The sequence below is a fragment of the Pleurocapsa sp. FMAR1 genome, from assembly GCF_963665995.1.
In the GTDB taxonomy this organism is placed as follows: domain Bacteria; phylum Cyanobacteriota; class Cyanobacteriia; order Cyanobacteriales; family Xenococcaceae; genus Waterburya.
In genome coordinates, this window is the sequence record NZ_OY762512.1 from 402,924 (window position 1) to 633,609 (window position 230,686).

201 protein-coding genes and 15 pseudogenes (1 of these 216 running past the window's edge) are annotated in these 230,686 nt (G+C 39.2%); 99 read left to right on the top strand and 117 right to left on the bottom strand.

The window, feature by feature from the left end; all coding sequences use genetic code 11:
* The first annotated feature begins 914 nt into the window (after positions 1–914).
* Positions 915–1,139, top strand: a complete 225-nt coding sequence (locus SLP02_RS02110) for a DUF433 domain-containing protein (protein ID WP_319419002.1) — start codon at positions 915–917, stop codon at positions 1,137–1,139.
* Positions 1,123–1,449: a DUF5615 family PIN-like protein gene (locus tag SLP02_RS02115; protein ID WP_319419003.1), complete on the top strand. Its 327-nt coding sequence runs from the start codon at positions 1,123–1,125 to the stop codon at positions 1,447–1,449. The genes SLP02_RS02110 and SLP02_RS02115 overlap by 17 nt, the downstream gene beginning before the upstream one ends.
* A gap of 275 nt (positions 1,450–1,724) precedes the next feature.
* Here SLP02_RS02115 and SLP02_RS02120 read toward each other — a convergent pair whose 3' ends face one another.
* Positions 1,725–2,933, bottom strand: a complete 1,209-nt coding sequence (locus tag SLP02_RS02120) for a class I SAM-dependent methyltransferase (protein WP_319419004.1) — start codon at positions 2,931–2,933, stop codon at positions 1,725–1,727.
* A gap of 467 nt (positions 2,934–3,400) precedes the next feature.
* Between SLP02_RS02120 and SLP02_RS02125 the strand changes: the two genes are divergently transcribed.
* Entirely contained in the window at positions 3,401–4,276 is an 876-nt protein-coding gene (locus SLP02_RS02125) for an SDR family oxidoreductase (RefSeq protein WP_319419005.1), read from the top strand.
* A 30-nt stretch (positions 4,277–4,306) separates the two neighbouring features.
* Positions 4,307–5,380 carry a glycosyl transferase gene (locus SLP02_RS02130; protein WP_319419006.1) on the top strand — a complete coding sequence of 358 codons (1,074 nt, stop codon included), beginning with the start codon at positions 4,307–4,309 and terminating at the stop codon, positions 5,378–5,380.
* 246 nt (positions 5,381–5,626) lie between these two features.
* On the opposite strand, the gene SLP02_RS02135 is transcribed toward SLP02_RS02130, so the two are convergent.
* The 3 genes from SLP02_RS02135 to SLP02_RS02145 form a co-directional block, all read right to left on the bottom strand.
* Complete coding sequence (locus tag SLP02_RS02135; protein ID WP_319419007.1) at positions 5,627–5,953, bottom strand: PsbP-related protein; 327 nt, start codon at positions 5,951–5,953, stop codon at positions 5,627–5,629.
* Between the two features lie 20 nt (positions 5,954–5,973).
* Positions 5,974–7,155: a serine/threonine protein kinase gene (locus tag SLP02_RS02140; RefSeq protein WP_319419008.1), complete on the bottom strand. Its 1,182-nt coding sequence runs from the start codon at positions 7,153–7,155 to the stop codon at positions 5,974–5,976.
* 68 nt (positions 7,156–7,223) lie between these two features.
* Positions 7,224–7,784 (bottom strand): peroxiredoxin, encoded by a 561-nt coding sequence (locus tag SLP02_RS02145; RefSeq protein WP_319419009.1) that lies wholly within the window; start codon positions 7,782–7,784, stop codon positions 7,224–7,226.
* 280 nt (positions 7,785–8,064) lie between these two features.
* Between SLP02_RS02145 and sat the strand changes: the two genes are divergently transcribed.
* The 5 genes from sat (at position 8,065) to SLP02_RS02170 (ending at position 16,400) form a co-directional block, all read left to right on the top strand.
* Positions 8,065–9,228 (top strand): sulfate adenylyltransferase, encoded by a 1,164-nt coding sequence (sat, locus tag SLP02_RS02150; protein ID WP_319419010.1) that lies wholly within the window; start codon positions 8,065–8,067, stop codon positions 9,226–9,228.
* Between the two features lie 171 nt (positions 9,229–9,399).
* A complete protein-coding gene (locus tag SLP02_RS02155) occupies positions 9,400–11,679 on the top strand; it encodes a caspase family protein (RefSeq protein WP_319419011.1) in 2,280 nt (759 codons plus the stop codon).
* 30 nt (positions 11,680–11,709) lie between these two features.
* Entirely contained in the window at positions 11,710–12,975 is a 1,266-nt protein-coding gene (locus SLP02_RS02160) for a glycosyltransferase family protein (protein WP_319419012.1), read from the top strand.
* 672 nt (positions 12,976–13,647) lie between these two features.
* Positions 13,648–15,735, top strand: a complete 2,088-nt coding sequence (locus SLP02_RS02165) for an Rne/Rng family ribonuclease (protein ID WP_319419013.1) — start codon at positions 13,648–13,650, stop codon at positions 15,733–15,735.
* 17 nt (positions 15,736–15,752) lie between these two features.
* Positions 15,753–16,400: a ribonuclease HII gene (locus SLP02_RS02170; RefSeq protein WP_319419014.1), complete on the top strand. Its 648-nt coding sequence runs from the start codon at positions 15,753–15,755 to the stop codon at positions 16,398–16,400.
* A gap of 30 nt (positions 16,401–16,430) precedes the next feature.
* Here SLP02_RS02170 and SLP02_RS02175 read toward each other — a convergent pair whose 3' ends face one another.
* The gene (locus SLP02_RS02175) at positions 16,431–17,015 is read right to left on the bottom strand and encodes a DUF1997 domain-containing protein (RefSeq protein ID WP_319419015.1); all 585 of its coding nucleotides are present in this window, start codon (positions 17,013–17,015) and stop codon (positions 16,431–16,433) included.
* Positions 17,016–17,142: 127 nt separating this feature from the next.
* On the opposite strand from SLP02_RS02175, the gene pheA reads away from it, so the two are divergent.
* Complete coding sequence (gene pheA, locus SLP02_RS02180; RefSeq protein ID WP_319419016.1) at positions 17,143–17,985, top strand: prephenate dehydratase; 843 nt, start codon at positions 17,143–17,145, stop codon at positions 17,983–17,985.
* A gap of 46 nt (positions 17,986–18,031) precedes the next feature.
* Here the strand turns inward: pheA and SLP02_RS02185 are convergent, their stop codons facing one another.
* The 10 genes from SLP02_RS02185 to SLP02_RS02230 all read right to left on the bottom strand — a co-directional run bounded on the left by SLP02_RS02185 (position 18,032) and on the right by SLP02_RS02230 (position 27,276).
* Positions 18,032–18,673, bottom strand: coding sequence for an LON peptidase substrate-binding domain-containing protein (locus SLP02_RS02185; protein ID WP_319419017.1), 642 nt, complete (start codon positions 18,671–18,673; stop codon positions 18,032–18,034).
* Between the two features lie 142 nt (positions 18,674–18,815).
* Positions 18,816–19,133, bottom strand: coding sequence for a 30S ribosomal protein S10 (rpsJ, locus tag SLP02_RS02190; protein ID WP_096723150.1), 318 nt, complete (start codon positions 19,131–19,133; stop codon positions 18,816–18,818).
* A gap of 201 nt (positions 19,134–19,334) precedes the next feature.
* The gene (gene tuf, locus SLP02_RS02195) at positions 19,335–20,564 is read right to left on the bottom strand and encodes an elongation factor Tu (RefSeq protein WP_319419018.1); all 1,230 of its coding nucleotides are present in this window, start codon (positions 20,562–20,564) and stop codon (positions 19,335–19,337) included.
* Positions 20,565–20,583: 19 nt separating this feature from the next.
* Positions 20,584–22,665, bottom strand: coding sequence for an elongation factor G (gene fusA / locus SLP02_RS02200; RefSeq protein ID WP_319419019.1), 2,082 nt, complete (start codon positions 22,663–22,665; stop codon positions 20,584–20,586).
* A 344-nt stretch (positions 22,666–23,009) separates the two neighbouring features.
* Positions 23,010–23,480, bottom strand: a complete 471-nt coding sequence (gene rpsG, locus SLP02_RS02205) for a 30S ribosomal protein S7 (RefSeq protein WP_319419020.1) — start codon at positions 23,478–23,480, stop codon at positions 23,010–23,012.
* A gap of 330 nt (positions 23,481–23,810) precedes the next feature.
* Positions 23,811–24,185 (bottom strand): 30S ribosomal protein S12, encoded by a 375-nt coding sequence (gene rpsL / locus SLP02_RS02210; RefSeq protein ID WP_319419021.1) that lies wholly within the window; start codon positions 24,183–24,185, stop codon positions 23,811–23,813.
* Positions 24,186–24,368: 183 nt separating this feature from the next.
* On the bottom strand, positions 24,369–24,713 hold the full coding sequence (locus SLP02_RS02215) for a HesB/IscA family protein (RefSeq protein WP_319419022.1): 345 nt from the start codon (positions 24,711–24,713) through the stop codon (positions 24,369–24,371).
* Between the two features lie 140 nt (positions 24,714–24,853).
* Positions 24,854–25,276: a cupin domain-containing protein gene (locus SLP02_RS02220; RefSeq protein WP_319419023.1), complete on the bottom strand. Its 423-nt coding sequence runs from the start codon at positions 25,274–25,276 to the stop codon at positions 24,854–24,856.
* A 482-nt stretch (positions 25,277–25,758) separates the two neighbouring features.
* The gene (locus tag SLP02_RS02225) at positions 25,759–26,919 is read right to left on the bottom strand and encodes an efflux RND transporter permease subunit (protein ID WP_319423642.1); all 1,161 of its coding nucleotides are present in this window, start codon (positions 26,917–26,919) and stop codon (positions 25,759–25,761) included.
* A 6-nt stretch (positions 26,920–26,925) separates the two neighbouring features.
* Positions 26,926–27,276, bottom strand: a complete 351-nt coding sequence (locus SLP02_RS02230; protein WP_319419024.1) for a hypothetical protein — start codon at positions 27,274–27,276, stop codon at positions 26,926–26,928.
* 766 nt (positions 27,277–28,042) lie between these two features.
* Here SLP02_RS02230 and SLP02_RS02235 point away from each other — a divergent pair.
* The 4 genes and pseudogenes from SLP02_RS02235 to SLP02_RS02245 all read left to right on the top strand — a co-directional run bounded on the left by SLP02_RS02235 (position 28,043) and on the right by SLP02_RS02245 (position 29,899).
* Positions 28,043–28,815: pseudogene (locus tag SLP02_RS02235) on the top strand (reverse transcriptase domain-containing protein).
* Positions 28,816–29,018: 203 nt separating this feature from the next.
* Positions 29,019–29,189, top strand: coding sequence for an HNH endonuclease (locus SLP02_RS26415; RefSeq protein ID WP_413467310.1), 171 nt, complete (start codon positions 29,019–29,021; stop codon positions 29,187–29,189).
* A gap of 344 nt (positions 29,190–29,533) precedes the next feature.
* A pseudogene (locus SLP02_RS02240) lies at positions 29,534–29,671 on the top strand (PadR family transcriptional regulator); the annotation flags it as partial.
* A gap of 3 nt (positions 29,672–29,674) precedes the next feature.
* A complete protein-coding gene (locus tag SLP02_RS02245; RefSeq protein ID WP_319419026.1) occupies positions 29,675–29,899 on the top strand; it encodes a hypothetical protein in 225 nt (74 codons plus the stop codon).
* A 59-nt stretch (positions 29,900–29,958) separates the two neighbouring features.
* Here SLP02_RS02245 and SLP02_RS02250 read toward each other — a convergent pair whose 3' ends face one another.
* The 3 genes and pseudogenes from SLP02_RS02250 to SLP02_RS26420 all read right to left on the bottom strand — a co-directional run.
* A complete protein-coding gene (locus tag SLP02_RS02250; RefSeq protein WP_319419027.1) occupies positions 29,959–30,099 on the bottom strand; it encodes a hypothetical protein in 141 nt (46 codons plus the stop codon).
* 56 nt (positions 30,100–30,155) lie between these two features.
* Positions 30,156–30,395, bottom strand: coding sequence for a hypothetical protein (locus SLP02_RS02255; protein ID WP_319419028.1), 240 nt, complete (start codon positions 30,393–30,395; stop codon positions 30,156–30,158).
* A gap of 16 nt (positions 30,396–30,411) precedes the next feature.
* Positions 30,412–31,122 (bottom strand): annotated as a pseudogene (locus SLP02_RS26420) (reverse transcriptase N-terminal domain-containing protein); the annotation flags it as partial.
* 1,501 nt (positions 31,123–32,623) lie between these two features.
* Here SLP02_RS26420 and gltB point away from each other — a divergent pair.
* From gltB to SLP02_RS02295, 5 genes are all read left to right on the top strand, one after another.
* A complete protein-coding gene (gene gltB / locus SLP02_RS02275; protein WP_413467311.1) occupies positions 32,624–37,261 on the top strand; it encodes a glutamate synthase large subunit in 4,638 nt (1,545 codons plus the stop codon).
* Positions 37,262–37,513: 252 nt separating this feature from the next.
* Positions 37,514–38,692, top strand: coding sequence for an S-layer homology domain-containing protein (locus tag SLP02_RS02280; RefSeq protein ID WP_319419033.1), 1,179 nt, complete (start codon positions 37,514–37,516; stop codon positions 38,690–38,692).
* Between the two features lie 151 nt (positions 38,693–38,843).
* Positions 38,844–39,734, top strand: a complete 891-nt coding sequence (ylqF, locus tag SLP02_RS02285; RefSeq protein ID WP_319419034.1) for a ribosome biogenesis GTPase YlqF — start codon at positions 38,844–38,846, stop codon at positions 39,732–39,734.
* Between the two features lie 16 nt (positions 39,735–39,750).
* Positions 39,751–40,026, top strand: a complete 276-nt coding sequence (locus tag SLP02_RS02290; RefSeq protein ID WP_319419035.1) for a hypothetical protein — start codon at positions 39,751–39,753, stop codon at positions 40,024–40,026.
* Positions 40,027–40,052: 26 nt separating this feature from the next.
* Positions 40,053–40,664 (top strand): Uma2 family endonuclease, encoded by a 612-nt coding sequence (locus SLP02_RS02295; RefSeq protein ID WP_319419036.1) that lies wholly within the window; start codon positions 40,053–40,055, stop codon positions 40,662–40,664.
* Here the strand turns inward: SLP02_RS02295 and SLP02_RS02300 are convergent.
* A complete protein-coding gene (locus tag SLP02_RS02300; RefSeq protein ID WP_319419037.1) occupies positions 40,661–41,728 on the bottom strand; it encodes an undecaprenyldiphospho-muramoylpentapeptide beta-N-acetylglucosaminyltransferase in 1,068 nt (355 codons plus the stop codon). The genes SLP02_RS02295 and SLP02_RS02300 overlap by 4 nt on opposite strands.
* Positions 41,729–41,799: 71 nt before the next feature.
* Between SLP02_RS02300 and SLP02_RS02305 the strand changes: the two genes are divergently transcribed.
* From SLP02_RS02305 to SLP02_RS02315, 3 genes are all read left to right on the top strand, one after another.
* Complete coding sequence (locus SLP02_RS02305) at positions 41,800–42,642, top strand: alpha/beta fold hydrolase (protein WP_319419038.1); 843 nt, start codon at positions 41,800–41,802, stop codon at positions 42,640–42,642.
* Positions 42,643–42,695: 53 nt separating this feature from the next.
* The gene (gene psbQ, locus SLP02_RS02310; protein WP_319419039.1) at positions 42,696–43,346 is read left to right on the top strand and encodes a photosystem II protein PsbQ; all 651 of its coding nucleotides are present in this window, start codon (positions 42,696–42,698) and stop codon (positions 43,344–43,346) included.
* 78 nt (positions 43,347–43,424) lie between these two features.
* Positions 43,425–44,522, top strand: coding sequence for an NAD(P)/FAD-dependent oxidoreductase (locus tag SLP02_RS02315; RefSeq protein WP_319419040.1), 1,098 nt, complete (start codon positions 43,425–43,427; stop codon positions 44,520–44,522).
* A gap of 363 nt (positions 44,523–44,885) precedes the next feature.
* Here the strand turns inward: SLP02_RS02315 and SLP02_RS02320 are convergent.
* Both SLP02_RS02320 and trxA read right to left on the bottom strand, forming a co-directional pair.
* A pseudogene (locus tag SLP02_RS02320) lies at positions 44,886–45,221 on the bottom strand (PAS domain-containing protein); the annotation flags it as partial.
* Between the two features lie 60 nt (positions 45,222–45,281).
* Positions 45,282–45,617, bottom strand: coding sequence for a thioredoxin (gene trxA, locus SLP02_RS02325; RefSeq protein ID WP_319419041.1), 336 nt, complete (start codon positions 45,615–45,617; stop codon positions 45,282–45,284).
* Between the two features lie 146 nt (positions 45,618–45,763).
* Between trxA and SLP02_RS02330 the strand changes: the two genes are divergently transcribed.
* Positions 45,764–45,973, top strand: coding sequence for an RNA-binding S4 domain-containing protein (locus SLP02_RS02330; protein ID WP_319419042.1), 210 nt, complete (start codon positions 45,764–45,766; stop codon positions 45,971–45,973).
* 44 nt (positions 45,974–46,017) lie between these two features.
* The gene (locus SLP02_RS02335) at positions 46,018–46,473 is read left to right on the top strand and encodes a VOC family protein (protein WP_319419043.1); all 456 of its coding nucleotides are present in this window, start codon (positions 46,018–46,020) and stop codon (positions 46,471–46,473) included.
* Positions 46,474–46,550: 77 nt separating this feature from the next.
* Here the strand turns inward: SLP02_RS02335 and SLP02_RS02340 are convergent, their stop codons facing one another.
* Complete coding sequence (locus SLP02_RS02340; RefSeq protein WP_319419044.1) at positions 46,551–47,183, bottom strand: ribonuclease D; 633 nt, start codon at positions 47,181–47,183, stop codon at positions 46,551–46,553.
* Positions 47,184–47,542: 359 nt separating this feature from the next.
* On the opposite strand from SLP02_RS02340, the gene SLP02_RS02345 reads away from it, so the two are divergent.
* The gene (locus SLP02_RS02345) at positions 47,543–48,370 is read left to right on the top strand and encodes a phytoene/squalene synthase family protein (protein WP_319419045.1); all 828 of its coding nucleotides are present in this window, start codon (positions 47,543–47,545) and stop codon (positions 48,368–48,370) included.
* A 41-nt stretch (positions 48,371–48,411) separates the two neighbouring features.
* On the opposite strand, the gene cobJ is transcribed toward SLP02_RS02345, so the two are convergent.
* A complete protein-coding gene (gene cobJ / locus SLP02_RS02350; protein ID WP_319419046.1) occupies positions 48,412–50,268 on the bottom strand; it encodes a precorrin-3B C(17)-methyltransferase in 1,857 nt (618 codons plus the stop codon).
* 419 nt (positions 50,269–50,687) lie between these two features.
* On the opposite strand from cobJ, the gene SLP02_RS02355 reads away from it, so the two are divergent.
* Positions 50,688–51,341 (top strand): hypothetical protein, encoded by a 654-nt coding sequence (locus SLP02_RS02355; protein WP_319419047.1) that lies wholly within the window; start codon positions 50,688–50,690, stop codon positions 51,339–51,341.
* Positions 51,342–51,497: 156 nt separating this feature from the next.
* On the opposite strand, the pseudogene SLP02_RS26425 reads toward SLP02_RS02355, so the two are convergent.
* From SLP02_RS26425 to SLP02_RS02400, 6 genes and pseudogenes are all read right to left on the bottom strand, one after another.
* A pseudogene (locus tag SLP02_RS26425) lies at positions 51,498–51,913 on the bottom strand (ATP-binding cassette domain-containing protein); the annotation flags it as partial.
* A gap of 234 nt (positions 51,914–52,147) precedes the next feature.
* A pseudogene (locus tag SLP02_RS26430) lies at positions 52,148–52,660 on the bottom strand (bacitracin ABC transporter ATP-binding protein); the annotation flags it as partial.
* Positions 52,661–52,846: 186 nt separating this feature from the next.
* Positions 52,847–53,533: pseudogene (locus SLP02_RS26435) on the bottom strand (CmpA/NrtA family ABC transporter substrate-binding protein); the annotation flags it as partial.
* A gap of 241 nt (positions 53,534–53,774) precedes the next feature.
* Positions 53,775–54,107, bottom strand: coding sequence for a P-II family nitrogen regulator (locus SLP02_RS02390; protein WP_319419053.1), 333 nt, complete (start codon positions 54,105–54,107; stop codon positions 53,775–53,777).
* A gap of 145 nt (positions 54,108–54,252) precedes the next feature.
* The gene (locus tag SLP02_RS02395) at positions 54,253–55,371 is read right to left on the bottom strand and encodes a sodium-dependent bicarbonate transport family permease (protein WP_319419054.1); all 1,119 of its coding nucleotides are present in this window, start codon (positions 55,369–55,371) and stop codon (positions 54,253–54,255) included.
* A 595-nt stretch (positions 55,372–55,966) separates the two neighbouring features.
* A pseudogene (locus tag SLP02_RS02400) lies at positions 55,967–56,212 on the bottom strand (ABC transporter substrate-binding protein); the annotation flags it as partial.
* Between the two features lie 847 nt (positions 56,213–57,059).
* Here SLP02_RS02400 and SLP02_RS02405 point away from each other — a divergent pair.
* From SLP02_RS02405 to SLP02_RS02415, 3 genes are all read left to right on the top strand, one after another.
* A complete protein-coding gene (locus SLP02_RS02405; RefSeq protein WP_319419056.1) occupies positions 57,060–58,787 on the top strand; it encodes a diflavin flavoprotein in 1,728 nt (575 codons plus the stop codon).
* A gap of 48 nt (positions 58,788–58,835) precedes the next feature.
* Positions 58,836–59,345: a phosphate-starvation-inducible PsiE family protein gene (locus SLP02_RS02410; protein WP_319419057.1), complete on the top strand. Its 510-nt coding sequence runs from the start codon at positions 58,836–58,838 to the stop codon at positions 59,343–59,345.
* Positions 59,346–59,424: 79 nt separating this feature from the next.
* Entirely contained in the window at positions 59,425–61,161 is a 1,737-nt protein-coding gene (locus SLP02_RS02415; RefSeq protein ID WP_319419058.1) for a diflavin flavoprotein, read from the top strand.
* Between the two features lie 49 nt (positions 61,162–61,210).
* Here SLP02_RS02415 and SLP02_RS02420 read toward each other — a convergent pair whose 3' ends face one another.
* Positions 61,211–63,232 (bottom strand): cation:proton antiporter domain-containing protein, encoded by a 2,022-nt coding sequence (locus tag SLP02_RS02420; protein ID WP_413467088.1) that lies wholly within the window; start codon positions 63,230–63,232, stop codon positions 61,211–61,213.
* 79 nt (positions 63,233–63,311) lie between these two features.
* Here SLP02_RS02420 and SLP02_RS02425 point away from each other — a divergent pair, with 79 nt between their 5' ends.
* Together SLP02_RS02425 and SLP02_RS02430 are read left to right on the top strand one after the other, a co-directional pair.
* Complete coding sequence (locus tag SLP02_RS02425; protein WP_319419060.1) at positions 63,312–64,289, top strand: radical SAM protein; 978 nt, start codon at positions 63,312–63,314, stop codon at positions 64,287–64,289.
* 115 nt (positions 64,290–64,404) lie between these two features.
* Positions 64,405–67,584, top strand: coding sequence for an alpha-mannosidase (locus SLP02_RS02430; protein ID WP_319419061.1), 3,180 nt, complete (start codon positions 64,405–64,407; stop codon positions 67,582–67,584).
* 123 nt (positions 67,585–67,707) lie between these two features.
* Here the strand turns inward: SLP02_RS02430 and SLP02_RS02435 are convergent, their stop codons facing one another.
* Positions 67,708–69,081 carry a glycosyltransferase family 4 protein gene (locus SLP02_RS02435; protein WP_319419062.1) on the bottom strand — a complete coding sequence of 458 codons (1,374 nt, stop codon included), beginning with the start codon at positions 69,079–69,081 and terminating at the stop codon, positions 67,708–67,710.
* A 222-nt stretch (positions 69,082–69,303) separates the two neighbouring features.
* On the opposite strand from SLP02_RS02435, the gene SLP02_RS02440 reads away from it, so the two are divergent.
* Entirely contained in the window at positions 69,304–70,272 is a 969-nt protein-coding gene (locus SLP02_RS02440; protein WP_319419063.1) for a ribonuclease III domain-containing protein, read from the top strand.
* A 6-nt stretch (positions 70,273–70,278) separates the two neighbouring features.
* Here the strand turns inward: SLP02_RS02440 and SLP02_RS02445 are convergent, their stop codons facing one another.
* From SLP02_RS02445 to SLP02_RS02465, 5 genes are all read right to left on the bottom strand, one after another.
* Positions 70,279–70,548 (bottom strand): hypothetical protein, encoded by a 270-nt coding sequence (locus SLP02_RS02445; protein WP_319419064.1) that lies wholly within the window; start codon positions 70,546–70,548, stop codon positions 70,279–70,281.
* A 100-nt stretch (positions 70,549–70,648) separates the two neighbouring features.
* Positions 70,649–71,533 carry an Hpt domain-containing protein gene (locus tag SLP02_RS02450; RefSeq protein WP_319419065.1) on the bottom strand — a complete coding sequence of 295 codons (885 nt, stop codon included), beginning with the start codon at positions 71,531–71,533 and terminating at the stop codon, positions 70,649–70,651.
* Between the two features lie 64 nt (positions 71,534–71,597).
* Positions 71,598–72,314 carry an HAD-IA family hydrolase gene (locus tag SLP02_RS02455; protein ID WP_319419066.1) on the bottom strand — a complete coding sequence of 239 codons (717 nt, stop codon included), beginning with the start codon at positions 72,312–72,314 and terminating at the stop codon, positions 71,598–71,600.
* Between the two features lie 135 nt (positions 72,315–72,449).
* Complete coding sequence (locus SLP02_RS02460) at positions 72,450–73,625, bottom strand: lysophospholipid acyltransferase family protein (protein ID WP_319419067.1); 1,176 nt, start codon at positions 73,623–73,625, stop codon at positions 72,450–72,452.
* Positions 73,626–73,680: 55 nt separating this feature from the next.
* The gene (locus tag SLP02_RS02465; RefSeq protein WP_319419068.1) at positions 73,681–74,871 is read right to left on the bottom strand and encodes an NAD(P)/FAD-dependent oxidoreductase; all 1,191 of its coding nucleotides are present in this window, start codon (positions 74,869–74,871) and stop codon (positions 73,681–73,683) included.
* A gap of 178 nt (positions 74,872–75,049) precedes the next feature.
* On the opposite strand from SLP02_RS02465, the gene SLP02_RS02470 reads away from it, so the two are divergent.
* The gene (locus SLP02_RS02470) at positions 75,050–75,256 is read left to right on the top strand and encodes a hypothetical protein (protein ID WP_319419069.1); all 207 of its coding nucleotides are present in this window, start codon (positions 75,050–75,052) and stop codon (positions 75,254–75,256) included.
* Positions 75,257–75,515: 259 nt separating this feature from the next.
* The gene (gene glcD / locus SLP02_RS02475) at positions 75,516–76,997 is read left to right on the top strand and encodes a glycolate oxidase subunit GlcD (protein ID WP_319423643.1); all 1,482 of its coding nucleotides are present in this window, start codon (positions 75,516–75,518) and stop codon (positions 76,995–76,997) included.
* 220 nt (positions 76,998–77,217) lie between these two features.
* Here the strand turns inward: glcD and SLP02_RS02480 are convergent, their stop codons facing one another.
* Both SLP02_RS02480 and SLP02_RS02485 read right to left on the bottom strand, forming a co-directional pair.
* The gene (locus tag SLP02_RS02480) at positions 77,218–77,616 is read right to left on the bottom strand and encodes a nuclear transport factor 2 family protein (protein ID WP_319419070.1); all 399 of its coding nucleotides are present in this window, start codon (positions 77,614–77,616) and stop codon (positions 77,218–77,220) included.
* A 106-nt stretch (positions 77,617–77,722) separates the two neighbouring features.
* Positions 77,723–78,517 carry a PhzF family phenazine biosynthesis protein gene (locus SLP02_RS02485; protein WP_319419071.1) on the bottom strand — a complete coding sequence of 265 codons (795 nt, stop codon included), beginning with the start codon at positions 78,515–78,517 and terminating at the stop codon, positions 77,723–77,725.
* Positions 78,518–78,678: 161 nt separating this feature from the next.
* Between SLP02_RS02485 and SLP02_RS02490 the strand changes: the two genes are divergently transcribed.
* From SLP02_RS02490 to SLP02_RS02500, 3 genes are all read left to right on the top strand, one after another.
* Positions 78,679–78,870, top strand: a complete 192-nt coding sequence (locus SLP02_RS02490) for a hypothetical protein (RefSeq protein ID WP_319419072.1) — start codon at positions 78,679–78,681, stop codon at positions 78,868–78,870.
* A 270-nt stretch (positions 78,871–79,140) separates the two neighbouring features.
* Positions 79,141–82,221 carry a phosphoenolpyruvate carboxylase gene (gene ppc, locus SLP02_RS02495; protein ID WP_319419073.1) on the top strand — a complete coding sequence of 1,027 codons (3,081 nt, stop codon included), beginning with the start codon at positions 79,141–79,143 and terminating at the stop codon, positions 82,219–82,221.
* Between the two features lie 273 nt (positions 82,222–82,494).
* Positions 82,495–83,763, top strand: a complete 1,269-nt coding sequence (locus SLP02_RS02500; protein WP_319419074.1) for an FGGY-family carbohydrate kinase — start codon at positions 82,495–82,497, stop codon at positions 83,761–83,763.
* Positions 83,764–83,937: 174 nt separating this feature from the next.
* Here SLP02_RS02500 and SLP02_RS02505 read toward each other — a convergent pair whose 3' ends face one another.
* Positions 83,938–84,678, bottom strand: coding sequence for a response regulator transcription factor (locus tag SLP02_RS02505; protein ID WP_319419075.1), 741 nt, complete (start codon positions 84,676–84,678; stop codon positions 83,938–83,940).
* A gap of 837 nt (positions 84,679–85,515) precedes the next feature.
* On the opposite strand from SLP02_RS02505, the gene SLP02_RS02510 reads away from it, so the two are divergent.
* Both SLP02_RS02510 and SLP02_RS02515 read left to right on the top strand, forming a co-directional pair.
* A complete protein-coding gene (locus SLP02_RS02510; protein ID WP_319419076.1) occupies positions 85,516–87,294 on the top strand; it encodes an iron uptake porin in 1,779 nt (592 codons plus the stop codon).
* A gap of 182 nt (positions 87,295–87,476) precedes the next feature.
* On the top strand, positions 87,477–88,193 hold the full coding sequence (locus tag SLP02_RS02515; RefSeq protein ID WP_319419077.1) for a biliverdin-producing heme oxygenase: 717 nt from the start codon (positions 87,477–87,479) through the stop codon (positions 88,191–88,193).
* Positions 88,194–88,367: 174 nt separating this feature from the next.
* Here SLP02_RS02515 and SLP02_RS02520 read toward each other — a convergent pair whose 3' ends face one another.
* The 4 genes from SLP02_RS02520 to SLP02_RS02535 all read right to left on the bottom strand — a co-directional run bounded on the left by SLP02_RS02520 (position 88,368) and on the right by SLP02_RS02535 (position 92,866).
* Complete coding sequence (locus SLP02_RS02520; RefSeq protein ID WP_319419078.1) at positions 88,368–89,117, bottom strand: isoprenyl transferase; 750 nt, start codon at positions 89,115–89,117, stop codon at positions 88,368–88,370.
* A 91-nt stretch (positions 89,118–89,208) separates the two neighbouring features.
* On the bottom strand, positions 89,209–90,219 hold the full coding sequence (locus SLP02_RS02525) for a ferritin-like domain-containing protein (protein ID WP_319419079.1): 1,011 nt from the start codon (positions 90,217–90,219) through the stop codon (positions 89,209–89,211).
* Between the two features lie 248 nt (positions 90,220–90,467).
* Positions 90,468–92,096 carry an alpha/beta hydrolase gene (locus SLP02_RS02530; protein WP_319419080.1) on the bottom strand — a complete coding sequence of 543 codons (1,629 nt, stop codon included), beginning with the start codon at positions 92,094–92,096 and terminating at the stop codon, positions 90,468–90,470.
* Positions 92,097–92,212: 116 nt separating this feature from the next.
* Positions 92,213–92,866, bottom strand: coding sequence for an HAD family hydrolase (locus SLP02_RS02535; protein WP_319419081.1), 654 nt, complete (start codon positions 92,864–92,866; stop codon positions 92,213–92,215).
* A 185-nt stretch (positions 92,867–93,051) separates the two neighbouring features.
* On the opposite strand from SLP02_RS02535, the gene SLP02_RS02540 reads away from it, so the two are divergent.
* Together SLP02_RS02540 and cbiE are read left to right on the top strand one after the other, a co-directional pair.
* Positions 93,052–93,378: a hypothetical protein gene (locus tag SLP02_RS02540; RefSeq protein WP_319419082.1), complete on the top strand. Its 327-nt coding sequence runs from the start codon at positions 93,052–93,054 to the stop codon at positions 93,376–93,378.
* 21 nt (positions 93,379–93,399) lie between these two features.
* Positions 93,400–94,650: a precorrin-6y C5,15-methyltransferase (decarboxylating) subunit CbiE gene (gene cbiE / locus SLP02_RS02545; RefSeq protein ID WP_319419083.1), complete on the top strand. Its 1,251-nt coding sequence runs from the start codon at positions 93,400–93,402 to the stop codon at positions 94,648–94,650.
* A 112-nt stretch (positions 94,651–94,762) separates the two neighbouring features.
* Here the strand turns inward: cbiE and SLP02_RS02550 are convergent, their stop codons facing one another.
* The 5 genes from SLP02_RS02550 to SLP02_RS02570 form a co-directional block, all read right to left on the bottom strand.
* On the bottom strand, positions 94,763–95,416 hold the full coding sequence (locus SLP02_RS02550; RefSeq protein ID WP_319419084.1) for a ComF family protein: 654 nt from the start codon (positions 95,414–95,416) through the stop codon (positions 94,763–94,765).
* A 139-nt stretch (positions 95,417–95,555) separates the two neighbouring features.
* Positions 95,556–96,503: a bifunctional helix-turn-helix transcriptional regulator/GNAT family N-acetyltransferase gene (locus SLP02_RS02555; RefSeq protein ID WP_319419085.1), complete on the bottom strand. Its 948-nt coding sequence runs from the start codon at positions 96,501–96,503 to the stop codon at positions 95,556–95,558.
* 93 nt (positions 96,504–96,596) lie between these two features.
* Positions 96,597–97,196, bottom strand: a complete 600-nt coding sequence (locus tag SLP02_RS02560) for a HEAT repeat domain-containing protein (RefSeq protein WP_319419086.1) — start codon at positions 97,194–97,196, stop codon at positions 96,597–96,599.
* A 148-nt stretch (positions 97,197–97,344) separates the two neighbouring features.
* Complete coding sequence (locus tag SLP02_RS02565; RefSeq protein WP_319419087.1) at positions 97,345–97,839, bottom strand: globin family protein; 495 nt, start codon at positions 97,837–97,839, stop codon at positions 97,345–97,347.
* A gap of 95 nt (positions 97,840–97,934) precedes the next feature.
* On the bottom strand, positions 97,935–98,489 hold the full coding sequence (locus tag SLP02_RS02570) for a bleomycin hydrolase (protein WP_319419088.1): 555 nt from the start codon (positions 98,487–98,489) through the stop codon (positions 97,935–97,937).
* Positions 98,490–98,764: 275 nt separating this feature from the next.
* Here SLP02_RS02570 and SLP02_RS02575 point away from each other — a divergent pair, with 275 nt between their 5' ends.
* From SLP02_RS02575 to SLP02_RS02590, 4 genes are all read left to right on the top strand, one after another.
* Positions 98,765–100,276, top strand: coding sequence for a cryptochrome/photolyase family protein (locus tag SLP02_RS02575; protein ID WP_319419089.1), 1,512 nt, complete (start codon positions 98,765–98,767; stop codon positions 100,274–100,276).
* A 579-nt stretch (positions 100,277–100,855) separates the two neighbouring features.
* Entirely contained in the window at positions 100,856–101,077 is a 222-nt protein-coding gene (locus SLP02_RS02580) for a DUF2811 domain-containing protein (RefSeq protein WP_319419090.1), read from the top strand.
* A gap of 109 nt (positions 101,078–101,186) precedes the next feature.
* Entirely contained in the window at positions 101,187–101,798 is a 612-nt protein-coding gene (gene pth / locus SLP02_RS02585) for an aminoacyl-tRNA hydrolase (RefSeq protein WP_319419091.1), read from the top strand.
* 478 nt (positions 101,799–102,276) lie between these two features.
* Complete coding sequence (locus tag SLP02_RS02590; protein WP_319419092.1) at positions 102,277–102,795, top strand: class I SAM-dependent methyltransferase; 519 nt, start codon at positions 102,277–102,279, stop codon at positions 102,793–102,795.
* On the opposite strand, the pseudogene SLP02_RS02595 reads toward SLP02_RS02590, so the two are convergent.
* A pseudogene (locus tag SLP02_RS02595) lies at positions 102,779–103,730 on the bottom strand (IS630 family transposase). The gene SLP02_RS02590 and the pseudogene SLP02_RS02595 sit on opposite strands and share 17 nt — an antisense overlap.
* A 93-nt stretch (positions 103,731–103,823) precedes the next feature.
* Here SLP02_RS02595 and SLP02_RS02600 point away from each other — a divergent pair.
* Positions 103,824–104,285, top strand: a complete 462-nt coding sequence (locus SLP02_RS02600; protein WP_319419093.1) for a CHAT domain-containing protein — start codon at positions 103,824–103,826, stop codon at positions 104,283–104,285.
* A gap of 26 nt (positions 104,286–104,311) precedes the next feature.
* Here SLP02_RS02600 and glmU read toward each other — a convergent pair whose 3' ends face one another.
* The 5 genes from glmU to SLP02_RS02625 form a co-directional block, all read right to left on the bottom strand.
* The gene (gene glmU, locus SLP02_RS02605; protein ID WP_319419094.1) at positions 104,312–105,661 is read right to left on the bottom strand and encodes a bifunctional UDP-N-acetylglucosamine diphosphorylase/glucosamine-1-phosphate N-acetyltransferase GlmU; all 1,350 of its coding nucleotides are present in this window, start codon (positions 105,659–105,661) and stop codon (positions 104,312–104,314) included.
* A gap of 310 nt (positions 105,662–105,971) precedes the next feature.
* The gene (locus SLP02_RS02610; protein WP_319419095.1) at positions 105,972–106,556 is read right to left on the bottom strand and encodes a hypothetical protein; all 585 of its coding nucleotides are present in this window, start codon (positions 106,554–106,556) and stop codon (positions 105,972–105,974) included.
* 454 nt (positions 106,557–107,010) lie between these two features.
* Positions 107,011–107,490, bottom strand: coding sequence for a hypothetical protein (locus tag SLP02_RS02615; RefSeq protein ID WP_319418707.1), 480 nt, complete (start codon positions 107,488–107,490; stop codon positions 107,011–107,013).
* A gap of 630 nt (positions 107,491–108,120) precedes the next feature.
* Positions 108,121–108,714: a hypothetical protein gene (locus SLP02_RS02620; protein WP_319418706.1), complete on the bottom strand. Its 594-nt coding sequence runs from the start codon at positions 108,712–108,714 to the stop codon at positions 108,121–108,123.
* An 843-nt stretch (positions 108,715–109,557) separates the two neighbouring features.
* Positions 109,558–109,737: a GIY-YIG nuclease family protein gene (locus SLP02_RS02625; protein ID WP_319419096.1), complete on the bottom strand. Its 180-nt coding sequence runs from the start codon at positions 109,735–109,737 to the stop codon at positions 109,558–109,560.
* A 736-nt stretch (positions 109,738–110,473) separates the two neighbouring features.
* Between SLP02_RS02625 and SLP02_RS02630 the strand changes: the two genes are divergently transcribed.
* A complete protein-coding gene (locus SLP02_RS02630) occupies positions 110,474–113,905 on the top strand; it encodes an amino acid adenylation domain-containing protein (protein WP_319419097.1) in 3,432 nt (1,143 codons plus the stop codon).
* A 158-nt stretch (positions 113,906–114,063) separates the two neighbouring features.
* Positions 114,064–115,218, top strand: coding sequence for an LptF/LptG family permease (locus SLP02_RS02635; RefSeq protein WP_319419098.1), 1,155 nt, complete (start codon positions 114,064–114,066; stop codon positions 115,216–115,218).
* Positions 115,219–115,251: 33 nt separating this feature from the next.
* Here SLP02_RS02635 and SLP02_RS02640 read toward each other — a convergent pair whose 3' ends face one another.
* The 6 genes from SLP02_RS02640 to SLP02_RS02665 all read right to left on the bottom strand — a co-directional run bounded on the left by SLP02_RS02640 (position 115,252) and on the right by SLP02_RS02665 (position 123,750).
* Positions 115,252–115,971 carry a rhomboid family intramembrane serine protease gene (locus tag SLP02_RS02640; RefSeq protein WP_319419099.1) on the bottom strand — a complete coding sequence of 240 codons (720 nt, stop codon included), beginning with the start codon at positions 115,969–115,971 and terminating at the stop codon, positions 115,252–115,254.
* A gap of 397 nt (positions 115,972–116,368) precedes the next feature.
* Entirely contained in the window at positions 116,369–119,509 is a 3,141-nt protein-coding gene (locus SLP02_RS02645) for a cyclic nucleotide-binding domain-containing protein (protein WP_319419100.1), read from the bottom strand.
* Complete coding sequence (locus SLP02_RS02650; protein WP_319419101.1) at positions 119,506–120,951, bottom strand: MFS transporter; 1,446 nt, start codon at positions 120,949–120,951, stop codon at positions 119,506–119,508. Before SLP02_RS02650 ends, SLP02_RS02645 begins: the two co-directional genes overlap by 4 nt.
* 290 nt (positions 120,952–121,241) lie before the next feature.
* Positions 121,242–121,709 carry an anthrone oxygenase family protein gene (locus tag SLP02_RS02655; protein ID WP_319419102.1) on the bottom strand — a complete coding sequence of 156 codons (468 nt, stop codon included), beginning with the start codon at positions 121,707–121,709 and terminating at the stop codon, positions 121,242–121,244.
* A gap of 45 nt (positions 121,710–121,754) precedes the next feature.
* Positions 121,755–122,384: an FMN-dependent NADH-azoreductase gene (locus SLP02_RS02660; RefSeq protein WP_319419103.1), complete on the bottom strand. Its 630-nt coding sequence runs from the start codon at positions 122,382–122,384 to the stop codon at positions 121,755–121,757.
* 193 nt (positions 122,385–122,577) lie between these two features.
* Positions 122,578–123,750, bottom strand: a complete 1,173-nt coding sequence (locus SLP02_RS02665; RefSeq protein WP_319419104.1) for a transposase — start codon at positions 123,748–123,750, stop codon at positions 122,578–122,580.
* A 151-nt stretch (positions 123,751–123,901) separates the two neighbouring features.
* On the opposite strand from SLP02_RS02665, the gene SLP02_RS02670 reads away from it, so the two are divergent.
* Positions 123,902–124,786 carry an AraC family transcriptional regulator gene (locus tag SLP02_RS02670; RefSeq protein ID WP_319419105.1) on the top strand — a complete coding sequence of 295 codons (885 nt, stop codon included), beginning with the start codon at positions 123,902–123,904 and terminating at the stop codon, positions 124,784–124,786.
* Between the two features lie 21 nt (positions 124,787–124,807).
* On the opposite strand, the gene SLP02_RS02675 is transcribed toward SLP02_RS02670, so the two are convergent.
* The 4 genes from SLP02_RS02675 to ntcA all read right to left on the bottom strand — a co-directional run bounded on the left by SLP02_RS02675 (position 124,808) and on the right by ntcA (position 128,342).
* On the bottom strand, positions 124,808–125,614 hold the full coding sequence (locus tag SLP02_RS02675; RefSeq protein ID WP_319419106.1) for a class I SAM-dependent methyltransferase: 807 nt from the start codon (positions 125,612–125,614) through the stop codon (positions 124,808–124,810).
* Positions 125,615–125,626: 12 nt separating this feature from the next.
* The gene (locus SLP02_RS02680) at positions 125,627–126,055 is read right to left on the bottom strand and encodes a pre-16S rRNA-processing nuclease YqgF (protein WP_319419107.1); all 429 of its coding nucleotides are present in this window, start codon (positions 126,053–126,055) and stop codon (positions 125,627–125,629) included.
* A 123-nt stretch (positions 126,056–126,178) separates the two neighbouring features.
* Positions 126,179–127,597 (bottom strand): DUF3084 domain-containing protein, encoded by a 1,419-nt coding sequence (locus SLP02_RS02685; RefSeq protein ID WP_319419108.1) that lies wholly within the window; start codon positions 127,595–127,597, stop codon positions 126,179–126,181.
* 67 nt (positions 127,598–127,664) lie between these two features.
* Positions 127,665–128,342: a global nitrogen regulator NtcA gene (ntcA, locus tag SLP02_RS02690; RefSeq protein ID WP_319419109.1), complete on the bottom strand. Its 678-nt coding sequence runs from the start codon at positions 128,340–128,342 to the stop codon at positions 127,665–127,667.
* Positions 128,343–128,510: 168 nt separating this feature from the next.
* Between ntcA and fabI the strand changes: the two genes are divergently transcribed.
* The 4 genes from fabI (at position 128,511) to SLP02_RS02710 (ending at position 133,037) form a co-directional block, all read left to right on the top strand.
* Complete coding sequence (gene fabI / locus SLP02_RS02695; protein WP_319419110.1) at positions 128,511–129,287, top strand: enoyl-ACP reductase FabI; 777 nt, start codon at positions 128,511–128,513, stop codon at positions 129,285–129,287.
* Positions 129,288–129,824: 537 nt separating this feature from the next.
* Positions 129,825–130,466: an imidazoleglycerol-phosphate dehydratase HisB gene (hisB, locus tag SLP02_RS02700; RefSeq protein WP_319419111.1), complete on the top strand. Its 642-nt coding sequence runs from the start codon at positions 129,825–129,827 to the stop codon at positions 130,464–130,466.
* 708 nt (positions 130,467–131,174) lie between these two features.
* Positions 131,175–131,912, top strand: a complete 738-nt coding sequence (locus SLP02_RS02705; RefSeq protein WP_319419112.1) for a dienelactone hydrolase family protein — start codon at positions 131,175–131,177, stop codon at positions 131,910–131,912.
* 129 nt (positions 131,913–132,041) lie between these two features.
* The gene (locus SLP02_RS02710) at positions 132,042–133,037 is read left to right on the top strand and encodes a S1 RNA-binding domain-containing protein (RefSeq protein ID WP_319419113.1); all 996 of its coding nucleotides are present in this window, start codon (positions 132,042–132,044) and stop codon (positions 133,035–133,037) included.
* Between the two features lie 42 nt (positions 133,038–133,079).
* Here the strand turns inward: SLP02_RS02710 and SLP02_RS02715 are convergent, their stop codons facing one another.
* Positions 133,080–133,679 (bottom strand): Uma2 family endonuclease, encoded by a 600-nt coding sequence (locus SLP02_RS02715; protein ID WP_319419114.1) that lies wholly within the window; start codon positions 133,677–133,679, stop codon positions 133,080–133,082.
* Between the two features lie 189 nt (positions 133,680–133,868).
* Here SLP02_RS02715 and arsB point away from each other — a divergent pair, with 189 nt between their 5' ends.
* The 3 genes from arsB to arsC are packed head-to-tail and all read left to right on the top strand — an operon-like array spanning position 133,869 to position 136,053.
* Positions 133,869–135,008: an ACR3 family arsenite efflux transporter gene (gene arsB, locus SLP02_RS02720; protein ID WP_319419115.1), complete on the top strand. Its 1,140-nt coding sequence runs from the start codon at positions 133,869–133,871 to the stop codon at positions 135,006–135,008.
* Between the two features lie 7 nt (positions 135,009–135,015).
* Positions 135,016–135,633, top strand: coding sequence for an arsenical resistance protein ArsH (gene arsH, locus SLP02_RS02725; RefSeq protein ID WP_319419116.1), 618 nt, complete (start codon positions 135,016–135,018; stop codon positions 135,631–135,633).
* 12 nt (positions 135,634–135,645) lie between these two features.
* Complete coding sequence (arsC, locus tag SLP02_RS02730; protein ID WP_319419117.1) at positions 135,646–136,053, top strand: arsenate reductase, glutathione/glutaredoxin type; 408 nt, start codon at positions 135,646–135,648, stop codon at positions 136,051–136,053.
* Between the two features lie 63 nt (positions 136,054–136,116).
* Here the strand turns inward: arsC and sbcC are convergent, their stop codons facing one another.
* The 3 genes from sbcC to SLP02_RS02745 all read right to left on the bottom strand — a co-directional run bounded on the left by sbcC (position 136,117) and on the right by SLP02_RS02745 (position 139,911).
* Positions 136,117–139,140: an exonuclease subunit SbcC gene (gene sbcC, locus SLP02_RS02735; protein WP_319419118.1), complete on the bottom strand. Its 3,024-nt coding sequence runs from the start codon at positions 139,138–139,140 to the stop codon at positions 136,117–136,119.
* A 224-nt stretch (positions 139,141–139,364) separates the two neighbouring features.
* On the bottom strand, positions 139,365–139,784 hold the full coding sequence (locus SLP02_RS02740; RefSeq protein WP_319419119.1) for a Uma2 family endonuclease: 420 nt from the start codon (positions 139,782–139,784) through the stop codon (positions 139,365–139,367).
* Positions 139,756–139,911, bottom strand: coding sequence for a peptidylprolyl isomerase (locus SLP02_RS02745; protein WP_319419120.1), 156 nt, complete (start codon positions 139,909–139,911; stop codon positions 139,756–139,758). Before SLP02_RS02745 ends, SLP02_RS02740 begins: the two co-directional genes overlap by 29 nt.
* A gap of 42 nt (positions 139,912–139,953) precedes the next feature.
* On the opposite strand from SLP02_RS02745, the gene SLP02_RS02750 reads away from it, so the two are divergent.
* Positions 139,954–140,748, top strand: a complete 795-nt coding sequence (locus SLP02_RS02750; RefSeq protein ID WP_319419121.1) for an SDR family NAD(P)-dependent oxidoreductase — start codon at positions 139,954–139,956, stop codon at positions 140,746–140,748.
* A 1,283-nt stretch (positions 140,749–142,031) separates the two neighbouring features.
* Positions 142,032–142,232, top strand: coding sequence for a hypothetical protein (locus SLP02_RS02755; RefSeq protein ID WP_319419122.1), 201 nt, complete (start codon positions 142,032–142,034; stop codon positions 142,230–142,232).
* A 227-nt stretch (positions 142,233–142,459) separates the two neighbouring features.
* On the opposite strand, the gene SLP02_RS02760 is transcribed toward SLP02_RS02755, so the two are convergent.
* Positions 142,460–142,798, bottom strand: coding sequence for a hypothetical protein (locus SLP02_RS02760; RefSeq protein WP_319419123.1), 339 nt, complete (start codon positions 142,796–142,798; stop codon positions 142,460–142,462).
* 73 nt (positions 142,799–142,871) lie between these two features.
* On the opposite strand from SLP02_RS02760, the pseudogene SLP02_RS02765 reads away from it, so the two are divergent.
* The 3 genes and pseudogenes from SLP02_RS02765 (at position 142,872) to SLP02_RS02775 (ending at position 145,038) form a co-directional block, all read left to right on the top strand.
* Positions 142,872–143,823: pseudogene (locus SLP02_RS02765) on the top strand (IS630 family transposase).
* Positions 143,824–143,841: 18 nt separating this feature from the next.
* Positions 143,842–144,201: a GGDEF domain-containing protein gene (locus tag SLP02_RS02770; protein WP_319423644.1), complete on the top strand. Its 360-nt coding sequence runs from the start codon at positions 143,842–143,844 to the stop codon at positions 144,199–144,201.
* Between the two features lie 18 nt (positions 144,202–144,219).
* Complete coding sequence (locus SLP02_RS02775) at positions 144,220–145,038, top strand: putative bifunctional diguanylate cyclase/phosphodiesterase (RefSeq protein ID WP_319419124.1); 819 nt, start codon at positions 144,220–144,222, stop codon at positions 145,036–145,038.
* A 203-nt stretch (positions 145,039–145,241) separates the two neighbouring features.
* Here the strand turns inward: SLP02_RS02775 and SLP02_RS02780 are convergent, their stop codons facing one another.
* The 6 genes and pseudogenes from SLP02_RS02780 to SLP02_RS02810 all read right to left on the bottom strand — a co-directional run bounded on the left by SLP02_RS02780 (position 145,242) and on the right by SLP02_RS02810 (position 149,302).
* Entirely contained in the window at positions 145,242–145,724 is a 483-nt protein-coding gene (locus SLP02_RS02780) for a DUF29 family protein (RefSeq protein WP_319419125.1), read from the bottom strand.
* A pseudogene (locus tag SLP02_RS26440) lies at positions 145,721–146,567 on the bottom strand (IS630 family transposase). Before SLP02_RS26440 ends, SLP02_RS02780 begins: the two are co-directional and overlap by 4 nt.
* A gap of 230 nt (positions 146,568–146,797) precedes the next feature.
* A complete protein-coding gene (locus SLP02_RS02795; protein WP_319419128.1) occupies positions 146,798–147,004 on the bottom strand; it encodes a hypothetical protein in 207 nt (68 codons plus the stop codon).
* A 91-nt stretch (positions 147,005–147,095) separates the two neighbouring features.
* A complete protein-coding gene (ruvB, locus tag SLP02_RS02800) occupies positions 147,096–148,103 on the bottom strand; it encodes a Holliday junction branch migration DNA helicase RuvB (RefSeq protein WP_413467312.1) in 1,008 nt (335 codons plus the stop codon).
* Between the two features lie 200 nt (positions 148,104–148,303).
* On the bottom strand, positions 148,304–148,786 hold the full coding sequence (locus tag SLP02_RS02805) for a hypothetical protein (protein WP_319419130.1): 483 nt from the start codon (positions 148,784–148,786) through the stop codon (positions 148,304–148,306).
* 156 nt (positions 148,787–148,942) lie between these two features.
* Complete coding sequence (locus SLP02_RS02810; protein WP_319419131.1) at positions 148,943–149,302, bottom strand: AAA family ATPase; 360 nt, start codon at positions 149,300–149,302, stop codon at positions 148,943–148,945.
* A gap of 292 nt (positions 149,303–149,594) precedes the next feature.
* Between SLP02_RS02810 and SLP02_RS02815 the strand changes: the two genes are divergently transcribed.
* Positions 149,595–150,170 carry a phycobiliprotein lyase gene (locus tag SLP02_RS02815; protein WP_319419132.1) on the top strand — a complete coding sequence of 192 codons (576 nt, stop codon included), beginning with the start codon at positions 149,595–149,597 and terminating at the stop codon, positions 150,168–150,170.
* 57 nt (positions 150,171–150,227) lie between these two features.
* Here the strand turns inward: SLP02_RS02815 and SLP02_RS02820 are convergent, their stop codons facing one another.
* Positions 150,228–150,530: a hypothetical protein gene (locus SLP02_RS02820; protein ID WP_319419133.1), complete on the bottom strand. Its 303-nt coding sequence runs from the start codon at positions 150,528–150,530 to the stop codon at positions 150,228–150,230.
* 215 nt (positions 150,531–150,745) lie between these two features.
* Here SLP02_RS02820 and psb29 point away from each other — a divergent pair, with 215 nt between their 5' ends.
* Positions 150,746–151,471, top strand: coding sequence for a photosystem II biogenesis protein Psp29 (gene psb29 / locus SLP02_RS02825; protein WP_319419134.1), 726 nt, complete (start codon positions 150,746–150,748; stop codon positions 151,469–151,471).
* A gap of 169 nt (positions 151,472–151,640) precedes the next feature.
* Here psb29 and SLP02_RS02830 read toward each other — a convergent pair whose 3' ends face one another.
* Complete coding sequence (locus SLP02_RS02830) at positions 151,641–153,914, bottom strand: GAF domain-containing sensor histidine kinase (protein ID WP_319419135.1); 2,274 nt, start codon at positions 153,912–153,914, stop codon at positions 151,641–151,643.
* Between the two features lie 109 nt (positions 153,915–154,023).
* Here SLP02_RS02830 and cobN point away from each other — a divergent pair, with 109 nt between their 5' ends.
* Both cobN and SLP02_RS02840 read left to right on the top strand, forming a co-directional pair.
* On the top strand, positions 154,024–158,013 hold the full coding sequence (gene cobN / locus SLP02_RS02835) for a cobaltochelatase subunit CobN (RefSeq protein ID WP_319419136.1): 3,990 nt from the start codon (positions 154,024–154,026) through the stop codon (positions 158,011–158,013).
* A 77-nt stretch (positions 158,014–158,090) separates the two neighbouring features.
* Entirely contained in the window at positions 158,091–159,578 is a 1,488-nt protein-coding gene (locus tag SLP02_RS02840) for a tetratricopeptide repeat protein (protein WP_319419137.1), read from the top strand.
* A 307-nt stretch (positions 159,579–159,885) separates the two neighbouring features.
* Here SLP02_RS02840 and SLP02_RS02845 read toward each other — a convergent pair whose 3' ends face one another.
* Positions 159,886–161,157, bottom strand: coding sequence for a dihydroorotase (locus SLP02_RS02845; protein ID WP_319419138.1), 1,272 nt, complete (start codon positions 161,155–161,157; stop codon positions 159,886–159,888).
* 148 nt (positions 161,158–161,305) lie between these two features.
* Between SLP02_RS02845 and SLP02_RS02850 the strand changes: the two genes are divergently transcribed.
* Together SLP02_RS02850 and SLP02_RS02855 are read left to right on the top strand one after the other, a co-directional pair.
* Complete coding sequence (locus tag SLP02_RS02850) at positions 161,306–162,634, top strand: adenylosuccinate synthase (RefSeq protein WP_319419139.1); 1,329 nt, start codon at positions 161,306–161,308, stop codon at positions 162,632–162,634.
* Between the two features lie 88 nt (positions 162,635–162,722).
* Complete coding sequence (locus SLP02_RS02855) at positions 162,723–163,394, top strand: 50S ribosomal protein L25/general stress protein Ctc (protein WP_319419140.1); 672 nt, start codon at positions 162,723–162,725, stop codon at positions 163,392–163,394.
* Between the two features lie 159 nt (positions 163,395–163,553).
* Here the strand turns inward: SLP02_RS02855 and SLP02_RS02860 are convergent, their stop codons facing one another.
* On the bottom strand, positions 163,554–163,928 hold the full coding sequence (locus SLP02_RS02860) for a VOC family protein (RefSeq protein ID WP_319419141.1): 375 nt from the start codon (positions 163,926–163,928) through the stop codon (positions 163,554–163,556).
* A gap of 389 nt (positions 163,929–164,317) precedes the next feature.
* Between SLP02_RS02860 and SLP02_RS02865 the strand changes: the two genes are divergently transcribed.
* The 3 genes and pseudogenes from SLP02_RS02865 to SLP02_RS02880 all read left to right on the top strand — a co-directional run bounded on the left by SLP02_RS02865 (position 164,318) and on the right by SLP02_RS02880 (position 165,995).
* Positions 164,318–165,037 carry a response regulator gene (locus SLP02_RS02865; RefSeq protein WP_319419142.1) on the top strand — a complete coding sequence of 240 codons (720 nt, stop codon included), beginning with the start codon at positions 164,318–164,320 and terminating at the stop codon, positions 165,035–165,037.
* Between the two features lie 24 nt (positions 165,038–165,061).
* Positions 165,062–165,393, top strand: a pseudogene (locus tag SLP02_RS02875) (cation diffusion facilitator family transporter); the annotation flags it as partial.
* Positions 165,394–165,416: 23 nt separating this feature from the next.
* Entirely contained in the window at positions 165,417–165,995 is a 579-nt protein-coding gene (locus SLP02_RS02880; RefSeq protein ID WP_319419145.1) for an Npun_F5749 family FMN-dependent PPOX-type flavoprotein, read from the top strand.
* 179 nt (positions 165,996–166,174) lie between these two features.
* Here the strand turns inward: SLP02_RS02880 and SLP02_RS02885 are convergent, their stop codons facing one another.
* The 4 genes and pseudogenes from SLP02_RS02885 to SLP02_RS02895 all read right to left on the bottom strand — a co-directional run bounded on the left by SLP02_RS02885 (position 166,175) and on the right by SLP02_RS02895 (position 169,855).
* Positions 166,175–167,527, bottom strand: coding sequence for a type II restriction enzyme (locus SLP02_RS02885; RefSeq protein WP_319419146.1), 1,353 nt, complete (start codon positions 167,525–167,527; stop codon positions 166,175–166,177).
* Complete coding sequence (locus SLP02_RS02890; protein ID WP_319419147.1) at positions 167,493–168,560, bottom strand: DNA adenine methylase; 1,068 nt, start codon at positions 168,558–168,560, stop codon at positions 167,493–167,495. The genes SLP02_RS02885 and SLP02_RS02890 overlap by 35 nt, the downstream gene beginning before the upstream one ends.
* Before the next feature lie 164 nt (positions 168,561–168,724).
* Positions 168,725–168,901: pseudogene (locus SLP02_RS26445) on the bottom strand (transglutaminase-like domain-containing protein); the annotation flags it as partial.
* A 15-nt stretch (positions 168,902–168,916) separates the two neighbouring features.
* Entirely contained in the window at positions 168,917–169,855 is a 939-nt protein-coding gene (locus SLP02_RS02895; RefSeq protein WP_319419148.1) for an MBL fold metallo-hydrolase, read from the bottom strand.
* A 134-nt stretch (positions 169,856–169,989) separates the two neighbouring features.
* On the opposite strand from SLP02_RS02895, the gene SLP02_RS02900 reads away from it, so the two are divergent.
* The gene (locus SLP02_RS02900; RefSeq protein WP_319419149.1) at positions 169,990–170,568 is read left to right on the top strand and encodes a TetR/AcrR family transcriptional regulator; all 579 of its coding nucleotides are present in this window, start codon (positions 169,990–169,992) and stop codon (positions 170,566–170,568) included.
* 60 nt (positions 170,569–170,628) lie between these two features.
* Here SLP02_RS02900 and coaBC read toward each other — a convergent pair whose 3' ends face one another.
* The 3 genes from coaBC to SLP02_RS02915 form a co-directional block, all read right to left on the bottom strand.
* Entirely contained in the window at positions 170,629–171,903 is a 1,275-nt protein-coding gene (coaBC, locus tag SLP02_RS02905; RefSeq protein WP_319419150.1) for a bifunctional phosphopantothenoylcysteine decarboxylase/phosphopantothenate--cysteine ligase CoaBC, read from the bottom strand.
* A gap of 291 nt (positions 171,904–172,194) precedes the next feature.
* A complete protein-coding gene (locus SLP02_RS02910; protein ID WP_319419151.1) occupies positions 172,195–172,524 on the bottom strand; it encodes a hypothetical protein in 330 nt (109 codons plus the stop codon).
* A gap of 70 nt (positions 172,525–172,594) precedes the next feature.
* The gene (locus SLP02_RS02915; protein ID WP_319419152.1) at positions 172,595–173,029 is read right to left on the bottom strand and encodes a globin family protein; all 435 of its coding nucleotides are present in this window, start codon (positions 173,027–173,029) and stop codon (positions 172,595–172,597) included.
* Between the two features lie 226 nt (positions 173,030–173,255).
* On the opposite strand from SLP02_RS02915, the gene SLP02_RS02920 reads away from it, so the two are divergent.
* Positions 173,256–173,522 carry a hypothetical protein gene (locus SLP02_RS02920; RefSeq protein ID WP_319419153.1) on the top strand — a complete coding sequence of 89 codons (267 nt, stop codon included), beginning with the start codon at positions 173,256–173,258 and terminating at the stop codon, positions 173,520–173,522.
* A gap of 50 nt (positions 173,523–173,572) precedes the next feature.
* On the top strand, positions 173,573–174,388 hold the full coding sequence (locus SLP02_RS02925) for a prepilin peptidase (RefSeq protein WP_319419154.1): 816 nt from the start codon (positions 173,573–173,575) through the stop codon (positions 174,386–174,388).
* Here SLP02_RS02925 and SLP02_RS02930 read toward each other — a convergent pair.
* The 5 genes from SLP02_RS02930 to SLP02_RS02950 form a co-directional block, all read right to left on the bottom strand.
* Positions 174,378–175,166 carry a methyltransferase domain-containing protein gene (locus SLP02_RS02930; RefSeq protein WP_319419155.1) on the bottom strand — a complete coding sequence of 263 codons (789 nt, stop codon included), beginning with the start codon at positions 175,164–175,166 and terminating at the stop codon, positions 174,378–174,380. The two genes, SLP02_RS02925 and SLP02_RS02930, sit on opposite strands and share 11 nt — an antisense overlap.
* Positions 175,167–175,210: 44 nt before the next feature.
* Entirely contained in the window at positions 175,211–175,378 is a 168-nt protein-coding gene (locus tag SLP02_RS02935; protein ID WP_319419156.1) for a DUF6887 family protein, read from the bottom strand.
* Between the two features lie 51 nt (positions 175,379–175,429).
* Positions 175,430–176,809, bottom strand: a complete 1,380-nt coding sequence (locus tag SLP02_RS02940) for an aminopeptidase P family protein (protein ID WP_319419157.1) — start codon at positions 176,807–176,809, stop codon at positions 175,430–175,432.
* Positions 176,810–176,833: 24 nt separating this feature from the next.
* Positions 176,834–177,928, bottom strand: a complete 1,095-nt coding sequence (locus tag SLP02_RS02945; protein ID WP_319419158.1) for a sensor histidine kinase — start codon at positions 177,926–177,928, stop codon at positions 176,834–176,836.
* Positions 177,929–177,992: 64 nt separating this feature from the next.
* Positions 177,993–178,694, bottom strand: a complete 702-nt coding sequence (locus SLP02_RS02950) for a response regulator transcription factor (protein WP_319419159.1) — start codon at positions 178,692–178,694, stop codon at positions 177,993–177,995.
* 147 nt (positions 178,695–178,841) lie between these two features.
* Between SLP02_RS02950 and SLP02_RS02955 the strand changes: the two genes are divergently transcribed.
* Entirely contained in the window at positions 178,842–179,243 is a 402-nt protein-coding gene (locus SLP02_RS02955; protein ID WP_319419160.1) for a fasciclin domain-containing protein, read from the top strand.
* Positions 179,244–179,388: 145 nt separating this feature from the next.
* On the opposite strand, the gene SLP02_RS02960 is transcribed toward SLP02_RS02955, so the two are convergent.
* Positions 179,389–180,303, bottom strand: a complete 915-nt coding sequence (locus SLP02_RS02960; protein WP_319419161.1) for a LysR family transcriptional regulator — start codon at positions 180,301–180,303, stop codon at positions 179,389–179,391.
* 215 nt (positions 180,304–180,518) lie between these two features.
* Between SLP02_RS02960 and SLP02_RS02965 the strand changes: the two genes are divergently transcribed.
* From SLP02_RS02965 to SLP02_RS02995, 7 genes are all read left to right on the top strand, one after another.
* Complete coding sequence (locus SLP02_RS02965) at positions 180,519–181,169, top strand: NADPH-dependent F420 reductase (protein WP_319419162.1); 651 nt, start codon at positions 180,519–180,521, stop codon at positions 181,167–181,169.
* A gap of 137 nt (positions 181,170–181,306) precedes the next feature.
* Positions 181,307–181,468, top strand: coding sequence for a hypothetical protein (locus SLP02_RS02970; RefSeq protein WP_319419163.1), 162 nt, complete (start codon positions 181,307–181,309; stop codon positions 181,466–181,468).
* Between the two features lie 266 nt (positions 181,469–181,734).
* Positions 181,735–182,118, top strand: a complete 384-nt coding sequence (locus SLP02_RS02975) for an SMP-30/gluconolactonase/LRE family protein (RefSeq protein ID WP_319419164.1) — start codon at positions 181,735–181,737, stop codon at positions 182,116–182,118.
* 212 nt (positions 182,119–182,330) lie between these two features.
* A complete protein-coding gene (gene trmFO / locus SLP02_RS02980) occupies positions 182,331–183,698 on the top strand; it encodes an FADH(2)-oxidizing methylenetetrahydrofolate--tRNA-(uracil(54)-C(5))-methyltransferase TrmFO (protein ID WP_319419165.1) in 1,368 nt (455 codons plus the stop codon).
* A 12-nt stretch (positions 183,699–183,710) separates the two neighbouring features.
* A complete protein-coding gene (locus tag SLP02_RS02985) occupies positions 183,711–183,953 on the top strand; it encodes a hypothetical protein (protein ID WP_319419166.1) in 243 nt (80 codons plus the stop codon).
* Between the two features lie 434 nt (positions 183,954–184,387).
* Complete coding sequence (locus SLP02_RS02990; protein ID WP_319419167.1) at positions 184,388–186,442, top strand: serine/threonine phosphatase; 2,055 nt, start codon at positions 184,388–184,390, stop codon at positions 186,440–186,442.
* 43 nt (positions 186,443–186,485) lie between these two features.
* Complete coding sequence (locus SLP02_RS02995; RefSeq protein ID WP_319419168.1) at positions 186,486–187,718, top strand: FHA domain-containing serine/threonine-protein kinase; 1,233 nt, start codon at positions 186,486–186,488, stop codon at positions 187,716–187,718.
* Between the two features lie 147 nt (positions 187,719–187,865).
* On the opposite strand, the gene SLP02_RS03000 is transcribed toward SLP02_RS02995, so the two are convergent.
* Complete coding sequence (locus SLP02_RS03000) at positions 187,866–188,084, bottom strand: DUF4327 family protein (RefSeq protein WP_319419169.1); 219 nt, start codon at positions 188,082–188,084, stop codon at positions 187,866–187,868.
* 211 nt (positions 188,085–188,295) lie between these two features.
* Here SLP02_RS03000 and SLP02_RS03005 point away from each other — a divergent pair, with 211 nt between their 5' ends.
* Positions 188,296–189,885 carry a S8 family serine peptidase gene (locus tag SLP02_RS03005; protein ID WP_319419170.1) on the top strand — a complete coding sequence of 530 codons (1,590 nt, stop codon included), beginning with the start codon at positions 188,296–188,298 and terminating at the stop codon, positions 189,883–189,885.
* A gap of 208 nt (positions 189,886–190,093) precedes the next feature.
* Here SLP02_RS03005 and SLP02_RS03010 read toward each other — a convergent pair whose 3' ends face one another.
* From SLP02_RS03010 to mfd, 3 genes are all read right to left on the bottom strand, one after another.
* Positions 190,094–191,377 (bottom strand): M16 family metallopeptidase, encoded by a 1,284-nt coding sequence (locus SLP02_RS03010; RefSeq protein ID WP_319419171.1) that lies wholly within the window; start codon positions 191,375–191,377, stop codon positions 190,094–190,096.
* Positions 191,378–191,722: 345 nt separating this feature from the next.
* On the bottom strand, positions 191,723–192,355 hold the full coding sequence (gene tsaB, locus SLP02_RS03015) for a tRNA (adenosine(37)-N6)-threonylcarbamoyltransferase complex dimerization subunit type 1 TsaB (RefSeq protein WP_319419172.1): 633 nt from the start codon (positions 192,353–192,355) through the stop codon (positions 191,723–191,725).
* Between the two features lie 99 nt (positions 192,356–192,454).
* Complete coding sequence (gene mfd / locus SLP02_RS03020) at positions 192,455–195,961, bottom strand: transcription-repair coupling factor (RefSeq protein ID WP_319419173.1); 3,507 nt, start codon at positions 195,959–195,961, stop codon at positions 192,455–192,457.
* Between the two features lie 548 nt (positions 195,962–196,509).
* Between mfd and SLP02_RS03025 the strand changes: the two genes are divergently transcribed.
* From SLP02_RS03025 to SLP02_RS03060, 8 genes are all read left to right on the top strand, one after another.
* Positions 196,510–196,890 carry a hypothetical protein gene (locus SLP02_RS03025; protein WP_319419174.1) on the top strand — a complete coding sequence of 127 codons (381 nt, stop codon included), beginning with the start codon at positions 196,510–196,512 and terminating at the stop codon, positions 196,888–196,890.
* Positions 196,891–197,029: 139 nt separating this feature from the next.
* Positions 197,030–197,647 (top strand): thioredoxin family protein, encoded by a 618-nt coding sequence (locus SLP02_RS03030; protein ID WP_319419175.1) that lies wholly within the window; start codon positions 197,030–197,032, stop codon positions 197,645–197,647.
* Between the two features lie 32 nt (positions 197,648–197,679).
* Positions 197,680–198,372, top strand: a complete 693-nt coding sequence (locus SLP02_RS03035; protein WP_319419176.1) for a cytochrome c biogenesis CcdA family protein — start codon at positions 197,680–197,682, stop codon at positions 198,370–198,372.
* A gap of 17 nt (positions 198,373–198,389) precedes the next feature.
* Positions 198,390–198,998, top strand: coding sequence for a cytochrome b/b6 domain-containing protein (locus tag SLP02_RS03040; protein ID WP_319419177.1), 609 nt, complete (start codon positions 198,390–198,392; stop codon positions 198,996–198,998).
* A gap of 25 nt (positions 198,999–199,023) precedes the next feature.
* Positions 199,024–199,725, top strand: coding sequence for a molybdopterin-dependent oxidoreductase (locus tag SLP02_RS03045; RefSeq protein ID WP_319419178.1), 702 nt, complete (start codon positions 199,024–199,026; stop codon positions 199,723–199,725).
* Positions 199,726–200,041: 316 nt separating this feature from the next.
* Positions 200,042–201,151: a tetratricopeptide repeat protein gene (locus tag SLP02_RS03050; protein WP_319419179.1), complete on the top strand. Its 1,110-nt coding sequence runs from the start codon at positions 200,042–200,044 to the stop codon at positions 201,149–201,151.
* 503 nt (positions 201,152–201,654) lie between these two features.
* Positions 201,655–202,218 carry a Uma2 family endonuclease gene (locus SLP02_RS03055; RefSeq protein ID WP_413467313.1) on the top strand — a complete coding sequence of 188 codons (564 nt, stop codon included), beginning with the start codon at positions 201,655–201,657 and terminating at the stop codon, positions 202,216–202,218.
* Positions 202,219–202,237: 19 nt separating this feature from the next.
* Complete coding sequence (locus tag SLP02_RS03060; protein ID WP_319419181.1) at positions 202,238–202,462, top strand: hypothetical protein; 225 nt, start codon at positions 202,238–202,240, stop codon at positions 202,460–202,462.
* A 141-nt stretch (positions 202,463–202,603) separates the two neighbouring features.
* Here SLP02_RS03060 and SLP02_RS03065 read toward each other — a convergent pair whose 3' ends face one another.
* Entirely contained in the window at positions 202,604–202,876 is a 273-nt protein-coding gene (locus SLP02_RS03065) for a type II toxin-antitoxin system RelE family toxin (protein ID WP_319419182.1), read from the bottom strand.
* The gene (locus SLP02_RS03070; RefSeq protein ID WP_319419183.1) at positions 202,876–203,085 is read right to left on the bottom strand and encodes a hypothetical protein; all 210 of its coding nucleotides are present in this window, start codon (positions 203,083–203,085) and stop codon (positions 202,876–202,878) included. The genes SLP02_RS03065 and SLP02_RS03070 overlap by 1 nt, the downstream gene beginning before the upstream one ends.
* Before the next feature lie 69 nt (positions 203,086–203,154).
* Between SLP02_RS03070 and SLP02_RS26450 the strand changes: the two are divergent.
* Positions 203,155–203,596 (top strand): annotated as a pseudogene (locus SLP02_RS26450) (helicase); the annotation flags it as partial.
* A gap of 106 nt (positions 203,597–203,702) precedes the next feature.
* Here SLP02_RS26450 and SLP02_RS03085 read toward each other — a convergent pair.
* From SLP02_RS03085 to SLP02_RS03100, 4 genes are all read right to left on the bottom strand, one after another.
* The gene (locus SLP02_RS03085; RefSeq protein ID WP_319419186.1) at positions 203,703–203,831 is read right to left on the bottom strand and encodes a WD40 repeat domain-containing protein; all 129 of its coding nucleotides are present in this window, start codon (positions 203,829–203,831) and stop codon (positions 203,703–203,705) included.
* 32 nt (positions 203,832–203,863) lie between these two features.
* Positions 203,864–204,403, bottom strand: coding sequence for an SH3 domain-containing protein (locus SLP02_RS03090; protein WP_319419187.1), 540 nt, complete (start codon positions 204,401–204,403; stop codon positions 203,864–203,866).
* 13 nt (positions 204,404–204,416) lie between these two features.
* The gene (locus tag SLP02_RS03095; RefSeq protein WP_319419188.1) at positions 204,417–204,623 is read right to left on the bottom strand and encodes a hypothetical protein; all 207 of its coding nucleotides are present in this window, start codon (positions 204,621–204,623) and stop codon (positions 204,417–204,419) included.
* A gap of 78 nt (positions 204,624–204,701) precedes the next feature.
* Entirely contained in the window at positions 204,702–204,959 is a 258-nt protein-coding gene (locus tag SLP02_RS03100) for a hypothetical protein (protein ID WP_319419189.1), read from the bottom strand.
* 473 nt (positions 204,960–205,432) lie between these two features.
* On the opposite strand from SLP02_RS03100, the gene SLP02_RS03105 reads away from it, so the two are divergent.
* Both SLP02_RS03105 and mscL read left to right on the top strand, forming a co-directional pair.
* Positions 205,433–206,614, top strand: coding sequence for an AGE family epimerase/isomerase (locus SLP02_RS03105; RefSeq protein WP_319419190.1), 1,182 nt, complete (start codon positions 205,433–205,435; stop codon positions 206,612–206,614).
* 86 nt (positions 206,615–206,700) lie between these two features.
* Entirely contained in the window at positions 206,701–207,132 is a 432-nt protein-coding gene (gene mscL / locus SLP02_RS03110; protein ID WP_319419191.1) for a large conductance mechanosensitive channel protein MscL, read from the top strand.
* A 76-nt stretch (positions 207,133–207,208) separates the two neighbouring features.
* Here mscL and mraY read toward each other — a convergent pair whose 3' ends face one another.
* The 3 genes from mraY to SLP02_RS03125 all read right to left on the bottom strand — a co-directional run bounded on the left by mraY (position 207,209) and on the right by SLP02_RS03125 (position 209,544).
* Positions 207,209–208,324: a phospho-N-acetylmuramoyl-pentapeptide-transferase gene (gene mraY / locus SLP02_RS03115; RefSeq protein WP_413467314.1), complete on the bottom strand. Its 1,116-nt coding sequence runs from the start codon at positions 208,322–208,324 to the stop codon at positions 207,209–207,211.
* 109 nt (positions 208,325–208,433) lie between these two features.
* Complete coding sequence (locus SLP02_RS03120; RefSeq protein WP_319419193.1) at positions 208,434–208,670, bottom strand: DUF3134 domain-containing protein; 237 nt, start codon at positions 208,668–208,670, stop codon at positions 208,434–208,436.
* Between the two features lie 61 nt (positions 208,671–208,731).
* Positions 208,732–209,544: a DUF4388 domain-containing protein gene (locus tag SLP02_RS03125; protein WP_319419194.1), complete on the bottom strand. Its 813-nt coding sequence runs from the start codon at positions 209,542–209,544 to the stop codon at positions 208,732–208,734.
* A gap of 352 nt (positions 209,545–209,896) precedes the next feature.
* Here SLP02_RS03125 and lepB point away from each other — a divergent pair, with 352 nt between their 5' ends.
* Positions 209,897–210,457, top strand: coding sequence for a signal peptidase I (lepB, locus tag SLP02_RS03130; RefSeq protein ID WP_319419195.1), 561 nt, complete (start codon positions 209,897–209,899; stop codon positions 210,455–210,457).
* A gap of 134 nt (positions 210,458–210,591) precedes the next feature.
* Here lepB and SLP02_RS03135 read toward each other — a convergent pair whose 3' ends face one another.
* Positions 210,592–211,557 carry a ribose-phosphate pyrophosphokinase gene (locus tag SLP02_RS03135; protein WP_319423645.1) on the bottom strand — a complete coding sequence of 322 codons (966 nt, stop codon included), beginning with the start codon at positions 211,555–211,557 and terminating at the stop codon, positions 210,592–210,594.
* Positions 211,558–211,903: 346 nt separating this feature from the next.
* On the opposite strand from SLP02_RS03135, the gene bioD reads away from it, so the two are divergent.
* Entirely contained in the window at positions 211,904–212,641 is a 738-nt protein-coding gene (gene bioD, locus SLP02_RS03140) for a dethiobiotin synthase (protein WP_319419196.1), read from the top strand.
* 176 nt (positions 212,642–212,817) lie between these two features.
* Here the strand turns inward: bioD and SLP02_RS03145 are convergent, their stop codons facing one another.
* The 6 genes and pseudogenes from SLP02_RS03145 to SLP02_RS03170 form a co-directional block, all read right to left on the bottom strand.
* Positions 212,818–213,687 (bottom strand): dienelactone hydrolase family protein, encoded by an 870-nt coding sequence (locus SLP02_RS03145; protein WP_319419197.1) that lies wholly within the window; start codon positions 213,685–213,687, stop codon positions 212,818–212,820.
* Positions 213,688–213,793: 106 nt separating this feature from the next.
* A complete protein-coding gene (locus SLP02_RS03150) occupies positions 213,794–214,774 on the bottom strand; it encodes an aldo/keto reductase (protein ID WP_319419198.1) in 981 nt (326 codons plus the stop codon).
* A gap of 179 nt (positions 214,775–214,953) precedes the next feature.
* A complete protein-coding gene (locus SLP02_RS03155) occupies positions 214,954–215,508 on the bottom strand; it encodes a type 1 glutamine amidotransferase domain-containing protein (protein WP_319419199.1) in 555 nt (184 codons plus the stop codon).
* 88 nt (positions 215,509–215,596) lie between these two features.
* Positions 215,597–215,776 (bottom strand): annotated as a pseudogene (locus SLP02_RS03160) (glutathione-dependent formaldehyde dehydrogenase); the annotation flags it as partial.
* 57 nt (positions 215,777–215,833) lie between these two features.
* Positions 215,834–216,436, bottom strand: a complete 603-nt coding sequence (locus SLP02_RS03165) for a TetR family transcriptional regulator C-terminal domain-containing protein (protein WP_319419201.1) — start codon at positions 216,434–216,436, stop codon at positions 215,834–215,836.
* Positions 216,437–216,667: 231 nt separating this feature from the next.
* Positions 216,668–216,868: a hypothetical protein gene (locus SLP02_RS03170; RefSeq protein WP_319419202.1), complete on the bottom strand. Its 201-nt coding sequence runs from the start codon at positions 216,866–216,868 to the stop codon at positions 216,668–216,670.
* A gap of 170 nt (positions 216,869–217,038) precedes the next feature.
* Between SLP02_RS03170 and rsmH the strand changes: the two genes are divergently transcribed.
* Positions 217,039–217,917 (top strand): 16S rRNA (cytosine(1402)-N(4))-methyltransferase RsmH, encoded by an 879-nt coding sequence (rsmH, locus tag SLP02_RS03175; protein WP_319419203.1) that lies wholly within the window; start codon positions 217,039–217,041, stop codon positions 217,915–217,917.
* A gap of 8 nt (positions 217,918–217,925) precedes the next feature.
* Here rsmH and SLP02_RS03180 read toward each other — a convergent pair whose 3' ends face one another.
* The 4 genes from SLP02_RS03180 to SLP02_RS03195 form a co-directional block, all read right to left on the bottom strand.
* Positions 217,926–218,177, bottom strand: a complete 252-nt coding sequence (locus SLP02_RS03180; RefSeq protein ID WP_319419204.1) for a FeoA family protein — start codon at positions 218,175–218,177, stop codon at positions 217,926–217,928.
* Positions 218,178–218,186: 9 nt separating this feature from the next.
* Positions 218,187–218,546: a ferrous iron transport protein A gene (locus SLP02_RS03185; RefSeq protein ID WP_319419205.1), complete on the bottom strand. Its 360-nt coding sequence runs from the start codon at positions 218,544–218,546 to the stop codon at positions 218,187–218,189.
* A gap of 151 nt (positions 218,547–218,697) precedes the next feature.
* On the bottom strand, positions 218,698–220,404 hold the full coding sequence (locus SLP02_RS03190; RefSeq protein ID WP_319419206.1) for an ABC transporter ATP-binding protein/permease: 1,707 nt from the start codon (positions 220,402–220,404) through the stop codon (positions 218,698–218,700).
* Between the two features lie 51 nt (positions 220,405–220,455).
* Positions 220,456–220,947: a low molecular weight protein-tyrosine-phosphatase gene (locus SLP02_RS03195; RefSeq protein WP_319419207.1), complete on the bottom strand. Its 492-nt coding sequence runs from the start codon at positions 220,945–220,947 to the stop codon at positions 220,456–220,458.
* Between the two features lie 279 nt (positions 220,948–221,226).
* On the opposite strand from SLP02_RS03195, the gene SLP02_RS03200 reads away from it, so the two are divergent.
* The 3 genes from SLP02_RS03200 (at position 221,227) to SLP02_RS03210 (ending at position 225,050) form a co-directional block, all read left to right on the top strand.
* Complete coding sequence (locus tag SLP02_RS03200; protein WP_319419208.1) at positions 221,227–222,633, top strand: SGNH/GDSL hydrolase family protein; 1,407 nt, start codon at positions 221,227–221,229, stop codon at positions 222,631–222,633.
* Positions 222,630–224,333, top strand: coding sequence for an aconitase/3-isopropylmalate dehydratase large subunit family protein (locus SLP02_RS03205; RefSeq protein ID WP_319419209.1), 1,704 nt, complete (start codon positions 222,630–222,632; stop codon positions 224,331–224,333). Before SLP02_RS03200 ends, SLP02_RS03205 begins: the two co-directional genes overlap by 4 nt.
* A 90-nt stretch (positions 224,334–224,423) precedes the next feature.
* A complete protein-coding gene (locus tag SLP02_RS03210; protein WP_319419210.1) occupies positions 224,424–225,050 on the top strand; it encodes an SRPBCC family protein in 627 nt (208 codons plus the stop codon).
* On the opposite strand, the gene SLP02_RS03215 is transcribed toward SLP02_RS03210, so the two are convergent.
* Positions 225,040–230,686, bottom strand: the 3' portion of a protein-coding gene (locus tag SLP02_RS03215; RefSeq protein ID WP_319419211.1) for an SDR family NAD(P)-dependent oxidoreductase. 2,711 nt of this gene lie beyond the right edge of the window; only the last 5,647 of its 8,358 coding nucleotides appear in the window; its start codon lies off the right edge, out of view; its stop codon occupies positions 225,040–225,042. The genes SLP02_RS03210 and SLP02_RS03215 overlap by 11 nt on opposite strands.

A 230,686-nucleotide genomic window follows, 5' to 3' on the forward strand; every position in this document is an offset into this window, starting at 1 on the left:
CGTCTTGGTACTCAATTACGATAATCGTCTTTAGTAGAGCGATCGCTCTACTAAACTAACAAAGTATATGTAGGGCATATTCTTTTAAAAAAAAGAGTATTTTTACTTAAAAAATTTACAATAATCAATGATTCGGACAAAATTTAATCGGTAACGAAATAATAGGTATTTGAACCTTATTTTTAACTCAAATAACTAACGATAAATCAGGCTTTCCGAGCTTTGTTCAAAAACTGTCCGAACTATTGAAAATCAACTCACCATTCTATTAAGCTCATTAAACAACTAGTTTAATTTAGCGATCATAATACAAAAATTATTTTTCCTAACATTTATTTTACTTAATTATGTTTACTTAAGGTTTTTATGTGGGAACAATAAATATGCAACTTATAAAATATGAGTATTAGTAATTATGGGTGTTCTTTTTTCTATTGTTATCTTCTTGATAGGAGCGATATTTCTTCCCATGGGTATAGTAGGCGGTGAAGAGATTAACATACTTGGTCAGATTATTTCTGCGCTAGTTGGTATCTTTCTAATTTTAATCCCGTTAGGTACGTTAGCAGATTAGTAGCAATCAGTAAATGAAAGTGACATTATATAAAACATAAGACACTTAAACTTCGATCAGATTAAATAAAACTAAGTATGTAATTTTTCGCACTTAGCATATACTACCAAGTCTTATTTCATTGCTATCTATTATTCAAGATGATCGCTAGATTTAATTACTGCTTAAAATAATTAACTGTCTGTCAAAAAGCGATCGCACTGCGGTCAAATCTAATTCGCAGCAGGAAGAATGTTCAATGGAGGCAATTTAACTCTGGATCTCCATTCAGTTGACAGCCACCAGATGACTTTAGAATATAATTACAGTAAAGATTGGTAGTCATCTGGCTGAATTTGTTATGGCATTAACATCCCGCGTTGTTCACAGTGATCCCGATATTCTAGGGGGAACCCCTGTCTTTGCTGGGACTCGTGTGCCAATTATAACTCTGCTTGATTATCTTGAGGCTGGCGATTCGTTAGAGATATTTCTAGATCATTTTCCTAGCGTCACTCGGCAACAGGCGATCGCAGCCCTTGAATTAGCAAAGAAAATGCTGACAGCCTATGCGAATTCTGCTTGATGAATGTGTCCCACGACCTTTAAAACGTGAACTTTCTGATTACGAGATCCGTACAGTTGTCGAGATGGGATGGTCAGGAAAAAAGAACGGTGAATTATTACGACTTATGAGTCAAGAGAGCTTCACGATTTTGCTAACCACAGATCAAAATCTGCGTTATCAGCAAAATTTGCAGCAAGCTGGAGTGGCAGTCGTTGTTCTTGTAGCACCCAGCAATAGACTTCCTGACTTACTTCCACTGATGCCAGATGTTCGTAACGTTTTGAATACCGTTGCTCTGGGGAAAGTGATTGAAGTTGGAGATTGCTGAAAGCTATATTGCCTATCAAAAAGCGATCGCCTATGCTAGCCTGAAGCGCATTGCTCTAACTTTATAGGTTTTATTTATGCTTTTGCAATCAATCGTAAACCTCTCGGCGATGTCCAACGCGGTCAATAAAAATTACTTTTTCTTCACGGTTAAATTCATAATATAAGGAGTTAACTCCAGTTTATCCCAAAATTAGGAGTGAAATGATAGCGGATGGCGATCGCCTTAAACCAAAAATCACATCAATAATTTGATATTCAAAACAGTTAACAGGTTTAATTGCGCTTTAAAATAATTAACTGTCGATTAAAAAGCGATCGCACTCCTGCTAAATCTAACTCACAATTAGCTAGAATCTCGCCGACACTAATTTGCTGTTCGCTGTTTTTATCACAGGCAAGCATAAACTGATACTCATCATCACAAAGGTGAACCATCTGGTATTCAAAATCAAGAAAGCTTTGACTGGGAAACCCCTGCATACAGGGACTACATTCGGGAATTGCTGCCTTTAACTTCTGATCCCTTGACCAATCTTCTTTTTCTAGAGGTGGTTTAGCTAAGAAAAACTCATAGTGAGTCAAATTAGGATCTAATAACTCTATTAAACGATATAAGGCGCGATCGCTTAAGTTTTTCGCTCTAGACATCAATTCTGCTGATTCGCCTAAAAAACGATCTAACTGCCAATATTTAGGATTAGAAAAGCCGACAAAATCCAAGCCAGAAGCATCAATTAGATCGAATAACGTCTCGACGTTATAGTCAATTTCCTGGGGATGGACATACATATCGGCAAAGGCTTCATCGCGATGATTTTCTAATGCCCATCTTTCTTTTTCCTGCTTCAAAATGCGATTGTTCTGAGGTAGGTTAGCAAAAATATCTCGACCAACTTTTACCCCATCACGGTAGTCACCGCGCTTGTCTCCTTGAAGAAGAGCGATCGCTTTTTGCATCAAGCTAATTTCCCAGCGTCCTAATTCTGCATAAACAAATATATGTAAAATTCCCCCTGGCTTTAGCTTCTTCGCCAATGCCTGAATACCCTTTTCTGGTTCGGGTAAATGATGCAAAACGCCGACACAGTTAATAAAGTCAAATTCTCCTTCTAGGTTTGTTGCTTCTTCTAACTTGAGATTGAAAAACTTCACTGGTTTAGCGTGTTTAGCAATTACTCCTGAACGATTACAACGTTCTTCTGCCATTTCTAACGCTTTTTCACTCAGGTCAATTGCTGTAACTTCTGCTTCTGGGTTGAGGTGAATCAGATAATCTGTACCCGAACCTGTACCACAACCTGCATCCAAAATACGAATGTCTTGAGTAGCAGGCTTCATTCCCGTACAAAAACTATATGCCGATGTCCAATTCCACCGCCAGTTATAGCCAGGAGGTTCGAGATCTGAAAGGGGATCGGGAGGAAAAGGATAGGTATTATAAAGATTAGCGACGGCTTGGTTAATAGCTTGTGAATCGGTCATATTTTTGAGCAATTGAGAAACTGAGAAATGAAGGAACAGGGATTGATACGCAAATAAGGGAAATGCTTTATCTAAATTACATCAAATCTTTACTGCTAATTTATTTTTAAAATGATTTTTTTATCTTAGCTTGACAATAAATACGATCTGCTTAACAGATAATTAGTTTGCTATAAATAGTCTTTTTAGCGTCAAATTGTTTTGGCTAAAGCAAGTGTTATGTCAAAAAAATATTATTTAAAGATGTAGAAAACTTAGAGGCATTCTATTTTGGCAATAGCGATCGCGTTTATAGCTTTAATGACTTTGCTTAATAAGTAGATTATTTTAAAAGCTTTAAGCTTAGTAGTCTGTCAAAATTGTTTTGAGGAGCAATTGATCTTAATTCTGGTTCAATTGCTTGCTCAATTAGTTTTTAGTTAAACTTGATAAATAAGAAGCTATTAGCTCTAAAAAAAGGTATTGCAATGTATTTAGTCACAGGCGCAACAGGATCTTTAGGACGCAGAATCGTCAGACAATTGAGAGAAAATAATGAGCCTGTCAAAGCTTTTGTTCGTCTTGCTTCCCATTATGGTGAATTAGAAGATCGAGGAGCAGAAATTTTTATTGGCGACTTAAAACAAGAGAGAGATATCGTCAAAGCTTGTCGGGATATTAAATACATTATTAGTAGTCATGGCTCTGGTAGTGATGCTCAAGCTCTAGACTACCGAGCTAATGTTGATTTAATCGATCAGGCTGTGGCTAATGAGGTAGAACACTTTGTCTTTATTTCTGTTTTAGGAGTTGACCGAGGTTATCAAGATTCGGCTACCTTTAAAGCCAAACGCGAAGTAGAAAAATATCTTGCTGCTAGTGGCTTAAACTATACAATTCTACGTCCTTCAGGTTTTGCTAATAATTTAATTCCCTTGGCAGAGAGATTTCGAGATACGGGGATTTATTTCTCGATTGGCGATCAGCAAAATCGCTCCTCTATAGTTAGTACCGATGATTTGGCTAAGATTGCGATCGCTTCGACTCAGATTGAGGCAGCAAAGAATCAAATTTTTGCGGTAGGAGGTTCCGATATTCTTAAAAGAGAAGATATTCCGCGGATTTTTGCGCGTTTGTTTAATCGTGAGCCAATTGTCATTAATCCACCTCTACAGTTATTTGATGGTCTGCGTGCAGGGGTAGGTTTCATTAATCCACAGTTAAATAAATCATTAGGTACATTACGGACTCTTTTGGCACATGAATTTTTCTGTACTAATGATGAGATTGCGCGCCTAGAATCTGTCTTTGCTATAAAAATGGAATCATTAGAAAGCTTTCTGAATCGCTATGTCGGGCAATAATAAAACCTAAAACTAATTGTTCATTGTTTAATGTCTCAGCCAGCTATTTATCTTGCGGTAACCAGCCACGGTTTTGGTCATGCTGTGCGGACAGCAACGGTAGCCGAGAAATTGCAGCAGTTACGTCCTGACATTCCTCTAATATTTGTCACGGTTGCTCCTGAATGGTTACTTAGATCTTATGTGCCAGGGGAATTTGTTTACCGCCAGCGCGTTTTTGATGTGGGGGTAATTCAAAGTGATAGTCTGACTATGGATAAGCAAGCAACCTTGAATAAAATGCAGGGAATTATTGCTCGGCAGGATAGCATTATTGCCGAAGAAGCAAATTTTATTCGTGACAATAGTGTGGGGCTAATGTTAGCCGATATACCCGCCTTAGCTGCTCCTATAGCTCATGCTGCGGGTATTCCCTGCTGGATGATGAGCAATTTTGGCTGGGACTTTATTTATCGTGACTGGGGAAAAGATTTTAAGGAAGTGGTGCAGTGGATAGCCAAGTATTATGGTCAAAGCGATCGCCTTTTTCGTCTGCCTTTAGCTGAACCCATGAGTGCTTTTCCTCAAATTACCGATGTTGGCTTAACAGGCAGTACTCCGCGTTATGGCAAGGGAATAAAACAAAAATTTCAGTTAACAGCACCTGCTGAGAAAACTGTTTTGCTGACTTTTGGCGGTTTAGGATTACAGTCAATTCCTTACCATAATTTGAAGCAATTTCCTGACTGGCAGTTTATTACCTTCGATCGTACTGCACCAGATTTACCAAATTTACTCAAGGTTGCAGATAATACCCTGCGCCCTTTAGATTTTATGCCTATTTGTGGACGAATAGTTTCTAAACCAGGCTATAGTACATTTTCCGAAGCCTTATGTTGTGACTTGCCTATTGTCTCTCTAACCCGCCAAGACTTTGCTGAAGCGTCAGTGTTGCTCGAAGCCATACAAGACTATTCTCATCATCAAATTATTTCTACAGAAGAGTTTTTCAAGGAAAACTGGAACTTTTTAAATCAAGCTATGCTGCCTCCTAGAAAAACCGAGCGTTTAGCCAAAGATGGTGCAACTCAAATTGCCCAAGAAATCTCCAACTATTTTTCCTAAAGTTGACTTTGCAACAGTTAGGATTAGAAAGCTTAAAAGCATTCAGCTTGGCAGTTACATTCAGCCATTAGTATTCCCAATCAGTTAGAACCGCTGAACACTTTTACTTTAGAGATTTGATAAATGTTCAATAGACCTCTTGCAAAAATAAATTAGGAATTAAAATTAATTCCTTTTCCCTTTTGCCTTTTCCCTAAACCCAACCGAAATTTATGGGACTTATGCAAGAGGTCTAATGTTTAATGATTAATTTATTTCCCAAGAATCAATGATTTTTTCTGCTGTTTCTAAAAATTTAGAATACTTAGCTTTTTCGGCAGTATAAATAGCAATATAGACTTGGTTGTTCTTAATTATAAATACCTCCATTTGCCTTAACTGCAATCCTCTTTCTTTACGAGAATAAACGATCATGCGGGCAGGAAACTCATCGATTTTAGTTTTGCGGTTTTCATCTATTTCGATGTTGTTTGCCCTATTTTGTTTTATCCGCTTAAAAACAGTCTGACCATACTGTTTTAAGGTAGTTGATTCAGAAGGTAAATATTCAACAGCAATAGATACCCTCTCCAAGAATAAATCAGCTTTAGTTTCTAGGGAGAAGCAAAAACTACTACTTCACCTGTAATTGGATCGTCTAAATCTCTTTTTGACCATGCTTGAGGATATTTAAGCTTAAATTGATAATCTTTGTTTGTATAATCAATAAAGCCTTGATAAGCATTTCTGTTCATGCCAATAAATATGATTATTAAGGCAGTAACAAAAGGAAGTGCTAATAGTAACCAAATGATCCCTTTGGGAAATTCAAAAGGGAAACTTCTTTTCTGCCTAGTTTTTCTACTTTTAGGCGATACAGCAAAAGGCATTTCTTCGCCAGAAAATTGAGGCGATTGAGGATCGAATGCAAAAGGTGGTGGGAAGACAACTACATTTTGTTGCTCAAAATCTAGTTCGGATAGAACGATCGCAGCAGACTGATAACGTAAAGATGGTTGATTACCCACCATTTTGTTAAGGATATTAGCAAGTTTGGGACTAATATCGGCACTAGAGTAACTATCAATTGTTGAAGGCTGCTGAACGTCTTCATCAGGGAGTGTTTTTGGCTGAATAAATTCAGAGACTTGTCCAGTTAGAGCATAAATAATTGTTTTTCCTAAAGCGTAAATATCAGTAGTAAAGTCGGCTTTTCCTTCTATCTGTTCGGGGGCTGCAAAATCTTGATTAACTATAGTTTGTAAAGGTTTGTTTTTGAATAAAATAGAGTTTTTGATTCCTGCAAAATTAGTCAAAAACTTTCTACCATCTTGATGCTGAATTAAACTTGAAGGCTGAATATTTAAATGGGCTACGTTAGCTTTATGAGTAAATTCGAGAATCCCCAAAATTTCTTGTAACCATTCAATAGCTTCTGCTTCATTAATAAGTGAATCTTCCAACCTTTGCTCTAAAGTTTCGTCCTCAAACAGTTCCTGAACCAAATAAAACTGGCGATCGCATTCAAAAAAAGCCAATAGTTGAGGGATCTGTGGATGCTGGCTAATCTTCTTGAGGATCTTACCTTGTTCGACAAACGCCTGAAGAACCTTTTGCCAAGACTGAGTACCTAAAACTTCACTTTCATACAGTGGCTGCAACCTTTCAATTTGACATTGAGGAGAGTTTACATCTGTCAGATCTTCGGCTGCATAAAGGGTACTAAAATCATCCTGACTTAGTTCTCGAATAATGCGATAGCGATCGCTTAATATTTTACCAACTATTGACTCCATGCAAGTCCAGCTATATTTATAATTGCAAATAAATAAAAAGTTACTACTACCGATTATAACTGGGACTTTTAGCTAGATAATTCCTGTTCTAACTCGTCTAAACGAGCAAGTACTTCTTGACTATGAATACTAGGTCTAACTCCCAAAAAAGTCTCCCGTAAAATACCTTGAGGATCGATTAGATAAGTATGTCTCAAGGACATCGCTCCCAACCAAGAGCCATAAGCTTTACTTACGCTGCCATTGGTATCTGCTAGCAAAGGAAATTTAAGCCCCTGGGCATCGCAAAATTCAGCATGAGAATCAACATCATCAACGCTCACTCCCAAAATCTGTGCGTCTCTTGCCTCATATTCTGCTAGATCTTGTTGAAAACGTCGAGCTTCAAGGGTACAGCCAGAAGTAAAATCTTGAGGGTAAAAATATAGTACTACCCATTTACCCTGGTAATCTTTAAGAGAAATATCACCATCTCCCGTGTTAGTAGGTAACACAAATTCGGGTGCAGGTTCATTTAGAGGCGGTTGTTTGCCTCCCATTGCCCAGGCATTAGGCAGTATCGTTGTGCAAGAAAGTGAGAAAGACAAGGCAACAGCTAGCCAAAATCGAATCGAAATCAAACGTTTCATAATCTACAAAAATATGATTTACTTAACATAAAGATTACAAGTAATGCTAAGACCATAACAAAAAATTAATATATTCAATTAATTTAAAATGGTTTTCAGGGAGAAAATATTATTCTCACTGACCAACGGTCACAGCAGCGCGAAAAGCCGTTGCGGGGGTTTCCCCCGTTGAGGCTATTGAGCAAGAAGGCTCCGTCCGTTTAGGGCGGAGTAATCTGTGACTTGTTAGCTTCGTCATTCTGAACCAAGCATAAGTAATAAAAATTAAGATGCAGATATTATGAGTAAAGACTTAATTGCACCTCACGGTGGTGAATTAATAGATCGTTTGGCTACCCCAGCCGAAAAAGAAGACTTTCTAGCCAAAGCCGACTCTTTACCCAGAGTTCAGTTAGACGAAAGAGCTACCTCCGATCTAGTTATGATCGCCATTGGTGGATTTAGCCCCCTCAGTGGCTTTATGGGTCAAGAAGACTATGTTAGCGTAGTGAAAAAAATGCGTTTAGCTAATGGTTTACCCTGGTCTGTACCTGTGACCCTCTCGGTAACTAAAGAGGTTGCCGATCCTTTAGCAGTAGATAGTCTAATTCGCTTAGATAATCCTGACGGCAAATTTATTGGGGTTTTGCAGCTAAGGAAAAAGTATAGCTACGACAAGAAGCATGAGGCAACAAACGTTTACGGCACGGAAGAAGACAAACATCCTGGAGTCAAAGTAATTTATGACCAGGGAGAAATCAATTTAGCTGGCAAAATATGGTTGCTAGAGAGAGAAGATCACCCCCAGTTTTCTAAGTATCAAATCGATCCTGCTGCTTCTAGAGCCATGTTTCAAGAAAGAAACTGGGAAACGGTAGTTGGTTTTCAAACCCGTAACCCTATTCACCGCGCTCATGAATACATTATTAAATGTGCTTTGGAAATTGTTGATGGTTTGTTTCTTCATCCTTTAGTCGGAGCAACAAAGAGTGATGACATTCCCGCTGATGTAAGAATGCGCTGCTACGAAATTATGATGGAAAACTATTTTCCTCAAGAACGAGTAATTCTAGCCATTAATCCTTCTGCCATGCGCTATGCAGGACCAAGAGAAGCCATTTTCCACGCTTTAATTCGTAAAAACTATGGCTGTACTCATTTTATTGTGGGTCGCGATCATGCTGGAGTAGGTGACTATTATGGAACTTACGATGCTCAAGAAATTTTTGGAGAATTTGCACCAGAAGAACTAGGTATTACACCTCTCAAGTTTGAACACGCTTTTTACTGTACGCGGACAGAACAGATGGCAACAGCTAAAACTAGCCCTGCAACTAAGGATGAGCGAATTCATTTGTCAGGGACAAAAGTAAGAGCTATGCTGAGAGAAGGCAAAACACCTCCTCCCCAATTCTCTCGTCCAAAAGTTGCCGAAGAACTAGCAAGAGCAATGAAAGCTTCATAGCCTCCTCAAGCAAGATTCAGATAATTATGAATTACCGAGGCAAAACACTATAATTGGTTACAGGTTGAGAATACTTAAGGTAGTCTTAATCTGTAACCTTTTTGATTTTAAATAACATTTAACAGCTATTACTGATAGGCTGATAGCTGATATTAAAAGCTAGTAGCTGATATGGGACTCGATCGCCGAACTTTTCTACAGCAGGCTGGATTGGCTTTGTTTACTTGGGGAGCAACCGAAGCAGGAATCTCATCTTTAGACAAAGATAGTCAATTAGCAGCCTTAGTTAAAAATTATCATCAAACTTTAGCAGAATCTACTAGTCGCAAGCTGGCTTTGCTTGTGGGCATTAATCGCTATCCCGACCATGAACATCTTGATGGTTGTTTGACGGATGTTGAACTACAACGTGAACTATTAATTCATCGTTTCGGATTTAATCCCCAAGATATTGTTACTTTATGCGATCGCCAAGCCACCAGAGAAAATATTGAAACTGCTTTTATCGAACACTTAGCTCAACAGGCTCAAGCTGATGATGTAGTAGTGTTTCATTTTAGTGGCTACGGTGGTCAAATTAAGATGCCTTTGTCTACAGTGGCAACAGCAAACGATACAAATAATCCCGATCCCTTTAAACTAGTTAATAGTTTTGTACCTGTCGATGGAGTGCTACCTTCTCAAAAAACTTCTATTGCCAATAGCATTCTGCAAGATACTCTACTGGTATTGGCACAGTCTTTATCTACCTCCAAATGCACTTTTGTTTTAGATACTAGCTTTAACACTACTCCTGGGAGCAAACATGGTAGCCTCAAGGTGCGATCAGTGTCAGAAGTTGCCGAGAGTTCTAGTCCCCAAGAGCTGATCTTTTTAGAACAGTTACGCAGTGATTTTGCGGCTAAAGGACTTAAGCCTACTAAAAGATTATTATCTTTGCCTGGAGTTGTTCTTTCTGCAAGCAGCAATAATCAAGTGGCAGCAGAAAGACATTGGAATGGCTTTAGTGCAGGACTATTTACCCATGCTTTAACTCAACATCTTTGGCATTTAACTCCCAGTAATAAGGTGCAAATAGCTCTGGCTAGAACAGCAGCCACCGTCGAGCAGACAATGGGTAGGCAACAACAACCCTCGCTCAATAGTCCTGAGAAATCGGCGATCGCTTATTATTTAGCCACTAGCGATGCTCCTAATGCCACGGGAGTTGTTAGCAAGGTCAGCAATAACATCATTGAAGTTAAACTTTTGGGTTTACCGGCAACAATTCTTGACTGTTATGGAGTCTATTCCTGCCTGCGTTTGCTATCTGCCGATGGTCTAGACGCGACCCAACTCCAAATTCAATCAAAAGCAGGTTTGGTTAGCAAAACCAAGCTTATTCAGCCAGGAGCAGTTGATTCACCGCTTCCGGGGCAGTTAGTCCGCGAAAGTATTCGGATGCTAGAGCGTAACTTAGGGATAAACTTAGCCCTAGATGCCGATATGCCGAGAATTGAACGAGTAGATGCCACTAGTGCTATTGCTAATATTTCGGGGGTCAACTCGGCGACCGCTTCGGGAGAGCAAAACGCTGATTGTCTTTTGGGTAAGATCGAGCGAATTTCAGCCAAAGAAACTGGCAATTCAAACACTGAAAATCAAACTTCTAGCTACGGTTTATATACTGCTGGAGGAGAATTAATTAGCAAAACTACAGGTGTAGATGAAGAAGCAGTTAAAATTGCTATCGATCGCCTCAAGCCACAGTTTAATAATTTGCTAGCAGCTAAATGGCTCAAGCTGACTGACAATGAATTTTCTTCAGGCTTAAAAGCAGGTGCTAGCTTATCAACAGTCACAACCGAGCAGCCTATCAATCTACACAGAACGACTTTGATCGCTGAGGATGAACAATTACCAGCCGAGAAGAAGCAAATTTTTCCTGGCGATCGCTATAGTACCGTGCCGATTTTAATTAAAGGTTCAGATGTTCAACTTTCTTTGAGCAATACTAGCGATCGACCGCTCTATCTGCTTATTTTGGGAATTAATTCTGACAGTAGTATTTTTGCCCTATATACTCCTACTAAATCGACACCAGCCGAAGCCCAGACGCAATTAAAAAATCTAGAGATTGCATCTGGGGATGAACTGACAGTACCATCAGTAGAGGATTCTTGGAAATGGAAAGTTTCGGATTCAGTTGGTATAAATACTCTATATGCTGTTTTTTCTGTCCAACCATTTGCCAAGACCTTGACGGCTTTGGCAAACCAGCCAACCTTTAAACTAGACCAAGAACAGATATTAAACGTGACTAACCCAGTAGCTGTAGTCAATTCTTTAATGGAAGATTTGCACGCTGCCAGTTCAGTGTCACCAGAGCTTTTACCAAATGGTGATGTCTATGCCTTGGATGTTAATCACTGGGCAACCCTTAGCTTTATCTATGAAGTTGCTAACTCATAAGGGATGAAGGATGAAGGATGGAAATTTTATATGCAATCAACTGATATTGTCATTTTGTCTAATGGCCCAGGAGAAGTCGTAACTTGGGTACGTCCTGTGGTTAAATGTCTGCGTCAGGCTTTTGGAAGTGAACAGAATCAGTTAAGAATTTCGGTTTTGTTGTCTCCTTGTCCCCACAGTACGGGCAAAGAGGCAGCGATCGCCTTAAGCTATCGGCAAGTAGATCGAGTACTGCCAGCTTCAGAGTTTTTTGCTTTTTTGCTTTGGGGTAAAACTCCAGATAATTGGCAATGGCACAAGCAAGGAATGGTAGTTTTCTTAGGCGGCGATCAGTTTTATACCGTTGCTATTAGCAAACGATTAAGGTACTCCAGCTTAATTTATGCCGAATGGGATGCTCGTTGGTATCGCTTCGTTAATTATTTTGCAGCCATGAACCAAAAGGTAATCGAGGCAGTACCCAAGTCTTATCAACACAAGTTTACTTTGGTAGGCGACTTGATGGCGGATACCGCCTTGGAAGTAAAAAATCAGTCTGGTAAATTAGACCCAGGCATTGCCAAAATTGGTTTGCTTGTAGGTTCAAAACCCGCCAAACTCGCTCAAGGAGTTCCTTTATGTTTGGCGATCGCTCAAAAGATTCAGCAACAAAAGCCCCAAGCTGAATTTATCATCCCTGTTGCACCCACTCTAGATTTAAGTGATTTGGGCAACTATGCTAATTTACAACATAACCCTTTGATCTCATCTTTGGGCAACGTAGAAGGCAAATTAATTACATCGGCAGATGAAGATATTACCTATTTAGTTACTTCAGGAGGAACAAAGATTGAACTAATTACCCAGTTTCCTGCCTATGAAACATTAGTCTCTTGTCAGCTTTGCCTGACAACTGTGGGCGCAAATACAGCCGAATTGGCTTCTCTGGGAATCCCGATGATTGTTTTATTACCAACTCAGCAGCTAGATGCTATGCGCTCTTGGGATGGAATACCAGGAATTATGGCTAATCTACCAGGAGTAGGAACATTTTTCGCCAAACTAATTAATTGGCTAGTACTTAAGCAAGGACGTTTGTTTGCTTGGCCCAATATTTGGGCTGGGCGAGAAATAGTTCCTGAACTAATCGGCAGGCTAAAACCTGAAACTGTTGCTGAGTTAGTGTTAGATTATCTCGCCCATCCTAATAAACTTGAGAATATGCAGGTCAATTTAGTAGCGGTCAGAGGAAAGAGTGGTGCAGCGCAACAGATCGCAGATATAATAAAGCAAGAAATAACTACTAAAATTAACTAATTAGCCTAAGCTCCCTATTCGGCAATGTTACCGAGTAGAACAGCTAATTTCCTTGCCAAAGATTACCCTTCAAGGTTATATTCAGGTTAAAATTTGGTAGAGTAACGTCTCAGCAACTTCGTAGTCGCTTAGTAATTCTAGTCTAAAGAATGTAAGGTGAAATCATTGGCGCTCAACAGTTAGGGAAAATCTCAAGCTTGCGCTTATGCAACTAGCAGTATCTTTTAGCGATGGCAGAGCCTAACGCTAATTTAAGGTTAATAGAACTTCCCTAGTTGCCAATAAATTACATCAATTGACTATTGCTTTACTAATCTTAATAAAGTTTTAGTCATAACTATTTATTACTACTTTCGACCAGCGGATCTCCCTATAGTCTTCTTCTAAAAATAGAAGTAAATAAAGTAGAAAGTTAATTCTACGAGAGACAAAAAATTAACCCCCAAGCACCAGCTAAATAATTAAGACTGCTCAAACAGATATTATTTTTTAATATCTAAACGCTATAGATACATATGTGAAATTCACTGATTTATTTTTATTGCCTACTTTCTTAAATTGGAAAACACTGAACATTAATAAGATAATATCAATCATTTTTTACTCAGTGAATTACATAATTTTACGACAGGCTAATTGATAATCAGCCATTAAAATTTTTGAGGAAAATTAATGTCAAAACAGATAATTATTGCAGAACAACATCACATAGCTGCTGTTTTCTGGGAAGAACAAATACAAGAGTTAATTGTTGCCACAGGTTATCAGCAAGTAAGTGATATTTACCTAGGTACGGTAGAAAATATTATTCCTGGTATCGATGCTGCGTTTGTTAACATTGGTAATAGCGAACGTAACGGTTTTATTCACGTCACAGATTTAGGACCATTACGCCTTAAAAGAAGCGCAGCAGCCATTACTGAACTGCTAGCTCCTCAGCAAAAAGCTTTAGTTCAGGTTATGAAAGAACCTACAGGCAATAAAGGACCAAGGCTAACTGGAAATATCACCTTACCAGGACGTTACTTGGTCTTGATGCCCTATGGTAAGGGAGTTAAACTATCTCGTCGTATCGCCGATGAAAATGAGCGTAGTCGTCTTCGCGCCTTGGCAATTTTGATTAAACCACCAGGAATGGGCATCTTAATCAGAACTGAGGCAGATGGTAAAGCCGAAGAGGCCATCATGGAAGATTTAGAATTTTTGCAAAAGCAGTGGGAATCGATTCAGTATCAGGCAAACTACGCCAAGCCTCCAGTTTTACTTAATCGGGATGATGACTTTATTCAGCGTGTTTTACGGGATACATACTCGGCTGAAGTTAATACTATTGTGGTTGACTCTTCTGCTGGAGTAAAAAGAGTCAAGCAACAGTTAATGAATTGGAGTAGTGGACGCTCACCCCAGGGTGTCTTTATTGATTATCACCGCGAACAGCAGCCGATTTTAGACTATTATCGCGTTAATGCTGCAATCAAAGAAGCTCTTAGACCGAGAGTCGAACTGCCTTCTGGAGGTTATGTCATTATTGAACCAACAGAAGCCTTGACGGTGATTGATGTGAATTCAGGGTCGTTTACTCGCTCGGCAACTGCCAGAGAAACAGTGCTATGGACAAATACTGAAGCTGCTACCGAAATTGCTCGTCAGTTGCGTTTACGGAATATTGGCGGGGTGATTGTAGTTGACTTTATTGATATGGATTCCCATCGAGATAAGATCAAGCTGTTAGAACAGTTTAATAAAAGCCTCAAAGGAGATAAAGCACGCCCGCAAATTGCTCAACTTTCTGAACTAGGTTTAGTAGAGCTTACTCGTAAACGCCAAGGCAAAAATATATACGAATTGTTTGGTCAAACTTGTCATACTTGCGGTGGTTTAGGGCAGATAGCCCATCTTCCAGGAAAATCAGAGGCAGAACCTTTAGAGACTTCGCCGATAATTCCTCCTGCTGCGATTCGTGAACCAGTTAATAGTATTCGTCCTGTAATTCCTTCTCCCGTAGAACGACCAGAAAAACCAGAGTTGGTTAACAACTCGACCCCAGATCTAGGATACGATCGCAACAGTCGTCAACCAGACTTAATTAGTCATCCTAACTATCAAGAACAGGCAGGAAGTAGCAACGGTAATCGTCGTCGTCGTCGTAGTCGTCGTAACGATCTGCTGATCAAAGAAGAGTTAATTGAACAAGAAAATTTAGAGCAAAACAACAGAGTTATTGATTTAGATAGTGAGAATAATACTGAAGAGCGTAAATCTCGTTCTCAATCCCGTTCCCCTCGTAGAGATGAAGCTAATTTAGAAAAAGTGACTATAGAAATGGATGACATGGAACAGGAGATCTATGCCTTGATGGGTATATCTCCCCTAGTTTATGCTGACCAAGAAGCTCAAGATCCTAAATCTGTTTTAGTTTACGTCAAAAAACCTGGAGAAGAGTTAGCTGAAGAAGAAACAAAAACGCTTGTTCCTGAACAGTCAGAAGTTGAAAGAAAGCCCAAAACTAGAGTTCAGAAGACCCAAAGCCAGGACAAAACTGAATTTGTCCCTGAACCAGAAGCTGAAGTTGAATTAGAGCCTGAAACTGAACCAGAAGCTGAAGTTGAATTAGAGCCTGAAGTTGAATTAGAGCCTGAAGCTGAACCAGAAGCTGAAGTTGAACCAGAACTAGAATCTGTAGCCGATGAAGAAGCTTCGACTACTGGTCGTCGTCGTCGCCGTCGTCGTTCTTCAGCCGTTAAAGAAGTTGAGGTTTAATTGATTATCAATGAACAGTGAGCAATGAGCAGTTGACGGACAATTTCGACGATTCTTTGTTGGCAGAATTTATCTCCTCAGATACTTTAGTTGGGGGGGTTGATGAAGTTGGCAGAGGAGCTTTGTTTGGTTCAGTAGTGGCAGCATCTGTAGTTTTACCCCTCTCAGCTATTCCCAAACTAGTTGCTGCTGGAGTTCAAGATAGTAAAAAGCTTTCTGCTAAAAAACGTCAGGAACTAGTTTGGCCAATTAAGCAAATTGTCGCTGGTTGGCATATTAGTTATGCCAGCGTTAGCGAAATAGACAATCTTAATATATTGCAGGCTTCTTTGCTGGCTATGAACAGAAGTATATCTGGATTGCCAGTCATGCCAGATATATGTTTGGTGGATGGCAAGTTTCGGGTGCCTAATTTGTCAATTCCCCAAAAGACAGTAATTAAAGGAGACTTGCGATCGCCTGTAATTGCAGCAGCTAGCATTTTGGCTAAGGTGTGGCGCGATCGATTAGTGATCGGCTTGGCAGAAAAGTATCCAGAGTATAATCTAGCTGCTAATAAAGGCTATCCTACTGCTGCTCATCGTTTAGCTATCCAGCAATACGGCATTTGTGCCGAACACCGTCGCTCATTTAAATTATGTCAATGTTCTGATTGCGGAGGATGACTGTAAAACTAAATATTAACTCAGATCAATTCAAAATCCGTGATCTGGAGATAACTCAGATGCAGGTGTCGCACTTGAGATGGTTTCTTGAGATGCCCAGGTGCGATAATCCTGAATTAATTGAGTTGTCAGCTTTTGTTTAATTCTAACTAAAACGCTTTTGAGCAGTTTATTCCCTGCTTTTTCTAAAAATGGTTTGGGGGTAAACATTAAACCAGTCGGTAACTCAACTCTTACTTCTAAATCAGCTTGACCCTCTAAGATGGTGTTGCCTGCTGACTCTTGAGCAGATAAAATACCCTTGAGCTTGAGAGAAAAACGCCGATTTATGTAGTCAATTCCCTTAATTTGACAATTCTCAGATTTTAAATATACGCTGCCGTCAGAACCAGACCAAACTTTAAGCACTACAATTGGCTGGAAATGATAAATTTCCATAAAGTTAATCGGTCGCATCTTCAACTCATATAAATCATCAGATATCTGCTTCATTAACTGCGGATCGGCGATCGCCTTTACCAGCCTTTTAGGTTGACGCAAATAATGCTGTATCGGAGTTTCCTGATTAGCTACTGAAATCTGAACTAATTCTGAGGCGCTGAAACTAACATCCATAAGTGAAACTACTGAAATCTTTATCTTTTATTAATTTTAGGTTACATTTCTTCAAAAATTATTTATATGTCGAAAAATTAATACTATGGTTAGATCTTTGTATCTATGTTAATAAGATGCGATCGCTATGAATTTATCTCTTGCCTATTTAGGACCTACTGGAACTAACTCCGAAACTGCTGCCTTGGCATATGCAAAATGGCTAACTGCCCATCAGAATCAAACGGCAACTCTTTGTCCTTATCCTAGTATTGCTCTTGCCTTACAATCTGTAGTTAAAGGTAAAGTTGATTATGCAGTCGTACCAATTGAAAATTCCGTTGAGGGAAGCGTTACGGTTGTTTTAGATACTCTATGGCAATCAGAAAATCTCCAGGTACATCAAGAACTAACCATCCCTATTCTGCACGGATTGTTATCTTACGCTCAATCATTAGAGCAAATTAAAACAGTTTACTCTCATCCTCAAGCTTTGGCTCAATGTCAGAAGTGGCTCGAAAAATTTTTACCCCAAGCGCAGCTAGTGCCTACCAACTCTACTACTGAGGGCATACAAAAACTCAAAGATGATTTGACCACAGCAGCAGTTTCTGCTCCTAGAGCAGCAGAATTATACCAAGTTCCCTTATTAAGACAGGATATTAAAGATCGCCCCGACAACTGTACTCGTTTTTGGATTGTAAGTTCTCATGACATTAAAAACGGTAGCCATCTTTCCCTAGCTTTTAGCCTGCCTCAAAATGCTCCAGGAGCTTTAGTCAAAGCCTTAGAAATCTTTGCCCGTAGAGAAATTAACTTGAGTAAGATTGAATCCCGCCCTACTAAACGCTATTTGGGAGAATATATCTTTTTTATAGATTTAGAAGGTAATTCTCATAATATAGAAATTAGAGATGCTTTAAGCGATTTATCTGCCTGTACAGAGGTTCTTAAAATCTTTGGAAACTATAATCTACTCGATGCAGACTAGTTTTATCTGTACAGACTTTTAGACGCTTGTTAGGTTTTTTTAAAAATCAATCATCTAAAGCATCTTTAAGTGCAGTGCGGGCTGCTAAATGATTACGAGTAGAAGCAAGAATTTCTTGTTCTCTTTGTAAACGCTCCAAAGTATCCTGCATTTCTAACAATGCCTGCTGTTCTGATGCTACACCATACAAGTTGCTGGCTACCCAGTAAGATAGCTCGGTAGGCGAATTAGGTAAATCATCAGGAAGCTCTATTTTTTGACTAGTAAGCTTGGCTGATAAATGAACTACGTTTTTTAGTAATTCTTCAACTTCAGTTGCTATCGGTCTTAAGTCTTGAGTAGGTGGCTTATCCTCAATCCACTCTACTAAACCGACGCGATAGGGTTTTTCACGAACATATTCTAAAACTTTAAACCTTTGTTGCCCAAAAGTTAACATTTTCATCCGATCATCAGGTAGTCTCTGGAAATGTAAAATTTCGGCACAGCAACCATATTCGGCAATCTCTCCTGTAGCGGGATCGATAGACAACACTCCGAAACGACGATCATTTTCCAGAATTGTGTTCATCATAATTCTGTAACGATACTCAAATATATGCAGCGGTAACGGACGGCTGGGAAACAAAACGACTTCAGGAAGGGGAAATAAGGGTAGTTCTCTGACTGCGATTGAAGAAGGTGCCATCTAAACTTGTTTATATTTATAGCTGGTATTGTTACTTATTCTTTACTTTAACGGATTTTTAATCAGAACGTACATACTTAAAAACCCTTCAGAGAAAATCTAAAGGGCAGAATGATTTATTTATAGCCTAAAAATCTAAATATTAAAGTTTGACTTCAATATCAACCCCAGCAGGCAAATCCAATTTCATTAAGGCATCAATAGTCTTAGAAGAAGGCTTGTAGATGTCAATAATGCGGCGATGGGTACGAGTTTCAAAGTGTTCGCGAGAATCTTTGTCTACGTGAGGCGATCGCAATACACAGTAAATTCTTCTTTTAGTTGGTAAAGGAATTGGACCAACAGCAGAAGCGTTAGTTCTGTTGGCTGTGTCTACAATTTTTTCACACGAGGTATCAAGTAGACGTTGATCGAATGCTTTGAGGCGAATGCGGATTTTTTGTTGTTGAATCGTTGCCATGTTGCTTAATTGTCGAGGTACGGATGGTTAAAAAGGATTATAGCTTAAGAGTGGGTGTATGAAATTCACCACTAATGCTAAATATACATATTATTCTCTCACCAAAGCTAGGGGAGCAGACGATGCCAGTCAAGCTATTTGACTAACAAAGTCTACTCCCGAAGGGTTAGGTTGTTCGTTCTATTTAGGTTGTCCTACGGACTACTTGATAATCTTAGAGACTACACCAGCACCGATAGTACGACCACCTTCACGAATCGCAAAGCGCATTCCTTGCTCAATAGCGATCGCGTTAATTAGCTCTACGTTCATTTTAATGCGATCGCCAGGCATTACCATTTCTACTGCGCTGCCATCATCAGCAGTGTAGTCAGTGATAGTACCAGTTACGTCAGTTGTACGAACGTAGAACTGAGGACGGTAGTTTTTAAAGAAAGGAGTATGACGACCACCTTCTTCTTTGGTTAGTACATAAACTTCTCCTTCAAATTCGGTGTGAGGAGTGATTGAACCAGGTTTAGCCAAAACCATACCCCGTTCAATATCTTCTTTCTGTACACCACGAAGAAGCACTCCTACATTGTCTCCAGCCATACCCTGATCCAAAGTTTTTTGGAACATTTCTACGCCAGTGACAGTAGTGCTGCGAGTATTTCTAATACCGATAATTTCGATGGTTTCGCCTACTTTTACCACACCACGCTCAATACGACCAGTAGCCACAGTACCACGACCTGTAATGGAGAAGACATCTTCTACCGCCATCAAGAAAGGCTTATCAATTTCACGCTCAGGAGTAGGAATATAAGTATCTACCTGCTCCATTAGATCGTAAATTTTATCAACCCACGGGTCTTCACCTTGTTTAGTATCAGGTTTAGCAGTCAATGCTTCTACTGCCTTGAGAGCAGAACCAGCAACGATGGGAATATCATCACCAGGAAAATCGTATTCGCTCAACAGCTCACGAATTTCCAATTCGACCAATTCAATTAGCTCTTCGTCGTCTACTTGGTCTTCTTTATTCATAAACACTACCAAGCTAGGAACACCTACTTGTTTAGCCAAAAGAATGTGTTCGCGAGTTTGAGGCATAGGACCATCTGCTGCTGATACCACTAGAATACCGCCATCCATTTGAGCAGCACCAGTAATCATGTTTTTTACATAGTCAGCGTGTCCAGGACAGTCCACGTGAGCGTAGTGACGTTTTTCTGTTTCGTATTCTACGTGAGCAGTGTTGATCGTGATGCCACGCGCTTTTTCTTCAGGAGCAGCATCAATATCTTCGTATCTTCTCGCTTTAGCATTACCTATAGCAGCCAAAGCTAGAGTAATAGCTGCTGTTAAAGTAGTTTTACCGTGGTCTACATGACCTACTGTACCGATATTAGCGTGTTCTTTATTACGTTCAAACTTTGCGCGTGCCATTAATGTACTTATTCCTTATTTAAATTAGTGTGTTTCCTTTGTTTTTAGCGATGATTGCCTCTGCTTCATTGCGAGGAACATCGCTGTACTCACTGAACTCCATCGAAAATATACCGCGTCCTTGGGTTTTTGAGCGGATATCGGTAGCATAGCCAAACATTTTAGCCAAAGGAACTTGAGCATCTATTTTTGCTATGCCAGCTTCGGAGTTCATACCTTCAATGTTGCCTCGGCGAGAGTTCAAGTCTCCAATCACATCTCCTAAGAAATCTTCAGGAACTTCAACCTCAACTTTCATCATAGGCTCTAAGACCACAGGAGAAGCTTTCTTTACTGCTTCTCTGACTGCCATTGAACCGGCTACCTTAAAAGCCATTTCATTTGAGTCTACATCGTGGTACGAACCATCAACTAAAGTAACCTTGACATCTATCAGAGGATATCCTGACAAGATACCAGATTCACAAGTTTGTTTCACCCCTTGTTCAATGGCAGGGATATATTCTTTGGGAATAGTGCCACCGACAATTTTGGAAACAAACTCGAAACCACTTTTCGCTTCAGCAGGTTCAATTTCTAATACGGCATGACCATATTGACCTTTCCCGCCACTCTGCTTGATGTATTTACCTTCGGCTCGACTGCTTTGGCGAATCGTCTCGCGATAAGCCACTTGAGGTTTACCTACCGTAGCCTCAACATTAAACTCCCTTAACATTCTATCTACGAGAATTTCTAGATGAAGTTCTCCCATTCCCGCAATTACAGTCTGGTTAGTTTCAGGATTAGTACTGACGCGAAAAGTAGGATCTTCATCAGCAAGAGTCTGTAAAGCTTTTGATAGCTTTTCTATATCGCTCTTAGTCTGAGGTTCTACTGCTACAGAGATTACTGGTTCAGGAACAAATAAAGATTCTAAGATAATCGGCTGTTTATCATCACACAGAGTATCTCCAGTAGCAGCTAACTTTAAGCCAACAATTGCTCCTAAATCACCAGCCCTGAGTTCATCTACTTCAATACGATCGTTAGATTTTAAAACCACTAAGCGCGAAATGCGCTCTTTTTTTTGCTTGGTGGCGTTGTAAACATAGCTACCTTTCTCCAAAACCCCCGAATAGACTCTCACAAAAGTCAAACGACCAAATTTATCACTGGCAATTTTAAAAGCCAAAGCTGCAAATGGTTCTTCATCACTAGAATGCCTTACGGCTTCTTCGCCATTAAGTAGTTCGCCCGTAATAGGAGGTACTTCGGTAGGAGCAGGTAAGTAATCTACTACCGCGTCTAAAAGAACTTGAACTCCCTTGTTTTTAAAGGCAGAGCCACACAGCATAGGCATAATAGAACCATCAATCGTACCCTTACGAATTGCTGCTTTGATTTCTGCTGTACTAAACTCTTCCTCCATCAAGAATTTTTCAAGGAGTGCTTCGTCAGTTTCGGCGATAGATTCGATTAACTTCGCTCTATATTCTTTAGCCTTATCCAATAGCTGTTCGGGAATTTCAATATTTTCTATTTCTTTTCCTAAATCATCTTTGTAGATGATGGCTTTCATCTCAACTAAATCTACAATCCCTTCAAACTCTCCCTCGCTACCCATAGGAATCTGAATTGGTACTGCATTGGCCTGAAGGCGATCTTTTATTTGCTCATGAACTTTAAAGAAATTTGCTCCTGTACGATCCATTTTATTGACAAAAGCAATTCTTGGCACATTGTACCTATTTGCCTGCCGCCAAACAGTCTCAGACTGGGGCTGTACACCGCCTACAGAACAAAATACAGCAATTACGCCATCAAGCACGCGCATCGAACGCTCAACTTCAATTGTGAAGTCTACGTGACCTGGGGTATCAATAATATTGACTTTATGATCTTTCCAGCTTGTAGTGATGGCAGCAGCGGTAATAGTAATTCCTCTTTCCTGCTCTTGCTGCATCCAGTCCATAGTGGCTGCGCCATCATGAACTTCCCCCATTTTGTAGGCGATGCCCGTGTAGAAAAGAATACGCTCTGTTGTTGTCGTTTTGCCCGCATCTATGTGAGCAGCAATGCCTATGTTTCGCACTCGTTCCAGCGGTATAGTACGTGCCACAAGTACCTCCTTGCATCTTGCAGGATGAAATTGCTAAATGTTTACCAACTGTCACAGATTACTTCGCCCTACATGGGCGAAGTAATCTGTGACTTTTTTTAACGCCGCTTATGATTCTATACTTTTATTAAATTTTATTTAAAATTAAACTGCTTTACTATGGGGATTACCGTAAGCAGTAGGCATAGAAATATAAAAGTATTGAGTTGTTTTGACTTAAATTAAAAATGAAATAAAGCGAATCTAGCTATACACCGTAGTATTTTCTTTTATTCTGAATAAATTGCTAGGCTGCCTTATTTAATTTATCTAATCAAAGCTAAAACAACACAATTTCTGTTTATTTAATAGCGATAATGAGCAAAAGCCTTATTTGCCTCTGCCATACGATGGGTTTCATCCCTCTTCTTCATCGCTCCTCCAGTTTCATTAGCAGCATCCATAATTTCGCTGGCTAACTTACTTGCCATTGTACGACCGCCTCTAGAACGAGAAAACTGAATTAACCAGCGCAAAGCCAAGGTTGTACCTCTACCCTGCCTTACCTCCATAGGTACTTGATATGTAGCTCCACCAACACGGCGAGCTTTAACTTCTACTAAAGGAGTCAAGTTTTTGATAGCCTGTTCAAATACTTCTATTGGTTCGTTGCCAGTTCTTTCGCCAATAATGGACATAGCATCATAAATTATACGAGACGCTAAAGATTGCTTTCCACTACGCATAATTCTTCTAATAGTCATACTCAAAAGGCGACTATTGTAAACTGGATCTGGGGGAACGGGGCGTTTTTTCTTAGTTGAACGACGAGACATTTGCTTATTACTTAAGTTAAGGATTATAAAATTGTGTTTTAGTCGTAATCAATAAATGCTACTGATTACGACTAAAAAATGACAAACTTGTCTAAACTCAAGAAACTGATACCATTTAGGCTAATTTATTTTAAGTTTATTAAACCGAGTTTGAGATTAAGAGCAATAATAATGTTTGAACTAAATACCACTGCTTTGCTGTCCATAGAAACAAAGAAGTTCGTGATTCAGCTTCTCACTAAAAATAGCATCCTTGTCTGCAATAGCAACTCTTCAGATGAGGATGCGCTTAGTTTACTCTATTTGGCGATAAAAACATTGACACAAGCCCTAGGACTTGGGTTTTTTAGTTCCATACTTAGAACGGCTTTGAGATCTGTCTTTTACACCAGTCGTGTCTAAAGTACCACGAACTATATGATATCTTACTCCTGGCAAGTCTTTAACCCGACCTCCACGAATTAGCACAACCGAGTGTTCCTGTAAATTGTGTCCAATTCCTGGAATGTAAGCGGTTACTTCAAACCCTGAAGTCAGACGTACCCTAGCTACCTTTCTCAGTGCTGAATTGGGTTTCTTAGGGGTAGTCGTATATACTCTAGTGCAAACTCCACGACGCTGAGGACATTCCTTGAGAGCGGGAGATTTAGTTTTCTTTTGCGACTTAGATCTTTCGCTACGAATTAGTTGCTGAATAGTGGGCATGAGTTATTAGCTTGTGTGGTTTCAAATCCTCTTAAATTTATTAATGTCAAAATAAGCTAACAGAGTAGCAGACAAATTATAATACTAGTTTAAAATGCATTCTTCTGTCAATCTTAAATATAACATTATCGTTAGCTCGTGATTATGAACATAATAGAAACAATATTGGGCTTGGCTGATATTTTATTTTTCTTTAGTGATATCAAAGGATATGCCACAACCACAAATATTCTTGGCTTTGGGATTATGAAACCTAAATCCGCCTCCCATAAGATCCTCAGAATAGTCTAACTTTAGATCTCCAAGATATTTCCAAGAATTGGCATCGACTAATACTGTGATCTTTCCAACTTCTAAAACCTGTTCTTGAGATGAAGTGGGAGCATGAGTATGCTCTAATTTTAGCTGGTAATACCAACCAGAACAGCCCCCTGGACTAACAGCTAGTCGCAAAAAACTGTTCTTTGCTTCTCTATTCAGTTGGATTCGCTGTATTTCTTTGACTGCGGATGGACTAATATTAACCATGAAAATGCTTTGCTTATAACTCCTTAATCTTTAGATTATGCTACAGCAAAACACTTTCACAGCTTTAATTTACGTAGCCTTGGTTAAAAAAAATCTTTAATTTTAGTTAAAATTATCTGTGAGGCAAAACTAAAGATCTACTATTGACGAGCATAATCATCACTAAAACGAATAATGTCATCTTCGCCTAGATATTGACCATTCTGAACTTCGATTAAAACTAGCTTGATTACGCCAGGATTTTCTAATCGATGAGTAGTGCATTGAGGCACATATGTAGATTGATTGCTACTTAGAATCATTTCTTGGTCGCCACAGCTAACTTTTGCCGTACCAGAAACGACAATCCAATGTTCACTTCTATGATGGTGCATTTGTGAGCTTAAGCGATGACCAGGATTAACTTCTATTCTTTTAATTTTATATCCCGATCCTTCCTCTAAAGTAGTAAAAGAACCCCAAGGACGAATTTCTGTGGCAGTGATTCCCGATGAACTTTGAGGACTTGCGATCGCTTTAGCTTGCTTATTTAGGTAGGACTTAATTTCAGTTGATTGAGGCATAATAAATAAATTTGGTGACAACAGTAATATAGATATAGACTTAAATTTAAACGAGAAATCAAACTAACCAACAGTCAGAGATTACTCCGCCACGTCCCGCATAAAGACGAGCGACCCCCTAAAGGGTTCAACAGTTTGCTCAACGGGGGGAACCCCCGCAACGCAACTGTCTTACCGCGTCGCCGACAGGCGCAAGGGAACGCGCGAGTTTGTTCCTAAACGGAACAGCACGGGGACTTCTAAACGGACGAAGCCTGCTATAACTTGCCTGCTTTTTTTCTAAGCTTGCTTGGTTAAGCTGATAACAAAGATAACAAACATTAATTAAAATCTTAGTAAATTATTGAAGCTACTAAAGCATCTACATCGAATCTTTATAAAGCCCAATGAAAAAATGGAAAAATTATTAGTGAACTTTAATTGAAATTTATATTTAACCTCAATTATTTCAGTTTGAAGCGATCGCCTTGGCGCGAAATTTATTACTTTTGGCGCCGATAACAATTTAGATATGTTGCGGGAATTAAATACAGTGCTAGTAAAGTCGCTCCTATAACTCCATTGGCGATCGCAACTACTAGAGGTGGCCAAAATTCCCCACCGCCTAATAATAAAGGTACAAAACCAATAGCAGTAGTTAAGGTAGTGGCAATTACATGGCGAGTAGAATGCAACACCACTTCTCTAATAGCTGGCTTGTTCCCAGTTTTAGCTAGAGGATGCTGTTGAATAGCAGCTAGCACCACAATCGAATCATTAATTGCTACGCCAATTAAGCCTACCTTACCGATAATTGGGTTGAAACCAAAAGGATAGCCAAACAACCAAATGGAAAACAAGCCTAACCCAAAAGAGGCGATCGCCACCACGCCGATAAACGCAGCCAAACGAAAAGAACCTAAAGATAAAACTAAAGTCGCTATCATCAGGACAATTAAGACTCCCACCGTCGAAACTAAACCACCGAGGGCATCATTTTTTTCTTCTGCCTCTCCGCCAAACTCATAGCTATAGCCGTTGGGAAGTTGCCAGTTAGCTTCAGTTAGTTGCTGTTTAAAATCGGTCAATGCTTTATCGGGGGAAACTCCTGGGGTCAAAAAGCCTTGAATTGTATTAACTCTTTGTCCGTTGTAGCGAGTGATTTTAGCAAGTTCTGGTTCGAGAGTTATCTTGCCTAAAGATGATAGGGGAACATTTTGAACCTCATCACTCGAACCATTTTGGTTTGATAATAAATTTAAAGAGGGCTTTAATGCTGAAACTATCGCGTCAAAAGGTGAGTTGAGAATGCTTTTATCGATAGTGATATCTAAGTCTTTAATCTCAGCAGATAGTTGTCTTACTGCTGCTTGCTGTGCTCTTATTTGTTCGACCCTCGAACCATTTTGTAACTCGTCTAAATTGCTTTTGGCGTTGGCTAAACGTTCTTTCAAGGCTTTACGATTAAAAGCGATTTCATCTAACTCCTCACGGGCGATCGCACCTTCTGCGTACAAATATTCTCGACGGGAACTTTTAAGCTTTTCTAGTTCTAGCTGCTGTTGAAGATCCCTTACGTTTGCTTGTGCTGCTGCTATTTCTTCTATTCTCGCACCATTTTTTAGTTCTGCCAGAACTGCATCTTGTTGTTCTTTGTGGGCAATTAATCCTTAGCGTTGTGCCTCTAAGTTTGTTGTATCTAACTTGGCTAGAGGAGTGCCGAGAGAAATGCGATCGCCTTCTTCCACTAATACCTCAATCAATTTATCCCCACGTTCAAAATCTACCTCGCTTGTCCGTAATGCCGTTACTTCTCCAGTATAAGTTTGGGATGTAGAGTAAGACCCGACTGGTTCGAGTACTGTAGTTTTAACAGGCAGAATATTTGTTTGACTAGCTACAGATTTAGCAGTTGTTGGCTGCTTCGGCTGAAATTTTTGCCCCAACACGAAACCTAATCCTAATAACATGACTATTGCGATCGCTAGCTGCCAGTTTTGAACTTGTTTCTTTGCTTTCATCTGATGTGAAAGTCCCAATTTATCCTCAGCATTCTCATTCGATGTCGTTATAACCTCGATCTGGTGTGGTTGCTTTAAGCTCATCTCGCTCACCAATAGATAATTGAATAGTTATTTGATCTATAATTTGGTTAGTATTGGTGCGACCTGCAAAGGCGCATCCTAGAGTGAGTCCCTAAGAAAGACTCCAGCTTAATAGTCAAAGCTGTACCCGCCCGAAGGAGCATTTCTGGTAACGGAAATGTTTCAAAGCTAGAGGGTTAATTGTCCCGACTAATTCCAAAACATCTGGATAGGAAAGGGCTAGGGTAAGACACATAAGATTAACAAAGCGTGAATCTGTGATGAGGCTTCTAAACTATAAGACTACACCAAATAAACGATGTTTAGGTGTAGAGAGATTAAGGCTATCCCTCTCTCTTAGGGATGGCTTGTTATTAGTTACCGATATAACAAATAACTAGACTATCAACAATCTCGAAACAACAGGAGTATAGCAGGAATCTAAGTGTGTCGCATCTCAAAGATGTGCAACAGGGAAACCCCTAATAAGTCTCATTTCAATGAGTAAGTTAACCGCAAGGAAAACCTAATTCTTATTAGGGACAGGAAAGTTTAAAAAGCGAATGTCGTCATATCGAAAGATAACAGAAATAAATAACTGGACGAATAGGGCAATACCCAATCTGAAAAGATGCTGACGTAGACAGGTGATATCTGCTGAATATCATGCAATCAATATTTTGAACTCGAAAGGAAAAGTTAGATGCAAAATAATGCAAACGTAACTTCGAGAATATCAAATTGGCACTATATCAATTGGTATAAAGTCAATTTAAATATTAGAAATCTTAGAAGACGTATATTCAAAGCAACTCAAGAAAATAACTGGAGGAAAGTCAGAAATCTCCAAAAGTTAATGTTCCGAAGTTGGTCAAACATTGTCCATTCCATCAGGAAGACAACACAAATCAATCAAGGAAAAAAGATGGCTGGAGTTGACAAGATTGTGGTAAATACTCCGCAACAAAGGTTAGCCATGTCTTACGACTTGGTATTCGACCGCCGTTGCAGACCCAAGCCAGTTAAAAGAGTAAACATTCCTAAAAAGAATGGCAAATTAAGACCATTAGGCATACCAACAATTAGGGATAGAGCAATACAAGCAATTGTTAAAAATGCTCTAGAACCATGTTGGGAAGCTCAATTTGAAGGAATTAGCTACGGTTTTCGACCTGGCAGAAGCACCCACGACGCTATAGGAAAATATATCTTATAGCACGTCCTAACAAGACAAAAAAGTGGATTGTAGATGCCGATATAAAAGGATGTTTCGACAAGATAAGCCACATTAAACTATTAGAAATCATTGGGAATTTTCCCTATCGAAATCATGTAGAAAAATGGCTTAAAGCTGGGTATGTAGAAAAGAACACTTTTCATCCCCAGATTGCTGGAACTCCCCAAGGCGGAATAATAAGCCCTCTCTTAGCCAATATTGCCTTACACGGCATGGAAAAAGCATTAGGTGTCAAATAATATGACAGCCGAGGAACTTTAACCAGAAGCAAAAGAGCAATGGTAAATATATCACAAAATTTGCCTGGGTAAAAATCAAAAGACATTCAATAGTTCCAAAAAAATCATCTCCCGATGATCCTTCTTTAAAAGAATATTGGAAAAAGAGAAGTCAAAAGATTAATAAATCCGAGGCAGAAAAGCTAAACAAAAGACAAGAGTACATAGCACATAAACAAAAATATAAATGTTCTGTATGTGGTCAATCATTATTTAATGATGAAGCACTACATCTTCACCATATTATTCCAAGAAGTAAAGGTGGTAAAGACAACATTAATAATTTAGTTTTATTGCATTTATTCTGTGATCACAAAACTCACCATCAAAAATGAGTGATATTGCTTGAGCCGAATGCTTGGAAATCTTGCACGTTCGGTTCTTAGGGGGGAAAGGGGCAGCAATGCCCCTGACCTACCCGACAATAAATTGAGTATAAAATAAATATATATACAACTTATTGAATATGTAAACTAGCGATCGATAATTCGTTTATTATCAAGATCGATTACCCTGTACGAGCCAACAAAAGTTGGTTCTCGTAAATTACTAAAATGGCATTAACACATACAATTTTGGCGACTTTAGGGAATGAAGCCTATAGTGGTTACGATCTCTAGAAAAATTTTCTGAATGCACCAATCACTATTGGAAAGCTAGCCAACAACAGGTTTACCGAGAACTGAGTAAAATAGAGACTCAAGGCGCGATCGTCCCAGAAATAGTTCCTCAAGAAGGTCGTCCCGACAAAAAGCTGTATAGAATAACGACAATAGGGAAAGAAATTTTAACCGCCTGGATTGCCGAACCTTCATAACCAATGGCGATAAGAGAAGAACTGCTAGTTAAAGTTTTAGCAGGACATTTAGTGTCTCCCCAAGTAATCATTCAAGAATTAAAACGTCGCCATCAAATATACTTAGAAAATTTAGCAGCTTGTAAAAATAAAGAGCAAGATATGTTTGTTGAGTCGTCAGAACTATCTTTGGCTGAAAAATGTATGTATTTAACCCTAAGACGGGGTATTAGTTATGAAACCCAATGAGTAGAGTGGTGTGAAGAAGCGATTGCAGCTTTTCAGTCAACAGTTAATAGGGATGATCATTAATTAATTTCGACAGCGATCGTATCGATGGTTTCAGCTTCGGTGTCAGCAGGAATTTTAAAGGAAAGCGATCGCCTTAAATCTTTTTCTTGATAGTTAATCGTAAACAACCCTGCATAAATATCTGTTCCTTCGGGCAATTATCTACTTTACAGCGATCGCTTTTAAAACTTACTTTCATCACTCGATGATTTTCTCAATCATATTTATTAGCTTCGACAAACGGTAAAGGAAAGGGAAGGAAGCCTAAAGCACCATTTAAAGCACCTGAAACCCGACCATCTTTCACCTTGGTTGTATGTAAGAGTTCAATTTTATTATCTTGTCTTTCAATGCGAATCCATTGATCATCTTCTCCAGAACGGTCTAAGTTTAGTTTAATAACCTGGAGTGGCGGTTGTTGACATTGAGAATTAAGCGGAAACTTGTTACACAAAGCATTGCGATCAATTCTTGAGGCATCGGCGTAATCCGCCTATAATGAATTCAGGGGCAATTGCCTTATCTAAGATTGCATTATGGCTTATGCGGTCGAAGCCTTTTTTTTTCGATATCTATTTCTAGAACTCTTTTATTTATTCCGTTGCTTTGGCTTCTGAGATTTAGGAACAGTTTCTTTTGGGCATCATATGTGCCTCTTCCTGGTCTAAATCCGTAGCTTTGTGCGTGGAACACTGCTTCGTGTGCTGGTAAAGTGAGCATATTTGACAAGACATTGCACAGCGCATACGCGCAGACCGCCCTAGCGGGCTGGAGAGCTTTGCTCTCCGTCTCTATCGGCGATTGTTGGGACTTTGAGGATTCGTTTTGTTCCATCCTTTTTTGGGATAGGAATTTCTCGTAACCCTTGATGTTTCCAAGTCTTTGTATTTTGTTTTAAAGTCTCCTCTAATTGGAATCGTTCCTTGAACGTTAAAGACTTTTTGCCATCAATCCCTGCCGTTTTCTTGCCAGTATTCAACTGGGTTACTTGCCTGATTGCTAACAAACATTCTCGCTGAATGAGAAGAAAGAACAAGTTTCTGAAGCCTTTTAGCTCTTGCCTTGTCTCCAACTTTAACTGCTTTAAATATTCTTCTTTGTAGGCGGAATAGAACTTTCTGAAATCCCTTCCAGTCGGCAAATTCCCAATTATCGCTATAACTATTGCTATGCGTCATAATTTCTGTCCTCCGTGGTTGAACATTCTTCTGATATCCTTTTGGCGCGGAAAGCAAAGCTTTCCCAGTCGTCTTCGACGACGATCTGAGTGCGAAGCACTCAGATCGCCTCATCCTACCCGTAGCCAGAATTTCCGATGCTCGTCCATCCTATCTAGGTTTCTTACCCCTAGAATCTGGTGCTACGTTTTTATTCCTTCGCAGTCTGGAGACTGCCGACAATGCCGAAGGCATTGGCGAACAAACGTAGTTTGTTGTTAGATTGTCTAATGTTTTAGGGCGGTTCAATTTGCCTATTACTTTCTCAGAGAAACAGCTAAGACGCAAAACTTGCTGTGAGAGTTATAGTAATAAAAATCCACATTGTTCGTTCAGATTGTGGTTTGGGCATGAGACACTTTTGTAGAACCTGTTTACCCGTGACATTTCCCTATTAGCGGTAGTGTGGCTATCTGTTTTGCCTCTAATTCCGCCCTGATGCACGCTTTAGTCTGTAGGATTTTGAGCCTACTCGCTAGTGCCAGGTAAGGAGTCATCAATCTCTTTGCTGATGGGACTTTAACCCACATCTATCTATCAGTTCAGAGTACTTGCGGTTTTCTCCCCGCCATCTTCTGGAAGCCTCTACTTCCCTATTTTCTAGAGCTTCGCAGCTTCAACGAATCACACTTGCGTATGCCCTACGCTACCTGAGTTGCCTCAACAGCGCGAGATATGCTGCTTATTCATTCACCGACTTTAATCGATTACTGCGCTGTTTTGAGAGTTTTCGCTACCTCTTGCCTTTTTATTTTTTCCTCAAAAGTGTCGGTTTATTTCGCCCGAAATTTCCGCATCGGTGCGACGGTATTTCAACCTGGAGACAATCTTATTGTATAACGATTTAGACCATTAATATTATGAAGATCTTGTGTCTAAAATGCAAAGTTATCGCGCCTTATATCCTACGCCTTTCAAGCGTAGGATATAAGGCGATTTCTGTAAAAAATTATATTACCCAAATCTTGAGTAAATTAGAGATGCGCGTAGCGTAGCCATGCTGAAGGCTTATCGCATTGCGGCTGTTTGGGCAAAAGAAAATTTAAGCTAAGATTTCGCTCAGGCATTAAAATTGCTAGATGTTTAATCGATTTAAGTATATCCCCCCTACAGTTTTTAACAATTTGCGTGCTTTGTGTAACCAAATATTATTAAAATTTAAGTATTAATCGGTAGCGTTAGATTATCTGGAATATTCTGATAATTAATTTAGCTACTTATATTTAATGGCTCAATTATCTATCAAAAGCTAGTTTGTAAAATTTTATACCGATAAAGTACGGTATCCATTTGTATTCTGTAAATAATTAGGGGTGCATTATTTTTGTCAGTATTTAATCGATGTTTATATATTTAGCTTTAAAAACAAAATAAAAACAGCAATCAACTGTTTAAAAGTTATCTAAAATAATCTATTACATTTGTAATTTGTATGAGCAAGCAAGAAATGGAATCAAAAGAAGCAATGGGCAATAATGTGCATCAGTCTCAACTATCTGATAAGCCAGCAAACAAACCTTTTCAGGGTCAACGTTGGTTAGTAGAAGAAAGAGATGCTTGCGGTGTGGGGTTTATTGCTTACCAAGATGGTCGACAAAGTAATAAGCTAGTACAACAAGCTCTTAAAGCTTTAGGATGTATGGAGCATCGCGGCGGATGCAGTGCCGATCGCGATTCTGGAGACGGTGCAGGTGTTATGACTTCATTGCCTCTCAAGATTTTTGCTGCTTGGTTTGCAAATAATAATATTTCTCAGCCACCAGAAGAAGCTTGGGGCGTGGGGATGGTATTTTTACCTCAAGATAAAAGTCAGGCTGAAGAATTAAAAAGGTTTATCGAAGAAACAGTAAAGCTGGAAAATCTAACGGTATTAGGTTGGCGAAAAGTTCCAGTTCGTCCCGAAGTATTAGGGGAACAGGCAAGAGCCTATCAGCCTCATATTGAGCAAATTATCGTTAGTTCACCAGAAAATCTAACGGGGGATGATTTAGAGCGCAAACTTTACATAGCGCGATCGCGCGTAGGCAAGAGACTATCGGATGATTTTTATATCTGTTCTTTTTCTTGTCGTACCGTGGTTTATAAAGGCATGGTGCGCTCGGTTATTCTAGGTGAATTTTATCAAGATTTAGCTAACTCAGATTACGAAAGTAGCTTTGCTGTTTATCATCGTCGCTTCAGTACGAATACGATGCCCAAATGGCCCTTTGCTCAACCAATGCGGATGTTGGGTCATAATGGCGAAATAAACACCCTCTTGGGCAATATCAACTGGATGTCCAATCGGGAGAAAGAATTAATTTCTAACTCTGGCGAAGCATCTTTGCCTGGTTGGACTCAAGATGAAATTGAAGGATTAACGCCGATCGTCAACAACGAGAATAGCGACTCTTACAATTTAGATAGCGTGATGGAGTTGTTGGTGCGAACTGGTCGTAGCATTCCTGAAGCAACTATGATTTTAGTTCCAGAGGCATATAAAAATCAACCATCCCTCAAAGAATATCCTGAGATAGTTGATTTTTACGAATATCACAGTGGACAACAAGAGCCTTGGGATGGTCCTGCACTACTAGTTTACAGCGATGGAAAAACAGTAGGTGCAGTTTTAGATCGCAATGGCTTGCGTCCTGCTCGCTATACCATTACCAAAGATGGTTATGTAGTTGTCGGCTCAGAGACAGGGGTTGTAGATTTGCCCGATGAGGAGATAGTAGAAAAAGGTAGATTAGGCCCTGGTCAAACTATAGTAGTCGATCTACAAACAAAAGAAGTGTTGCGTAACTGGGAAGTAAAACAGCGTGTTGCCAAAGCGAATCCTTATGGAGAGTGGATACAGCAACATCGTCAGTCTATTAAACCTCAAAACTTTGGGACTGAAAACCTAATAACTTCCTTGGAACTATTACAACGACAAACTGCTTTTGGCTACACCGCAGAAGATCTGGAATTAATTATTCAATCAATGGCAATTAACGGTAAAGAGCCGACTTTTTGTATGGGTGATGACATTCCTTTGGCGGTGCTTTCAGATAAGCCAAGGCTACTCTACGATTACTTTAAACAAAGATTTGCTCAGGTGACAAATCCAGCGATCGATCCTCTTCGAGAAAGCTTAGTTATGTCTTTGTCGATGCAGTTGGGAGGCAAAGGAAATCTGCTTAACTTAAAACCTGAAGATGCTAGATTGCTGAAGTTGGAATCTCCTGTGCTAAATGATGAAGAGTTAGCTGGCATCAAGGCTTCAGAGTTTAAAACTCAAGAATTATCTACTCTATACAAAATTTCTACAGGGCCTAATGGATTAAAAGAGGCGGTAAACCTGCTTTGCCAAGCTGCTACGACTGCGGTGCAGGCTGGAGTGGAAATAATTATTTTAAGCGATCGCTCTGGATCGCAAAGCATTGGCACAGAATATAGCTATATTCCTCCCTTACTAGCAGTAGGGGCAGTTCATCATCATCTAATACGCCAAGGATTACGCTTACGAACTTCTTTAGTGGTAGATACGGCTCAATGTTGGAGTACTCATCACTTTGCTTGCTTGATTGGTAATGGTGTCTCAGCAATCTGTCCTTATTTAGCTTTGGAAAGTGTCCGTCAGTGGTGGAACGATCCTAAGACGCAAAAATTAATGCAAAATGAGCGAATTGTGTCTGTAAGCTTGGACAAAGCTCAAAAGAACTATCGCAAGTCTATTGAAGCGGGGTTACTCAAAATTCTCTCTAAAATGGGAATCTCATTGCTGTCTTCCTATCATGGAGCGCAAATATTTGAAGCATTGGGCTTAGGAGTAGATCTAGTTGACTTAGCTTTTGCTGGTACAACTTCTCGCTTGGGTGGTTTAACAGTATCTGAGTTGGCTCAAGAAGTTGTTGCTTTTCACCACAAGGCTTTCCCAGAAATTCACGGCAAAAAGCTGGAAAACTACGGCTTTGTTAAGTATAAAAAAGGCGGGGAATATCACATGAACTCCCCTGAAATGTCTAAGGCATTACATCAAGCTGTAGCCAGTAGAGATTATGACCACTACGAACTATATAAAAAACATCTTCATGGACGACCAGCAACGGCATTACGGGATTTATTGGACTTCAAGCCAGACCGTGAATCTATTCCGATTGAAGAAGTCGAATCAGTAGAAAGCATCGTCAAACGCTTTTGTACTGGAGGAATGTCTTTAGGTTCTTTATCACGGGAAGCTCATGAAACTTTAGCCGTGGCAATGAATCGGATTGGCGGAAAGTCTAATTCAGGAGAAGGAGGAGAAGATTCTGTTCGCTTTAAAGTTTTAGATGATGTTGCAGCAGATGGAAAGTCTCCTACTTTGCCTCATCTTAATGGCTTGCAAAACGGCGATACTGCTAGTTCTGCTATCAAACAGGTGGCATCAGGACGTTTTGGAGTTACTCCTGAATATTTAATGAGTGCCAAACAACTGGAAATAAAGCTAGCTCAGGGGGCAAAACCAGGAGAAGGAGGGCAGTTACCAGGTAAAAAAGTCAGCCCTTATATTGCTTCTCTGCGTCGTTCTAAACCTGGAGTAACTTTAATCTCTCCTCCACCGCACCATGATATTTACTCTATTGAGGATTTAGCGCAGCTAATTTTTGATCTGCATCAAATAAACCCTAATGCTAAAGTTTCCGTCAAGTTAGTGGCAGAAATAGGCATAGGCACGATCGCCGCAGGGGTAGCTAAAGCTAATGCTGATGTGATTCAAATTTCAGGACATGATGGAGGTACAGGGGCATCACCTCTTAGCTCGATTAAACACGCAGGAGTTTCTTGGGAATTAGGGCTAACAGAGGTACACCGAGTCTTGCTAGAAAATCAGTTGCGCGATCGCGTTTTATTAAGGGCTGATGGTGGCTTAAAAACTGGCTGGGACGTAATCATGGCTGCTCTGATGGGCGCAGAAGAATATGGCTTTGGCTCAATTGCGATGATTGCCGAAGGCTGTATCATGGCAAGAGTTTGTCACATGAACACCTGTCCTGTGGGCGTGGCAACACAGCAGCAGCATTTGCGCGATCGCTTTAAAGGTATACCCGAAAACGTGGTTAACTTCTTTTACTTTGTGGCAGAAGAAGTAAGACAGTTGTTAGCGAAATTAGGCTACCGCAATTTAGATGAAATTATTGGACGTACTGATTTACTGGTTCAAAATCCTGAAGTGGAGATCGCTAAAACCAACGGTTTAGATTTAAGCTGCCTAATTAATTTGCCAAGTGTTAAAGAAGATCGCAGTTGGTTAAAGCACGTTGATGTTCATACCAATGGCAAAGTATTAGACGAGGAAATCTTAGCTGATGATCGAGTAGCTGAGGCGATCGCGTTTCAGGGTCAAGTCATCAAAGACGTAACTATCATCAACACCGATCGTAGTGTTGGAGGTAGGATAGCTGGTGAGATCGCTTCTAAATATGGCAACAGCGGTTTTGAAGGAGAGATTAACTTAATATTCCGAGGTTCTGCTGGTCAGAGCTTTGGAGCATTTAATTTACCTGGAATGAAGATGATCCTCTCTGGTGAAGCGAATGACTATGTTGGCAAAGGAATGCACGGGGGCGAAATTATTATTGCTCCCCATACCAAATCTACTTACGATGCCGCTACAAACGTAATTATAGGTAATACCTGTCTCTATGGGGCAACTGGTGGTGCGTTATATGCCAATGGTAGGGCTGGAGAAAGGTTTGCAGTGCGCAACTCCCTAGCTAAAGCGGTTATTGAAGGTGCGGGAGATCACTGTTGTGAATACATGACAGGCGGTTTAGTTGTGGTCTTAGGTGAAGTCGGGCGTAACGTTGGCGCAGGGATGACAGGTGGATTAGGTTATTTCTTGGATGAAAATAACCTCTTTCCTGATAAGGTTAATCCCGAAATTGTCAAAATTCAGAGAGTTAGTTCTCCCGCAGGAGAAAAACAACTAAAAGAAATGATTCAAAAGCACGTTGAGAAAACTGGCAGCCCTAAAGGAAAAACTATTCTAGCTGATTGGGACAATTATTTAGGTCAATTTTGGCAGGTAGTTCCTCCATCAGAAGTAGATAGTCTAGAAACAGGTGCAACAGAAACTAAGACTTTGACCTCTGTATAGTCTATATCGATCATTAGATACCTTAATCTTACATAGTTAAGGGCGATCGCAGTTTAACTGGCGATCGCCCTTTTTGATATTTTGCTCATACGCCGACTTTTGGTAAACAATTGTTTGATTTTAGCTTTAACCTTGAAAACTTTTAACAATCCTGCTACAAGTTAAAACATAAAACTTAAGCGTATTTTCAGGACAATATCTTCAGCGTAGTTTACTTTTTAAATATAATTGTTAAATTAGTAGTTTATTTTTATGACAAATCCATCTCCTCAAGATCCGCAAAACCCGATTCCAGAACGCAGAAGGAGACCTGCCTCTGGTGTAACTTTTGATGAAATGATCGGCATAATTGTTGCCTTTACAACTATTGGGGCAATATTATTTTGGACGCTAGGCGGAAAAAAAAGCGGTCTTGCCAATTTTGGTGGTTTAGGCGGAGGCAATAGCTTACTTTCTGACTCTATTACTACCTCAACTGGTTTTGGTTTAAATAATGGAGTCATCGGTTCAAAATCCGATACTAACGCTAGCATGACAAAATCTGATGAGCGAGAAATACTTAATAAATTGAGTCAGTCAGAATCACCTGTTGCTTTTGTTCCTCCATCCCAAGAACTTAATTTACCTGCTAAAGTCCAAAAGCAATCTTATCAGCTTGATTCTGGAGCCAAGCTAGTTCCTTTAGCTGGAATTGCTGCTCTTCCTGCCATTACAGCTAAACCCGAGCAAAATAAAAACAATATTACTACTCAAGCTCCCGCTAAGAAAAAGCCACAGCCACCTGCTTTCGTTGAAACTCCTGCCAAGAAAAAGCCAGCAATTGTTCCCATTGGAATGCCTAAAGATATTACTGATAAAGATTGGATTTATCCGTTTGTAAAGCAGATGAATGATAATGGGTTAGCAAGTGCCTTGATAGGCGATAAAAAGTTTGAACCAAATAAGCTGATTACTAGAGCTAGTATGGCTACTTTAATTAGCCGAGCTTTTGATATGCAGCCTGAAACTCAAGGAATTATAAAATTTAATGATGTAAGTAATGGAAATGAGATCGCCCAGGATGTGGATAAAGCAGTTCGCCTTGGCTTTATGAAAGGCTATTCTAAAAATACGTTTCGTCCTTTAGAAAACATCCCTCGCTATCAGGTACTAGTTGCTCTGGCGACTGGATTGGGTTTAAAACCATCTCAAAATGCCGACCAAGCTCTCCAAAAGCTCAAGGGTAGTGAAAACCTACCCGATTGGGCAAAAGAACAGGTAGCAGCTGCTTATGAAGCAAACTTAATTGTTAATCGTCCTGGTTTTGGTGAAGATTCTCTGATGCCCAATAAATCAGCAACTCGCGGTGAGGTTGCAGCTATGATTCACCAAGCTTTAGTCCAAAAAGGGAAACTCAAACCTTTGGAGTCTAAATATATTCTTAAACCGTAAAATTTATTTTAAGCGCGATCGCGCGTTAACCTCAGAACTCTATTGTTAAGCTATAGCTATATCTGAGCCATGAAAATAGCTTTTGCCAACTGATAACCATAGCCCCTAGATTAATCTATGGGGTTTTTTATTGTTTCATCCTTAAATACTTATGTCTGCTCCGCCAATTCAATGGTATCCAGGTCATATTGCCAAAGCCGAAAAGCAACTCAAAGAACAGCTAAAGAAAGTTGATGTAGTCTTAGAAATATTAGATGCTAGAATTCCTTTTGCTTCTCATCATCCTCAAATCGATAGCTGGATTGGCAGTAAACCACGTATAGTAGTCTTAAATCGTATGGACATGATTTCTGAATCAGCTAAACAGGATTGGACAAGATGGTTTCAAGCACAGGAAAAACAACCATTTTTTACTAATGCCAAACAGGGAAAGGGAATCAAAGCCATTAAAAGTGCTGCTCAAAAAGCAGGTGTGGCAACAAATCAACGACGACGAGATCGCGGTATGCGCCCTCGTCCTGTAAGGGCTGTGGTCATTGGCTTTCCCAACGTGGGCAAATCAGCTTTAATCAACCGCTTAGTCGGTCAAAAAATTGTTGTTAGTGAGCGTCGCGCTGGTGTAACCCGTCAGTTACGTTGGGTAAAAATTTCTGATGAAATTGAATTATTAGATGCTCCTGGGGTAATTCCCTGGAGATTAGAAAATCAGCAGGATGCAATAAAATTAGCTATTTGCGAAGATATTGGTGAGGCGTCTTATGACAATCAAGTTGTAGCAGCAGCAGCAGTAGATTTACTCTTAAGCTTAGGCTGGGAAAAAGCATTACAATCTCGCTTCAATTTTGAGCCTACGGGAATGACAGGAGAAGCTTTTATTCAAGAAGTTAGCGCTCGCTCTTTCAAGGGAGACAAAGAACGAGTTGCCCGCCAAATACTACATGATTTTCGTACAGGAAATATGGGACAGATTTCCTTGGAGTTACCGAGTAGTGTAGGGGCGGTTCGCGAACAGCCCGTACGGGAAGGGAGTAGTGAAGTGTAAGCGGTTGTTTTTGTTAGTGTTGCTGATATTTTGGCTAGGGTTTGCAACCAGAGCTAATGCTGCGATGTGTGGCGATCGCAATGGGCAACAGGTGTGTATTCTTAAGCTCAAGCGGAGTGCTAAAAACTATTGGGAATATCGAGCTAAGGTAAGTATCAACGGACAAAAGCAAACAGACAAAGAAATTTACAATTGTCGCGATCGCACTTTGACCCGCAAAGGCAAATATCCCATCCCTTTCCAAGCTAATAGTCCAGGGGAACTTGTCTGTAATCTGTTTCAGAAATATTAAAATAGTAATTAAATTATTTAAGAAAAATGGAAGCGATCGTCAAAGGCATGACTTTTCCCTTTACTATCCCCCAAGGATTCCGCATAACTTCAGAACAGTTTGAGCAATTAGCCGAAGTCGAACAATTAGCACGTTTAGAGTTGACTGCAAATGGAGAACTGATTGTCATGAGTCCTACAGGTGGAACAGCAGGAGGAAAAAACTTTAATCTTTATATTGATATAGGAATATGGAATCGTCAAACTAGATTGGGCAAAGCTTTTGATTCATCCACGATATTTGCGTTACCCAATGGAGCGAGAAGAAGCCCTGACGTTAGCTGGATTGTACTGGAGCGTTGGAATCAGCTGACTCAAGCACAACAAGATGGATTTCCTCCTATTGCTCCCGATTTTGTAATTGAACTTGTGAGTCCGAGCGATCTCAAAAATCAGCGATATAGAGACTTACAGGCAAAAATGAACGAGTATCTAGACAATGAAGTCAATCTTGGCTGGTTAATTGAACCATCAGCGAAGACAGTAGAAATATACCGCTTAGGACAACCTGTAGAAATATTAAACAATCCCCAATCTCTATCTGGAGAAGATGTATTACCAGGATTTACTTTAGAACTAACTGAAATTTTTACTGCTTAACTTACTGAATTAGTAATCAAATCAAACAATTTAGCTAAAGAGCGATCGCTATTCCAATTGTCCATTTTCTTGATATAGTTTTCTCGATTACTATAAACAGTGTGAATTGTGTTCAACAAGCTATCTTCAGTTAAGTTTTCTTCTAAAATCACTTCGGCATATCCCTGTCTTTCAAATACTTTAGCATTGTCAATCTGATCGCCACGACTAGACTTTTTCGGTAGAGGAATTAAAATCATCGGTTTTTTAAGAGCTAGAAATTCAAAGAGAAAATTAGAGCCAGCGCGAGAAATCACCAGATCTGCTAAACACATCAAATCTGCAAGCTCATTAGCTACATATTCAAATTGCTTATAGCCTTGGTGTTCTAAACTTCGATCTATATTGCCCTTGCCACAAATATGAATAATTTGAAACTCTTGGAGCAATTTATTGAGCAGTGAACGTACTGTTTGATTAATATATACAGAGCCAAGACTACCACCAGTAACTAGAATTACTGGTTTAGTAGAATCAAATTGGCAGAAAGTCCTTCCTCTTTCGCGATCGCCTTGTTTTAACTCTGGACGTACTACAGCACCGATAAATTCTCCTTTATCTTTGGGTAAATGCTGCAAAGTCTCAGGAAATGTAGTGCAAATTTTCTGAGCAAAATTCATATTGATGCGGTTTGCTAATCCCGGTGTCAAGTCAGACTCATGGGTAATTACAGGTATATTGTTTAATCGACTACTTAGCACTACAGGAACAGAAACAAAACCACCCTTAGAAAAAACAATCTTCGGTTGCTCCTGACGAATAATTTTGTAAGCCTCAATGATGCCTTTCAGCACGCGAAAAACATCGCTAAAGTTTTGCCTATCAAAGTAGCGTCGTAGTTTACCTGTGGGAATTGCGTGATAAGTAACTTCAGGAAAATCGGCAATGAGTTCCCGTTCAATTCCTGCAAAAGAGCCAATATATACAACTTCCCATCCAGACTTAATTAATAGAGGAATTAGAGCCAAATTGACCGTAATATGTCCAGCAGAACCGCCACCCGTGAGCAAAATCTTGTTCTTCACTATTGGTTATTTATCTGTTAATACCTTCATAGTGTATGCTGCCTCAAAGAGTCAATAAAACCAAAAAATAAATGTCGATTAAAACAGATAAAATCCAGGTGGGTAAGTTTCAGTGGTTTTATCGTCAAACTGAGTTAGAAAGCGAACGTATTCCCGTACTTTTTTTACATGGTTTGCCATCCCATAGCTATACTTGGCGACAAATTATGTCCCTATTAGCGGATGAAAATATTCCCAGTATTGCCGCCGACTGGCTCGGTTGCGGATTTTCTGACAAACCTAATCAAAAAGATTTTGCCTACACTCCTGAAGCTTTTTTAACAGGCTTACAAGAATTAATTACAGCTTTAAAGTTAGAGAAATTTTACTTAGTTGTGCAAGGATTTCTTAGTTCAGTTGGGTTGCAATATGCTATTCAAAATCCTCAGCAAATTGAAGGGTTAATTATTCTTAATACTCCTATTACTTCAAGTGCTAAACTTCCTTGGCTGATGAAGCAGTTGAGTTTACCCGTGGTAGGAGACATGATGACTCAAGATCCACTTTTAGTCGATCGCACCATCGAAAAAGGCAGTGGCTTTGTAGTCGCCGATCGAGATCTTGATGTGTTGCGTAAACCCTTCTTACAAAGTTCAGACGTGGGTAGATCTTTGATGGTTATTCTTAAAAAATTGCAGCTAAATCGAACTATGCCAGAAATCGAAGCTGGTTTAAGTCAATGGTCAAAACCAACCTTGATAATTTGGGGGACAGCCGATAAATGGCTGGATATTACTGATGTCCAGAAACTAGCTGCTGCTAATTCCAATATTACTTTAATCGAATTGCCAGAAGCCAAGCATTATCCTCAAGAACATTGGGCATCAGACATTGCTAAAGAAATTGTGCAGTTTTTTCGCCGTAAAGTTTTTTAAGATGCAGGTTTCCTGAGAAAATTAAGACATAGTAATATACATTTTTGAGCAAGATGAAAATTTTTCGCCCTATTCTCTCTTTAATATTGGTATTGGTAACAACCCTATTAGTTAGCTGTGGCGGTTCTAATGTCTCTGCGCCACCAACCTATACCCCTGAAAAACTACAAAAAATTGAAACCTACCGTATTCCGCTGGATATCGCCCGCCAGAGGATTTCTGAACTGGGTGAGTCTATTAGCAATGAAAACTGGTCAAACGCAAAAAGTTTTCTTCATGGTCCTTTAGGCTCGATTAGAAGAGACTTAACCTACTTATCCAAAGCTTTACTACCTGATGAGCAAGAGCCAGCTTTAGAGCAAGCTAAAGATATTTTTAGGCATCTGGAAAATATTGATGCTGCCGTTAGCGAAAATAACTATAGCGTAGCAACTGACCAGTATAAGAAAGTTGTATCTGATTTGGATACTTATGCTAGTTTGATTCCTCAAACTGAGAAACCAGCTAAGCAGGCACAAAAAGTAACTAACAAAGTAGAAAAGTCAGTTAATCAAGCACAAAAAGCAACTACAAAAGCAGCAGAAAAATCTGTCAACCAGGCAGAAAGAGCAAAGTCACAAGCTGAAGATGTATTTGAAGGAGTTAAAGCTGAAGTAAATGAAACCATCAAAGAGATTACTCCTAATTTTGGTGAAGATACTTAAGTAACTCAATAGTAATTATAAGCTAAAAGGCTTGGCTTGCCGAGCCTTTTCTTTTTAATCAATTTTTTGTCAGCAAAGATGAGCAAAATTGTCATAATTGGCTGTGGGATAGTGGGCGCAGCGATCGCCTATGAGCTTAGTCTAATCTCAGGGTTAGACATTACCGTAATTGAAAAGAATACTCCCGCTTCTGGTTCAACGGGGGCAGCTTTAGGCGTATTAATGGGTGTCATTAGCCACAAGCAAAAAGGCAGGGCTTGGCGGTTTCGTGCCACTAGCTTAAAACGCTATGAAACTTTAATTCCCGAACTTGAAGCCAAAACAAGGTTATCTATTCCTGTTAATCGTCAGGGAATTGTCAAGCTGTTGTTTGAAGGGGAAAATTTAGAAAAATGGTATAAGTTACAAGCATTTCGTGCCTCAGAAGGTTGGGAATTAGAAATTGGCGATCGCAATTATGCCACTCAAAAATGTCCCCACATAGTTAATGACCAGATTATTGGTGCGGTTTATTCCCCTCAAGATAGACAGATAAATCCTGTCAAATTAACCGAAGCTTTAGTAGCTGCTGCCACTGCTAACGGGGTCAAGTTTCATTTTGGCATTATGGTCAAAGATTTTATTACTCAAGCTGCAAATGACAATGAACTATCAAGCTGTCAACAGTTAGAAACCAACGCAGGGAAAATTGAGGTTGAACAACTAATTATTTCGGCAGGTTTGGGTTCAACCCCCTTAACTCAGTCTTTACAGCAAACAATTCCAATTCGCCCTGTATTAGGACAGGCAATCAAATTCAAGTTAGACAAGCCTTTAGGCAATGCCAATTTTCAACCCGTAGTTACAGGCAATGATATTCATATCGTACCGTTGGGCAATCAAGAATACTGGCTCGGTGCAACCGTAGAATTTCCGAATGAAAGAGGAGAGGGTGTTGCTGATGCTCAAATATTAGAACAGCTAAAGCAAGAGGCAATTAATCTTTGCCCTCAATTAAAAAATGCTACTATCCTCAAAACTTGGTCTGGTAAACGCCCTCGCCCTGACGGTATTTCCGCCCCAATTATCAATAAGCTATCAGGTTACGATAATGTCTTATTAGCTACAGCCCATTATCGTAACGGTGTCTTACTAGCCCCAGCAACTGCTTTAGAAGTAATTAGCTTAATTGATTAGACCTCTTGCACGAATCAGAAATATCGGTTGAGAATGAGGTCAATTCGAGCATTCCCTTGCGCCATTAGGCGACGCGGTGAGACAGTTGCGTTGCGGTGAAGCAGTTCGTTGGCGGGGTTCCCCCGCTTAAAGAAACTGCTGAACCCGAAGGGGGGTTTCCCCCGTTGCGAGACAAAACCGTTGCGGGGGTTCCCCCCGTTGAGGTTATTGTCGAGGGCGAGCAAACTGTTGAACCCTTTAGGGGGTCTCGAATGAGGTCAGAAGTTAGCAAGGTGTAACCATCGCAGCTAGTCAGAGGTCAGGAATTTAAAACTAGTATCGAAAAAATATATTCATGCAAAAAATCTATTATTGATAATTGATTTAAACATCATAAATATCAGTAATCATTCTTAGCAAAAAGGTATTACCATTTAGGTCTTGAAAACAAGATTTCTTGGTAACAAGTATTTTCTCATTTCCTTCGGCATCAGTAAAAGGTTCTTCGTCTACTTCGTCAGTGCCTGTTAACATGACTAATTCATCTTTTGCCCAATAAATATCGGCTTGTTCTTGTGGATAAAAATCTGGTTCGGATTTGCCTAACATTTTAGCTTTGGCATAACCGACAAATTTGCAGTAAGCATTATTAACTAATACCCAACGATGATTGGTATCCTTGACAAAAACAGGGTTACTAATACTATCAAACGCTTTTTCTAAGAAGTCTTTGGCACTTTGTGTTTGCTGTTTTTGTTGAAAGTATTACCCCTCATCCTTTTAAAGTTTCAGTTGAGTCTCTAAAATATTGCTATAGGTTTCGTAAGGTTTGCTACCAAATAAACTTTCTACTACTTCTCCATCACGAAACACTAGCACCGCAGGAATACTTCGGATACCGTATTTTTTGGCAATGTCTTTGTTTTCGTCAATATCAATTTTGATAACGGTAGCGCGATCGCTGTACTCTGAAGCTAATCGATCGATTAAAGGCGCGACTACACGACAAGGGCCACACCAGGTTGCGCTATAGTCAGCGACTACAAGCTTTTCATTACTCAGCAACTGATTAAATTCACCTTCGTTTGCAAAATTAGCTTTGGTTACAGAAGTCATTTTTTATCTCTCTAATTAATTGGATACTGTGTCTTTTGCTCAACAATTGGGTCTTAATTGTCGCTCATCAACAGATTTACTTAAACTATTAATAAAAGAGTAGCATTATCGGTTCTTAGTAATCAGTATTTTTATCGCTTAAAATTATGAACGATTTAACAGCACAGTCTCATATCAAGCTAGATCAATTTCTCAAATGGCAAGGAGTTGCTCAAACTGGAGGAGAAGCCAAAATTATTATCAAACAGGGACAGGTAGAAGTAAACGGAGAAGAAGAGATTAGACGAGGACGCAAATTAGTTACTGGCGATCGCGTTACCGTGGCAGGAATAACCCATCGAGTAGAGTTACAGTAGGGGCGAACGGTCGTTCGTTATAATCTATTGGAGAATTAATTATTATGCTCAAACAAGAAATAAAGACTCAAGGTATTGCAGCAGGAAGTTTACGTCGTGTGCATCATATTGCTTTCAATGTCCAAGATATGGAAGCATCAAAGTATTTTTACGGCAATATTTTAGGACTACACGAACTTAAGGGAGAAGAAGTTCCCTCAACCTTAGTTAAATTAGTTGCAGCAGGAAAAGTATGCAACTTTAAAACCCCCGACGGTACAATACTCGATCTATTTGCCGAGCCTGATTTATCACCTCCCGATCCCGATCCAGATAAGGGTTTTACCCGTGCTAATCATCTGGCTTTTGATATCAATCCACAGCTATTTGATGATGCAGTTACAACCCTAAAAGAGCTTCAAGTTCCTATTGCTATAGACGTGGTAACTCGTCTTACTGGCAGAGGTTTTTATATTTACGATCCTGACGGATTTATGATCGAAATTCGCTGCGATCCCTAAAAAATAAAGCAGTTAAAAAAAACGACCGCAAAAACAGTCGCTAGCCATGAGGTATGAATCAGCAGTTGATATTTAAACTATCGATGTTCAAAAACATTTTGATATTGCAATATATCTAAGGTAACAAATATGGGAATTGCTTGAAAGCACTGTTGCGCTAATTGATAGCGATTTTCTCGTTTTAACATCGTTGTCAGCTTGTCCTTGACATCTAACAGATAACGAACATCGTTGGCAGCGTAACTATATTGTTCGCTAGAAAGATTCTCTGCATCGCCCCAATCAGAACTTTGAGCTTTTTTATCTAACTCTACTCCCGCTAACTCCGTAACTAAACTTTTCAATCCATGACTAGAAGTATAGGTACGAGCTAGCTTACTGGCAATTTTGGTACAAAAAATGGGTGCAGTTTCAATGCCAAAGGTAATATTAAATTGAGCCACATCAAAACGAGCATAATGAAAAACTTTAGTAATATCCCATGAAGTCAATAATTTTTGCAAATTGGGAGCTTCGGTTTGTCCTTTAGCAATGCGAATTGCCGTGACATAACCCTGAGGATCGCATAGCTGCACTAAACACAGGCGATCGCGTCCCAAAACTAAACCCATAGTTTCCGTATCTATGGCAATCTCATCAGCAGACATATAGCGAGCTAGAGTGGCTGTATCTAGATCTTCATCATAAACTTGAACGTTTTCTAAAACCATATTTTTGATTTATTCTCGAATAAAAATTTGAGTAAAGTAGTATTTTTCTGGTTGATTTTTTGCTACTTCAATAACTGTTAAATTATAGTTTCTCACCATGCTTTGTCTAGATTAAAATACTTGTGGAATTGGACTATTTCTAAATATCGGTAAGTTTTCTAACTAATGTGACGTAAATTTACTCTGTCTCAAAAGCCGAGTAAAAGTGGATTAGATTCAGCCTGAAATGGCTTTACCTCAAAACGAACCTAATAATTGTATAGTTTGGGTGTATGCTTTTCGTTAGGTCACAGATTACTATAGTGTTTGTGCAGCAAACTAATCTATGATCATTGGTCAGCGTGAGGAGTAGCGAATTAATGGATTTTCGTCAAAGAGCATTAGAAACTCTAAAACAAACTAGCAGGACTTTTTATATTCCTATTGCTCGCTTGCCAGGAGAGTTACAGGATGCAGTAGCATCAGCTTATCTTTGTATGCGCGCGATCGATGAAGTTGAAGATACTCCTGACCTTGACAATCAGACTAAAGCTCAGCTTTTACGCAGCATCAGTCTAAGTTTACAAGAAACAACAGATGTTGACTCTTATCAGCGCATTGGGGCGAATTTAGCTGCTTATAATCATGTTTTGCCCGAAGTTAGTCTAAATATTGGAAAATGGGCTAGTCTAGCACCAGAAACAATCGCTCCGCGGATTTGTGACGCTACGGCTGCAATGGCAGATCGGATGGCTTATTGGGCAGAGCAAAACTGGACAATTACTACCGAAGCAGATTTAGACCGTTACACTTTTAGCGTCGCTGGAGCAGTAGGCTTATTATTATCAGATCTTTGGGGTTGGCACGACGGTACAGAAACAAATAGAACTCAAGCGATCGCTTTTGGACGAGGTTTACAGGCAGTTAATATTGTTCGTAATCGACAAGAAGACTCTTTAAGAGGAGTTAGCTTTATGCCTGAAGGCTGGACTAATGAAGATATTCAAGCTTATGCTCGTCGTCAACTTCAAGAGGCCAGTTTGTATATTCAAGCATTGCCTAAAAACAGTCCTGCTTTAGATTTTTGTCAGATTCCCTATATTTTAGCTAAAGGTACATTGGAAGCGATCGCTTTAGGCAAGCCTAAACTAAGTCGTCATGATGTTTTGAATTTGGTTGGTAAGCTAACTAAGATTAAATCTGCTTAATTAAATAAATAAAGTAGGGGCGAACAGCCGTTCGTTCGCTCCTACGATGCTGTAAATCCTAAATAACCTCTGGGGGTAATCATCCAGTTGGCATGATTGCGAGTGGTGGTATTGCCAATAATTACGGTAGTAAGCATATCGATGGACTGATCTAGCATTTTGTCGAGAGTGGTTAAAATAACCTGTTCGTCTTCTCGATAAGCACTATGAACGATCGCCACAGGAGTATCGGGCTGGCGATGTTGGGCGAATATTGATTGGGCGGTAACGATTTGTTGAGTGCGCTTTAGCGATCGCGGATTATATAAGGCGGTGATAAAATCTCCGCTGGCTGCTGCGGTTAATCTTGTTTGAATTACTTCCCAGGGGGTCAATAAGTCGCTGAGGCTAATGGCACAAAAATCGTGCATCAAAGGTGCGCCAACTTTAGAGGCTGCTGACTGTAGAGCTGAAATTCCTGGGTAGATTTTTACTTGAGGTGTTTTACCATTCCAGCCTCCCGCCTGTAATTCTTCTAATACTAAACCCGCCATACCATAGATACCGCAGTCTCCAGAAGAAACCACCGCCACGGTTAAACCCCATTGAGCTAGTTCTATAGCTCTTTTGGCTCGTTGTTGTTCTTGGGTAATAGGCGAAGCTTCCACTATTTGTCCTGGACGCTTTAGAGATTTAATTAGATCGAGATAGAGACTGTAGCCAATCACCACATCAGCTTCAGTGATTGCAGTCTGTGCTGCGGGGGTAATTTGTTCTAAGTTACCTGGACCAATGCCGACTAAATATAGCTTTCCTGTTCGTCCAAGATATTCAACGGTAGCTTGAGCGATCGCAATTGTTACCGCCCCTCCCAAAGCATCTGCTTTAAAGATTTGCTTAGACACTAAAAGATTTTCTCCTGCCAAAATAGCAGCAGCCTCCGCAACACTGGGAGTCCCTACCTCTTGCTGTACCACATCTGACGGGGTAGGCACATCTACCTGATTTAACTGTTGGGCATCAAAGGTTTTAAAGACTAAGTTGCGTCGCTGGCATATTTCGAGAATGCCTATCTCGTCAGCTTTGAGATTAATACTCGCAATTCCCGCGATCGCTTCTGAAGCCAAGTGATAGGTTCTACAGGTTTCATCAATAGCCTGCTCAATTAGTTCTCCTGATGTGCCTCGCTCACAACCAATGCCAAGCCACAATACTTTAGGATGCCACTGTACTTTAGGAAAGTCTCCTTGCGGAGCAAACTTTCTTTTAGTTGAACTAATCCAAATTCGCCCTTGGGGGCGAGTTTCTGCTTGAGCGTCGGCAAATCCAAAGCTAAATGGATGTTTTGCGGGTAAATGTTCCCGCCACAGAATCGAGCCAGCCTCTTGAATTACCTGAACTGTTTCTTGTTTAGCGATCGCTGCCATTACTCCTGTCCAATCTCCTTTTCCTTTACGCCAACCGTAGGTAAAGCCAAAAGTATCAATTGCTGGTAATGATAGATTATGGGATGCCCCTGTAATAATTGCGGTTGCACCGATTTGAGTAGCTACTAATTGAGCTAACAAATCTGCTTGACCCTGATGTCCGCTACAAAGACTGATTACATAGTCACCTTGAGCATCAATTACTACTACCGCAGGATCTTCTGCCTTACTTTTGAGTAATGGAGCAATTAGTCTTACCACCGCACCAGCAGCCAGGCAAAATACAAATGCCTCATGTTCTGTCCAAATAGACGCTAAATGTTCTTTAAGAGAGCCTTGGTAATGGTGAGAATTGCCTTGTTTCTCTATAGTAGAAGGTAGCCATAGTTGCAGGCTGGTGCTTTGAGATAAAGGCGTTAATATTTGTGCTGCTTGAGGATGGGTGGCGATCGCGGCAATAGAAGTAAACTGACTAAAAGAAGAATTGTCCAAGATGCTTTTTTGACTACAAACGAACAGACATCAACAATATAACAGCCTGAACTACTGAGTTTGTTAAAAGTATTAAAAGATATTGTGTCATTTAACATTCTTAATTATAGCAGTCGAAGTAAAGGTTAAGACGTTAAACAACTATCTCACGCAAAGACGCAGAGAGGTCATAAAGATGTCCTAATCTAATACCAAAAAGTATCGATCAAATAGATAGAGAAAAACAAATAAAAAAACCAATCGCGCATTGAAACACCATTAAAACAAGTATATTTAAGTTAAGATAATTCAATAAAATTAAAGAAAATTAAATTATTTGCAAGTCTGACGTTTAATTGTGTTATCAATACAAAATAAGCTCCCGTGATGTAATTCTTAATTGGAATATTGTCTATTTCTATTTTATTGTCTATTTTTTTTTGTGGTTTTTTAAAGCGGAAGTTTTTCACTTCTTAGTTAATCTTACGTTTCTTCAATGGGTTTTGATACTGGGAGGGTTTTGCGTATGCTTATTTTTTGCCAAAGATAAAATTAAATATTTTGTGATCTCATCTGTGAAGAAACTCAGGTATTTCAGCCCAAAAAAATACAGAATAAAATTACTAAGATCGATTCAAGAAAAGAATGCAGAAGAAAAAGGGGAAATTCTTGCAGCTTGGCTTAAAAACAATCTGTCAATTAACTTTGGTTTGATGATGTTATCTATGGTGGTCTTCAGTCATTATCCCCTTAAGATGCTAAATATGGTATCAGCAGCTATACTTATGTTCACTTTAATAGCTTACTTTTTTGTAAGTTTGGCTTTTGAAAAAAGAGCTTTGATTACCTTTGTTGGAACATATTCTTTAGTACCTGTTGCGTTTTATCCTTTTGCTTTTATAAGTGATTATACAGGTATCAACCTTTTTGAAACTTTGCCTGCTGATGTCATAAATTTCCTCAATTTAAACGTTTATAATCTTATTGAGACTGCTAATAAATTGTTTTTTTACTGCTCCTGGATGTGCTTTTATAGTTCTCTTTGTCATTTTATCTTCTCTCTTTACCAGGAATACTCTAACGTGGTTTTTTAATAAATTTTAAAACCCGCTTCAATCACTAAACCCAACATAGACAAATAATAAAGGCTTTACTAGAATAAAAAATGTGGGCTGTAATATTTGATTTGCTAAAAGGTTGTTATCGTCTAATGAAGCAATTTATTAAGTCACTTTTTCTATAAAGATAGATTAATCCTCATCATGGGCAAAACGCTCAAACAGAAATTCTAGAGCGCGATTGCGGAGATTATAATAGAGTGGATCTTCCATAATCTGAGTGCGATCGCGGGGACGCTCAAAAGGGATATCCAACACTTCACCCATTAGTCATCATCATTCCCGCAATCGGCAAGAAAAAAAGCTTCATCGATATCCTGGGTAATCATTAACACCGTACAACGATGTTCGTTCCAGATAGTCAGTAGTTCTTCTTGCAATTCCTCTTTGGTAATGGCATCTAATGCTCCAAAAGGTTCGTCTAGAATTAGCATACGCGGACGAATAGCTAAAGCACGAGCAATGGAAACTCTTTGTTTCATCCCGCCAGAAATTTGAGTCGGTTTTTTGTCGGCTGCTTCGGTTAGCCCCACTAAGGCTAGATGATCGCGACAGTATAATCACCGTTGCGAGTAGGATAGGATTTAGCCACATTTTCGATTAATAAGAAGGGCATTGTTTGCTGGGAAGTTTTAGCGGGGTAATTGGAGATTAGATCTAATTTGTTTATTTTTTAGTTATTAGTTGGTAGGGTGGGCAAAATTATCTTTTGGCGAAGTCATTTGGTTTCAGTTTGTAGATTTGCCCACCTAGTTATTAGCAGATAGCAAGTATTTGGTCGGTCAAGCAGCACGAGAATGAGGATCGAGGACAATTTCGGCAACGCTGAAATCTCGTTTTATTTTGAGGTTGTTAAGGTAGGTAATGGGATCGTCAGCGTCGAAGGTCGTGCCATCGAAAAGTTTTATTTTGCCGCGATTGTATTTAGTATCTAGTGAGCCAAGTTCTCTGACTGCGGTACTAAAGACGGTGACGCGACAGACTCTTTCCATGAGTTATAGCCAATTGCGAGAGAAGGGCGTATGTCCCCATCTGGCTAACTGAGTTGTGTGCCACCGATGTTCGGTACGACTTGAGCGATTGATTCTAGCACCATAAAATAGATGATGGGCATATTCGCGCATGGACAGATTAGGATTGCAGGTATCTGCGTTGGGACTAGCAAGATGGATGTATTCAAGGGAAGTTCCTATATACTGGCGTTGGGCTAGTATATGCTCGATTTATAAAGCATTATTTTCATCGGCACAATAATGGCAAGCTTCAAGCAAGGCTTTAACTAAAGCAACGGGCGTTGGTAAATCAAAGTATGGTTTTTCAATTTTGTATCAAACTTTATTCAAAAAAAGCTTAAAGCTGCACGCTGCGGATGCAGCGAAGTCGTTCCCTTGAGGCGACGATCTGGGCGTTAGCCCTGCGCTTATAGCTTAAAGCTACGAGCAGAAACACTTTGTACGTCATATATTAAATTACCAACGCCAAGCAACGTAGGTATTGGGATAAGCATTTGCCCAATCTTCTCTGACTCCTAAAACCTTGCCTGGATGTCCGTTCCAAATTTCAAGATCCGTGGCAACGGTAAAGCCAATACCTTCGGCAGCAGCGCGATAGTTCTAGGGTTCGCCCACGCCGTAACCATCAATACTGTTGTTCTGCAAGTCTACCATCATCTGAGCGGGAGGAATGTTTTGCAGTTCCACATCGAGATCGCGGTTGATATCCCCTGCTGCTAACCAATAGCGCAGAATTAGATTGTGCATTGATGAAGGATGAACTACCCCCATAATGTGCCATTTATCTCTAGTCTTGAGAAGATACTGTTTAAAATCGGCTAAACTTCTGACTCCTTGGTCATAAAAGCGACGGTCGAGAGTGATAGCATTACCGTTGCCCTTATGGTTAACGCCGATACCACCGAAAGTCTATCTTGATGACCTCTCAAAGTTAACCATAAGGGCATTCCCGAAGGCATCTGGGCTGCATCCACATAGCCTCCAACCATACCATCGACGATGCCCCGCCAACTGGTTTCCCTGACTAGATTCACTTCATCTAAGCCGTGTTTTGTAAAGAAGCCTTTTTCTTTGGCTACTGCTAAAGGCGCACAGGCGCACTAAGTTGACTTTTTCTAAACCGTGACGGGCGATCGCCGCTGCTCGTAGTCGCCTTTCGTCTGCGAAGGAAGAATCAGATACTAGAGAAATTGAGTAAAGCAAAGGCTATGTTAAAACTAAACTTCAGCGTATTACATCATTTTGAAATACACTGTATTCCAAAATGATAGAAATGGTTCGTTGCTGTCGCCCGCTCAATAACGTGGCGATCGCCTCCGAGCATGAGTGCGTCTCCTCTTGACTGATTGATGGTATTTCCTTCGTCGACTCGTGTTAAGGTCTGCGTCGTCTCCATTTAACAGCCGTCTGGCCCACAGAACTTGTGCGCACTCAGTACCTCCGCCTCACAGAGATAGACGATGCCCGAATAATCGTCGAAAAACCGCGCTGCGACCTCATCCGAAATCTTCACCGCCATATCCCGACTGTCGGTGAGCACCTCGAACTTTATATTTGAGAAGTTGTCGGAAACGGAGGGTTGTCCCGACGAGCGCACGTTGCGACTGCCTTCACCGCCAGCGTCCACCACCGTATAACCGGTCGCCCCGGCTTCGTGGATGATTTTGGCGATCTTTTTCAGCAGCAACTTTTCCGTGACGATGACGAGCTTGGTGGCTGGCTTGGCCATGTGGGTTACCTCTAGATGTGTTGTGTGTTTATTAAATTATATAGAAACTCAGGAAAACGGCAGCACCGCGCATTATCGCGCTGATCTAGCCACCGCGTTGGTCGCTGGGCTAGGGTCGCACCGGCAAACCGCGACCCGTCTGGGATTAGCCGCCCATCAGCGCCTGGGCAAGCCCGATGTAGAGCGGTATTCCCAAGGCGATCGCAACCGGCGTGCCGATGGCTGTGGACGAGCCTATGTAGGCGGAGGGATTAGCCGACGGGATACCGGCCCGTAAAGTAGGCGGCCCTGAGATGTCTGAACTGGAGGCGGCGATGACGGCAAGGAGCACAACTCCGCCAGGGCTGAATCCCGTGGTGTAGTGAGCAATCATACCGAGACCGAAGGCGATGAACCCATGGAGCAGAGGTGCCACAAAGGCATATACGGCGAACCACTGGGCTACCTTGCGCAGCTCTTTAAGCCTTGCTGCGGCCTCCATGCCCATGATCAGCATTAGCACCGAAAGCAGGCCAGCGAAGAGGGGAGAGTAGAAGCTTTCATAGACAGTTTCTGGCTGGGTTATCAGACCTAGCGCGAGGCCGAGTAGCAGTGCTGATAGGGCAGAACCCTGAAGGCTTTCCTGCACGATGGGCCATACCCTAACCCGCTTGCTTGCGGTACCGCGCCGCTTGCTGGGATACTCTCCTGCGGTACCGTGCGGCTCGCTGGGATACTCGCTTGCGTTACCGCCTACGGCAACGCGCTGCTTGCTGAGAGACTCGTTTGCAGTACCGCGCCGCTTGCTGGTATAAATGCTGGCTAAGACGATTGCAGTCACAAGCGCTGGGATGTCCATGAAGGGATAGAGTGCGGCGGCCCAGGGTTCGTATGCCATGCCCTGCTGGTCCATTAGCTCCAAGGCTGCCGCGAGGGTAGAACCACTCACGGCACCGAATAAGCCTGCGGTCGCAATGCCATCCTCGGTTTTGACGTTCGGCAGCTTGCACAACGTGTAGCGTCCTATGAACACGATAAGAATCCCTATTACTACGGCGAACAGCGCAGGCAACAGTATCTCCGCCAGATTGGCGTCGCGGATTGCCTGTCCACCAGTTAAGCCAACTTTCATAAGCAGCATAAAGACGATGAACTTATAGACTGGATCTGGAATTGATAGTCGGCTACCGACGGAGGCAATGACCATACCACCAATCAGAAAGCCGAGTGTTGGGGACTGTAACTGCGCCAGGAAGCGCGTCAAGAAATCGGACAAAAAATCCATGTTGTAATTCCTTCTTAATCAAATTTTAGGGTTTGGTATCGATTGAATTAAATCAATCACTATCTCATTTATCATTGAATTTAGTCTATTCTATTAGCTGCGCAAAAGCTGACTAAATTTCCAAAATTTGAGACGTATTATTTTATTGGATTAATAATCTAAGCTTATAATTTAAGCCTGAGTCATATCTAATCGTCGTGACCAATAGTCAATCTATCCCCAAGGGGAATGAACTGGTAGGCTCAGTGCGGAAACCATCTCTAGAGATGGTTTCAGGGGTTGGTGAAAAGTTTGTTTAATGCTTGGTATTGCTTGAGAAGCTATGGGACGATAGAGCGCAGACCACACAATGGCTACTAGAAGACCCACCCCAATGCCCCAACTGAACGCCAAAATATGCGAAGGCTCTAGAGTAAACCGCAGGTGGCGATCGCTATCGTCAACATGGACAGCCCACCCTTAGCCTGTGGATGGTTTCGCCTTTGTCTTATTCATAATGGTATCCTCCTATTTTTAAAATAGATAAATTCAAAAAGAGATAAATCAATGCTTACTATTACTCTCATTGCTACCGACTAAAAAGAGCACTCGTATCTTTGGCAAAAAATCCTTTTTCCTTGGCAATGACTAAAGCCGCTGCTTCGACAATGGGGATATAACCTAAAACAGCTTGAGTAGTTTCAGGCATCATTTCAGGGCTAAGATCGACTGGTTTAGCTTGTTCTGTAGCCGTTTCACCTCCAGATTCGGGAGGATTGCCCAGACAAGCATTAAGCAATACCGCACTGGCAGCAGACACCCCAGCCGTATATAAAAATTTTCTTCTAGGAAACTGATTCATAAAATCTCCTGACAGCTTGATTTATATACTCTTTGACCGTCACTCAAGTAAAGTTGAATTGGTATAAGAAGAACCAAAGTTATAGATAACTCCTGGCAATTTTCATAGACTAAAGTAAATCTAAAGATAAAAGTCATTGATTTATATCTATTGCAAAATAATACACCAAAAACTCCAAAAATAATCAATTGGTATTATAAAAATTGTTAATTTGACTCTCAATACTTTCTTATTAGCAATATTTAAATATTTAAACAAATGGTTTTGATTGAGAAATATCAATACTATAAGTAGTATTGATTTTAAAATTTATTATTTTATACTTTGACTTACAAAATGTTTTGGGTTTCTCAATTATCAAGATTGATTTTTCTCAATACAAATTTAAACCTGCTGGCTCAGGTATTTATACTCAGAGAGAAATAGACAAAATCAATGAGAGTAAAAAAAGAATTTGTATATTATTAAAGTCAATTGCTATAGTGTTTTTATTGTTTTCGGCTTTTCAAAGCAAATTTGATTATAGTTTGCTCGATATAAAAACTATTAATATTTATCTATAACAAAACGATAGTCTTTGTATTTTTTGATTCTTTAAAAGATTTTGGTTTATTACTATAAGTCTTGCTAATCGGTGTATTTAAAAATAAGTATTTTACAAATAAGTAGATTGCACGTAAATATAAAGAAAGAAAGAAAAAAGTATTTTTTGTTTTAGTAAACCGCATTAATTTATGTAATAGATAGTGAGTAAAAAATTCTGTCACCTTCGATATACCACAGTGGTATTTAACTGAAATATACGCCCAGAAAATTTGAAGTACTTAAATCCAAGAGGAACTGACTTATGGTTGCATTGACAAATATCCAGCAAACAACTGATACTGCTAGACTAACTTTACAAACCGTCGAAATTGCCCCAGAAACCATTGCTATTCGTTGTCTCGATTGGGATCGCGATCGCTTTGATATTGAATTTGGCTTACAAAACGGGACAACCTACAATTCTTTTGTGATTCAAGGGGAGAAACTAGCTTTAGTTGATACTTCTCACGCCAAGTTTCGTCAGCTTTATCTCAATCTGTTAACAGGTTTGATCGATCCCTGGCAACTTGATTATTTAATTATCAGCCATACCGAACCCGATCACAGCGGTTTGGTTAAAGATATTTTGGCGTTAGCACCTCAAGTTACGGTAGTCGGTGCAAAGGTGGCAATTAAGTTCTTAAGCGACATGGTGCATCAACCTTTTGAACATATAATCGTTAAAAATGGCGATCGCCTGGATTTAGGCAACGGACATGAATTAGAATTTGTTTCTGCGCCTAATTTACATTGGCCCGATACCATTTTTACCTACGATTATAAAACTCAAGTTCTCTATACTTGCGATGCCTTTGGGATGCACTATTGCGATGATCCGACTTTTGATGAGGATTTGGACTTAATCGAGGCAGACTTTGAATATTATTATGACTGTCTGATGAAACCTAATGCCCGTTCGGTATTAGCAGCTATCAAACGGATGGGCAAATTGGAACTAGAAACGATCGCCACAGGGCATGGACCCTTACTGAAACACCATCAACCTGAATTAGTCAATCGCTATCAGCAATGGAGTCAAGCACAAACTAAGACTGAAACCCTAGTCGTGCTGGTTTACTCTGAAGACTATGGTTACAGTGACGATCTGGCAAGAGCGATCGCTCAGGGAATTACCAAAACAGGAGTAGCGGTAGAGTTAGTCAACTGGAACGATACTGAACCTCAAGAAGTAAGAGAATTAGTCTCCCAAGCAGCAGGTTTAGTAATCGGTATGCCAGCCCAATCAGATAAAGAAGCTCATGCTATTCTCAGCACTATACTTGCAGCAGCAAACGGTAAACAAGCAATTGGTTTATTTGAATCTGGTGGTGGTGAAGATGAACCTGTTTATCCTTTACGTAACAAGTTTCAAGAGATTGGACTAATCGAAGCCTTTTCACCAATTTTAGTTAAAGAATCTCCCAATCAAGTCATTAATCAAGTCTGCGATGAGGCGGGTATAGATTTGGGACAGTGGCTAACTCGCGATCGCACCGCTAAACAAATCAAAGCCATTGATAACACTCTAGAAAAAGCTTTGGGCAGAATTAGCAACGGCTTATATATTATTACTGCTACCAAAGGCGAGATAAAAAGCGCGATGGTTGCATCTTGGGTAACCCAAGCTAGTTTAACTCCTTTAGGAATTGCGATCGCGGTTGCTAAAGATCGGGCAATTGAATCTTTCTTACAGATTGGCGATCGCTTTGTCTTAAATGTCTTAGAAGAAGGAAATTATCAGCATCTAATTAGACATTTTCTCAAACGCTTTCCCCCTGGTGCAGACAGATTTGCAGGCATTAAAACCGTACCTGCTAGCAACGGTTCACCGATTATTGCCGAATCTCTAGCTTACATCGAATGCGAAGTAAGTAACCGCTTGGAATGTAGCGATCACTGGATTGTTTATAGCAATGTACAAGCTGGCAGAGTCGCTAAGTTAGATGTCTTGACGGCGGTGCATCATCGTAAGGTTGGCAATCATTATTAGGTAATAGGTAATAAGAAGCTAACAACTAATAACTAATAACTAAATATAATGTATGAACCCGTTGATAAGCCCCCAACTCCCTGGTATAAATGGCTAAATAATGGCGGAGTGATTAAAGTTTTAGAATTTATCCAAGACTTTATTATTATTTCTCTCTGTATCGGTTTATTTGGCTTCATGACGCTTCAGTTGCGAGAGATGTTTGTCTCTTTACTACCGCCTATAAACTTCACGCAAGTCACGGCTGATATTCTGTTTATCCTGATTTTGGTCGAATTATTTCGCTTATTAATCATTTATCTCCAAGAACGTCGAGTTTCTATTGGTGTGGCAGTAGAGGTTTCCATTGTTTCGGTTTTGAGAGAAATTATCGTCAAGGGAATTTTAGATATTCATTGGAGTCAGGTATTAGCCACCTGTTCTTTCTTATTAGTTTTAGCGGTTTTGTTAGTAGTCAGAGTTTGGCTACCGCCTACCTTTGAAGGTGTCGACCCCGAACAAAAAATAACCGAACGATATAAACAAAAAGTAGGGGCAAACGGTAAAACAGAGTATTAGCTCTTAGCTTTTAGCTCTTTACTACTTTTCTCCTTATAGCCTATTTCCTTATCCCTCATCCCTCATCATTCATAAAGCCATGAAACAAACAACTATTCAACCAACAGCTAAAAAAAGAGATGTTCAAGTAGCAGAAATTGCTACTAATACTCAAGTATTGCGATCGCGTACTTGGGATAGATTGAAGTTTGAAGTTGAATATTCCCGCCAAAAAGGCACGACTTCTAATTCTTATTTGATTCAAGCCGATAAAATTGCTCTAATCGATCCGCCAGGACAATCTTTTACGCAAATTTATTTGGACACATTAGAACAGCAGCTTGACTTAAAAAAGCTAGATTATATTATCCTACAGCACGTTAATCCTAATCGCTTGGCAACCATACAGGCTTTAGCAGGACAAGCACCCCAAGCCAAAATAATTTGCTCAAAACCAGCCGTTAATGCCCTCAAGGGTGCTTTAATGTTTCCTCAACGGCGATCGCGAATTCAAGTAGTTAGAGACAATGATACTTTAGACTTGGGACAGGGACATCAACTAAAGTTTATCAGCGTAACTACTCCTCGTTGGGTTGATGGACTATGTACCTACGATCCTCAAAGCAAAATTCTTTACACTGATAAGTTTTTTGGGGCGCACTTATGCGATGATTCTATCTTTGATGATCATTGGAAACAATTAGGTATAGACCGCCGTTTCTATTTTGACTGTCTTCATGCTAGCCAAACCAAACAATTAGAAGCTGCTTTAGCTAAATTTGCGCCTTTAACTGCTAAAGTTTACGCCCCTGCTCATGGTTCGTTAGTTAGATATAGCCTCAGTCGTTTTAGCTACGATTATCAGCAGTGGTGTCAAGAAAAAACTGCTCAAGAATTTAAAGTAGTTCTGCTTTATGCTTCTGCTTATGGCAGCACTGCCACTATTGCTAATGCGATCGCCCATGGATTAATACAGTCGGGAGTAGCAGTAGAATCAATTAACTGCGAACTTGTTACCTCTGAAGAAATTACCACAGCAATTCAAGCCTGTGATGGTTTTATCATTGGTTCGCCGACATTAGGGGGTCATGCACCAACTCAAATTCAAACCGCATTAGGAATCGTGTTAGCTACCGCAGCGAAAACCAAGTTAGCAGGTGTGTTTGGTTCTTATGGTTGGAGTGGTGAAGCGATCGCCATGTTAGAAAATAAGTTAAAAGATGCTCATTATAGCTTCGGATTTGAACCGATCCGTGTCCGTTTTAGTCCCACTACCGCTATTTTAAAAGAATGTATCCAGGCAGGACAAGAATTTACTCAAAGACTGAAAAAATCGAAAAAACTGCGTAGTCCTCGTCAAGCTGTCACCGAAATTCAGATCGATCGCACTGAACAAGCAGTGGGTAGAATTGTTGGTTCGATCTGCGTCTTAACTACCTGTCAGGATAATAATCATAGGGGTGTGTTGACTTCTTGGGTGTCTCAAGCAACTTTTAATCCTCCTGGGGTAATGGTTGCGGTGGCTGAATCACAAAATATGGATTTAATAAGTAACCCAGGAGATAAGTTTGTGCTAAATATCCTTGAAGAAGGTAGAACTATTAGAAGAAACTTCAGTAATCAGAGTAGTGATTCTTTTTATAATGTAACTACCAAAACCGCCACCAATGGCTGCTTGATTATTGAAGAAGCATTAGCTAACGTTGAATGTACTGTCCACAGCCGTTTGCCATCAGGCGATCGCACTTTAATTTATGCAGTGGTAGACCAAGGTGAAGTGTCAGAATTAAATGGGATTACGGCAATTCAACACCGTAAGTCAGGCAGTCATTATTAACTACCTGGACTCACTATAAATTGGAGTTAAGCAGCATCGAGACAATTAGTTAGTTCATTGGAAAATGTATTACTAAGATTGAAACATCGTTATGGCTACGAGCGATCGCTTCGGGGATAGTACCGACAGCCGATCTTTGGCGCAGTCTGGCTTCTGTACTTTTGACAGGAAAGAGTAATAGATCGTCACGGTGAATTTTCTGGGAAACTTCCTTGATAAAATTGCCCTGTGCTTGATCGATAACAACATCTTGATTGAGTTTAGCTAATTCTTTAGAAGTCAGTTGAATTTGCTTTTTGCTGACTACCACTAATACTTCCAAGCTAGTTTTTAATTCGCTAGCTAACATTTGCGCAATATTAATAGTTTGTTCAAATTCATCTGCTAGTGCCTGTCTTTTGGTAACAGTTAAGAAAACTCTGGCGGTATTGGCAATAGGCTGAACAAAGCGAGTAATTAAGACAGGAATAGGTAGTTGCAAGGCAACGTTATCGATTACACTGCCAAAAAAGTTGTCTTGATAGGTAGAATAGCCTTTCCAACCACAGACTACCAGACTGACATCCCGTTCAATTGCTGTACGCACAATTCCCCGATCGATTCCATCATCTACTCTAGCGATAGTTTCTACCGTCGCATTGGCAGCATGGGCAAGAGTTTCTGCTGTTTCCAATAGCTTGCGCTGCTGTATTCTCGCATCAAGAGAAACTGCTTCGTGGCGATCGCTTAAAATATTGAGAGGGAAAAGAATTCCATTGGAAGTTTTGGCAAGAATTAAAGCTAAATTTAATAGGTTGTCTTCGTTATTAGGATTTGCTACAGGGACTAAAACCCGCTGTGCCAAAACTTTAGTCTTACTAATAGCAGTTGGAGTCTTCTCAGCAGTGGTAATTTGTCTACCCCATCTTTCGGTTACCAAAGGAGAGGCAATACAGGTAAAAAGAATCATTGCCACAATGCCATTTACCGTAGTGCGATCGACTAACTTGATTTCATAAGCCACGGTAATTGCGGCTAGGGTAGATGCAGCTTGCGCGATGGATAGCCCAAACATAACCATCGTGCTGGGAAATTTAAAGCCAAACCATTTTCCCGCACCCCAAGCAGCAAGAAATTTACTAATTAATTCGGCAACAATCATTACTGCTGCGATGACTAATGATTTAGGTTCACGAATTAAAATTAGCGGATCGATCAGCATCCCGACAGATATCAGGAAAAACGGCACAAATAAGGTGTTGCCAATAAACTGAATCCGATTCATTAAGGGACTTAATTGGGGAATTAAGGGCGTTAAGGCAATTCCTGCCAAAAATGCGCCAATAATCGGCTCAATTTCGATTAAACCCGCAACGTAGGAGACAACAAACAATGTTGCTAAGACAAAAATAAATTCGGCACTTTCATCATGTCCAAATTTAGCAAAAAACCAGCGTCCAATTTTGGGTACACCCCATAAGGTTGCCAAAGTATAAATGGTTAACGCAGGAATCAGAAACAGCCAAAAACTTATAGTAAGTTCGCCTGAAAAGGCTTTGACTACTACCGCTAAAACCAGTAAAGCCAAAACGTTGGTGATTAATGTCCCTCCCAGGGTGACATTAACCGCTGGCGATCGCATAATGCCCAGTTTGCTTAAGATTGGCAGTGCTAGTAAAGTATGGGAAGCAAAGCAGGAAGCCACCAATATTGCTGGCAAGATGCCGTATCCCACCAGCATCATCGCCGCCGTACCGATAATCATCGGCGCTAGAAAAGTGGCTAGACCAAAGATAATGGCTTTATCCCTGTTGTCTTTGAGATCGTCGAGGCTAGTCTCTAAACCTGCCATAAACATTAGAAACAACAGACCAATCGTACCCAACAAGATAATATTGCTGTTTCTTTCTAACAATCCTAGTCCTTTAGGGCCAAAAACTACCCCAGCTAAAATTAAGCCAACAATACCAGGCAGGCGAAATCGCTCGAATAATAGAGGCGCAACCAACATGATAGCCAAAATCATCAAGAAAACGGCTACAGGATCGCGTATAGGTTTCAATGCTAAAGAAAAAACTGCAAAGGTTATCATGGCAAGATTGTGTTACATTTTCAGATGCTACATAGCTATCTAATGATAGTTGCAAATTTACCAAGAATAGGTGTGTATTATGCGGGTGAAACAACCATTGCGATCGGCGATCGATTTACTTTTTTTGAAATCGCCCTTAGAAGCTCAACTGATTGTAACTCGCCGTTGTAACTTAAGTTGTGGTTACTGTACCGAGTTCGACAACTATTCTTCTCCAGTACCTCTAGAGCTTTTAAAAGAACGAATTGATGCGATTCATCGATTGCGCGTCGTCAATACTTCTCTTTTAGGTGGCGAACCATTAATGCATCCCGACATCGTTGAGATTATTAAATATTCTAATCGAAAAAATCAGGTTTCGATTACTACCAATGGGTTTTTATTAACTGAAAAGTTAGTAAAAAAACTAAACGAGGCTGGATTGAGTAATTTACAAATCAGTATCGATGCTTTAGATACCGATTCAACTGGTTATATTCAAAAATCACTCAAAAAATTACTGCCAAAATTAGAAATTTTACGAGAACACGCAAATTTTGACGTTCACGCCAATATAGTGTTATGCGAATCTACTAAATTAACTTTTATGGAGACTTTAAGCAAAATTCGCGCCTTTGGCTTTAATGTCTCAGTTGGTTTGATGCATGACGAAAAAGGACAAATTGAGATCGAAGGTGAGGAATATCTCAAGCTTTGGGACGAATATTTTACAACAAGTGGAGAACTATATCCCCTAAGCGATTATGATTATGGAAGAAAACTCTTGCAGGGTCAAAAGCCTAAATGGAAATGTCGTTCTGGTTCGCGTTATCTTTACGTTGATGAATTCGGATTAGTACAATACTGTTCTTCCCAGCGCGATCGCTTGAATAAACCGCTTATAGAATACAGCCTTGGAGATCTAAAACAACAGTCGCAGCAATCTAAAGGTTGCGAAGAAGGTTGCTCTATTATGTGTGTTTACCGAGATTCGATGTTGGATAACGAGCCAAAAGAGATATTGAAAGGGATTTACAAAGTCTTGTCTCAAAAGTTTCTCGTACCATCAAAAAGCTAATATAAGCTTAGTTTGAATTGGCTTCGTTCAAATTTATAGGTTTTTAGCTATTAGCTATTAGCTTATTGAGCAAGAAGCTAATAGAATTTTCACCTAAAGTTAAACTTTGATTGCTGTGTCTGATAATTTCGTCCCAACTATTGAGCAATTTATTGTTCAATTACGTCAACTAATTCAATTAGAGGTACAACATAATTGGCGAGATATTACACTCTTAAGTATAGTCAATATTGGCAATAATTTAGCAAAGGTCAATCTGCAAGAATGCAAAACCGCAGCAGTTAACGAGCAAGGTTATATTGTTTTTGCTAAAGGAAAACAGATCAAATGGCTGGCGCAACAAATTATTATTCCGCCAAGATTACAAGGATACCCAATACCAGGATTAAGTTTACGCTTGGTCTTAACTTGGTGGGCGGAAGATGCGCAAATATTTATTAACGGGAAATTGGTACAGCAAGGGGACTTATTTGATTCTTCAGCGCGGGTACTAATTACAAATTATGCTCAACCAGGACAAGAATATTTAGTAACTATCCGACTTATTAGTCCTAATCATGACATTGGGGCATTAATGCGATCGCATTTGCTTTATGAAAAGTTAGACACTCCTGAAAATATCGATCCAGGCTTGATAGCCGACGAGGTAACAGTACTATATAAATACCTGGCTCAATTTGAACCCGAACACCTGGACGTATTAGCAACAGCATTAGATAAGTTTAACTGGGACAATCTGGAAAATGGAGACAAGTTCGGAGACGATTTGGCTGAATTGCGATCGAGCCTGTTACCTTTAGGGAGAAATATTAAACAGCGTCGCTTTAATTTACTCGGTCATGCTCATTTAGATATGGCGTGGTTATGGACAACAGATGAAACTTACGAAGTAGCCGAGCGTACTTTTAAATCTGTACTTAGCTTACAACAAGAATTTCCTGCTTTAACTTTTGGTCATACTAGCCCTGCTTTATATCAATGGCTAGAAATTAATCGTCCTCAACTGTTTGCAGAAATTCAAGATGCAGTCAGGTTGAATAAATGGGAAGTGCTAGGGGGAATGTGGGTTGAACCAGAAACTAATCTGGTTAGCGGTGAGTCGTTGATACGGCAGTTACTTTATGGGCAACAATATTATCAAGAGAAGTTTGGCAAGATAACTAAAGTTGCTTGGCTACCCGATAGCTTTGGTTTTACTTGGCAACTACCCCAAATCTTTAAACAGTGTGGGATTGAATATTTTGTAACGGGTAAGCTGCACTGGAATGATACTAATAAGTTTCCTTTGGGCTGTTTTTGGTGGGAGTCTCCTGACGGAACACGATTACTAACTCTGATGTCTCCTCCCAACGTGACAGGAGTGATGGATACTAACCCAATTACCATGACTGATTACGCTCTTGACTGGGAAACTCAAACAGGCTTGCAAGATATCTTTTGGTTACCAGGTGTTGGCGATCATGGCGGAGGACCAACGAGGGATATGTTAGAAGTGGCTCAGAAATGGGATAACTCGCCCTTCTTTCCTAAGATCGAGTTTTCGACGGCGATTGATTATTTTGCCAAAATATCTGCGGATAATTCCTCAGCCGACAACTTTCCTGTCTGGAATGATGAACTATATCTAGAGCTACATCGTGGTTGCTATACCGTCCATGCAGATCAAAAAAAATATAACCGCTACTGTGAAAGATTGCTCTATCAGGCAGAGTTATGGTCAACTCTTGCAACTCTGCTTTGTAAGGACAGGTTCGTTGACCAGCCACTATTTTCCATTATGAACAGAATAATCGGAAAAGAAGGTCTTTGTCAAGGGGACTGGCAACAATTAATCGAAATAGCCTGGAAAAAAGTTTTATTTAATCAGTTTCACGATATCTTGCCAGGGACATCTATCCCTGAAGTCTTCACCGAGGCTAACCAGGACTGGTCAGACGCGATCGCAATTGGCAAGAATATATTACACAATGCTTTAGGTGCGATCGCCTCAAGCATTAAGCTACCAACACCACCTCAAGCAGACGCGCAACCTCTAGTTGTGTTTAATTCTTTGAACTGGAAGCGATCGCAGGTGGTAACTATCGAAGGCTCTAAATCTAGAGTATATGATTGCGAGGGGGATGTGGTGCGATCGCAATTAATCAAAGACAATCAATTAGTTTTCTTAGCTAAAAATATTCCATCTATAGGCTATCGTTTATTCTGGCTGTGTAGTAATCATAATTCTTTGACAAGTAAAGCTTTAGAACAGCAAAATTACGTTTTAGAAAATCAATATTTGCAAGTGGTTGTCAACCCTGATACTGGCAATTTGGATAGTATTTATGATCGAATAAACAATAAAGAAATACTTAGGGATTCAGGTAATGTAATTCAAGCTTTTGAAGATCGAGGACAATACTGGGATGCTTGGAATATCGATCCAGAATATGAACAAAAACAATTATCGACCACAGAATTAGAATCAATTGCCTGGATAAATGTTGAATTAATAAAAGGTATTAGAGTAGTAAAGAAACTAAACAACTCAAAATTTATTCAAGACTATATCTTAGAACCAGATTCATCTATTTTAAAAATAAATAATACGGTCGATTGGCAAGAAACTCATGTGATGGTTAAAATTGCTTTCCCTTTGAATATCAAGAGCAACTATGTAACTTATGAAATACCTTGTGGAGCAATAAAAAGAACTACCCAACCCCAGACAGCAGAAGAAAAAGCCAAGTGGGAAGTGTCAGCATTAAATTGGGCAGACTTAACTGATAACGATGGTAAATATGGCGTAAGCTTGCTCAACGACTGTAAATATGGTTATGATGCCAAACCCGATCTATTGCGCTTAACTTTATTGCGTTCTTCTGTCTGGCCAGATCCTCAAAGTGACAAAGGTACTCATCACTTTACCTATGCTATTTATCCCCACGTAAATGACTGGAAAAAAGCAAAAACAGTGCAAAAAGGTTATGAACTAAATACGCCGTTGCAGACAATAATACCAGCTCAAAATAGCTTGAACAATCAACAAAATAATCAGTTATCCCCGAGCCAAGAGCTATTAAATTTATCGGCAGATAACTTGGTTTTAATGGCATTTAAGCTAGGTATCGATCGGCAGCCAATTATGCGCTGTTATGAAGCTCATGGGGAGAAAACTAAACTAACTTTTAAGAATAATATAGATTTACAGATTGATAGTTTTATTAATTGCTTAGAAGAAAAACAAGATATTAATAGCATACATAATTATAAAATTCAACCATATCAAATTGTATCTTTAAAATTTAGAGTTTAACAAAGCCGTTTATGAAAGCAGCTTTAATCTGTGACTTGAACAGTAAGGAAAAAAGTCTATTAAAAGCTAATATTAGCTTTTAATAGTATTAGTATGTTTCATACCTCAATTCAGCAACGTTCTTTAAGTTACCCTAATATTTCTATCAGCTTTTTCATGCTTCTGATTGACGTTTATACGCTCACTGCTGACATTTATATTTAAAAGATCACAATACTGTTGAGCAATAATTTGAGGTATAAAGTTTTGCTTCATATAGACACGTCCAGCATGACCCATTTGTGCAGCCAATGCAGAATCATCAGCTAGTTTCATAATAAAATTTGCCAGATCTTTACTGTGATTATTATTAAAATAAGCTCCACAGTTAGCATTATCAATTAATTCACGCAGATAAGAATGAGGTTCACATATAGCCGCGATCGCTTTTCCCGCAGCCATAATGCCATATACTTTACTTGGGGCAACAACTCCTTCTAAACCAGGTGCGATCGTTACTAGGGCTAAATCACAGGCAGTTAGAGAATAGGGCAAGTTAGTTCTGTCTTGATATGGCAAAAAGATACAGTTGTTTAAGTTTAATTCGGCTACCGTTTGGCGGCATATTTCATGTTTAGTTCCCGCACCAATAAACACAAATTGTACTGGTTGGTCTTTGAGTAATTTGATTGCACCCAAAATTGTATCTAAATCATGACAAAGACCCAAATTTCCAGAATATAAAACTGTAAATTTTTCATTTATTTTATGTTGTCCAGCAAACCAATTATTTTGTTTCGCCAGAGGTTTAATCCAATCTGCATCCGCCCAATTATGAACAATAGAAACCTTTTCAGCCAGGCTGGGATGTTTGGCGACAATTCTTTTTTTCATGGTTTCACTTAGCACCACTACCTTTTTGCTTTTTCCCCAAACAATAGCATTTACTTTATTCCATAATTTAGCAATGAAACTAATTTCAGAAATTATCTTTAACTCTATAACTGCGTCAGGATATAAATCGTAAACTAAACAAACATAATCAATTTTAAATAGCAAATTAGCCAAATAACCAATGACTAAAAGAAAAGGTGGTGCAGTAGTCAACAAAATTACATCGTTTTGGCGAGCATTTTTTAATAAGTATAAAGCCGATCTAAAAGTAAATATTAGACCATTCAGGGTTTTTCCACGGATTCTTTGTGACCAAATTTTAGTAATTCTAGTACGTTGAATCTGAACATTATCTTTGATTTCTAAATTTGAAGCTTGCTTTTTTTCAAAAGCATACCCAGGTTGCCCTGTAAAAACTTTTACTCGAACATTTTTTTCTCCTAAATGTTTGGCTAACTCTTCAATTAGTTGACCTGTAGCAGCATAATCTGGTGGATAAAACTGCGTAATAATCAGGAGATTAAATTTTCTAGATACTAATTTGCTTGTTTTAGTTGTATTGCGAAAAGCTTCAGCAAATAGCTTTTTAGTTTTTTTAGACCAAAGTTTAGATATTTTACGCACTACGTTTATTGTTAATGACTGTAGGAATATATCAAAAGAAATACTTATTTTATTATTCCCAAAACATCCCAATTTCTATCAGCCAAAAACAACATATTTACTAAAACACTTACAAGCTTGATGTCTTATAAAGTACGCTATTAAATTACATATTTATAAAATATAGGTAGCTGGGTGAAATTAAATATAAAATGGTGATCAAAATATATTCGTCCAATCCAAATGAGTGATAACTGGCAAGCGTCGCAAGTAGAAAACAAAATTGGCATTAATTTTAAATACGATCAAACCCTTCGCTTGGCTCTAATTCATCCTTCCTATGCCAAGCAACTTAATGAGCCTGAGATTAATAATCAGCGTTTGGAATATCTTGGTGAAACGATTTTAAATTTAGTCGTAGTTGATTATCTTTTCTGGAACTTTTCCCATTTTCAAGTTGGTAAGCTCAAGGCGTTGCGGGATAAGATTATTGAAACAGATAGGTTGACTACACTTTGGTACGATCTTCAGCTTGGGGAGGCATATCCATTTTTAGCTTTAGCAGAAGAAAGACACCGCCTGAGGGTTAAACAAAATAATCCTTTTGAAAAGGGATTCAAGGCTTTAATTGGCGCAATATTTATCGATCGCGGTTTTTCTCAGACACGCAACTGGCTGCACAAACGTTTGATTGTGCCAATGCTAAAAAAATATTTAAAACCAGAGTTAGAGCATTCTGCCACCGACAAGCATTTACAGTTTTTAGGTGAAGCTTTACTACAAGCGGTAGCAGTAGATTATCTGTATCATCATATTCTTCAGGCAAATCCGACTAAGTTAAAACCTCTGACGAAAAAAATAACTTCCAAAGATAGTCAAAATAAATACCTAAAGCAGATCTCAGAATCAGACTGGTCAAAAATTGTGCCAGAAAAAGATAAACCTAAATCTTTTAAAGACTTGCTTGCCGCAATGTATCTTTATTTAGATAGGGAAAACAGTAAGAGCAGCTTTCGTAAAACTAGTAGTTTCTTTGCCGAAAAATGCTTAGAAGATGACGAAATCATGGAAACAGCGATCGCTTTGTTGCTCAAAGATGGTAAGCCTCAAAAATGGATTATTCACCAGGTGATGGGCTATCCTAGCAACAGATACAACGAGGGACGAGAAAAATTTTACAGATTAACAGGACAATCAGCAGAATCGAACTAACTTAAATTAATTATTTCGATAGTCTGGACAATCAATTGCCTGCTCGGTATTGGCAACATGAGGATTTACGGTACATTTGAGACGATAATCCCCAGTAAAAAAACGGCATTTAGTACAGGGGATCTGGTGCATTTCTTTAGCTCTGGCTACCGTATCCATAACAAAACTTAGCAAACTCCAGGCAACAAGTCCTAATATAGAACACGCTCCAATAAAACGGAGTTGGAGCATTACTGGTTTAAACAAACTGGCAAAATGAACAGCGAATTGAAACACAGCTAATAGCAATCAATGAACTTAGTTTATTAAGTCATTATTATGACACATATTAAATTTATTAAATTGACAAATCTAATATTAGGTCAAGAAATATTAATTAAATTCGACTTTTGATAATTTGGAATATCTGCATGATTTGTTGCTTATTGAAAGTTTTTAACAACGCCAATGCTGCGCCCTGGGGATCTTTGGGTATAGATACTGTACCAACTACAGCACCAGCAGTTCCCCCAGCCGATGCTGCTAGCTGCTGTAGATTTCGACTAGGAACTAATTTATTTGTTTGACCAGAGTTTAAATAGTCTCCCGCCTGCTTAATTTCTTTGATAACTACCTGGGCGATAGTATTGTAAGGATATTTCTTATTAGTAATTGCTGTTTGAGTTGTAGATACCAGCTTTTGCCAATTTGCTTCATTAGGAGCTATTTCACCCAGCTTTTTACAGGCAATATGCAGTTTTTGTCTGCTTTCTGGGCTATCTGGCTGCTTAAACAATAGCAGCATTTGTTTGAGGATTGTGGTTACTTTTTGGCTAACATCAGCATTTTCTGCTGAACTACCTAATAGTAGCTGTTGAAGATATTGATCTAATAGAGCAAAATTAGATTCTGCCTGCTTCAAAATTTCTACAGCATCTCGATCGCTAAAATCGGCAGAGTTTTCTAGACGTTCAATTAGATCTTGAAGATGATCGTAGCCATTAAGGAACAGTGTTTCCAGCTTTTGATCGACATCTACAGGATTGTCTTTAAGAATTTTAAAAGAATCTTCTAAACGATGAGCAGTTTTTTGAATACTTGTATAACCCAGCATTGCAGCACCACCTTTGACTGAATGAGCAGCCCGAAACATTTCATTAACAGTTTCTGCATCCTTTACAGATTTTGCTAGCTGTAAAATGCCTTGCTCTAAGGTTTGCAAATGTTCTTTCGCTTCTTCTATAAAATATCCTAGAATCCTTTGCTGATTAGCTGTATCCAAAGCTTCTATCCCCCGTTTTTTGAACTTCGTAAAAGTGCATATATAAAGCAATATAAAGACAAGTTTATCCCAGACTACTTAAATTGGGTAGTTGATCTTCAATATCCAATGAAGATGAATCACGATTTAACCAAAATGAGCTAATTCCTGCATTCTTTGCTCCTTGATAATCTTCAATCAGACTGTCTCCAATATGCCATGCTTGTTTAGCAATAATATAGTGTTTTTTTAAAGCAATTTCAAAAATATTTTGGTCTGGTTTAGCAAATCCTACAGCAGAAGAAATTGTCAGACTAGTGAAAAACTGCTCTAGTTCAAGCAACTTTAGCACAGTAATTAAGCGGGTATCAAAATTAGAAATAACTCCCAATTGAATGCCTTGCTGCTGCCAAAGCTGCAAAGTAGGAATAACATCAGAAAATACATACCAAGGTTCTTTAGTGGCAAAATATAAATATATATCCTGAAAAAAGTCAGCAAAATTACTGAAATTTTCTAGTACACCAATCTGTGCCAATGCAATCTGAACTACATTTTTCCACCAAGCAAATTCTTGTTGCTTAATCGACTCTAATTCGGTAGTAGAAAATGCTAAAGGAGGAGCAGATTTAAAGCTTCTAAGAAAAGCACTATTAAGTAATTTAGCATCTACTTTTACTCCATGTTTGAGAGCGTATTCTTGATATATTTCGCCAACGCTGCTTTTGAGATCGAACAATGTTCCCATCGCATCTAAAAAGATTACGTTCGGTAAATTTTGGGCTGAGGATGAGAGTGTCATAGGCAAAGATTGATTTGGCTAAGGAATGAGAATTGAATACAATTCAAAATTTAAATTTGGTGCGTTACGCTTACGCTAACAACACCCTACTTATACATAGTCTGTAAATTGTTTGGTTGACGATTCTATGAGTAATTAATTTAGATAGGCTTGAACTTGTTGCTGTATTTCTTGAGTTAGATTATTAATTACTTGTTGGCGAGAAGAATCACTGTTTATATTTTGATAATATTTTTTAAGGTTAATTGGTGTAGCAGTTTTAACCACTGCCTGACGTAATCCTTTAGGTTTAGGTCTATCTATATTGAATACTTCTCTCTCCAGACGATCTAAAGTAGCAAAAAACCTTTCTGGGGTAGGATTATCTGCTACGTAACCATCATAGATTGCATCAAAATTAAGCAAGCGAACAGTAGTTTGATAAAGATGTTCGTAATTTATCTGAGATTGTTTGGCTGTAGTATTATCTAAAGATCTTAAAATTGCCTGAACCTTATAAATCCTTTCTCGATTGGGTAGCTCAGTTGCAGGTGTAATATCTAGTTTCTCTTCGCAATAGTCTAATAAGTGCTTTCTTAGATACTCAATGCGTTGATTCCAATCTGTTAAATCGAGAGTTACATTATATTCAGCTTCTAAATTAGCTAGTACTTGAGCAGATATAGCTCTTAAGCGTAAATAAAAATCTTCTTTGACTGGCTGGATGGATAAAGCTGCCTCTAAACCGCCTAGAGATTCTGCAATTTTGGCATCTGTAGCCTGGGGATAAGTATACTTTAAGCTTACAGGTACTAAATAAAAATCGGGTATATCTGCTTCTTGTTTAATTAGCTTCTCCATCGCCTTAAAAGATAGCTCAATTGCTCCTGTGCGAAAAGGAATTACGGTATCATTTTGATAGGAGCAACCGCCTTCTGGAAAAATTACTAGCTTAGATTCAGGCTGCTGAAGTATTTGCAGAGTTTGCTTGATGCTATAGCGATCGCCAACTCCGCGCCGAATTGAATAAACTCCTACCATAGGCATCAGCTTGCCGATTAAGCCCGCAAAAGCTTCGTAAGCCACAATATAATGAAATAGCTGCCCTAAACGTGCAGACAAAAGAAATACTACTAGTCCATCATCTAGATTAGAATGATTTGGCAGATAGACTACTCGCTGATGAGAAATTGCTTTTAATTGAGCCACGTCGCGATCGTCAATTACGAATTTTATTTTGTATCCAAAGTAAGCTACAAGATAGAAAATGCTTTGGATTAAGCGAGTAAATAAAGGATTTAACTGGGGCGGTATGAATCTTGCATCAGACATGGAGATATCTTTTTACTATAGCTGTTCTTCCCTACCTATAAATTGCCATAGCAGATCAGGATGACAATAGTTCAACTAGAGGTTGAGTAATCCAGTTTAGCCCAACCGTTAGCTGATGTTTTAAAGTTGGTAAACGATAGAGATAGATTAAGCGACGGGCTATATAAGCCATTGAGCCATCTAATTTTATTCCCAAACCGCTGATCGTGGCGTTATCTACCCCCAAAGTCATCATTTCACCTAAAGGCTGATAGCGGAAAGATAACAAGGGACGGTTAGTAGCAGATGCCCACAAATTCCAGGCACAATAGTCAGACTGTTGAAAAGCAACCTGTGCCGTAGCGGGAACTGGGTTACCCTCAGCATCGTAGCAGTCAGCCACATCGCCGATCGCATAGACATCATCTCTACCCTTAACTAACAGGTTTGGTTCAATTTTAAGCAGCCCTTTTTCGTTTTGTTCTAGAGGAAGTTTGGTGACTAACTCCGAAATCTGATTACCAACTGTCCACAATACCAAATCTACAGGTATGACATCAGTTTGCCCTTTATATTCAAGGGATATACTCTGGGCTTCAAGCTGTGCTACCTCTGTTTCTAAATCCTGCCAAATATGATTTTTTTCTAAAGCTTCAATTGCAGTTTCACGATTGAAATCAGGACTATCCTTGAGGATCTGTTCACCTCTTTCTATAATGCGAATTCTCCCTTTTTCACCTAAACGGGCTGCTAGCTTACAAGCCAACTCTACCCCGCTATAACCACCGCCAACTACTGCCACTCTAATTTTATCGTGGTTAGCTTCTTCTAGTAATCTTAGTTCTTCCTGGAGGCGAAAGGCATCGTTTAGAGAACGAAATGGGAGAGCGTATTCCTTTGCTCCTGGTACAATATCTACAGGAGTTTTGCCACCTGTAGCCAGAACCAATTTATCGTAATCAATTGTTATATCGCCATCGACAGTGACTTTTTTGGCTTCAATATCAATATCGGTAACGCTACCCTGCTGAAACATCACCCCTGTATTTGCCAAAATTTCAGCAAAGGGCGGTGCTATTTCCCAACTTTGCATTTCTTCGGTGATTAGTTCATACAACAGGGGAGAAAACAAAAAGCGATCGCTCTTATCAATCAGAGTAATCTCTGGCTTGGCTCCGTTTTGCCAAGGGAATTCACTCAGTCTTAAGGCGGTATATAAACCCCCAAATCCACCACCAACGATACAAATCCGCGATTTTTCGCTCATAAGATTACTTAGCTTAAGCCAACAAGCTAATTATTTTGGTTAACTTATGTTGATTCTAGCGACTTTAGCAGATTTTTGATCTTGAACTAAGTAATTAAGTGAGAGAAGATTTTACCTAGCGCGATCGCTAAGCAAATATCTGCTAAGTTAATTAATAGTTCTTAGAACCTGATAATTTATGAATTCCGACCAAAAATTTGCTTTATTAGTCCTTGGTATCCCTTTAATCGGTCTAGTTTACTGTGGTTTGGGATTAGCGATTATGAGTTCTAGCATGACCGTTAGAACCCATCCTGTAGCTTCTGGAGCAATTTTTATTCTGTTGCCGTTTGGCATTGCTGCTTCTACTTGGATTTCCGCTTCAGCTAAAGCCTATAAAAAGTAATATTAACTGATGTTACGCACTCATCGATCTTAGGGGCTTGGGGACTTGGGGACTTGGAGAATAATTTTCTACCTGCGTAGTTGCTCCTCGACACCCGACACCCCGACACCCGACACCCGACACCCCGACACCCCGACACCCCGACACCCCGACACCCCGTCACCCCGTCACAGCAGTTAAATTAAATACGTAACGTCAGATATTGATAGTCAGATATCATTGTTAATACGGGTAAATTAACAGAGATTTGGTCATGGCGATGGTATTTAGTAAGTTTTTTCCAGGCATTAAAGACAAATGGCAGCCAATTATCAAACAGTTAGAAACTGTAGTCGGTAAAGACGGGGTAGTACGTCGCAAAGAAGAGTTATTGACCTATGAATGCGATGGTCTAGCCAGCTATCGTCAACGTCCTGCCTTGGTAGTTTTGCCTCGCACCACAGAAGAAGTGGCAGCAGCAGTTAAGGTTTGTCATGACAATAATTTACCCTGGGTTGCCAGAGGTGCAGGGACAGGTTTGTCTGGAGGAGCATTACCCGCCCCAGACTGTGTATTAATCGTCACCGCCAGAATGAATCGTATTCTCCATCAAGATTTAGACAATCACTATATTACCGTTCAGCCAGGAGTGATTAACAACTGGGTAACTCAGGCAGTTAGTGGTGCGGGTTTTTATTATGCTCCCGATCCTTCTAGCCAAATTATTTGTTCTATTGGCGGTAATGTGGCAGAAAATTCTGGTGGTGTTCACTGTCTTAAATATGGTGTAACAACTAATCACGTATTAGGTTTGAAAATCGTTACTACCGATGGTTCAATTATTGACGTTGGCGGTATTGTCCCTGAAATGCCTGGATACGATTTAACTGGCTTGTTTGTTGGCTCAGAAGGCACATTAGGCATTGCTACAGAAGTAACTCTGCGCATCCTTAAACGTCCTGAATCTGTATGTGTAGTGCTGGCAAACTTTCCCACTGTGGAAGATTCAGGTGCAGCCGTAGCGGATATTATTAGTTCGGGTATTATTCCTGCGGGCATGGAAATTATGGACAATTTGAGTATCAATGCCGTAGAAGATATTGTGGCTACTGGTTGTTATGAGCGAAATGCTCAAGCAGTTTTACTGATCGAGTTAGATGGTTTAAAAGTGGAGGTAAAAACCTACAAACAAAAAGTCGAAGCAATTTGTCGGCAGAATAATGCTACTGGAATCACTACTGCGAATGATATTGATACGAGGGCAAAACTCTGGAAAGGAAGAAAGGCTGCTTTTGCTGCTGCTGGACACATAAGTCCTGACTATTTTGTCCAGGATGGGGTAATTCCTCGGACTAAGCTTGCCGAAGTCTTAGCAGAAATAGAGGCTTTAGGCGATCGCTATGGCTATAAAATTGCTAATGTCTTTCATGCTGGAGATGGCAACCTTCACCCTCTAATTCTCTATGACAATTCTGTGCCAGGGGCATTTGAAACAGTAGAAGAAATTGGCGGGGAAATATTAAAGCTATGTGTTGATGCGGGAGGCAGTTTATCGGGAGAGCATGGTATTGGTGCAGATAAGAATTGCTATATGCCCTATATGTTTAATGCTACTGACTTAGAAACAATGCAGTATATTCGCTCTGCTTTAAATGAAAAGGGATTGGCAAATCCAGGCAAGATTTTTCCGACTCCTCGCAGTTGTGGCGAAGCAGCCAATGCTAAAAAAGCACAACAGTTTACCAATGCTGAACTTTATTAATAGATTGATCCCTCTTTTATGACTACAGTAATAGGTCTCTGCCCAACGTTTGAGATGGCGTGGGGCGAAAAACCATTACCTCGCAAGTTTATATGAAAGAAAAACCGCGATAAGAAAGACGCTGTTTCATTCTCACGTTCATTGATTTGTTGTGCTGCGTCGTTATTTTCAAAAACCAATGTTTATTAAAACGCGGTTACTAAAACTGAAAGCCGAAACATCATTGCTCATTGGCAGTTTTTGTCTTTTGAATCATCTCTTGTATTGTTTCGGTCTCGTCAATTTCATAAAGACTTATCAACTCATCCTCAATGGTAAAGATTTGCTGAACTGTTGTATCAGCGAGTAAATTGCCTTGCAAATCTCTGATGATTTGATGGACGGTGACGACGTTGCGATTATTTTCGTCCGTCTCGAATTTTAATGTCTCAAGCTGCGGTTGAATACTCTTAAATTGATTAGTCCAATAGTCGCGCACCGCATCGCGTCCATAAACGAAACCGCCTTCCACTCCGTTCGCCCATTTCACATCTGGGCGCATAAACGAGATGATTGTTTCGATCTTGCGTTTGTTGAAGGCTTCATATAAAATTTGCAGAAACTGTTGATTTGAACTCATAATTGTTTACTATTAATTGGTTTTGAATTTAATTTTTGTATATCTTGAATTCTATACATTAGTTTAAACGAACATTAGAGCGATCGCGCACCTCTTGAATCATTATTTACTGAAACTCTCCCCGCATTACGGTTACCGCTTGTCCCTGAAGAAAAACGCGATCGCCACCATCGTAGTGAACTTTGACCACTCCGCCACGATTAGAAGCCTGATAAGCTAAAAACTGGTCTTGATGCAGGCGATCGCGCCAATAAGGAGCAAGGCAACAATGAGCAGCACCAGTGACAGGATCTTCATCTATGCCTAGTCCAGGGGCAAAAAATCGGGAAACAAAGTCGTATTCGGAGTTTTCGGCTGCCAAACTGGTCACTATGACGTTAGATATCGGCAATTGCTTCAATAGGGCAAAATTAGGTTCTAGCTGTTCTAACTGCTTAGAAGACCGAATTTCTACCAAATATCCTAAAGAATTATAAGCAAAGGTTTTAATCGCTACTCCCAAGGCATCTTGTAGCTTAATAATAGGGGGAATATCTTGCGATCGATTGACAGGAAAATTCAACTCAATCCAATTGTCCTGACATTTTGCCGTCAACAAGCCACTTTTGGTCTGAAAGCCGATCGCTTGTCCTGTAGAAGCATAACCTTCTGTCCAAAGTACGTGGGCGCTAGCAAGAGTAGCGTGACCACATAAAGGAACTTCTGTAGTGGGAGTAAACCAGCGCAATATGTAGTGCCGATCTTGTCTAAGCAAAAATGCTGTTTCTGATAGATTCATTTCTTGAGCTACTGACTGCATCCACTGCTCATCTCGCTCTGACTCAAGCACGCACACAGCAGCAGGATTTCCTTGAAAAATCTGGTCAGTAAAAGCATCTACCTGAATTATCGTCTGTTTCATTGAATTTTGCCAAGTATTAAGTGATAGAACTCAAATTTGCCAGTAAATATCAAGAAGCAAAATTATTCTTGTTTAAGTCAAAGAAAAAATAGTTTATCTTTGTTCTATAAAAGCTTAAAATTCATACAATAGTAAGTAAAGAATACATACAAACTAAACTGATGAAGTCTAACAATACATCTTGCCTACTGTCTTTTCTGGGATTAAGTATCGCCACTAGCCCTTTTATTTTCAGTATTTTGACTTTATATCTATTAACTGAATTCATGACTGAATTGGGCAAAGCTAGTGAAGAAATATTTCGCTCAGAACGTTTGCCTCTGTTAAATTTCCCTAACTTTGACAATAACTAGATAAACTCAGTTTTGACTATAAAGCAGTGTAAGCTAGAAACTACATTTAAGCTTGATTATGGTGGTATATTTGAGACTATATGCCCCAACATAATAATCTGAGATATTATCATGCAGATTTTTTTGATTCGAGATTCAAGATTCTGTTGAGCTAAAGAAGAAGGCTGTTGTCACGGTGATAGAACAATATAGCCATTGTGAATTGCTAAATCTTGAATAATTACAATTGTCACCAAAATTACAACACACATACGCCAAGCAGAGGTCTTTATGAGTTCGGTTGTTCAATCTTCCATAGCCAACCAAGAAGAAGAAAGGGTACTTGCTGCTTCTTATTTGCTGTTGCAACATCGACAAAAGTTAATTGAGGATCTTTGGAAGTCTGTACTGCGTTCTGAATGTGGTCAGGAAATGCTCGATCTGCTGCAAAAAATGCGATCGCTTTCTTCGGCTGAAGGGCAAGTAACAGATACATTTCCCCAATCGACAGTGCCACAGTTAATCGAGAAGCTAAGTTTAAATGACGCTATTGGCGCAGCTAGAGCATTTGCCCTTTATTTTCAGTTGACTAATATAGTTGAACAACACTACGAATCTAAAGAACAAAAACAGGCTCGTCGTGTTACCCATAAACTATCCTCATCTAACCACAACGGTAACGGTTCTAAAGCTCACAAAACTGCTACAGCTATAACTCAACCTCAAATAGAGCAGCTAGAAGGCAACTGGGTTGAACCAACTATATCTAGCAGTAATCAGGCAGGTTTATTTCACTGGCTTTTCCCGTATCTAAAAAAGATTAATATGCCACCTCAAATACTACAGAGGTTATTAGATCAGCTGGATATTCGCCTAGTGTTTACGGCTCACCCTACAGAAATTGTGCGCCATACCATTCGCAAAAAGCAACGGCGCATATCTCATCTGTTAGAGCAGTTAGATGCTGCCGAAGAAGTGATGCGGGAAATTGGACTAGCTGATTCTTGGGAGTCTAACGAAGCCACAAGTCAGTTAACAGAAGAAATTCGCCTTTGGTGGCGCACAGACGAACTACATCAGTTTAAGCCTAAAGTGTTAGACGAAGTAGATTACTCGCTGCACTATTTTCAAGAAGTCTTATTTGACGTAATACCTCAATTGGCAACTCGCCTAAAACAGTCTTTAGGAGAGTCTTTTCCTGGTCTAGTTGCTCCCACCCATAATTTTTGCTACTTTGGCTCTTGGGTCGGTTCAGACCGCGATGGCAACCCTTTTGTTACCCCGCAAGTGACCTGGGAAACTGCCTGTTATCAAAGAAGTATCGTAATTGAGAAATATCTCAAGTCTATCGAGCAACTGCGAGAGTTACTAAGTCTTTCTCTGCACTGGAGCGATGTTAGACAAGAGCTTCTAGACTCTTTAGAACAAGATCATCAACAGATGTCTGGAATCTATGAAGAATTGGCAATTCGTTATCGTCAAGAACCCTATCGCCTCAAGCTAGCGTACATTGCTCAAAGACTCAAAAACACCTGGGAGCGTAATCAAGCTTTATCTTCGGTGGCGGGTAGACAGGCAATCTCAGAAATTCATACCGAAAATATGTACGCTTCGGGAGCAGAGTTTGTCGCCGAGCTAAAATTAATGCAGAGTAGCCTGAGTGCAACTAGTTTACAGTGTCGTGAGCTAGATAATCTGATTTGTCAAGCAGAAGTATATGGCTTTACTTTAGTAGAGTTGGATTTTCGTCAAGATTCATCTCGGCATTCAGAAGCGATCGCTGAGATTACTGCATATTTACAGGTTCTTCCCAGACCCTATGAAGACCTATCTGAAGCCGAAAAAACTGCCTGGCTGATTCAGGAATTAAAAACCCGCAGACCTTTAATTCCCTCGGAAATGCCATTTTCCGAAACGGCTTGTGAAACGATTGAAACCTTTAAAATGTTACGTTTGCTCCAGCAGGAATTTGGGCAGGGTATTTGTCAAACATACATCATCAGCATGACAAATTTCGTGAGTGATGTTTTAGAAGTACTGTTGCTCTCTCAAGAAGCAGGACTATACGACCCTGTTACCTGTCAAACCAGCATTAGAATTGTGCCGCTTTTTGAAACGGTAGAAGATCTCAAACGCGCTCCTGAAGTGATGAAAGAGCTATTTGAACTGCCTTTTTATCGGGCTGCTCTTTCTGGTGGATACAAGCACGTATCAGCGGTTCAAGATAAAATTAGTACCCAGCAAGCTCCATTGAAACCTAACGATCTCCAGGAAGTAATGTTGGGTTACTCTGACAGCAATAAGGATTCAGGCTTTTTAAGCAGTAATTGGGAGATTCATAAGGCGCAACGAGCATTACAGAAGGTTGCCTCAGAATTTGGCATTTCCTTGCGAATTTTTCATGGTCGTGGAGGCTCGGTCGGTCGTGGAGGCGGTCCTGCTTATTCAGCGATTTTGGCACAGCCAACGGATACCATCAAGGGCAGAATCAAAATTACCGAGCAGGGAGAGGTGTTGGCATCTAAATATTCCTTACCAGAATTGGCTCTGTATCATCTTGAAACTATGACTACGGCGGTGATCCAGTCAAGTTTACTAGGAAGTGGATTCGATCGTGTTGAGCCGTGGAATCAAATCATGGAAGAACTATCAGCGCGATCGCGTACTGTATACAAAGCCTTAATTTACGAGGAGCCAGATTTTGTTGATTTCTTTCATTCTGTTACTCCAGTAGACGTAATTAGCCAACTACAGATTGGCTCTCGTCCCTCTAAACGTCCTGGTAAAGGTAATGCCAATAAGAAAAAAGACATGAGTAGTCTTCGGGCTATTCCTTGGGTATTTAGCTGGACTCAAAGCCGATTTTTATTGCCTGCTTGGTATGGAGTTGGTTCGGCTTTACAAGGATTTTTAGACCAAGAGCCAGAAAAAAATCTCGATCTGCTCAAATACTTCTATGTCAAATGGCCCTTTTTTAGAGTACTAATTTCCAAAGTTGAAATGACCTTAGCAAAGGTCGATCTGCAAATAGCCGAACATTATGTCAATGAACTATCTCAGCCAGAGGATTTAGAGCGTTTTCATAAGCTGTTTACGCAAATTGCCCAGGAGTATTATTTAACCAGAGATTTAATTCTTAAAATTAATGGTCAAATGAAGCTGCTAGACGGCGATCCTGAGCTACAAAGATCGGTGCAGTTGCGTAACGGTACTATTATTCCCTTGGGCTTTTTGCAAGTGGCTTTAATTAAGCGTTTACGTCAGCACGATAAGTCTCAGGCACTCCACTTCCGCTTTAGCAAAGAAGAACTATTGCGGGGAGCTATGTTGACTATTAACGGCATTGCTGCGGGAATGCGGAATACGGGTTAAGAAGTAAGAAGTAAGAAGGTTTACGGCGAATTAATGTAGCTTTGATTATTCAGATGGTTTCTATTTGGAATGAGTATAGTTTAAAAGCTTAGAGCTACCCTAACTTTATAGTTTTTTTCCGAACTTATTGCACTGCGTGTAAACGTTAGGACTGTTACTATCTACTACCTACGAGCCGACAACTTGAATATGTCCTGTCTTGGTGCGCATTCCCTTGCGCCTTCGGACGACGCGGGGTCGCACTGCTAATCTAACTGTGTACGGCTATAAGTAATGGTTGAACTATACTTAGGTATTGATTTTGGTACTTCTGGTGCAAGAGCAATAGTTATCGATGGAGAAAAAAGTATTGTTGCCAGCACCAGTGCCAAATTTATCGATATTGCACCAAATCAACTAGCGCAGATTTGGCAAGCTACCTTGTATAAGTTAATCTTGCAATTACCAGTTGAGATTAGAAAACAGCTAAAGGCGATCGCAATTAACGGAACTTCTTCTACAGTCTTACTATGCGATGCTACAGGTAAACCCATTACCGCGCCACTGCTATATAACGACTCAAAAGCTAAAGAAGTATTAGCAGAAATTGAGGCTATTGCTCCAAAAGATCATGTAGTAATTAGTGCGACTTCCAGTTTGGCAAAACTACTTTGGTGGCAACAGCAGCCTTATTTTACCCAAGCTCGCTATTTACTGCATCAGGCTGACTGGTTAGCTTATTTATTACATGGCAAGCTGGGCATTAGCGATTATCATAATGCCCTCAAGCTGGGTTACGATGTAAACAATTTTAACTACCCTGATTGGCTGCAAAATTTGCCATGTAGTCGCCTGTATCCTCAAGTGCTGCCTCCTGGTGCGCCTGTGGGGGAAATAACCCCAGAAAATGGCGACCGCTTTGATATTGCTCCTAACTGCGTTATCTGTACAGGCACTACCGATAGCATTGCAGCTTTTCTTGCCAGTGGTGCTAGTCAACCAGGTGAAGCAGTTACCTCCCTTGGTTCAACTTTAGTTTTGAAGCTATTGAGTAAAACCAAAGTTAGCGCGTCTAAATATGGTATTTACAGTCATCGCTTAGGACAATTATGGCTAACTGGCGGTGCTTCTAATACAGGTGGTGCTGTTTTGCGACACTTCTTTGATGAGCAACAGTTAGAAGATTTATCAAGGCAAATAAACCCTGATGTTATCAGTCCTCTAGAATACTATCCTTTATTAAAGCCAGGCGATCGCTTTCCCGTTAATAATCCTAATTTACCACCTCAGTTAGAACCTCGCCCGACAAACTCAGTAGATTTTTTACATGGCTTACTGGAAAGTGTTTCCCGTATTGAAAAGTTAGGTTATCAAAAGTTACAAGAATTAGGTGCTAGTAAATTAACTCATATTTATACCGCAGGTGGAGGTGCAGAAAATGCGGTATGGCGCAAAATTCGTCAACGACACTTAAAAGTACCAGTTAGCAAAGCTACTAACACGCAAGCAGCCTATGGTACAGCTTTGTTAGCTGCTGGAAAATCTATTATTAAAGTCCATTAAAATTAAATCTTATAAAATCCTAACTGCTCTAACTGTTGCTCTATACCTTTTAAATACATGGACAGAAATGTTTATAGTTAATCTTTTCTGACCTTATTATCCTCCTTGAGTAGACTGACCTCTGACCTCTGAACAGCAAATCATGAGGAAATTAATTGGAATGACTATAAATACTTATGCTGTCACTCGATCTTTAGGAACAAGCATTTGTTCTGTGCTAGGCAACTCTAAACAATATCCTGCACCATAAACAGTTTTAATATAGCTAGGATGACGAGGATCTGGTTCTAGCTTAGTCCGTAGGTGGCGAATATGAACCCGAATAGTTTCGATATCGTCATCGGGATCGTAACCCCAAACTTCTTTAAGAATTTCTGGAGGCGCGACAGTTTGTCCGTGACGCTGCAACAGACAGTGAAGTAATTCAAACTCTAAATGAGTCAGCTTAACTGTTTTCTCAAACCAAATAGCTTCAAAACGTTCGGGAATTAAGGTCAAAGGTCCAAAGTTAAGAATTTCTGAGTGCTTGGCTGCTTGCGGTATGCGGTCTGTACGACGCAACAAAGCTCTTACTCTGGCCAGCATTTCTTCTACTTCAAAAGGTTTAGTTAGGTAGTCATCTGCACCAGCATTAAAGCCTTCTACTTTATCTTGGGTTTGTCCCAAAGCACTCAACATTAAAACTGGAATATCAGAGGTGCGATCGTCTCGGCGTAATCGTTGGCAAACTGTAAAGCCATCGACTTTAGGCAACATCAGATCTAGCATTACTAAGTCAGGCTGTAGCTGCACCGCCAAAGCCTGACCCTTGATTCCATCTTCTGCTTGGTTGACATCATAGCCAGCCATCTCCAGGTTGATAGAGACTAATTCAGAGATTGCGGGGTCGTCGTCAATTACAAGTATTCTGGGCATATTATAGTATGTGGTAGATATTATATTTTGAGTAAAATGGCGATCTCGTGATTTTTTGGTTAAACACAAGTATTAAGGATTAGGTAACAAACCTTTTCATGATTATAAGTAAAAATGCTCATTGTGCTGGATTCACTACTGTATTTAACATACATAAAGTTTAATTTCAGATACTGTGCATTTGTTCTGGATTATATACTTGTATTTATTTACGTTAAGTATTATGACTTACAACCAGACTGATTGTTAAACATATTTTTCAGTTGCGGTCTTGGGGAGGCTCACTTCATTTCCTCCGCTCAAAATTAAATGCTCATTTAAAATCTTGGCGAAAATCGACAAAAATTAGCCGTTTCCTTGGTTAAGGAACATTGAAGGTGAGGCTTTCTAACCGAAAGCCTTTCTCACCTTGTTGAAATTAACTACATCCAGTAATTTAAAAACCTCATATCCTGCCTCTTCAAAAGCAGCAATAATATTTTTGCGAGCCTGATCGTGTTTTTTGTAGGGACATAATATTCAAGCTGCTGTTGAGATTAACTAATAGTGATTTTATTAATTATCAAAAATAAAGCGATCGCCTGTAATTATTAAAAATAAATTACTAAATTATTAAGCAACCAAATTTTATCTTGATTATTTAATCATAGCCAGAGAAAAGATTAGAAATATGACATAATAAATAAAAATTTTCCTATTAATTATTGACAATAGAAAATATGATTTATTGATGTTTGTCTATGTAATTAATATATTGTAACTATAATGTTTAAACCAATCAAAGTAGAATATTTTATGACAATTAAACAATAATAAATTTGGGTGTAAGGTTCATAGATGAAAAAGTCAGGTGCTTTATTTATCATAGGAATTTCTGTCTTTTTGCTGGCTACGCCTCAAGTTGAAGCACAAGTAGTTGAATCTGGCAATAAGTTTACAAGAAATTTTAAAGCTAATAATATTAATAACGATCTCGATCAAATTGACCTGCAAAATAACTCGAAAAATGATCTAGGTCAAGTAACAAATGTAGAAAGTTTACGAGATGTTGCCCCTACAGATTGGGCTTATCAAGCTCTCGCTAACCTAGTCAATCGCTATGGCTGTATTGCAGGTTTTCCCGATCGCACATTTAGAGGTAGTCAGCCCTTAACCCGTTATGAATTTGCTGCTGGTCTAAATAGCTGTTTAAATCAAATTGAACGTTTGATTGCTAGCAATGCCAGTGTTAGCCCAGAAGATTTGGCAACCATTCAAAGTTTACAACAGAAGTTTGGAACAGAATTGAAGTTACTAGGTAACAGACTAGATAATCTTTCAGAAAGAACGGCCTCACTTGAAGACAATCAATTTTCTGCTACCACAAAATTAAGCGGTGAAGCTATTTTCTCCTTGGCTGGTGCAACTGGAGGAGATCCAGTTGCAGGAGACGATCCTCAAATTGTTTTTAACAACCGCCTCCGCCTGACTTTGAATACCAGCTTTTCTGGTAAAGACTTATTAATTACGGGTTTGCAGGCTAATAATTTTGGCGGTGCAATAGATGGTTCTGGTAGCATTCAAAATAGTTTATTTCCTACAGAATCTTTACTAAGTGCCGGCTCGACCAAACTTAGTTTTGAACCTCAGTTTCCCCGCTTCAATCCCCAAGATACCTCCCAAGAGGTTGGAAGCAATTCCATCGAGCTTTACAAACTACTTTACATTTTTCCTTCGGGTTGGGATAAACTTACTTTGTTTGCTGGAACGGCAGTCGAAGCTACCGATGCTTTTCCAACTATTATTCCTTTTGCCGATGAAGGACAGGGGGCAGTTTCTCGATTTGCTGCTTTAAATCCAGTGCTACGCATATCGGGAGGAACTTCTCAAACTGGATTAGCCTCGGCAACGGGTTTTATTTTTAACCTCTCCGATAAAATAGACCTGCGGGCTTTATATGCTAGCGTTAGTGCTGCTATTCCCGAAAAAGGAGATAATAATGTTTTAGGTGCGGGGATATTTAATGGCAGTATCTTAGCTTCAACTCAATTGACCTTGAAGCCGACAGATAATATCGATATAGGCTTGAACTATGCTTATAGCTATCACGAACTAGATATATTAGCCACGGGACTAGATAGATTTTCGGCAACTGCTTTAGCAATTCCCAATCAAACTGTCAATCCAGATGGAACTGTTAATGTTGGCGGTATTCTAGACACGCCCGTACAAATTCATTCAGTCGGGGCTTCTTTTAACTGGAATTTTTTGCCCAAGCTGGCTTTTACAGGATATGGATCTTACTTTTTTGTTAATTCCGCATCTGGCGCAGATGCTTCTTCAGAATTTCTTAGCTGGATGACGGGTCTTTATGCTCAAGATTTATTAAAAGAAGGAAATACGGCAGGACTCATTTTTGGACAACCCTTAAACCGAGTTGATGCTGGTGGTGTAGCACAACTAACAGAACCCAATGTTGATCGAGGAATACCTTATCATTTAGAATTTTTCTACAATTACAAAGTTAGCGATAATTTAAGTCTGACCCCTGGAGTGTTTGTTTTGTTTAATCCAGAAGGTAATAAGAATAACGATACAACTACGGTGGGTGTTTTGCGAACTACTTTTGCTTTTTAATTCCCTAGCTGTAGATTGATAAAAGAGTAAATCTAATGATTTTTAAGGCTGTCTTTTGATGTAAGAATTCTTAATAACAATTCTCATTAATTCAGTTTAATCTAGAAGATTAGGCAGTATTTTAGATCTTTTGTAAAAAAAAAGATCGGAAAGTTAATCATAAAAAAGCGGGAAATTTTAGTATGAGCGTAAATTTAGCCACAATGTTACGGGAAGGGACAAAAAAGTCTCACTCAATGGCAGAAAACGTTGGTTTTGTTAAATGTTTTCTTAAAGGAGTAGTCGAGAAAAAATCCTATCGGAAACTAGTTACTAGTCTTTACTTTGTCTATTCGGCAATGGAAGAAGAGATGGAGAATCTTAAAGATCATCCTGTAGTTTCTAAAATTTATTTTCCTGAACTTAATCGCAAAGAAAGTTTAGAACAGGATTTGCATTTTTACTACGGTGCTAACTGGCGCGAAGAAGCTAAAAATTCTCAAGCGGGAAAAGCTTATGTCGCTCGCATTAGAGAACTAGCCAAATCTCAGCCAGAATTGTTAGTAGCTCACTGCTACACGCGCTACTTAGGAGATCTCTCTGGAGGACAAATCCTTAAGAAAATTTCTCAAAGAGCTATGAATTTAACTAATGGCGAAGGAACAGCTTTTTATGAGTTTGAAGACATCGCTGATGAAAAAGCATTTAAAGACAAATATCGTCAAGCAATGAACGAATTGCCTATCGATCGCTCTACTGCTGAAAAGATAGTCGATGAAGCTAATGATGCTTTTGCCATGAATATGAAGTTATTCCAAGAGCTTGAAGGTAACTTGGTCAAAGCGATTGGGGTTATGTTGTTTAACACCCTAACTCGTCGTCGCGTTCGTGGTAGTACAGAGCTTGCTACTGCTGAGTAATCAATTTAAGGTTTTAAGCTTAATTATTCAAAAAAACAAATATCACTAAGAACAGCCTCAAAAGCTGGGTTGCGGTTATTAGACTTAAATTCTAAAGAGATCGCTATCTAGCTCTTGAGGTTGTTTGGTGTTTTAAGAGATTAGAAAAAAATTATCCCTCAAAAAATTGCCAAATCAGCCAATTTTTTTGCCAAAACGGCGATCGCGCTTTTGATATGATTGTAAAGCCCGATCAAACTGCTGATGATTAAAATCAGGCCAAAGTGTATCAGTGACATAAATTTCTGTATAGGCTAGTTGCCACAGCAAAAAGTTACTCAAACGCATTTCTCCACTGGTGCGAATTAGCAAATCAGGATCGGCACTGGCAGAAGTATAAAGGTGTTGAGCGATCGTCTCTTCGTTAATAGAATCGGCAGAAAGTTCTCCTAGCTGCACCTTTTCGGCGATCGCCTGACAGGCTTTTACCATTTCGTGACGACTACCATAGTTAATTGCTACGTTAAAATACACCCCTTGATTATTCTTAGTCCGCTCCATCGAATGACGCATTTCCTGCTGCAAAGATGTGGGCAAAGGCGATAAATCACCAATAAAGTTGATACATACCTCTTCGGCTTCCATTTCTTTTAATTCTTTCTGTAAAAGCCTTTCAAACAATGCCATCAGGAAATTGACTTCCCCAGTCGGACGACCCCAGTTTTCAGTCGAAAAGGCATAGGCGGTTAGAATTTTAATACCCAAATCTTTGCAGTAGCGCAGCATTTCCTTGAGAGTTTTTGCCCCTTGCCGATGTCCTTCAATGCGGGGTAGACCTTTTTGTTTTGCCCAGCGACCATTGCCATCCATAATTACAGCTACATGGTGAGGCAATTTTGCTAGATTCAGTTCGGTGGCTAAAGTGGTTAATAGTTGGGCTGTCATGGGAATTATCTTAAATTAAGGACGTTAAATTAAAAATTTTAGTATTACTGCTCAGAAAATGCTGATTTCAAGGCAATCATCCTCAAAACTATTATTCCCCAAAAAATTCTGGGGTTGCACAGCATGATTGTAAATATTCTGGTGTCAATTGGCTACTCCAGTGCCACATAAGTTTTAATACCCAAATAAAAGTGTAAATTAATTCGCCTCTAGATAAGATTGACCAAGACTGCCAATCTAAAGCTGACATCATACGTTGAAAGGTTGATTTCAACAACTTGATCGGGCATGGTGAGGTTTCTTCGCCACCCCTCTCGTTCAAATTTAACTGAGATTGTAAACTTACTTCACAGGATATAGGTAAGATAGTATGAATTTGGCTAAGAAGATACTGAATTAGGTGTTTTGCACCATGAGGATATAACCACATTCCCATCCCCCAAAACTTAACTAGATGATTAACTTCATCCTTTAATAATTCTGCTAGTATTTCTTGAATTGTGCCTGTAGTGTGAGACATCAACCACAGATATAAACAAGCTGCGCTGTACTCTGTAGCTACGCGGTGCAGTCCATGTTTGTAGAGATCTTGATAAGGATTTTCCCAGGCTTGATAGCTTTTAGCTGTTCGCAGTTGGGGAATAATTTTTTGATTGGTAAGCTGCTGATAAATTTTAGCTAAGGCTGGAGTATGTAGTCGCTCTTCTTTTTCCCATAAACCTAATTCAATTATTTTGCCGTCTTTGTTGATCTCTCCGCCGACAAATTTTGCCATAGTCGGATGAATAGGTTCAAGATACTGTCTACTGGTTTGGGTGTAATCCCTAATTGGTGCTTCTGTGTCTAACGCACCTTTGATAATCGACAAAAAAACATCCAGTTCAAGACCAACGACTTGTTCTGGATTTATATCCTGCCAATTTATAGTAGCCCACTGTCGGGGTTGGGGATTCTCAAACTGTCGGGGTAAATCTTCTAAGCGATCGCCCAATTCTTCTGGACTTAAATATTCATCAATTAAATAATTAATTCTGGCTTTGGTTTGAAAAAAGTTAGGACGAAAACAAACTTCTCCCGCTAAATCTCTGGTTGGTTGGTACATACTGCTCCCAAAAGCTGTGTTTTATTTGTATGACTTACAGCTTATGTAAATTTTCGTAGTTTGTCTGTCGGCGAAAGTCGGGAGTTTTTGTCTCAGGTTAAGTCGGAAAAAGTCGGTCAGCTTGAAGACGAATTCCCATTAAGTAGGCAGGGAATAACAAACCTTGGTATAGATTGACTAGGGGACTGGGGGACTAGGGGACTAGGAGAATTCTATTTTCAGTTTAACTATGTCGCTCTACTTAGTAATCAATTATTAGTAATTATCTCCTGAAGTTTGGTAGGAGTTAAAGAACGGATCAAAGAAAACTCAAACGCATCATTACTTAATATATCTAGGCGATCGCTTTGGAGATAGTTTTTATATTTTTCTTGATGAGCCAGATAAGCTTTAAAGAAGGCAGTGCTTAGGGCTTTTAGTCCAGGATAAGCTGAAGATGGGCTTGGTCCTACTATACCTTCAGGAACAGGTAAAACGCCCAAACCTTCTTGCAAAAAACTAAAGTGGGTTCCTGGTTTGACTAGCACAAGATATTTATCAACGTCTCGATTTAGCCAGGTAAAAGGTTTTAATTGCTCATCAACAGAAGGCGTAATCAAATCATGAGTTCCTGAAATTAGCATAGTCGGAATTTTGATTGCACCCATTCCCTCTTTACCAAATATTTTGCCTAGGGGGTTGATGGCAACTACCGCTTTAATTCTGGGATCTTGTAACTGATAGTGAGAATCTTTTAGATCATCAAAAGTACATTTAGCTAGAGAAGATAAATCCAGCAAAACATCTCGATAGTTTTCTGGCTGACATTCCTCAGCCATTTTATCGGCAGTTAGTTTTCCACCAGCTAACGCCAGAGACGTATAACCCCCTATCGATTGTCCAAGTACTCCTACCTCTTGCAAATTCAATTTATTTTGCAGCCGAGGATTTGTTGCTGATTCTTGTTCTAAACGATCTAGAACAGATTTAACATCTAAAGGCTGATCGATTAAATTATTAGGTTCAGGAAATCTTGTCGAGCCTGATAAAAAGCGATCAAACTTATTTAAGCTAATATCGTCATGTTCAACTATGGCTACGGCGAAACCATGAGAAGCAAAGTGTTCACCTAAATAGGCAAATGTTTGACGATCGGAAGCAAGACCATGAGAAATAACAATTAAAGGAACAAGCTGATTTACTTTTGGCTGATATAGATCAAAGTATCCCTTGCTGTCGCGACGAGGATTTTTATAGCTGAGGGTACGCTTATTCCAGGTATACGTCCCTTGAATTTGTAGCTCTTGAAGTTCGGATTGAGCTTTGCTGCTGGCTGAGTTTTGAGCATGATTTAAAAAAGCGCGATCGAGTACTTTTCTATTTTTAAGCAACGTCGATCCTCGCTTAATGTACTGCTCTATCACCTTTGGATCTACATATACAGTTTCTAAGGGAAATTGACGCAGCAGGTTGATAATCGTTAATCCTCGATCATCAAATGCAGCAGCAATAATTGCGCCTCTAAGAGCAAAAAAACCATTAATATTGGCATCGGCTCTAATACCTTTACCAAAGTTTTTAATCACTGCTTCGCCTACAGTCGAGTTACTAAAATTAGAGATGCTTAAAGGATTAACTTCTAGAGGAGTAGACAATAGCTTGGGTAATTTTTCTACCTGCTGAGGAGGTAAACGATTAAGGTAGTAAGCAAGCTCAGAAGATACTTCTCCAGTATCTACAAAGGTTTCAAGGTCATCAACTTGGATATTAAACTGACCAAAAGGAGATAAGTTAAAGGTAATTTTTTCGGCTGCTATTGCTGTAACTGGAAATACAGTTGCAAATATACCTAAAATGAAAGAAGCGATCGCAAACCTAGTTGACTGAGCAAAATTCACTGAATTTAAGTGATTTATCGAAACTTGGATATTTTCTAGTTTAAACCATTAATTTATCAGCTGCTGTTTGCTATTTGAGCTTGAATACTAGAATTAAAGCGCAGTATGTTAAATATTTAAATTTTACGATCGAGCAATTTCCACAAAACCTCATCATTAAAATCTTCGATCGTCATCCTTGCTCCTGCATCCATTAAATGCTCTGAAGGATAGCTAGACGTGATACCGATAGTATAGATTCCAGCACTAACTGCGGAGTTTATACCTGCTGGCGAATCTTCAAAAGCGATCGCTCTTTTGCTTTTCACTCCTAAACTTTTTAAAGCTAACTTATAAGGAGCGGGATCTGGTTTTCCTGGAGGTGCATCCTTTGCCATAATCACTGTGGGAAACGTCCCTGTTAAACGCAGTATTTTAAGCATATAAACGGCATTTTCTTCGGGCGCATTGGTCACAACAGCACGTTTTAAAGAGGCGGTGTCTGTCAAACGGATTAATCTATCCAACCCAGGGGTTGGTCGCAGAGAATTAGCAAGTCGCCGATAAGTTTCTTCTTTTTCTGTAGCCAGTTTCCAAGCCTCTTCTAAAGTTAGCTGGGGAATAATATCTTTAATTATCTTCGAGTTGGTTCTACCAGATATTCTTTGGCGATAAAAAGTGCGATCGATATCAAGCTCGAACCTGACTAATATATCTTGCCAGACGGCAAAGTGAATTGAGTCAGTATCAGCCAAAGTACCATCTAAATCAAATAAAATCGCTTTTAACATTAACCTTACACCACGTTTTTGTCTGTAATTAGTACTGATATTTCACAAGTAGCATTTCTCTGTAGTCAGCAATCATATCTTAGTAAATACAGATAAGCTTATCTAGGCGGAAATTTCTACAGCCTTAATCAAACTTTGTTTGCTACCCTAAAAGATAGTAGTAGATCAAAGCGAGAGAAATAATCATGAGTTCAGAACGTGATTTACAAAGTAAGTTAGACGACCTAGAAGCAGAACTAAATCAAAAAACTGTTTCTGATTCTCAAGAGTCTAGCACCAAGACGGTTTTTCCCCAGATCGAAGCCGATCCTTCAACACGGTTTAAAGGCTGGATTAATTACGGCAACGAACGGTTTAGCACCTTACCCAAAGCTGGCAAAGCTGCTGTAGCTGTTGGCGGAGTTTGGTTAGGATTTTCAATTTTAGGGGCAGTACTTCATGTAGTTAGCAGTGTGGTTAGTATTGCAGTTGTTGGCTTTGTTGTCTATATTGGCTATCGCATTTTTAAATGAACAATTATTAATTATCATTAAATGGTAATTGCCGTTGTTGGTATTGGCTTAGATGGTGAAAAAGGATTAACTTTAAATGCTAGAAATATAGTAGAACAAGCTACGATTTTGGCAGGTAGCAAACGCCATCTAAATTATTTTGCTGAACAGGCAGTAGAGAAAATAGAGCTAACTAATCTTCAAACAGGATTAGAGGCGATCGCACAACTAAACTTGGCTGAACATAATGTTGTTATTTTAGCTAGTGGCGATCCACTTTTTTTTGGTTTAGGACGATTGTTATTAGAAAAGTTTTTTCCCGAACAAATTCAATTTTATCCCCACGTTAGTTCAGTTCAATTAGCCTTTAGTCGTCTAAAAATTCCTTGGCAAGATGCTCAAACAATAAGCGTTCATGGGCGAAGTACCGATGAGTTGGTTAAGCTTTTGAAGCAAGGAAAGGAGAAGATTGCCCTATTAACGGATAGTCATAACAATCCTGCTGCGATCGCATCTCTTTTTCTCAGTTTAGACCTGCCTCTTAACTATAGTTTTTATATCTGTGAAAACTTGGGAGATATAGCAGAAAAGATACATCATTTCTCCTCTGAACAAGTAGTTGAATTAAGTAATTTAGACGATAATTATTTTGCTTCTCTAAATGTTTTAATACTATTGCGTCAGACACAAAATGAGAATTTAGAACTTAATAATTTGCCCTTAATCGGATTACCTGATAGTAGTTTTCTAAGCTTTAGCGATCGCCCTAGTCTAATTACCAAAAAAGAAATTCGTTTATCTATCCTGGGAGAATTATCACTACAGCCAAAGCAAACGGTATGGGATATTGGCGCAGGAACAGGTTCTGTCTCCATTGAAATAGCTAGATTATGTCCTACCTCTAAAGTATTTGCGATCGAAAAGACTAGTATGGGTTCAAATTTAATTACCAAAAATTGCCAGAGATTTAAAGTCGATAACATTAACAGTATTAACGGCAAAGCACCAAAAGCACTATTGGATTTACCCAATCCTAATCGCATTTTTATTGGTGGCAGTGGCGGAAACTTAATTGATATTCTAAATTATTGCGGTCAAAAGCTAACAGAAAAGGGAATTATCGTCATGGCATTTGCTACTATTGAGCATCACTTGCAAGCAATCAACTGGTTTAATAATAATTCCTGGCAATATCGCTTATTACAGCTACAGATATCTCGTTCCATGCCAGTACATCACCTAACCCGCTTTACGCCTTTAAATCCCGTTACCCTAATTACGGCTTACCGCTAACAGCAATAGCTTTCAAATTATGATTCTTTTAAAATAGCTTGAGCAAAAATTGCGATCGCCTGAACTAAATGATTAGATAATTGTTTTTATAATACTCAAATAATATTAATGATTAATTATTATTCATTGTTTTTGCTACCACCACTGCACCTATCACCCTAGTATTGTGTTGTTGCAAAACATTAGCTGATTCTTTGATTGTAGTTCCCATTGTATAAATATCATCCAGCAATAAAACGGGATGTTTAGGTAATTTGCCTACTAGTCGAAAAGCATCGTGGAGGTTTTTAACTCTGTCTTCAGGGCTTAAGTTAAACATTGCTTGCGTATCCCGTACCCGAACCAAACTCTTCGTATTTAGACCATATCCTGTTAACTGACAAAAACTTATAGCAATTATTTCCGCCTGATTAAACCCTCTATCTTTAAGCTTTTTACTATATAAAGGAATAGGAACAACGGTCATTTTTGGCTGAGGTTCAATTAAACTACTCTCCAGCCAAGCTTTTCCTAATAATTGCCCTAATACTCTGCCCATTTCTGGTTTATTATCATATTTCATCAGGGCGATCGCTCTTTTTAATTGTCCATCATATTTACCCCAAGCAAAGATGGGTAAATTGTCAGCTAATGACAGGCGATAGTCTTCTTTTAAGCGACAACTAGCTAACTTTTTTTGACAATATACACAAAGAGTTTTTGAAGTAGCACGCTGACAAAATTCACAGCGAGATTCTAGAAATACCGAAAGTAATTGTTTCAACATACTCTCAGTTTTCCCAAAATGATCCTGTTAATTACCTCAAATGCCTCAAGAAAATTGAATACTTAATGCTTCATGAGTTAAATTAAATAATTAAAAATTATAGATTACCCCAGCAAAATAACGCTCATTAGCGATGGTATCAGACAAGTTTAAGCTCCATCTGAATATTACAACGCTTATAAGCTGAGGGTTGCCCGACAATTTTCCGAAACCCTAACTTTTGATAAAGATTAATTGCAGGTTTTAAAATTGTATTACTTTCTAAAAAAATTGTTTTTGCTCCTAATTCACGTGCTTTAAGAATAGCAGCTTGCCCTAATAACCAGCCGATACCTCTGCCTCTATTGCCTTCTGTGACTGCCATTTTTGCTAACTCATAGGTATTGTCATTCACTTTAATCAAGGCACAAGTACCAATAATTTCATTGTTATAACGCGCTAAATATATATGTCCCCCAGGCTGCAAAATATTTTCATCTGGATTGTTAAGAGATTGATAGTCTGATTCTTCTAACTCAAAGTGTTTTTTAATCCATTCATAATTTAAATCTTGAAAGTTTTTTTGAAACCTAGTAGAGTAATCAATAATTTCAATTTGTTGGCGTTCACGAACTTTTCGCGCTTCTCGGACACGCTCGAGAAAGTTTTTGTCAGCAAGTAGAAACTCAACCTCTTCGATAATATTCCATAAATCATCCTGTGTTTGCGATAAAAGATCTTCAACAGCCTTGGTTACGTCGAGGTACTGCTTTTCAATTTTAGAGATAAGTTGTTTTCCAGTACTAGAAAGCTTGGCAATATTTACTCTTGCATCCTCAGCACTCTTGTTAGTAATTACCAATTCTTTTGTTTTCATTTCTTTGATAATTTGACTGACGGACGGGTGCGAATGACCAATAATTTGCGCAATTTCTGTAATTGATGCTTCCTCTTTATGTGAAAGGACATAAAAGACAGGAAACCATTTGGGGTCTAACGGAACTTCATATAGGTCGTAGACTTTTGTGGCATCCTCTGTCAACATCTCACTCAAACGACGTAAGCGACTACCTAATGCCAATTTGCCAACCTGAAAATAAAAATCCATAAATATAAAACTAGTTACGTAACTGCTTACGTATTTATTATAATGCTATATAAGTAGTCAAAGCATTATGTAAAATATGTGATAATTGTTATTTTAATTGTTGTATTTCATCACCATTTCTAAACGAGATAAAGCACTAGTTGCCGATTCTTGAAGGTAGACATCGGCTGATTTGTCATTGCTAAACTGCGTCAATACTTCTACTCCTCTAGGATCGCCCATTGAACCAAGAGCATTAAGTATTGCTACTCCCACAGCGAGATTATCAGTAGTGTGAAGAGTTTCTACTAATAAATCAAAAACAGGAGAGCCTATTTCACCAAGAGTCATCACCGCAGGAATATTTACTACAGGGTTAGGATCATCAAGTGCTTGTTTCAATCCCTGAATACCCTCATCGGGCATAGGTACATCTGGATGGTTGACCACAATTTGAGCCAAAGCTTTGGCGCAGCTAGAGCGTACTGTGGGATTATCACTGTTTAACAAAGAATCTACTACCAAGGGAACAACATCTGCACCAATCACTCCCAAAGTTTTGACTGCTGCTCTTCTATAGGTTACATCTTCTTGATTGAGAATACTCATTAAACGAGGGATAGTATTTTCGTCTCTCGCTTCGGCTATTTCCCACATAGCTTTGCTACGCAAATTTGGGTTAGGATGTTTGAGCTTTTCAAATAGAGCGTCCATTTACCAACAAAATAAATACTATATAAACAACAGAAGCTTTAAGACTGACACTCAAACTAATACAAGTCAAAGCAACAGACCTAAAGCCACTATTTAATAAACAGGAATACTATCCGTTTATTCTAAAATCAAACTATCAATTAATCTCTTAGGAAAGAGAGTTAATTACATAGTCTAGAAGAGCATTGTACTCAACTAAAGCTTGAGAAGACATATCGCGAGGAGCGCAACCGCGGTTACGTGCAAAAGTCAAAGCTTCTACATAAGGAGCAGTAGGCAAGTTCAAAGAACGATATACTTCACGTTGTCCAGCAATACCCCATTCGTCCAAAGGACCAGTTCCACCAACTACTAGACAGTAGTTGACAAGACGCATATAGTGCTTAACGTCGCGAAGACACTTGCTTTTGTAGGTGTCAGTAGAGTTAGCTTCACCTTCCTCATTAAGGTAAGAATACTTTTTGATGCTTGCATCATAAGCTTCTTGAGCAACTTGATCGAGGTTGTTAGCTAGTTTTTCAGCAGCTTCCATACGAGCGCTAGCGCGCTGAAGACTACCTTGAACTGACTCTAGGTCAGAACTAGTGGGAAAGCGTCCCGCAGCATCAGCAGCGGTAACAACTGTAGTTACAACAGATTTCATTTTTTAAATATCTCCTGAATTGCTTTTAATCGAAGTATGGTATATTTTCAATGCTTCAAAAAGTTTATGAGCATTGAGACTAAGCCAAAAGATGCCTAGCTAAGAGCAGAAATTACTCTGTCGAAGTAGCTAGCAGCTTCAGAAGTGATTGCAGAACAATCGCCATCTTTCATTTCCATTTTACGGAATCTTTTGCCACCATATTCTTCACTATTGTCGTTGTTGATGTGAGCTAAAGAAGAAGCTTTCATGATACCAACAGCGCGACCAGTGGATTGAAGAGGTACACCAAGAGCAGTGTAAGTTTCTTTCAAACCATTCAAGCAACGATCTTCTAGTACAGAAGCATCACCAGAAAGAATAGCGTAAGTGATATAGCGAAGAACGATTTCACCATCACGTAAGCAAGCAGCCATACGACGGTTGGGGTAGCAGTTACCACCAGCTTGAATCAAGCCTTGGTTTTCGCAAATCATCCCAGCAACAGCGTCAGACACGATGCAGCTTGCGTTACTAGCAACAGTGTTAACTGCGTCTAAGCGTTTGTTTCCGTTAGAAATAAAGTTTTTTAGAGATTGTAGTTCTTCACCACCGATACATGCAGTTTTACTGTCTGCACTTACTACGGCTCTGGAAAAAGCGTCAAGCATTGAGCTCTCCTTAATTTTGACAACAAAGTTTTTATCTAATTTGATAGATATTTTAAATTGATCTACCAATACTGAAGATAAAATATTGACACTACCAGAGTCTCCTTTATTAAAAACAAAGTAATAATCTGTAATGTTTAGGTAAATATTGTTACACTTTTACTTTAATTTTTTGTTGTTTATGTTGCTTGAGTAAGGCGATCGCCTGAGTATAATCCTGATTCGCTGCCAAAGTCACAGATAAATTTCTTTTCTTATCTCTTATCCCTTTAAATATGACAATCGGAATTTGGATATTAGGCGATCGCCTGACAACAAAGCAGTTAACTTTACAAAATAATCAAGATCGTAAACAGCAAACGCCAGTAATTTTGATTGAGTCTAGTAACTATGTTAGACAACGACCATATCATCGGCAAAAGTTGGTTTTAGTTTGGTCAGCAATGCGTCATTTTGCCGCCGAATTAAAGGCAGATAACTGGCAGGTAAGTTATGAAATTAGTGCTGATTTTGCCACCCCTTTACAAGCATGGATTAGACAAAATCAGATTACTGAGTTACAGATAACTAGTCCCTGCGATCGCCCTTTTTTTAAACTGATTCAAAACTTAGATTTGAATTGTGCAATAACGTTTTTAGCCGATAATCATTTTTTGTGGAGTAAAGATGAGTTTATCACTTGGTCAAAGTCTCGTAAAAGACTGCTAATGGAAGATTTTTATCGAGAAGGCAGAAAAAGATTTAACATCTTGATGGACGGTAAAAAACCTATTGGTGGCAAGTGGAATTATGACAAAGATAACCGTCAGCCACCCAAGCAAAATCTGCAAACACCTGAACCTTTAACTTTTAAAGCTGATGCTATTACCCAAGAAGTAATTGATTGGGTAAAACAAGAAAAGTTTTCCGACTACGGCAAAATTGAACCTTTTAATTGGGGAGTAACTAGACAACAAGCTCAAGCAGTTTTGGCTCATTTTGTGCAAGAATGTTTGCCCAATTTTGGTACATATCAAGATGCCATGATTACAGGAGAATATACTATGTGGCATGGCTTAATATCCCCCTATTTAAATTTAGGTTTACTTGAACCTATAGAAGTAATTGATGCAGTCGAAACTGCCTATTATCAACAGGAATTGCCCTTAAATTGTGTAGAAGGTTTTATCCGTCAGGTAATGGGTTGGCGAGAATATATGCACGGTATTTATTACCACCAACCTGAAGGCTACAGCCAAAGCAATTGGTTTGAACATCACCACCCTTTGCCAGAGTTTTTTTGGGATGCTAGCAAAACAGAGATGAACTGTTTACGCCAAACTCTAACTCAGATAGAGGATACAGCTTACGGACACCATATTCAAAGATTAATGGTGTTAAGCAACTTTGCACTCATTTCAGGAATTTCTCCCCAGGAGATTGAAAACTGGTTTCATAGTGCTTTTATTGACGCTTACGACTGGGTAATGCAAACCAACGTCATTGGCATGGGACAATTTGCAGATGGCGGTGTCTTGGCTTCTAAACCCTATGCAGCCTCGGCTAACTATATCAATAAGATGAGCGATTACTGTAGCGGTTGTCAATACAATAAAAGCGATCGCACTGGAGATAAAGCTTGTCCCTTTAACTTCTTTTACTGGGATTTTCTGATACGTCATCGCGATCGTCTACATTCTTTAGGTAGAATGAACCTGGTTTTAAGTCATCTTAAGCGAATGTCAGATACTGAAGCCCAAGAAATAAGCTTCCTGGCTGCAAAATGGTGGAAAGAACAAAAAACATGATTACTGTTTATTGTTCATTAATTAGTACTTTTTTACTTTTCTCAAAAAGTCAAGGAAAAGTTATTATTTCTTATTTTTAGGGACTACTTTACCCCATAAATTCCCCACTGTTTCCCCAAGCCTTTTTATAGTTATCCACATTTTACCCAGCTTTTTCCACAGGTCGTAACGCAGCAATAAAGTCTTGAGTCTGAAATAGGGGATTTGATAAATTTACCAAATATTAACTGTTTCTTAAAGCAGGTTTGTAAAGTAAAGTAACAAAAAGCAGGCTTAAATACCTATGTTTACGTAAGTAAAATAATGATTTAACAAATCTCGTAATATTTTGTAGCATTGACAAATAGCCCCCTTTTAAGACGACAATGTATCAACATCCACTTGAAGAACCACAAGTCTTCTCTAAAACAAAAGAGCAACAGCTACTTGTGTAAAGCTATATAATACACAAAGCTATTTTTTAGCTTTGTTTTTAAATTAAAAGCTTTCCTTAAGCGCGCAAGCGCATCTGTTTTTTAGATTTGAAAACAGTCCTCGTGTCCCATTAAAAATCATATAAACTGGAGCAGTTTACCAACTATGAACTCAAATGTAACTATTTCGGCGGAAATCCCTGAAGAACTCCATTTGTCGTTAAAGAACTATCTCGAAACTCATCCTCATTGGGATCAAGACCGCGTTTTTGCTGCTGCTTTATCTTTGTTCCTGTTGCAAAACAACAATGGGCAAACCACTGAATCATCTCAAAACTATCGCGCCTGTGCCAGAGTTTATTTAGAAACTTTATTTCAATCAAACTAGACTTAAAATAAGAGTTAGACATCACTTACTCAACTTTTGTTTATCAGGATGAGAGATAGTTTTTTTTAAAATCCTCATCCTTTATCATTCATCCCTTGTTAAGAATCTTGTGACTTCCGATTCAACTGCACTTTTTCCTGAACTAATTATTGGTTTGGGTAATCCTGAACCAAAATACGATCGCACTAGGCATAATATTGGCTTTGCAGCAGTTGATGAATTAGCTAAAACTTGGCAAATGCCGTTGCAAGAAAACAAACGTTTTCAAGGTTTATTTGCTGAGGGAGTTACACCAGGAGGAGCAAAAATTCGTTTGCTCAAACCCCTAACCTATATGAATCGCTCAGGACAATCAGTAAGAGCCGTGACAGACTGGTATAAGATCCAGGCTCAATCTGTATTGGTTATCTATGACGATCTGGATTTACCTGTTGGCAGATTACGAATACGTCTATCGGGCTCGGCTGGAGGTCATAATGGGATGAAGTCAATTATTGCTCATTTGGGAGTCAAAGACTTTCCCCGTTTAAGAATTGGTATTGGTAAATCTGATGGTAAGAAAACAACTATAAATCATGTTTTAGGTAAGTTTGCTCCCCAAGAAATTCCAGCTATTGAAGAAGTGTTATATGCAGGAATAAAGGCGATAGAACTAAGCTTGAAAGAAGGGGTAGAAAAATCTATGAGTCGTTACAATGGTTTCTCAGTTAACCTTGAATGATAGGATATTCTTGAAAGCGATCGCTCATCTCTTCAATCTTCAGGATTCGTACTTCACATCATCTAGTAACACACGAATAATATAATAATATCTGCTTTATTTCTAAGAGTCCTTGCAGACAAAATAGACAATTTACGTGTACCGATTTTCTCTTTTTAAGTATATATAGCAGTGCGTTTTTAGATTATGACATCAGATTCACGATTTATATTGTCCTAAGCCCAGTTGGTATTGCTATAAAAAAACCTCAGCTACCAGACTGAGGTTACACAGGAGAAGTTGACTTTGAGAAGATAGTTTGCTTTGAATACTGCTGTTGCAGAAAAGTTACTAATTCAAAATAAAAACTAAATATATAAATATATAAGTTGCTACAAATTTATATTTGTTAACTTATGTATCTAATTATAGCAACAAATGTTAAATTATGTAAACTTTAGTAGTTAAATTATAAAGTATAATTGTACACAAACAAATTGTGAGCGACTCAGAAGCCTCGAATTCAAACCTATCAAACAGATTAAATAACATTTACCGCTGTGGTGATAAGAATAACTGGTATAGCGAAGTAGCACAGGCTTATGAGCGCACTAGACCTCGCTATCCTGCAAAAATTCTGGCAAATCTGCAAGAAATAGCTCAGTTACAGCCACCAAAAGCGATGCTGGAAATTGGTACGGGACCTGGTATTGCTAGTGTTGAATTTGCCAAAATGGGCGTGGAAATGATCTGTCTTGAGCCGAGTCTCCCAGCCTGTCGATTAGCTCAACAAAAATGTGCAGCTTATTCAAATGTCCAATTTATTAATACCACTTTTGAAGAATGGGAGTTAACTAACCAAAAATTTGATGTGGTGGTGGCGACAACGTCTTTTCATTGGCTAACTCCAGAAATTAGAACGCAAAAAACGGCAGCAGCTTTAAAAGAAGATGGCTTATTAATTTTACTGTGGAATACTCCGCCCCAACCTAGTTATAGCATTACGCATATACGTTAGGACATTTTTTGAAAGCTGTATCAACACATTCTCTAACAGTCTCAAATTCTTTAACTCTCTGCTTCATCCAAGTTTTGAGAACCGACCACCAACGCTCTATCTTGTTTAGATCGGCAGAATAAGAGGGCAAATACCAAATCTGGCACCCTGCTTCTTCTACTATTTCTTGAATACTTTGTCCTTTATGAAAAGTAGCATTATCAATAATAATGATATTTCCAGGTTGAAGTTGAGGAATCAAACTTTCTTTAAGCCATGTCTCAAATAAATCTCGATTACATGACCCTTCAAAAGTTAACGGAGCAAACACTTTTCCTTCTTTGAATGCAGCAATCCAACTTACTCTCTCATTTCTTTTACCAGATTTGAGTGCGTAACATCTTTCTCCTTTGGGGCTATAACCATAGGGATAATCGTCTCGGTTATCGAATCCTGCTTCATCCACACAAACTAGGTTATTTGCCTGTTGATGTTTTAGTTGCTCTTGAAATTCTTTTCTTTTCTCTTCATCTGTTTCTTGATACCCGTAAGTTTGTCTTGGTCAGCGTACATGCGGGCAAGCCCTTTGTCTTGCGCCTGTCGGCGACGCGGGGTCTGACCGCTTTTTTTCTGGTTATGCCTAACTTTTTAATTCCATCACTAATATTTTGCTGGGTAAGATTCTCTCCCCACAAATCTGCCATTTGCTGTTGTGTCTTATCTTTATGTTGTTTAACAAACTGTTTGAATCTCTCTAAATCCTGAATTTTTCGCTCTTCTCTGGTAAGACGCTCGGCGACCGCTTTAAAGTCTCCTGTTTCTTGTTCTCTTTTCAGCCATAGGTCTAAGGTGTTACGGCTTATTTTCATCAATCGACAAATAGTTCTCTTCTTTTCACCTCTAGAACAGGCATCTACGGCTTTTTTTCTTAAATCGTAGCTATAGGGAGCAGGCATTATTTTTCGGTTTTGGCGAGCGCTTTGATTTTAGCTAATTTTGTCCTAACCTAGCCACGTATTGCTATAACTGCAATTAAAGAATTTTTAGGTTTGACGATAGATTGTTATTCCTATATTCAATTTGATGACGCTAAAGTCGGCTTAAATGAGGTAGATAAATTAGGATTAAACAATCCACCCGTAGATTTACTAGTACTGAGTGCTTGTAAAACCGCAGTGGGTAATAAAGATGCTGAATTTGGTTTTGCTGGTTTGGCTCTTCAGGCTGGAGTTAAATCTGCTTTAGCTAGTTTGTGGTCAATTAATGATGCGGGGACAGTAGCTTTAATGAGCGAGTTTTATCAGAATCTCAAGTCTGGCTCAATGAAAGCTCAGGCTCTTAGAGAATCTCAGGTAGCAATGTTACAGGGCAAAGTATATGTTGAAGGAGATCGGCTAAGAAGCTCCAGAGGAGCAGTAGATTTACCACCAGCCCTAGCTGAAACCAAAACTACTAACCTTTCCCATCCTTTCTATTGGGCTGGTTTCTCCATTATGGGTAATCCCTGGTAAAAGTATAAGTTCAACTAATAACTTATTTACTCCTCGTTATTCCAGTCGGGGATTTCTTTTTGGCGCGATCGCGCTACTACCAAAGCATTGTCACTAACGTCTTGAGTTACCACTGAACCTGCTGCTACGGTAACATTTTCACCCAAGGTAACAGGAGCAACTAAAACACTATTTGAGCCAGTTTTAGTACCTTTTTTAATGATTGTAGGATGTTTATGTTTACCATCATAGTTAGCGGTAATTGTCCCCGCACCGATGTTGACGCGATCGCCCAAAGTCGCATTTCCCAAATAAGAGAGATGAGCCACATTAGTATTTGAGCCGACGGTAGTTTTCTTAATCTCGACAAAGTTACCCACACGACAGCTTTCACCTAGTTTAACGTCTCCACGCAAATGAGAATAAGGTCCGATTTTCGTGTGGTCAGCAACTTCTGAATCTGTCACTACCGAATATAAAATGCTCACCCCAGAACCAATTTTGCTATTTTCAACTAGGCTACCAGGACCGATTCTGCTGCCTGTAGCAATGATAGTATTACCTCGCAAATGAGTTTGAGGTTCAATAATTACATCAGGCTCTAGTCGAACATCTTCACCGATAGTAATGCTGTCGGGGTTAAACATAGTTACTCCAGCCTTCATCCAGTCGTCTTTGATTCTGGCTTGTAAAACATCATCAGCAGCCGATAGCTGTAGGCGGTCGTTAATACCGTTGGTTTCACGATAATCTTCGGCATCGTGAGCCATTACACGAGAGAGATAATCAACAACCTCGGTTAAATAGTATTCTTGCTGATCGTTGTTGGTAGAAAGCTTAGGCAATGATTCGGCTAGTTTCTGCCAATTAAAACAATATATGCCTGCATTGACGCGCCGATTTTGCTTTTGAGCAGCATTACAATCACGGTCTTCTATAATGTGACTAACCAAATTATCGCCGTTACAAAACACTCGTCCATAACCTTGAGGATTAGGCAAATTAGCGGTTAGAAGAGTTGCTGCATTTTGCTTTTCTTGGTGAGTAGCTACTAGCTGCTGAAGAGTTTCAGGACGTAGTAGAGGCGCATCACCATTTAAGACCAGCAAATCTCCCTCATAGCCCTGGAGATGGGGTATTAGCTGCTGTACCGCGTGACCAGTACCTAACTGCTCAGTTTGCTCGACAAATTCTACATCCTGACGATGACTCAAAGCCTGCTTAACTTTTTCTCCCTGATAGCCGATAATGACAATCTGTCGCTCCAAATCTAGTAAACTACAGCTATCAAGTACTCTTTCGACAAGCGATCGCCCTGCCAATGTATGCAAGACTTTGGGTAAATCGGACTTCATTCGGGTGCCGCGCCCTGCTGCTAAGATTACTACCGCTACCATGCTTTTAGAGATTAATTGTTTTTTATAAATCCGATTGGAGTATAGCTTTTAAGAGGATGCTAGTCAAAGTAAATTCTTCGGCACTAATAAAACTAAAGACTAGCTCAAAGCTTTGAAAACCAACTCTTGTAGAATAAGCTACGGTCTTTATAATTACAATATGACCAAAAAAGAAAAATTATGGAAAAAAGCGCAACATAGTCTCCAAAATCTAACTTTTAAGAAGTTTGAAACTCTTTTAGGAATTGGTTAAAGAAGACTATCAAGAAAAATATCAAGAAATTCCTATCACTAGTAATAATTAAAAATCTCACTGTGGTTTAAATTTAATTTTTTGATGTAAAGGACTAATTTGTCTTACTTGCTTTAGTCTTTGTTCTAACTCTGTATGATTTACTGCGCTAATTGGAGCAGATAACGATCTATACTTGTCTTTTTCCAAGATTCTAATTGTAACTTTATGAGGTTTGAACCACTTGGGGGCATAGTTTCTTTGAGAAGATATATAATCAGCTTGTTCTAAGCCTAATATTTCACAACCGCCAAACCAATTGATTGCTTCTTGATAAGCTTTGATAACAAATCTTCCTTTACCTATAGCTTCACAGTATACTTTTATTTGACGACCTCTATCTCTACCTTTACCTATTTTTGATTCGGTTCTTTTTTGATGAAATTCTTCAATCGTTTTTGCATCATATTGATTAAACGTTAAATCTTGTGACCACAATAGAGGAATAGGATCTCTGTTGTATGTTTGTATATTTGGATGATAAGATTGCGACCAATCTTTTTGTCGAATATATTGTTCATAATTCTCCTCTGAAAGATTTAATAATGAGATTCCCGCTAAAGTTGTAATTTGTCCCTGCTGAATATAGTGATTGATATTCATGTCACAACCTATTACCAAAGCTATTCCATTACATTTAGTTTGCCAAATCGGAGTAGTTTTCGAGCTTCGATAATAAGACCACTTCAAGAAGTTTTTTCTATTATTATCTGCATTAAATATATTTCTTAAAATTCTTGCAGGATTATGATAAAGAAAATCATATTTTAAAAATACTGTTGGTAATTTAAAAATTGCACTATTTTTTTCATAACCACAAATAATTATATATTTAGAAATCTTAGTTAACGTTTCTCTTAGAGCTATTTCAGCAGGCGTTATTTGTCTTGATTTAACTTTTGTTTGGTTTAATTCAGGGAAATAAGTCTCTATAAAGTAATTTTCTAGTTTACTAAGAATTTCTTTATTATTTTCACATTCATACCATTTTAATGTAATTAGATTTTGTTTATTAATTTTTGCTAGCTGTTTGAATCCTGATTGACTGACAAAACTTTCAAGAAATATTGTAGGAATAAGTTAAAACTTTGAACTCCAACTGATCTGCTCGTTTTTGATATTGCGATCGTGATGCCATTGCAGGTGAGGGATCTTGATTACTAGAGAAAGTCACGCAATGAAGTAAATTCCAACCATTAATGAGTGCAGCTTTGACCCAATCCCAACCAATCCTAAAATAGCTATTACCACGAAACCAATGAGTATCAACCCATCTTCGTTTGCCAATACGAACTACCTCAACACCTTGGGCACTAACGTAGAGAGTAGCCACAGATAAGATAAACCACAAACGGGACAAAGCGCATACATCTCGAATCATCGAGCGTTGAACATTCCAACCACCAGATTGGTCATCTAAAAAATTCGCTTCGATATCAAAACGTAATCCATATTCAGCAAAGGTTTGTAGAGTAGTTTTTTCATTACTGACAATTGCCCATAGTTCGCCGTTAACGTTGTTGCGACCAAGAATCACATGAACTTTGCCAGAAAATTCACCTTTGTGAATCTGTACGTTGTGTAAGCAAATTGCCTCTGCTAAATGAAAGTGAAAGTTTTTAGGTTGACCAGGGCTTCGCCCTACACGATGCGAAGCATCGAAGTCGTCCGAAGGACGGACGATCTGGGCGATAGCCCTGTGGCGCGAAGTGTGAGGTGAACGCTCTCTGCGTTCCGACGTCTCCTTGGGAACGGCGACGGACAGAGAGTCCGTGTATGAAGTAAAACAGCTGCATGAAGTATGAAGTATGAGGTATGAAGTATGAAGTAAAACAGCTACTTCTTCCTTCGTATGAGGTACAAAAAATCTTTCTTCCTTCTTCCTTCAAACTTCTTCCTTCAAACTTCGTAAACAGCTACTTCCTCCTACATGCGGACAAGTCCTTTGTTCCACTATAGTTGCAAGCCCCGTCGTTCACGACGAAAGAGGTTTGGTAGAGGTACCAGGGCTTCGCCCTACACGATGCGAAGCATCGAAGTCGTCCGAAGGACGGACGATCTGGGCGATAGCCCTGTGTATGAGGTATGAAGGCGCGAAGTATGAGGTGTGAGGTATGAGCTACAAAAAATCCTTCCCGAATTCCGAATTCCTTCAAACTTCGCGCCTTCAAACTTCTTCCTTCGTATGAGGTACAAGCCCTCGAACAAACTTGAAACTTCGCGCCTTCATACTTCTGTCTTCAAACTTCTGTTGACACCAACTTCCACGCCAAATCCAGGTATTACTCTTAATTCGGAGACGATAATGCCATCCTAGTTGAGTTGTCAGCATGGTCATCAATTCGGTATGTATAAATCCTCGCTCCGCGAGTAAAATTACCTTAACTGATTCTCGTAGCCTAACTTGTGCCTGCTTAATCATCTCTCGATAATCGGTAACTGAAATACTAGCACTTTCATGGTTCATCACTCTCCACACCAACGGTAAAGCTCTCCCTCGATGAATAACCCAAAGCCGCACAAGGCAATACTCATCCCAGAACAGTGAAGTGTCTAATGCCAAAAATATTTTTGATTCTGACCAATCATCAAGTGCTGCTTTGACCAAGGACTTTCTGATTCGATGGACATTGATTCGAGGATTGTTTAGCCAACGCTGAATACGTCTCTGTCTACCCCCAGCCAACTTCCCTCGACCAGGGATGTACATCGACCATTTTGTCAGGTTGACATTGCCCGTGTGTATTAAAGCAATTATCATCCAAATACAAGTTTGAAGATGACATAAATGTAACCAGTCAGTAGCTTGACCAGGGCTTCGCCCTACACGATGCGAAGCATCGAAGTCGTCCGAAGGACGGACGATCTGGGCGATAGCCCTGTGGCGCGAAGTGTGAGGTGAACGCTCTCTGCGTTCCGACGTCTCCTTGGGAACGGCGACGGACAGAGAGTCCGTGTATGAAGTAAAACAGCTGCATGAAGTATGAAGTATGAGGTATGAAGTATGAAGTAAAACAGCTACTTCTTCCTTCGTATGAGGTACAAAAAATCTTTCTTCCTTCTTCCTTCAAACTTCTTCCTTCAAACTTCGTAAACAGCTACTTCCTCCTACATGCGGACAAGTCCTTTGTTCCACTATAGTTGCAAGCCCCGTCGTTCACGATCGCTCTTAGTTTGGTAGAGGTACCAGGGCTTCGCCCTACACGATGCGAAGCATCGAAGTCGTCCGAAGGACGGACGATCTGGGCGATAGCCCTGTGTATGAGGTATGAAGGCGCGAAGTATGAGGTGTGAGGTATGAGCTACAAAAAATCCTTCCCGAATTCCGAATTCCTTCAAACTTCAAACTTCAAACTTCTTCCTTCGTATGAGGTACAAGCCCTCGAACAAACTTGAAACTTCGCGCCTTCATACTTCTGTCTTCAAACTTCTATTGACTCATCCATTGATTCAAGGCATTGTAGAGACGGGAGTTTTGATTCACAGTATTCTGAAATTATGAGTGGTATCTAATCTCAGAGTGCTGACTCCCCTTGCTTTGTGTCAATCCCTCAACTCTTTACTGAATCTCTATTCTCAGGTTTTTCTCTTCATCTTTTGTCAGTCAACCAGGATCGTATCGGTGATGATTGAGCCATCTCTTGTAAAGATTTTGTGCTTTGCCAACATAAAGTAATCGCTTTTTTTCATCAACTGCAAAATAAATACCTGATTTTTGCGGTAATTGATCTTTATTTAAAAGCTTTGTTGAAGGTAATTTGTCTAAACTAAAATTATCAATCATCTAGTAATAATATTGACGTTGGTGAATCGAAGTCCAATTTCTTCAACTTGTGAATATTAATTAAATGATAAATCACAGTGCGATCGCACTGTTCTAGATCTTGTAGATTTGGTAGAGAAATGAAACCCAACAAAAATCTACTATGATTTTTCTCATGAGGCGATCGCATTTTGAAGACATATTAGAAATGAAGATAAAACAAAACCAGTCTAGTTTGAAAACTGAAGTTTTGTACAGAGAAGAAATAGAGTAAAGGAAAGAAATTCCGAACAAAACCAATGTTGAAGATAAGATGCGATCTATTCTCTTTCTTTTTTTGTTTCTAGCCTTCTGGTTCGTCTAAACTAAAGTTATTAGCTACTAAAGCTGTTTTTGAACTTTTTAATTTTATGTCTGCAAACGTCGAAGTAATTTAATTAAAGTGACTAAAAATAGCTGGCATTGATTTGTCTGCTCAAAAGCTGCTAGTTTATAGTAATGATACCCAAATTTGGACTTATCACGAATGCTTCTGTAAAGAATAATATCGCCCGTTACTAGGAATATTTGAACAGTCACAGATTACTTCCTCTGTTTAGGACAGAGTAATCGGTAAGCGTTGGTTAATATTCAGGCAAAACACTATAAATAAAATTTATTAGCAGCCTGTTGACCTTCACATTTATACATTAATAAATTACTAATGCCAAGTAACTTTTACCAAACTTATTAATTATTAAAAGCAGCTACATTGTTCATGAATTATCAAAAAAGTTTTTCCGCCAACGAACAATCCTCAGACATCGACTATTGGCGCAAGCAACTTAAAAACATTGCTCCCATATTGGATTTTCCGACAGACAGAGTAAGGTCAGTATCGTCTAGTCTAGAAGCTCAAATTAATCTTCGACCAAGTGCTAATGGGCAAAATTTGTTGACAGTTGACCAAGGCTTAAATCAAGACTTAAAAAAAATTGCTCAACAAGAAAATGTTTCTCTGCCAATTATTTTGCTTGGAGCCTTTCAAGTTCTACTCTACCGCTATACAAATCAATCTGACGTTTTAGTTGGATACCCTAACCCGAATTTAGAAGACCCTACAGCACTTGAAACATTGCCAATTAGGGTGACAATTGAAGCCAAACAAAAGTTCAGTGAGTTACTAAAAATTATTCAGGCTCAAATTACAGAAGGGAGCAACTACTCAAATACAAGCACAGCAGCTATAGCTTCAGCTTTGAATCAAGACTTCTCAGAATTTCCCGTATCTTCTTTATTTCAGATGTTGTTTAGATTTGATGACGGATTCAAAATCTCACAAACTAAACCAACTAAAGCAATACCCGAACAGGAATTATTCTTAGACGTTATCGACAAACCAAATCATTTGCTCTGTAGGTTTGAATACAATCGTCGTTTGTTTGATGAATCAACTATTCAGCGTATCTGTGATAACTACGAGGTATTACTTAAGTCAATTGCTAATGATTTTTATAGTTCAGTCGCTTCTCTATCGTTGCTATCAGCTACCGAAACAAAACAGGTTTTAAATGAATGGAATCAGACTCAAACACAGTCTTTACCGCAGTGCATTCATAAGTTGTTTGAAGCACAGGTTCAGGCTCACCCTGATGCAGTAGCCATCATTTGCCAAGGACAACAGTTAACCTATAGCGAATTAAATACTCAAGCTAATCAGCTAGCTCATTATTTGCAGTCTTTGGGAATTACCACAGGTTCGTTGGTTGGGTTATGTATAGAACGTTCTCTGTCTATGGTAGTTGCTGTATTAGGGATTCTTAAAGCAGGAGGAGCTTATGTTCCTTTAGATATTAATAATCCTCCTGCCAGAATAGCCTTTATCTTAGAAGATGCCCAGATTAAAACATTACTGACTCAAGAAAGCTTACTGAAGAAAATTTCTACCGAAATCGAGCAGATTATTTGTGTAGATACAGATTGGCATTTAATTACTCAGCAACCCCCAGACAATTTAGATCAGCAGGTAAATCTTTCAGATTTAGCACATATTGTCTATACTTCTGGTTCTACAGGCAAGCCGAAGGGAGTAATGCTAAGTCAAGGAAACTTGAGTCATTATGCCCAATCAATGCAGTTAGCTTTAGATATAACCCCAGCAGATACTTATCTCCATCGTGGTTCAATTGCTTTGATAGTTTCAGCTAGACAGTTATTAATGCCTTTGGCACAGGGAGCAACTGCATTGATTGTTACAACCGCAGAAACAAGAAACCCCCTCGAATTTTTTGAAATAATTAAGCGTCACTGTGTAACTATTGTCGATCATGTTCCCTCTTTCTGGCGGAATTTTTGGGGCATTCTCAATCAGCAAGATCGAGATTATCGTCAGAACTTATTAGATAATCAGGTACGTCTTGTAGCAGCAGGAGGAGAACAGGTAACCCCAGAAATATATCAGTGCTGGCGGGAGACTTTTAAACCCGATGTTCAATTAGCTAATATCTATGGTCAGACAGAAGGGACTGGGGTTGTAACCTTATATAAAATTCCTGAGCAAATAGATCATCGTTTTAAGTCGCTGCCTGTGGGTAGTCCAATTCCCAACATGAGAGTGTATTTATTAGATGAAGATTTACAGCCAGTCCAAATTGGAGTAGCAGCAGAAATTCACATCAGTGGAGATGGAGTTGCTATGGGCTATCTTAATCGACCTGAATTAACGGCTGAAAAATTTGTCGAGAATCCTTTTGTAAAAGGGGAACGTTTATATAAAACGGGAGATTTGGGACGTTATTTGTCTGACGGTACGCTACAGTTTTTAGGTCGGGTAGATCGTCAAGTCAATATCCAAGGATTACGCATTGAATTAGGAGAAATTGAAGCAGTACTATCCCAATCTGAATTAGTAGTAGAAGCTGCGGTAGTAGTGCGCGAAAATAAACTAGGAGAAACTTTAGCTGCTTATATTGTATCCAATAAAACTTACGCGCTTACAGAAGAAATGCTGCGGAACTATCTAGAGCAAAAGTTGCCAAGCTATATGATTCCTAAAGCTTTTATCATGGTTGATAGTTTTCCTCTGACCACCAGCGGAAAAGTAGATCGTCGTGCTTTATCTGAGCTTAATGTAAAAAAATTAACTGAGGCAACTATTGCCCCTCGCGATCGCCTAGAATCAGAAATAATCGAGATGCTGCAAGAAATTCTAGGTATTGAATCAATCAGCATCGAAGACAACTTTATTGAATTAGGCGGTAACTCTCTACTAGCAGCACGTTTAGTAACGGAAATAGAACAGAGATATGAACAGAATATTCCCATATCTATGATGTTCCAAGCCTCAACTCCTGAAGCTCTAGCAAATATTATTCGTCAAAAAGAACCAATTTCTGATGCCGACTCAAAATGCCTAGTGCCAATTAAACAAGGCAACTCTAAGCCAATTTTGTTTGCTATTCACAATTTGGGCTATGGTTTGGAGTTTTATCGTCCCATGGCTAAATACTTAGATGCAGACATCAGTATTTATGGTCTATCATCATCTTTTAGTAATGAACCTGACAAACCTCATATTAGAGATATTGCTAATCTAGCATCCTATTATGCTGATAATATTCAGAAAGTTCAGCCTCAAGGGCCTTATTATCTAATGGGAGTATCCTTTGGCGGTACTATTGCTTACGAAATTGCCCAGCATCTTGTATCTCAAGGGCATGAAGTCAGGTTTTTAGGCTTATTAGACTCCCATTGCCCAAACAAAGGCTCGGCTTATCAAAATCCTCCCTTAAAAGACCGCATTTATCGTCACGCTAATAAAATACGCACCATAGGTGCAAGCTACATTTTAGACAGAATAAAATGGCGGATAAATTCAACAACAGATCATGTTAGGTACAACTTATACAAAATTGATTGGGTGCGCGAGAATTTTGTTGACAAAACAAGCCGCGGTTTTGCTCTGAGTGAGTATATTCAACAGACAAAAGATCATCAAAAAGTAAATGAAGGCTATACAATGCAGCCCTATCCAGGTTCTGTAGTATTATTTCGAGCAGCAGAAGATAGAGATCCCAAGCTGGAATGGCAAAACTTTGCTCAAGGAGGATTAAATATCATTGATGTTCCAGGAAATCATCTAGGAATACTTCAAGAACCTAATGTTCAAGTATTAGCAGAAAAAATACGCTTGGTATTACAAGACAAATGATAAAAATAACAAATATGAATTTGATTAATTTGTCATAAACTAATACAAAGCTGTTAGTTTACACTGCCCATAATAATTTGGTTAAAATTGGCGATCGGACTAAAAATCATTTATTTTGATGTAATTATGGTAAATAGTTCGTTGATGCGCAAACAAAATTGGATTTTAACAGCATTAAAAAGATATCTAAGTGGCGCTTTCCCTTAATAGATAGCTATATCACCAATCAATTGAGCTTATTCTTTTTATTCAGCGTTGGCTTATTATCCTCCTTGGGAGTGTCGATTGGTACAGTTTCAGATTTAGCATCTAAAATTACTGACTACGGCTTACCTATTCCTGTCGCTATTCTCATCTTTATATATAAAATACCTGAGTATGTTGCCTATGCTTTGCCTATTTCTATTTTGCTCTCTTGCTTAGTAATATATGGTCGTTTAAGTAGTGACTGTGAATTAGTGGCACTGCTTAGTTTTGGCATTAATTTTTATCGCATCACCATACCTGCATTATTATTTAGTTTGATCGTTACAGGCATAACTTTTTTACTCAACGAATTAATTGTTCCTGCTGCTAACTATCAAGCAAATTTATTACAGAGTGATTATATTACTGAAACAGAATTAAGTCGCCAAAAAAGAGACGTTTTCTATCCAGAATATAAATCAAATCTACACAATTCTGCCTCTAAAAAGCTACAAAACATTTATTTTGCTGAACAATACATTAATCAAAGCTTTAAAAAAGTAACAATAATTAGCTTTGAGCAGGAAAAAATAAGCCAGATTACTACAGCTAAATTGGCTCAATGGAATCAGTCTGGGCAAGTTTGGAATCTGTTTGATGGCGAAATAAATAAGGTTGGCGATAGTGCTGAGGAGATGAAGACAGAGCGGTTTACTTATAAGCAATTGCCTTTTTCGGCGAATGTTTTTGAGATTGCCCAAAAAAAACGTAACTTTGAAGACATGAATATTCAGCAAGCGAAAGAATATTTAGATCTAATTAAAGATAGTGGGGCAATTGTAGACGTATCTAAATTGAAAGTAAGTATTCAGCAAAAGTATGCTTTTCCTTTTATTTGTTTTGTTTTTGCTTTAATTGGTTCAACTTTAGGAGCAAAATATTCGTATCTTAATCGTTCTAAAGGTTTTGGTATCTGTGTTGCTATTGTTTTTGTTTATTATTTATTAGCATTTATATTAGGTTCACTAGGAATAACAGGGATTTTATCGCCTTTTTGGGCAGCATGGACACCTAATTTGTTGGGCTTGGGTATGGGGGGTTGGTTGTTGATTGCTGTAAATAACTAACAGCAATTATCGATCCGAAAATTTTCTGGAAAATTAGGAGTTTAAAACTTTCTCATCTGATTTAGACGAAAATAGCCCCAACATTGGTCCTAAAATTGCTCCAGCTATAAATCCACCTGCGTGAGCCCAATAGGCTACGCCACCGCTTTCCATACCGACGCTAGCGGTAACTTCAAAAGAGCTAATGCCGTTTAACGCCTGTTCAACAAACCAAAAGCCAAGAAAGTATACCGCAGGTATTTTAAATAGCGGAAAAAAGATGCCTAAAGGGATAACAGTAACAATTTTTGCTTGGGGAAACTTAAGAATATATGCTCCCATAACTCCAGCGATCGCGCCACTCGCTCCTAGAGATGGTACAGTAGACATGGCGGAAAAGAACCATTGCGCTAGTACGGCTATAACGCCACAGGATAAGTAAAACAAAACAAATTTGGCTCTTCCTAACTCTTCTTCGATGTTGTTGCCAAATATCCAGAGAAATAGCATATTGAAACCAACATGGGTAAATCCCGCATGAAGAAACTGAGAGGTAACGGGAGTAACTATTTCGGGAATGCCCTGATGCACATCAACACCGTTAAAGCTAGCGGTTAACTCTTTGGGTACAACTGCAAACAAATGGAAGAAAATATCTAACTGATTTGAGTTTAAGCTTAGTTCATAAATAAAAACCAGAATATTAACTGCAATTAAGATGTAGGTAATATAAGGGACAATTTTGATCGGATTTTCGTCTTTTAAAGGAACCATTTTTTCAGGGATAAGGACAGCAGTTGGTCATAATTGAACATCATTCTAGATTTTATAGTAAATGATTGCTCACTATTTTCAGTCAGTCTAGGGAATAAGATTTTGAGTCAGCGCGATCGCTTATTATTAATTTCCTTTATAATTTTGAAAATAATCCCAGGTTCGGACACGCCCTCGGCAATAGCTATATCGGGACAAAGGCGTGAGCCGCATGTACCCCTCAACCGCTTTGCCTCGCAAATAGGAAATATTCTCATTTGTGTCCGAACTTGACTCGTTTTTACGTTGATGGTGAAGATGGCTACATGGCAGTAAGTTTATCAAAAAGTTTTTAGTGTCAATTTGAACTAATAACTAACGACTAAAAACTAACAACTAATAACTACGGCGCAGCCGTTTATCCCTTTGGCGTTGGACGCATTTTTTTTGCAGACATATACTTGTCTGTTTCCCGTAGTCTTTGACTCAAAAAACGACAGAGTTCTAGAATAATATGAGGACGCTGAGAAATAAGGCTAATAAAGCGTTTCTTTTCTAAGCTGAGTAAGATAGAGTCTTCAAGAGCGATCGCGCCATCCCAACGAGGAGCTTCATCAAACAGCGCAATTTCGCCAAAATATTGACCTGTGCTTAATTGTTTGATTTCCTGTTGTTCACCATCAAGCTGCTTGACAATTTGTACTTTTCCTTCGGCAATAATATAGAGGTAACTGCCCCAACTTCCTTCGGTGTAAATAGTTTCTCCTACCAAAACCTGTCTTTGTTCTAAAGCCCGATCGATGGGAAAGAGTTCATCTAGGGAAAGGTTTTTAAATAAGGCGATGTTTCGTAATAGAAGCAGTCGATTCATAGAGGTGCTAACGGGAGAAGTAAGCCGATCGGCAGGGAAGAATATTTCTTGTGCTACTGATTGTACGATGGGATCGGGATCTTTGAGTAAAGCGGTGGGAATGACTGCCAAGGCTACAGATGCACCCGTTTTAATCCAGCGATCGCCAGATTCTAAGGCTTCTAAGAGTATTTTATAGCCTTTTTTCCTCAGCCATTGGGGAGTAGGCTCGATCCTTACCTCAGATTTTTCGGATACCGTTTGCTCTAATAAAGGTATCAGAGGTTGAATAAAACGACGATGACTAATTGAAGAAAGAACTTCTACGGCGTTGGCTAAGTCGCGGCGATCGCTAGTTGCCAAAACTCGCGTTACTAAATTAACGGTACGGGAATAGCCCAAACAGGAAAGGATATATAAAACCTTTTGTAATAGACGTTGCTGATAGTCTTCAATTGCCACTGCTAGTAGCTTCCAGCTTGGATCTTGGGCAGGTATTTGCTGTTGCCATCTGCGGATACGAGCTAAATTCTGAAATTCTGGGGTGAGATGCTTATACAAAATTTCGTTAGCCTGTTTGCTCTTTACTTTACCAATAGCTGCGATCGCCGTATTAACTACATGAGGATTATCAGCAGTTAAGTTATCTTTGGCTACAGCTAAACCTGATTTACCATAGGCTGCCAGGGTATTTGCTACCTGTTGGCGAACTTGAGCATGGCGATCGCTTAATCCCTCAGCTACTGGCTTCAGCATTTGCGGACAACGGGTAATTTCTAAGAGTTTAAAGGCTGCAACCCTGACCATTGGTTCAAAATGATTGATTTCGGCTAGAGCAATTTTGGCTATATTATGATCTTGAGGATGAGCCAAGCTTGCTAAAGCAGTTAGAGTTTCTTGTTTAACTTCTGGACTTACCTGGGGCAGTAAATATTCAATTAGGGTAATAAATTCTGGATTTTGGCTATAGCGAACTACACGAGCGATCGCTTTAGCGGTGGTATCGGTTATTTCTGTCTGCCAAAACTGTTCGGCAACACTAGAGTCTAAATTCCCCCCATTGGTGGTTTGAAATGCAGCAATTAAACCCAAGGTTTTTACTTCTTTGTCTCGATCGACAATTAACGTTTGCAGTTGCTTGGGTTCAAAATTGTATTTATTGGTGATTAAAACTTCTAAACTAGCTGCCCTAGTCTGGGGATTGCGATCGCTCAAAAGATGGGCAAACTTTTGCAAAGTTACCCGATCGAGATTACTGCTAAACAACTTTAATATTCCCTGACGCAGTGAGTTATCAGCATCAGGCAATAAAGCTTCGATTTCAGCAAAAAACTGTTGGGGATTACCTACACTGGCAGCTAATTCTAATCCTTTAATTTGAGTATAGCGATCGCTATCTGTCAAAAACTCTCGAATTACATTACTTGATTGAGGTGGTAGTTGAGTTTGCTCATCCCTAAAGTCATCTAAATTAATACTATCAGAGCGAATCATCTCTTCTAAACTGCGGGTATAAAATCTGCCCATGGGCAACCGCACCAGCAACAGCAACACTGTTAAGCTAATTGCCAGTAAAGTAATTTGCTCTAAGCTTAAATAAAGATGGCAGATCCACAGCACTACACCTGCTAGAGTTAGTCCCAGCGAATAAATCAAACCATCGCTTAAAGCCCGAATACGCCCTACATACTGATGGGGAATGCCGTTATAGTTCAGCTGGTGTACAGGTAGGTTAATTGATTTATATAGTGCGTCGCCGTTGATTTGTAAACCAATTCCCGCAGCTAAATTAAAGTTAAACAGTAGTCCGCCCAAACTTAAAAGAGTGGTAATCGGATAAAGCGCATTTAGCCTAGCTACCCCCACCCATTTGAGCAAAGGACGAGTAATACCATAAAGAAACGCTACCTGAATTAGGGAAATAATCATCCGCATCAGCCCCAGAAAACCCGTCAATTCTGATTCTTTAAAATGTTGACCATAAATATTAAACCAGAGAAATTCAGAGCTTATGTAAATAATTACCAGTAAGAAAGTGCTTGCTGCGATAAATAAGATTAAAGGATAGCGTTTGGTCAAATCGGGCAGAGTTTTTAGAGATTCGAGAATACTTAGATTAAATTCTAGGGGAGACGTTTCTAAACGTCGCTGAGACTTTTCTAGATATACTAGTTGCCCAAAAGCGATCGCCATAAACAACGGTAAACACAACAGTAATTCTTGACTAGGAAAATAACGAGACAGCAAAATAGTTAAACCACCACCAACTAAAGTGCCTACCGCTTGAGCAATCCCAATATAGGGGGCATTTTGCTTGTATTCTAGGGTAGTGAAATAGTCTGTAAGTAGCCCTGGATAAAGAATATTATTATTAAAATCCCACTGAAAAAAGATAGCGATCAAAACAACATAATAAACCCAATCTAGGTCGATATCGAGCAGTAGTCTCAGCCCGATCATAGTGACCATAGATCCCAGCAGTACATAGCGAAATACTAAAGGGCGACTATAGCGATCGGCTATTTGCGAAAAAACGCCATAAATGGGAAAAGAACATAAGCCAATCAAAATAAAGACAATAGGGAGTTTGCCTGCCCCAACATGACTGACAAATAGAGAATTGGCGATCGCCATAGCAATGACATTATAGGTCAACACCGTAATCGCTAACAGTAAGAGTTGAGTTAAACGACCAAACTGATTAATCATTTTACTTGTTCTGTCGCAGAATTAGTTTCGTCCCCACTAGAAGCCATATTCTCTTGAGTTTCTATGGCTTGTGCCTCCAGCTTCAAATCATTAACGGGAGTTGATTTGATTAGTAAAGTTAATCCCGCGGCAATAATTAAAAATATTCCGCCCATTACAACCGCTAGCAGGTGATCTTCGTGGAGTAAATGCTGCATTACCCAACCCAAGCCAAGAGAAGCGACAATTTCTGGTAAGACAATAAAGAAGTTAAATATTCCCTGATAGATTCCTTGACGCTGAGGTGGGATAGAATCACTTAACATGGTGTAGGGCATAATCAGCGCGCTTGACCAAGCTATACCCAAACCGATCATTGCCAAAAGCAAAACATATTGATTGCTAATTACTAATAAAGAAATTAAGCTTGTCCCGCCGCAAAGCAAGCAAATACTATGGGTTAAAGGGCGACCAAGACGTTGAGCAATTCGAGGTAATAAAAAAGAAAAGCCAATACAAACAGCATTATACAAAGCAAAACAAATTCCTGCCCATTCTATACCGTCGCTATAAATAACCGAATTTTGGCTGGTTGCCCCAAAGATATTGCGCGCCACCGCAGGAGGAAAATAAAGAAAAAAGCAAAATATCCCCAACCAAGTAAAAAACTGTACTTTGGCAAGCTGCTGCATTTTGACTGGCATCTTGCCCAAAGTCTGCCAAGTTTCTCGTAGGCTGCTGTAAATCCCGCTACGTTCAGCTTTTAACTGCTCAAACCGAGCTAAATTTTGCGGTGGATATTCGGAAGTAGTCACAATTGTCCACAAGACAGTACCCAAAAATAATACGCTGCCGACATAAAAAGAGACTTCCACCGTTAGGGGTATTTTATGTAGAGAATTTCTGGCGTTACTTACGTGGAGAATGTGACTCAAGATCCAGGGCAAAGTCGAAGCCGAAACCGCCCCCAAACCTAGCATAATGCTCTGCATCGCAAAACCTTTGGTTCGCTGCTCTTTTGGTAACAAATCGCCGACAAATGCTCTAAAAGGCACCATGCTAACGTTGGCACTAGTATCTAAAATCCATAATACCCCTGCTGCCGTCCAGATATTGTCACAGTTTGGCATCAATACCAGAGAGATAAATGCCAAAATTGCCCCGACTAAAAAATATGGTCGCCTTCTACCCAAAGGAGTCCAGGTATAGTCACTGAGATTACCGATAATTGGCTGGATAAATAAGCCTGTTAAGGGTGCAGCTAGCCAAAGAATCGGTAACTGGTCGGCATCTGCCCCTAAAAGCTCAAAAATAGCACTCATGTTTACCATTTGGAGTCCCCAGCCAAACTGAATACCTAAAAAGCCAAAATTCATGTTCCATAGTTGCCAAGAGTTGAAGGGAGATTTGGAAACGGGTTTAAATGTGTTCTCGGCTACATCAGGGTTTTGAGAAATGGACATAAACAGGAATTGATAAACTGTGAGTCAGTCTTAAAAATCCAGTATTACACTCATTCCTAATAATTTCAGCAATAAAACAATAGCAACGCCCAAGTTAGTTAACTAACTTGGGCGCGAGTGATTTCTTATAAGCCAGCTTTTTATAAATGTTAGCTGGCGGTATTTATATTTATATCCTGATTTTAAACCGCTATTTAAATCTAAAATATGATCTCGATCGCATTACGAATATGATTTTAAACTTAGTATTGGCGATCGCGCTCACAAACCATCTATATAAATATAACTGTTTAATAACGTAGAGCGATCGCCAATGCCGTTGTTGCTGCTGATGCTGCTATTGTGCGAACATGATTCCAAAGTGTCCAGTTCGTTAGGTATTCAGCCCATAAACTCGCGCCTTCAGCACTACTCCGATCGACTTTTGCTAGAGCATCGTTTAACGGTACATTGAAGGCGATCGTTACTCCTACCGTGCCAACTATATAGAGTAAGCTACCAACCAGTAAGTAGATTGAAGCTGAATAATGCCATTTTAAAAGGCAAAAGATAACTAAAAACAAGCAAACTACAGCCGTACCAAACAATGCAGTCATAAACAAGGGATTAATCACTGTAATATTAATAGACTGCATGGCAAGAATTCCTTCTTGCGGTTTGAGTCTGGCAAGGGCTGGCATTACAAAAGTTGAGAAGGCGAAAAAGACTCCAGCTACTAGCCCGCAGCCTAGTACCGCGAAAAGTTTTAATGCAAACATAAAATCTCCCGTGGATTATTATTAAACACTCCTTGCAGTAATCCTTTAACTCTTAACCAGTTGAGCGATTTGAGTACGCGCAGAAGCGATCAATTCGGCTAACTTCTTCTGTCCATAATCAGTCTTTTCAACATGAATAAATGTGATGTCGGTAATGCCAATAAATCCAAACAATGACCTCAAATAAGGATCGTGATGATTCATGTTCTCATAGTGTCCACCAGGTTCAAAACCAGAATCCCCTCGGGCTTCGATGACAAACATTTTTTTACCTAGTACAAGAGGTTTAAGATGAGCAGAGTCATTTGGTTCAGAGGCAATGGTTCGCCCTATCCTTACAATCTGATCGATATAAGCCTTGAACGTACTAGGAACGCTGAAATTGTACATAGGAACACCCATAACGTAGATGTCGGCAGCTAAGAATTCGTCAACAAGGCGATCGCTTAATTCAATTGCCTTCCACAGTTCGGGTGTGCGCTGTTCGGGTGGGGCAAAAGCTGCTGCAATCCAGGGTTCATCTACATGAGGAACGGGATTGCGTCCAATATCGCGATAGGTGACTATATCATTCGGATATTTATGCTTCCATTGTTCGATAAATTCCTTGGACATTTGGCGAGAGAGAGATCGCTCTCCTCTGGGACTAGAATCGATGTGTAATAAATGTGCCATAGTTTTTCCTGAGTAATTACTTCCAGCTTAGGCAAACTACTTATCCTGGACTATCAAATTCTGGTGAAACTATCAAAATCTTGTGGTCAATATTGAGATTGATTTAGTCTGCTACATTTGACTGGGTGGCGGTAACTTAGCAAATCAAAGATATAAACCTGGCTGATGGACACATCTAAATAACAATTTGAATTTAAACAGAACATTTTAAAGAACGCACGCGAGAAAAAAGTAGTCGCTCATAATAATCAGCTTCAGCACGGTGACTAGCAAAACATCTTTCTCTGTCTTGATAAGGTAATGGTAGTAGCTTGAGTAGCTGTCTATTTTTATAGATAGTTCCTCTCAGCCAACGAAGACCAATTTTGAGATAACTCAAGCCTCGGCAACAATGAACGTCAACTTGTGTTCTTAATCCAGATAATTGAACTGTAGTACCCATTACGGTGCTGTAAAGAATCGCGATCGCTACCACTAAGTAAAGACGACTTAATTTAGAAGCAGTCCGAAGACGAGAATCAGCCAAACCAAAAACTCCAGACTTGCTATCCAAAAATAGCTCTTCTACTCGAAAGCGTAAACCGTACTGCCAAAAGGTATTAAGAGTTGGAGTTTCATCAGTAATTACTGTCCAAGGTTCTGCTGCGCCCATTGGATAAGCATGAGCTAGATTTACTCTTTCAATTCCTGATTCCCAAAGTCGAACTTGATGATACATTTTAGCTTCACCTTTGACCGTTCTTAATTGAGAAACAGGACAAGCACGCCAACGATGAACTCCGTGAATTAAGGTATCGCTAGGAATGCGAAGGCAATAATGCCATGTTCTTTTATTTAACCATTTTAATAATCCTTGATGGGCAAATCCTCGATCTGCTAAGAGCATGACATCATCGTGATGACGCAGCAACCAAGATGCCTTTCTTAATAATTTTCGATAGACAGTAAAAGAAATTGTGGCACTTTTATGTTCCTCAACCTGCCATAGAAAAGGAATGGCTCTGCCACCACAAATAATTGAGAGATGAATCATGCAGTATTGATTCCAGAGTACAGTAGTATCTAATGCTAGGTATATTCTCTTATCTGACCAATGTTCGATTGCTGCCATCACTAAAGGTAGATACAATTTTTCTTCATCTATTCGACTATTTTGTAAAAAACGACTCCATCTCTTTTGATAACTTTCTGCTTTATTGGCACGACTGACAACAAATGGCTCCCATTCCGTTAAATGAAGGCTTTGACTCATCAAAACTCCTACCACCATCCAACTCAAAGTAATTAGATGTCTATAGTCTGAATAATTAGTGTGTTGACCTAAATATTGCAATAGCTGATGATGAAAAGGTGGGTGTGATGTCATGATGCTTCACTGGTTTTTCGCAATCTCAGTGTCTCATGCTTCTTGCCCATTTTCTTTGCCAGTTCTACTTTTCAGCTACTTGTGTCTATCAGCCAGGATATAAACTCTTCCAAAATGAATACAATCAAAAAAGATAAGTTGAGTTTGCCTTATGAAAAATCCAGTTAAGCAACAGATAGAATGTAACAACTTACCAATTCTGTCCAGTCAAGATCGGGGTTGGGAAAATATTCTAGTCGAACAATTTCAACACCCTGCTGGAGAAGGAAGAACTTGCTACACTAAAGAACACGCAATTTGTATATCTCTTGCTCCGCGTCCAGTACGCTTGTTACAAAATAAAGGAGGCAAAGTTTACGCAGGACTTTATGGCAAAGGAGACATCTCCATAACCCCTGCTGAAACGGCATTTTTTGCTCGTTGGGACAGTGAGGATCGCTTTGTGCAGATTCGGATCTCATCTAATTTTCTGCAAAACATTGCTAGAGAAACTCTTGACACCAATCCCGATTGCCTAGAAGTAATCTCCGAATTTAAGACTCGCGATCCTCAGATTGAGTCAATTGGTATGATGCTACTTTCTGAACTCCAAGAAAATTTAGGCGGTAAGCTTTATATCGAATCATTAGTAAATGTTTTAGCAGTTAATTTACTTAGACAATACTCTACGACTCAACCTCGTCTGGCAATTTACGAAGGTGGTTTAAACGAACCTCAACTGCTGCAAGTTTTAGAATACATTAATGAGTATCTAGAGCGAGAAATTAAGCTCGCAGATTTAGCTCGATTATTAGACATGAGTCAATTTCATTTCAGCTATTTATTTAAGCGATCGCTGGGAATACCCCCGTACCAATATTTGCTCCAGCAACGAATAGAACGAGCAAAGCAGTTATTAAAACAAAAAGAGCGATCGATTATGGATATTGCCTTAGAGTGTGGGTTCAATAGCCATAGCCATCTTAGTAAACAGTTTCGGCAGTTTACAAGCATGACACCCAAAGTCTATAGAGCAAATCAATCGAACACACACTAAAGTTTCTGGTAGCTTTTAATTTTACTTATAGGCTCGAACATATAACGTAGTACAATCTTGCCATACTCCTTCATCCGTAACACGATCGGCGATCGCTTTCTGATATCCTACTAACAATAATTCCTTTTGTGCTGCGGTTAAATTAGTTAAAGGATTACCTCTAGGGAAAAATCCTTGTCCATGCCAGTGAGTATCATAACGATTAGTTAGCGATCGTAATCTCTTGGTGCGATCGACTTCAATTTCTATATTTTTGAACCCATATTGTTGTAATTGCCAGCGACACTTTTCAGGAGTCCATAAAGGGCGAATTATGTGGGGCAAATCGATATTAAGTAATTCTCGACACAACCTAACGTGAATTTCCGCCATGTAAGAGGTTTTATAAGGAGTGGTAAAGACTAAACAGCCTCCAGGTTTTAACCAGCTATAGCATTTACCTATTATTCCAGGAACATCAACAATATAAACGATCGCCGAACAACAAAAGATTAAATCGAATTGTTCGGCATCAAATTCAATTGATTCGATATCTTTTTGAATTAATTCCAGATTATCTATACCGTCTGCTGCAATTTTTTCTCTTGCCTGCGCCAGCATTCCTGATGAAAAATCGACACCAATTACCGAACCTGTAGGTGCCACTTTTTGCGCTGCGGAAATAGCTAATAATCCTGTACCTGTAGCAATATCTAAAATGCTTTGTCCAGGTTCTACTAAAACAGATGATAATAATTTCTTCGCTTCTCTTGGGTGCTTTTCTCCTTCTGTATCGTAGCTAGTTCGACTATCAAAAAAATCAATTACTTGCTGTTTGTAATCTGCCATTGTTTCTATTGTTTAAGATTTTTGAGTTGCCAAATATCGTTCAATTAAAATGATAGCCACGATATCATCAACAGGACGAGGAGGAACTCTTAATCCTTGGGGAATAAGACGCTGTAATCCCTTAGGGGGATACATTGACCAATAGCGATCGCCAGCCTCTAGAGTACTATTTTTCTCATCTATCGTCACTAAGGGACATTTGTTAGTCAAGTTAGATTCAATTTGTTGACCCCAGCTTTTTGAAGTAGTGCCATCGCCCATAACAATTAAGTTAATAGTAAACTGCTGACATAACTCTTCAATTTTGGCGATCGCGCTGACAGAATCAATCACCTGATGATAAGCAACTTTTTGCTTACTATCCATCACCGCCAGACCGCACTTATCCCTGCCAGGATCTAAACCAAGAATTATAGGTTGTAAAAATTTTAAATTATTCACTTGTTAACTACTACTATCTTATTTCTAAAAGCTAAAAGCTAAAAGCGCAGCGCGTACGCGCTGCGTGCAGCTAACAGCTACGAACTAATAACCTATAATTTTACCGATTCACATTCAACGATCTTAAGTGCTTAAAACGATTTCGCCATCGCGTATGACTACAAAATTGAGCTTTAGTGGTCCTGCGGTATAGGTATTTTCTTCCACTACAGCTTTAATTTCATTAATAGGCTCTTCTTCTCTAATCACTTTGTTCATGAAGTTAACAATACTTTCTACCTGATTATCGCCTATTTCTATTTCACCCAATGTTCCTGCTCTTTGAGCGCGAAATTTGGATACTGCCAGCAACCAATTAAGCCTTTCCTGTACTTCTTGGCGAGTGATGTTACTAGAATCAATAGACACTGTGGCTATTTCTTCTCCTGCGGCAAATACTTGTTTATTAAGAGCCAAGTCGGCAAAAACTCTTACTTTTTTTTCTCCTTGGACATAATTACCCGCCGAGATAATCCTCAAAACATAATCTTGACCATCTTTAATTTGTTCTTCTAACTGTTTTACCTGAGAACTAGTAATTTCCACTATGCGCTGTTGTGGGTTAGTGCCGCTGAATTGAATTGCCTTGAGTGCATTGCTGTTAGCCTGCCTCAATATACTATCAATCGCTGATTTTGTAGCATGGGAATCGACAACTGTTACTACAGCAGAAGATAATACCTGACCTTTGACAATGGCAATTCTGTTCTCTCGTAATTCTTGATAAGATTGCTCTAAGGCTGCCACGTTACGAGATAGATAATCTAGCTCTGATTCTAACTTTTCTAGTCTTTGAGTTCTCAATTTTAAGCTTATTTCAGCAGTTGCGATCGCCTCATCTAACTTAGCAATAGAGCGATCGCGCTCTTGCACTTGGGTTTGGAGAATTTGCTGCTGTCCTTCTAGTGATTGTAGACGTTTTTCTTTTTGCGTCAGAACTCGATCTTGCTGCTTAATTTTTTGTTCGCGCTCTTGCAGTTGACCCTGTAATTCTTGACTTTGCTGCTGTATTTGACTAAGCTGCCGTTGTTGCTTTGCTCTTTCTGCTAGAAGACTATCTAACTCCTGCTTGAGTTGTTTAGCCTGCCCAGAAGTTTGTTTTAACTGTTGTTTCGACTGAGCGAAATTTTGATTAATGGCATCGAGGTTGTCAACCGCTGCAATTTGCTCATTTTTGACTTGGGCAAGCTGCTGTTGCACCGCTGCTTTTTCTTGCCTTGCCTGTTTTAATTCTCCTTTAATCTGGCGTTTTTCTTTGAGGATATCGTCTAAATTAAAAATTCCCTTACGCAAAGAACTGCTCAAGCTGAATAAAATGCCCAAAGTCAGAGCAGAAATTAGCATCCCCGTAACCCAAGTAATAACCATCGCTGTTTGGCGAGGACGCAGATTAAACAATCTAAGCTTGGCTTTGCCAATCTTTGTTCCTAAACGATCGCCAGATACTGCAACAATACCGCCCAAGAGAAAAATTGCTGCAATTAAAATGTAGGCACTCGTCATTAGAAATGATTAAAAATAAATTTTCAGTGACAATTTAACCTTTTTAATCGAAATGGCTTGAACATTATTAAGCAAACTGCTGACTCAATGCTATAGGATTATACACGGTTATTTTTTTCTTGTGAATGGAAACCATTTCTTTATCCCGCAGGTCACCTAAAAGCCTAGTCACCGTTACTCTTGTCGAACCAATTGCTTCGGCGATCGCTTGATGAGACAGTTTTAGATCAATTTTAATACCTTCTTCGGTTGGCATACCAAAGTCACGACATAATATTAACAAGAAGCTAACTAAACGCGAACCCATATCCCGATGAGCCAAGGTTTCAATCATCATCTCTGTTTGTAAAATGCGCGAAGATAATCCCTTTAACATTAGCAAAGATAATTCAGGATTTTCTTGCAGGGCTTTTTCTACCTGTTCAATGGGGGCAGACAAAAGTTCGACGGGGGTAAATGCTACTGAATGATAAAAGCGATCGCTTTTCTGTCCAGTAATTAAAGAAAGCACGCCAAACACGGTATTTTCTTTGAGTAAAGCTACTGTGATTTCTTCTCCTGCTTCATATACACGGGATAGCTTAACCGCACCTTTGAGTAAAAAATATACTCTTTCGGCAGGATCGCCTGGAAAAAAGATAGTTTTGCCACGTTCAAAACTCTCCACAATGGGAGGAAAAGAACCGCGACCAAGTTTACGGAAGACTGATGATAAGGGCTGGTGTTGTGTCAAAGGAAGTTCCATATAACCTAAAGTTAAGCTTAAGATACCTTATTGATAAATTGTGCTACATAACTCTATATTCTCACATTCCAAACCCAAATTTTTTTCTTACTTTTAATAGATGCGATTAAATTTACTTTCCCAGGCAGTTGTAGGATAGATAATTGCAACTGAAATTGGAAAACGACCGTGCTAGATTTAACAGGAAAAAATGCTTTTGTTACAGGAATAGCTAACAATCGTTCTATTGCTTGGGGTATTGCCCAGCAGTTACATAAAGCTGGTGCCAATATAGGCGTTAATTATCTTCCCGATGAACGAGGACGCTTTGAAAAAAAAGTTAGAGATTTGGTCGAACCACTTGCTCCCAGCATTATTCTTCCCTGTAATGTGCAGGATGATGAATTACTCGACTCGATGTTTGCCGCGATCGCCGAAAAATGGGGCAAACTAGATATTTTGGTTCACTGTCTGGCTTTTGCTGAAAAAGAAGATTTGACAGGGGATTTTTCTGCTACTTCTAGAGCGGGTTTTGCTAAAGCCTTAGATATTAGTAGTTATTCCCTTAACTGTCTGGCGGTTAGAGCTAAACCGTTAATGACCGAAGGCGGTAGTATTGTAACTCTTTCTTATTTAGGGGGAGTTAAGGTTATTCCTAACTATAATGTGATGGGAGTGGCTAAGTCTGCCTTAGAAATGAGCGTGCGCTACTTAGCTGCCGAACTAGGTCAAGATAATATTCGCGTCAATGCTATTTCGGCAGGTCCAATTCGTACCTTGGCTTCATCGGCTGTGGGCGGCATTTTAGATATGATTCGCCATGTAGAAGAAACTGCCCCTTTACGTCGAACCGTAACCCAAACCGAAGTAGGTAATACCGCAGCATTTTTGTGTAGCGATCTTGCTAGCGGCATTACAGGTCAAGTTATCTATGTTGATTCGGGATATGAAATCATGGGAATGTGATCTTTTTAGCTTCTTGCGTATGGAGCCTCGCCCTCGACAGTTCCTTCAACGGGGGGAACCCCCGCAATGGCTACATGCGGAAGTGCGCCTTTGTTGAAGCGATGGCTGCACAACGCGAAGCGTTGAGTACAGCGCATCCGCGCCATCGTCTGCGGAGCACAAAGGGCTTGCCAGACATGCGGGCAAACCCCCACCGCGAGAGTGGAATAGCGCTTGGGTCTGTTGCGGACGGCTGTTTTGGGGACAGAATACTCTGACCCAACCTCGACAGTTCCTTTAAGCGGGGTTTCCCCGCCAACGGACTGTCTCGCAAAACACGCCTTGGCTTCCCCCCGTTGAAGAACTGAACCAAGACAGCCCTTTAACTCAGGGCATCGAGAAGCATTCCCTTGCGCAGTAGCGGCGACGCGGGGTCTTCTCTCATTTCCGTGCAGCAAAGACCGCCTCGCTTCGCTTTTCACGCTGTTAGCTGTTAGCTGTTAGCTTTCAGCCTTATTAGGTTCATAATTAAAACAGACTGCATATCAAGGAGTAATAATGCAACTTAGCGATCGCGAAACAGCCTTAAAGAATAATCATGATCTAAGCCTAGGTAGAACAGCATCTATTAGCCGTACTACTGGAGAAACAGATGTTCAGGTCGAGTTAAATATCGACGGTACGGGCAAATGTCATGCTGATACTGGCATTCCCTTTCTCGACCATATGTTAAACCAAATTTCTGCTCATGGTTTAATCGATCTCAACGTCAAAGCCACTGGAGACATCGAAATTGACGATCACCATACCAATGAAGACGTAGGTATAACTTTAGGCATGGCTTTAGCTAAAGCTTTAGGCGATCGCCAAGGCATTGTCCGTTTTGGTCATTTTGTTGCTCCCTTAGATGAAGCTTTAGTGCAGGTGGCACTAGATTTTTCAGGCAGACCGCACCTTAGCTATGGTTTAGAAATTCCTACCCAACGAGTCGGCACTTACGATACTCAGTTGATCAGAGAGTTTTTTGTAGCAGTGGTCAATCATTCTCAAATGACCCTCCATATTCGCCAGATAGACGGCATCAATTCGCATCACATTATTGAAGCAACCTTTAAAGCTTTTGCCCGTGCAGTTCGCATGGCGACAGAACCCGATCCCCGCCGTGGTGGTAAAATTCCTAGTTCCAAGGGAGTTCTTTAGCATTGAACATTGCGAGACACCCTCGACAGTACGTGCGTACAAGTACGTGCGGACAAGTCCTTCGTTCGTCTGCGGAGGGAAAGCCAAGGCGCGTTTTGCAAGACAGTTGCGTTGCGGGTCTGCGACCCATTGAGCAAACTGTCGAGGTTGAGTGGGAAGCTTCCCACTCAAAAGCCGCCGTTCCTGCAAGGCTGTCTCGCAAAACCGTTGCGGTGAAGCAGTTGCGGTGGTGAAGCATTGCGGTCTTGGGGGTTTCCCCCATGAGCAAATGCTGAAAGGGTTCCCCGACTTGAGCAAACTGAGGAAAGACCCCGCGTCGGCGTAAGACGCAAGGGAATGCTTTCCGATGTCGAACCCGAAGGGGGGTTTCCCCCGTTGAGCGGAGGAAACGCTCCCGTTTAGGGAGCTTGTTCCACTCCGCTGTTGAGGTACCTGCGACCAAGGGGTACCCCCCGCAGGTAGTACCCCTTGGTTGTCGAGGGCGAGCAAACTGTCGAGGGCGAACATTGTAGGGTGGGCAAAAAATAGTTTTACATTTTATCTATTATTAAGCTTTTATTGCCCACCAAATAGCAATCAGAATATTAGTAGGGTGGGGAAATTAAATTGTGTATTTACATCAAAAGTATTTTCCCTGCCCACCAAGAATAGGCAGTGAATAAGTAAGCAGTTAGGAGCGAACGGTTGTTCGCCCGTATAGTAATCAATATGGAAGTAGCAATATCTAGTGATTGGATCAAAGTTCCCAATCAAGAGTTAGAAATGGATGCCTATCTGGCAATACCCGAAGCATCAGGTACTTATTCTGCTGTGGTGGTGATTCAAGAAATTTTTGGCGTAAACGAACATATCCGAGATGTTACTAGAAGATTAGCCAGAGAAGGATATGTTGCGATCGCACCTGCAATCTATCAGCGTCAAGCACCAGAATTTGAGGCAGGCTATACGGATGATGACATGAAGTTGGGCAGAAAATATAAAGAGCAAACTCAAGTCAGTGAGTTGTTAAGCGATGTTCAAGCTACAATTAAATATCTCTATACCTTGCCAGAAGTTAAACAATCAGGAGTAGGGACAATTGGCTTCTGCTTTGGTGGTCATGTAGTGTATTTAGCAGCTACCCTCAAAGATGTGGCAGCGACGGCATCTTTTTATGGCGCACAAATTGCCACCTGGTGTCCTGGAGAAGACGAACCAACTATAAATATAACCAAAGATATTCAAGGCACAGTCTACGCCTTCTTTGGCACGGAAGATCCCTTGATTCCTAACGAACAAACAGAGCAAATAGAGGCAGAGTTGAAAAAACAAAATATTCCTCATCAGATATTTCGTTACGAGGGGGCAACTCACGGGTTTATGTGCGCTCGCCGAGAAAGCTATAGTCCTGATGCAGCTAAAGATGCTTGGAAAAAAGTGCTAGACTTGTTTAGCCAAAAACTATAAGTAGTTTACAATTTACTCAGTTTCGTTTGTCAGATCGACATTCTAACTTATCCCGCTTATTGTGGGATATGCTTCTAGGCAATGGGGAGTTTGAACTCCTATCCGTTTATATTTACCATTCACTTTATTATGTCTGATTCAACTTCTGCCCCTAAGTCTGCTCAAGCTTTCTCTATGGAAGATTTTGAGAATGCTCTCCAGGAATATGACTATGAATTTTCTAAAGGACAAAAAGTGCAGGGTACGGTAGTTCAAATTTCCTCGGAAGGGGCGTATGTTGATATTGGTGGCAAGTCTCCTGCTTTTGTACCTACCAACGAGGCTGCTTTGGGTTTCGTTGATAATTTGGCTGAAATTTTACCCGTTGGTGAAACCAAAGAATTTTTGATTATTCGTGAACAAGACTCTGAAGGACAAGTTACTCTCTCTGTTCGTCAGATGGCATTAGATCAAGCTTGGGCAGAAATCAAAGAAATGGCAGAAACTAGTAAGTCCACTCAAATAAGGGTTACAGGGGCAAACAAAGGCGGTATAACAGGCGAAGTTATGGGTCTTAGGGCATTTATTCCGCGATCGCACCTGCAACAACGTGATAACCTAGAGTCTCTTACGGGACAACTTCTTACCGCTACTTTTTTAGAAGTTAACCAGGAAAACAGAAAGCTAGTTTTATCTCAGCGAGACGCGATGCGCGCTGTGGCAATGAACAACATTGTCGAAGGGGCATTAATGCCAGGCAGAATAGTTAATATTAAGCCCTATGGTGTCTTTGTCGATCTCGAAGGGGCAACAGGTTTGTTACACATCAAAGAGATTAGCGGTGCGCGGATTGAATCTTTGGATACTGTGTTTACCGTAGGACAAGAAATCAAGGTGATCATCAAGCAAATTGATGAGGTGCAAAATCGGATGTCTCTTTCCATTAAAGCTTTAGAAGGATATCCAGGGGAGAATACAGAAAAACTAGAGCAGGTAATGGCAAACGCTGAGGAAAGATGGGAAAAAGCGCAAAATCCTGAACCAGAACCAAAGGAAGCTAAACAAGAAGCCCCAAAAGAAACTAAACAAGAGTCCCAAACTCCTGAATCTAAACCACAAGAATCTGCACCAAAAGCTGAGTCTTAACTGCCCAGTACTTAAACAACCTACTTGAATAGAATTTAGTAATTAGATGTCTTTCAAAAAATCTTTTTTGATCGAGGATGGACTTTCTGTGAATCCTCGATTAACATATTTGACGAATGATTCTGATTTTATGCGAGTAAGTGTTCTACTCGATTCAACGACAGCATAGTCGTTTTGTTCAATTGCATAAAAGATAATTTTATTGTCTTTCCAAATCCATAGTTCAGGAATACCAATATTTCTATAGCTTGACTTTAGGGTTTCAAGATTGCCACTACTAAAGATTACCTCCACTACTAAGTCTGGTAAATCTTTATCGAAATTGAAAGCATAAGCAAGATCTGGTTCTCTTCCTGCCTGTCCCCATAGGTTTAATCTTGTCTGTCCAAAAGGAAAATCATCAAGATTATATTTTTCACAGTAAGCAATAATTAATCGGTCAATTACCGCAGCAATTTTTTCATGATTTCGCCCTGGGGACACAACCGTTATTTCTCCGTTGAAATAAGAAACTCGATAACCTGGATATTCTTGAGACTCAAATCTTTGGTAATCTGACCAAGTTGCTCCAGTAATAGTTAGTATCTGATCCTGTTGGCTGAATTTATGGCGATTTATTGGTAAATTTGCCGTAATTAACATGATTGAAATGCTTGTTTGATGATCTTAATTTTACGATAAGTGGCTTCATAGTGTGGAGAGCGATCGCCATAGCTTAGAACTGTTAACCTTATCTTAATCGTCATATCAACTTTTTTTGATATGATGATTGTAGGCTTTTCAAATGTTGGTCATGACAAGCCACTCTGCAATCAAATTGATTTTATTTTAATGAGTAATTCTTCAATTAACTCCCAGGCAGTAAAGGCAGGGAGCCAGCTTAGTTTTTTTGAGAAGTATCTAACCTTATGGGTGACAGCCTGCATTATGGGAGGAATTATTCTTGGAAAACTATTTCCTAGTATTGCCCAGACTTTAGATAATCTGAGCGTTTATAATGTTTCTCTGCCTATTGCCGTATGTCTCTTTTTCATGATGTATCCCATCATGGTCAAGATTGATTTTTCCCAGGCAGTGCAGGCAGCTAAGACTCCTAAACCCGTAATCTTAACTTTAGTAATTAATTGGTTGGTTAAACCCTTTACCATGGTAACTTTTGCCCAATTTTTCCTTGGTTGGCTATTTCGCCCTTTACTCAGCGCGACAGAAACCATTAGGGGAGTCGAGGTAACCTTAGCAGATTCTTACATTGCGGGAACAATTCTATTAGGAATCGCTCCCTGTACGGCGATGGTGTTGATGTGGGGCTATCTTTCCTACAGCAATCAGGGACACACTCTGGTAATGGTAGCGGTAAACTCTTTGGCAATGTTGTTTCTTTATGCACCTTTGGGTAAATGGCTGCTGTCGGCAAATAATTTAACTGTTCCCTGGCAGACTATTGTTTTATCAGTGTTAATCTATGTTGGACTGCCTCTAATTGCAGGAATCTTAAGCCGTTATTTTATTTTTAAATACAAGGGCAGACAGTGGTTTGAGACGCAGTTTTTAGAGTATCTTTCTCCAGTAGCGATCGCAGCTATGTTAATTACCTTGGTGTTACTTTTTGCTTTTAAAGGAGAGCTAATTTCTAAGAACCCTTTGCATATACTGTTGATTGCCATTCCTCTGTTTTTACAAACTACCTTTATCTTCTTCATTACTTATGTGGCAGCCCTAAAGCTGGGCTTAACTTACGAAGATGCTGCCCCTGCTGCCTTAATTGGTGCGAGTAATCATTTTGAAGTTGCGATCGCTACTGCCATAATTTTATTTGGCTTAAATTCTGGCGCAGCTTTAGCCACCGTTGTCGGCGTGTTAATTGAAGTTCCTTTGATGCTGATGCTGGTTGAGTTTTGCAAAAAAACTGCTTTTTGGTTTCCTCGTCAGCCAGAAAAAGCAACTTTGTTAGATCCTAGATGTTGTAAGTAGCAAGCAAATGTCAGATTTTAATCATCCACCGAGAATATTATTTTTATATGGCTCACTGCGAGAACGCTCCTATAGCCGTCTAGTAGCTGAGGAAGCTGCCAGAATCATTGCAGATATGGGTGCAGAAGTGAAATTTTACGATCCCCGTGAACTTCCCTTAAGAGGGCAAGTAGATGAAACTCACCCAAAAGTTCAGGAATTGCGAGATCTAAGTCTTTGGTCTGAGGGTCAGGTTTGGTCTTCTCCTGAAATGCACGGTAACATTACAGGAATTTTGAAAAATCAAATTGATTGGATACCTTTAAATATCGGTTCGGTTCGTCCAACTCAAGGAAAAACTTTAGCTGTGATGCAGGTTAGCGGAGGTTCACAGTCTTTTAATGCAGTCAATACTTTAAGAATTTTAGGGCGATGGATGCGGATGTTTACTATTCCTAATCAATCTTCAGTCGCCAAAGCCTATCAGGAGTTTAACGAAGACGGAACGATGAAAGACTCGGCATATCGCGATCGCGTAATAGACGTAATGGAAGAACTTTATAAGTTTACTCTCTTATTGCGAGATCGGGTTGATTACCTTAGCGATCGCCACAGCGAAAGAAAAGCAAAAGCTATTAATAAATAACAACTAAAATCAATGAAGAAAATAATGTTTGTCTGCCGTCGCAATTCCTGTAGATCGCAAATGGCAGAAGGATTTGCCAAAATTTTAGGCAAGGGAAAAGTAGAAGTTGCTTCTTCGGGTTTAGAAGCTAGTCGAGTTCATCCCACTGCTATTGGGGTGATGTCTAAAGTAGGGATCGATATCAGCGATCAGACTTCTAATGCTTTGAGTAATTTTAATGCAGTCGATTATAATGCGGTAATTTCCATGTGTGGCTGTGGCACAACCTTACCTTCTGAGTGGATAACCCAAGAAATTTTTGAGGACTGGGATTTGGACGATCCTGATGGACAACCTATAGAGACTTTTCATCGCGTTAGGGATGAGATCGAGCAACGAGTGTCAAAGTTAATTGATTCCCTATTTTTGAAAAAAAGTTAAAAGCGATCGCCGTAAAAGTTAAAGGAATTGTTTAAATTAGAGTGAGTTCACAACTAAAGAAAATTAGTTTGATACCTGTAAAGTTGAACCTTTATCTCCTTTGTAGACTTCAATCCTGGTTTGAAATGCCTCTTTAAACTGGGGCATATGAGTTACGGTTAGGATACAGGCAAAATCTGAGGCGATCGCATTTATTGCCCCTACTAGTCGGCTACAGCCTTCAGCATCCTGTGTGCCAAAACCTTCATCTACAATCAGCATTTGTAGAGATGTGCCTGAGCGTTGAGCCAGCAGTTTGGCTAGGGCTAAGCGAATAGAAAAGTTAATCCGAAATGCCTCCCCGCCAGAATAGGTTTCATAGGCACGAGTGCCACTGGCATCGGCGATCAAAATATCCAAGGTATCAATCAGCTTAGTTTTTTTCTTAGATGTTCCTTTGCTAGCTCGTTGAGTCAGAAACTGGACATGAAATTGGTTACCCGTTAATCTGGCTAAAATTTGGTTGGCTTCGGCTTCTAGCTGGGGCAAGATGTTTTCAATGGTTAATGCCTGAATTCCGTTTTTACCAAAAGCTTGAGTCAATTCTTGATAGATGCGATATTGTTTTTCGTTTTCTTTGAGTTGTTTTTCTGCATCTTGATGTTGGACTTGTAAATTGTCTAGCTGAGTTAAAGATTGTTGTAGTCTACCGCTACGAGAAATTAGTTCATCTAGCTGTTGACGGCGTTGATAAATTTGTAGATCTAAAGCCTGTATTTCCTGACGCTTATCGGCAATGTTTTCTTTTTGAGCCAGATGATATTCTAGTTGTGATTGGCTACTTTGCTTACTCTCTAGCCTTTGTCGTAATAGCTGTTCTAGTTCAGCTAGCTTGCTTTGCAGTTGAGGATAATCCTGCTGTGCTTTGAGTAGTTCTTGGTGTTTTAGCTGCCAAGATTGAGACTGTCTGAGGGAAGTTAATAAGTTTTGGTGAGTATGGCGATCGTATCCTAATTCTTGGATCTGTTGCTCTAGAGAATTAATTTGCTGCTGGATATCGGAATTGACGTACAGTTTTTCTAGGGTGGTTTGAAGATCGCTGAGTTCTTTGAGTAGCTGGGGTTTTTGTGCGTCTAATTTTCCTTGACGTTTTTTTGCATCTTCAATTTTTGCCTGTTTTATTTCTGCCCAACGTAAGCTATTTACTTCTCCTCGAACAAGAGCATGGGTTTTTTCGTCGTAACTAAGAGTTTCCAGCTTTTGGTCTACCTGCTGAATTTCCGTCTTCAACTCTACGGCATAGTAACCGTTTTTGAGAGATGCTTCCAGATTTTGTTGTTCTTCTTGAATAGTCTGTAGCTGTTCATAAATTGCTTCTATGGCTTCTAGTTGAGCTTCTAGCTGTCCATATTGCTGTTGTAAAGAATCGTAAGGAGAAATCTGGCGATCTATCTCATGATATTCTTGAATTAACAACTGTATTTCACGATCGCAAGTGGATAGCTGTTCTCTAATTACCCAGATTTGTTCTTTGATCTCTTGCTGTTGCTTTTGGGTTTTGCCGACTACCTGATGCAGATGATGTTCATCTAATTCGCGATCGCACAAAGGGCAGGTGGCATCTGGGTTAGCCAGCATCTGTATTTTTTGCTGAAGCTCATGTAGCTGTCTTTCATAAATGCGTTGATTTTCCTGTAATTTAGTCTGAAACTCTCTTCTCTCTGTGCCTTTTTCTTTGACTCTATTCTGATATATGCGTTTTTTATTTAATTCCTCAATTTGAGCATCAACAGTCAATAGCTGATTGCGCTTTTCAGGCACTTGTTCAATATCTAACGTCAGCTTTTGGGTAGAATACTGGATTTGTTCTAGCTTGGCTGAGAGTTTGGCTTCCTCGCGGTTTATTTGTGTCTGTAAGTCGTTTTTTTGCTTAATTAAAGGAGAAATATACTGCTGAATTTGGTCTAGTTCTGCTAGCTGTTTACGGCTTGCTTCTAGCTTGATTAACGCCGATTCTACGTCTTGAGTTTTAGTCAGAACTTTGGTTATTTCCTGTTCTTGTTGTTCAATACTTTCAATGCGAGTTTGAATCTGATTGATTTGTAGATTTAACTGGTTTTTTTGCTTTTCCAACTGCTTTTCTTGCTGTTGTTTTTGCTGTTGAGTTTCTTGGTGAATGGCAAACTTACCCGACAGTTCATTTTCTTGATTTTGCCAGCTTAATAGCTGATTGTAACCTGTAGTTATTTCCGCTTCTTGTTTAATTAAGCTATCTAGAGATGCTAATTGTCCTTGAAGAGCGTTAATATCTTTAGTAGCGCGATCGCAATCTTGGGTTAAATTTTGATACTGGGTTTGTTGAAAGGCTAGTTGTTTTTCCCAATTGAGTCGCTGATATTCGACTGCCTTAAATTGCTCAAGCTTAGTGCGATCGCTATCTTGAATAGCTTGTAATTGAGTTAATTCTTGCTTTAACTGACTCAAATCATCAACAATCTCTTTTCTTTGGGCTAATTTTTCCACTATCGGCTCTAGACTTTGCTTTAGCTGTTCTATCTTGCCTTTATATTCTTTTGCCGTATCTTTAGCTTTTACCGCTAGCTCTTCATAGCGGTCTAGCTTTAACAAATCTGCTAGTATTTGTTTACGCTCATTGGGACGACGCAACATAAACTCATCTGCTCTTCCCTGACGCAAGTATGCAGAGTTGGTAAAGGTATCATAATCTAATTTCAAACAGGAAATAATTTCATCTTGGGTAGCTCGTAACCCTTTTGCTGTCAGAGTGCGAAAATTACCAGCCTTTGTTTCTACCTGAAATTCCAACGAACTGCTTTTGCCTCTAGTACGAGATCTAATCACCCGATAAGTTTGCTTGTTGCAGCTAAAATCAAAATCAACGCGGACATTATTACCACCGCTATGAATTACATCATCTTCTGTTCCTGTACGGCTTTTACCCCAAATTACCCAGGTGATTGCTTCTAAAAGTGATGATTTTCCTGCACCATTGGCACCACAAATACAGGCAGTATGTAAGCCTCTAAAGTCTAAAGAAGCATCTCGGTAACTCAGAAAGTTTTTTAAGGTTAGCTGCAACGGAATCATATTCTAAACATCGAAGCACTGAGCATCGAAGCACTTTTGGTTTCAAGGCAAATGACCAATGATAAATAATAGATGCCAAATGATAAGACATAATTCTATTTAGTATCCTTACACTAATTTTTAGCCAATGGGCTTAAAACTCGCGAATTTTAGCCTTTTAGCCTAGAATTACATAAAAATTAACAAAGCGCGACTGTAATCTTTCTTTTTTATCAAGCAAAAATTTACTTTTCAAATAATTTTGCCACTGATATTTCGAGATCTTGAAAAGCAATTGGTTTGACTATTCCTGCTGATAACTTTAATTGAACATGATAAGTACCGTTTTCAGGCTGAGTAAAAACAGTCAACTCTTGCTTTTTGATATTTAACACCCAATATTCCTGAATATTTTCTAGAGCATAAATCTCTTTCTTTTTGCTCAAATCATAAGCTAAAGTTGTATCAGCAATTTCTATTAACCAAAAAATATCTTGAGGAGTAGGATGATTCTGAAAGTATTTGCTTCTAGGTAGTTTGACGATAGCGATATCTGGTTCGGGTTCGGAGTTGGAGAGAATAATCGGATGTGCCTCTCGAATCCAGGCTTTACCCACAAGCACTTGACGCAGGTAATCAGCTATAGTTCCGCTCCCCAGCAGCATGAATCGCACCTTCAGGACTCATCTCTACTAATTCCCCATCAATTAATTGAATATGGCGATCGCCTAAAATCCCAGCTTCAATCATTTTATGATAATCAGCGATCGACCATTTTGCTAAAGTCACCATGATGTCGTTGTTGCTTACAATCTATATCTATAATATTGCACTATGATTAAGCAAAACATAAGCTTAATCATAGTGCTAACAGGAATTAATCAAGGCAATGCTTTGATAGTAGGAGCAAGTCAGGGTATCGGTTTAGGATTTGTTCAGTATTTGTTGCAGCAAGAGAATATTGCTAAGATTTACGCCACTTATCGACAAAAAGAAACTGCTAACGAATTATTGGCATTGAAAATAGAGTTTGGCGATCGCCTAGAATGTTTACAGGTTGATGTCACTATAGAATCAGATATTGCAGCAGCAGCAGCACACATAAAAGAATCTAGTAAACGACTACATTTAGCTATTTACTGTGTTGGAGTACTCCATGAAGAAGATTTAACCCCAGAAAAAAGCCTAAGACAAATCGACCCTGAGAATTTGCTTTATTCTTTTCAGGTTAATAGTATTGGGGCGGTATTGCTAGCTAAACATTTAATGCCTTTATTTAAGAAGGGCGAACCCAGTGTTTTTGCCAGTGTTTCCGCCAAAGTCGGCAGTATTGGCGATAATCGCTTAGGAGGTTGGTATGGCTACCGCGCCTCTAAAGCAGCATTAAATATGTTTCTGAAAACTACGGCGATCGAGTACAGTCGTAGATGCCCTCAAACTATCGTTCTGGCTTTACATCCAGGTACTACTGATACCAGACTGTCTCAGCCATTTCAAAAAAATGTCCCTCCAGGTAAACTTTTTGCTGTAGAACATACGGTTAACCTGTTATCAAAAGTAATTCAACAAGCGAATATTAAAGATAGTGGTAAATTCTTTTCTTGGGATGGTAGTGAATTACCCTGGTAACTTTAAATCAATTATCAACCTCGACAGTTCTTACGAAAGTTGCTCATGGGGGAAACCCCCAAGACCGCACTTTCGCGCTTTACTCACCCTCGACAACCAAGGGGTTCCCCCCGCAAGTACCTCACCCTCGACAGTTCCTTCAACGCGGGGAACCCGCGCAACGGACTCAGATGCGGACGAAGCGTCCTTTCTCGCAACGGGGGGAACCCCCGCAACGGTTTTGTCTCGCAATTATCAATTTTAGGCGCAAGAGTAAGATTAGGGCATTATTAAGATTGGCGATCGCCAATTTTAATAGGCAAAATAAATGAACTATTCAGCTGCTAATTGTCTTGCACCATCACTTCAATGTTTTTCTGTTGTTCAATTGCCTGCCTTAATTGTTCTGTTTGTTATTTTAAAATGTTAAATAGATTACAAATATTCTCCTGATTCTTTAGTTGCTTGGGAAAAGTTTAATCCGTGAGAATCGACCACCTCTTCGAGCTTAGATAATATAATTTCCAAATTACTATCGCTAGACATAATGTAATGTAATGTTTGCCGATCTGAAATTAGTAGTGTGTTAACTGTTCAAAATATAGAATTAATTGGTACTGGTTTTAAAAAACTAGGTATTTGATTAAGCAGTTTTGAACCACGATAAATTTTAAATTAAAAAGCGAACGTTGTATTTTATTTGAACTTACTGTTCCCATTTAATTGTCTTTAGTAACGTAAAAACTGATACAAAACTAAATTTAATAGTGGTTATATTAGTATTCTGTTGTCAATTAATTCTTGAATTGAGATTTTATTTCTGTATTTGTTGTTACTTTTAGTTTAAAGCAGATAGGTTGTATTACTCCAATAAAACTTTTACAGTCAAAAAATTGCGATCGCGATTAGAAGAAAAATATAAACAAAATATTAAGCCTTGCTAATTAAGCCTTGCTCAATATCTAATTAAGTATTTTCACCGTTAACTTATTGTTTTATTCTCATTACTATTATCTAAAACCTGCTTAAAGTAAGTCGATTTTGAGAATTTCTGACTAAGCAAAGCATTTGCCAGCAATAATCAATCAGGCATTAGTCCTCAATTATTGCTGACAAACTAATACCTCAACTACCACTAAAGTATGATGATACAAATTTTGTGAAGGGACATATTACTAGTAATACCCAAACAAAATAGAAAAGCAGTCTATATTCTCAAAGTCAGGATTGATCGGTAAGAATTCATTTGGCATCAAGACCAAATATTATCTTTCTAACCACTAAGTTCTTTAAAATAAAAAATTATGATTCCTCTTCCTCTTGAATCTGAGTTACAGGTTATTCGTCTCAAACGCTACTTAGATAAATATCCTGAAGAAGCTTTCGAGCTAGCAATACAGCATTATGAAGACTTTCTCGCTTTAGCAGTGGAGTACAAAAAGCTTAAGGCAGAATTAAAATTGATGCCAATGCCTGCAAATAATCTTAGTAACTCTCAAAACTAACTAAATTAGGGCGGCAATAGAATAAACTTGTCATATTAAATTCTGTTTGGATTGAATACTTTAAAGTGATGTAAGCTGTGACTGAGAAAACTTGTAAAACCTTTAGCTTGTCGTAAGTTGGGTTACGCTACCGCTAACCCAATGAAATTAATGAAGCTACTGAGTTTCACGTTATTCTACCCACCTACAATCCGTTTTTATAAATTAAAGTACTTTATGAATCAGGTTTAGCTTTTGTGAGCCATCTGCATCATAGAAAGGTAAGTCAACTCTAGCTGATTGTCAAAGTTGAGTTGCAAAATCTGTCTCAACTCAGCAAAAAAACCATCTCTGTGTTCTCTTTGCAACCTAATATACGGCGAGAGGGTACTTAACAGAGTTAGATAATCATCAATGCTGTAGTTAACCTTGCTGATTAAATGTTTTTCTGTTAAATCTTTAAAATAGCCAGAATCGATTACTTCCTGACCCATTTTGCCCAGGTTTCCTTGGTAATTTGCCAAAGTTTCGTATTTATTTAACTCAGGTGCATAATTCTGATAAATGCCTGTCAGTGCTTGGTACACTTTATATAGCAATACGTGGCTAGGTTAGGACAAAATTAGCTAAAATCAAAGCGCTCGCCAAAACCGAAAAATAATGCCTGCTCCCTATAGCTACGATTTAAGAAAAAAAGCCGTAGATGCCTGTTCTAGAGGTGAAAAGAAGAGAACTATTTGTCGATTGATGAAAATAAGCCGTAACACCTTAGACCTATGGCTGAAAAGAGAACAAGAAACAGGAGACTTTAAAGCGGTCGCCGAGCGTCCCACCAGAGAAGAGCGAAAAATTCAGGATTTAGAGAGATTCAAACAGTTTGTTAAACAACATAAAGATAAGACACAACAGCAAATGGCAGATTTGTGGGGAGAGAATCTTACCCAGCAAAATATTAGTGATGGAATTAAAAAGTTAGGCATAACCAGAAAAAAAGCGGTCAGACCCCGCGTCGCCGACAGGCGCAAGACAAAGGGCTTGCCCGCATGTACGCTGACCAAGACAAACTTACGGGTATCAAGAAACAGATGAAGAGAAAAGAAAAGAATTTCAAGAGCAACTAAAACATCAACAGGCAAATAACCTAGTTTATGTGGATGAAGCAGGATTCGATAACCGAGACGATTATCCCTATGGTTATAGCCCCAAAGGAGAAAGATGTTAGGCACTCAAATCTGGTAAAAGAAATGAGAGAGTAAGTTGGATTGCTGCATTCAAAGAAGGAAAAGTGTTTGCTCCGTTAACTTTTGAAGGGTCATGTAATCGAGATTTATTTGAGACATGGCTTAAAGAAAGTTTGATTCCTCAACTTCAACCTGGAAATATCATTATTATTGATAATGCTACTTTTCATAAAGGACAAAGTATTCAAGAAATAGTAGAAGAAGCAGGGTGCCAGATTTGGTATTTGCCCTCTTATTCTGCCGATCTAAACAAGATAGAGCGTTGGTGGTCGGTTCTCAAAACTTGGATGAAGCAGAGAGTTAAAGAATTTGAGACTGTTAGAGAATGTGTTGATACAGCTTTCAAAAAATGTCCTAACGTATATGCGTAATGCTATACATGGATTGATATTGAACGTTTTAAAACCATTAACGATAGCTTAGGCAAGCAAATAGGCGATCGCCTGATTATTTTGGCAGGAAAACGCATTCAGAACTCTATTCGCTCCCAAGATAAGCCAGCCAGGATCGCCAATGCTACATTTGCCGTGGCGTTATTAACCTTAAAAGATCGAGAGCAGGCGATCGCGATCGCTAAACGAATCCAAAAAGATTTAGCTCAAGTATTTAATATACAACAAGAAATTGTTATCTCTACTAACCTGGGTATTGCTTTTCATCATTCAGGAGAAAAAATTCAAGCAGAAGAGCTACTGAGAAACAGCAATATAGCACAAGATCGCGCCCAAATTATTGGTAAAAATCAGTAGGCAATTTTTACCCCCAAAATGCACTCAGAAACCGTTGCTCAGTGGCAGTTGGAAAACGATCTCAGGCAAGCGATCGCTAATCAGGAGTTTGAACTATACTATCAGCCAATCATCAATCTCAAAAGAGATCGCCTTGCTGGATTTGAAGCTTTAGTACGCTGGATTTCGCCTACCAGAGGCTTTGTTTCTCCTGGAGAATTTGTTCCCTTAGCCGAAGCAACAGGACTAATTATTCCTTTAGGAGACTGGATTTTACGCACAGCCTGTCAGCAAATGTATCAGTGGCATCAGCAGTTTACCCCACAACCAGGATTGACTGTCAGTATTAATCTTTCTAGTCATCAATTTTCACCAGATTTAGTTCAGCAGGTAGAGCAAATACTGGCTGAAACCAAACTTAATGCCCAATTTCTAAAACTGGAAATTACCGAAAGTGCGATGATGGACAATGTAGAAAAAGCGATCGCATTGCTACACCAACTAAAAGCCTTGGGCATTAAATTGAGTATTGATGACTTTGGTACTGGTTACTCTTCTTTAAGCTATCTACAGCAGTTTGGCGCGGATACTATAAAGGTCGATCAATCCTTTGTGCGTCAAATGGAACAGTCAGATAAAAATAAAGCGATCGTCGATATTATTATTACTTTAGCTCAAAAGTTAGACATGGACGTAATTGCCGAAGGTATTGAAACCGAAAATCATCAGCATATTCTTAAGGCTTTAAATTGCGAATATGGTCAGGGATATTTTTTTGCTAAACCTCTCAAAAGTGAAGATGCAACCAAGCTTTTAGCGCAACAATTTTCTGCCGATCATGTTGACAATTCTATTTAACGCTACTTTCGGGTTGTGAACATGAAATGGTTGGGCTGTAACCTATAACCTGTAATCTATAACCTATAACCTATAACCAAAAAGCCTTTGAAAGATTTGTTGATTTTCCTAACCTAAAATTTCATCATCGAAAAACGGTTTTTCAATTACCTCTGTTTGCAATAGCTCTACTCTTCCACGCGAACCGACGTTATTTAATTAAATTACATCTCTGTTGACAAATATCCAACGGGAAAGCGATCGCTAACAAACTCAACTAAACTATCTGCATCTAAATTATAAGTAAGCTTTAGCAGCTTTAAGGTGATACTTTGTAATCTGGCTAAATCTAGCAATGATTTAAGTTGTTTGATTTCTATTTCTCCACAAGCTTCATCAGCAGCTTGAAAAATGGCATCTGGATATGTAGCGTCAAAATGTTCTAGCCACTGGTTTTTTTGGATATATTGAGATTTTTTACCCAATTTATTGCGCTTTTGAATTTCTCTGAGACTATTTAAAATTGAACTACGCCAGCTTCGAGTAACTCTTTTTTCTACTTGGATTTTAATGAGATGAATTAATAAAATGACTAGAAAAGATTCAAGATTGTTGATTTTATCCTGTCTGCCCATCTCTTCTAGTTCTGCAACTATGGAAATTGCACGCTCATATTGATGGTTTAGCAGACAGTGTTTTATAGTCATTCTAAATAATTTGCGTATGATTTAAGGATGTCATCCAAAGAAGTACCAGGAGCGGAATAAATACGTCTTTTTTTGAGGATGGCAAAGTCTTGTTCGATACGATTAAAATCGGCTGAATAGGGCGGTAAAAACAAAACTTTATGACCCGCTTGTTCGGCAATACGAAATACATCATTTTGCCGATGAAATGCTGCATTATCAAGAATAAGAGTAGAGTTCGGATTCAATTCGGGAATGAGATGCTCTTCAAGCCACTGATTAAACCAGAAAGCGTTAGTACTTCCTTTAAAAAGAACTGGTGCTAATAATTCTTTGCCTCTTTTTCCTGCTATTAAGCTTGTTCTCGTTCCTCTTTTGCCATTGCGCTCGCCATAGGTTTTTTGTCCTCGTTTTGACCATCCATATGGGCGATAAACATATTCTTCAAAGCCCGATTCATCCAAGTAAACTAAGTTATTTGAACCATCTAAAACAACAATCTCACGCAAATTTCTCAGAAAAGCGATTCGTTGACCATGCTTACGTTCACTATATTTCAGAGTTTTTTTTACGAGTCAATTTCATTTGTTTTTAAGCAGATCTAATCGCACTCGTATGGACTCCAAAATGTTGCGCCCGCTCTCTCAAAAGAGCGTCTGGATTTTCTTGAATATGTTGGATAAGTGCTTTCCAATCTAGTTTTCGCTTTCTTCCTAGTTGTGGTGTTGGAGTTAAATTCTTTCTTTGACACCAATCATTCACACACCACAAACTTACCTCATATCTTCTTGATGCTTCTGCCTTTGAGCCTCCCGTCGCTACAAAGTCAACTACTCGTTTTCGTAAATCTACACTATAAGTCATCTAATAGGATTGATTTTTCAACTCAATCCTATTATTCCATATGTTTCCTATTTAGAATGACTATACGTATTGCTATATCTATTAAAAATGCAGCCACTATCGAGAGATTGCTGATTCTCAAGAAAAACTCACGGATTAACAGTGTTAATCAAGAACTAACCAACAAAACCAGCATTAAACTGTTTAAGAAGAGTATTTAAAACCAAAGTATTAATTGATAAAAATAAGATTTAATCAGCTAAATCGACTAAAGCTTCTGAGTCAAAATTAATCGTACCTGAACTTGAATAGCGATAACGATCGCCCAGAAATACTGATAGCTTGATGTTAGTTTTATCTGAAATAGAGATATGTTTAACAGTGCATACCTGCATTTTGTTTTTAAAGTAGGCAATAATATGGTCGCCAGTCTGAATATTTAAGGCTTGGATCTTCATACCTATTATCTTATCTAAAAATCTCCTCAGATTTAAAGATTTAAATCAAGCCTGCAAATAAATTAGTGTTTTGCTTTATTTAGCTTCGATTTTATTTTGAAAAAATGTCAACAGAATCATGGCTAGAAAATCCTAGATGTTGGTAGGCTTTAGCAGTAACCATTCTGCCTCGGTGGGTGCGACTCAGATAACCGTTTTGCAACAGGTATGGCTCATAAACCTCTTCAATAGTTTTGCGATCTTCTCCTGTAGCAGCAGCGATCGCTTCTAAGCCAACAGGTCCACCATTAAACTGTTTGATAATAGTGTTTAATACCAAGCGATCTGTCCAATCTAAACCTTCTCGATCCACATCAAACAGATCCATAGCCGTAGCTGCTAATTCTGCGGTAATGGTTTCGGCTTTTTGCACCTCCACATAGTCTCTAACCCTTCTTAAGAGGCGATTGGCAATACGAGGTGTTCCGCGAGAACGACGAGCAATTTCGATCGCCCCTGACTCGGTTATCGGCGTACTAATAATTTGTGCGGTGCGTTTGACAATCAAAGTTAGTTCATCTAGCTCATAAAAACGTAGTCTTTGAATAATACCAAAGCGATCGCGCAACGGCGAAGAAAGAGAACCAGCTTTGGTGGTTGCACCCACAAGAGTAAAGGGAGATAAAGGAATACTGCGGGTTTTGGCAGTCTGTCCCTTACCAATAGTTACATCCAGACGAAAATCCTCCATAGCAGGATAGAGCAGTTCTTCCGTCATCCGATTTAAACGATGAATTTCATCGATAAACAAAATATCTCCTGGCTGAAGATTTACTAAAAGTCCTGTAATATCTCTGGGACGTTCTAAGGCTGGTGCGGAGGTTATTTTGCAGTTGACTCTCATTTCTGTGGCTAAGATCAAAGAGATGGTGGTTTTACCTAACCCTGGAGGACCGTACAATAGCAGATGATCTAAAGAGTCTTGTCTACCTTTGGCTGCTGCGATCGCAATATTAAGAATCCCCTTGAGATCCTTTTGTCCTATATAGTCTGCTAATCGCTGAGGACGAATTTTATCTTCAGTATTTTCCGTTTCCTCATTGTTTGCCTGTGCCAACATCAATTCTGGTTCAGATTGGCGTTTGCGGGGTGGAAATGACTGTTTTGGGGTTGAGTTGGATGAGTCGGAAGATCTTTTGATTGCCATTGCAGCTAAGAAAAAAGTTTGCTCGGCTTGAATATTATATATTGTGACATTTAAATTGAAGCGATAAATATAGGTAGCTTTGTTTATAAATATTCTTGGTTTGTGATCGTAACTTATGGCTCACCTTTATGAATAATAGTAAGAGTTCGCCGAGCATAATTGCGTAGTTCCGAATCGCTTATATAAGCTGTACTACTAGTAACATCAGTATTATGATGAAATTGACCCGCATAGTCATTTATTTCATCAAGTTCTGTTGCTAATGGTTGTAAGTAAAAAAGCGGATTAGGTAATTGTGCTAATTTAACATCTCCAATAATTTGCCCAAAAAGCTTGCATCGTTTGACGTGTCCTGGAAATCGACGATGTAAATATCCTTCGAGTAATGAGCGAATAGCTTTGGCTACTGAATGTAAATCATTAACTGCTTGACCATCTATAAAATCCTGAAGCATTTTATGATCTCTGTAATAGTTGGATGCGCACTCTTTATCAATATCACAGGTGGAAAAATTAGAGTAGTCATTATTGACCCGATTGATTTTTTGAACCACGTTTGAATTTAACGGCAACTTGGCAAATTCTTTCAGTGTCATTCCGTTTCTATAGGCTGCTAATGTTTTCTCGACATTAACCACTTCTTTTTGACTTTCAGATGCTTTGCGTGTTTAACTATCAACTTGTTGTTTCAATTGAACGGCATCCTCACCTAGTGCAAATTCCAATAATCCTTGTCTATGGTTTGTTTGAATTTAGGTTCCAGGATATACGTTGTTGTCAACAAATTCAGTATCAAAAACTATAATGTCAGGGTAGGAGCAAGACCACTTTTCCCCGTCAAACTTAGCTTGTTTATGAGAAGTCCCATTTTTGAACAAGAGCTTTATTTCTGGCAAATTACCACTGTCTAGTGTTTGCCGATTTCTAATCGATTCCGTGTCGTCTTTCGCACAAGAACGCAGTATGCTTGCCAATGTTGATTTACCGCGACCGTTTTCTGCATAAATCAAAGTGGCTTTATCAAAATCAGGTGAAGTACGTTCAGCATTGCTAAATAGCCCTAAGTTCTTAATGCATAGTATTTTTTTAAGCATACGTGTGACTAATTTCAAGGTTTATAATTTAGTCTGCCCATTGATAATAGTAATCTTGCTCTCAAATCCTAAATACTTAAAAAACAATAAAATTATAAATTAATATTTTGCTTTCCGCAGTCTTGGAGGTGTTGAGGGGAATCTTAATAACAACGATTTAAGTATACTTTTTAATGCGATTTGATTCTTAAAATCAACTATTCTTCATCGGCAAAATCAACATATATTCAGGCTTTTCATTTTAAGCAAAATAGACCTCCTAAATATTAAACTTATTTTAGGAAGAGAATTTTGAGGAGCAAATTTTTATATGCGTTTAACTGTACCCATGACCATGATGGAGTTTTTTCGCAAGAGTGAAGGCAAATGGTATACAGAGAGAAGCGTGCATCATTTTGATATTGTGGCGGATGAATCAGGAGAATCTAACTTAATTATTAAGGTGGTTGAGCCTGACGATCCTAAAGTTAAACAGGTGTGCGATGTGCAAAGAATCGATCCAACTAAAGCCAAGGGTGGCGGTAGCTTTAGTTGGCAAGATAACTTAGAAGAAAAAGAACCCAATCCTAACTATGCTGCCATTTTAATTGATGTTCCTGATGATGAAACGGGACGTAGTGGCAAATTGATCCGTGATAAAGGTTATGTTGATGGATTACCAGTAATTAGTCGCTATTGGTTTGGAGAAGACGGTATTTTAACTATTAATACCGATTACGACAATAACCAAGGACAAGAACGCTGCTGGTTTCTAACTGATGATTTTAGAGTTAGGGTTAGCACAATTCAAATGCTTAATGGTGTAAGCCTCATGGCTTATTGTTCTGAGCGTCGTTGTGTCTCCAATGACGAGCTTAAGAAAATGGCTCAAAGTCATGCTGCTTAATGGAATACGTTGAGAATTGACTATTTCTGATAGCTATTAGCTGTCAGCCATCAGCTATCAGTTTTTTACTCGATAATCTTGCCAAGAGTTGTAGCGTCGAGCATAATATTCTAAAATAGATTCGACTTGTTCTTGAGCAGTCTCGTCTGTTTTATCTGTGTATTTAATTTCTAAAGCTGCAACTTGGCTTTGGTAATAATTAAACTTTTCAGATTCATCATGTTTGATCGAACGAAGAATTAGACTGGTATCAATTCCTTGTACCTGTCGTAAATGAGCAGCTACTTCTCGATACACTCCTAAAGGTAGATTCGGACAAGTAAGCTGCTGCTTATGCTGCCCTATAGCTGGTGACTGCATAGATAAATTTTGAACCACAAATATATATTAATTAGGTCTATTTTCGCACTTAATTCATTGGTCTCCAATTAGAAATCTCCAATAGTAGGGCAGAATCATTGCATAATATAAAGATATACTAAGAGTTTTGTTTTGGTAAGTAGTTCCTAAAAAGAGCTATAGTGCAGGACTCATAGGATAGATAAATTGTTTGATAGAAAAAATTAATATTAATTATGAAAACTGTTTCCGATAGTAAAAGGGCTTTTTATGCTGCTTATCCTCGACCAATCAACTCTATATATCGCCGAGTGATAGAAGAGTTACTGGTAGAAATGCATCTTTTATCAGTAAATGCTGATTTTAAGCCTGATCCTGTTTATTATTTGGGAATTGTCACTTCTTTCGAGCGTTTGATGCAGGGCTATCAGCCAGAATCAGACAAAGAGAAAATTTTTAATGCTATCTGTACTTCTACAGATGGCGATCCGCAAAACTTTAAATCTCAAGCAGGTATTTTATTAACGTTAGCCAAAGATAAATCTATTGATGAGCTAATGGCATGGTTGAGCAATCCCTCGGCTGAAGGAGAGGCAGGTTATATAGTTGAGCCAATTAAAGCGATCGCTAATAATGATAACTTTAAGTACAGTCGTCCTTTTGCGATCGGCGTGTATACTCTTTTAGAGGAATGCGATAGTAAGGCAGTTCAAAATCAAGAAAAGCGCGATGAAATTGTCGGCACTATTGCCGAAAGTTTTGGTTTGCCTAGCGAAAAAATGAAAAAAGATTTAGAGCTATATCGTAGCAACCTCGAAAAAATGGAACAGTTGCTTAAGGTTATTGAAGATGTTTTAGAAGCTAGCCGTAAAAAGAGAGAAAAAAGAGAACAGGAAAAAATAGATTTAGTTAAAAAAGAAGACCAAGTTAATGAAGAAGTTGAAGAGGCAACAGCAGAATAAATAAGTAGGTAGGTGAGTCAACACGAGCGTGGAGGCAAGGGATTAGCCGCAGCCAGCTCTCTGATCGAGAGCATTTCTGCTGGTCAAATTAATCAGAAGATGGTTTGCTAGGGAATTGGGAAATTAGGAAATAAGAAATTAATTTGTATACTTCCTTATCTTTTATCCTTCATCCCTTAATTAATCCGCTTATCTTGGCAATTACTTGAGTTGGTGTCATTGATTTCAATAGATAGTCATCAACTCCTGATTTGGCGAAATTTTCCCATTCTATATTGTTTAATTCATTTCCCAGTAAAACTAAATTAGTATTTTGAGCAAATGTTTTTTGGGCAATAGTTTCCGCAATATTTTTCACCACTATCTCCGAGCAATCACGATCTACAATAATAATTCTTGGCTGCAATAGTTCAATTTGATTCATCGCCGTAGCCGAATCCATCAGCCAAACTACCTGACATTCAATAGTGTTGAGTAGCTGGCAAATAAAAGTAGCGTTTTCCTCATCCTCAGTAATTAGCATAACTGTTTGAGAAGTCAGATTAGTCTGATAATTAACAGATGATTGAGCATTTAAATTCGGCTGGAAGGGAATCTTTTCTGGCAGATAAACTGTGAATATCGAACCTTCTCCCGAAGCTGATTCGACTTCGATACTTCCACCATGTAATTCTACTAACTTCTTGGTTAGAGCTAACCCTAAACCAGTACCGCCTTGGGTGCGCTGACGGAAATCTTCTAACTGTTTGAATTTCTCAAATAGTAAAGGGATTTCTTGATCTGTAATGCCAATCCCCGTATCTTCTACCTGCAAAACTACCTGACGTTTTTCTCGCCAAAGCCTTAGAATTACTTCTCCTCTGGCTGGAGTAAACTTAATACCATTGCTGAGGAGATTAAATAAAATCTCTTTTAATCTTATTTCATCAGCAAAGAAGTAGTCTTGGTCTAGCTTAAGTTTAATTTCGGGAATTAGCGTAATTTGCTTGGCTCTGGCAATTTCCTGGAGCATCTGTATCGACTCTCTGGCTACTCTAGTTAAAGAGATCTGTTGAATATTTAGCAGGTGTTTACCTGATTCTACTTCGGAAAACTCTAAAATATTATTAATTAAGGTCAACAGGTGCTTGCCACTTTGTTGAATGAGGTAAAGATATTCCTGCTGTTTCTCTGGAGACAAAACTTTTTCTTTGCTAGATGATAATTGCAGCAGAGTACTAGACAAGCCGATAACGCAAGTTAGAGGAGTACGTAATTCATGGCTCATGCTACCTAAAAACTCATGTTTAGACTTACTAGCAGCTTCTGCTGCAATGAGAGCATCTTTAATCTGTCGTGCTTGGTTTTGAACCTGTTTTTCTAGTAGTAATTTCTGCTGTTGTAATTGCTGATATGATTGATGATGGTGGATGGCGATCGCCAAATACTCAGATATTTGACGCAAAAACTGGATATCTTGCTGATGCCATTGTCTTGACTCAGAACATTGATGAGCAATAACAAATCCCCATAGCTTGCTCTCTACTCTAATTGGCGTAACAGCCTTAGCTCTTACTTTTAGCTTTGTCATTAAGTCTTTAAGACAAGGATTAAGTGTAGAATCAAGTTTGACATCATCAATAACTAAATTAAATCCTTGATGATATTTATTTATCGATTGAGGAATCTTACGCCAACAAACTTCATCCTGGAAATACAAAGTAGAAGTAATATCCTGGTTTTTTCTGCATTCATAGGTAACTGTATCTACAAGCTCAACAGGTTTTGAACTGACAATATTAGACTCTAAAGGAACATCTAATTGATAAATCAAAAGCCTATCTAATGCCAAAAAATCACAGCTGCGATCGATCGCTGTTTGAATAATTTCTGATAAATTTAGATTCTGGCTAATCTGGATTTTAATTTGCTCAAATATGCGCTCTTGTTCCACCTGATAGTGCAATAATTTAGCCATCGGTGCAGTTTGGGGTAAATTATGTTTGATTTCCGAGTTTTCTGCCTCATTTATGAGTAATTTGACTACCTTGACGATAAATTCCGCGAAATCATTATGATTGTGGATTAATTTATTAATAAAATTTGTTTTTAAATATTCAACAACCGCAATTTCCCATTTTTGTTGGCAACTAAGCTGGATTAGCTCTTGGGTAATTATTGAGGTATCAAAAGCTAATGTAACTTGGTATTTTTGGGGATCTGTTGTTTCTTCCCTACGTAAAAAAGCATTAACTTTCGATGTAATTAACAACAAAAAACTAGCTGTTTCTGTTCGTTTATTTAGCTGATTTTTTTGTTCGCTATTTGCTAGCTTTAATAGTGTATGCTCTGTAATAAGCAAGTTTTCGTCTTCTGTTGACATTGCTAACCAGAGTTTGGCAATCTGAAGCCAAACTTGATAACTAACGACCTTTTTAAACACCAAAGAAGAAGAACTCAACACAATTTAAATTCAGCAATTATCACATTTTTCTGCTTCTACATAGCTTGGCTCATTTTTATCCTCTTAATCCAAACCGTAATTATTTCTCAAGATTAGACCAATATTAACTATGCACAAATTAGCAGCACTTCCTGGAGGTTGGAATCCCAATACGGAGGGTGTAATTTTTATTGAACAATCTCCTGCACCAATTGTTTTTTTGACTTATGCTGATACCGATATTCAAACTATCGCTGCTGCTCAAGATTCCTTAGACAATGATTTCCCTAATATCAGAGTGGTTAATTTGTTGAATTTACAACAACAATTAAGCATTGACGTTTATGTAGAAACAGTATTGTCAAAAGCACAGGTAGTTGTCTTACGTTTATTAGGTGGAAGTGCCTACTGGTCTTATGGATTAGAGAGAATTAAAGAAACCGTTGAGTTGAGCAATGCTGCTTTATTTGTCTTACCAGGAGACAACGCTCCAGATCTTGATTTAATTAGTCATTCGACAGTTTCTTTGGCTGTAGTCAATCAATTGTGGCGTTATTTAATTGAAGGAGGAAAAGAAAATTTTGTCAATGCTTTGCGGTTTGTTAGTGATACTTGTTTACAAACAAATTATATACCAGCAGCACCAAAGTCTGTTCCCGAAATCGGAATTTATCAATGGCAAAACCAAATAGATAAAAATAGTTTAGAAAACTTAAATATTGAGGCAGAAAATGTTAAGAGCGATAAGCTAGACGGACAGGGCGTTAGCCCAGATCGTCGTCTTACGACGACTGGCGATGCTTCCGCATCGCGTGCTTCGTTACGCTCTTGTGCGGTTCTTTTTTATCGTTCTCATTATTTAGCAGGTAACACCACGGCAATTGATTGTTTATGTCAATCTATAGTATCTCGAAATTTACACCCCATACCTATATTCATCTCTTCATTAAGAAATGTAGAATTACAGCAACAATTGTTAGCTTTGCTGCAAGAAAATCCGATTAAACTATTATTGAACACTACTAGTTTTTCTTTGGCAAAAATTGGCGAGTCTGCTCAACTACAGTTTTGGCAACAGTTAAATGTTCCTGTTTTACAGGTGATACTAAGTAGCAGTACTCTTGAGCAATGGGAATCTAGCTTACAAGGCTTAATGCCCAGGGATGTAGCCATGAACGTAGCACTACCAGAAGTAGATGGTAGAATTATCACCCGCGCTATTTCTTTTAAATCGGTACAAACCTGGAACAAAAAGCTAGAAACTAACGTGGTTGTTTATCAGCCAAAAAGCGATCGCACGGATTTTGTCGCCGACTCAGCAGCTAACTGGGTTAATCTCGCTAATACAATACCTAAAGACAGGAAAGTAGCTTTAATTCTTGCTAACTATCCTAACAAAGACGGCAGAATTGCTAACGGCGTGGGTTTAGATACTCCCGCAAGCTGTATTAAAATTCTTGAAGCTTTACAACAATCAGGATATACAGTTACAAATATGCCCAAGACGGGAGAGGAATTAATTCAACGTCTGACTACAGGTATTACCAACGATCCTGAAAGTCGCGCCTCTCGCCCAACATATCAAAGTTTATCGATAGAAGATTATCAAAAGTATTGGCAGACATTACCTGAAGCGGTACAGCAAAGTATAACAAATAGATGGGGCGTTTCTGTTGAACATCCTCATGAAATTGCCAAGCAGGATGGGGAGATGGGGAGATGGGGAGATAGGGAGATACAAATTCCTGGAATACAGTTGGGGAATGTGTTTGTAGGGATACAACCATCGCGGGGATACGATCGCGATCCTAGTTTAAATTACCATGCACCAGATCTAGAACCTACTCACGAGTATTTAGCTTATTATCATTGGCTAAGAAGTTGCTTTGGGGTACAGGCGATCGTTCATGTCGGCAAACATGGCAACCTAGAATGGCTACCAGGGAAAAGCTTGGCATTATCAGCCAGTTGCTATCCTGAAGTTGCCTTACAAACTATTCCCAATATCTATCCCTTTATTGTCAACGATCCAGGAGAAGGTTCACAAGCAAAAAGGCGATCGCAAGCCGTAATTATCGATCATCTTACCCCGCCCCTTACCCGTGCGGAGTTATACGGTGGGTTAGAAAAATTAGAGGCTTTAATCGATGAATACTATGAAGCACAAAGCTTAGATCCGACTCGCTTAAATATTATTAGCGATCGCATTACTAAACTAGTTCAGCAAGAAAACTTAGACCAAGATTTAGGTATCAAACCCAATGAGACTGAAACTTTAGCGCAATTTCTCTCTGTCGCTGATGGCTATCTCTGTGAACTAAAAGAAGCACAGATACGAGATGGTTTACATATCTTTGGGCAATGTCCCCAAGGAGAACAACTACGAGATCTAATTATTGCGATCGCTCGTTCACCTAGTTATAACCGTATCGGTTTAACTCAGGCATTGGCAAAAGATTTTGGTTTGGATTTTGATCCTTTATTAGGCGGAGATGTAGGGGCGTGTCTTGGTGCGCGTTCCCTTGCGCCTAACGGCGACGCGGGGTCGCACCGCTTTCGCGAAACGCCCCTACAGGGTATTGCAGGTTTGCCAGATAATTATCTAACAGAATTAAAACAAGCTAGAAATAAAGGTGATGCGATCGCCATCCTCGAAGAAATTGCCATCGAATTAGTAGATAACTTGCTCAACAATACACTTCTTACCTCTTACTGTACGGGCGATTCGCGAATCGCCCCTAACCTATTACCTATTACCTCATTACAGCTTCAGTGGATTAAAAACACCCTACTGCCGAATCTAATCAAAAGCGATCGCGAAATAACTAACCTAATCAAAGCTTTAGATGGCAAATATATACCCAGTGGTGCATCGGGCGCACCCACTAGAGGTAGACCAGAAGTATTACCCACAGGACGTAACTTTTATTCGGTAGATATTCGCGGGATTCCTACCGAAACCGCCTGGGAAGTAGGCAGTAAAGCAGCAGAGGTAGTAATTGAACGCTATACCCAAGAAAACGGCGAATATCCCCAATCCTTGGCAATTTCTATCTGGGGAACCTCAACCATGCGGACTGGAGGCGATGACATCGCTCAAGTAATGGCATTAATGGGAGTAAGACCAGTCTGGGACGGGATGTCTCGACGAGTTGTGGATTTTGAAGTGTTGCCAGCCTCTATCTTAAATCGTCCTCGTGTGGATGTAACGGTACGGGTGTCAGGCTTTTTTAGGGACTCTTTCCCTAACATAATCAACTTATTAAATAAAATAACAAAAACTGTTGCTAGTTTGCCAGAAACGCCAGAGATTAATCCTCTAGCTAATGCAGTTGAGACAGAACAACAGCTATTACAAGAGGCGGGAATAGATGCTGAGGCAGCCCAAAAACGAGCTAGCTATCGGGTATTTGGCTCAAAACCAGGGGCTTACGGTGCGGGAATCCAGGGTTTAATTGAGGCGCAAAATTGGCAGAGTGATGAAGATTTAGCTAGAGCTTATCTTAACTGGAGTTCTTATGCTTATGATGGCAGTGGTCAAGGCTATGCTGCACCAGAATCCTTTAAGCGTCGCTTAAAACAACTTCAGATCGTGCTACACAATCAAGACAATAGAGAACACGACATACTTGACTCTGATGACTACTATCAATTCCAGGGAGGAATGACTGCTGCGGTACGTAGTCTGACAGGAAAAAACCCAGAGGTGTATTTTGGCGATAACTCCCAGCCGAGTAATCCAAGAGTCAGAAAGTTAACCGAAGAAATAGCCAGGGTGTATAGATCGCGAGTAATAAATCCTAAATGGATTAAAGGTGTAATGCGTCACGGTTATAAAGGTGCGTTTGAAATGGCAGCGACGGTAGATTATCTTTTTGCCTACGATGCTACGGCCAATTGCGTCGCCGACTATATGTATGAGGGGGTAGCTCAAGCATATATTTTTGACGAACAAGTACAGCAATTTATTCAAGCCAAAAACCCCTGGGCTTTGCGGGATATGTCTGAAAGACTCTTGGAGGCACATCAACGAGGATTATGGCAAGATGTCGATGCACAAATGATTGATGATTTAAAAGCGATCGCTAATCAATCTGAAGGAGTGATTGAGGAAATTTAATCGTCATCAATATGGCGTAAATCTTATCTTGAGTGCAAGATAGAGGTCTAAATAAGTTTACAAACTAGCCAAGCTGTATGAATTTAGATGTTGCAGAATATCTTAAGTCAGCCGAAGAATATATTGCTCAGGAAAAATGGCAGGAAGCTAAAATTAATTTTCAACGGGCAATTGAAATAGATCCTCATCGTTGGGATATTTATTTTAATTTAGGCGTAATTTTTTTAAAACAGCAACAATACGAAGCAGCAGTCAATAAGTTCGAGCAAGCTATTAGAATTAAGCCTGATTATGATTGGTCTTATAATAATTTGGGTGAAGCATTTTTAAAATTAGGTCGTCCTAAAGATGCAGTTCAATCTTTTATTCAAGCTGTAACTATTAATCAAAATAATCCTCAGTTTTACTATAATTTAGGCGAAGCTTTAGTTCAAAAAAATGCAGTCGATCAGGCACTTGTCTGTTTTCGTCAGGCACTAGAATTAGATCCAAAAGATCATCAGCTTCAGTTTCAATTAGGCAAATCTTTAAAAAATCAAGGCTTAACTAAAGAAGCAGTAGAGTGTTTTTGCCGAGCAATTAAGCTAAATCCTAACTATACTTTTGCCTATATTTCTTTAAGATATACAAAATTAGAGCCAAAACAGCGCGAGCACCTAATTAACTTTTATCAACAAATATTAATCGATCATCCTCAGCAACCAGACGCTTTGGCTAATCTGGCTGACTTATTAGCTGCTCAAGGAAATATAGTAGAGGCGATCGCTTTTTCTCGTCAAGCTATTCAAACTAAAACAATCAAAGAAAACCCGCAGTTTGCTAAATTTGATTGGCAAATTAAAAAAAAAGCTCCAGATTTCATAATTATTGGCGCAGGAAAATCTGGCACAACTTCTTTATACAGATATTTAGGCGATCACCAGCAAATACTATTACCAAATAAAAAAGAGCTACGTTTTTTTGATCGAGACTTTGACTATGGCTATGAGTGGTATTTAGCTCAATTTCCTGGGATTAGCGATCGCGCCGATTTATTAACAGGAGAAGCTTCCCCTAGCTATTTCTTTTTACCCCATGTAGCTCAAAGAATCAAAGATTTGGCATCAGAAACTAAATTAATTGTGGTGCTACGCAATCCAGTAGAACGTACTATTTCTGACTATTATCACAACCAAAAAGCGGAGAACAAGAACTTAAACTTAGAACAATTAATCGACTCAGAAATTACTTGGCTTGAACAAAAAAGTGAACAAGAATTAAGCTACGGAGGTGGCTTATTATCCCAAAGTCTTTACTACTATAAATTAAAACGCTGGCTAAATATATTTCCCAGAAATCAGTTTTTAATTTTAAAAAGCGAGGATTTATTTACTAATCCGAGTCTGGTAATGAGAGAAGTTTTAGATTATTTGAGCTTACCTAATATGCAAAAAGATGACTATTCAAAACATAATACTGGCTTTTATCCTCAAGTTGAATTTAATTTAAAAAGTAAATTAAAAAGCTATTTTAAATCTCATAATCAAAAATTAGCAGACTATTTAAATATGAATTTTGATTGGTAATCTTTCCAATAAAAGATGTCGGTTTATCCTGTCTTTATATCAAAGATGTATGCTTTTTATTTATTCATCAACACTGCTTAAACCCAGGGCTATTTGATTCTCGCTCTTCTTCCAGAGAATAAATTCTCTGTCTAACAAACAAAGTCCGTTTAAACGGACTTAAGATTTGCGGTGCGACCCAGCTGCTGTTCCAGCAGCCAAGAAATAGATTTCTTGGTACATTAGATTCAAAATGAAATAGCTTTGACTTAAGCCAATGACTCATTACTTTACGGACGGACATTCGCCCCTAGCTGATTACTAATAGCTAGCTGTTCCAGGTTTTAATAACTTTTCCTATAATTTGTTGATTATAAAAAGGCGTATTAGCAGCAGAAGATTTGAGATTTTCTTGATTAGCTAACCAAGTTTTTTGCGAATCGAATAATATTAAATTAGCAGCATCGTCTAGCGCGATCGCTATAGGTTCTTGTTGTAGACATTGACGGGGACGACTACTCAAACCCTGCCATAGTTCTAAAGCAGATAGTTTTCCAGTTTCTACTAGTCCTTGCCATAAAAGAGGTAGAGCTAACTCCAAACCAATTACTCCTGGTGGTGCAAGAGCAAATGCTACGGTTTTTTCTTCGTAGGTATATGCCTGATGGTCAATGGCGATCGCATCAATAATTCCTTGTTTAACTCCAGTAATTAATGCAGCCTGGTCTTTTTTATCTCCCAAGGGTGGTTCAAGGCGCAAATTGGGGTCATAGCTACCCACTGCATCATCATTCCATAACAGATGCATCCAGGTCGTGCTGGCGGTTATCGTTACGCCTCTGGCTTTGGCATCGGCAATCAACTCCACTCCTCTTTTCGTAGAAACGCGCATAATATGAACGGGAGTCGGAATTTCTGCCACTATTTCTAAGACTGCTGCTATAATTGCTGCCTCTGAAAAAGCAGGATTTCCCAACATACCGTAACAAATAGAGGTTATTCCTTCTCGAACTACTCCTTTTCCTGCTAGTTCGTTGCAGTTAAGAGCGATCGCCATCGGCTTTTGCCAAGGTTGAACATATTCCAAAACCTGTCTAAATAGATTCAAATCACTTAAATTATAGCGATCGGCAAAGCCAATTACTCCTGCCTTTAATTCTCCCAGTTCACTCATCTGTTTGGTATCGGTAACATGGGAAACAGCACCCCAAAAACTTAGCTGAGATACAGGCTTGTTGCGATCGTCATTGGTTAAATAGCTACTTTTTTGCTTAACAGCAGCTAATATTTCAGCATTATCAATCCGAGGTAGAGTGTCAGGTAAAATTCCTACTTGCGTAAACCCCCCCGCAGCAGCAGACTGAGCCAAAGCTAATAAAGTTTCTCTGGCTTCATTTCCAGGTTCTCCACTATGGCTATATAAATCTACTAATCCTGTTCCCAAGACCAAATTTTGTCCTGAAAGTATTTGTGCTTCGGTGGGATAGTCCGTCAGGCGATCGCCAATTTGCTTGATTTTACCGTTTTCAATTAGCACATCCGACAAGCGATCGATTTCTTGAGTAGGGTCAATTACTCTTACCTGTTGCAGTAGTTCCATTCTTTGCTTTTGGTTTACAAGTTAATCGCTGATAGCTTTACAGGCTTTTAATTGTCTTGATAGAACTAACATTTAATAGTAGTTGACATTATGTACTGCAAATCATCATAATAATAGTTTGTGTAAACTTTAGCTCTCAAATAAACTCTTGGCTAATGTTATCGTAATCGGAGCCCAATGGGGTGACGAAGGAAAAGGGAAAATAACCGATTTACTTAGTCGTTCAGCAGATGTCGTGGTGCGCTCCCAAGGTGGAGTAAATGCAGGACATACCGTTGTTGTAGCTAAAAAAACTTTTAAGCTACACTTGATTCCCTCAGGAATTTTATATCCTAAAACAGAGTGTATTATCGGTTCTGGAACAGTAATCGATCCTCAAGTGTTGATTGAAGAAATAGAACAACTAAAAGCTTTAGGAGTAACGGTAGACAATCTATATATCTCGCAAACGGCTCATATCACTATGCCTTATCATCGCCAGATTGATGAAGCATCAGAAGAAAGCCGAGGAGAATATAAAATTGGTACTACAGGTAGAGGCATTGGTCCTACCTACGCTGACAAATCAGAACGAACTGGCATTCGGGTTTTAGATTTAATGAATCGGGATCATTTGCGTAAGCAACTTGGTTGGACGATCGATTATAAAAACGTAATTTTAGAAAAACTATATAATTTACCGCCTTTAGACCCAGAGAAAGTAATTGAAGAGTATCTAAAATACGCAGAATTTTTACGCCCTTTTGTTGTAGATAGTTCTCTCAAAATTTATGAGGCAGTTAAAAAGAAAAAAAATATCCTGTTTGAAGGAGCGCAAGGGACTTTACTAGATTTAGATCATGGTACTTATCCCTACGTTACTTCTTCAAATTCTATAGCTGGCGGAGCCTGTGTCGGAGCAGGTGTCGGACCTACTACTATCGATCGGGTGATTGGCGTAGCCAAAGCTTATACAACCCGTGTAGGCGAGGGTCCTTTTCCTACCGAGCTAAATGACAGCGTTGGCGAATTTTTAGGAGATGTAGGCGCAGAATTTGGTACAACCACAGGTCGTCGTCGTCGCTGTGGTTGGTTTGATGCTGTAATTGGTCGCTATGCTGTGCGAATCAATGGCTTGGACTGTTTGGCAATAACAAAATTAGATGTGCTGGACGAATTGGCAGAAATAAAGGTATGTGTGGCATATGAGATAGATGGTGCAACTTGCCATCATTTTCCTACTAATGCTAATCATTTTGCCAACTGCAAGCCTGTTTATAAAACTTTACAAGGATGGCAAAGACCTACTACAGGCTGTCGTTCTTTATCAGACTTGCCCAAAGAAGCTCTAAACTATCTTAAGTTTATGGCTGAATTAATGGAAGTTCCTATCGCTATTGTTTCTGTCGGTCCTGGTCGAGATCATACAATCATTGTCGAAGATCCAATCCACGGATCAAAAAGAGCTTTGCTTGATGCCGATGGTGTACCCGTTTAGCAAATCTAACCTGTAACAAGGTAAGCAAACTGCAAACCGTAGTTAAAATATTGAACCATATTACTTACTATCAAAATAATTAAAGACTATGAACATTACAGTTGAATGCAAAAGCAGACCTGAAGGGAGTAAACCCAGAGCATTACGTCGCGAAGGATTAATTCCTGTTGCCTTGTATGGTCATGATGGAGCTAACTCTGTTTCTCTGACAATACCTGCAAAAGAAGCACAAATGCTATTAAGACAAGCAGCAATTAATAACACGCTAGTTGATTTGCAAGTTCCAGATATTTCTTGGAAAGGCAAGGCTTTAATTAGAGAAGTACAGGCTCATCCTTGGAAAAGAACCTTAAATCATCTCAGTTTCTTTACTGTTTCTGCCGACCAACAGGTAGAGATTGTTGTTCCAATAATACTTGTAGGTGAAGCTGCTGGTACCGAAGAAGGGGGAATTGTCGAGCAAATCATGACTGAATTGAATATTGCTTGTGCTGCTGACAAAATTCCTGAATCTATTGAAATTGACGTAACCAGTTTTGAAATTGGTAGCCTTTTACACGTAGGAGAAATTGCTCTACCAGAAGGTGCTGTTGTTTTAGATGATCCTGAAAGAACCGCTATTTCGGTTGTTGTTCCAGCCAAGCCTGTGACCGAAGACGAAGAAACTACAGAAACAGAAATTATAGGAGAGTCAGAAGAATCAACCGAAGCAGCAGATTCAGAAGAATTAGCCGAAGCAGCAGATTCGGAAAAATCTTAGTGAAGCTGATTTTCAGGTTTAGAATTTAGCTTTCGATTTTTGCAAAAACTTGCTGTACGTGCAGACTTTACCAGGAATATTTGATATTCCTGGTTTTTGCTATTTGTGCCGAGAAGCTACCTAAGAAAAGTTTTATTATGTAATTTAGCAATTTGCCGATCACTTCTTCTTTGCCTGATGTAAAATTAAGCGATTTCCTTCTGGATCATAAGCATAAATCTCCTGACCATGGGAACTATATATTATTTCTCCTGGTGGAGTGTAACCCATATCAGCTAGAAAAGCGATCGCCTGTTCTAAATTTTCTACCTCGATACATAAGCTCATACTGCTGCTAATATTATCGAACTCCAACTTTCGTTCCGTTTTGGGTTGAAAGATGCCCAAACGCAGTTTTTGTAATTGGAACTCTCCGTAAACCCCAGGAAGATAAACTGTAGGCTGTTTTTGTAACAGATGACTATAAAAGTCAATTAAAGCTTGAATATTATTAGTAGATATAGTGACAAAGACATCCAGATAATCAAAATTCATACAATCTTTAAAGTTATTCCCTAAGAATCCATTTATAGTAAAGAATATACAAAACATATTAAGCTAGTAAAGCCTAGCGTTTAAACTCTTGAACCTGTTTTGGTAATATAGTTTACTTTGCAATCTTAAAAGTATGGTCTTGTTCTCAAGTATTCCATTGGTATATATAGCAGTTAATAACCAATTTTTAGTAACATCTAAACTCAAATAAAATACTCATTAATCAAATTAATATTAATTTTTTACTAAAGATAGCCCTATTTATTTAAACACTGTTTTACACAACAATTTAATCAATTAGCTGTGAATGATATAGTAATCTTCAATCACTGCTTAATAGTATTTTGAAAAATCATAAATCAAATTAATTTAAAAGTATATTTAATCTAATGATCAAAGTCTTAATAGTAGACGATCAAAAAACAGTCCAAGAAATTATAAAAAGTTATATTGAAGAAGAATCAGGCTTAGAACTTGTTGGTTGTGCTGAAAATGGTCAAGAAGCCATAGATTTAATTCAAGCACATCGACCTAATATCGTATTGATGGATATTGAAATGCCTATTTTGGATGGGCTGTCAGCTACCAAAATTATTACTGAAAAGTTTATAGATACTAGTGTCTTAATTATTAGCGTTCACAATGAAGATACCTATTTAAATTCTGCTTTACAGGTAGGTGCCAAAGGATACCTCAAGAAAAATACTCCCGCCAAGGAATTAGTCAACGCCATTTATTCTGCTTATAAAGGATATTTTCAGTTAGGACCTGGCTTACTGGAAAAATATTTGCATAAAGTTACTGATTCTCAATCCAATTCCCAGGAAATAGAGCAGCTAAAATCAGTAATACTTCAGCAGTCTAAACTGCTAGAAAATTTGAATACTGACTACAGTAGACAATCAAGACGCGATCCTCATAGTCAGGATAGAAAATCTAAGAATCAATACTCTTTAGAAAATCAATACGCTAATTTGGAACAGCAAGTAAATTATCTTAGCAGCTTTGTAAAAAAACTCAATCAAAGAGTTGGTTTTCTGCAACAGTTTGGTGTTCTAATAACACTGTGTTGCGTAATTTTGGGCATATTGCTGCTAGCCACTTTATAAATAGTAAAGAATGCTCAAAAGATCATGGCATCTGACTCCTCAAAAAAAACTATTTTTGCGGCTATTGCTGCTAACAAGAGCGATCGCCATTACTAAATTTATTGCTGCCTGGATTAGCGGTAGTTCGGCTATGCTCTATTGAAGGTATTCATTCGGTAGTCGATACCAATGAATTACTATTATTATTAGGCATCCATCTGAGTCAAAAACCAGCAGATGCGATTCATCCTTTTGGCTATGGTCAGGAATTATATTTCTGGACTCTAATCATAGCGATTCTCATTTTTGCCCTCGGTGGTGGAATGTCTTTTTATGAAGGCGTAACTCATTCAATCGAGCCGTCTCCTTCAACCGATAATTGATCTATTGTTAATTGATTATGCTTGCTCCCTGGCGATCGCCTTTATCCAGTTCCATACACCGTAACCGTTCTAAACCTTTTTCTCGCTATTTTCAGTTGGCTACGGTTACCTCAGAAGGTTATCCTGCTAATCGCACAGTAGTATTTCGTGGCTTTTTAGATGATCAAGACAACGCACTGAAAATCATTGTTGATTCTCGCAGTGCCAAGATACAGGATATTGAACATCAGGCAATTGGCGAAATTTGCTGGTATTTTACTAAAACCAGGGAACAGTTTCGGATTGCAGGGAATTTACGTTTAATTACTCCTAAAGATACGCACACTGACTTACAACACGCACGTCAAGCTACTTGGCATGATATTTCCGATTCAGGGCGATCGCAATTTGCTTGGCCAGATCCAGCCCAACCCGTAGCAGATAAATCAGCCTTTGACATATCGCCTTTAGATCCCAATACCCCTTTAGACAATTTTTGTTTATTGTTGTTAATCCCCAATAGAATTGACCATCTACAATTACGAGGCGATCCTCAACAACGCTGTATATATACTCTCGAAAAGAAAACTTGGTCAACTCAGTCTGTCAATCCTTAAGTAACGGGTAATCAGTATATTCTTCTGGCGCATCTTAAGTGTCACCTCTGCCATAGAAGGTTTTGGGGTTGGATTCGTTCAATTCTGCATTCTACTCGACCAGATGCGATGCCTAAATCTAGTTCCGCGATCGCATTTATTTTGACTTTTCAGACATCCTCTAAGATATTTTTCCATACTTATATAGTGGGTAGCATCAAAATCCATTCAATCCAACCCCTTACCGTACTAGCTCGTCTTTCACGAGTAGTATCCGAACCAACAGCAATTTTTTCACTACCTTTGCCCATAATAAACACAATTTCCTCTTCGCAAAGAGGCTCTGCTTTCTCTAACCATGCAGCTAAAGAGTCATTAAATATTCGGTGTTGCAAAATACACTTAAGAAGCTCGATATTTCGTTTCTGGGGATGTTGAGACATTACAAAATACCCATGTTTGCTGAGAGAGTAAGTTACCTCTTGTTTGGTTTTTTGTTCTCGCGTTATCAGCCCTAAATATATCGCTGCTGTAACATAATAGTTAGTCTGTCTTTCATTAAAAGCGTATATTAGCGTAATTTCATCTTTACTCAGAAACTCATTGGCATTGTATAACCTCCCCAATAAATCAATAATTCTGAGAAAGCTATCAGCTTGAGGAAAAGGAATATCTTCATCATCGGGAATTATTCTAGTTTCAACCAAGATGCTTCTGATATCAGACATCTCGATATCGCTTTTACTGATACAGTATCTATGTTCTGAAACTAACTCTAGCGAGTTGTATAAATCCTCCTTATTAAAGCGGAAGCGATAAAACGTAAATATGTCGTTGGATATCGTCAGGAATATAGGAACAACCTCTTTTTCTAGCTTGGAATTCCAGAGTCGGTAAGGATAATAAAGCTGTCGAACAATAAAATCGTTTACTGTTTCACTTTTAGCTTCAATGATCGCAAACTGACTTTCACCCTCAAATCCCCCATCAATTTCACATTGGGAATTAGTGACTTTAATATCGTGAAACAATCCTGTTTTCAGATTTCGGATCTTATAATCAAATTTCCCTGTAGACATTCTGCCCAAGACAGTAAAATTCGTAGTTTCGCCCATAATGTCATCAATCATGCCTGAGAGGAAGGCACAGATAATGGCTGAAGACTCAGAGTAAATATTGCTAGGCTCAAGAGTTTCAATTTGAGGCGGAAGCTCTCGATAAACAACATCTACCGAAGTTTTTCTGGGAAGTTGAAAATAACTTTTAAAAGCCCCAATGATGTAGTTTCCCCGCGAGATGGGCTGAATTGTTAAGCTATTGTCCCTAAATATTTGGGGAAGTTTAACGGCATGGTCAAACTTGGTCATCAGTCGAGCTTCGCGCTGCTGATTGATTCTAGTCGATGATATTTGAAAAAAGCCTTGTCTGGCTATTTCATCAAGAATTTTATCCTCTTTGAAAATAATCTCCCAGGCTCTATCATTTTTTGACCGAGAGGGATGCCGAGGCTTCCTCGGCTTATCCAATCGAGGTGTTGACTTGTTTGCGGTCATATCTGTTATGGATCAACAGTTCATTTATTCTGCCACGCTTTGAACCCACCGCATTAATAGCTCTGGAGGCTTTAACTTCTACAATTTCATAGTTCGGATCAGAATAAAGCTCTTTAATCAAAGAAGCAGAGGAATTACTTACTAGTACCTGACAGCCACGCTCGGTTAACTTGTCACAGACTTCCTTTAATCTAATCTGCTCTTCCTCTCCAAACCCATTAACACTATACCCAGTAAAGGATGAAGTGTCAGATATGGGATGATAGGGAGGGTCGAAGTAAATAAATGCTCCTTTTCTCGCAGTAGCCACCGCCTTAGCAAAATCTCCTTCAAGAATTCTGACATCTTTTTGATTGAGATAAGCACTCACCGACCTAATGACCGCAGGATCGGCAATTAGAGGGTTAGAGTAGTTACCATAAGGTACGTTAAATTGACCGCTACTGTTGACGCGAAACAAACCATTAAAACAAGTTTTGTTGAGATAAATAATTCTGGCAGCCCGCTCTTGAGGACTTCTATCCTTAAAGTCATCTTTTCTATCCTGCTCTCGCAACCAGTAATAATGTTCTTTAGAGTTCTTGTCCTGATGTTGTTGACACAACTCCAGTAACTCTTCAGGATCGTCTTTAATTACGCGATAACAGTTGATAAGTTCCTTATTGGTATCGTTGATAACGCTCTTTTTAGGCTGTAGGGAGAATAATATCGCCCCAGCACCAACAAAGGGTTCGTAATATTGACCGAACTTTTGAGGGACATACTCTTTAATAGTAGGTAAAAGCTGCCGTTTTCCGCCAGCCCATTTCAGGAATGGTTGAGCGAGAACATTATGCTTGTATGCTTTTTTCCTATCAGTTTGAGGCGAGGAAATGCTCCCAGGCTCTATCGAGCCTCGACGTTGCTTTGCAACGGCGGCGGACTCCAGTCCGCGAGAGCATATTCCACTCGCCTGTTGAGATAGTGAGGACACAGAATGCGAAGCGTCTTCTCGTCCGTAAGATGTCGGTTTAGCAGCAGTATTATCTGGCATTGTATTAGGAGTGGTGTCCACCAGTTAAAGGTATCATCTCTGAAGATAAGCACAAGGTATAATGCCTTAATCTATCAGTATGATTATACTAAACAACTTGATTTTTTAAACAACCAGGAATGCGATCGCTCAATCTCTGTTTAACCGACTGGGAACACCAGAAGACATTGCCGATGTGGTGGCGTTTGTAGCAAGCGATCGCTGATTACTAAGCCCAAAGTAGAATCATAACCTCGCCAGCCAGCCCCAGGTAAATACACTTCTACCCACGCATGAAGATCTCTTAATTATTGTTCTAGGTCGCCTTCTCGGTAGCCGCTAACGAATCTAGCAGCAATACCAAATTCAATTTTGTATCAACTTAACTCTTTGGCAATACCTTTAATGTTCCCTATCCGCAAATTGGGTAAAACTAGCGAAGTCTTATAGTCAGAATGTTGCTTTTCTAATTGAGCAACAATTTGCTCTTGTTCTGACGGCGTAACTTCGCGATCGCCTGCAAGTGCTTCGGCTACTAAACGACGCATAGTTTCTATATATTTAATCTGAGCCTTGATTAGTCTTTCTACTCGATCTGGTTTACCATGACCATGATAAATTATAGTCTCTTCAGGATATTGTAGTTGTTGCGATCGCAGTTGATTTAGCCAGTTGCTACTAAAACCATCACCCAGAAAAGGAATTGTCTGATTGACTACAAAATCTCCAGCAAATAGCGCATTTTGTTGGGAAAGATAGTAAAGCGTTGTAGTTATAGTTTCATTTTCGGGCAAGTCGATAACTTCAAAAGTAAGCCCACCCAACTTAATTGTGTCTCCAGTTTTTACTATATGGTTAGGAAGAGGAATCGTATCTTTATCTGGAAAATCGTTACCGTGTAGTTGATTACGCGCTTTTATAAACCCTTGTGAATCTGTTTTAAGATCGTTATAGGTAATCTCAGAAGCATAAATCGGAACATCCTCTATTGCAGCATCGACAAATACGGGTAGTCCGCCATAATGATCTGTATGAGGATGAGTAATTAAAATTCCTAAAATCGGTTTATTAACGGCAAGTATTTCATCTAAAGCATATCTGGCTTGAGAAAGAAAGCGTCCTGCATCAATCAAGATAATTCCTTTATTGGTTTCAATCCAGTATAAATTTACCGCATCTATTGGTGGAGATTCATAGCGGTGTATGGTCACTGTTGGCTGGTTTTGCGCCAGGGTAAGATTGGTACTAAAAAACGCACTTAAACCAACCAAGAAAGCAAACAGCACATTTATTAATTTTATTTTGTTAGAAAGCATAGCCCAATTATTATTTTATGTGTCTTCAAAATTTATACTCATAGTAATGTTTATTTTGGTCGATCGACCAAAATACTGAAGAACGATAAATTAGTATTTTTGAATAATGCTCGAATAGTTAATAAAGATAAACAATGGCTGCCAAACGCAACTTTGATAGCGAAGAGGTTTTAGATGGTGTTATGCGTACCTTTTGGTCACATGGCTACAGAGGAACGAGTCTAGAAGATTTAGCTCGTGCTACTGGTTTGCGTAAAGGCAGTTTACATAATGCTTTTGGCAATAAAGAAGATTTGTTTTTGCTAGCACTCGAACGATATGCCCAGCTTTTTGATCGTCGTCTTGACAATGCACTCGATGACCCCGATCCATATCGAGCAATTGAACGCTTTCTAGAAGCAATTGTCGAACGAATGTCAGATTCTTTTAATCCTAGAGGATGCTTGTCAACCTACGCTTGTATAGAGTGGCAGGATTTACCGCCAAAAGCAGCAGCTAAAGTGTCTCACACTTTGGCAGGACTAGAAGAACAATTAACAAAAATAATCAAAAAAGGGCAGCAGCAAAGCAACTTTGCTTCAGATAAAGATGCGCGATCGCTGGCTCGTTTTCTGATTGCGACAACACGAGGCATGGCTACATTACACAAAGTTACGGGCGATTTGGATACTGTACGAGATGTAGCTAATTGTGCGATTGGCGTACTTAAATAATTTGCCAGCCTAGTTTTTTATCCCTTATTCAACACCTAAGTATTTTTACTTCCATCACTTTTAGTGTTTATCGTCTATTGATTCTAAGTAATCAGCGATCGCTTTGGCAATCTCCTTTTTTCCCACTGCTTTTTGAGGTGGTTGGTTTTTTGTTACTAGATAAGCCACCTGCGCGCCTGTAGCTTGATGTTCTTCGCCACGGTTAGCTAGCACCATTTGATAACCCTGCTGTAATCTAGTTTCGGCAATACTGATTAATTCTGCATGGGAGATGTTTTCTTGATACTTAAAAGTAATCATGCCCAAGCTAGGATATTTAGCTTTTACCTCCCTAATTACCTTTTGAGTAGCTACTAGGTCAATTTTAGACAATGCCCCACCGCTAGGGATTTTGCCTGAGTATACTTGAGCAGGTTTATAGTCAGCAACCGCAGCAGAAAAGATTCCATAACGATAATTATTTTCTAATTCTGTCATTACTGCTGACAGATATTCATCGTAGGTAGTAACTATTTGATGGGGGAGATAGCTAGGAGGAGTATAGCTGCCTTGTCCATGAATTAATTTTACTTTTGCGCCTCGAAGATACAATTCTTCAGCGATGCAGATGCCCAATCTGCCTGTAAAGCGATTAGTGAGACGACGTATATTGTCTATCGGTACAGGGGTAGGACCCCCTGTGACTAAGATCGGGATATCCTTGAGAGATGATAAACTAACTGCGCGACATACAGCCAAGGCGATCGCTTTTTCTTCTGGCAGATTGTTTTTACCATTAGCAACTTTGGGCGGGATAATTTTTACTCCCATTTGATTTAGCTGCTGTAGAGATTTAGTCAAAATAGAGTTGTGCAAACTACCGTGCATTGTCGGTGCAATCAGAATTTGACATTTTCCTTTTTCCATTCTGCCAATAGCTGAAGCCAAAGTAGAAGCAATGACACCATCGGCAATGCCCAATGCCATTTTATTGATGGTGTTATAGGTTGCAGGGGCGACTAAATAGGCAGCAAAAGGATTGTCATCGCTGAGGTGTTCCGCATTTGCTGTTAGCTTAGTAACCACAGCATTAGTGGTACTCCATTCCAAAGCATCAATAGTGGTGTATCTTAATGCTTCATTCGAGGCAAAAGCTACGACATCAGCCCCTTGACGGCGGAGAGTACGAGCGATTAAGGGAGCTTTCATGGCTGCAATGCTACCTGTCACCAACAGGGCAATACGCTTATTTTGCAGATGATTTGATTCTAAAGTAACTTGGCGATCCGTAGGGGACGCGATCGCGTAATCGCCTAATTCTGATTCTGGTGGCGGTTGAAAATCCCAATCATTCATATACTACTTTGGAGTAAATATGCGGTGCGTTCAACACTGCTTGCTCTTGCATGAATATATTTTTTCAATACTAGTTTTGAATTCCTGACCTCTGACCTCATTCTCAATTGATATTTCTGATTCGTGCCAGAGGTCTACTACTTGCTCTTGGCTTTTAATCTTTTAAAATATTATCTCAATCTGTTACTTATTAAAGATTCAGTTTTGGTGGGCAAAGATCTTTATTTGAAACGTTTTTTGCGCTGAATTTTATTTTGCCCACCCTACAAAAGCTTATTACCTATTAAAGATTCAGCCTTTCGTAAATAGCTGATATCCCCCTGTAAAGCTAGCTAAGGAAAGAACAAACTGCCAAAGACTAGTCGGTTGTAGAATTGCTTTACTGCTTAAGAATACGGCAACAATACCAATGGCGATCGCAATTCCTGCCCAACTTTTAATAGCGCGAGGTAATACAAAAAGCATTAACACTCCTGCGGTGAGAAAGAGAATAGACGTATCGGCAGCGACTCCCCGCCACCAGTAAAGATAAATGTTATTGGTAAAGTAAATATTTTGTCCTAAAAAATAAACTCCTAGTAGCAATAAACCTAATCCAAGTAACCTAGCAAATAATCTCATATCTTTTATGTGATTAAACTCTAATTCTAGGTTGCCCAAATGCTCATGCTTAAATATATAACCATCAATTCTAAGTTTCTAGATTAAGGACTTCTGGAGGATAATTACAGCCATCTAACATTATTTCTGTGATAGCCGAATAGGCTTCCGTCCAAGCCACTGCATATTCATCTGTCCATTGGTCTTCTAGGACGACAGCCATTGTTTTAAGTAAGTTTCCGCCGACCTTGGGATAATGTTCTGGCAGAACTCCATACTGTACGTGTTTAGCACCCAAGCCTTTAAGCGCGCTTGTCAAAGTATCTGGCTTAGTGAGGTTGTTCACTACTAATACCAAGGAGTCAAATAATTTTTTAGCTTGCTCGTCCATCTGAGCATCAGAAAACAAGGGTTTAACCTCTGGATAATCTTTAAATAGATTACTGTAAAAATAATTGGTAAAATCAGTTTCGCGATCGCATATCAAAGCAAAGCTAGTTTCTAGCAGATCTGTTTTAAGAGTCATAAATTCAAATAGAGTTTGGCAAAAGAATCTAAGCTACAAATAATATTACAGAAAAACCTTATACCTTGATGCCATAACACCAAAATAAGAAGTACAAATGAATTGATTAGCTGTTACTCTCTACAACTTAACAATTGCCAATTTTAGTAACATAAATTAATCTTTTTAGTTTTCTTTCTCAAAAAAATTAGGTTAAATTTAGAGGTGTCTTTTGAGGGATTGTCCAATGAACTCTACACCGTCTACGCGCAAAAATAATTTGACTAAATCCGAAGACCCGAATATGATATTTTTCGATCCTACCTTGATCGAGGCAGCTAGAAACATCTATCGAAAGTACTATAGTCTAGGTGTGTCAGCCAACAGCCAACCCATGGGAATAGTAATTAATCGAGATAGCCACAGAGGACAGCTAGCATTTAAAAATAAGCCAGTGCTGTTGCCCAGAGAATGTTTTATTCCTATTGGACAAATCGAAGCTGATACTTATTGAAACTAGTATTGTTAATTATTTAATTATTATTTTATTTGTATCGTTAAGCTATGGAAACGCTGGTTACAGTAATCGCATTTAGTCTTGCTTTTACTTTTGGTGCCTGTATTGGCAGTTTCCTAAATGTAGTTATCTACCGTATTCCTGCTGGAATATCTTTAATACATCCCCCTTCCCGCTGTCCTCGTTGTCTTCATCAGCTAGGTGTGAGCGAAAATGTTCCCGTATTTGGCTGGTTATGGCTTCGGGGGCGTTGTCGGTGGTGTAAAACTAAAATTTCTAGCCGTTATCCAATTATCGAAGCCTCCACAGGATTAATCTTTGCTTTGGTTTTCTGGCGATTTGGCTACAGCATTGAAACCGTTGGCTATTGTGCTTTTTTGGCTTGGCTACTGGCTTTATCTTTGATTGATTTAGACACCATGACTTTACCTGCCCCCTTAACTAAATCGGGTTTAGTTTTGGGGTTAGTATTTCAAGGGATTTTAGGCTGGCATCTGGCACAAGGGCGGGGAGTCGCTAATCAACTAATGTTTGGGGTTGGTGGCGCGACTACAGGTATCTGGTTACTCGAAATTATTGCTTTGTTGGGTACAATCATGCTGGGACAACAGGCAATGGGTGACGGGGATGGAAAGCTAATAGCAACTATTGGGGCTTGGATTGGCTGGAAGTATGTTTTAGTCTCTAGCTTTATCGCCTGTGGAGTTGGTTCAATTATTGGCGGTGGCGCGATCGCTTTAGGTATTATTAGCAAGAAACAACCCATGCCTTTTGGTCCTTTTTTAGCTTTGGGTGGTGCCTTAAGTCTCTTTTTTGGCGAGGCAATTATTAATGCTTACGTTAATGCTTTTTTTAATTTTTAGCTATACTAGCATCAACTTCTAACCTAACCATGGAAACATGGGCAAGTCCCTGAGAGTCTAGAGGATTTTGGGCTAGAAAATAATCTACAAACTGAGCAATAAAATCATCGCGCTTATCTTCTGGTACGCATTTAGTAAAAGGCATCCAGGTTGTGCGTATCCAACCTGCTAACCCCTCTTTGCCTTTGTGAGTCATGTCTTTTGGTACTAATTCTAAACGCTCGATCTTAAAGCCAGATTTTTCTAACCAGATCTGATAATCTTGAAGTCCATAAAAGTAATAAGGATTGTGGAAATCATTAAAGTAAGCACTCCAGCTATCAGAAGTTGTCAATTCTGCAAAAACTTGCAAAACCTCAGCAGCATTTCCTTTTCCTCCACAGGAAATAATTAATTTTCCACCATCTCGCAAAGCCGAATTTGCCCCCTTGAAAAATGCTTGGTGATTGTCTACCCAGTGCAGGGCAGCATTAGAAAAGATGAGATCGAATTCCTGCTTAAATAAAAGCGATCGCGCATCCACACAATCAAAGGTAAGATTAGGATATTGACTGGTAGGATATTTCTTAGCAGCATAAGCAATCATCTCAGGAGAGCTATCTGTTCCTATCACTTTGCTTTGTGGTACGGTTGCAGCAAAGTCAGCCGTAATTTTTCCATCACCACAGCCTACATCTAAAATGGATTTATAATTTTGTAGATCGATGTTCTTTTTTAACTCTTGCGCCCATTTCAATTGTGCATCTGAGTTTTTAGCGTAATCTTCTGGATTCCACATGAAATAGATTTTAATTCTAATAGACAAGATGACAACAAACTACATTATTCATATTCTTCAATGACTTGTTTCAAGATACGTTCTTGTTCTTCAACTGACGTATTTGCTGAAATAGTAATTACATTTTGTTTTGGTCTTGATTTAAGTTCTCTTAAAGCTTCTTTGTCATGTCGATTATCCAAAAGATGTTTTTTTAGCTGACTTTTAGACATTAACTTATATTTCGTCTCCAATTTCTACCTTCACTTTTAAATATTCAACGTTTATAGGAGCAAATCCTCAATATCTTCTACCTTAGTTGGCAAATCCGCAGTTAAAACTTCTGAACCAGAATCAGTTACCAAAACATCATCTTCAATGCGGATACCTCTTACATCACTAAACTGTGCCAAACGTTCCCAGTCAACTACATCTTGATATTTGGTACGAAAATCAGAATGATTCAAAATAGCAGGAACTTGATAAAAACCTGGTTCAATAGTGACTAACATCCCTGATTCTAAGGGGCGATTTAATCTAAGATAGCCTAGCCCAAAGCGATCGCTCCTTTCTCTCCCTGCTGCATATCCCGCCAAGTCTCCTAAGTCTTCCATGTCATGAACATCTAAACCTAGTAAATGTCCGACACCGTGAGGGAAAAATAGAGCATGAGCATCAATGTCTACTAAATCTTGAGGGTTGCCTTTCAAGATGCCCAAACTTACCAAGCCTTCGGCAATTATTTCAGCAGCTAGTAAATGAATATCCTGATACTCCACGTCAGGAAACATTTTAGCAATACAGCGATCGTGTGCAGCTAAAACTATTTCATAAATATCTCTTTGGGTGCTAGAAAACTTGCCTGATGCCCAGGTACGGGTAATATCTGCTGCCCAGCCATTAGGGGTTTGGGCACCGACATCGGCTAAGATCAGATCTCCTGGCTGTAGCTTATTGTGATAGGACTCGTTATGTAAAACTTCTCCATGCACGGTAACAATGCTGTTATAAGCGCAACTCATATTGTGGGCAATAATTACTCTTTCCATTGCCCCTCGTATCTCTGCCTCAGTAGAAGAATGTCTGGTGGCTTGAATTCCTGCTTTGTGTGCTTGGATTGATACAGCAGCAGAGTATCGTAATTCCTGTAATGCTAAAGTGTCGTGATGCGATCGCAATTTAATTATAGCTCGTGCTAATTCTAAATCAATTCCTGAAGCGCGATCGGATAGTGCTAAGGGACGATTTAATAGTTTACACTGCTGCTGGTAAGTAATTTGCTCCTGTACGGCTATAGTTGCAGCAGCTTTTGTTTTGTTAGCTAACTCGGCTAAAGGATAAACTAGATCTGCACCAATCATTGCGCCTATTTCTTCCCTTTGAGGCATTGCACCATGCCAGATTGCTTGAGAAGGTGAATTATTATCCATAAATAGCTCTAGTTTGCCGCCTTCTATGCGGATAGCAGCATCAGCTAAGGATAATCCCGCAAAGTACAAAAAGTGGCTGCTGGCGCGAAAAGGATATTTATTGGCAAAAAAGTTGCGACTGATAGGGCTACTAGACCATAAAATAACTGGATGTTGAATCAGTTGCCCTAATTTAACTCTTCTTTGTTTTAAGATTGTAACTAAATTGTTCGTATCCATCAAAAACTGATTCATTAAACCTCTGACGTGAATAAGATATTAAGCTTTTGGGTATTTGTTAAACGATGACGCACTCTGGGGACGAGATCTTCTAGCAGGCAAGAAAAATTTAAAGGTACTGCCTACTCCTAACTGACTGATAACAAATATTTCTCCTCCATGGAGTTCTACCAAACGGCGAGAGATGGCTAAACCAATACCTGTACCACCATATTTCTGAGAGCGGGATTTTGACGATCGCCAGAAGCGTCGAAACACATGAGCTAATTCTTCTTCGGGAATTCCAGAGCCAGTATCAGTCAGGGAAATCCAGACTCTATCGATATCAAACCAAGCTTTGAGGGTGATCTGACCTTGAGGAGTGTGGCGAATGGCGTTACTAAGCAAATTAACCAAAATCTGTTCTAAGCGATCGCTATCTGCCATGATGTAGGGCAAATGATTAGAACAGTCTAAAGTTAAAGTGCGATCGCTATCTAATAACTGATCGCTAAACTTTTCTACTAGGGGATTGAGAATAGAGCGCAGGTTTACTGGGCGCAATTTGATAGCTAGGTTTCCTGCTTCGGCTTGAGATAGTTCTTGTAGATCATTAACCAAACGCTGAAGACGCTTGGTTTCATGAATCAGCCGAGCATAAATTGTCGAGTTGGCCAGAATAATACCGTCGGCAATCTCTTCTAAACGTCCACGAATTATGGTCAGAGGTGTTCGCAACTCATGGGTAAGGTCGTCAATAATTTCTCGCCTTCTTTGTTCTACATCCTCTAAACTAGCTGCCATACGATTAAAACCCATTGCCAGGCGATCTAATTCAGGAATTTCTAAATGGGACATTCTCTCATCTAGCTTACCGTTGGCAAATTTATCAACAATACTTTCCATTTGGTTTAATGGCTGGACAATTCGCTTGGTAATCCAATAGCTGAGGATTCCTGCTGCCAAAGTACCGATTAAAAATGACCAAAAATTACCTCTAGCCCAAGCTGTCTTAAATACTTCTAAGAGCAAAGAATTGGCAGTATATATACTTAAGTCTTTTTCTTCTAAAGCTCTGACCTGAAATTGAAAAAATCGGGGAGAAAAAAAGTTCCCCACTATCGAAGAGGCTGTCACCCCTACAACAGTTACCAAAATGTGCGAAAAAAAAAGTCGGGCCTGTAAATTCAGCTTTCTCATTTTGCTCTGGCTAAAATGACTATAAGTCTTCAAATTTATAACCTACGCCGACAACAGTTTGAATGAAGATTGGTTTACTGGCATGGGGTTCAACTTTCTTGCGTAGTCTAGCTATATGAGTATCAATCACCCTTTCTTCGCCAAAAAAATCATCACCCCAAAGCTTTTCGATTAGTTGTCCCCTTTCCCAAACTCTGCCTGGATGTTTGATAAACAAAGCCATGAGCTTAAATTCAGAAGAGGATAAATCAAGCTGTTCTGTTGATTCAGGATCTAAATGGCGATTGATACAGTGTTGTTCTAGGTCAATGGTAAAAGATTTGGTCTTGATCGATCCCAGGCGATCGCTTTCTCGCAAACGACGACGTAACAAAGCTCGCACCCTAGCAACTAATTCTCTAGGGCTAAAAGGTTTGATGTAATAATCATCAGCCCCTGTAGACAAACCAATGATGCGATCAATTTCTTCCCCCCTAGAAGACAACATTAAAATGTAGGGGTCATTAGCCACTGGTTTTTGGCGAATTTGGGTGCATATTTCTAAACCATCTATTCCAGGAAGTCTAATATCGAGAATAATTAAATCAGGCTGTAGTTCAGCAAAAAGCTGTAAAGCTGCGTTACCGTCATGACAGACGCAACAAGAAAACCCTTCTGCTACTAAACATTCTTGAATGATTTCAGCTATCTCACGCTCGTCTTCAACGATTAAAATCTCCATAGTTAAGCAAATTACTTTTTTGATGATTTAGGAATTTGATATTTAATTGCACCTTTATAGTTATGTAATTTTACGATCTTTCCTGGAACGAATAAAAAACCCAATGCCAAAAAGTATTATAATTATCCTAAATTTTTAAAAAATGATATGGCAGATATTGTTGATATTGCAGTGAACACAGAGGGTTTTAGTACATTAGTCGCTGCGGTCAAGGCAGCTAATTTAGTAGAAACCTTGAAAACGCCAGGACCATTTACCGTTTTCGCTCCTAATGATGCTGCCTTCGCCAAGCTGCCTCCAGGTACGGTACAAACCTTAGTTGACAATCCGCCTCAATTAGCCAGAATACTAACTTATCATGTGGTTGCAGGCAAATTAACCAAAGCAGATTTAAGTCAGGTAGATTCTGTAGATTCTGTAGAAGGTTCGCCAATTTCAATTAATTGTGCTGATGCTTTTGAAGTAAAAAATGCCACAGTAATTGCAGCAGACATTGAAGCCGATAATGGCATTATTCATGTGATTGATAACGTTATTTTAATGGGATAACACTAGCAACGCTACGCTTAAGTAGTGAGTAATAAGTAACAAGTAACAAAAGGGTACTATATGCAAAAGTGCGCCTTTGTGACCTCTGACCTCTGACCTCTGACTTCATTTTCAACCAGTGTTTCTGATTTGTGCAAGAGGTCTATTACACATCTCGTATCGCCTCGATTATTTGTTGTCGTAACCATTGATGTGCCAGATTATTAGTATGACGCTGATGCCAAACCATGGATACAGTGAAGCTTTCCATGGCAATAGGTGGAGGTAAGATTTTTAGGCTCATCGCTTTGGCGCATTGTTGAGCCATCCGCTTGGGTAATAATGCCATACAGTCGGAATTGGCTAATAAAAAAGGGACTGTCATAAAATGGGTTGTAGACCAAATTACTTGGCGAGACTGCTGCTGTAGTTCTAAAAGGCGATCGCTTTCTCCTTGAAAATCATCTCGCAGAGATACGAGAATGTGCGATCGCGCTAAATAATCAGCTAAAGATATTTTTGTTATTGAGTCGTCTCCTCGAAAGACACAAACAAATTCTTCCTGATATAAATCTTTCTGAACCTGCCAACTTTTGAGGTTTAAGCTGGGGTTAATTGCTAAGTCTATTTCATTGTCATCCAAAGCATCCATCACGGTTGATTTGTCTAAATGATTAATCCGAATCCGTATATTTGGTGCTTGAGTAGCTAACTGCGGTAATAAATTTACGCCAATAGTGGCTTCTACATAGTCACTAGTCGCAATTTTAAAAGTATTGGTTGCTGTGGCTGGATTAAAAGTTTCTTTTTCTAGTAAAGTTGCTTGAATTTCTATCAGAATTTGTCGAAGGCGATCGCTTATCTGCCGTGCATAAGGCGTAACTTCCATCTCTCTAGAAGTGCGAATTAAAATATCATCATGCAAAATAATTCGTAGTTTTTTCAGCGAATAACTCATTGCCGATTGACTCAGATTAAGCTTTTCGGCTGCTTTGGTGACGCTGGCTTCGGTAATTAAAACATCTAGGGCGACTAACAAATTTAGATCGAGTTGGCGGAGATTGGAGTAGTTAATATTCATTTAAAATTTTGATATTGATAGCATCAATATATATTATCCATAAGATTTGTTTGACTAATACATTCAGTTTTATTACTCTACAGATACGAACACAGAAATAATTTGCACCTGCAATTTCGCATTTGCTTTCAATATTAGTTTTGATTTCCATTTCAGTTATTAAATATCTCAGATAGATATCAGTTAAACTTGATCGCCTAAATAAAGGAGTAACAATGAAAATTGGATTTATTGGTTACGGAAGTATGGCTGAAGCATTAGCTTCTAAATGGGTTACTAAGCACTCGCTCTTTATTGGTGGGCGCAACCTGGAAAAAGCTGAAAAGCTGGCAAAAAAATTAGGAAAAACTGTTGAATTTGGTTCAGAAGCCGAAGCTGCCTCGTTTGGCGAAATTGTAGTCTTGGCAACTAGACACGAGGCGGTTTTTGAAGCGATCAATGCTGCTGGCGGGAGTGATGCTTTAGCTGACAAAGTTTTACTCGATATTAATAATCCAGTAGATAAATCTGATTTTTTAGCAAAAACTTATGATGGCATTTCTTTAGCGGAAGAGATAGCTAGAGTTGTCCCCAATGCTCATGTAGTTAAAGCCTTTAATATGTGTCAAGCGAAAGTATGGCAGATGAATCCTCCAGTATTTGACGATCGCCCTTTTGTGGTAATGTATTGCGGAGATAACAATTTCGCTAAACAAAAAATTGCCACTTTAATTGAAGATGTTGGTTGTGAAGCTAAAGATATTGGCGATTTAAAATATGCGCGAATGCTCGAACCTGCTGCGGCGATCGTCATTAAATTGCTCTTGTCAGGACACGATCCTTATACAGTCCTTAATCTTATCCAGCCAGAATTAAAAGCAATTTAAGCCAATACGTAAACTAACCACAAAAATCAATAAGTTCAATAACAAATAAACAAACGGTTCGGGCTTTTTACAACTATATCTATTAGGGTAAGCTAGACCAAGCTCTATCTGAATGTACCACCACAGAGTTAGAGTGGTTGGTTGCGATAGAAAATGCCGAACTCAATGCAGAAATTCCTTGGGCGGGAATCGTACATAAAGGTCATCAAGGTTTTAAAAAACTAAACGAACAACTCGCCAAAGAGTTTGAGGGACTGCAATTTGAAGCTCAGGACTTTTTGCTGAGGTCGATACAGTAATCGTCTTTGGTACTTTTAAAATTAAGCATCGTCAAACAGGTAAAATCGCCGATTCTGATTTTGCAGTTCGCATTACAATGCGCGACGGCACCCTCGACAGTTCCTACAACGGGGGAAACCCCCGCAACGGACTGTCTCGCAAAATGGCGAGGGGGCATTTCTTTGAAAATACTTTTGGTGTCGCTTCGGCGCGTATACTCAAATAGGATGTCAAATTCCAGCAGTCAGAAAAGATGAAGCTGAAAAAATTTTAAATTAGTTCATTAATGGCGATCGCCGTATTGGCAATTGCAACTAATAATAGAGCGATCGCCCAAAAAGATACGGAGTTTTCTCAAGATATCGTGTCATCTGAAATTGTGGCATCTTTACCTAAAAGATATTTCTTAGAGAATACGGCTGTTGGTGCTGATAGAGCTTTTTATATTACTAATTATGTGGGTAAAGAAATCTGGCGATATCATCCTGAAGATGGCTTAAGTCACTTTGCCGAACTCGATGCACATCCAATTGGAATTAATTTTGATTCAGATGGAACTGCATACATCGGCGCACATCAGGTTAGGCAGTTTTTGGTTAATGCACAAGTCAAAAGTATATCGTCCGATAAAGTTGCACCCTATATCAAACCAGAGGCGGAAAATGTTTGAGAGTATTAGGCGATCGCGATCAAAAACCATCAATAGCAATCGATGATTTAATTTTGTCTGCTTAACCCGAACTCACGTTATTTAGATATATTTAATGAGCAGCATGGTATCTGTAGGTTACGCTTTAAAAGACTCTGGTTGTATTCAAAATAGATTAAATCAGTTAATGCTTTATAACATAACCGTTTATTAAATAATCAATCATAAATGAAATGATCCAAGACAGAGTAATTGTAATCGGTGGTGGTTTAGCGGGAACAGAGGCAGCTTGGCAAATAGCTCAAGCAGGGGTGGCTGTTACTCTTTATGAAATGCGCCCCATCAGAACTTCTCCTGCTCATCATACAGAAGAATTAGCCGAATTAGTCTGTAGTAACTCTTTTGGCGCGAACAATAGCGATCGCGCTGCGGGTTTACTTCATGAAGAATTACGCCGTCTTGGTTCGAGAATCATTGCCACCGCCGATTATCATTCTGTTCCCGCAGGTGGAGCATTAGCCGTAGACAGAGGGGTCTTTAGTAGTGATTTAACTAGAACTTTAGCTAGCCATCCTCTAATTGAATTAAAAAGAGGCGAAATTACCGAAATTCCCCAGGATAGTATTGTCGTGCTTGCCACTGGCCCTTTAACTAGTCCCCAGTTAACAGAAGACCTGCAAAAGTTTACGGGCATGGAATACATGAGCTTTTTTGATGCTGCCAGTCCTATTATTGTTGGTGAATCTATCGACCGAGAAGTCGCTTTTTTGGCATCTCGCTACGATAAAGGTGAGGCTGCTTACCTCAACTGCCCGATGAACAAAGAGCAGTATCTTAATTTTCAGCAAGAGTTATCTAAAGCCGAACAGGCAGAATTAAAAGATTTTGAACGGGAAACTGCTAAATTTTTTGAAGGCTGTTTGCCTATTGAAGAACTGGCACAACGGGGAGAGGATACTATGCGCTATGGGCCGCTCAAGCCAGTAGGCTTGTTTGATTCTCGTCTAGGAGATTTTCGCGCCCTAGAAAACAAAGGTAAACGTCCCTATGCCGTCGTTCAACTGCGTCAAGAAGACAAGGCGGGGCAACTATGGAACATGGTCGGTTTTCAAACTAATCTACGTTGGGGAGAACAAAAACGGGTCTTTAAATTAATTCCAGGTTTAGAGAATGCCGAATTTGTACGTATGGGAGTCATGCACCGCAACACCTTTATCAATTCTCCTCAGTTATTAGAACCAACTTTGCAATTTAAAAGCAAGAAGACTATTTTAGCTGCTGGTCAACTAGTTGGTACGGAAGGTTATACCGCAGCAGCAGCAGGAGGCTGGTTAGCAGGTACAAACGCTGCTCGTTTAGCACTAGGACAAAAACCTCTGAGTATGCCTGAGACAACCATGATGGGCGCGCTCTTTGATTTTATTAGTTCGGCATCTCCCAAACATTTTCAGCCCATGCCTCCTAACTTTGGTATTATTCCCCCATTGCCAACTAAAGTTAAAAATAAAAGAGAAAGATATGGTCAGTATCGCGATCGCTCTTTTGCCGATTTAGCTACCTGGAAACAATCTTTACAGCCAGAATTAGCCACGATTAATTAAACGAGTCCAGATATGAAAGAACAAATTGTCACTTGGATAAACCGCATTCTTGTTGCTGATGTATTTTTAGTTTTCTTTGGCTTTATCTGGTTTGCGATCGCCGTTATTGGTCGTTACCTTAATGTTCCTTTGGGTTTCGATATTTGGTATCGACTTTGGCAGCCAGTTTTCAATCCAGCGATCGGTATTCTCTTTTTAGGGGCATTTGCTACCTGGTTAATTAATAAAATCTCTAGCAAGTTTGGTTCTGAATAAATTATCAGGTAAGGGTTAGTAAATATTCAATTTTCAATTGTCTAAAAGTTAAGAGCTAAAAGCTACGAATAGTATTATCAAAATCTAGCCTCTAAATCAACAACGTTTAGGCAGGGATTGCCAAAAAAAGACGATGAGCTAAGATTGCAGATATAATTACCTTTATTTTTTTAGATTTTAATTGATTGTGTCAACTAAATTAAGCTTTATTCTTTATTGCTTCTCTAATAAGCATAATTATTACCCTCAGAAATCAACTTTACTTAGTGGTCAACCGTTCTCCACCTTGCTAAAGGTCTTGTTCGTATGGAGGCAAGGCTTGCAGTTGACTGCCTTCGACGATGAAAATCTAGCTGCGAAATACTTTTATGAATTAACCCATTAGAAAAATAAATTAATGTAGGCAAAAATTACATCTATTAGGAAAGTACATTATGCTTATTTGTCCACGGTGTGAATTTGAAAATCCTGAAGCTAATAAATTTTGCCAAAATTGCGGTGTTTCGCTGACGGACAAAATGTGTTGTCAATGCCAAGCAAATATTCCTATCGAAGCAAAAACCTGTAGCTTTTGCGGTGCTGCTAATCATACTGTGCTGTGGGCAATAATTTCTCAAAAACCAGTAGCAAAACCTTTACCTCAAGCAGAATTAGCTAAAGCGATCAGTATTTATAACAACAATCATGAACAATTAGAAATCGAAAGTATATCTGACCTGTTTGTCGAATGTAGAGACAAAGCCAAATCTCTATTACAGCTTCACGGAGAAGACCACACCTCAAGTCGCTACGAAATTGAGGGGGATAATAATTCTGAAACATCTTTGCCTACTAATGACTATAATTCTGAGTATACATATCTACAAAAAAAAGTAATTGATAAATATCCTTTGCAAAAATCCCACTTGGCAACTCTCCAAAAACAACAAATGGATTTGTTTGCAGAATTAAGCCAAAGTTTAAACAATTCCTATTTAAAAGCGGCTCAATACTGGAATTTAGTCGGACTGCCAACTCATGCTTTACCCTATCTAATTTTAGAAAAATACACGCCTACAGTTCCCAAAATCTATGATGCGTGGCAGCAAGAAGATCGGGGAGTCGTGTTACTACCAGACCGTTCTGAGTGGCAATTACTTAAAGATGTATGGTCTCAACAAAAACTGCCGCTGCTACAGATAATTTGGTTTTTAGATGAAATGGCAAAAATGTGGGAACCTTTGCAGCAGATTAGCTGCGCTCAAAGTTTGCTAGTAGACAAAAATTTACGCATAGATGAAGATCAAGCCTTTTGTTTACAGCAATTGTATATGGATGAGTCTGACAGTTGCCCGACTCTTAAAGATTTAGCTAAAGTATGGCAAGTTTGCTTTGCCGAATCAAATTCAGATAATCTAGATGAACTAAACAAATTATTAGAGAGAGTTATTTCAGGAGAGATAGATGAAATAGAACAGCTAAGATTAGAGCTTCATAATATTGGTCTTGGTGAAGACGAAATTGAGTCCTTTGATATTCATACTAATTATTCTGACGTGAACATTCCCCAATCTGAACCCGACAAAATCCAATCCAACGATGATTTAGAATCTGCTGAACAACCAGTTTTTTTCCAGGAAGAAGATATGATGTACAGTAGCGATTTTGAAGAACAAGCCACGGCAATGATACCTATGCACCTAAGAAGTATTGCTGATGCTAGCTGTACTGACATTGGCTCCCAAAGAGACCATAATGAAGATTTTTTTGGGGTCAAAACCTTAATTGAGAAAGCAGAAAATACTACCGAAACTAACCTTAGCGTGCGTGGTTTGTATATAGTCTGTGATGGCATGGGGGGTCATGCAGCAGGAGAAGTTGCTAGTGCTATGGCGGTTGAAAATCTCCAAAAGTATTTTCAAAGCCACTGGCAGCAAAAATTACCAGAGCAAAAAACTATTGAAGAGGGGATTTTATTAGCCAATCAAGCTCTCTATCAAACAAATGTAGATAATTCTCGTTCTGGTAGCGGTAGAATGGGAACTACTTTGGTAATGGCTTTTTTACAAGATACTCAAATTGCGATCGCTCACGTCGGAGACAGTCGCATATATCGCGTTACTCGCAAGCAAGGACTAGAACGCTTAACCTTGGATCATGAAGTTGGTCAAAGAGAAATTAATCGAGGGGTCGAACCCGACATTGCCTATGGCAGACCTGATGCCTATCAGTTGACTCAAGCCTTGGGACCTAGAGACAACAACTATGTGCGTCCTGATATTCAGCTTATCGAAATTACCGAAGATTGCCTACTATTGCTTTGTTCTGATGGTCTTTCAGATAATGATTTATTAGAAGAAAATTGGCAAGAATATCTTAAACCTTTGCTTCGTTCCCAAAGCGATCTCCAGGGAGGTCTATTTAAACTGGTAAATTTTGCTAACGAACACAATGGTCATGATAATATTACTGCCGTCTTGGTGAGAGTCAAGCTAAAGCCTGATTTTTAAAGACCATAGTTCTTTTTGCTTATTTAATCGATAATTGCCCAATATGGTCATTTTTACGCTTTTAGAACCGCAGACAAACCAACCTCTTCAACAGTGGGAGTTTTTAGAGCAATCAGTGATTCGTATTGGTCGCGCTCAAAATAATGACATTGTGCTGCATGGCTATTTTCAAGTCTCTCGACAGCATCTAGAATTAACTCTCATAGATCCTCAACAAGAAAAGTGGCAGTTAATTAGTAGAGGAACTAACGGTACTTTAGTCAATAATGATTTTGTGACCGAAACTATCTTAAATAACGATGATTTGATTCGACTGGCAGAAAATGGACCCGTATTTAAGTTTGAACTAGAATCTTCCTTAGCTGAAAACCAAGAAAAGGTAGAAACAACTGAGATTCTTAAGCCTGCTGTTATTTGCGATCATCAAGATAATCCAGAAGGCAGTATTTTTTGTCGCCATTGTGGCGAGCCAATAGTCGGCGATGAGCATTATGTTGGCTCTTATCAAGTCTTACGGACTCTTGGTAGAGGAGGAATGGGAACTACCTATCTAGCTTGGGATCGCAACCGCACTATCAAGAATGCACCTATGCTCTTGGTTCTTAAGGAAATGAACGCAGATATGGCGCGCATTGCCAAAGCAAGAGAATTATTTGAAAGAGAAGCACGTATCTTAAAGTCTTTAGAACATAAAGGTATTCCTAAATATTATGATTTTTTTGTAGAAAACAACCGCAAGTACATCGTCATGGAATTAATTCATGGTTACAATTTAGAGCAATTAGTTAACCTGCGAGGAGCAACCGATGCCCTCAGAACAATTAACTGGATGATTCAAGTGTGCGATATTGTGGAATACCTGCACAACTTGGAACCACCTTTGGTACATCGAGATATCAAACCAGCCAACTTAATGCTGCGTAATTTAGATAGTCGCCTAATGCTGTTAGATTTCGGGGCAGTAAAGGAACTAGGTACGGCCTTAGAAACTCGCATTGGTGTGGAAGGATACAGTGCGCCAGAACAATATCGAGGCAAACCTTGTCCTCAATCAGATATTTATGGAATAGGCACGACGATTATTTTTCTTTTAACTAGCCAAACACCAATGCAGTATTATCGCTATCAAAGCAGCAAATTTGAGTTTGATGTTGATAGCATTCCTGGGCTGCCTACTAACTTAGGAGAAGTTTTATCAATTGCTTGCCAACCCGAACCAAAAGACCGCTATCAGACAGCTAAAGAACTAAAGGAAGCTCTTTCTGCTTGCCTATAAGGTTACGCTTGAGCATTAAAACTTCTGACTTCTGACCTCTTTCGAGACCCCGCGTCGCCGTCAGAAGTCAGACCCCGCGTCGGCGTAAGACGCAAGGGAATGCTGACTTAGCAAGGGAATGCTCGAATTGACTTCCCCAGAGCGGTACTAGTCCTCATCCCAATCTTCTACAGAGAGTAGTTCACAAATTGGATCTTGAGGAGAAAAATCGAAGTCCAGTAGTTCATTTTTCCAATATGACCAATCATCGCCCAATAATAAGGCAATTTTGCCAATACGATCGTCTGGTTTGACGATATTAGAGTCTACCAAGGAAGATACCTTGCGCTGCAATTTCATCATCGGATGTGCAACTTGTTTTGTCATACGCTTAATTTTGCCTGCTATGATATGTTGATTAAATAGTTTAGGGTCTGGTTTCTGTTTGGCTTACGTTTTGAAACTTTAAGCCTGAAGTTCTCAGATCAACCTGACATACTTGTAACTTAATATATACTATTTCGCAAGGATTTGCTTCAATTAGTACGGTAATTACTCTATAAAGTGAGAATAGCCGACGATGAGCAAATAAACAATTATGGGTAATAAAGGAATATTTTTAGTTTCTGGATGGATAATTGCTGGGTTAGTCACTCCTGTTTTAGCTTTAAATGATTCTATCAGCGAAAAAGGGGTTAATGCTCTGCGTTTGCATTCTTCTCCCTATAATTTGTTGGGTCGAAAAATTGGTATTGGTCAAGTAGAGGTAGGTCGTCCTGTTAAACTAGGTAAAGATAAAGCAGCTAATACCTTAAAAGCAATTTCTCCATGGGCAGTTTTTTATGGCGATCAAAGTGCTATAACAGATAAAAATGTAGACGATCATGCCAGCATGGTTGCAGAGGTAATGATTGCTGAAGATAAACAGCTACAGGGTATTGCCCCCAAAGCCAAGCTGTATGCCTCGGCGGTAGGCTCTTTAAGTGAAGGAGGACAGCCTCAAGAATGCTTGGCGAGCCAGCATATTGCTCAACAGAATGGCGGTGATATTCGAGCTATTAATTTCAGTTTTGGAGAATCTCTAGAGCGAGATGAACGAGACGAAGCAAAGCTAGACGGCAAAGCATTATTAACTTCCTGTATTGATTGGTCTGCTCGCAACCATGAAGTTTTGTACGTAATAGCAGGAAACCAGGGGGAGGGAGGAATTCCGATTCCTACAGATAATTTTAACGGCATTACTACTGCCTACACTACAAAGAGGAAGGGTAAATTTAATAAGGTAGATTTTGCTAATTTAAGTGATTTACCCAAAGGAATTGGACGTAGCTTTATTAGGAAAGAGATTGACTTTGGCGATCGCCGTGCCGTTAGTTTGCTTGCCCCTGGCGGACAAATTGCTGTTTTCAATCAAAAAAGGGAAATAGAAAAAGTTAGCGGTACAAGCTTTGCTGCCCCTCATATTACAGGTGCGGTGGCTTTGTTACAGGAATATGGGGATAAGCGTTTAAAACAGACACCTAAATCATCTAACTGGAGTTTAGATTCCCGTCGTCATGAAGTAATGAAAGCCGTGCTGTTAAATTCTGCCGATAAAATTGCCGATCGCGGCGATGGCTTATTATTAGGTATGGAGCATACTATTTTGGGTAAAAAAAACCATACCTGGTTTGATTCTGATGCCTATCAAAATCCCCGTGTGCCTCTAGATATACAGATGGGTACAGGGCAATTAAATGTTTGGCGAGCATACCAACAGTTTAGTGCAGGAGAAAACAAAAATAAAACTGTAAATGCTCTTGGTTGGGATTATAGAAAAATAGCAGCCAATAACTATCAGGAGTACTATTTGCAAAAACCTTTAGTTAAAGGAAGTTATGCCGCTATTACTTTAGCTTGGGATCGTTTAGTAAAATTAAATGATCTTAATCGCAATCAGCAGTATGATGAAGAAGAGACTTTTAGCGATCGCGGTTTAAACAACTTGGATGTTTATCTCTTACCCATAGATGAAGAGAGTGACATGAGAAACACCTGTTCTTCTTCTAGTTTTGAAGACAGTGTAGAACACATTTTTTGTCCTATCCCTGCTACAGGACGTTATAAAATTCGAGTTCGTTATCGCCATCAATTCAACGAGCCAATTCAACCCTATGGTTTGGCTTGGTGGACAAAAGCCCAGAGCTAAGAGCTATAGTCATTCCAATTAATTTTCGTAGGTTTATCTGTACTAGAAGTAGCGAGTAATGAGTAACAAGTAACAAGTACTAAGATTGAACATTCGTATGTTTCCTATTTAAAACGACTATAAAAGCAGTCTTAAGCATCCAAACTCACGCTATCTTTAGAAGCTTAGAGCTTGTAGCTTATGGCTTATAGCTACAAGCTTGGCTCGTTTACTCAGGTTTCATGGTGACAATGCCATAGGCTTCTGGATTGAGATATTTCTGGGCTGCTGCCTGTAAATCCTGGGCAGATATAGCTTGAATATGTTGTGGATAATTGAGGGCGGGTGCTAGATCTTTTAGCTGTGAATAATAATAGCCATAAAGATTAGCGCGATCGCTTGGTCGTTCATTAGCAAAGACAAATCGATTCGCTACTTGAGTACGAATACGCTCAATATCCTTAGCTGCAATCGGTTCAGTCTGAATATTTTTGATTTGTTGGGCGATCGCCTGTTCCACTTCAGGAATATTTTCCGTGGGCAAAGCAGCAGAAATATAAAATACTCCTTGGTGGGTTTGGGTCATATTACTTACGCCTATCTGATTAACCAGACCTTTTTCTTCGCGCAACTCTCTAAATAAACGGGATACCTTACCCTGTCCTAAAATTACCGCCAGGATATCTAGGGCATAAGTTTCGGCTAAATCTTCCATCCCAGGAACACGCCAACCCATGACTAATCGTGCCTGCTGCAAACTCTCATCAGTATATTCATAACGAGCTATGGAAGCAAAAGGCTGTTCTGGAGTTACCGAGGGAGTAGTATTTTTAGTATATTCCTCGCCAGAATCATAATGCTGGGCAAACCCTTGGGTAACAATCTCAATTAACTCTTCTACTGGCAGATTACCCACAACCGCTGCGGTCATTGACTGGGGTTGATACCAAGCACCATGAAAATCGCGCATTTGTTGCGATCGCAAGTTTTCAATTACTGTACTTGGACCTAATACAGGGCGACGATAAGGAAGAGTTTCAAAACAGGCTTCCATTGAGCGATAAAAGGTACGACGACGTGGGCTATCTTCCGAGCGACGAATTTCTTCGAGTACAACTAATTTCTCTCGTTCAAAAGCTTCATTTTCAATACTAGGATTTAAAACCACGTCTAGCTGAAGGGGAGCTAGTTCAGCAAAATCTTTGGGAGCAGTGGTTATATAGTAATGAGTATAGTCTTGGCTAGTAGCTGCATTAGTTACTGCACCCCGTTCTTCAATCAAATGCTCAAATTCACCCATTTTTAGATTAGGCGTGCCTTTAAACACCATATGTTCCAAAAAATGTGCCATACCGTTAATATCATCGCTCTCTTTGGCTGAACCAACATTAATCCACACATTGAGGTTCACCGCATCCACAGGCATTTGTTCGGCGATAATGGTTAAGCCATTATCTAATTGGCGTATAGTTGGGGCATTGAGCTTAGGCTGTTTAGTAATAATGGAAGTCATTAAATATATTTTTGGCTTTATATAAGCTATTTAGAAAACTTATAGTTATTCTAATCATTATTAGGCGATAAAAGAATCAGGAATTCGAGATTTAATACCGATTACTGGTTAAGCTTGATGTGAATCAACCTTTTTGCTGTTTATTGTAGATGATGAGACTCTAGTTAATAGGGCAGAAAATTAAGGTTAATGTTTACGTCAGGGGCTTGGGGAGGGCGTAACCGCCCCAATGGGGGGTTTGGGGGGCTAGTCCCCCAATATTCAGTTATGGTTTTAAAGACAAATTTCAAATAAAACGGCAAAATCGAACATTTCTAATTCACATCAAACGTTGATTACCGATTGCTAGTTATTAACTGGATGTTGACCATAAAAAGGGATAACTTCTGACCAATGATCGGACTTTCCCTGTTGCCAGTCGGCATAAGCCAAGTCCAATACATTAGTTACCGTACCAGCAATATTATCCTCGGCAATAATTAGTTTATAAGCATCCAAACTATCTAAAATTTCTTGCCAAGCTGCCTGACTGATTAACGTATCCTCCATATATGCTTGAAGTTGCCCTTGTTCATCTAAGCGGTAAATAGCCACAAATAGTTCTTCTCTTCTGGCAGCCATTTGTACTGCTAACAATTCATTGCCAAGATGATTTTGGGCTGCTGCCACTGCTGCTAGATTAGAAATACCAAATAAGGGAATATCTAACTGTTGAGCTATGGTGCGCGCTGTAACAACTCCTACACGAGTTCCTGTAAAGCCTCCAGGCCCTTTGGCTACGGCAATAAACTCTATATCCTGCCAAGTTTGCGGTAGGAGCATTTTTTGCAAGTATTGATGCAGATGAGATGCTAAATCTCGCCCTAAGTCCCAAACCTCATGGCGACTGTTTCCCTGATAATTATTGAGAGCTATTCCAAGCTGAGGTGTACTGGTGTGAAGAGCGATCGCATATTTATGACTATTGAGGACGGGCATAAGCTAATAACGCCGTTGGTGATTAAATGTATGACGCATATAATGTTTTCGTAGTTAAAAGTATATCTTAAATCATTACTTCTACATGATTACCCTTATTTAAACCAATTCCAATTCAGGTAAAGCCTTGTGAATTATACCTAACCATTCGCTCAAATTATCCAATTGCTTCTGAGGTTTAACAATACCCAAACCGCGCACGATGACTTTCTTTGGCGCATAGACAAAACGCGATCGCAAGTGCTTAGGCAGATTTTTCGCTAATAAATTCCAAGCAGGTTCAGCCATTGGGGTTTCCAAGACAATATTTGTTTGTCCTTCAGGCTTAATACGGGAAAAGCCGATCGCCTTAGCTATTTGCTTTAATTCCATTACCTGTATTAGCTGTTGAGTCGGGGAGGGAATTGCACCATAGCGATCTTCCCATTCGGCTGCAATCTGTACCAGTTCTTTTTTTGAGGATGCAGTAGCGATCGCCCGATAGGCATCCATTTTTTGTCCAGCATCAGCAATGTAGCTGGCGGGGATAAAGGAGGTAAGCTTGAGATCTATTTGGGTATCTTCTACTTTGGGTATTTCCTGTCCTTGAATTTCTTTGATTGCTTCTTGCAGCATTTCCATATAAAGCTCAAAGCCAATGTTAGTTATTTGCCCAGATTGTTCTGCACCCAAAAGACTACCCACACCGCGTATTTCCATATCCCGTGTCGCTAGTTGATAGCCCGAACCCAATTGACTAAATTCTTGTAAAGCTCTAAGTCTTTTGCGAGCCGTATCTGATAAAGTTTGTTTGTTGGGGTATAGTAACCATGCGTGTGCTTGAATCCCCGCTCGTCCGACTCTTCCTCTTAGCTGATACAGTTGGGATAAGCCAAATCTTTGGGAATCTTCGACAATAATTGTGTTGACGCGAGGGATATCTAAACCAGACTCGATGATGGTGGTGCAAAGTAGTAAATCCGCTTCGCCATTACCAAAAGTAAGCATGGTTGATTCCAATTCCGCCTCTGGCATCTGTCCATGAGCGATCGCAATTTTGATATTAGGAATCATCTCCCGTATCTGTGCGCTAACTTCTTCAATGCCTTCGACTCTTGGTACAACATAAAATGCTTGTCCACCCCTGTCTAACTCATTACGGATGGCGTTGCGAATTACTTCAGGGTTATAAGGAGAAAGATGGGTTTTAATTGGACGACGAGATGGCGGAGGCGTGGTAATTAAGCTCATTTCCCTAATTCCCGACAGGGACATATATAACGTGCGGGGAATAGGAGTGGCAGAGAGGGTTAATACATCTACCTGCGCTTTAAAAGCCTTGATTTTTTCCTTTTGGTTAACCCCAAACCGTTGTTCTTCATCTACCACCAGCATTCCTAAGTCTTTAAACTTGACATCCTTATTTAATAGCTGTTGAGTACCCACCACTAAATCTAACTCTCCTGTAGCCAGCCGTTGCATAATCTCTTTTTTCTCAGAAGCAGTGCGGAAACGATTTAATAAGCCAACGTTGATCGGATAAGGCGCAAATCTTTCTTTGAGGGTGTGATAGTGCTGTTGCGTCAAAATAGTTGTAGGTGCGAGAAACGCTACCTGCTTATTACCACTGGTAATTACTTTAAAAATTGCCCTAATTGCCACTTCCGTTTTACCAAAACCCACATCGCCACAGACAAGCCGATCCATCGGGCGATCGCTTTCTAAATCTATCTTGATATCTTGGGTGGCTTTGAGTTGATCTGGGGTAGGTTGATAGGGAAATGAATCTTCTAGTTCTTGTTGCCAAGGGTTATCAGGAGGGTAGGCATAACCTTCTAGTTTTGAGCGTTTAGCATAGAGCTTTAATAAATCTACCGCCAACCTCTTAATATTTTTCTTAACTCTAGTCTTAGTGTTTGACCAAGACTTTGCTGCCATTTTATTTAACTCTGGCGGACGCTTGCCTACCTGTCGAAATCGCGTCAGCATATCCAAAGAATCAGCGGGAACTCTTAGTATTCCATCGGCATATTGAACTACCAAATATTCACGGTGGACTAAAGTTTCTAGCTCAATAAATTTCCCTAAGCCGTGATGCTTATGCACCACATAATCTCCTGGACGTAATTTGTTTAGATCGACTTTTTTAGAAGTAGCCCGACGACGCTTACGAATATAGCCTGATGTCGCTAAAATTTGCTGTCCAAAAAATTCTTTATCCGTAACAATGACAATTCGATAAGTCGGTAAAATAAACCCTTCTAATTCTGCTAAACCTGAATATTTTACCGCTACGGCTGTACTTTGAATATGAGCTTTTTCAATGGCTCTAAAGTCTTGAGGATTAGGAACAAACTGAACGGGACAATCATGTTCTTGTAATAGAGAAGCCGAACGACTAGGCTGGGCAGAAATCAACCAAGTTTGATATTTTTCCAAGGTCATCCCGCTGTATATTTCTCGTTTACCTCTTAGAATCCCCGCTAGTTTGGCAAACTGGTTGGGCGTAGTAGGAATAGGACGCGCCTGTAAATTATGTACTGATACCGCGTCAGGTTTAGCTATATTTAAACGAGGTTTTTCTTCGGCAATTTCAGATAAATAAATACAGTCAAACTTATCAGTTTTGGCTAAACAATTTTGGAACTCAGCGTGAATTTTGGGCAGACTTTGCTCTAAACCTTGCCATTGAGATTCTGCCAGTTCTATCCAGCGATCGCTATGTGCCTGGCATTGTTCTAATTCATCAATAGCTATCAAGGTATTGTCAGGTAAATAATCTAAAATCGAAACATGTTTATCAAAAGCAATTCCTAAAAATCGCCTCATCCCTTCTGGCGGATTGCCCTCAAGTAGAGCTTCTAATTCTTCATCATCTAAATAGCTTTCAACACTTTTACCATTTTCCAAAATACTATTAGCAATTATGGTATTAAAAGAAGTTGGCGTTAATAACAACTGCTCCAGTTTGTCTAAAGATCTTTGAGTAGCAGGATCGAACTCCTTTAACTTTTCTAACTCATCCCCAAACCACTCCAGCCTCACGGGTAATTCTGCTGATACTGGGAAGATATCCACAATATCGCCTCTTCTACTCCATTGCCCTTCTGTTTCTACCAAAGCTACTCGTTCATAACCCAATTTAGCCAAAGATTCATCTAGCTGCTTCGAGGTCAACTCCATCCCCTGCTGTAGCGTCTGACAATAAGACCCAAACACCTCTGGGGGTGGCAAATGAGGCTGAAGCGATCGCTCTGTAGCAACTATGGCGATCGGTTTATGATTATCTCCCTCATTGATAATTGACAAAACCTGCATCTGTCCCCAAGTTATCTCTGATTCGGGGTCAAATGGGTCATAAGGACTTGCTTCGGAGGTAGGATAAAAATTTACTGTCTGCCACCCCATCGCCTCTAATTGGGCAGCCCAGCGTCCAGCCTCTTCTAAGGTAGGACAAACTAAAAATAAGTTTTTGTCTTGGGCTTTTGCCAAACTAGAGCTAACAATTCCCTTTGGTAAACGTGGTATGCCATTAAGCAGCAATGACTGCCCTTTATCAAGTTTTATTAGTAATTCTCTGGTTAAAGGCGATTTTTCTATCGTCCGTACTACCGATGCAAAAGCCATAATTTGAAGAGATGAGAGATGAAGTATGAGGGATGAAGTATGACGGATAAATAATAACTGTTCCCTCTTAAAAAAGATAGCGAAAAATAAGACTAATTAGTGCAAGTATATTAGAATTATGTCAAAATTACGGATGATTACGTTTGGGAGATGATTACTAGACCTAGCTTGAAAATAGAAGCTAGAATAACCCAAATTCATTAATGGTTTTATTTTTATCCCTGGGTTGTGAACTATAGTTCATGGGATCTCTTGCATGAACATACTTTTTCGATGCTAGTGTTTGATTTCTGACTAGCTGCGGTGGGTACACCTTGCTGACCTCTGACTTCATAAAGTTGCAAGTACAGTTACCTGAGAAAACGCTGAGTTTTAAATGAGACTTTCCAATACATAGATTCAGTAAATTTATAGATTTAATTCAGATAAGTTTCATTCACAGTCAGCATACTTGAGTAAGTTAAAAGGTCAAAAGCCTTTTAAGTTAAGCAATTTACCTATCGATCTCTCAAGATCAACCTACAATTTGGATGACAACAATTATGAATATGAATCAGAAAATTATTGGCTTAGTCACTACCTTAACTTTAATTGGTAGTCTCGCCGCTTGCTCTACTCCCAAAGCAGAGAGTCAGCAAACTACACCCAATGTAACTGCTGAAAGCACAACACAACCCGACACTATGCAGCAGGGTGAGACGATGAAAGATGATGACGGTGCTATGCAGCAGGGTGAGACGATGAAAGATGATGACGGTGCTATGCAGCAGGGTGGCACGATGAAAGATGATGGCGATGCCATGCAACAGGGTGAGACGATGAAAGATGATGGCGGTGCTATGCAACAGGGTGGCACGATGAAAGATGATGACGGTGCTATGCAGCAGGGTGGCACGATGAAAGATGATGGCGGTGCTATGAAAAAATAAACACCCACAAAACCCCAGTTGCTTCATCTCTTATCCGAACAACTTTCATTGATCGAGTTCTTACACGCTAAACCAAATTAGTTGGCAATTGTGCAAGTAATCGATTTGTACTTCTTGTAATTTATTTGGTGAAACTATCATGGACAAAGTTTCTCGTCAGCGTCGTCAAGTTTTATTTTATTTAGGTCTGGGTGTGGTTGGAGCAGGCGTAACGGCTGCTCTTGGAGTAGGCACTAAAGGCAATAATTCGACCGCAACGGCTTTACCTACTCCTGCTGCGACCAAAGCCGAAACTGCTTCTGCTGCCTTAGCTGCTGCTGGAAAACAACTCCCCGATTTTCAGGGGATTCAGCAATGGTTAAACTCAGATCCTCTGGCGATCGCCGATCTCAAAGGCAATGTTGTCTTAATTCAGTTTTGGACGTTTGCCTGCATCAATTGTCAGCGCACGCTGCCTTATATTGTCAAATGGAACAGCAAGTATGCAGCACAGGGATTGAGAGTAGTTGGCATTCATACGCCAGAATTTGCCTTTGAGCGCGAGCCGAATAATATCAAACGCGCCCTAAAACAGCATCAAATTACCTATCCTGTCCCAGTCGACAACGAATACAAAACGTGGAATGCATACAGCAATCAATATTGGCCTCATTTGTTTTTAGCAGATCGACACGGCTTTATGCGCTACGATCATATTGGCGAAGGCGCTTATGATACGACTGAGCAGACCATTCAACAGCTATTGAAAGAAACCTAACCTGACAATTTGCACTTGCGTTTCTTTTCTTCATGAATACATTTACCCTTTCTTTTCCAATTGCGATCCTTGCTGGAATTTTGACCGTTTTGTCTCCTTGTGTATTGCCAATTCTGCCAGTATTAGTGGGTCGATCGCTCCAGTCTCATCGCTATGGTCCAGTTGCTTTGGTGGTTGGCTTAGTTGGAGGCTTTGCGGTTGCGGGGAGTTTATTAGGTATCAGTGCTAGCTGGTTCACTGGACTCGCTAATTTTCTCAGGTACGGCGCGATCGCAATTCTGCTGCTCTTAGGTATCCTGGCGTTATTTCCCAGCTTGAGTTATAAATTGTTCAGCTACTTGCCAATCCAGCAATGGACTAAAGAACGTCCTCGAATTGGACTGTGGGGAGAGTTTTGGTTAGGGACTCAATTGGGACTGCTGTGGACACCCTGCGCGGGACCCGTTTTAGGCGGAATTCTAGTGCTGGCAGCCGTCAATCATCAGGTGGTAAGTGCTTTTAGTTTACTGATGGCTTATGGGTTTGGAGCAGCGTTGCCGCTCATTGCGCTTTCTTATGGAGGACGTAAAATTAGTCGGCGACTGCTCAGTTTGCGTCGTCACAGTGTAGTCTTACAAAAAGCTGGAGGTGCGATCGTAATTGTGACGGCGATCGCAATTCTGTTGGGTTGGGATGTCCAAATTCAGCTTTGGCTAGCTCCCTATTTTCCGACATTTTCAATTTAGAATAAGGAACTTTAATCATGAATTCTGCCATACCCGCCAAACGTGGAAAATCTAAGCCGTCTCCATCTCAAACCCTCCTCTCAAAAATCTTTCACTGGACAAATTTGATTAGTCTGTTTGTAATGCTTTTTAGTGGATTGCAAATCTACAACGCCAATCCAGTGTTTGGCGGACGTGGAGGGTGGCATTTTCCCGATTTTTTAACTCTAGGCGGATGGTTGGCAGGTGGACGGCATTGGCATTTTACGGCGATGTGGTTTTATGCCTTGAATCTGCTGTGGTATGGGTTATATGTGTTTATTTCGCGCCGTTGGGAGAAACGATTTGTCAGCGAAAGTGATGTTAAGGCTTTGCGGGTGAGCCAGAATCCTAAGCGCAAAAATTACGCACTCCATCGATTGGTTTATACAGCCATTCTGCCGATTTTACTCTTGTCGATCGCGTCTGGTTTGGCAATGTATAAACCCGCTTCATTTCATTGGTTATCCAGCTTATTTGTCAATTGGCAGACGCTTCGTACCATTCATTTTCTTGCCGTTCCTATTGTGATCTTATTTACTCTGGTTCACTCATTGTTAGCCTTAAGAGTTGGTAGTGTTCGCCTCATAAAATCTATGTTTATCTGAGGATAATTATTTATTATTTATAAAAATGTCTAAATTTATTTCTCGTCGTCAACTGTTGCAGTGGTCTGGATTATCTGGTGCCGCTTTACTGCTTAATAGCTGCGGTTCAAGTTTAGGATCGAGTGAAGTCGGGCAAGCTTTTGAGCCACTCAATCAAGCATCACAAGCCTTGTTACTTGCCCACAAAGCCGTTCCTGAATTTCCAGTCAGTGCGATCGAGCCTGATAAACTTTTAATCAACACCTTCGATCAAACGCCACAAATCGATCCTGCACAATATCGCCTACAGATTGAAGGTGAAGTTAATCAGCCGATGCAGTTAAGTTTGACAGATCTTCAGGCACTACCGCTAACATCAATGGTGATTCAGCACGTGTGTGTCGAAGGCTGGGCAGCGATCGTCCAATGGGGCGGAGTGCGACTATCCGAATTGCTTCGATTAGCCCAACCTAAATCAAATGCCCGTTATGTTTACTTCAAATCTGCCGATGGTTACTACGAAAGCTGGGATTTAGCTTCGGCAACACATCCTCAAACGCTGATGGCATATCAGAAAAATGGACAGCCTTTGTCGGTTGATAACGGTGCGCCTCTGCGTCTGGCTTCCCCAATTAAATTGGGCTACAAACAAAGTAAATGGGTAACTCAAATTATGCTGACAAATCAGTTGATGCCGACTAAAGGATATTGGGAAGATCTAGGATACGAGTGGTTTGGAGGATTGTAAACTTGCTGCTTTTATGCAGAAGAATCAAGCTATTGGATAAGGGATACTTCTTTTCTTCCTTAAAAAAAGATAGCGAGAAATGGATGCCATTGATTTAGAGAGAATGCTAGTTAAGAAATTGGTTGCCCTTTGACAGAAAAATATTTACCAACTCCAAACGCCATCGCATAGAGTATTAAAAGCCTAAAATTCTAATCACAAAACGACAACGCCAGTGAAAATAATACTCAAGTTTGTTAACAGTTAATATGTTGGTTGCCTATTATGTGGATATGGTAGATTTTAATATTTGTTGAAGAAAAACGATTAATACTCTATGTCGTATAAAATTGCGAACTTTACTTGCTCTGCTTTTATAGCTCTAGCACTTCTTCTACTGCCCACGGCAACCAAGGCTAATTCCGAGCAGGCGATCGCTCAAGCAAATTATCTAGAGCTTAACAATTTGTTGCTTAAGGGTAAACAGTATGTAGAGAAACAAAATTACGATCGGGCTTTAAAAACTTACGAGAAAGCAGCTAGTTTAGATCGTCAAAATTCGCAAATTTTTTCTGGCATTGGTTATGTGCAGACTCTAAGAACAGAATATGATGCAGCAGCAAAAGCTTATCAACAGGCGATCGCTTTATCTCCTGACGATCCTAAACTTTACTATGCTTTAGGCTTTTGCCTGGGTAATGCAGGAGAAAACGCTAAAGCAGCAGTAGCCTATGAAAAAGCCATTGAACTAGAACCAGACAACATTCAAAACCATCTTGGTTTGGGAGTGGTCTTGCTGCGAGAAAAGGAATACGATCGAGCAGTTGAGACTTATAATCATATTTTAGCGATCGCTCCTGACAACGAACAGGCTTATAGCGTTGTTTCTCGCCTTTTAATTGAACAAGACAAATCCCCCCAAGCTATTTCTTTAATTCAAAAAGCCATTCAGCAATATCCTCAATTAGCTGATTTACAAATTCAGTTAGCTACTGCTCTTTTGAGCAAAAATGACTTTACATCAGCATTAAAAGTATTAAAGATAGCTAAACAAAATGATCCTTATGACCATTCGATTTATTTGCGTACAGGAGACGTACTGTATCAACAGCAAAAATTCGACGCAGCTTTAATTGAATATCAACAAGCATCTCGACTAAAGCTCAATTCCGCAGAAGCTATTGAAGGTATTGGTAAAGTTTATTTAGCAAAGCAGAATTACATTCGTTCTACCTCTGAGTTTAGACGTTTGACGACAATTGCTGCTAATAACCCTTCTGGATATCGTTATTTAGGCATTTCTCTAAGAGCTAGAAAAAGATATGATGAAGCGATCGCTGCCTTTAATCAAGCTCTAAAGTTATATAAAAGCGCAGGTAATACCCAAGAAGCAGATAAAGTTGCTGTCTTTATTGACGAGCTTAACGGGAAGCTTAATCAAAATTAATTCGATGAATAAACCTTGAGGATTAAAAAAAAGAAACACAAGTTTTTTGTGATTTGGCTCATATATCATAGGTCAAAAAAACAGTTATTTTGGCTTTATATCATCAGCCTTAGAGTAAATCAAGAACTTTTTCGTAGAAATTAGAGCGATCGCATTGCTTCGGAGTTAGCATGACTACCCTTTATTATTGGCTTCTGGTGGCAGAAATAATGACCGCGAGAGAGGATCTCTAATCGCGGTGTTGACTTTAGAGTAATTTATAGCTGTTCCAATGGCGATCGCTTACTTAAGCAAAAAGTTGGAAGAAACTGCCAATTCCTAAAGCTAGCGTCGAACAACAAAATGAAATAGCAAAGCTTGTTGATGAGATTTTACTTCTTAAAAATTCTAATTTACAACATGATGTATCTGCTATCGAATCTAAAATAGACGATCGCGTCGCTGCGCTTTATGGCTTGTAGGACAATAGAGAAGAGAGTGAATCTTTTAAAATGGATAAAATCATGCGATCGCCCTTAAACCTCCTTACCGTCAAAGAATACCTTGAATTCGAGCAAGATGGCGAAATACGTCACGAATACGTAGCGGGACAAGTCTATGCTATGACTGGAAGTAGCAGAGAACACAATCTTATCGCTACTAACATTATTGCTATATTACGTCCTCATCTGCGTGGTGGTTCGTGTCGTGCTTTTGTTTCGGATATGAAAGTAAAAGTTAAGGCACAACAAGCGGATATATTTTATTATCCCGATCTTTTAGTCACCTGCAACCCCAATGATAGTAAAAAATACTTTAAAACCAGCCCCAGTTTAATTGTAGAAGTTCTTTCTAATTCGACTGAAACTACAGATAAAAGAGAGAAGCGTATTAATTATCAATCTATTGATAGCTTACAGGAATATATTTTGGTTTCACAAGATGAAATTAAAGTAGAAATTTATCGTCGAGATAATAAAGGTAATTGGACAGTTGAAACTTTGGCTAAGGATGACAATTTGTCACTAGATTCTGTTTGTTTAACCTTAACAATGGCAGATATTTATGAAGATGTTTTTAGCCTTTAGATTTTAAATAATTATTTATATGGTGATAAGTAAACCCATGCAACCAGCTTTACATTTAACCACCAAAGTTTTACCAGGAAACAAGATTGAAATAGAAATTCCCGAAGGAGAAATTGGCGATACTGTTGATGTATTCGTTGTTTTACCAAAAAAACATCAAGCAACAAAGCGGATGCGACCCCGCGCCGACGCAAGGCGCAAGGGAACGCGCACCAAGCAAGCGATCTGTATTAGAAACAATTGAAGCAAGCCGTAGTAGAAACACTTTTAGAAGTGCTGAGGATATAGATCGTCAAATACAAGAGGAAAGAGATTCATGGGACAGTTAGTTATTTCATCTCAGAGTAAGGCTTGATAAATTATTGGAGAAAAATCAGATTTAAAACTATGGAAAATATCTATAAATTTCTTTTCGATGAAGGAAACGTACAAAGGCAACAATATCTTGCTTGATAACCAAACCTACTCTGTAGTTACCTATTCGAGAACGATAGTGGAGTTTATTCTTTTTCCCCTTGAGTTTCTTAAGATTGGGAATTTGAGCCAGACTATCTGCTATTTCTACCGCATTAATAAATTCTTCGAGACGATTAAGTGTTGCTTTATCTTTGATAGCGCGAATGTCTTTGAGAAAGCTATTTTTAAAATCTGTCTGCACTATTCACCACTTAAAACTTTAAATATTTCTTCTCGGCTGACGGATTCACTATTTTCACCTTCTTCGATAGCGCGAGATAGTCCAATATCTTCTAAGGCTTCTACTAATAGAGAGCTTACTAATTCTTGATTTTCTTCCATCACCTCGACAATAGCCTCTTTGAATAAGGCTTTCATCTTTTGGTCATCTGCGCTTACTGAATTAGTCATTTTAAATTTTTATTCCTAACTCTTTTATATTAATCCACTATAAATCACCTATCATGGATACACCTCGATATGCCAAGTCACGAGATTATTGATAATCGTAAGCAAAGATTAGTAGACAAAATAAACTGTATTCTCGAATCAAGTAGCGCAGCACATTTTGCTGTAAGCTACTTCTTTATTTTAGGTTTTACCGCCAAAGTGCGATCGCCTCAGATACATCAAGCAACTACGCTTACTAATTGGTAATACCTCTAACCGCGAGACAATCGAACAAATCGCTCAAGGATATAAAAGATTAAAACTAATTAGCGATCGCCTTGAGGCTGAAACGGTAGAAACGGTACGTTCTGATATTGAACTATTAGACCAAACCGATGAGGCACAGACGCTTATTAAAAATCTAGTGCAGATGATTGAAGAAGAGCGTCTTGAGGTCAAGGTATATACCAAGGGTACGCTACACGCTAAAGCCTATATCTTTGATTACGGTCAAGTTGACGATGATAAAGGTATAGAATTAGCTTGAACCGAAAGTTTTATATATTTACATAATGTTTCTAACCAATAGGCGATCGCGCTTTTGAGCTAACAATAATGCAATTTATTTACGGCTTTTGTCAAACCATAATTTTTCCATCATCACTAGAGCTAGCAATAGTTCGATTATCAGGGCTAATAGCAATGGAAGTAATCACATCTGAATGACCTCTAAGATTGCGAATTACTTTCCCTGTGCTAATATCCAATATTTATTTGTAATAATGAGGAATTACTAAAACTAATAACAAGTAAGATAGTTAGAATTTACCCAACCTTTCAAGCCATTGACCGGACTGCTAGAACCTTGTACAACTTGTACGTATGACCAAACTCCCTGTTGTTGGAGAGGACGCACTGTATTGCCATTATTCAACCCCGCTCGCGATTCTCCATTAGGAGTAAAACGCAAAGCCAATTGCCCTTGAGAAATATTGATCACATCACAAAAACTACTCGAATATTGAGCTTGACTTGTCTGTTGAAGACTGACTTGACTTTGATGAATATAGCCCTGACCACAATAGTCAGTTTTATACCAACCATTGTTCTGACCGTAAACATTAATGGTAGTCTTCGATTGAACTGAACAAATTATCTGACCGTTGGGAACAGATCTGATATTAGATGGAGGGTTAAAAACTACTGCTTTTCTAGTAGATTGAGCGATCGCTATTGGAGCTGTAAAGAAGGAGACAGTAACAGCAGGTACTGCGATCGCTGCCATTAAAGCTAAATTTGCCAATCCTTTTATTTTGTAGGCTTGTATTTTTTTCAACATAAATAATCGATCATTAAAATATTTGAGCTTGGGCTACTGGCTTAAAGTTTTGCGTAAACCTGAGCCAGGTCTGTACTTTTCCACCAACGATATTTAGCTTGGGTACGTCAATAGTTGTATCCGCTCGATAATAGGTAACTGGTGTTACTTCTGAGCGTCCTAAACCGTAGGCAGTAGCAATATCGCCAGCTAGGCTACAGCTAATGTTAAATGCACCCATATCAAGATCGCGATTTCCTGCATAGTATTGCCATTTAATGCCATCCCAATTGCGATCTGCTTGCTGATCGAGACATTCTTAATGAGTTAACTCAAACATTTTTGCCATGTGTGCGTCATAGCGACGTAATCCCCCACCTGCTTGAATAGTAGTGTTACGATCGGGAACGACAAATTGAGCCACCATCATGTTGTTATCAAAGCCAGCGTTGAAAATAATCCATGAAATTGGAACTGAAGTTTGAGCGTTGGCAAATACTTTTTTAACTGAACTTACAGCAAGTAATGAGCTACTTAAAAGAGTAAAAAGCCTTATTTTATGAATTAGTTGTTTCATAATAGTTTTAGCTATAAATTATCAATATATGAAAAGCATAAATTTAATAAAAATATGAATATAATCTAAATCAAACATAATCTGATAACGTCAATTTCGCTTCTGAAGATGTACCTAAAAGCTATGCTTTAGATGCTAAGTTTTGCAATAAATACAGTTGACTAAAGCTAGAAATAATGTTAATTTTGAACGCATGATTTGGTAATAAAATTTTATGTTCATCGTCTAGACAACTCTCTAGATAAAACTTTTGCAGGGTATAAAAAGGTAATGAAACAAGGTGAAAAAGCGATCGCACGTTGGGCTAATAATTAGGCGAGTTATTCTTGTGAAAATACTTTTCTTATTCTGAAAATTTTAAGATCAGTAGTAGAGTAAAGCTTAAATATTGTTGAACCAATTGAAATGATTAGAATGCTGGAAAATCCAGTAAATTAATACTTATTAATGACCCGCAGCGTTACTAGACTTGTATGAACCAAACATTTAAGAATCTAGCCCAAGTATATAAAGATACCTTGCTCAATAATGTAGTTCCTTTTTGGTCAAACCATTCGGTTGACGAGGAATATGGTGGGTATTTTACTTGTTTAGATCGTCAAGGAAATGTCTACGATACCGATAAGTTTATCTGGTTACAAAATCGTCAGGTATGGACATATTCCATGTTGTACAACCGTTTAGACCCCCGAGAAGAATGGTTGAAAATTGCCAAACAGGGAGCAGATTTTCTGGCTAAAAATGGACGAGATGAGTTGGGGAATTGGTATTTTGCTTTAGATCGAGTTGGACAGCCTCTGATTCAACCCTATAATATTTTTTCTGACTGTTTTGCAGCCATGGCTTTTAGTCAATATGCCTTGGCTGCTGGAGATGAAAACGCCAAAGAAATTGCTTTGCAAGCATACAACAACGTATTACGTCGTCAGCATAACCCCAAAGGTAAATATAACAAAGCTTTTCCTGGCACGCGATCGCTCAAAAGTTTAGCTGTACCTATGATTTTGGCTAACCTATCTCTGGAGATGGACTGGTTGCTTGAGAGTAATCAGCTAGAAAAGATTTTAGCAGCAACAGTTCAAGAAGTAATGGGCGATTTTTTGGATACTGAGACAGGATTAATGTACGAAAACGTGACCCCCGAAGGCAAACATTTAGATTGTTTTGATGGTAGGTTAATTAATCCTGGTCATGGTATCGAGGCGATGTGGTTTGTCATGGATATTGCTAACCGTAGTCATGATTTAAATTTAGTTAATCAGGCTGTTGATGTAGTTTTGAATACTCTTAAGTTTAGTTGGGACAAAAAATATCAGGGTATTTATTATTTTATGGATGCTCAAGGACATCCTCTTCATCAATTGGAATGGGATCAAAAACTTTGGTGGGTACATTTAGAAACTTTAGTAGCTTTATTAATGGGATTTAATTTAACTGGACGACAAGAGTGTTTAGATTGGTTTGAAAAAGTTCATAATTATACATGGAAGCATTTTCTTGATGATGATTATGGAGCATGGTTTGGTTATTTAAATAGAGAGGGAAAAATCTTATTAAACTTAAAAGGTGGCAAATGGAAAGGCTTTTTCCATGTTCCTCGTGCCTTATATCTATGTTGGCAACAGTTAGAAACTTTACATTTGAAATCGAAATAGTTGCTAATCAAAAACAAATTTATTGCCAAATCTAAATCTGCAATTACAATAAGAGCGTTTATAATTTTTGAATAAACAAAAAAATTATGGTTAGAAGAGGAACACAGGCAGCAGGTGGCTTTTTATCAGGTTTTCGCGACTTTATCATGCGTGGTAATGTTGTCGATCTAGCTGTGGCAGTAATTATTGGTGCTGCATTTAGTAAGATTATTGATTCTTTGGTTGCTGATATTATCACTCCTGCAATTCTCAATCCTGCCATGAAAGCTGCTGGAGTAGATAAACTTTCCGAATTGTCCGCAGGTGGTATTCAGTACGGTTTATTCGTAGCGGCAGTTTTAAACTTTTTGATAATTGCTTTTTGTATATATGTGCTTGTACAGGCTTTTGAAAAGGCTAAAAAACGTGTGATTCGTCAAGAGGCATTAGAAGAAGAAGAACCTGATGTTAATCTAGTAGCTCAAGAAAGGTTGACTGGTGCAATTGAAAGATTAACCCATGTAATAGAAACAAAGTAAAAGCTTTTTATAAATAGAGTTATATTTTCTGCTAATGAGCGTATTACATGACCTCGTTAGCTTTTTAATTTAGAAGCTAGTGCAGCCAATAAGCGATCGCCACCAGCATAATATTAACCAGATAAAAGACACCGACTACCTGAGTTTCACCCCAGCCACTAAGTTCAAAATGATGATGAAGGGGAGCCATTTTAAATAGGCGTTTACCTTTACCTTCAGGGGTTTTAGTTGCCTTGTAATAAGTGACCTGGGCGATCACCGATAGAGATTCCACAAAGAAGATACCGCTAACTACAAATAATGCCCAAAGATTGTTGCTAGTAAGTCCAACTGCTGCCAATGCACCACCCAAAGCCAAAGAGCCTGTATCCCCCATAAATACCGTGGCAGGGTTGCAATTGTGAACCAAAAAGCCCAGACATCCACCGCTAAGACAAGCGCAAAAAATGGTCAGATCGCCATGACTAGGACTAATAATTACCCCTAAACCCAATAAAGCGATCGCGCCTGTCCCCGCAGCTAATCCGTCTACTCCATCGGTTAAGTTGGTAGCGTTGCTTTCAGCCGTGAGAACAAACAATGCCAAGGGCAAAAAAAACCAACCTAAAGCTAAATGCAGTTCTCCTGGCAGGGGAATATCTGTAATCGAGGGAAACTGATACCACAAAAGCCACAGTGTAAAAACTACCCCAAACAAAACTTGTAAAGTTAGCTTCATCCGAGGGGATATGCCCTTATTTGATTTACGTCGCAATACCTGCCAATCATCAATCCAGCCAATAAAGCTATAGCCGAAGGTAAGCAAACAAACAGCAATTAACTCTGGCGAAATTGATGTACCATTAGTCAACTTTACCCAAATCAAAGATGCAGCTATAGCTACAGTCACAAAAAAAATTCCTCCCATTGTGGGAGTTCCCGCTTTTTTTAAATGACTTTGAGGACCATCTTCCTGGACAACTTGTCCTGTTTTGAGCTTGTTGAGTATGGGAATAACCCAAAACCCCAACAAAGCACTGATCGTGGCGCAGCCCAAAAGGGGAAATAGTAGCAAACCCCATTGCTGATTCGGAGAACGACCAGCAGATTCAAAAGCGATCGCTCCTATGGTTAAAACACAGATCAGAAAAATTAATAAGGCTTTACCAGAAGGATTGATCAATTTTTCTGTAGAAAGCGATTTAGCATTCACCATTAAATTACGTTGAGTTTTCCGAAAATTACTGGTCATCACAAAATGTTGAACAGACAAAGATTTTATCTTTTTGGCGATCCTTATTTTTTTATCGATCTGCTAAATTTTAATCATCATCATCAGCAACAACAACATCATCTACAAAGTCATCGTCATCACCATCCATGAGGACATCTAAATCATCGTCAGATTTAACTTTCTCTTTTTCTACTTCTACTGGTTCACGAGGAATTAGACGATTACTAGCTTTGAGCCAGTCTAGTAAAGATGCTTCTTGCTTAAGGGGGATCACAATTGCAGGTTCGTAACGAGGTTCTTGTACTAAAGCAGGATTTTTATCCATAATTGATGATATTGATAAAATTTATGATTGTGGGCTTAAAATTATATACTATCTTTTTATCTTACTGCTTGTAACTGTAATTAGATTGAATGTTTTGAGCTTTTTGGTTGTCAGGTTTAGTCCAATCATAGTTAGGGTAAAAAACTGACTCCACAAGTCCTACAGCTATTAATCTAAAAGCGATCGCCTGAATTGTTGATAATGATTGCTTCATTAATCTAGTTATATCTATGAGCGAAGTTTTGCCATTGGCCAACTCCCAAATTTCGCGCTCGACTGCCGTTAATTTAAGATGCGATCGCTCAACAACACGTTGCAGAGCAAAACTAGGTTCTGGTAAGTGATTGCTAAAATTATCCCAATTGCTTATTAGTCTAAGGGCATAGATAGTAACTTCAGTGGTTTTTATCTGTTGTCCAGTCATTTCTAGCCAAGGAATCGTCAAAATTCGATTTGAAAGCTGAGAAAAATCATCAAACCTAAAGCGACCGCCATCTAGCTGAAAAAGACGATAAACTTGATGAAGCTGCAATTGAAAAACCAAGCTTAACCTTTCCTTGTTTAATAGCTTTTTCCTGTGTAAATAAACTCCTAAAGGCATTGAGGTAGGACATAGAGTCCTTAGTCTAGAAACAATTAGTGGACTTAACCATCCTCTCCCCGCAATTAAATTAATCAAACCTTTTTGATTTATGCAATCACTGACCGCAATTAATTGTCCTTTTTTAAACCAGATATAGTATATACCTTGGCGTTTTGCGGTTTTGCTAGAAATTGGAGTTTCGATAATTAGACGACCCGACTTGGAGTCACGTTCAATTAATTTAAATAACTCTGGAAGTGAAAATGATTCAAGAGAGCGAATAATACTCATTGGTAATTAGCTTCTTCCCTAAAATTTTGTTGATAACTGTCTTTCTTTTTGTTTGACAACACAATAGCTGCTCTCAAAAGCTTCGATCAAATTACTTAAACAAGATAACTTAGTTTATTATAGGGGAATCGCTAAAGCTCTATTTTGTAATTTTAGTTCCAGAATTTTCTATGACCGTAAAAACCGCGATTTATACCAACATAAATTTGCTTTCTCTCATATCTGCCCAAGATAATTAAGCTTTTTTTCTCAACTACCAATTCAATAAAATTAGCTGGCAAAACTAAAAATACGGCTTGATTTCGCAAAAACTTGACCATAACCATTATTACGCACGAGGATTTGTGTGCTTATGACCGAAAAAGAAGAAAATCCAGTAGTTGAACTGTTAAAAACTCTAGTCTCTGCTGCTATCTTAGCGTTTGGTATTCGCGCCTGTGTAGCTGAAGCTCGTTATATTCCTTCTGAGTCAATGCTTCCCACTTTAGAAATTAATGACCGTTTGATTGTAGAAAAGATAAGCTACCATTTTCATAAACCAGAACGAGGAGATGTTGTGGTTTTTTCGCCTACAAAAGCTTTAAGAGAACAAGACTATAAGCAGGCTTTTATTAAAAGGGTAATCGGTTTGCCAGGAGATACTGTGGAAGTAAAGAATCATGGAGTATACGTTAATAATAAACGATTAACTGAAAAATACATTCTTGATGCTCCTAACTATACATTTGGTCCAGTCAAAGTTCCTCAAGGGCAATACTTCGTTTTTGGAGACAATCGCAATAATAGTTATGATTCTCACTACTGGGGCTTTGTTCCCCTTGAAAATATAATTGGCAAAGCAACTGTCCGTTTTTGGCCTCCTAAGCGAGTTGGATCTCTTTATAAAGAACCTCTCTATCCTCAATCTAAGTAAATTATTTTAGATCTCGTCGTTTATTAGAAAAACGCTGGGCAAACAAATGCTCTTGTAGACAACAAATAGGTTAGTCTCAAGAGTATTATTCATAGGTATAGGTATAAATTTTTGTATAGTTGGGTCAAAATTGACTAGCGAAACATACTGCTAACCGAACTAGCCTCATGAATACGCCATATCGCTTCTCCTAAGAGATTAGCTACCGAGAGTACAGTTAACTGCTTGAACTTTTTATCATCTGCAATCGGAATCGTATTAGTAACAATGACCTCTTTAAAAACTCCACTAGATAATCTAGATACGGCTGGATCAGAGAAGACAGCATGGGTAGCACAGGCGTAAATTTCCTTTGCACCTTCTTTCTTCAGCAATTTGCCGCCTGCTGCTAAAGTACCTGCCGTATCAATCATGTCATCTACCAGAATCGCGGTTTTGCCCTTGACATCTCCAATTACGTTCATCACCTCAGCTACATTATGAGCCTGACGACGCTTATCAATAATTGCCAAAGGAGCATCATTAAGCTTTTTGGCAAATGCTCTGGCTCTGGCTACACCACCTACATCTGGTGAAACTACAACTATGTCGTCTAAATTTTTAGTTGATAAATAATTTAAAATAGCAGGAGAACCGTATACATGATCTGTAGGGATATCAAAATAGCCTTGAATCTGCGCCGAATGCAGGTCCATAGCTAAAACTCTACTTGCTCCTGCCTCTGTCAGTAAATTGGCTACTAGTTTGGCTGTAATAGATTCCCTGCCCGCAGTTTTACGATCTGCTCTAGCGTAACCATAATAGGGAATGACTGGAGTTATCTGACGTGCTGATGCTCGACGACAAGCATCGATCATAATCATTAATTCCATTAAGTTATCGTTTACAGGATTGCAGCAAGGCTGAAGCAAGTAAACATCTGCCCCTCGGATTGATTCTTGAATTTGGATATAAAGCTCCCCATCAGCAAACCGTTTGCGAATCATTGGACCGAGATCCATTCCTAGATAGCGGGCAACCTCTCTTGCAAGAAAATCGTTGGCAGAACCAGAAAACAATCTAAGGCGATTGGAATCTGAGAAAAAGGGAGTTTGCTCCATCGACTGAGGCACTAAGGTGGTACTATGGCTCACGGCAAATATATTCAACTTAATTCAGGGCAATCTTATCATTACTAGGCTATTGTTATGCACAATATTTTTGGTAGAGAAAAACTCAAAACTCCTAGTTAATTACAAATATTTAAAGTAAAAATTTGGCTTTTGCTTGGGCTTTTGGATGATATTTGTTCATCTGTATACCAAATCTCTCTAACATATTATATTTTTTTTGCTACTTTTCAACATCAGTACATCTTACTACGGTAAATTTGATTAGCTTTATCGATTACATAATCTTGATATTGTAATAGAGCAGGTATAAAAAACGACAATTACATAATAGGTTATGACAGCACTATTAATTGCGGGGACAGATACGGATGTGGGTAAAACATTTGTAACCGTTGCTTTAGCTACTTATTGGCAACGCTACCAATTGGATAAATATAAAAGTGAGAAAACCGTTTTGAGCATATTTAAATTAATGCAAACTGGTTCAGGGGATGCCGAATTATACAACCGCCTATTTGCTGAGTCTGAATTCACTGATGTTGTTGTACCGCTGCGCTTTAATGCTCCTTTAGCACCACCCATCGCTGCTGCTCAAGAAGGTAAGATAATTGATTTGGGTAAAATCTGGCAGGAGTTGCAGGCTTCGCAACGGAAATCCAACCTAGTTTTATTAGAGTCTTTAGGTGGTTTAGGCTCTCCCGTAACTAATGAACTGACTGTAGGTAATATTGCTGCGGACTGGCGTTTACCTACGGTTCTGGTTGTACCTGTAAAGCTTGGTGCGATCGCCAATGCCGTAGCGAATGTAGCTTTGGCACGCAGTCTTAATATAAATCTTAAAGGAATTATTCTTAATTGTTCTCAAATCGAAGCAATGGCAAACATTGAGGATTTGACCCCAACTGATTTGATTCAGGCTTTAACCCAAGTGCCAATTGTAGGTACTTTGCCTCACATCAAGAATTTGAATGATACACAAAAACTAGCCCAGATTGCTTCTAGTTGGGATTTGGAATTAATCTTTCCGAAGACAAAAGTCTCTAAGTACATGGACAGAAATAACTACAGTTAATTATTACTGACCTCTGACCTCTGACCTATCTAACCTTAAAGTGTTCTATCCGAACAGGATTTAGTATCACCCCGTCCCCAAGTCCCCAAGTCTCCAAGTCTCCAAGTCCCCCAGTCAGCCTTTACCATCTTATCATTCTGTCAATGCCTAAGTCCTAGTTATATTGCTAACGAATTCTAAGAAGCATCAGTTAAATTTTTATTGAGAAAATCAATAGTTTCTGTCCAAGCTTTTTCCGCAGCTTTAGGGACATAGTTTTGACCAGAGGGATTAGCAAAAGCATGACCTGCATGGTCATAAATCTGGATATCTGCTTCTTTACCCAGTTTATTTAAAGTAGATCCTAGTTTTTTTACTTTGGCTACGGGAATTGACTCATCTTCTGCCCCAAATATGCCTAGAATAGGCATTTCTAAAGTTGCCAATTGTTTTTCGGTAGCTGTACCGATCTCTCCACCATAGTAGATTACTGCTGCATCAAGCTCTTGGGGAAACAGCAAAGCGGTTTCTAATGACCAACTACCACCAAAACACCAGCCAATAGAAGCAATTTTAGGTGCTTGCTTTTCCTTTGCCAAAAAATTATAGGCTTTTGTAATATTTGCTTCTGCACCTAAAGGATTGCCTGTTACCTCAAGTACTAATTGTGTTGCTTTTTCTGGAGTTTTTGCTATTTGACCGTTATACAAATCTACCGCCAAAACTTGATAACCTTCTCCTGCTAACCTTCGCGTCATTGCCTTAATGTTTTCGTTTAATCCCCACCATTCATGAATAGCTAGGATTCCAGGTAGAGGCTTGGTGCTATCTTTGGGATAGGCGTAATAGCCGTTAATAGCCTTGCCGTCTATGGTGACATATTCAACGGTTTCTGTGACTACAGGTGCTTTTGGCTCAACCATGGCGATCTCTGTGGGACTAGGATAGTCATGGCGATGAACGGCTAGAAGCGCGTCTGGCTTGACTAACCCTAGCCCTAAACTTATGAGTAACGTGGCTAAAAAAATTACTCCTAGAACCAGCTTCTGCTTACTAAATCTGCCCATAGTTTTTTCTTGTATACAAACATAATCATGTTATCTACTTTTCCAACTAGAAACAAATAAATTTCATAGATACGAAAACATCAGAAGCAGTAATCGCGTCATTGATTTAACGATTAACTTGACTCATATCCGAGTAGCGATCGCCTGCTGCAACTCCCTGGGGGGCAACAGCTTCAATTTGCTTCAGTTCGTCGGAAGTTAAGGTAATTGAAGCAGCAGCAACGTTTTCTTCTAGATACTTGCGATGTTTAGTACCAGGAATCGGCACTATGTCGTCCCCTTGAGCCAGCAGCCAGGCGATCGCTAGTTGACTCGGCGTTACTTCTTTGGCTTGGGCAATTTCTCTAACGCGATCGACCAGTTCTAAATTCTTATGAAAGTTTTCTCCCTGAAAGCGTGGGGAATTACGACGGTAATCGCCTTCGGGAAAGTCATCGGGACTTTTAAACTGTCCTGATAAAAAGCCTCTCCCCAAAGGACTATATGGCACGAAGCCAATACCCAACTCCCGCACGGTAGGCAAGATCTTATCTTCAGGATCGCGACTCCAAAGGGAATACTCACTTTGCAATGCGCTAATTGGATGCACTGCCTGAGCGCGACGAATGGTTTCAGGTGCAGCTTCCGACAGTCCCAGGTAACGGACTTTGCCCTGCTGTACTAGTTCCGCCATCGCCCCTACAGTGTCCTCAATTGGAACTTCAGGATCGACACGGTGCAGATAGTAGAGATCGATGGTATCAATGCCTAAGCGTTGCAAAGATGCTTCGCAAGCCTGATGTACGTACTCTGGTTTGCCATTAACGCCCCGAGAATTTGTGTCTTCTCCACGAAGGATACCAAACTTGGTAGCTAATATAACGCGATCGCGACTATCACCTATTGCCTTACCTACTAGTTCTTCATTATCACCCTTGCCGTACATATCCGCCGTATCTATCAGGGTTACACCGAGTTCGAGAGCGCGGTGAATCGTGGCGATCGCTTCTTTTTCGTCTTGTTTGCCATAGAACTCTGACATACCCATGCAGCCGAGTCCGAGGGCTGAAACTTCGAGTCCTTGGTTTCCTAGTTTGCGTGTTTCCATGTTATTTCTCCGATTTAGTAAAAAAGCGAATAATTTTTACCATTTTGTTTACCTTTAAATTAAATGGGGATGTCTTCTAAAGCCGAATTACAAAATAATTGAGATATCTTGAATTTTGGCAGGGGCGTAATAAAATACGTCCCTGCATACAATCCTTTGCTTAAAAACTAAGAGCGATATTAGTTAGCTACTGTTTGTTTGGCAAATAGCTCGATCGCTTTAGCGTTAAAAGCGGGAATATCGTCGGGGTTACGGCTAGTTACCAAACCGTTATCTTCTACTACTTCGCGATCGACCCAACTAGCACCTGCATTTTTCAAATCGGTTTGCAGAGAAGGCCAAGAGGTAACGATACGACCTTTTACTGCATCAACTTCAACTAGAATCCAAGGGCCGTGACAGATTGCGGCAACGGGTTTGTCAGCATCGAAGAAAGATTTAACAAACTGTACTGCTTTATCTTGGGTACGTAACTGGTCGGGGTTAGCTACTCCACCAGGAAGCAATAAAGCATCATAATCGGCTGGATTGGCGTTATCTAGGGGAACGTCTACCGAGAAAAAGTCGGCTTTATCAAAATGATTCCAGCCTTGAACTTTGTCGCTATTGGGAGAAATAATATGAGCTTGCGCTCCTGCTTCTTCAAAAGCTTGTTTGGGTTTGGTCAATTCTACTTGTTCAAAACCATCAGCGACTAAGATCGCTATTTTTTTGTTGTTTAATTCTTGTGACATAATTGGTTCTTTTGTTTGTTTCTATTTGATTTGTTTGTTGGGTTGAGATTCCTCACACCTTATTGCTTATGGTTTAAGCGCGACCTTAATTTTGAATCCGTTCTAAAAGCGGCTGCAAATACCTTTGGACGTGAGTTTGACCAGAGCGCAAAGTCAAGGCTTTGTTGACAACTGCTCCTAACGGTACGTGGTCTACATAACCGCCGTAAACTCCAGGAATCGAAACCGTACCGCCTTTGCGACAGGCAAGAATTGCTTCCCGTAGCACGAGTAGACCAGTCGTCTATTGGCAACTATCAGAATCCTACTAATTGCAGCAGCAATCCTAAATCTTACTAAAGTCAGATATACTCAAAACCTGCTGGAATAGAATTTTGATGAAAATTTGCATCGGTACTGTAGACTTCATGACCTTAGCTTGTAAAATAGCTCCTTCCCAACTAGACAAAATAAACTTAGCCAAAACCTCAAAGTTGCAAATGTCCTCGATTTCTCCAGCTTCATAAGCTGCTTTTAAACAGCGAATAAAATACTGTTCCCATTCAGCAAATATTTGATTGAGGCGATCGCGAAACAATTCATTTTGCGTTGATAATTCTTGAGCGAGATTACCAATTAAGCAACCATTGTTACAGTGATGAGCTTCCATCTCAGCAATTTTGAATTCAAAATAGTTACGTAATCGTGTCAATGGAGAATACTTTTCGTCTTCTAAAAAAGTTTTAAACCTGTCACGATATTCCTGGGCAAAATCATCAACAATCGCTAGTCCAAAATCTTCTTTGCTAGAAAAATAATAATAAAATGAACCCTTGGGAACGCCAGCTTTAGTTAATACATCATTGAGGCTTGTTCCCTTGAATCCTTGCTGGACGACAATTTCCTTGCCGACTTGGATTAGTTCATTGCGTTTATTAGCACGGTTCATACTTTAATTATAGTTGACCAGTCATCTATAAAAATTAAACAACCAGAATCAACGTCAATTGATTCTGAACAGCAACCAGTTGACGTTGATCTGTATTATTTGTTATAATCTAAAATAGTGGTTACCTGCAAAAAGAGATAACCCTATATACTTATCCAAAAAAGGCCTCGATATTAGATTTTGCCCAACGCTGTTATTAAGAAAAAACCTGTAGCGTGGTGGTAATTCTCTTTATTTCATTGGGTTTACAGCACTTTTTTGCTGATGAATTTTTTCTGGTACGGGCTGTGCGTTACTGCTAAAAGGCGAATAGGATGCAATCATGACAATAGGTAAAATCAAAGTTACTATCGCAACTCCAGTACCTAAAACACCTGCCCACCTATGACCAGGAGGATCTTCGACTTTTTCTGGGCGTTGGCTAACTTCCATATGTAAATATGATAAATCTAGCTTTATCTTAGTGAATGGTTAAAGAAAGTAGAAATTTAAAGACAATCTTTATATCTACCTAATCATTATAGTCATAAATCTCAATTATGTTGGTATCTTACTTGACTTAAGTTATAAAATTTTAATTAAGCTATTTTGGAGATTAATTAATGGAAGCACAGATAAACACTTTTAGTCATCGTTCTGTGCTGAGTCGGGAATTAATAGCAGGGTTAAATATTAATCCACAAGGTCATTACTTAGATGCAACCGTTGGTGGTGGCGGACACAGTGAACTAATTTTAGATCGCGGAGAAAATATCAGGCTGTTGGCAATAGATCGCGACGAGACGGCGATCGCGGCTACTAAAGCCAGATTAGCAGGTTACTATCCTCAACAGCTAGATTTTTGGCAGGGAAATTTTGCTGACTATCAGCCAGACAATTTGTTATTTGAGGGAATTATTGCCGATTTGGGCGTTAGCTCTCCCCAGCTAGAGGTTCGGGAGCGAGGATTCAGCTTTCGTAATGCTGCTCCTTTAGATATGCGTATGGATCGTTCAGACGGCATTACCGCAGCGGAGATTGTTAACCACTGGAAAGAGGTTTCTTTAGCTGATTTGATTTATGAATATGGAGAGGAAAGATTTTCCCGTCGGATTGCTAAGAAAATTGTGCAGCAACGCCCTTTTCAAACCACTACGGATTTAGCCACGGCGATCGCCTCTACTGTACCAGGAAAATATCGTCATGGCAGAATTCACCCTGCTACCCGTACTTTTCAAGCTCTGCGGATTGAGGTTAATCAAGAACTAAAGTCATTAGAAAAATTTATCGACCATGCACCTAGTTGGCTCAAGCCTGGGGGGATTATTGGGATTATCAGCTTTCATAGTCTAGAGGATCGCATTGTTAAACATCGCTTTCGAGGCAGCGAGCTATTAGAAGTTATTAGCAAAAAGCCAATTACGGCTCAACCAGACGAACAACGAGACAATCCGCGATCGCGATCGGCTAAGTTAAGATTTGCGCGAAAAACCAGCAAATAAGCTAAATCTCAGTCGCTTTCTGTCATTGTTTCGATACAAAGAGCGTTGGCTTCTGGTTTAGATAGAGTCAAAATTTTATCTTGCAACATAATTTGCGCGCCTCCTTGAGCCACAGAAAAATCTAACACTACAAAAGCCGTACCAGGAACTAGCCCTTTAGAAATCAACTTGCCTATATAACCACCATAAACTCTGTTATAGCTAATAACGATCGCTGCCGAACCCAAAGATAATTCAAAGATATTAATAGTTATTCTCATAAACCCTCTTTAGCTGGCAAAAGTAACCATGATTTTTTGAGCAATTTCTGAGCCAACACCAATTAGCTTGTCCTCAAAGCTGAGAATTACTGAACCATTATTAGTTTTGCTGATTAACTGCACTACTTGCCCTGGTTTTAACCGTAAATTTCGTAATTGGCGAGTGACTTTGCCTGAAGTATAGAGCTTGGTAATTAACCAGGAGTTTTCTGTAGGTATCTGATGCAAAAAATGGCAGTCGGAATTAGGATCTAGCTGTTTTACTGGCTCTAAAGTCGATTTAGAAGATATATCGCCAATAAAGGTAAATTCCTGAAATCCTTTAGATTCCTTAGCATTTAAAGATTGAATATCTACAGAGTGAGTCATGACCAAATTTATTGAGAGAAATTACTATTTATATTCTATAAATAGATATAGCGCGATTTGGTCTTGTTGACAATTATTTTTAAGTAGATTTATTTTATTCGTGGCGATCGAGAACTTTAAGCTCCAGATTATCTGTAGAGATGCGATCGCCTTAATAATTATCAGCTTCTCTGAGTTCCCAAGTTTCATCTTCTCGCATTTCTAATATTCGACTGTGATACTGGGCTAAACTAGGGCGATGACCAACGCTAACAAAGGTAATATTGGCTTTGAGCAGATGTTGATAAAGACTGTCCTCATTTTTGATATCCAAAGCACTAGTAGCTTCGTCAAGAATTACGTAACTAGGTTGATGAATCATGATTCTGGCAAATGCTAGTCTCTGCTGTTCCCCTAGAGATAAAACCTCATCCCAATCCTTTTCGACATCAAAACCACCAGAACGTTCAGCCAGATCGGGTAAATTAACGGCATATAGAGCAGCGTTTAATTCTGACTCCAAAGTTTTCAGATCGTCGTAAGGATAGCTTAGTTGACTACGCAGACTCCCCAAAATCATGTATGGTTTTTGGGGTAAAAAGAGCATTTCCTCTAGGTGAGGTCGATATATTGCCCCATTCCCCGAATCCCACAAGCCAGCGATCGCTCTTAAGATAGAACTTTTACCACAGCCACTAGCGCCGATGATCAGTAAGCCTTCACCTTTGGGTACATTGACAGATAAATTCTTAACTAGAGTTCTCCTATAATTAGGAGTCTGTAGAGTTATATTTTCCAAAGCCAGTCTATTTTGATAAACCGTGCTGATGTTAGGGCGATTTATTACACTCTTATCTAAAGTTAGTTGAGGACGCTCTAAATAATTTTCAAAGACATACAAACGATCAACGCTGGCAGCAAAAGAGGTCAAGGATTGAAATCGATCGACAATAAAATTTAGCGAGCTAAATATTACGGCAAAAGCACCTGCTGCTTCGGTGACTTTTCCCACCTCTAGTTCCCCAGAGAAAACTTTAGGAGCAATAATAACTGCGGGCAAAATATAGGGAAAGAAATTGTAGGCAAGGGTGAATGAACCTAAATATATTTCTTGCCAAAGAACTAATAAATTGAAGTTTGTAAAAGCTTCATTAAACTTGCGTTTAAGACTTTGATTTTCTTGAGGCTCTCCTTGATAAAAAGCAATGGATTCAGAGTTTTCTCTAATCCTAACTAATCCAAAGCGAAAATTAGCCTCTTTTTTAATTTGATTAAAGTTAATTTTGACTAGTATTCTACCGTATACGCCGACTACAATTAACGTACCGACGAAGGAGTATAAAATTAATATATAAACCAACGTATTGGAAATTTTCCACAAAGCAAAACTAAAGGCAATCACCTGAAACAGAGAACTTACCAAAGACAGCAGAAAACTAAGAGAATCGACGGTAAAGCCTTTTATGTCTTCGGAAATTCGTTGGTCGGGGTTATCAATATCAATGTTAAAATTACCCAACTTATAAAAGGCGCGTTGACTAAAATAGCGGTTAAGGAAATGATTTGTCAGCCATCTGCGCCAGAAGTTACCTAATATTCCCTGAACGTAGCTAAAACCAGAAAACAGAGGTACATAGATAACTAAAATGATAAAAAAAGCCTTGATTGTTTTATAGAATCGATCGACCTCTTTAGCCGAAAGAGAAGAGATAATATCACCCTGTTGCTGATTTAATAAAACACTGAGTTTAGTGTATGCCACAAGTAAAACAAATAAAAGAGCTAGTAGAGTTAAAGCTCCTTTTTTTTCATTTCCGCTCCAATACAGCTTGGCAAGTGACCAAAATTTCTTTAATACTTTTAAATTAAATCGATTCATTTTGCTTTTATTAACTATAAGAATAATGCTCGGCAAATATTTGGCATCAAGCTAACTCTTAGCCTGATGTTTTTCCAAATTCACAACGTAATCCAATAAACCTGCACAAGCATCAAATAGTAGTTCAATCACATAATTAAAACCATCTTGACCACCGTAATAGGGATCGGGGACTTCTCGCTCATTTCGCTCAGTAGCAAAGTCACACATCAGGCGCACTTTGGATTCATATTTTCCTTCTCGATCTAAATACAAAATATCCTGGTAATTTTCTCGATCCATAGCTAAAATCAGGTCAAACTGCTGCAAGTCTGAAGGTTTTAGTTTGCGGGATTTTCCCTGTAGCTCAATCCCTTTTGTAATAGCAGCAGCGTTCATCCGCCGATCTGGAGATGCACCGATATGATACCCCGAAGTTCCAGCCGAATCACAGATAATTTTGTCGGACATACCAGCTTCTGTTATCAGGTAGTTCATAATGTTTTCTGCTGATGGAGAACGACAAATATTACCCAGGCAAACAAATAACAATTTATAGGTCATGAACAATTGAAGGTGATTTACTGTACTAAGTATTTTTATTGTTTATGGAAGGATTTGATACCGCTTGCGGTAACTACTTAAACTGGATTAATTATCAGAACTTAAAATAAGATAGTAAGTTTTTCTTTCTAAGATCGACAATCATTTTGTCAATGTACCACAGAGTTAACAAAACAGACTGGTAAGGAAAATTTCTAATAAAATTAGAAACCGATGATGCCTATCTATTTCTAGCTATTTTTATCGCTTATCAACACATATAGACAGGAAAGTAATTTTATGTTTAAGACTAAAACCAGAGGAAGAAGAGTTTTTTCCTATCGTCAGCAGAAACGTCGTCGTTTTTCGCTCTTTTCAGCGATCGCATCTTTGGCTCTATTTTTGCTAATCTTAGAATTGCTAACTCGCATATTTGTCGATCTTTCAGGCAATAGAGATAAGTTTGCTCAAGGCAAGACAGGCTCCGAAATAATTCAGGCTTATCAGCTTAAGTTTGTCCCGAATGAATCTCAAATAGATCGAACCAAAGATCAGCAAGCACTGTTTGCTAAACCTGCTTTATCAGTTGGTTATCAGCTATTAAGCAATCAAGAAAGCCAGTTTTGGCAAATTAATCCCCAGGGATTTCGCGATCGCGATCCTGTACCATTAGTTAAACCCAAGGATGAGATTAGGATATTTATCTTGGGCAATTCAACTGCCTTTGGCTACGGCAGTCGTGAAAATGGAGCTACGATTAGCGAACAGCTAGAACAACGTCTAGAAGAGCGTCTGCAACAGCAAAAAACTTCGCCTCAGCTATATAAAAGCGGCTTGTTATCTGGCGATCAAGCAGAAAAACCAAAATCTCCAGCCAAACCAGCTAAAATTAAGCCTGGAAATTATCGTGTTATTAACGCTGCTGTTCCTGGTTATGTTTCGGGTAACGAATTGGCTCAACTGGCTTTACAAATTTTAAAATATAAGCCTGATCTAATTATTGTCATGGATGGCTATGAAGACTTTATGCTTCCTAGCAATGAAGATGCTACCCAAGTACCTCAACTCAAAAATTATCTTGAGGATCGGCAAACTGGGTTTAAGGGATATATTAACCAGTTAATTGAGCCAATAAAAAATAAAAGTTATTTGGTTAAAATAGCTCAGGAACGTTGGCTAAATAGTAAACAAGCTGACGAAAAAACTGATTTTATTCTTGATGAACAAAGCTCTAAGCTGGTTCAATATTTACCTCAAAACCAAAAGGAACTACAAGCCAGGATAGATCGCTATGTAGAACATCAAAAACAAATGCTTAGTCTTAGTACAGCATCTCTTGTTCCTTTAATAGTGGCAATACAGCCTGAAATTACTGGACGCAACCCCGCTCAACTAACCGATACTGAGGGAACAATTACTACTGAGCTTGGCAGAACCTATATCGAGCGGATGAGAAATGAATATCCAGCTTTAATCGAAGCAACACAGCAGCTAGCTGAAGCCTTTCCTCAAAATTTAAAAGCTGTTGATTTATATAAGTTAAGCGATCAATATCCTTCCCCCAGCTTTATCGATCCCATTAATCTAAACGAAGCAGCTAATCAAAAAGTAGCCGAACAGCTTTACTACGCTATTGCTAGCTTTTCTAAGATGCAGGTTACATCCAAACAAGCACCAACTCCAAAACCCGTAGATCAAAATCGATGAAGGAAAAAGTTTTACAGCTTGATGATGATATAAACACCGATGACATTATTCCCGCACATCGGACGACTAACCCAGATCCAGAACATCTCAAGCATTATGTTCTAGAACACATAATCGGTATTGATACTTTATTAGAATATGACCTAATAGAAGCAGGAAAAAACTTTGGCTGTGGTTCGAGTCGAGAGTATGCACCCGTCGCTATCAAAGCTGCGGGAATCAAGCTTGTTCGCGCTCATTCTTTTGCCGAGATTTTTTATCGCAACAGTATTAATATTGGCTTAAATTTAGAAATAATTGGTGATAGTCCAGATAATCCCCTGGTTACAGCTATTTCCGCAGCAGGGGGATTAACAGCTTTTAATCAACAAAGGTTACAAAATAAAATATCTGTTCCCAAGAACAATACTGCACCTTGTCCGATGACAATGGCAGAGAAGATGTTAGCCAAAGCTTCGGGGAATGACTATGTAAAGCCTGGAGAGATAGTGTTTGCTAAGGTAGATTTGGCAATGTCCCATGATGCGATCGCCGCACCCGTATTTCGGCTCTTTCATCACTATTTCGGTAAAAATGCCCAGATTTGGGATTCTAGCAAAGTAGTTTTAGTAGCCGATCATTTTATTCAAGTTAATGATATTAGAGTAGATCCTCAAGCTACTAAGCTTTACCAGGATATGATTGATTTTGCTCATCAGCATGGCTGCAAGCTATTTGACCTAATATCTCCTGGGGAGGCATCAGGAATATGTCATGTTTTGTTACCAGAACAAGGTTTAATTCGTCCAGGAATGATCATTGCGGGGACAGATTCTCATAGCTGCACCTATGGCGCATTTGGTAGTTTTTCCACTGGTGTAGGCACTACCGACATGGCAAATATTTTAGCTACAGGAAATATGTGGCTGCGTGTCCCTGGGACGATTGTTTTTGAGCTTTTTGGAACACTACCTAAATATCTTAGTGCTAAAGACATCATGCTGTTTATTTTGGGCAAAATTGGCTGTCAGGGTGCAATTGGTAAGGTAATGGAGTTTCGAGGCAGCGTTATTGAACAGCTATCTATTGATGAACGAATGACTCTAAGTAATATGGCGGTTGAGTGTGGCGCAATGTGTGGCTTAATTGCCCCTGATGCTGTAACTGAGGAATATCTAAAAGACAAAAGTAAATCTGAGTTTGACACTGTAGTCGGTGATAATGACGCAGAACATGACCACGTATATCAGTTCGATCTCAGTAAGCTTGAGCCACAAATAGCCTGTCCTCCAAAACCCGATCAAGTGTTAAATATTAGTGAATTACCTGATACACCAATTACTTTAGCTTTTGTTGGTTCATGCACAGGGGGTAAATTAGCAGACTTAGCTCAAGTGGCAAAGGTATTAACCAACCAGCGTATTAACCCAAACGTGCAGATGTACGTTGTTCCTGCTTCGCAGTTAGTTCGTCAACAAGCAGAAGAAGTAGGCTACTTTGATATTTTTCGACAGGCTGGGGTACAAATTCTCAAGTCTGGTTGTGGTGCCTGTATTAATTCTGGAAAGGGAGTTCTAGGCAAGCAAGAAACGGGTATTTATGCTACTAATCGTAACTTTACAGGGCGTACTGGCGATCCAACTGGTAAAAATTATTTGGCATCTCCAAGAGTAGTAAGCATCTCGGCTATCAACGGCAAGATAAGCGATAAATTAGTCTAATTTGCTTAAACCATATTCTTAATTAAATTGTTAGGATTGTTGGTTGTTACTTTTCAATTCATGCTTAATAACTTTAGGTTGAGCGATTTTATGTTTAATTATCCTATTAGGTTTAAAAATAGTAGCTTTTTAATTAAACTTATTGCTTCATTAATTATTAGTTTGGGAATGAGTTTTACTGTACTAGCTCAAGACACTATTGATCAGGTAAAGCTATCTCCTCAAGAACAAACTAAGTTAAATCAAGGTCAAGTAGTACTTAAAGGCAGCAAAGGGAAATATGTCGGGGAGGTAATTGCCACGGGGAATGTGAATACTGCTTGGCAAGTATTGACTGACTACAATAACTTTCGCAATTTTCTGCCAAATGTTTCTGCAAGTAGAATAGTTAAAAGTAATGGCGATCGCAAAATATTTGAGCAGGTAAATAAAGTTGATTTATTCTTTTATACGCAAGAGTATACAGTACAAATCGAGTCGTCAGAAGTGAAACCACAAAAGATAACTTTTAAACTGTATAAAGGAGACTTAAAACATTTATCAGGAAGTTGGCAAATTAAAAAAATTGATGCCAATAGAATTATGGTTATTCATACTGCTGATGTTGTACCTAAAACTACTACAGAGAAAGCTTTCTTTTACGGTATTTACGAAAATTCTATTGAAAAAACATTAGCAGCGATCTCTTTAGAGATTACTAAACGGTCTAAAAATTAAAATTTTTTAATTGTTCTATTAATAGTGATTCTGCTTCTGTTTCCAATAAATTATTAATTTGATTTAAATCATTATCTAGATCTATATTTTGTTCGCTTACATTTTTATTAAACATAGTTTTTAATAAATAGTTAGCTAACTTATTTACATTGGAATAGTCAAAAATAACTGTTGCCGATAATTTGAGGTTGTAGCTAGACTGAAGTTTATTTCTTAGTTCAACCGAACCTAAAGAATCTAATTCTAATTCAGCAAAACCTAGTTCTAAATCAATTTGATTGATATTTTTAATCCCTAATATATTTGCTACCTGCTGACTAATTTGTTCTATTAATAAACCTTGGCGTTGAGAAGCTTCTACATTTAATAGCTGCTGTTTAAAATCAAGATTAGCTATAGAAATAGGATGAGAATCAATAAAATTATTATAGAATGGTATAGCAGAATTGTTTTTATTCCATACGTTCCAATCAATCGGAATTACGCCAATTTGCGTTGGAGAATGCAATAGCAACTGCTCTAATATTTCAATCCCCTCTGTTGGTTTAATACTGCCTATTCCCTTTTGTTTTAAACTTTCTATTATTTGAGTGTCAGCAGCTAGCCCAGTGTTTTGCCATGCACCCCAATTAATTGCGCTCGCAGGTAAACCTAAACGACGACGACCATGAGCTAAAGCATCGAGAAAAGCATTGGCAGCACAATAATTGGCTTGTCCTGGCGAACCAACTAAAGAACTAGCTGAAGAAAACAAAATAAAGCTTTCTAAGTCATATTTTTGCGTTAAAAGGTGTAAATTCCATGCCCCCTGAACTTTAGGCGCGAGAACCTGGCTAAAGCTTGACCAATCTTGTTTTAAGATAGTGCGATCGCTTGTTACTCCAGCACAGTGAATGACTCCTCGCAGGGGAGGTAGTGTTGATTCGATTTGTGATAAAGCCTGGGCTAGTTGATTTGTATCAGCAATATCTGCTTTAATAAGATTAACTTGGGCATCCCCTTGTATTTTTTGCAGCTTGCTCTGTAATTCAGGTTTTACTGCGCTACGTCCAAGTAAAACAATATTTTTTATTCCTTTAGTTGTTAACCACTGAGCTACCTCTAAACCAATTGCACCCATTCCTCCTGTTATTAAATATGTGCCGTCGAAATGAGGGAGTAACGGGGTGATGGGGTGACGGGGTGACGGGGTGATTATAATTTTGCCTTGATGTTTTCCTTGCTGCATATAGCGAAAAGCATCAATAATTTTATCGCTAGAGAATATAGTGTGGGGTAAGGGTTTGAGTTTTTCTGTAGCAAATTGCGACAACACATCACCAAGCATCTGTTGAATTAATTCAGGCTGATCTTGGGTAATTCGCCACAGATCGATAATAAAGTAATTAATATTTGGTTTAACTTCAGCCACATCTTGCTTAGACCAAATACCCTGCTTACCTATTTCGATAAAATGCCCGCGATCGTTTAACACGGACACACTTTTAGAAATAAATTCACCTGACAAGGAATTAAGTATTACATCTACACCTTTACCATCGGTGGCAGATACAATTTCCTCAGCAAAATCCAGACTGCGGGAGTTCATAATATTTTTTACTCCCATTGATCTAAGCAATTCCCATTTGGGAGTTGAGGCAGTAGCAAATATTTCTGCGCCTTGCTGTTGGGCTATCTGTATCGCAGCCAAACCAACACCACCTGCTGCTGAGTGAATTAAGACTTTTTCCCCTGGCTGTATTCGTGCCAAATAAATAAGGGTGTAGTAGGCAGTAAGGAAAGTTACGGGAATAGTTGCAGCCTCTTCATAGCTGAGAGATTCTGGTTTAGGGATAGCCAGCAGAGAATTAACGGTAAGATACCGACTAAAGCTATTATCTGAAATAGCAATTACTGCATCTCCAAGTTTAAAATCGTTTACCTCTTTACCTAATGCGGTAACTATTCCTGCACATTCTAAGCCCAAGAATTTCGTCTCGTCGGGATATAAATCTAAAGCAACCATCACATCACGGAAGTTCAAACCAGTTGCTTTAACTTCTATTTCTATTTCATGATCTTGAGGCTGTTGTCGGCTGATTGATTTCCACTGTAAGCTATCCAAATTACCAGGATCATTAATCTCTAACTGCAAATTAAATTCAGTAGAGTTTTCTCTTCCAGTCTCCTTGTCTCCCAGTCTCCCAGTCTCCTTGTCTCCTCGTCTCCTCGTCTCTTCGTCTCCTTGTCTCTTCGTCTCCTTGTCAAATCTAACCAACCTAGCTACATAACGCTGATTATTTCTATAGCCAACCTGTTCATTTAATACCGCGCAAATTTCCTGGAAGATAGTCTCTGCTTCGTTGTTTGTAGAATTGCGATCTAGATCTATCCCTACACATAATAACTCTGGATGTTCCAAGGCGATCGCTTTCTGCATCCCCCAAAGACAAGACTGTTTTATTGCCGATGTCAGTTGATAGTTATCTACAGGTTGGGCATTACGGGTAACAAACCACAAGGGAGGATTATCATTGTGTTGTATTAAAGCCTGTACCAAATATAAATAACTTTCACACTCTCGCCAATCTTCGATCTCATCTAAACTGCAAAGATAAATAACCCCTGCTAGATCTTGATGTTGCTGTATTAAACTTTGAAATGCTTCAGGGTTATCTTTAATAATATGGCGGGTAACAAGATGACATTGTTGCTGCTGTAATTCTAAAAGCGTAAGTAACTTGTTACCAATACCTGTACTATCGGCAAAAATCAACCACGTACCAGTTTCAATAGCCAGAGAAGATTTAGATGATAAAGGCTGCTGTATCCATTGCTGCTGATATAGCCAATTTTGCCAACGAGGTTGGGAATTTACTGCTTGAGATTTCAAGCCTGTGAGTTTGGCAACCAAATCGCCGTAATCGTTATATAGCTGGATTTTGGCTGACAAGCCTGTGTTATATTTACTGTCTTGTTCTAATTCTAGATAACTCCAGACTTTATTACCTGGCAGACTATACAAATCTAATTTATCCAAGCCGACAGGAATATAGGTTGCGGTAGACAACTCGCTTGGTAAAGCTGCAAATAATATTTGTAGACAAGAATCTAATAGTGCAGGATGGAAATAATACTCATTGCTGTTTAAATGATTTGGTAATTCAATTAATCCTAAAGCCTCATTTTCATTTGCCCATAATTGTTTTATTCCCTGGAAGCTTTTACCGTAATTAATTCCTCTTTGCTGACACTGTTGATAGTACTGAGTAACGTCTAACTCTAAATTTTTGAACCAAGATTTAATAACTTCTAGCTGTAACTTATCTGCTGTAGCTTCTAGAGGCAAAACTTGACCAGAACTATTTAATTGCCATTGTTCATTATCATTATCAAAACTGTAAACTTCACAAGCTGCGGTATCTTGTTCAGGAGACAAGATTAACTGAATTTCAGGTACATAACTTTCTTTTATATAGAGAGGGGAATCAATAGCTACATCTTTAATAGTTAGTCGCTTAGTTTTAAACTGAAATACTCCAGATGCTATGACCATTTCTAAATAAGCAGTACCAGGAAGGACAGGCTTGTTAGCCAAACAGTGATCTTGCAGCCAAGTAATACTATTAGACTGGAGGTGAGATTGAAATATTGTTTGTTTTAAAGGAGAGGATAAAGGCTTTCCTAATAAAGGGTGAGTAGTCTGTAGCGTATTATTTCTATATTGCCTAATAATGTCTGGTTTAGGGATATCAAACCAGTATCTTTGTCTTTGAAAAGGGTAAGTGGGCAAAGATATTTTTTGACCGTTATAGTTTTTGCTGACTTCTGACCAATTAATATCTACTCCTGCAATATATAACTGTGATAATGCCTCTAATATTTGTAGCCAGTCATCATGTTTAGGATTAAGACTATACAAAAATAGTTTATTATCTGAAATACTTTGTGCCATTCCTGTCAATGTTGGTTTTGTGCCGACTTCTAGAAATATACTCACTTGCCGATCTAAATATTTGATACTTTTGGCAAATTGAACTGGCTTTAAAATATGATCTGTCCAATACTGTGGAGTAGCTACAGGTTCGTTAGCCAATTCTCCTGTAATATTGGAAATCATTAGTATCTGTGGTAAAGAATAATTGATAGTTTTAGCAACTTTTTCAAAATCCTCTATAATAGGCTGCATTAAAGGAGAATGAAAAGCATAATTTACATTTAATAATTGCGTTTTTATTTCTGATGATTCTAGCTCTTTGATAATGTTATCTATATCAACTTTTAGTCCAGATAATACAATATGCGAGCCATTATAAGCAGCAATACTTATATTTTTATTTAAGACAAAATCTATCTTTTCTTGATCGCAAAAAACAGCCAGCATTGCGCCATTTGTTGGTAAGCTTTGTATTAGCTTCGATCTGGCTGAAACAAGTTTTAAAGCATCTTCTAAACTAAATACCCCCGCAAGACAAGCTGCTACATATTCACCTATACTATGCCCCATTACTACATCAGGTTTGATTCCCCAAGATAGCCACATTTGCGCCAGGGAGTATTCAATCGTGAATAATAAAGGTTGGGTGTATTGGGTTTCGTTGATTGTATATAAACTTGTAATTCCAATCTTGGCGCTCTTCTTTGCGTCTTTGCGTCTCTGCGCGAGATAATTTTCATTCAAGTCAATAAATACTTCCAGCAATGCCTTATCATAATCAGGCTGTAGAATTTCCAAACAGCGATCGCAATTCTCCTTAAACACAGGTTGGGTATTGTACAATTGTTGTGCCATGCCGACATATTGCGAACCTTGTCCTGTAAACAAAAAGGCTATCTTGTTGTTATTTTGAATCCTATTGACTATATATATTTGATTTAATTTAGCGGCTAATTCTTGTTTATCCCTCGCTACTACACCCAGTCGATAATCAAAGTGATATCTACCAATATTACTGGTAAAACATATATCTCGTAGGGGCGAACAGCCGTTCGCCCTTAGATAATCCTGATAGCTTTTTACTAACTCCTGTAAGGCAGGTTCGGTTTTCGCTGATAGGGTTAATAAATATCCTGGAAGCTGTTGCTTATTGCTTTTTTCAACAGTAAACTCTTCTAAAATTAAGTGAGCATTAGTACCACCAATACCCAAAGAATTTACTCCAGCACGACGGGGATAGTTATCGCTTTTCCAGTCTTGTAACTGAGTATTAATATAAAAAGGACTGCGCTCAAAATTTATCTGGGGATTAGGATTATTAAAGTGTAGACTAGCAGGTATTTTTTGGTGATATAAACAAAGGGTAGTTTTAATTAAACCAACTATCCCCGATGCCATTTGTAGATGTCCCACATTGGTTTTAACTGAACCAACCGCACAATAACCTATTTTTCTGGTATCATCATGATATGCTTGAGTCAATGCCTTGATTTCAATGGGATCGCCTAGCTTTGTTCCCGTACCGTGTGCTTCAATATAGCTAACAGATTGCGGTGGTATGTCTGCGTATGCTAATGCTTCGGCTACTGCTCTAGTTTGCCCATCTACATTCGGAGCAAAATAACCGACTTTGGTGCCACCATCATTATTAACTGCCGATCCTTTGACAATTCCATAAATGCGATCGCCATCTTCTATTGCTTTATCTAATAGCTTCAGC

Bases quoted from the DNA above. Each gene is read 5' to 3' on its own strand.
- SLP02_RS02110 (WP_319419002.1), top strand. From the start codon at position 915: ATGGCATTAACATCCCGCGTTGTTCACAGTGATCCCGATATTCTAGGG.
- SLP02_RS02115 (WP_319419003.1), top strand. From the start codon at position 1,123: ATGCGAATTCTGCTTGATGAATGTGTCCCACGACCTTTAAAACGTGAA.
- SLP02_RS02120 (WP_319419004.1), bottom strand. From the start codon at position 2,933: ATGACCGATTCACAAGCTATTAACCAAGCCGTCGCTAATCTTTATAAT.
- SLP02_RS02125 (WP_319419005.1), top strand. From the start codon at position 3,401: ATGTATTTAGTCACAGGCGCAACAGGATCTTTAGGACGCAGAATCGTC.
- SLP02_RS02130 (WP_319419006.1), top strand. From the start codon at position 4,307: ATGTCTCAGCCAGCTATTTATCTTGCGGTAACCAGCCACGGTTTTGGT.
- SLP02_RS02140 (WP_319419008.1), bottom strand. From the start codon at position 7,155: ATGGAGTCAATAGTTGGTAAAATATTAAGCGATCGCTATCGCATTATT.
- SLP02_RS02145 (WP_319419009.1), bottom strand. From the start codon at position 7,784: ATGAAACGTTTGATTTCGATTCGATTTTGGCTAGCTGTTGCCTTGTCT.
- sat (WP_319419010.1), top strand. From the start codon at position 8,065: ATGAGTAAAGACTTAATTGCACCTCACGGTGGTGAATTAATAGATCGT.
- SLP02_RS02155 (WP_319419011.1), top strand. From the start codon at position 9,400: ATGGGACTCGATCGCCGAACTTTTCTACAGCAGGCTGGATTGGCTTTG.
- SLP02_RS02160 (WP_319419012.1), top strand. From the start codon at position 11,710: ATGCAATCAACTGATATTGTCATTTTGTCTAATGGCCCAGGAGAAGTC.
- SLP02_RS02165 (WP_319419013.1), top strand. From the start codon at position 13,648: ATGTCAAAACAGATAATTATTGCAGAACAACATCACATAGCTGCTGTT.
- SLP02_RS02175 (WP_319419015.1), bottom strand. From the start codon at position 17,015: ATGGATGTTAGTTTCAGCGCCTCAGAATTAGTTCAGATTTCAGTAGCT.
- pheA (WP_319419016.1), top strand. From the start codon at position 17,143: ATGAATTTATCTCTTGCCTATTTAGGACCTACTGGAACTAACTCCGAA.
- SLP02_RS02185 (WP_319419017.1), bottom strand. From the start codon at position 18,673: ATGGCACCTTCTTCAATCGCAGTCAGAGAACTACCCTTATTTCCCCTT.
- rpsJ (WP_096723150.1), bottom strand. From the start codon at position 19,133: ATGGCAACGATTCAACAACAAAAAATCCGCATTCGCCTCAAAGCATTC.
- tuf (WP_319419018.1), bottom strand. From the start codon at position 20,564: ATGGCACGCGCAAAGTTTGAACGTAATAAAGAACACGCTAATATCGGT.
- rpsG (WP_319419020.1), bottom strand. From the start codon at position 23,480: ATGTCTCGTCGTTCAACTAAGAAAAAACGCCCCGTTCCCCCAGATCCA.
- rpsL (WP_319419021.1), bottom strand. From the start codon at position 24,185: ATGCCCACTATTCAGCAACTAATTCGTAGCGAAAGATCTAAGTCGCAA.
- SLP02_RS02215 (WP_319419022.1), bottom strand. From the start codon at position 24,713: ATGGTTAATATTAGTCCATCCGCAGTCAAAGAAATACAGCGAATCCAA.
- SLP02_RS02220 (WP_319419023.1), bottom strand. From the start codon at position 25,276: ATGCCTCAATCAACTGAAATTAAGTCCTACCTAAATAAGCAAGCTAAA.
- SLP02_RS02230 (WP_319419024.1), bottom strand. From the start codon at position 27,276: ATGAAAGCAAAGAAACAAGTTCAAAACTGGCAGCTAGCGATCGCAATA.
- SLP02_RS02245 (WP_319419026.1), top strand. From the start codon at position 29,675: ATGGCGATAAGAGAAGAACTGCTAGTTAAAGTTTTAGCAGGACATTTA.
- gltB (WP_413467311.1), top strand. From the start codon at position 32,624: ATGGGCAATAATGTGCATCAGTCTCAACTATCTGATAAGCCAGCAAAC.
- SLP02_RS02280 (WP_319419033.1), top strand. From the start codon at position 37,514: ATGACAAATCCATCTCCTCAAGATCCGCAAAACCCGATTCCAGAACGC.
- ylqF (WP_319419034.1), top strand. From the start codon at position 38,844: ATGTCTGCTCCGCCAATTCAATGGTATCCAGGTCATATTGCCAAAGCC.
- SLP02_RS02295 (WP_319419036.1), top strand. From the start codon at position 40,053: ATGGAAGCGATCGTCAAAGGCATGACTTTTCCCTTTACTATCCCCCAA.
- SLP02_RS02305 (WP_319419038.1), top strand. From the start codon at position 41,800: ATGTCGATTAAAACAGATAAAATCCAGGTGGGTAAGTTTCAGTGGTTT.
- psbQ (WP_319419039.1), top strand. From the start codon at position 42,696: ATGAAAATTTTTCGCCCTATTCTCTCTTTAATATTGGTATTGGTAACA.
- SLP02_RS02315 (WP_319419040.1), top strand. From the start codon at position 43,425: ATGAGCAAAATTGTCATAATTGGCTGTGGGATAGTGGGCGCAGCGATC.
- trxA (WP_319419041.1), bottom strand. From the start codon at position 45,617: ATGACTTCTGTAACCAAAGCTAATTTTGCAAACGAAGGTGAATTTAAT.
- SLP02_RS02330 (WP_319419042.1), top strand. From the start codon at position 45,764: ATGAACGATTTAACAGCACAGTCTCATATCAAGCTAGATCAATTTCTC.
- SLP02_RS02335 (WP_319419043.1), top strand. From the start codon at position 46,018: ATGCTCAAACAAGAAATAAAGACTCAAGGTATTGCAGCAGGAAGTTTA.
- SLP02_RS02340 (WP_319419044.1), bottom strand. From the start codon at position 47,183: ATGGTTTTAGAAAACGTTCAAGTTTATGATGAAGATCTAGATACAGCC.
- SLP02_RS02345 (WP_319419045.1), top strand. From the start codon at position 47,543: ATGGATTTTCGTCAAAGAGCATTAGAAACTCTAAAACAAACTAGCAGG.
- SLP02_RS02390 (WP_319419053.1), bottom strand. From the start codon at position 54,107: ATGGCCAAGCCAGCCACCAAGCTCGTCATCGTCACGGAAAAGTTGCTG.
- SLP02_RS02395 (WP_319419054.1), bottom strand. From the start codon at position 55,371: ATGGATTTTTTGTCCGATTTCTTGACGCGCTTCCTGGCGCAGTTACAG.
- SLP02_RS02405 (WP_319419056.1), top strand. From the start codon at position 57,060: ATGGTTGCATTGACAAATATCCAGCAAACAACTGATACTGCTAGACTA.
- SLP02_RS02410 (WP_319419057.1), top strand. From the start codon at position 58,836: ATGTATGAACCCGTTGATAAGCCCCCAACTCCCTGGTATAAATGGCTA.
- SLP02_RS02415 (WP_319419058.1), top strand. From the start codon at position 59,425: ATGAAACAAACAACTATTCAACCAACAGCTAAAAAAAGAGATGTTCAA.
- SLP02_RS02420 (WP_413467088.1), bottom strand. From the start codon at position 63,232: ATGATAACCTTTGCAGTTTTTTCTTTAGCATTGAAACCTATACGCGAT.
- SLP02_RS02425 (WP_319419060.1), top strand. From the start codon at position 63,312: ATGCGGGTGAAACAACCATTGCGATCGGCGATCGATTTACTTTTTTTG.
- SLP02_RS02440 (WP_319419063.1), top strand. From the start codon at position 69,304: ATGAGTGATAACTGGCAAGCGTCGCAAGTAGAAAACAAAATTGGCATT.
- SLP02_RS02455 (WP_319419066.1), bottom strand. From the start codon at position 72,314: ATGACACTCTCATCCTCAGCCCAAAATTTACCGAACGTAATCTTTTTA.
- SLP02_RS02460 (WP_319419067.1), bottom strand. From the start codon at position 73,625: ATGTCTGATGCAAGATTCATACCGCCCCAGTTAAATCCTTTATTTACT.
- SLP02_RS02465 (WP_319419068.1), bottom strand. From the start codon at position 74,871: ATGAGCGAAAAATCGCGGATTTGTATCGTTGGTGGTGGATTTGGGGGT.
- SLP02_RS02470 (WP_319419069.1), top strand. From the start codon at position 75,050: ATGAATTCCGACCAAAAATTTGCTTTATTAGTCCTTGGTATCCCTTTA.
- glcD (WP_319423643.1), top strand. From the start codon at position 75,516: ATGGTATTTAGTAAGTTTTTTCCAGGCATTAAAGACAAATGGCAGCCA.
- SLP02_RS02480 (WP_319419070.1), bottom strand. From the start codon at position 77,616: ATGAGTTCAAATCAACAGTTTCTGCAAATTTTATATGAAGCCTTCAAC.
- SLP02_RS02485 (WP_319419071.1), bottom strand. From the start codon at position 78,517: ATGAAACAGACGATAATTCAGGTAGATGCTTTTACTGACCAGATTTTT.
- SLP02_RS02490 (WP_319419072.1), top strand. From the start codon at position 78,679: ATGAAGTCTAACAATACATCTTGCCTACTGTCTTTTCTGGGATTAAGT.
- ppc (WP_319419073.1), top strand. From the start codon at position 79,141: ATGAGTTCGGTTGTTCAATCTTCCATAGCCAACCAAGAAGAAGAAAGG.
- SLP02_RS02500 (WP_319419074.1), top strand. From the start codon at position 82,495: ATGGTTGAACTATACTTAGGTATTGATTTTGGTACTTCTGGTGCAAGA.
- SLP02_RS02505 (WP_319419075.1), bottom strand. From the start codon at position 84,678: ATGCCCAGAATACTTGTAATTGACGACGACCCCGCAATCTCTGAATTA.
- SLP02_RS02510 (WP_319419076.1), top strand. From the start codon at position 85,516: ATGAAAAAGTCAGGTGCTTTATTTATCATAGGAATTTCTGTCTTTTTG.
- SLP02_RS02515 (WP_319419077.1), top strand. From the start codon at position 87,477: ATGAGCGTAAATTTAGCCACAATGTTACGGGAAGGGACAAAAAAGTCT.
- SLP02_RS02520 (WP_319419078.1), bottom strand. From the start codon at position 89,117: ATGACAGCCCAACTATTAACCACTTTAGCCACCGAACTGAATCTAGCA.
- SLP02_RS02525 (WP_319419079.1), bottom strand. From the start codon at position 90,219: ATGTACCAACCAACCAGAGATTTAGCGGGAGAAGTTTGTTTTCGTCCT.
- SLP02_RS02535 (WP_319419081.1), bottom strand. From the start codon at position 92,866: ATGTTAAAAGCGATTTTATTTGATTTAGATGGTACTTTGGCTGATACT.
- SLP02_RS02540 (WP_319419082.1), top strand. From the start codon at position 93,052: ATGAGTTCAGAACGTGATTTACAAAGTAAGTTAGACGACCTAGAAGCA.
- cbiE (WP_319419083.1), top strand. From the start codon at position 93,400: ATGGTAATTGCCGTTGTTGGTATTGGCTTAGATGGTGAAAAAGGATTA.
- SLP02_RS02550 (WP_319419084.1), bottom strand. From the start codon at position 95,416: ATGTTGAAACAATTACTTTCGGTATTTCTAGAATCTCGCTGTGAATTT.
- SLP02_RS02555 (WP_319419085.1), bottom strand. From the start codon at position 96,503: ATGGATTTTTATTTTCAGGTTGGCAAATTGGCATTAGGTAGTCGCTTA.
- SLP02_RS02560 (WP_319419086.1), bottom strand. From the start codon at position 97,196: ATGGACGCTCTATTTGAAAAGCTCAAACATCCTAACCCAAATTTGCGT.
- SLP02_RS02565 (WP_319419087.1), bottom strand. From the start codon at position 97,839: ATGAAATCTGTTGTAACTACAGTTGTTACCGCTGCTGATGCTGCGGGA.
- SLP02_RS02570 (WP_319419088.1), bottom strand. From the start codon at position 98,489: ATGCTTGACGCTTTTTCCAGAGCCGTAGTAAGTGCAGACAGTAAAACT.
- SLP02_RS02575 (WP_319419089.1), top strand. From the start codon at position 98,765: ATGACAATCGGAATTTGGATATTAGGCGATCGCCTGACAACAAAGCAG.
- SLP02_RS02580 (WP_319419090.1), top strand. From the start codon at position 100,856: ATGAACTCAAATGTAACTATTTCGGCGGAAATCCCTGAAGAACTCCAT.
- glmU (WP_319419094.1), bottom strand. From the start codon at position 105,661: ATGGTAGCGGTAGTAATCTTAGCAGCAGGGCGCGGCACCCGAATGAAG.
- SLP02_RS02610 (WP_319419095.1), bottom strand. From the start codon at position 106,556: ATGAATATCAATCACTATATTCAGCAGGGACAAATTACAACTTTAGCG.
- SLP02_RS02620 (WP_319418706.1), bottom strand. From the start codon at position 108,714: ATGATAATTGCTTTAATACACACGGGCAATGTCAACCTGACAAAATGG.
- SLP02_RS02625 (WP_319419096.1), bottom strand. From the start codon at position 109,737: ATGATTGATAATTTTAGTTTAGACAAATTACCTTCAACAAAGCTTTTA.
- SLP02_RS02630 (WP_319419097.1), top strand. From the start codon at position 110,474: ATGAATTATCAAAAAAGTTTTTCCGCCAACGAACAATCCTCAGACATC.
- SLP02_RS02640 (WP_319419099.1), bottom strand. From the start codon at position 115,971: ATGGTTCCTTTAAAAGACGAAAATCCGATCAAAATTGTCCCTTATATT.
- SLP02_RS02645 (WP_319419100.1), bottom strand. From the start codon at position 119,509: ATGATTAATCAGTTTGGTCGTTTAACTCAACTCTTACTGTTAGCGATT.
- SLP02_RS02650 (WP_319419101.1), bottom strand. From the start codon at position 120,951: ATGTCCATTTCTCAAAACCCTGATGTAGCCGAGAACACATTTAAACCC.
- SLP02_RS02655 (WP_319419102.1), bottom strand. From the start codon at position 121,709: ATGTTTGCATTAAAACTTTTCGCGGTACTAGGCTGCGGGCTAGTAGCT.
- SLP02_RS02660 (WP_319419103.1), bottom strand. From the start codon at position 122,384: ATGGCACATTTATTACACATCGATTCTAGTCCCAGAGGAGAGCGATCT.
- SLP02_RS02665 (WP_319419104.1), bottom strand. From the start codon at position 123,750: ATGACATCACACCCACCTTTTCATCATCAGCTATTGCAATATTTAGGT.
- SLP02_RS02670 (WP_319419105.1), top strand. From the start codon at position 123,902: ATGAAAAATCCAGTTAAGCAACAGATAGAATGTAACAACTTACCAATT.
- SLP02_RS02675 (WP_319419106.1), bottom strand. From the start codon at position 125,614: ATGGCAGATTACAAACAGCAAGTAATTGATTTTTTTGATAGTCGAACT.
- SLP02_RS02685 (WP_319419108.1), bottom strand. From the start codon at position 127,597: ATGACGAGTGCCTACATTTTAATTGCAGCAATTTTTCTCTTGGGCGGT.
- ntcA (WP_319419109.1), bottom strand. From the start codon at position 128,342: ATGGAACTTCCTTTGACACAACACCAGCCCTTATCATCAGTCTTCCGT.
- hisB (WP_319419111.1), top strand. From the start codon at position 129,825: ATGCAACTTAGCGATCGCGAAACAGCCTTAAAGAATAATCATGATCTA.
- SLP02_RS02705 (WP_319419112.1), top strand. From the start codon at position 131,175: ATGGAAGTAGCAATATCTAGTGATTGGATCAAAGTTCCCAATCAAGAG.
- SLP02_RS02710 (WP_319419113.1), top strand. From the start codon at position 132,042: ATGTCTGATTCAACTTCTGCCCCTAAGTCTGCTCAAGCTTTCTCTATG.
- SLP02_RS02715 (WP_319419114.1), bottom strand. From the start codon at position 133,679: ATGTTAATTACGGCAAATTTACCAATAAATCGCCATAAATTCAGCCAA.
- arsB (WP_319419115.1), top strand. From the start codon at position 133,869: ATGAGTAATTCTTCAATTAACTCCCAGGCAGTAAAGGCAGGGAGCCAG.
- arsH (WP_319419116.1), top strand. From the start codon at position 135,016: ATGTCAGATTTTAATCATCCACCGAGAATATTATTTTTATATGGCTCA.
- arsC (WP_319419117.1), top strand. From the start codon at position 135,646: ATGAAGAAAATAATGTTTGTCTGCCGTCGCAATTCCTGTAGATCGCAA.
- sbcC (WP_319419118.1), bottom strand. From the start codon at position 139,140: ATGATTCCGTTGCAGCTAACCTTAAAAAACTTTCTGAGTTACCGAGAT.
- SLP02_RS02740 (WP_319419119.1), bottom strand. From the start codon at position 139,784: ATGCTGCTGGGGAGCGGAACTATAGCTGATTACCTGCGTCAAGTGCTT.
- SLP02_RS02745 (WP_319419120.1), bottom strand. From the start codon at position 139,911: ATGGTGACTTTAGCAAAATGGTCGATCGCTGATTATCATAAAATGATT.
- SLP02_RS02750 (WP_319419121.1), top strand. From the start codon at position 139,954: ATGATTAAGCAAAACATAAGCTTAATCATAGTGCTAACAGGAATTAAT.
- SLP02_RS02755 (WP_319419122.1), top strand. From the start codon at position 142,032: ATGATTCCTCTTCCTCTTGAATCTGAGTTACAGGTTATTCGTCTCAAA.
- SLP02_RS02775 (WP_319419124.1), top strand. From the start codon at position 144,220: ATGCACTCAGAAACCGTTGCTCAGTGGCAGTTGGAAAACGATCTCAGG.
- SLP02_RS02780 (WP_319419125.1), bottom strand. From the start codon at position 145,724: ATGACTATAAAACACTGTCTGCTAAACCATCAATATGAGCGTGCAATT.
- SLP02_RS02795 (WP_319419128.1), bottom strand. From the start codon at position 147,004: ATGAAGATCCAAGCCTTAAATATTCAGACTGGCGACCATATTATTGCC.
- ruvB (WP_413467312.1), bottom strand. From the start codon at position 148,103: ATGTTGGCACAGGCAAACAATGAGGAAACGGAAAATACTGAAGATAAA.
- SLP02_RS02805 (WP_319419130.1), bottom strand. From the start codon at position 148,786: ATGACACTGAAAGAATTTGCCAAGTTGCCGTTAAATTCAAACGTGGTT.
- SLP02_RS02815 (WP_319419132.1), top strand. From the start codon at position 149,595: ATGCGTTTAACTGTACCCATGACCATGATGGAGTTTTTTCGCAAGAGT.
- SLP02_RS02820 (WP_319419133.1), bottom strand. From the start codon at position 150,530: ATGCAGTCACCAGCTATAGGGCAGCATAAGCAGCAGCTTACTTGTCCG.
- psb29 (WP_319419134.1), top strand. From the start codon at position 150,746: ATGAAAACTGTTTCCGATAGTAAAAGGGCTTTTTATGCTGCTTATCCT.
- cobN (WP_319419136.1), top strand. From the start codon at position 154,024: ATGCACAAATTAGCAGCACTTCCTGGAGGTTGGAATCCCAATACGGAG.
- SLP02_RS02840 (WP_319419137.1), top strand. From the start codon at position 158,091: ATGAATTTAGATGTTGCAGAATATCTTAAGTCAGCCGAAGAATATATT.
- SLP02_RS02845 (WP_319419138.1), bottom strand. From the start codon at position 161,157: ATGGAACTACTGCAACAGGTAAGAGTAATTGACCCTACTCAAGAAATC.
- SLP02_RS02855 (WP_319419140.1), top strand. From the start codon at position 162,723: ATGAACATTACAGTTGAATGCAAAAGCAGACCTGAAGGGAGTAAACCC.
- SLP02_RS02860 (WP_319419141.1), bottom strand. From the start codon at position 163,928: ATGAATTTTGATTATCTGGATGTCTTTGTCACTATATCTACTAATAAT.
- SLP02_RS02865 (WP_319419142.1), top strand. From the start codon at position 164,318: ATGATCAAAGTCTTAATAGTAGACGATCAAAAAACAGTCCAAGAAATT.
- SLP02_RS02880 (WP_319419145.1), top strand. From the start codon at position 165,417: ATGCTTGCTCCCTGGCGATCGCCTTTATCCAGTTCCATACACCGTAAC.
- SLP02_RS02885 (WP_319419146.1), bottom strand. From the start codon at position 167,527: ATGACCGCAAACAAGTCAACACCTCGATTGGATAAGCCGAGGAAGCCT.
- SLP02_RS02890 (WP_319419147.1), bottom strand. From the start codon at position 168,560: ATGCCAGATAATACTGCTGCTAAACCGACATCTTACGGACGAGAAGAC.
- SLP02_RS02895 (WP_319419148.1), bottom strand. From the start codon at position 169,855: ATGCTTTCTAACAAAATAAAATTAATAAATGTGCTGTTTGCTTTCTTG.
- SLP02_RS02900 (WP_319419149.1), top strand. From the start codon at position 169,990: ATGGCTGCCAAACGCAACTTTGATAGCGAAGAGGTTTTAGATGGTGTT.
- coaBC (WP_319419150.1), bottom strand. From the start codon at position 171,903: ATGAATGATTGGGATTTTCAACCGCCACCAGAATCAGAATTAGGCGAT.
- SLP02_RS02910 (WP_319419151.1), bottom strand. From the start codon at position 172,524: ATGAGATTATTTGCTAGGTTACTTGGATTAGGTTTATTGCTACTAGGA.
- SLP02_RS02915 (WP_319419152.1), bottom strand. From the start codon at position 173,029: ATGACTCTTAAAACAGATCTGCTAGAAACTAGCTTTGCTTTGATATGC.
- SLP02_RS02920 (WP_319419153.1), top strand. From the start codon at position 173,256: ATGAACTCTACACCGTCTACGCGCAAAAATAATTTGACTAAATCCGAA.
- SLP02_RS02925 (WP_319419154.1), top strand. From the start codon at position 173,573: ATGGAAACGCTGGTTACAGTAATCGCATTTAGTCTTGCTTTTACTTTT.
- SLP02_RS02930 (WP_319419155.1), bottom strand. From the start codon at position 175,166: ATGTGGAATCCAGAAGATTACGCTAAAAACTCAGATGCACAATTGAAA.
- SLP02_RS02935 (WP_319419156.1), bottom strand. From the start codon at position 175,378: ATGTCTAAAAGTCAGCTAAAAAAACATCTTTTGGATAATCGACATGAC.
- SLP02_RS02940 (WP_319419157.1), bottom strand. From the start codon at position 176,809: ATGAATCAGTTTTTGATGGATACGAACAATTTAGTTACAATCTTAAAA.
- SLP02_RS02950 (WP_319419159.1), bottom strand. From the start codon at position 178,694: ATGGAGATTTTAATCGTTGAAGACGAGCGTGAGATAGCTGAAATCATT.
- SLP02_RS02955 (WP_319419160.1), top strand. From the start codon at position 178,842: ATGGCAGATATTGTTGATATTGCAGTGAACACAGAGGGTTTTAGTACA.
- SLP02_RS02960 (WP_319419161.1), bottom strand. From the start codon at position 180,303: ATGAATATTAACTACTCCAATCTCCGCCAACTCGATCTAAATTTGTTA.
- SLP02_RS02965 (WP_319419162.1), top strand. From the start codon at position 180,519: ATGAAAATTGGATTTATTGGTTACGGAAGTATGGCTGAAGCATTAGCT.
- SLP02_RS02975 (WP_319419164.1), top strand. From the start codon at position 181,735: ATGGCGATCGCCGTATTGGCAATTGCAACTAATAATAGAGCGATCGCC.
- trmFO (WP_319419165.1), top strand. From the start codon at position 182,331: ATGATCCAAGACAGAGTAATTGTAATCGGTGGTGGTTTAGCGGGAACA.
- SLP02_RS02985 (WP_319419166.1), top strand. From the start codon at position 183,711: ATGAAAGAACAAATTGTCACTTGGATAAACCGCATTCTTGTTGCTGAT.
- SLP02_RS02990 (WP_319419167.1), top strand. From the start codon at position 184,388: ATGCTTATTTGTCCACGGTGTGAATTTGAAAATCCTGAAGCTAATAAA.
- SLP02_RS02995 (WP_319419168.1), top strand. From the start codon at position 186,486: ATGGTCATTTTTACGCTTTTAGAACCGCAGACAAACCAACCTCTTCAA.
- SLP02_RS03000 (WP_319419169.1), bottom strand. From the start codon at position 188,084: ATGACAAAACAAGTTGCACATCCGATGATGAAATTGCAGCGCAAGGTA.
- SLP02_RS03005 (WP_319419170.1), top strand. From the start codon at position 188,296: ATGGGTAATAAAGGAATATTTTTAGTTTCTGGATGGATAATTGCTGGG.
- SLP02_RS03010 (WP_319419171.1), bottom strand. From the start codon at position 191,377: ATGACTTCCATTATTACTAAACAGCCTAAGCTCAATGCCCCAACTATA.
- tsaB (WP_319419172.1), bottom strand. From the start codon at position 192,355: ATGCCCGTCCTCAATAGTCATAAATATGCGATCGCTCTTCACACCAGT.
- mfd (WP_319419173.1), bottom strand. From the start codon at position 195,961: ATGGCTTTTGCATCGGTAGTACGGACGATAGAAAAATCGCCTTTAACC.
- SLP02_RS03025 (WP_319419174.1), top strand. From the start codon at position 196,510: ATGAATCAGAAAATTATTGGCTTAGTCACTACCTTAACTTTAATTGGT.
- SLP02_RS03030 (WP_319419175.1), top strand. From the start codon at position 197,030: ATGGACAAAGTTTCTCGTCAGCGTCGTCAAGTTTTATTTTATTTAGGT.
- SLP02_RS03035 (WP_319419176.1), top strand. From the start codon at position 197,680: ATGAATACATTTACCCTTTCTTTTCCAATTGCGATCCTTGCTGGAATT.
- SLP02_RS03040 (WP_319419177.1), top strand. From the start codon at position 198,390: ATGAATTCTGCCATACCCGCCAAACGTGGAAAATCTAAGCCGTCTCCA.
- SLP02_RS03045 (WP_319419178.1), top strand. From the start codon at position 199,024: ATGTCTAAATTTATTTCTCGTCGTCAACTGTTGCAGTGGTCTGGATTA.
- SLP02_RS03050 (WP_319419179.1), top strand. From the start codon at position 200,042: ATGTCGTATAAAATTGCGAACTTTACTTGCTCTGCTTTTATAGCTCTA.
- SLP02_RS03055 (WP_413467313.1), top strand. From the start codon at position 201,655: ATGCGATCGCCCTTAAACCTCCTTACCGTCAAAGAATACCTTGAATTC.
- SLP02_RS03060 (WP_319419181.1), top strand. From the start codon at position 202,238: ATGGTGATAAGTAAACCCATGCAACCAGCTTTACATTTAACCACCAAA.
- SLP02_RS03070 (WP_319419183.1), bottom strand. From the start codon at position 203,085: ATGACTAATTCAGTAAGCGCAGATGACCAAAAGATGAAAGCCTTATTC.
- SLP02_RS03090 (WP_319419187.1), bottom strand. From the start codon at position 204,403: ATGTTGAAAAAAATACAAGCCTACAAAATAAAAGGATTGGCAAATTTA.
- SLP02_RS03095 (WP_319419188.1), bottom strand. From the start codon at position 204,623: ATGGGTGCATTTAACATTAGCTGTAGCCTAGCTGGCGATATTGCTACT.
- SLP02_RS03100 (WP_319419189.1), bottom strand. From the start codon at position 204,959: ATGAAACAACTAATTCATAAAATAAGGCTTTTTACTCTTTTAAGTAGC.
- SLP02_RS03105 (WP_319419190.1), top strand. From the start codon at position 205,433: ATGAACCAAACATTTAAGAATCTAGCCCAAGTATATAAAGATACCTTG.
- mscL (WP_319419191.1), top strand. From the start codon at position 206,701: ATGGTTAGAAGAGGAACACAGGCAGCAGGTGGCTTTTTATCAGGTTTT.
- SLP02_RS03120 (WP_319419193.1), bottom strand. From the start codon at position 208,670: ATGGATAAAAATCCTGCTTTAGTACAAGAACCTCGTTACGAACCTGCA.
- SLP02_RS03125 (WP_319419194.1), bottom strand. From the start codon at position 209,544: ATGAGTATTATTCGCTCTCTTGAATCATTTTCACTTCCAGAGTTATTT.
- lepB (WP_319419195.1), top strand. From the start codon at position 209,897: ATGACCGAAAAAGAAGAAAATCCAGTAGTTGAACTGTTAAAAACTCTA.
- SLP02_RS03135 (WP_319423645.1), bottom strand. From the start codon at position 211,557: ATGGAGCAAACTCCCTTTTTCTCAGATTCCAATCGCCTTAGATTGTTT.
- bioD (WP_319419196.1), top strand. From the start codon at position 211,904: ATGACAGCACTATTAATTGCGGGGACAGATACGGATGTGGGTAAAACA.
- SLP02_RS03145 (WP_319419197.1), bottom strand. From the start codon at position 213,687: ATGGGCAGATTTAGTAAGCAGAAGCTGGTTCTAGGAGTAATTTTTTTA.
- SLP02_RS03150 (WP_319419198.1), bottom strand. From the start codon at position 214,774: ATGGAAACACGCAAACTAGGAAACCAAGGACTCGAAGTTTCAGCCCTC.
- SLP02_RS03155 (WP_319419199.1), bottom strand. From the start codon at position 215,508: ATGTCACAAGAATTAAACAACAAAAAAATAGCGATCTTAGTCGCTGAT.
- SLP02_RS03165 (WP_319419201.1), bottom strand. From the start codon at position 216,436: ATGAACCGTGCTAATAAACGCAATGAACTAATCCAAGTCGGCAAGGAA.
- SLP02_RS03170 (WP_319419202.1), bottom strand. From the start codon at position 216,868: ATGGAAGTTAGCCAACGCCCAGAAAAAGTCGAAGATCCTCCTGGTCAT.
- rsmH (WP_319419203.1), top strand. From the start codon at position 217,039: ATGGAAGCACAGATAAACACTTTTAGTCATCGTTCTGTGCTGAGTCGG.
- SLP02_RS03180 (WP_319419204.1), bottom strand. From the start codon at position 218,177: ATGAGAATAACTATTAATATCTTTGAATTATCTTTGGGTTCGGCAGCG.
- SLP02_RS03185 (WP_319419205.1), bottom strand. From the start codon at position 218,546: ATGACTCACTCTGTAGATATTCAATCTTTAAATGCTAAGGAATCTAAA.
- SLP02_RS03190 (WP_319419206.1), bottom strand. From the start codon at position 220,404: ATGAATCGATTTAATTTAAAAGTATTAAAGAAATTTTGGTCACTTGCC.
- SLP02_RS03195 (WP_319419207.1), bottom strand. From the start codon at position 220,947: ATGACCTATAAATTGTTATTTGTTTGCCTGGGTAATATTTGTCGTTCT.
- SLP02_RS03200 (WP_319419208.1), top strand. From the start codon at position 221,227: ATGTTTAAGACTAAAACCAGAGGAAGAAGAGTTTTTTCCTATCGTCAG.
- SLP02_RS03205 (WP_319419209.1), top strand. From the start codon at position 222,630: ATGAAGGAAAAAGTTTTACAGCTTGATGATGATATAAACACCGATGAC.
- SLP02_RS03210 (WP_319419210.1), top strand. From the start codon at position 224,424: ATGTTTAATTATCCTATTAGGTTTAAAAATAGTAGCTTTTTAATTAAA.